General features: G+C 71.0%; 162 protein-coding genes, 1 tRNA gene and 1 pseudogene (2 of these 164 cut by a window edge). 87 read left to right on the top strand and 77 right to left on the bottom strand.

Annotated features, from left to right (window positions below; translation table 11 throughout):
- The 4 genes from WME82_RS36860 to WME82_RS36875 all read right to left on the bottom strand — a co-directional run.
- Positions 1 to 40, bottom strand: partial view of an ArsI/CadI family heavy metal resistance metalloenzyme gene (locus WME82_RS36860; protein ID WP_438039147.1) — the start only. The gene continues 434 nt to the left of window position 1, outside the view; 40 of the gene's 474 nt are visible here — the first part of the coding sequence; the start codon lies at positions 38 to 40; its stop codon lies off the left edge, out of view.
- A gap of 97 nt (positions 41 to 137) precedes the next feature.
- Positions 138 to 443 carry an ArsR/SmtB family transcription factor gene (locus WME82_RS36865; protein ID WP_437741180.1) on the bottom strand — a complete coding sequence of 102 codons (306 nt, stop codon included), beginning with the start codon at positions 441 to 443 and terminating at the stop codon, positions 138 to 140.
- A 129-nt stretch (positions 444 to 572) separates the two neighbouring features.
- Positions 573 to 854, bottom strand: a complete 282-nt coding sequence (locus WME82_RS36870) for a cupin domain-containing protein (protein ID WP_012239482.1) — start codon at positions 852 to 854, stop codon at positions 573 to 575.
- 75 nt (positions 855 to 929) lie between these two features.
- On the bottom strand, positions 930 to 1,832 hold the full coding sequence (locus WME82_RS36875; protein ID WP_438039148.1) for a nucleotidyltransferase domain-containing protein: 903 nt from the start codon (positions 1,830 to 1,832) through the stop codon (positions 930 to 932).
- Positions 1,833 to 1,955: 123 nt separating this feature from the next.
- On the opposite strand from WME82_RS36875, the gene aroA reads away from it, so the two are divergent.
- From aroA to WME82_RS36950, 15 genes are all read left to right on the top strand, one after another.
- The gene (gene aroA, locus WME82_RS36880; protein WP_438039149.1) at positions 1,956 to 3,341 is read left to right on the top strand and encodes a 3-phosphoshikimate 1-carboxyvinyltransferase; all 1,386 of its coding nucleotides are present in this window, start codon (positions 1,956 to 1,958) and stop codon (positions 3,339 to 3,341) included.
- Between the two features lie 53 nt (positions 3,342 to 3,394).
- Positions 3,395 to 4,207, top strand: coding sequence for a (d)CMP kinase (gene cmk, locus WME82_RS36885; RefSeq protein ID WP_437741183.1), 813 nt, complete (start codon positions 3,395 to 3,397; stop codon positions 4,205 to 4,207).
- A complete protein-coding gene (locus WME82_RS36890) occupies positions 4,191 to 5,156 on the top strand; it encodes a hypothetical protein (protein WP_437741184.1) in 966 nt (321 codons plus the stop codon). Before cmk ends, WME82_RS36890 begins: the two co-directional genes overlap by 17 nt.
- Before the next feature lie 4 nt (positions 5,157 to 5,160).
- Positions 5,161 to 6,324, top strand: coding sequence for a hypothetical protein (locus WME82_RS36895; RefSeq protein ID WP_438039150.1), 1,164 nt, complete (start codon positions 5,161 to 5,163; stop codon positions 6,322 to 6,324).
- Complete coding sequence (locus WME82_RS36900) at positions 6,216 to 8,315, top strand: 30S ribosomal protein S1 (RefSeq protein WP_438039151.1); 2,100 nt, start codon at positions 6,216 to 6,218, stop codon at positions 8,313 to 8,315. The genes WME82_RS36895 and WME82_RS36900 overlap by 109 nt, the downstream gene beginning before the upstream one ends.
- Before the next feature lie 189 nt (positions 8,316 to 8,504).
- Entirely contained in the window at positions 8,505 to 9,029 is a 525-nt protein-coding gene (locus WME82_RS36905) for a hypothetical protein (protein ID WP_438039152.1), read from the top strand.
- A 133-nt stretch (positions 9,030 to 9,162) separates the two neighbouring features.
- Positions 9,163 to 9,714 (top strand): HIT family protein, encoded by a 552-nt coding sequence (locus WME82_RS36910; RefSeq protein WP_437741188.1) that lies wholly within the window; start codon positions 9,163 to 9,165, stop codon positions 9,712 to 9,714.
- Positions 9,711 to 11,168: an AI-2E family transporter gene (locus WME82_RS36915; RefSeq protein WP_438039153.1), complete on the top strand. Its 1,458-nt coding sequence runs from the start codon at positions 9,711 to 9,713 to the stop codon at positions 11,166 to 11,168. The genes WME82_RS36910 and WME82_RS36915 overlap by 4 nt, the downstream gene beginning before the upstream one ends.
- Before the next feature lie 124 nt (positions 11,169 to 11,292).
- A complete protein-coding gene (locus tag WME82_RS36920) occupies positions 11,293 to 12,243 on the top strand; it encodes a hypothetical protein (protein ID WP_438039154.1) in 951 nt (316 codons plus the stop codon).
- Between the two features lie 133 nt (positions 12,244 to 12,376).
- Positions 12,377 to 13,318, top strand: a complete 942-nt coding sequence (locus WME82_RS36925) for a hypothetical protein (RefSeq protein WP_438039155.1) — start codon at positions 12,377 to 12,379, stop codon at positions 13,316 to 13,318.
- A gap of 154 nt (positions 13,319 to 13,472) precedes the next feature.
- Positions 13,473 to 13,898, top strand: coding sequence for an HIT family protein (locus WME82_RS36930; RefSeq protein WP_438039156.1), 426 nt, complete (start codon positions 13,473 to 13,475; stop codon positions 13,896 to 13,898).
- A gap of 658 nt (positions 13,899 to 14,556) precedes the next feature.
- Entirely contained in the window at positions 14,557 to 15,225 is a 669-nt protein-coding gene (locus WME82_RS36935) for a carbonic anhydrase (protein WP_438039157.1), read from the top strand.
- A gap of 107 nt (positions 15,226 to 15,332) precedes the next feature.
- Positions 15,333 to 16,892, top strand: a complete 1,560-nt coding sequence (locus tag WME82_RS36940) for a SulP family inorganic anion transporter (RefSeq protein WP_438039158.1) — start codon at positions 15,333 to 15,335, stop codon at positions 16,890 to 16,892.
- Between the two features lie 285 nt (positions 16,893 to 17,177).
- Positions 17,178 to 18,731 carry an FAD-binding oxidoreductase gene (locus tag WME82_RS36945; protein ID WP_437852472.1) on the top strand — a complete coding sequence of 518 codons (1,554 nt, stop codon included), beginning with the start codon at positions 17,178 to 17,180 and terminating at the stop codon, positions 18,729 to 18,731.
- 283 nt (positions 18,732 to 19,014) lie between these two features.
- The gene (locus WME82_RS36950; protein WP_438039159.1) at positions 19,015 to 19,605 is read left to right on the top strand and encodes a PDZ domain-containing protein; all 591 of its coding nucleotides are present in this window, start codon (positions 19,015 to 19,017) and stop codon (positions 19,603 to 19,605) included.
- Positions 19,606 to 19,647: 42 nt separating this feature from the next.
- Here the strand turns inward: WME82_RS36950 and WME82_RS36955 are convergent, their stop codons facing one another.
- The 6 genes from WME82_RS36955 to WME82_RS36980 form a co-directional block, all read right to left on the bottom strand.
- Complete coding sequence (locus WME82_RS36955) at positions 19,648 to 21,066, bottom strand: pyridoxal phosphate-dependent decarboxylase family protein (RefSeq protein ID WP_438039160.1); 1,419 nt, start codon at positions 21,064 to 21,066, stop codon at positions 19,648 to 19,650.
- Complete coding sequence (locus tag WME82_RS36960; protein WP_438039161.1) at positions 21,063 to 21,995, bottom strand: alpha/beta hydrolase; 933 nt, start codon at positions 21,993 to 21,995, stop codon at positions 21,063 to 21,065. The genes WME82_RS36955 and WME82_RS36960 overlap by 4 nt, the downstream gene beginning before the upstream one ends.
- A 128-nt stretch (positions 21,996 to 22,123) precedes the next feature.
- Positions 22,124 to 23,089: a hypothetical protein gene (locus WME82_RS36965; protein ID WP_438039162.1), complete on the bottom strand. Its 966-nt coding sequence runs from the start codon at positions 23,087 to 23,089 to the stop codon at positions 22,124 to 22,126.
- Positions 23,086 to 24,126 (bottom strand): hypothetical protein, encoded by a 1,041-nt coding sequence (locus WME82_RS36970; protein WP_438039163.1) that lies wholly within the window; start codon positions 24,124 to 24,126, stop codon positions 23,086 to 23,088. Before WME82_RS36970 ends, WME82_RS36965 begins: the two co-directional genes overlap by 4 nt.
- 7 nt (positions 24,127 to 24,133) lie before the next feature.
- Positions 24,134 to 25,858, bottom strand: a complete 1,725-nt coding sequence (locus tag WME82_RS36975; protein ID WP_438039164.1) for a protein kinase domain-containing protein — start codon at positions 25,856 to 25,858, stop codon at positions 24,134 to 24,136.
- 359 nt (positions 25,859 to 26,217) lie between these two features.
- Positions 26,218 to 28,716, bottom strand: a complete 2,499-nt coding sequence (locus WME82_RS36980) for a beta-glucosidase (protein ID WP_438039165.1) — start codon at positions 28,714 to 28,716, stop codon at positions 26,218 to 26,220.
- A gap of 286 nt (positions 28,717 to 29,002) precedes the next feature.
- On the opposite strand from WME82_RS36980, the gene WME82_RS36985 reads away from it, so the two are divergent.
- Positions 29,003 to 29,611, top strand: a complete 609-nt coding sequence (locus WME82_RS36985; RefSeq protein WP_437741203.1) for a hypothetical protein — start codon at positions 29,003 to 29,005, stop codon at positions 29,609 to 29,611.
- Here WME82_RS36985 and WME82_RS36990 read toward each other — a convergent pair.
- Positions 29,600 to 30,214: an RNA ligase family protein gene (locus WME82_RS36990; RefSeq protein ID WP_438039166.1), complete on the bottom strand. Its 615-nt coding sequence runs from the start codon at positions 30,212 to 30,214 to the stop codon at positions 29,600 to 29,602. The two genes, WME82_RS36985 and WME82_RS36990, sit on opposite strands and share 12 nt — an antisense overlap.
- Positions 30,215 to 30,389: 175 nt before the next feature.
- Here WME82_RS36990 and WME82_RS36995 point away from each other — a divergent pair, with 175 nt between their 5' ends.
- Together WME82_RS36995 and WME82_RS37000 are read left to right on the top strand one after the other, a co-directional pair.
- Positions 30,390 to 31,520, top strand: coding sequence for an AAA family ATPase (locus tag WME82_RS36995; RefSeq protein WP_438039167.1), 1,131 nt, complete (start codon positions 30,390 to 30,392; stop codon positions 31,518 to 31,520).
- 105 nt (positions 31,521 to 31,625) lie between these two features.
- Positions 31,626 to 32,366 (top strand): Uma2 family endonuclease, encoded by a 741-nt coding sequence (locus tag WME82_RS37000; protein ID WP_438039168.1) that lies wholly within the window; start codon positions 31,626 to 31,628, stop codon positions 32,364 to 32,366.
- A gap of 26 nt (positions 32,367 to 32,392) precedes the next feature.
- On the opposite strand, the gene WME82_RS37005 is transcribed toward WME82_RS37000, so the two are convergent.
- From WME82_RS37005 to WME82_RS37015, 3 genes are read right to left on the bottom strand one after another with little or no spacing between them, the layout of a single operon-like run.
- Positions 32,393 to 35,434: an ATP-binding protein gene (locus WME82_RS37005; protein WP_438039169.1), complete on the bottom strand. Its 3,042-nt coding sequence runs from the start codon at positions 35,432 to 35,434 to the stop codon at positions 32,393 to 32,395.
- A gap of 12 nt (positions 35,435 to 35,446) precedes the next feature.
- Positions 35,447 to 36,202: an enoyl-CoA hydratase/isomerase family protein gene (locus tag WME82_RS37010; protein ID WP_438039170.1), complete on the bottom strand. Its 756-nt coding sequence runs from the start codon at positions 36,200 to 36,202 to the stop codon at positions 35,447 to 35,449.
- On the bottom strand, positions 36,199 to 37,251 hold the full coding sequence (locus WME82_RS37015) for a RimK family alpha-L-glutamate ligase (RefSeq protein WP_437294676.1): 1,053 nt from the start codon (positions 37,249 to 37,251) through the stop codon (positions 36,199 to 36,201). Before WME82_RS37015 ends, WME82_RS37010 begins: the two co-directional genes overlap by 4 nt.
- A gap of 358 nt (positions 37,252 to 37,609) precedes the next feature.
- Here WME82_RS37015 and WME82_RS37020 point away from each other — a divergent pair, with 358 nt between their 5' ends.
- The 6 genes from WME82_RS37020 to WME82_RS37045 all read left to right on the top strand — a co-directional run bounded on the left by WME82_RS37020 (position 37,610) and on the right by WME82_RS37045 (position 42,774).
- Positions 37,610 to 38,779, top strand: a complete 1,170-nt coding sequence (locus WME82_RS37020) for an acyl-CoA dehydrogenase family protein (RefSeq protein WP_012239515.1) — start codon at positions 37,610 to 37,612, stop codon at positions 38,777 to 38,779.
- A gap of 212 nt (positions 38,780 to 38,991) precedes the next feature.
- Positions 38,992 to 39,064 (top strand) — tRNA-Ala (locus WME82_RS37025).
- An 86-nt stretch (positions 39,065 to 39,150) separates the two neighbouring features.
- Positions 39,151 to 40,239, top strand: a complete 1,089-nt coding sequence (gene cobT, locus WME82_RS37030; protein WP_438039171.1) for a nicotinate-nucleotide--dimethylbenzimidazole phosphoribosyltransferase — start codon at positions 39,151 to 39,153, stop codon at positions 40,237 to 40,239.
- Positions 40,236 to 41,003, top strand: coding sequence for an adenosylcobinamide-GDP ribazoletransferase (locus tag WME82_RS37035; RefSeq protein ID WP_437544678.1), 768 nt, complete (start codon positions 40,236 to 40,238; stop codon positions 41,001 to 41,003). The genes cobT and WME82_RS37035 overlap by 4 nt, the downstream gene beginning before the upstream one ends.
- Before the next feature lie 15 nt (positions 41,004 to 41,018).
- Positions 41,019 to 41,633, top strand: coding sequence for a histidine phosphatase family protein (locus WME82_RS37040; RefSeq protein WP_438039172.1), 615 nt, complete (start codon positions 41,019 to 41,021; stop codon positions 41,631 to 41,633).
- Positions 41,634 to 41,655: 22 nt separating this feature from the next.
- Positions 41,656 to 42,774, top strand: coding sequence for an arginase family protein (locus WME82_RS37045; RefSeq protein WP_437741212.1), 1,119 nt, complete (start codon positions 41,656 to 41,658; stop codon positions 42,772 to 42,774).
- 6 nt (positions 42,775 to 42,780) lie between these two features.
- Here WME82_RS37045 and WME82_RS37050 read toward each other — a convergent pair whose 3' ends face one another.
- Positions 42,781 to 43,653, bottom strand: a complete 873-nt coding sequence (locus tag WME82_RS37050; protein ID WP_438039173.1) for a sulfurtransferase — start codon at positions 43,651 to 43,653, stop codon at positions 42,781 to 42,783.
- Between the two features lie 500 nt (positions 43,654 to 44,153).
- Here WME82_RS37050 and WME82_RS37055 point away from each other — a divergent pair, with 500 nt between their 5' ends.
- Positions 44,154 to 44,720 (top strand): hypothetical protein, encoded by a 567-nt coding sequence (locus tag WME82_RS37055; RefSeq protein WP_438039174.1) that lies wholly within the window; start codon positions 44,154 to 44,156, stop codon positions 44,718 to 44,720.
- Positions 44,721 to 44,887: 167 nt separating this feature from the next.
- On the opposite strand, the gene WME82_RS37060 is transcribed toward WME82_RS37055, so the two are convergent.
- The 4 genes from WME82_RS37060 to WME82_RS37075 all read right to left on the bottom strand — a co-directional run bounded on the left by WME82_RS37060 (position 44,888) and on the right by WME82_RS37075 (position 52,307).
- Positions 44,888 to 46,483, bottom strand: a complete 1,596-nt coding sequence (locus WME82_RS37060) for a DUF1552 domain-containing protein (protein WP_437741215.1) — start codon at positions 46,481 to 46,483, stop codon at positions 44,888 to 44,890.
- Positions 46,484 to 46,497: 14 nt separating this feature from the next.
- On the bottom strand, positions 46,498 to 48,048 hold the full coding sequence (locus WME82_RS37065; protein ID WP_438039175.1) for a DUF1592 domain-containing protein: 1,551 nt from the start codon (positions 48,046 to 48,048) through the stop codon (positions 46,498 to 46,500).
- Between the two features lie 395 nt (positions 48,049 to 48,443).
- Positions 48,444 to 50,066 (bottom strand): DUF1552 domain-containing protein, encoded by a 1,623-nt coding sequence (locus WME82_RS37070; protein WP_438039176.1) that lies wholly within the window; start codon positions 50,064 to 50,066, stop codon positions 48,444 to 48,446.
- A gap of 177 nt (positions 50,067 to 50,243) precedes the next feature.
- On the bottom strand, positions 50,244 to 52,307 hold the full coding sequence (locus tag WME82_RS37075; protein WP_438039177.1) for an O-linked N-acetylglucosamine transferase family protein: 2,064 nt from the start codon (positions 52,305 to 52,307) through the stop codon (positions 50,244 to 50,246).
- A gap of 734 nt (positions 52,308 to 53,041) precedes the next feature.
- Here WME82_RS37075 and WME82_RS37080 point away from each other — a divergent pair.
- The gene (locus WME82_RS37080; RefSeq protein ID WP_438039178.1) at positions 53,042 to 53,470 is read left to right on the top strand and encodes a hypothetical protein; all 429 of its coding nucleotides are present in this window, start codon (positions 53,042 to 53,044) and stop codon (positions 53,468 to 53,470) included.
- Positions 53,471 to 53,556: 86 nt separating this feature from the next.
- On the opposite strand, the gene WME82_RS37085 is transcribed toward WME82_RS37080, so the two are convergent.
- The 3 genes from WME82_RS37085 to WME82_RS37095 all read right to left on the bottom strand — a co-directional run bounded on the left by WME82_RS37085 (position 53,557) and on the right by WME82_RS37095 (position 57,851).
- A complete protein-coding gene (locus WME82_RS37085; protein WP_438039179.1) occupies positions 53,557 to 54,330 on the bottom strand; it encodes a hypothetical protein in 774 nt (257 codons plus the stop codon).
- Between the two features lie 196 nt (positions 54,331 to 54,526).
- Positions 54,527 to 56,158, bottom strand: coding sequence for a DUF1552 domain-containing protein (locus WME82_RS37090; RefSeq protein ID WP_438039180.1), 1,632 nt, complete (start codon positions 56,156 to 56,158; stop codon positions 54,527 to 54,529).
- 19 nt (positions 56,159 to 56,177) lie between these two features.
- Positions 56,178 to 57,851, bottom strand: a complete 1,674-nt coding sequence (locus tag WME82_RS37095; protein ID WP_438039181.1) for a DUF1592 domain-containing protein — start codon at positions 57,849 to 57,851, stop codon at positions 56,178 to 56,180.
- 1,552 nt (positions 57,852 to 59,403) lie between these two features.
- On the opposite strand from WME82_RS37095, the gene WME82_RS37100 reads away from it, so the two are divergent.
- Positions 59,404 to 60,027, top strand: a complete 624-nt coding sequence (locus WME82_RS37100; protein ID WP_438039182.1) for an FxLYD domain-containing protein — start codon at positions 59,404 to 59,406, stop codon at positions 60,025 to 60,027.
- Between the two features lie 250 nt (positions 60,028 to 60,277).
- Positions 60,278 to 61,810: a helicase HerA domain-containing protein gene (locus WME82_RS37105; protein WP_438039183.1), complete on the top strand. Its 1,533-nt coding sequence runs from the start codon at positions 60,278 to 60,280 to the stop codon at positions 61,808 to 61,810.
- Between the two features lie 75 nt (positions 61,811 to 61,885).
- Here the strand turns inward: WME82_RS37105 and WME82_RS37110 are convergent, their stop codons facing one another.
- The 5 genes from WME82_RS37110 to WME82_RS37130 form a co-directional block, all read right to left on the bottom strand.
- Positions 61,886 to 63,517, bottom strand: coding sequence for a serine/threonine protein kinase (locus WME82_RS37110; protein WP_438039184.1), 1,632 nt, complete (start codon positions 63,515 to 63,517; stop codon positions 61,886 to 61,888).
- Between the two features lie 195 nt (positions 63,518 to 63,712).
- Positions 63,713 to 65,314, bottom strand: a complete 1,602-nt coding sequence (locus WME82_RS37115; protein ID WP_437741225.1) for a DUF2254 family protein — start codon at positions 65,312 to 65,314, stop codon at positions 63,713 to 63,715.
- Between the two features lie 166 nt (positions 65,315 to 65,480).
- On the bottom strand, positions 65,481 to 66,587 hold the full coding sequence (locus WME82_RS37120) for a hypothetical protein (RefSeq protein ID WP_438039185.1): 1,107 nt from the start codon (positions 66,585 to 66,587) through the stop codon (positions 65,481 to 65,483).
- Between the two features lie 267 nt (positions 66,588 to 66,854).
- Positions 66,855 to 67,190, bottom strand: a complete 336-nt coding sequence (locus WME82_RS37125) for a hypothetical protein (protein WP_438039186.1) — start codon at positions 67,188 to 67,190, stop codon at positions 66,855 to 66,857.
- The gene (locus WME82_RS37130) at positions 67,187 to 67,687 is read right to left on the bottom strand and encodes a hypothetical protein (protein WP_438039187.1); all 501 of its coding nucleotides are present in this window, start codon (positions 67,685 to 67,687) and stop codon (positions 67,187 to 67,189) included. The genes WME82_RS37125 and WME82_RS37130 overlap by 4 nt, the downstream gene beginning before the upstream one ends.
- 407 nt (positions 67,688 to 68,094) lie before the next feature.
- On the opposite strand from WME82_RS37130, the gene WME82_RS37135 reads away from it, so the two are divergent.
- From WME82_RS37135 to WME82_RS37145, 3 genes are all read left to right on the top strand, one after another.
- The gene (locus WME82_RS37135) at positions 68,095 to 68,793 is read left to right on the top strand and encodes a tetratricopeptide repeat protein (protein ID WP_438039188.1); all 699 of its coding nucleotides are present in this window, start codon (positions 68,095 to 68,097) and stop codon (positions 68,791 to 68,793) included.
- A 64-nt stretch (positions 68,794 to 68,857) separates the two neighbouring features.
- Positions 68,858 to 70,273, top strand: coding sequence for a protein-disulfide reductase DsbD family protein (locus WME82_RS37140; protein WP_438039189.1), 1,416 nt, complete (start codon positions 68,858 to 68,860; stop codon positions 70,271 to 70,273).
- Positions 70,274 to 70,314: 41 nt separating this feature from the next.
- Positions 70,315 to 71,319, top strand: coding sequence for a hypothetical protein (locus tag WME82_RS37145; protein WP_438039190.1), 1,005 nt, complete (start codon positions 70,315 to 70,317; stop codon positions 71,317 to 71,319).
- Positions 71,320 to 71,363: 44 nt separating this feature from the next.
- Here WME82_RS37145 and WME82_RS37150 read toward each other — a convergent pair whose 3' ends face one another.
- From WME82_RS37150 to ribF, 3 genes are read right to left on the bottom strand one after another with little or no spacing between them, the layout of a single operon-like run.
- A complete protein-coding gene (locus WME82_RS37150) occupies positions 71,364 to 72,341 on the bottom strand; it encodes a hypothetical protein (protein WP_437912795.1) in 978 nt (325 codons plus the stop codon).
- Between the two features lie 58 nt (positions 72,342 to 72,399).
- On the bottom strand, positions 72,400 to 74,460 hold the full coding sequence (locus WME82_RS37155) for a tetratricopeptide repeat protein (protein ID WP_438039191.1): 2,061 nt from the start codon (positions 74,458 to 74,460) through the stop codon (positions 72,400 to 72,402).
- A 31-nt stretch (positions 74,461 to 74,491) separates the two neighbouring features.
- Entirely contained in the window at positions 74,492 to 75,493 is a 1,002-nt protein-coding gene (ribF, locus tag WME82_RS37160; protein WP_437741234.1) for a riboflavin biosynthesis protein RibF, read from the bottom strand.
- 167 nt (positions 75,494 to 75,660) lie between these two features.
- On the opposite strand from ribF, the gene WME82_RS37165 reads away from it, so the two are divergent.
- The 6 genes from WME82_RS37165 to rplI all read left to right on the top strand — a co-directional run bounded on the left by WME82_RS37165 (position 75,661) and on the right by rplI (position 79,749).
- Positions 75,661 to 76,623, top strand: coding sequence for a ribose-phosphate pyrophosphokinase (locus WME82_RS37165; protein ID WP_437741235.1), 963 nt, complete (start codon positions 75,661 to 75,663; stop codon positions 76,621 to 76,623).
- A gap of 214 nt (positions 76,624 to 76,837) precedes the next feature.
- Positions 76,838 to 77,527: a 50S ribosomal protein L25/general stress protein Ctc gene (locus WME82_RS37170; protein WP_437852514.1), complete on the top strand. Its 690-nt coding sequence runs from the start codon at positions 76,838 to 76,840 to the stop codon at positions 77,525 to 77,527.
- A gap of 115 nt (positions 77,528 to 77,642) precedes the next feature.
- Positions 77,643 to 78,314, top strand: a complete 672-nt coding sequence (pth, locus tag WME82_RS37175) for an aminoacyl-tRNA hydrolase (protein ID WP_438039192.1) — start codon at positions 77,643 to 77,645, stop codon at positions 78,312 to 78,314.
- Between the two features lie 108 nt (positions 78,315 to 78,422).
- Complete coding sequence (gene rpsF / locus WME82_RS37180; protein WP_437741238.1) at positions 78,423 to 78,962, top strand: 30S ribosomal protein S6; 540 nt, start codon at positions 78,423 to 78,425, stop codon at positions 78,960 to 78,962.
- A 3-nt stretch (positions 78,963 to 78,965) separates the two neighbouring features.
- Complete coding sequence (rpsR, locus tag WME82_RS37185; RefSeq protein ID WP_012239546.1) at positions 78,966 to 79,286, top strand: 30S ribosomal protein S18; 321 nt, start codon at positions 78,966 to 78,968, stop codon at positions 79,284 to 79,286.
- 10 nt (positions 79,287 to 79,296) lie between these two features.
- A complete protein-coding gene (rplI, locus tag WME82_RS37190) occupies positions 79,297 to 79,749 on the top strand; it encodes a 50S ribosomal protein L9 (RefSeq protein ID WP_437741239.1) in 453 nt (150 codons plus the stop codon).
- 100 nt (positions 79,750 to 79,849) lie between these two features.
- On the opposite strand, the gene WME82_RS37195 is transcribed toward rplI, so the two are convergent.
- The gene (locus WME82_RS37195; RefSeq protein ID WP_438039193.1) at positions 79,850 to 80,776 is read right to left on the bottom strand and encodes a PfkB family carbohydrate kinase; all 927 of its coding nucleotides are present in this window, start codon (positions 80,774 to 80,776) and stop codon (positions 79,850 to 79,852) included.
- A 495-nt stretch (positions 80,777 to 81,271) separates the two neighbouring features.
- On the opposite strand from WME82_RS37195, the gene dnaB reads away from it, so the two are divergent.
- The 9 genes from dnaB to WME82_RS37240 all read left to right on the top strand — a co-directional run bounded on the left by dnaB (position 81,272) and on the right by WME82_RS37240 (position 94,920).
- Positions 81,272 to 82,774 carry a replicative DNA helicase gene (gene dnaB / locus WME82_RS37200; RefSeq protein ID WP_437741241.1) on the top strand — a complete coding sequence of 501 codons (1,503 nt, stop codon included), beginning with the start codon at positions 81,272 to 81,274 and terminating at the stop codon, positions 82,772 to 82,774.
- A 15-nt stretch (positions 82,775 to 82,789) separates the two neighbouring features.
- On the top strand, positions 82,790 to 83,218 hold the full coding sequence (locus WME82_RS37205; RefSeq protein ID WP_437852522.1) for a hypothetical protein: 429 nt from the start codon (positions 82,790 to 82,792) through the stop codon (positions 83,216 to 83,218).
- 44 nt (positions 83,219 to 83,262) lie between these two features.
- Positions 83,263 to 86,061 carry a hypothetical protein gene (locus tag WME82_RS37210; RefSeq protein ID WP_438039194.1) on the top strand — a complete coding sequence of 933 codons (2,799 nt, stop codon included), beginning with the start codon at positions 83,263 to 83,265 and terminating at the stop codon, positions 86,059 to 86,061.
- A 241-nt stretch (positions 86,062 to 86,302) separates the two neighbouring features.
- Positions 86,303 to 87,316, top strand: coding sequence for a hypothetical protein (locus WME82_RS37215; RefSeq protein ID WP_438039195.1), 1,014 nt, complete (start codon positions 86,303 to 86,305; stop codon positions 87,314 to 87,316).
- A gap of 29 nt (positions 87,317 to 87,345) precedes the next feature.
- On the top strand, positions 87,346 to 88,392 hold the full coding sequence (locus WME82_RS37220; protein ID WP_438039196.1) for a hypothetical protein: 1,047 nt from the start codon (positions 87,346 to 87,348) through the stop codon (positions 88,390 to 88,392).
- Positions 88,389 to 89,462, top strand: coding sequence for a hypothetical protein (locus tag WME82_RS37225; protein WP_438039197.1), 1,074 nt, complete (start codon positions 88,389 to 88,391; stop codon positions 89,460 to 89,462). The genes WME82_RS37220 and WME82_RS37225 overlap by 4 nt, the downstream gene beginning before the upstream one ends.
- Before the next feature lie 617 nt (positions 89,463 to 90,079).
- Positions 90,080 to 91,069 (top strand): L-threonylcarbamoyladenylate synthase, encoded by a 990-nt coding sequence (locus WME82_RS37230; protein WP_438039198.1) that lies wholly within the window; start codon positions 90,080 to 90,082, stop codon positions 91,067 to 91,069.
- Positions 91,070 to 91,405: 336 nt separating this feature from the next.
- Positions 91,406 to 92,602, top strand: a complete 1,197-nt coding sequence (locus WME82_RS37235; RefSeq protein WP_438039199.1) for a YcbK family protein — start codon at positions 91,406 to 91,408, stop codon at positions 92,600 to 92,602.
- A gap of 260 nt (positions 92,603 to 92,862) precedes the next feature.
- Positions 92,863 to 94,920 carry a PrkA family serine protein kinase gene (locus tag WME82_RS37240; RefSeq protein WP_272104360.1) on the top strand — a complete coding sequence of 686 codons (2,058 nt, stop codon included), beginning with the start codon at positions 92,863 to 92,865 and terminating at the stop codon, positions 94,918 to 94,920.
- A gap of 66 nt (positions 94,921 to 94,986) precedes the next feature.
- Here WME82_RS37240 and WME82_RS37245 read toward each other — a convergent pair whose 3' ends face one another.
- Together WME82_RS37245 and WME82_RS37250 are read right to left on the bottom strand one after the other, a co-directional pair.
- Complete coding sequence (locus tag WME82_RS37245) at positions 94,987 to 95,304, bottom strand: hypothetical protein (RefSeq protein ID WP_438039200.1); 318 nt, start codon at positions 95,302 to 95,304, stop codon at positions 94,987 to 94,989.
- A gap of 32 nt (positions 95,305 to 95,336) precedes the next feature.
- Complete coding sequence (locus WME82_RS37250) at positions 95,337 to 96,092, bottom strand: PP2C family protein-serine/threonine phosphatase (protein ID WP_272104357.1); 756 nt, start codon at positions 96,090 to 96,092, stop codon at positions 95,337 to 95,339.
- 133 nt (positions 96,093 to 96,225) lie between these two features.
- Here WME82_RS37250 and WME82_RS37255 point away from each other — a divergent pair, with 133 nt between their 5' ends.
- Positions 96,226 to 97,407, top strand: coding sequence for an FIST signal transduction protein (locus WME82_RS37255; RefSeq protein WP_438039201.1), 1,182 nt, complete (start codon positions 96,226 to 96,228; stop codon positions 97,405 to 97,407).
- 80 nt (positions 97,408 to 97,487) lie between these two features.
- On the opposite strand, the gene WME82_RS37260 is transcribed toward WME82_RS37255, so the two are convergent.
- Complete coding sequence (locus tag WME82_RS37260; RefSeq protein WP_438039202.1) at positions 97,488 to 99,887, bottom strand: protein kinase domain-containing protein; 2,400 nt, start codon at positions 99,885 to 99,887, stop codon at positions 97,488 to 97,490.
- Between the two features lie 115 nt (positions 99,888 to 100,002).
- On the opposite strand from WME82_RS37260, the gene WME82_RS37265 reads away from it, so the two are divergent.
- From WME82_RS37265 to WME82_RS37295, 7 genes are all read left to right on the top strand, one after another.
- On the top strand, positions 100,003 to 101,046 hold the full coding sequence (locus tag WME82_RS37265) for an ABC transporter ATP-binding protein (protein ID WP_438039203.1): 1,044 nt from the start codon (positions 100,003 to 100,005) through the stop codon (positions 101,044 to 101,046).
- Complete coding sequence (locus WME82_RS37270; RefSeq protein ID WP_438039204.1) at positions 101,043 to 101,849, top strand: ABC transporter permease; 807 nt, start codon at positions 101,043 to 101,045, stop codon at positions 101,847 to 101,849. The genes WME82_RS37265 and WME82_RS37270 overlap by 4 nt, the downstream gene beginning before the upstream one ends.
- A gap of 5 nt (positions 101,850 to 101,854) precedes the next feature.
- Positions 101,855 to 102,640 carry an ABC transporter permease gene (locus WME82_RS37275; RefSeq protein WP_437748080.1) on the top strand — a complete coding sequence of 262 codons (786 nt, stop codon included), beginning with the start codon at positions 101,855 to 101,857 and terminating at the stop codon, positions 102,638 to 102,640.
- A gap of 114 nt (positions 102,641 to 102,754) precedes the next feature.
- A complete protein-coding gene (locus WME82_RS37280) occupies positions 102,755 to 104,662 on the top strand; it encodes a PAS domain-containing protein (protein WP_438039205.1) in 1,908 nt (635 codons plus the stop codon).
- A 68-nt stretch (positions 104,663 to 104,730) separates the two neighbouring features.
- The gene (locus WME82_RS37285; RefSeq protein ID WP_438039206.1) at positions 104,731 to 105,864 is read left to right on the top strand and encodes a prohibitin family protein; all 1,134 of its coding nucleotides are present in this window, start codon (positions 104,731 to 104,733) and stop codon (positions 105,862 to 105,864) included.
- Between the two features lie 70 nt (positions 105,865 to 105,934).
- Positions 105,935 to 107,680 (top strand): delta-60 repeat domain-containing protein, encoded by a 1,746-nt coding sequence (locus tag WME82_RS37290; RefSeq protein WP_438039207.1) that lies wholly within the window; start codon positions 105,935 to 105,937, stop codon positions 107,678 to 107,680.
- 118 nt (positions 107,681 to 107,798) lie between these two features.
- Entirely contained in the window at positions 107,799 to 108,389 is a 591-nt protein-coding gene (locus WME82_RS37295; protein WP_438039208.1) for a Uma2 family endonuclease, read from the top strand.
- Between the two features lie 39 nt (positions 108,390 to 108,428).
- Here the strand turns inward: WME82_RS37295 and WME82_RS37300 are convergent, their stop codons facing one another.
- Positions 108,429 to 109,289, bottom strand: coding sequence for an EI24 domain-containing protein (locus WME82_RS37300; protein WP_438039209.1), 861 nt, complete (start codon positions 109,287 to 109,289; stop codon positions 108,429 to 108,431).
- Between the two features lie 110 nt (positions 109,290 to 109,399).
- Positions 109,400 to 110,365, bottom strand: coding sequence for a hydrogen peroxide-inducible genes activator (locus WME82_RS37305; protein ID WP_438039210.1), 966 nt, complete (start codon positions 110,363 to 110,365; stop codon positions 109,400 to 109,402).
- 133 nt (positions 110,366 to 110,498) lie between these two features.
- Between WME82_RS37305 and ahpC the strand changes: the two genes are divergently transcribed.
- Positions 110,499 to 111,062: an alkyl hydroperoxide reductase subunit C gene (gene ahpC / locus WME82_RS37310; RefSeq protein ID WP_438039211.1), complete on the top strand. Its 564-nt coding sequence runs from the start codon at positions 110,499 to 110,501 to the stop codon at positions 111,060 to 111,062.
- 83 nt (positions 111,063 to 111,145) lie between these two features.
- Positions 111,146 to 112,708: an alkyl hydroperoxide reductase subunit F gene (ahpF, locus tag WME82_RS37315; RefSeq protein WP_438039212.1), complete on the top strand. Its 1,563-nt coding sequence runs from the start codon at positions 111,146 to 111,148 to the stop codon at positions 112,706 to 112,708.
- Between the two features lie 41 nt (positions 112,709 to 112,749).
- Here the strand turns inward: ahpF and WME82_RS37320 are convergent, their stop codons facing one another.
- Positions 112,750 to 113,652, bottom strand: a complete 903-nt coding sequence (locus WME82_RS37320; protein ID WP_437852541.1) for a LysR family transcriptional regulator — start codon at positions 113,650 to 113,652, stop codon at positions 112,750 to 112,752.
- A 147-nt stretch (positions 113,653 to 113,799) separates the two neighbouring features.
- On the opposite strand from WME82_RS37320, the gene WME82_RS37325 reads away from it, so the two are divergent.
- The 6 genes from WME82_RS37325 to WME82_RS37350 all read left to right on the top strand — a co-directional run bounded on the left by WME82_RS37325 (position 113,800) and on the right by WME82_RS37350 (position 119,454).
- Positions 113,800 to 114,423, top strand: coding sequence for a glutathione S-transferase family protein (locus tag WME82_RS37325; protein ID WP_438039213.1), 624 nt, complete (start codon positions 113,800 to 113,802; stop codon positions 114,421 to 114,423).
- Entirely contained in the window at positions 114,420 to 115,421 is a 1,002-nt protein-coding gene (locus WME82_RS37330; RefSeq protein WP_438039214.1) for a flavin-nucleotide-binding protein, read from the top strand. The genes WME82_RS37325 and WME82_RS37330 overlap by 4 nt, the downstream gene beginning before the upstream one ends.
- A 132-nt stretch (positions 115,422 to 115,553) precedes the next feature.
- On the top strand, positions 115,554 to 117,029 hold the full coding sequence (locus WME82_RS37335; protein ID WP_438039215.1) for a sensor histidine kinase: 1,476 nt from the start codon (positions 115,554 to 115,556) through the stop codon (positions 117,027 to 117,029).
- A complete protein-coding gene (locus WME82_RS37340) occupies positions 117,026 to 117,163 on the top strand; it encodes a hypothetical protein (protein WP_438039216.1) in 138 nt (45 codons plus the stop codon). Before WME82_RS37335 ends, WME82_RS37340 begins: the two co-directional genes overlap by 4 nt.
- Positions 117,164 to 117,165: 2 nt before the next feature.
- Complete coding sequence (locus WME82_RS37345; protein ID WP_437741266.1) at positions 117,166 to 118,548, top strand: sigma-54-dependent transcriptional regulator; 1,383 nt, start codon at positions 117,166 to 117,168, stop codon at positions 118,546 to 118,548.
- Between the two features lie 435 nt (positions 118,549 to 118,983).
- Positions 118,984 to 119,454 (top strand): response regulator, encoded by a 471-nt coding sequence (locus tag WME82_RS37350; protein ID WP_438039217.1) that lies wholly within the window; start codon positions 118,984 to 118,986, stop codon positions 119,452 to 119,454.
- A gap of 281 nt (positions 119,455 to 119,735) precedes the next feature.
- Here the strand turns inward: WME82_RS37350 and WME82_RS37355 are convergent, their stop codons facing one another.
- Positions 119,736 to 120,761 carry a Rieske 2Fe-2S domain-containing protein gene (locus WME82_RS37355; RefSeq protein ID WP_438039218.1) on the bottom strand — a complete coding sequence of 342 codons (1,026 nt, stop codon included), beginning with the start codon at positions 120,759 to 120,761 and terminating at the stop codon, positions 119,736 to 119,738.
- A gap of 77 nt (positions 120,762 to 120,838) precedes the next feature.
- On the opposite strand from WME82_RS37355, the gene WME82_RS37360 reads away from it, so the two are divergent.
- Entirely contained in the window at positions 120,839 to 121,882 is a 1,044-nt protein-coding gene (locus WME82_RS37360; RefSeq protein WP_438039219.1) for an AraC family transcriptional regulator, read from the top strand.
- Between the two features lie 94 nt (positions 121,883 to 121,976).
- On the opposite strand, the gene WME82_RS37365 is transcribed toward WME82_RS37360, so the two are convergent.
- Positions 121,977 to 123,167 (bottom strand): hypothetical protein, encoded by a 1,191-nt coding sequence (locus tag WME82_RS37365; RefSeq protein WP_438039220.1) that lies wholly within the window; start codon positions 123,165 to 123,167, stop codon positions 121,977 to 121,979.
- Between the two features lie 402 nt (positions 123,168 to 123,569).
- Here WME82_RS37365 and WME82_RS37370 point away from each other — a divergent pair, with 402 nt between their 5' ends.
- The 5 genes and pseudogenes from WME82_RS37370 (at position 123,570) to WME82_RS37390 (ending at position 133,859) form a co-directional block, all read left to right on the top strand.
- Positions 123,570 to 124,127: a CAP domain-containing protein gene (locus WME82_RS37370; protein WP_437748081.1), complete on the top strand. Its 558-nt coding sequence runs from the start codon at positions 123,570 to 123,572 to the stop codon at positions 124,125 to 124,127.
- Positions 124,128 to 124,205: 78 nt separating this feature from the next.
- Positions 124,206 to 125,345, top strand: a complete 1,140-nt coding sequence (locus tag WME82_RS37375) for an acyl-CoA dehydrogenase family protein (protein WP_438039221.1) — start codon at positions 124,206 to 124,208, stop codon at positions 125,343 to 125,345.
- A 225-nt stretch (positions 125,346 to 125,570) separates the two neighbouring features.
- Positions 125,571 to 127,625: a M3 family metallopeptidase gene (locus WME82_RS37380; RefSeq protein WP_438039222.1), complete on the top strand. Its 2,055-nt coding sequence runs from the start codon at positions 125,571 to 125,573 to the stop codon at positions 127,623 to 127,625.
- A gap of 186 nt (positions 127,626 to 127,811) precedes the next feature.
- Positions 127,812 to 127,940: pseudogene (locus WME82_RS37385) on the top strand (ISAs1 family transposase); the annotation flags it as partial.
- A 261-nt stretch (positions 127,941 to 128,201) separates the two neighbouring features.
- Complete coding sequence (locus WME82_RS37390; protein WP_438039223.1) at positions 128,202 to 133,859, top strand: AAA family ATPase; 5,658 nt, start codon at positions 128,202 to 128,204, stop codon at positions 133,857 to 133,859.
- Positions 133,860 to 134,050: 191 nt separating this feature from the next.
- Here the strand turns inward: WME82_RS37390 and WME82_RS37395 are convergent, their stop codons facing one another.
- Both WME82_RS37395 and WME82_RS37400 read right to left on the bottom strand, forming a co-directional pair.
- Positions 134,051 to 135,877, bottom strand: coding sequence for a hypothetical protein (locus WME82_RS37395; protein WP_438039224.1), 1,827 nt, complete (start codon positions 135,875 to 135,877; stop codon positions 134,051 to 134,053).
- 824 nt (positions 135,878 to 136,701) lie between these two features.
- Positions 136,702 to 136,878 (bottom strand): hypothetical protein, encoded by a 177-nt coding sequence (locus tag WME82_RS37400; protein ID WP_157907138.1) that lies wholly within the window; start codon positions 136,876 to 136,878, stop codon positions 136,702 to 136,704.
- A 202-nt stretch (positions 136,879 to 137,080) separates the two neighbouring features.
- Between WME82_RS37400 and WME82_RS37405 the strand changes: the two genes are divergently transcribed.
- Positions 137,081 to 137,410 (top strand): PilZ domain-containing protein, encoded by a 330-nt coding sequence (locus WME82_RS37405; RefSeq protein WP_272104316.1) that lies wholly within the window; start codon positions 137,081 to 137,083, stop codon positions 137,408 to 137,410.
- 447 nt (positions 137,411 to 137,857) lie between these two features.
- On the opposite strand, the gene WME82_RS37410 is transcribed toward WME82_RS37405, so the two are convergent.
- Complete coding sequence (locus WME82_RS37410; protein WP_438039225.1) at positions 137,858 to 140,380, bottom strand: hypothetical protein; 2,523 nt, start codon at positions 140,378 to 140,380, stop codon at positions 137,858 to 137,860.
- Between the two features lie 16 nt (positions 140,381 to 140,396).
- On the bottom strand, positions 140,397 to 141,002 hold the full coding sequence (locus WME82_RS37415; protein ID WP_437710847.1) for a 5-formyltetrahydrofolate cyclo-ligase: 606 nt from the start codon (positions 141,000 to 141,002) through the stop codon (positions 140,397 to 140,399).
- Between the two features lie 465 nt (positions 141,003 to 141,467).
- Here WME82_RS37415 and mscL point away from each other — a divergent pair, with 465 nt between their 5' ends.
- Positions 141,468 to 141,917: a large conductance mechanosensitive channel protein MscL gene (gene mscL, locus WME82_RS37420; RefSeq protein ID WP_437912836.1), complete on the top strand. Its 450-nt coding sequence runs from the start codon at positions 141,468 to 141,470 to the stop codon at positions 141,915 to 141,917.
- A gap of 136 nt (positions 141,918 to 142,053) precedes the next feature.
- On the opposite strand, the gene WME82_RS37425 is transcribed toward mscL, so the two are convergent.
- Positions 142,054 to 143,283 (bottom strand): phospholipase C, encoded by a 1,230-nt coding sequence (locus WME82_RS37425; protein WP_438039226.1) that lies wholly within the window; start codon positions 143,281 to 143,283, stop codon positions 142,054 to 142,056.
- Positions 143,284 to 143,628: 345 nt separating this feature from the next.
- Between WME82_RS37425 and WME82_RS37430 the strand changes: the two genes are divergently transcribed.
- Positions 143,629 to 145,512, top strand: coding sequence for a DUF885 domain-containing protein (locus WME82_RS37430; RefSeq protein WP_438039227.1), 1,884 nt, complete (start codon positions 143,629 to 143,631; stop codon positions 145,510 to 145,512).
- Between the two features lie 1,103 nt (positions 145,513 to 146,615).
- Here WME82_RS37430 and WME82_RS37435 read toward each other — a convergent pair.
- The 8 genes from WME82_RS37435 to WME82_RS37470 all read right to left on the bottom strand — a co-directional run bounded on the left by WME82_RS37435 (position 146,616) and on the right by WME82_RS37470 (position 164,538).
- Positions 146,616 to 146,858, bottom strand: a complete 243-nt coding sequence (locus WME82_RS37435; protein WP_438039228.1) for a DUF2283 domain-containing protein — start codon at positions 146,856 to 146,858, stop codon at positions 146,616 to 146,618.
- Entirely contained in the window at positions 146,840 to 148,117 is a 1,278-nt protein-coding gene (locus tag WME82_RS37440) for an RHS repeat domain-containing protein (RefSeq protein ID WP_438039229.1), read from the bottom strand. Before WME82_RS37440 ends, WME82_RS37435 begins: the two co-directional genes overlap by 19 nt.
- A gap of 238 nt (positions 148,118 to 148,355) precedes the next feature.
- The gene (locus WME82_RS37445; RefSeq protein ID WP_438039230.1) at positions 148,356 to 148,844 is read right to left on the bottom strand and encodes a hypothetical protein; all 489 of its coding nucleotides are present in this window, start codon (positions 148,842 to 148,844) and stop codon (positions 148,356 to 148,358) included.
- A 596-nt stretch (positions 148,845 to 149,440) separates the two neighbouring features.
- The gene (locus WME82_RS37450) at positions 149,441 to 150,262 is read right to left on the bottom strand and encodes an ATP-binding protein (protein ID WP_438038802.1); all 822 of its coding nucleotides are present in this window, start codon (positions 150,260 to 150,262) and stop codon (positions 149,441 to 149,443) included.
- Positions 150,262 to 151,848 (bottom strand): IS21 family transposase, encoded by a 1,587-nt coding sequence (gene istA / locus WME82_RS37455; protein ID WP_438038801.1) that lies wholly within the window; start codon positions 151,846 to 151,848, stop codon positions 150,262 to 150,264. The genes WME82_RS37450 and istA overlap by 1 nt, the downstream gene beginning before the upstream one ends.
- A gap of 136 nt (positions 151,849 to 151,984) precedes the next feature.
- Positions 151,985 to 153,367 (bottom strand): RHS repeat domain-containing protein, encoded by a 1,383-nt coding sequence (locus WME82_RS37460; protein WP_438039231.1) that lies wholly within the window; start codon positions 153,365 to 153,367, stop codon positions 151,985 to 151,987.
- A 114-nt stretch (positions 153,368 to 153,481) separates the two neighbouring features.
- Positions 153,482 to 153,946 carry an SUKH-3 domain-containing protein gene (locus tag WME82_RS37465; RefSeq protein WP_438039232.1) on the bottom strand — a complete coding sequence of 155 codons (465 nt, stop codon included), beginning with the start codon at positions 153,944 to 153,946 and terminating at the stop codon, positions 153,482 to 153,484.
- An 8-nt stretch (positions 153,947 to 153,954) separates the two neighbouring features.
- The gene (locus WME82_RS37470; RefSeq protein ID WP_438039233.1) at positions 153,955 to 164,538 is read right to left on the bottom strand and encodes a SpvB/TcaC N-terminal domain-containing protein; all 10,584 of its coding nucleotides are present in this window, start codon (positions 164,536 to 164,538) and stop codon (positions 153,955 to 153,957) included.
- A gap of 402 nt (positions 164,539 to 164,940) precedes the next feature.
- On the opposite strand from WME82_RS37470, the gene WME82_RS37475 reads away from it, so the two are divergent.
- Positions 164,941 to 165,753, top strand: coding sequence for a hypothetical protein (locus WME82_RS37475; protein ID WP_438039234.1), 813 nt, complete (start codon positions 164,941 to 164,943; stop codon positions 165,751 to 165,753).
- 565 nt (positions 165,754 to 166,318) lie between these two features.
- Positions 166,319 to 168,013 carry an adenylate/guanylate cyclase domain-containing protein gene (locus tag WME82_RS37480; RefSeq protein WP_438039235.1) on the top strand — a complete coding sequence of 565 codons (1,695 nt, stop codon included), beginning with the start codon at positions 166,319 to 166,321 and terminating at the stop codon, positions 168,011 to 168,013.
- Between the two features lie 509 nt (positions 168,014 to 168,522).
- Here WME82_RS37480 and WME82_RS37485 read toward each other — a convergent pair.
- The gene (locus tag WME82_RS37485; protein WP_438039236.1) at positions 168,523 to 169,494 is read right to left on the bottom strand and encodes a phosphotransferase enzyme family protein; all 972 of its coding nucleotides are present in this window, start codon (positions 169,492 to 169,494) and stop codon (positions 168,523 to 168,525) included.
- A 24-nt stretch (positions 169,495 to 169,518) separates the two neighbouring features.
- Positions 169,519 to 170,823, bottom strand: a complete 1,305-nt coding sequence (locus tag WME82_RS37490; protein ID WP_438039237.1) for an MFS transporter — start codon at positions 170,821 to 170,823, stop codon at positions 169,519 to 169,521.
- A 12-nt stretch (positions 170,824 to 170,835) separates the two neighbouring features.
- Between WME82_RS37490 and WME82_RS37495 the strand changes: the two genes are divergently transcribed.
- From WME82_RS37495 to WME82_RS37510, 4 genes are all read left to right on the top strand, one after another.
- Positions 170,836 to 171,660 (top strand): glycosyltransferase family 2 protein, encoded by an 825-nt coding sequence (locus tag WME82_RS37495; protein WP_438039238.1) that lies wholly within the window; start codon positions 170,836 to 170,838, stop codon positions 171,658 to 171,660.
- A gap of 1 nt (position 171,661) precedes the next feature.
- The gene (locus WME82_RS37500; RefSeq protein WP_438039239.1) at positions 171,662 to 173,122 is read left to right on the top strand and encodes a C45 family autoproteolytic acyltransferase/hydolase; all 1,461 of its coding nucleotides are present in this window, start codon (positions 171,662 to 171,664) and stop codon (positions 173,120 to 173,122) included.
- 413 nt (positions 173,123 to 173,535) lie between these two features.
- Positions 173,536 to 176,067 (top strand): cytochrome c peroxidase, encoded by a 2,532-nt coding sequence (locus tag WME82_RS37505; RefSeq protein ID WP_438039240.1) that lies wholly within the window; start codon positions 173,536 to 173,538, stop codon positions 176,065 to 176,067.
- A gap of 47 nt (positions 176,068 to 176,114) precedes the next feature.
- Positions 176,115 to 176,765, top strand: coding sequence for a LolA family protein (locus WME82_RS37510; RefSeq protein ID WP_437741294.1), 651 nt, complete (start codon positions 176,115 to 176,117; stop codon positions 176,763 to 176,765).
- A gap of 158 nt (positions 176,766 to 176,923) precedes the next feature.
- Here WME82_RS37510 and WME82_RS37515 read toward each other — a convergent pair whose 3' ends face one another.
- Together WME82_RS37515 and WME82_RS37520 are read right to left on the bottom strand one after the other, a co-directional pair.
- Positions 176,924 to 177,049: a hypothetical protein gene (locus tag WME82_RS37515; RefSeq protein WP_438039241.1), complete on the bottom strand. Its 126-nt coding sequence runs from the start codon at positions 177,047 to 177,049 to the stop codon at positions 176,924 to 176,926.
- Between the two features lie 113 nt (positions 177,050 to 177,162).
- Positions 177,163 to 177,849: a hypothetical protein gene (locus tag WME82_RS37520; RefSeq protein ID WP_438039242.1), complete on the bottom strand. Its 687-nt coding sequence runs from the start codon at positions 177,847 to 177,849 to the stop codon at positions 177,163 to 177,165.
- A 345-nt stretch (positions 177,850 to 178,194) separates the two neighbouring features.
- On the opposite strand from WME82_RS37520, the gene WME82_RS37525 reads away from it, so the two are divergent.
- The gene (locus WME82_RS37525) at positions 178,195 to 179,190 is read left to right on the top strand and encodes an amidohydrolase family protein (RefSeq protein WP_438039243.1); all 996 of its coding nucleotides are present in this window, start codon (positions 178,195 to 178,197) and stop codon (positions 179,188 to 179,190) included.
- Between the two features lie 30 nt (positions 179,191 to 179,220).
- Here the strand turns inward: WME82_RS37525 and WME82_RS37530 are convergent, their stop codons facing one another.
- The 4 genes from WME82_RS37530 to WME82_RS37545 all read right to left on the bottom strand — a co-directional run bounded on the left by WME82_RS37530 (position 179,221) and on the right by WME82_RS37545 (position 183,994).
- Entirely contained in the window at positions 179,221 to 180,795 is a 1,575-nt protein-coding gene (locus WME82_RS37530) for a hypothetical protein (protein WP_438044970.1), read from the bottom strand.
- Between the two features lie 111 nt (positions 180,796 to 180,906).
- The gene (locus WME82_RS37535) at positions 180,907 to 181,950 is read right to left on the bottom strand and encodes a hypothetical protein (RefSeq protein WP_438039244.1); all 1,044 of its coding nucleotides are present in this window, start codon (positions 181,948 to 181,950) and stop codon (positions 180,907 to 180,909) included.
- Positions 181,951 to 182,048: 98 nt separating this feature from the next.
- Positions 182,049 to 183,371 (bottom strand): FecR domain-containing protein, encoded by a 1,323-nt coding sequence (locus WME82_RS37540; RefSeq protein WP_438039245.1) that lies wholly within the window; start codon positions 183,369 to 183,371, stop codon positions 182,049 to 182,051.
- Positions 183,362 to 183,994: an RNA polymerase sigma factor gene (locus WME82_RS37545; protein ID WP_437544827.1), complete on the bottom strand. Its 633-nt coding sequence runs from the start codon at positions 183,992 to 183,994 to the stop codon at positions 183,362 to 183,364. Before WME82_RS37545 ends, WME82_RS37540 begins: the two co-directional genes overlap by 10 nt.
- Before the next feature lie 560 nt (positions 183,995 to 184,554).
- Between WME82_RS37545 and WME82_RS37550 the strand changes: the two genes are divergently transcribed.
- From WME82_RS37550 to WME82_RS37565, 4 genes are all read left to right on the top strand, one after another.
- A complete protein-coding gene (locus tag WME82_RS37550; protein ID WP_438039246.1) occupies positions 184,555 to 191,109 on the top strand; it encodes an amino acid adenylation domain-containing protein in 6,555 nt (2,184 codons plus the stop codon).
- A 3-nt stretch (positions 191,110 to 191,112) separates the two neighbouring features.
- Positions 191,113 to 196,527 (top strand): SDR family NAD(P)-dependent oxidoreductase, encoded by a 5,415-nt coding sequence (locus WME82_RS37555; RefSeq protein ID WP_438039247.1) that lies wholly within the window; start codon positions 191,113 to 191,115, stop codon positions 196,525 to 196,527.
- 38 nt (positions 196,528 to 196,565) lie between these two features.
- Positions 196,566 to 205,028 carry an amino acid adenylation domain-containing protein gene (locus WME82_RS37560; protein WP_438039248.1) on the top strand — a complete coding sequence of 2,821 codons (8,463 nt, stop codon included), beginning with the start codon at positions 196,566 to 196,568 and terminating at the stop codon, positions 205,026 to 205,028.
- A 65-nt stretch (positions 205,029 to 205,093) separates the two neighbouring features.
- Positions 205,094 to 205,921, top strand: coding sequence for an FkbM family methyltransferase (locus WME82_RS37565; RefSeq protein ID WP_438039249.1), 828 nt, complete (start codon positions 205,094 to 205,096; stop codon positions 205,919 to 205,921).
- 55 nt (positions 205,922 to 205,976) lie between these two features.
- Here the strand turns inward: WME82_RS37565 and WME82_RS37570 are convergent, their stop codons facing one another.
- Complete coding sequence (locus tag WME82_RS37570; protein ID WP_438039250.1) at positions 205,977 to 207,959, bottom strand: carbamoyltransferase family protein; 1,983 nt, start codon at positions 207,957 to 207,959, stop codon at positions 205,977 to 205,979.
- A 269-nt stretch (positions 207,960 to 208,228) separates the two neighbouring features.
- Between WME82_RS37570 and WME82_RS37575 the strand changes: the two genes are divergently transcribed.
- The gene (locus WME82_RS37575; protein ID WP_438039251.1) at positions 208,229 to 209,245 is read left to right on the top strand and encodes an alpha/beta hydrolase family esterase; all 1,017 of its coding nucleotides are present in this window, start codon (positions 208,229 to 208,231) and stop codon (positions 209,243 to 209,245) included.
- A gap of 64 nt (positions 209,246 to 209,309) precedes the next feature.
- Here the strand turns inward: WME82_RS37575 and WME82_RS37580 are convergent, their stop codons facing one another.
- Positions 209,310 to 211,109 (bottom strand): ABC transporter ATP-binding protein, encoded by a 1,800-nt coding sequence (locus tag WME82_RS37580; RefSeq protein ID WP_438039252.1) that lies wholly within the window; start codon positions 211,107 to 211,109, stop codon positions 209,310 to 209,312.
- A 337-nt stretch (positions 211,110 to 211,446) separates the two neighbouring features.
- On the bottom strand, positions 211,447 to 214,140 hold the full coding sequence (locus WME82_RS37585) for a penicillin acylase family protein (RefSeq protein ID WP_438039253.1): 2,694 nt from the start codon (positions 214,138 to 214,140) through the stop codon (positions 211,447 to 211,449).
- Between the two features lie 269 nt (positions 214,141 to 214,409).
- Here WME82_RS37585 and WME82_RS37590 point away from each other — a divergent pair, with 269 nt between their 5' ends.
- On the top strand, positions 214,410 to 215,582 hold the full coding sequence (locus WME82_RS37590) for an SUMF1/EgtB/PvdO family nonheme iron enzyme (RefSeq protein WP_438039254.1): 1,173 nt from the start codon (positions 214,410 to 214,412) through the stop codon (positions 215,580 to 215,582).
- Between the two features lie 73 nt (positions 215,583 to 215,655).
- Here WME82_RS37590 and WME82_RS37595 read toward each other — a convergent pair whose 3' ends face one another.
- The 8 genes from WME82_RS37595 to WME82_RS37630 all read right to left on the bottom strand — a co-directional run bounded on the left by WME82_RS37595 (position 215,656) and on the right by WME82_RS37630 (position 223,489).
- Complete coding sequence (locus tag WME82_RS37595; RefSeq protein WP_438039255.1) at positions 215,656 to 216,654, bottom strand: HupE/UreJ family protein; 999 nt, start codon at positions 216,652 to 216,654, stop codon at positions 215,656 to 215,658.
- Positions 216,651 to 217,445 carry a peptidyl-prolyl cis-trans isomerase gene (locus WME82_RS37600; RefSeq protein WP_438039256.1) on the bottom strand — a complete coding sequence of 265 codons (795 nt, stop codon included), beginning with the start codon at positions 217,443 to 217,445 and terminating at the stop codon, positions 216,651 to 216,653. Before WME82_RS37600 ends, WME82_RS37595 begins: the two co-directional genes overlap by 4 nt.
- A 162-nt stretch (positions 217,446 to 217,607) precedes the next feature.
- Positions 217,608 to 218,834: a polysaccharide deacetylase family protein gene (locus tag WME82_RS37605; protein WP_438039257.1), complete on the bottom strand. Its 1,227-nt coding sequence runs from the start codon at positions 218,832 to 218,834 to the stop codon at positions 217,608 to 217,610.
- A gap of 438 nt (positions 218,835 to 219,272) precedes the next feature.
- Positions 219,273 to 220,160 (bottom strand): phosphotransferase family protein, encoded by an 888-nt coding sequence (locus tag WME82_RS37610; protein WP_438039258.1) that lies wholly within the window; start codon positions 220,158 to 220,160, stop codon positions 219,273 to 219,275.
- Positions 220,157 to 220,315 (bottom strand): hypothetical protein, encoded by a 159-nt coding sequence (locus tag WME82_RS37615; protein ID WP_437852625.1) that lies wholly within the window; start codon positions 220,313 to 220,315, stop codon positions 220,157 to 220,159. Before WME82_RS37615 ends, WME82_RS37610 begins: the two co-directional genes overlap by 4 nt.
- Before the next feature lie 47 nt (positions 220,316 to 220,362).
- Positions 220,363 to 221,406, bottom strand: a complete 1,044-nt coding sequence (locus WME82_RS37620) for an NAD-dependent epimerase/dehydratase family protein (RefSeq protein ID WP_438039259.1) — start codon at positions 221,404 to 221,406, stop codon at positions 220,363 to 220,365.
- Positions 221,407 to 221,449: 43 nt separating this feature from the next.
- Positions 221,450 to 222,487, bottom strand: coding sequence for a deoxyhypusine synthase family protein (locus tag WME82_RS37625; protein WP_438039260.1), 1,038 nt, complete (start codon positions 222,485 to 222,487; stop codon positions 221,450 to 221,452).
- A 315-nt stretch (positions 222,488 to 222,802) separates the two neighbouring features.
- Positions 222,803 to 223,489, bottom strand: a complete 687-nt coding sequence (locus WME82_RS37630) for a TetR/AcrR family transcriptional regulator (protein WP_438039261.1) — start codon at positions 223,487 to 223,489, stop codon at positions 222,803 to 222,805.
- A 121-nt stretch (positions 223,490 to 223,610) separates the two neighbouring features.
- Between WME82_RS37630 and WME82_RS37635 the strand changes: the two genes are divergently transcribed.
- The gene (locus tag WME82_RS37635) at positions 223,611 to 224,381 is read left to right on the top strand and encodes an SDR family NAD(P)-dependent oxidoreductase (protein ID WP_438039262.1); all 771 of its coding nucleotides are present in this window, start codon (positions 223,611 to 223,613) and stop codon (positions 224,379 to 224,381) included.
- A 23-nt stretch (positions 224,382 to 224,404) separates the two neighbouring features.
- On the opposite strand, the gene WME82_RS37640 is transcribed toward WME82_RS37635, so the two are convergent.
- The 5 genes from WME82_RS37640 to WME82_RS37660 all read right to left on the bottom strand — a co-directional run bounded on the left by WME82_RS37640 (position 224,405) and on the right by WME82_RS37660 (position 228,024).
- Positions 224,405 to 225,544 carry an MbnH family di-heme enzyme gene (locus WME82_RS37640; protein ID WP_438039263.1) on the bottom strand — a complete coding sequence of 380 codons (1,140 nt, stop codon included), beginning with the start codon at positions 225,542 to 225,544 and terminating at the stop codon, positions 224,405 to 224,407.
- Positions 225,541 to 226,074, bottom strand: a complete 534-nt coding sequence (locus WME82_RS37645; protein ID WP_438039264.1) for a carboxypeptidase-like regulatory domain-containing protein — start codon at positions 226,072 to 226,074, stop codon at positions 225,541 to 225,543. Before WME82_RS37645 ends, WME82_RS37640 begins: the two co-directional genes overlap by 4 nt.
- A 1-nt stretch (position 226,075) precedes the next feature.
- Positions 226,076 to 226,924 (bottom strand): MbnP family copper-binding protein, encoded by an 849-nt coding sequence (locus WME82_RS37650; protein ID WP_438039265.1) that lies wholly within the window; start codon positions 226,922 to 226,924, stop codon positions 226,076 to 226,078.
- A gap of 249 nt (positions 226,925 to 227,173) precedes the next feature.
- Positions 227,174 to 227,782 carry a cytochrome c-type biogenesis protein gene (locus tag WME82_RS37655; RefSeq protein WP_438039266.1) on the bottom strand — a complete coding sequence of 203 codons (609 nt, stop codon included), beginning with the start codon at positions 227,780 to 227,782 and terminating at the stop codon, positions 227,174 to 227,176.
- Between the two features lie 11 nt (positions 227,783 to 227,793).
- Positions 227,794 to 228,024, bottom strand: a complete 231-nt coding sequence (locus tag WME82_RS37660) for a hypothetical protein (protein WP_438039267.1) — start codon at positions 228,022 to 228,024, stop codon at positions 227,794 to 227,796.
- Positions 228,025 to 228,363: 339 nt separating this feature from the next.
- On the opposite strand from WME82_RS37660, the gene WME82_RS37665 reads away from it, so the two are divergent.
- Together WME82_RS37665 and WME82_RS37670 are read left to right on the top strand one after the other, a co-directional pair.
- Positions 228,364 to 228,810: a hypothetical protein gene (locus tag WME82_RS37665; protein WP_438039268.1), complete on the top strand. Its 447-nt coding sequence runs from the start codon at positions 228,364 to 228,366 to the stop codon at positions 228,808 to 228,810.
- Positions 228,811 to 229,522: 712 nt separating this feature from the next.
- Positions 229,523 to 229,759 carry a hypothetical protein gene (locus WME82_RS37670; RefSeq protein ID WP_438039269.1) on the top strand — a complete coding sequence of 79 codons (237 nt, stop codon included), beginning with the start codon at positions 229,523 to 229,525 and terminating at the stop codon, positions 229,757 to 229,759.
- 317 nt (positions 229,760 to 230,076) lie between these two features.
- Here the strand turns inward: WME82_RS37670 and WME82_RS37675 are convergent, their stop codons facing one another.
- Positions 230,077 to 230,686, bottom strand: partial view of a peptide chain release factor-like protein gene (locus WME82_RS37675; RefSeq protein WP_438039270.1) — the 3' portion only. The gene runs 53 nt beyond the window's last position; the window shows 610 of its 663 coding nt (coding positions 54–663); its start codon lies off the right edge, out of view — the gene reads right to left on this strand; its stop codon occupies positions 230,077 to 230,079.

Here is a 230,686-nt window from a genome sequence, read left to right on the forward strand (position 1 = left end):
TGGAGACGTTGAGCGAAACATGAGGCTTCAGGACATTCATCGCGCATTCTCCTTCCAAAAATATCGAAATAGAGGGGCAAAAAAAATCAGCAGCACGCCTTGCCGCGCTTGCAGCAGTCCTCCCACAGGTACGCTGTTCAGCAACACGCCTTGCCGCGCTTGCAGCAGTCCTCCCACAGATACGCTGTGAGGGCTCGGAGCGCCTCGTAGTCGGCGCTGTAGTAGTGAAACGTCCCTTCCCCCCGCGTTCTCAGGACGCCGGCATCGACGAGCCGCTTCAGGTGATGGCTCAGCGTCGAAGCGGCCAGTCCGACGTGCGCCTGGATGTCGCCGGCGGAGGCGCCCTCCATGCCGGCCTGCACCACGAAGCGCAGGACAGCCAGGCGCACGGGGTGACCCAGCGCGGCGAGCTGTTCGGCGTGGCGGTCGAGCGTCGACGGCACGCCTTACTTCTAATAATGTCGAAGCATCGGCGCAAGCCCTTCTTCCAAATAAATAAAAATACGAGCCGGTGCCGCATCTGGTGCCCTGAGAGAGCCCGCGGGGGAGCCTCGGCGCCGTGAAACCGCCGCTCAGCCGAACCGGTAGTGCTTGCGCACCGGCGAGCGCACCTCCCAGGTGCAGCTCAGCCCCGCGGGGAACGTCACCAGATCCCCCGCCTGGATCCGCACCGGCGCGCCGCCGCCCTCCGCGGGCGTCACGATCACGTCGCCCTCGAGCAGGTAGCAGATCTCCCGCTCGTCGTAGTGCCACGAGAAGGTCGACACCTCCTTCGTCCAGATGGGCCAGCCGCGCGCCCCGAGCTTCGCCAGCTGCTCCTCCGACGGACCGTGCTCCAGCTTGATCGACTCCATGGCTCCTCGTCCTGGCTTCATGCGCCGCCGCCTGGCCCGCCCCCGCGGCGCCCTCGGCGATCGTCGCGGCGGATGCTAGCAGCTCGGCTCGTCGCCGCGGCACAGCTCGCGCACCTCGCGCGCGATCGCCTCCATGCGCCCGAGGCTCGCGAGCAGCGCCTCCGCGCCCCCGCCGGGCGCGGCGAGCACCGCGTTCACCCTGTCGGCGAAGCCCTCGGGGCACAGCGAGAGCGCCCGCGTCCTCGGCAGGGCGCCCTTCTCGTTCGCGAGGTAGCGCTCGTTCATCGCGAACAGCGCCTGCACCAGGCAGGCAGCGGCGCGGAACAGGCAGCCGCTCACGTAGAACACGTCGCCGCGCCGCCCGGCCTTCTTCGCGGTGTCGATGGCGAAGCCGGCCTCCCACAGGAACCTCTCGAGGAGCGCCCTCCGCAGGGCCGGCGGATACGGCGTCACGAGCGCCTTCAGCGGGGCCAGGGCGCCCTCCGGATCGAAGAGGGGCCGGCAGTCGTGGATATCCGCCAGGTAGTTGGCGCTGAGGAAGCCGTGCGGGTGACCGGGCTGGTAGTCGCACGTCACCTGCCCCGCCCGGCACTCCCCGATCACGCGCCGCACACGCGCGAGATCCCGGTAGAGCCAGTCGACCCGGTGTCCCTCGATCTCCAGCCACGCGCCGCCGTTGATCCAGGGCCCCCACGCGCCGGGCGGCGTGACGACGTCCTCGGCGGCGCTCGCGTGGAGCTCCCGCGCGAGCGCCGCCACTTCGCCCTCGGCGCCGCCCGCGCAGAGCTCCCGCGCGAGCGCGCGCAGCGCAGCGAGGTCGGGCGGGCTCTCGGGCTCGTAATAGATGCCCAGATCGACGTCCGAGTCCGGGTGGCCCGCGCCGCGAGCGCGCGATCCGCCCAGCACGACCGCGACCACGCCCGGGATCGCGCCGAGCCGAGCCGCCACGCGCGCCGCCACGTCCAGTGCCTCGTCCATGCCGCCTCCTGTCGATCCCCACCGCGACGCGGCGACCCTAACATCGAGGCGCCCGCGCCGTCCCGCCGCCCTCGGCGCCCCGCCCGCTGTGCCTGCGCCCGCCGTTCTGCTACACGGCAACCCGTGCCCGACCTCATCGTCCACCCGGCGGAGCGGCCGCTCATCGGGAGCGTGCCGGTCCCTGCGGACAAGAGCATCGCCCACCGAGCGCTCCTCCTCGCCGCGCTCGCCACCGGGCAGAGCCGCATCCGGGGCGGGACGCTCGGCGGCGACGTCCTCTCGACCGTGGGCGCGCTGCGCGCCATGGGCGTCCGCGTCGAGGAGCCGTCGCCGGGCGACCTCGTCGTCCACGGCGCCGGGCTCTCCGGCCTCCGCGCCCCCGGCGGCCCCATCGACTGCGGCAACTCCGGCACCACGATGCGCCTCCTCGCGGGCATCCTCGTCGCCCAGCGCTTCGCCGCGCGGCTCGTCGGCGACCCGTCGCTCTCGCGCCGCCCCATGGATCGCGTCGCGAAGCCGCTCCGGCTCCGCGGCGGGCGCATCGAGGGGCAGCTCGATCCGCGCAAGATCGGCGAGATCACGGCGCCGCTCGACGTCGGGCCGCTCCCCGAGCCGCACGTGCTCTCGTCGATCGAGCACGAGCTCCCCGTCCCGTGCGACCAGGTGAAGAGCGCCCTCCTCCTCTCCGGCCTCTACGCCGACGGCCCCACGTTCGTGCGCGAGCCGATCGTCTCGCGCGATCACACCGAGCGCATGCTCACCGCGCTCGGCGTGCCAATCGACTCGGTCGGCGCGATGGTCTGCCTCGACGCGGCCCGCTTCTCCGGCGCGCTGCCGGCGTTCGAGCTCGACGTGCCCGGCGACCTCTCCGCGGCCGCGTTCCTCGTCGCCGCCGCGCAGATCGTGCCGGGGAGCCGCGTGACCGCGCGGCGCGTGGGCCTCAACCCGACGCGCACCGGCCTGCTCGAGGTGCTGCGCGACATGGATGACATGGATGGCAGCGTCGCCGTCGAGATCAAGGGCGAGGCCCTCGGCGAGCCCACCGGCGACGTCCACGTCGCGTCCGCCTCCTCCGGCGGCGGCCTCCGCGCCGGGCGCGCGGGCGGCGAGCTCGCGTCGCGCACCATGGACGAGCTGCCGATCCTGCTCGGCCTCGGCGCGCGGGCGCGCGGCCTCACCGAGGTGTTCGACGCGCGGGAGCTGCGCGCGCAGGAGACCGACCGCATCGCGGCGATGGCGTCCGTGCTCGGCGCCTTCGGCCTGCGCTGCGAGGAGCGCACCGACGGGCTCCTCGTCGAGGGCAGGCCCGACCGGCCGCTCGACGCGGCCGACGTCGACAGCCGCGGCGATCACCGCATCGCGATGACGGCCGCCGTGCTCGGGCTCGCCGCGAGCGGGCCCACGCGCGTCCGCGACGCGGGCTGCATCGCGACCAGCTTTCCCCTCTTCGTCGGGACGCTGCGCGCCCTGGGCGCGCGCATCGAGGTCGAGGGCGCCCGCGCCGCGTGAGCGCGCGATCGGTGAGGCGATCCCGTGAGGAAGAGAGAGGAGGAGGAGCGCAGGTGACCGAACGACAACGACAGGACGACGCGCACCACCTCCCGGCCCGGGGCGAGCCCCGGCGGCTGCGCGTCGCGATCGACGGACCGGCCGGCGCCGGCAAGGGCACGGTCGCGCGAGGGCTCGCCGAGCGGCTCGGCTACCTGCTCGTCGACACCGGCGCGATCTACCGCGCCGTCGCGCTCGCGGCCCGCCGCGCGAGCCTCACGTGGGAAGAGGAGGGCGAGATCGGCGCGCTCGCCGAGGATCTCGCGCGCGGCGGGCGCATCGCGCTGGAGCGGAGCCCGCACGGCATGCCGCCCGACTCCTCCGCCCCCCCGCCCGCGAACGCCCCGGCCCAGTCGAGCCTGGGGGGCAGCGGCATGCGCGTGCTGCTCGACGGCGAGGACGTCTCCAGCGCGATCCGCGCGCCCGAGATCAGCCTCGGGGCGAGCCGGGTCTCGGCCATCCCCGCCGTGCGCAAGGCGCTGCTCGCGATGCAGCGGCAGGCCGGCGCTGGCGGCGGCGTGGTGCTCGAGGGGCGCGACATCGGCACCGTGGTGTTCCCGGACGCCGAGGTGAAGTTCTTCCTGACGGCGCCGGCCGAGATCCGCGCGAAGCGGCGGTACGACGAGCTCGTCGCGCGCGGCATGCCCGTCAGCTTCGAGGCGACGCTCTCCGACGTGCTCCGCCGCGACAAGGCCGACAGCGAGCGCGCCGTCGCGCCGCTCCGCAAGGCCGACGACGCGATCCTCGTCGACTCCGGGCACAGGAGCCCGCAGGAGATCATCGACGAGATGGCGACCCTCGTGGAGATCCGTGCGCGCGGCGGCTGAGGTCCGCGCCGCCGCCGTCGCCGCCGCCGCCCTGATGGCGCTCGGGCTCCCGGCCTGCGGGGACGCCGCGCCGCGGCTCGCGGGCGGCGGCCACCCCGCGCGCGCGGCGAGCCCCGCAGGCCCGCGCGTCGTCCGGCGCATCGAGCCGGCCGATCTGCTCCCGGCCGATCTCGATCTCGTCGTTCGCGTCGACGTCGCCCGCATGCGCGACGGGCTGGGCCAGGCGGCCTCGGACGAGCTCGCCCGGCGCGCGCTCGACGAGGTGCCCGACGAGGCGCTGGAGAGCGCCCTCCAGCGCGCCGACGTCGTCTGGCTCGGCCTGCGGCTCGCCGATCTCGAGGAGGGCGATCGCGTGGTCGTCCTCGAGGGCCGGATGGCCGGGCTCACGCCCGATCCCGGCCGCTGGGAGCCGGCGCCGGCGGCGCAGGACGGCGTCGCCGTCTTCGACCGCCGCGGCGGCGTCGCTGGATCGCGCGCCGACACGGCGCGGATCATCGCGCTCGGCGATCGCGCGGTCGCGCTCGTGTCGGCGGTCGAGGTGAGCAGCGTCGCGCGCCTCCTCCGTGACGGCCCCGACGCGCGCCGCGGCGACCCGGCCGCCGAGGGGCTCGTGAGCCTCGATCTGCGCGCGCGCCGGCTCCCCCCCTACCTCGCGCGGCGCTTCCCGTCGATCGGCGCGCTCGTCGCGGGCGTCGCGCGGGTCCGCGCCGTGGCGTCCCTCCACGACGAAGGGGTGCGCCTCGACGTGGAGCTCGTCGGCGTCGACGCGGCCGGCGCGGAGCGCGCCCGCCGGTTCATCGAGGTGTTCCGCGACAACGTCGAGGATGTACGTTACGCAGATCTCATGAAGGAGCTCTCGATCGAGCAGGTGGAGAGCACCGTGCGGCTCCGCTGGCTCTTCCCTGCGCCCCTCGTGCTCGCCCTGCTGTCCGGGCGCTCCCCGGGCTAAGCCGATGCCTGACACCCTGATCGAAGAACCGATCCGACCGACAGTGACCGACGACCTCGCCGCGCCCGCGCCCGAGGGCGACCCCGCGCCGGCGCCGGGGGCCGCCCCCGCAGACGCGCTCCCCGCGCCGCCCGGCGAGGGCGCCCCCGCCGCCCCGCAGCGCCCGGGCCGCCCTCGTGGGGCCGCGTGCCTCGTTGTCGCGATCGCGCTCGCCGCGTTGCTCGCCGGCGCGGCGCTCGGCGTCTACCTCTTGTTCTGGCGCTATGTGCCGACGGCCCGGCAGCACATCCCGGGCGACGCGAACATCGTGGTCCGCCTCGAGACCGCCGACCTCGCGCTCTTCGGCCCCGTGCGCCGGCACTTCCTCCCGCTGCTCGACGACGCGCCCCAGACAGCGTCGCGCAAGGCGCGCATCGAGGCGGCCACCGGCCTCGATTTCCCGTCGGATCTGCGCGAGATCGTCGTCGCGTCGACCGACGCGGCGAGCTGGGTCGCGCTCGCGGGCGGGCGCATCCCGAAGGGCCGCTTCGTCGCCGGCATGGAGAAGGTCGCCCGCGACGAGGGCTGGACCGGCGTCCGCCGCGAGGGCGAGCTCCTCCTCGTCGGGCCGCGCGCCGTGCTCGGCCAGGCCGACGACGGCACGCTCGTCCTCGGCACGGACGTCGAGATCGTGAAGGCCGCGCTGCCCGCGTCGCCCGACGCAGACGAGTGGCGGCGCCTCGATCTGCCCGAGCAGGGCGCCGTCACCTTCGCGCTCACCAGCGCCGCGTGGTCCGGGGCCGCCGCCGCGGTCTCCGGCGTGCTGCCGCGGGCCGGAGCGCTGTTCCGCCGCGTCGACCACGCCTCGGGCGCGCTCACCCTCGGCGCGGAGCCCGAGCTCTCGATGCGCCTCGCGCCCGCTGCGGGCGAGGCCGCCGCGGCGCTCGCCCCGGACACCCAGGCGTTCCTCGGCAGCCTCAAGCTCGGGCTCGCGCTGCTCCCCGACGTCGCCGGCGCGGGCGCCGCGCTCGAGGGAGCCCAGGCCCTCGCGCAGGGAGAGCTCGTCGAGATCCGGACGAAATGGCCCCACGAGGGCCTCGATCGCGCCTGCGCAGAGATCGCACACCGCGCCCGAGCCGCGCGCGACGCGCTCGACGCCGGAGGGAGCGCGCTGGGCGGCGCGCCCTGAGCCTGAGATCGCGCTGCTTTGGGCGGGCGGGCACATCCTTCCCAGCAAAACGGACCGGACCTACAAAAACCTCCAGTGGCTCGGTCGTTGCATTGACAGAGGCCCCTCCTCAGACTACAGGCTCGCCTCTCCCGAGGGGCCCGGGTGCATCGGTACGTGTGTGCCTGCCCCTCCGCCGCTCGTGCGTGGCACCTAGGGTCCACGCCTGCGCCCGCGCGGCGAATCCCAGGGAAGGAAAGGAAACAAGAACGAACAACATGACTAGTAACATCCATATGGAGGCTGGCTCGTCCGGGGCGAGCATGGAGAGCTTTGCCGCGCTCTTCGAACAGAGCGTGGAGGGGGGCGATTTCGCGCGTGAAGGAGAGATCATCTCCGGCACCGTGGTCGCAGTGAACCGCGACTCCGTCGTGGTCGACATCGGCGGCAAGAGCGAGGGCGTGATCGCGCTCCGCGAGTTCGCGGATGCGGCGGGCCAGAGCGCCGTCAAGGCGGGCGACAAGGTCGACGTCTACATCGAGAGCCGCGAGAACGACGACGGCCTCGTGACCTTGTCGAAGGAGAAGGCCGACAAGATGAAGGTCTGGGATGAGATCTCGAACGCCTGCGAGGCGGACGAGCTCATCGAGGGCACGATCAGCCAGCGCGTGAAGGGCGGCCTCTCGGTCACCATCCGCGGCGGCGTGAAGGCCTTCCTCCCGGGCTCTCAGGTCGATCTCCGCCCGATCCGCAACTTGGACAAGCTGATCGGCCAGACCTACAAGTTCAAGGTCATCAAGTTCAACAAGAAGCGCGGCAACATCGTGCTCTCGCGGCGCGTGCTCCTGGAGCGCGAGCGCGACGAGATGAAGGCCAAGACGCTCGAGACGTTGACGGAAGGGATGACCGTCAAGGGGACCATCAAGAACATCACCGAGTACGGCGCGTTCGTCGACCTCGGCGGGATCGATGGCCTCCTGCACATCACGGACATGTCGTGGGGCCGCGTGAACCACCCGAGCGAGGTGTTCCAGGTCGGCGACGAGGTCCTCGTGAAGGTCCTCAAGTACAACGCCGACACCGAGCGCGTCTCCCTGGGCCTCAAGCAGACCCAGGAGGACCCCTGGAACCACGCCGAGGAGGCGTATCCGGCGGGCAAGAAGGTCCGCGGCAAGGTCATGTCGATCACCGACTACGGCGCGTTCGTCGAGCTGGAGCCGGGCGTCGAGGGCCTCATCCACGTCAGCGAGATGAGCTGGACCAAGAAGGTCAAGCACCCGTCGAAGCTGCTCGAGGTGGGCCAGGAGCTCGAGTGCCAGGTGCTCGAGGTGGACGCGCGCGCGAAGCGCATCAGCCTCGGTCTGAAGCAGCTGGAGCCCGATCCGTGGATGCTGTTCACGGACAAGTACCACCCCGGCGACAAGATCGCGGGCAAGGTCCGGTCGCTCACCGACTACGGCGTCTTCGTGGGGATCGAGGAGGGCGTCGACGGCATGGTCCACAAGAGCGATCTCTCGTGGTCGGTGCGCGTCAACAACCCGAGCGACCTCTACCACAAGGGCGATGACGTCGAGGCGATCATCCTCTCGATCAACCACGACGAGAAGAAGGTCTCCCTCGGCATCAAGCAGCTCTGGGACGACCCGTGGCCGAGCATGCTGACGGAGTACCCGCCCGGCCGCGTCCTCGACGACGCCCAGGTGGTGAGCATCGTCGACTACGGCGTGTTCGTGCGGCTGCGCGAGGGCGTCGAGGGCCTGATCTCCCAGGGCGACGTGCAGGAGCCCGAGGAAGGCAAGCTCAAGGTCGGCGACAAGGTGAAGGCCGAGATCTCATCGCTCGACACGGTCGATCGCCGGCTCTTCCTGACGATGAAGAACATCGGCATGGAGCGCCCCGCGCCCGTCCAGCGCCAGCAGCAGAAGCGCAAGGACGACGACGACAAGCCGGCGGCCGGGACGATCGGTGATCTCATCAAGGAGAAGTTCGGCACCAAGCTCGACCTGAAGTGACGCTGCCCGGCGCGCGGCGTCGCTGACGCGGCCGCGCGCCAGGCGCTCACCCGCTGCACGTCAGGTGCGGCGGGCCGAGTGCGCCCCGGTGCCCCCGGCTCGCCGTGTGGACCCGATGTCGATGAGAGGCGAGGCCCTTCCCAGGGCCTCGCCTCTTGCTTTTTCCGCGAGGCCGCGGAGGATGCCGCGATGAGAGGCCTCCTTGCGCGCTCCGCCCTCGGTGCGCCCGTCCTCGCCGCCCTGGCGCTCGGCGCTGTCCCCGCCCGCGCCGACGGCCCCCACGCCGCTGCCGCTGCCGCTGCCCGCGCCGGCGGCCCCCGCATCACGGCCGCTCCCGCTGCCCGCGCCGATGGCCCCCGCGCCTCGGCAGCTCGCTGGGCGGGGTTCCCGGCGCAGCCCCTGGCGCGCGCCTATGCCCCGCTCCGCGCTGCCGACCCGTGGTTCGGCGATGACAAGATGCGCCATTTCTGCGCGTCAATCGCCCTTGCCGGCGGCGGGTATGCGCTCGGCGCGCTCGCGACCAGCGACCTCCGCCAGCGGCTCGCGCTGGGGGCCGCGGTCGCGCTCGGCGCTGGGCTGGCGAAGGAGGTCTACGATGCCGCCGGGCACGGCACCCCCTCGGTCCGCGACGTCGTCTGGGATGCGCTCGGCACCTCCGCCGGGCTTGGCCTCTCGCTCTGGTTCGATCTCGCGGCCACGCCGATCCAGTTCTGAGTCCACATCGACGGCGCTGCGGCGGAGCGGCGGAACGCGAGGCGCGCCCCTGCGCGGCCCCTGCCGAGAGCGGCGTGGTGACGAGCGAGCGGTGGTCCCGCGCGCGTTGCCGCCGTGCTAGCGTCTCCGCGACATGGGTAACCCCCTGTGGGCGCCCTGGCGCATCGAGTACATCCTTGCGCCGAAGGGCCAGGCCGACTGCATCTTCTGCGGCATCCCCCGCGCATCCGAGCAAGAACAGCGCGACCGGCTGGTCGTGGCGACGACCCGCCGTGCGTTCGTCATGCTCAACCGCTACCCGTTCGCGTCGGGCCACCTCCTCATCGTCCCGCACGCGCACGTCGCCTCGCTCGACGCGCTCGATCCGGCCGATCACGAGGCCCTCTTCCGCCTCGTGCGCGAGTCGACGACCCGCCTGCGCGCCGCGCTCAAGTGCGAGGGCATGAACGTCGGGATCAACCTTGGCACCGCGGCGGGCGCCGGCATCGCCGAGCACCTGCACGTCCACATCGTCCCGCGCTGGCCAGGCGACACCAACTTCATGCCGGTGCTCGCCGACGTCCGCGTCGTCCCGCAGGCGCTCGAGGCGACGCGTGACCACCTGCTCGGCTTCTTCGCCGACCTCCCTGCGCCGCTCGTCGACGAGGGCACCCACGGCCGGGCCGCGCGCGGCGAGGCGCTGTGAGCGAAGGCCCCTCGCAGCGCACCGTGTTCCTGACGGTCAGCGCCGTCCTCACGGCGGCGCTGCTCATCGTCTCCCACGCGGTGCTGCTCCCGTTCGTGCTCGCGCTCGTGGTCGCTTACGTGCTCACGCCGGCGGTCCTCCGGCTCGAGCGCGCGCGCGTCCCGCGGTGGGCGGCGATCCTCGTCGTCTACGCGCTCGTGCTCTCCGGGATCGCGGGCTTCTTCGCCCTCAGCGTCCCGCGCCTCATCGCCGAGGGGAAGGCGCTCACCGCCGAGGCCCCGCGCCTCGCCGCGCGCCTGCGCGAGGAGTACCTGCCCGCGCTCGACGCGCGGCTCAACCGCTGGTCGGGCCGCGAGCCCGAGGCGCCGCCGCCGGCGATCGCGCCCGCCCAGGAGCCCGATCAGGCCGCGCATCCGCCTGACGCCATCGCCGCCCCTGGCGGAGAAGAGGGCGTCGAGCGCCCGCCGATCCGCATCTTGCCCGGGTCGGACGGCTCGTTCGACGTGCAGATCGCCGACGACGTCGAGGTCCGCGAGACGCGCGACGGCGTCTGGCAGATCACGCAGGCGCGCCCGAGGCACCGCGGGCTCTCCAGCGCGAACATGCTCCAGGAGGGCTACGAGAAGGGGGCCACCTACCTGAAGGAGAACTCGCTCGCGGTCCTCCGGATCGGGCAGGCCATCGCGACGGCCATCTCGCGCGGCATCTTCAACCTCTTCATGACGTTGATGCTCGCCGGCTACATCATCCTGACGCACGAGAAGATCCTGCGCTTCTTCCGCGATCTCTGGCACCCGACCTCGCGCGACTCGTTCGATCGGTTCCTGCGCCGGCTCGACCGCGGGCTCTCCGGCGTCGTCCGCGGGCAGCTCCTGATCTGCCTCGTCAACGGCGTCCTCTCCGCGATCGGCTTCTGGCTCTTCGACCTCAAGTACTGGCCGATCCTCTCCGTCCTCGCGGCGGTGATGTCGCTCATCCCGATCTTCGGCTCGATCCTGAGCTCGATCCCCGCCGTCCTCATCGGCCTCACGCAGTCGTTCGGCACGGCGGTCGGCGTGCTCGCGTGGATCGTGGGCATCCACCAGCTCGAGGCGAACTTCCTGAACCCGAAGATCATCGGCGACGCGGCGAAGATCCACCCGGTCCTCGTGGTGCTCGCGCTGCTCGTCGGCGAGCACTTCTTCCAGATCACCGGCGCGCTCTTCGCGGTGCCCTGCCTCTCGCTCGCGCAGACGATCTTCCTCCACTTCCGCGAGTCGACGCTGGGCCTCGCCGATCCGACGGCCACGATCCCGCCGCAGCGCGGCGTCCCGATCATCGCCCCCACGATCGAGCCGCTCCCGCCGCTGCGCGGCTTCGAATCCGCCCGCCCGGCCTCCACGCCCGTCCCCGCGCCGGAGCCCGAGGGCGAGCCCAGCGCCCGCGGCAACGACCCCGACACGGCCGCGAGCTAGCCCTCCATCGCCCGAGCCCCGCCCCGGGGCCGATCAGCCCGTCCGTCCGCCTCCGCTGGCCGCTCCCCCGCAAGCCGGCTATGAGACCCCGCGCCCCGCGCAGGAAATCAGCTCCACGACCTCGATGAAGACCCCCGGCAAACCCACCCCGAAGAAGCAGAGCCCCAAGCAGCAGCGCGAGCAGGCCGTCGCCGCCCTCCGCAGCAGCGGAAAGCCCCCCGCCGACCCGCTCTCCCAGCTGAACCCACGCTCGCTCGCCATCCGCGTCGGCATCCCGGCGCTCATCGTCTGGGCCATCGCCCTGGCCATCCCGGGGGTCTGGCCGAAGGCGGTCGCCGGCGTCCTGACGGTCATCGTCGGCGGCGTCATCGTGTGGGCGCTGCGCTTCGCGACCCGGACGCGCGCCGTCGCGCAGATCGTGCAGACAGCCGACTCCGCCGAGGCCCGCAAGGACGCGATCGCCAAGCTCGACACGGAGTTCAAGAAGGACGACACGGCCGCGACCTTCGCGAAGGCGCAGCTCCAGATGCAGGAGGACCCGCGGACCGCGCTCCGGACGCTGGAGACCATCAACCTCGACAAGGTGATGGCCCCGATGGCCGACGAGGCGCGCGCCCAGCGCGGCATGATCCACCTCATCCTGAGCGAGACGGACGAGGCGCGGGCGCTCGTCGATAAGATCGACATGACCCGCCACAAGGAGCCGAGGATCCGCGCCATGATGGCCGCCATCGTCGGCGAGGCGTGGGCCCGGACCGGCCAGGCCGGGAAGGCGGTCGAGCTGCTCGAGACCTTCGATCCGAACGACGAGGCGTTCGCCGAGCTCAAGCCGCAGCTGCTCCGCTCGCGCGCGTTCGCCTATGCGTGGGCGAACAACACGAAGCAGATGAAGACCACGCTGCGGAGCCTGAGCGCGCTCAACCCGCAGTACCTGAGCGGCTTCGTCACGAAGAAGAAGAGCCCCATGGGCGTCCCGCCGCGCGGCGTCCATCCGATGCTCGAGAAGGAAGCGTTCGAGATGCTGATGCGCTCGGGCGCCATCCCTCGCAAGATGCAGCAGGTGCGGCGCGGCTGACGCGCGGTGCGCGGTCTACCAACGAGCGGCCGAGGGCGACCAGCGCCGCGCCTCGCCGCCGGCGCGCCGAGCCCGCCCGCCGAGAGCGGCCCCTTGACGCGCGGCGCGGCGAGCGGCTCAGATGCGCGCCCTCATGAGAGGAACCGCGCTGCTCTACAGCTCCCATAACCGCTGCAACTTCATCCACGACCACTACATCGCGCAGCGGGCGCTCTCGGGGCGGGACAACAAGCGCATCCTGTTCCTGCCGATGTCCGAGGCGCCCCGCGACGGCAACGAGCGCGAGCGGCAGGAGTTCGCGTACGGCAACTTCAGCTGGTTCTTCCGGTTCTACGAGCGCTTCGGCCTCGAGCACGTGCCGTTCTACTGGAGCAGCAACCTGCGCAGGGAGGACGTCGACGTCCTCTGGCACTACCTCGCGTCGTCCGAGGTGGTGATCCTCGGCGGCGGCTACAGCACGACAGGGCTCTGGCGCTACAAGCAGCTCGGCGCGATGTTCGACGGAGAGCCCGGCAAGTTCGGGCGCCTCCTGCACGAGCGCCGGCAGCGGGGCCTGCTCACCGTCGGGTTCTCCGCCGGGGCCGACCAGCTCTGCCAGCACCTCTTCCGCCGGGTGTGGGACAGCCCCGGCGACAACGACGCGTTCGGCCTCGCGCGCGACACGCTGATCACGCTCCACCACGAGCCGAGCCGCAACGGCGATCTCTGGCACGCGGCGCGGCGCATGCCCCGCTGCTTCGTCTTCGGGCTCCCGAACGACTCCGGGGTCCAGGTGGACTGGGGAGCGCTCCCGTCCGGCAACATCTGGCAGGTCTACGAGCTCATCATCGACACCTCGTGGGACGATCCCTCCGACGCGCTCCACGTCAAGACGCGGCAGGGCGCGCTCATCGACCACTTCGACCACACGGGCCGCCACTGGGCCTTCCACGGCGGCGACCACGTCGTGCGCGTCACGTCGCAGGACGGCCGCTTCGACCGAGCGTGGATGACGGCCGGCGGCCTTCTCCTCGACTACTGGACGCGGGAGCCTGCCCCCTACGGCTCGATCGACGACATCCTCGCGAGCCACTGATCGCGCGCCCCCTGCGCAGCCGCACCCGCCCTGTGTGACCGCGGTCGCGCGCTCCCAGCGTGACCGCGGACGCGCTCCGCTGCCCGCGCCCCCGGCATGGACCCGGCATTGACGCGAGGCAGGTGGCGCGGCATCGAAGAGCGCGAGGCCAGCCATGCCGCCCCGCCCCTGCATGTTCTGCAGCATCGCCCGGGGCGAAACGCCGGCCCACGTCGTGCTCGACGAGCCGGAGGTCATGGCGTTCCTGGATCACCGCCCGCTCTTCCCCGGCCACTGCCTGCTCATCCCGCGCGCCCATCACGAGGTGCTCACCGACGTTCCGGCGTCGCTCGTCGGTCCGCTCTTCGCGACCGCGCAGCGCCTCGCGCGCGCCGTCGAGTCCGCGTGCTCAGCGGATGGCTTCTTCGTCGCCATCAACAACCGCGTCAGTCAGAGCGTCCCCCACGTGCACATCCACGTGGTCCCGCGCCGTCGGAGGGACGGTCTCAAGGGCTTCTTCTGGCCTCGTTATAAATATGCGGGTGAGCACGAGATGTGCGGCCTTCGCGACGCCATCGTGACGGCATTGGCTGCGGGTTGAATTCTGTCGCTGGTACGGGTATTTGGACGTGGCGCCGTGCTGGCTCAGGCGCGAGACGTCCGTCCCAGATCGGGACATTCTGCCACACACGGTCTGCACCTCGTTGTGTCTTGCGACGAACCGAGACCGCTGCCAGGTTAGGGAATAGACAGGGCGCTTCCCTGGTTCCCGGGGCCGATAGCCTCTCACTCCTCGAACGATGCTGGCTCTCCGGTCATTTTTCCCTCGGATCGCGCTGCTCTTCATGCTGATCCTCGCCCCGGCTGCGCTGGGACGGGCGAATATCAGCATCATCGAAGCCGGCAACTCCGATGTTTCGGGATCGTTTCGTACCGGGGCCAGCGAGAACGACGCGGGGGGCCTCGAGGCCTTGCAGCCGCCGCTCCGCGACGGGGCGCATCGTTCGGTCGCCTCGCGACCGGCGCCGCGCGCCGGCGCGACGCGGCCGCGCGCCGTTCTCGTCGCCGATCTGCGGCCTGTCCGCGTCCCATCCCCCGTCCCCCGCCCTCCCCTCCGTCGTCCTCCACCACGCTTCCTGAACTGACAGGCTAGCTCCGTGGCTGAGTCCGCTCGCGGTCCGGCTCGGAGTCGCTGGAATCGGAGGTGTTCACGACGATCGCCGCGCCGTATCGGCGCGGTCAACGAGAGGGTTTATTCCATGCAGAAGCTCGCTGACGGGTTGCACAAGTTCCATGCCGAGGTGTGCGGTACACATCAAGACCTCTTTCGCAGCCTGGCAAGGGGTCAGCGGCCCGAGGCGCTGTTCATCACGTGCTCGGACAGCCGCATCAACCCGAACCTCATCACGCAGACCCAGCCAGGCGACATCTTCATCGTGCGCAACGTCGGCAACATCGTGCCGCCGTACGGCGCCAGCAACGGCAGCGAGTCCGCCGCGATCGAGTTCGCGGTCGCGCACCTCGGGATCAAGCACATCATCGTCTGCGGCCACACGCACTGCGGCGCGATGCGCGGGCTGCTCGATCCCGGGGGCCTCGACGAGCTGCCGGCGGTCAAGGGGTGGCTCCAGCACGCGGAGCTGACGCGCCGCCTGGTGCAGGAGAACTACCCGCACATCGAGGGGGAGGATCGGCTGACGATCACGGTGGAGGAGAACGTGCTCGCCCAGATCGAGAACCTCCGGACGCACCCGACGATCCGCGCGCGGCTCGCGCGCGGCGATCTCTCTCTCTACGCCTGGGTCTTCAAGATCGAGACCGGACAGGTCTTTCAATTCGAGGCTTCGACCGGCCAGTTCGGGCCGATCGGTGACGCGGTGCCCCCGTCGGCGCTGCCGGAGTCGACGGTCTACCGGCGCGCCATCTGAGCGCCTGTTCGTCGCCGATCCACGTCTTAACCCGAATCGAGAGGGCCCGTCCGATGCAGCTTCCGAATCCCATCCATGCAGGCGCGGGGGTGAATCCCGCCGGCGCCGTGACGCTTAGTTCCGAGAGCCCGGGTGCGCGCCGGGAGTCGCCGCCCGCGGAGAGCGCGCCGCCGCTCGACCCGCGCCTCACCGCGAACCTCAAGTACGACATCCCCGCCGGCCTCGTCGTCTTCCTCGTCGCCCTGCCGCTCTGCCTGGGCATCGCGCTCGCGTCGGGGGCCCCGCTCCTCTCCGGCATCGTGGCCGGCATCGTGGGCGGGCTCGTCATCCCGCTCGTGAGCCGCGCTCAGCTCAGCGTGAGCGGCCCGGCGGCGGGGCTCGCCGCCATCGTGCTGGCGGGCATCACCAGCCTTCAGAGCTTCCAGGCCTTCGCGATGGCCGTGGTGATCGGCGGCGTCCTTCAGCTCGGGCTCGGCGTGCTGAGGGCCGGCGCGATCAGCCATTTCTTCCCCTCCTCGGTCATCAAGGGGATGCTCGCGGCCATCGGCGTCCTGCTCATCCTGAAGCAGCTCCCCCACGCCGTCGGCTTCGACAAGGACAACTTCGCCTCCGAGTCGTTCAAGGCCGACGGCGGCAACACCTTCACGATGATCGGCCAGGCGGCGCAGGCCATCGAGTGGGGCGCGTTCCTCCTCAGCGCCGTCTGCCTCGCCATCCTGGTCGGGTGGGAGAAGTCGCGCCTCGCGAAGATCTCCTGGCTTCCCGCGCCCCTCGTCGCCGTGCTCGTCGCGACGCTCGGCAACGAGCTGTTCAAGACGGCGATCCCGTCGCTCGCCCTCGAGCAGAAGCACCTCGTGACGCTGCCCACGGGCGACCTGGTCAGCGCGCTCCAGCTCCCCGACTGGTCGGCGATCCTGCGGCCCGAGGTGTGGGTGCTGGGCGTGACGCTCGCGATCGTGGCCAGCCTCGAGACGCTGCTCAACCTGGAGGCCGTGGATCGGATCGATCCGTGGCACCGCAAGTCGCCGCCGAACCGGGAGCTCGTCGCGCAGGGCCTCGCCAACATGCTCTCCGGGTTCGCCGGCGGTCTCCCTGTCACGTCGGTCATCGTCCGCAGCAGCGCCAACACGAACGCCGGCGCGCGGACGCGGGTCTCCGCCTTCGCGCACGGCGCGCTCCTGCTGCTCGCGGTGGTCTTCGCGGCGGGGCTGCTCTCGCGCATCCCGCTCGCGTGCCTCGCGACGATCCTGCTCGCGACCGGCTACAAGCTGGCCAAGCCGAAGATCTTCGCCGAGATGCGCCAGCTCGGCTGGAACCACTTCATCCCGTTCGTGGTGACGATCGTGGCCATCGTGCTGACCGATCTCCTGAAGGGCATCGCCATCGGCCTCGCGGTCGGCGTCCTCTTCGTGCTGAGGACCCATATGTCCCGCGTCTTCGACGTGATCCACGAGGGGGCTCGCGTGACCATCCGGTTCAACAAGGCGGCCTACTTCTTCACCCAGGGCAACCTCGTCGCGCTGCTCGAGCGGCTGCCGAGCGACACCCACGTGGTCGTGGACGCCCAGGGGGTGTCGTACATCGACCACGACGTCGCGGAGCTGATCCGGCGGTTCCAGCAGTCCGCGCATCGACGCAACATCCACGTCGAGCTCCGCGGCTTTTAGAGCGACACTCAGACACCTGCCCGTCCCCGCCCCCGCGCGACGAGCCCCCTCCCCGGGGGCCTCCCACGCGTTAACCAAGCTTCGCGCCGCGCTCTCCTACATCCGAACGTTTACGTGGACGTTCACGTAAACGTTCACGTGAACGTTGCTGATCGATGGTGGGGTGAAAGAGGGCTTCGTGCCCTGAGCGTGACCGAACGAGCTCGGTTAACGCCTGGGCCCCGGGGGCACGCGAAGACAGCGGCTAATTTGGCCCGCCGAGCCGCCACGAGCGAAGCTGGTGGGATGCGCGCCGCTCTCGATTGGGCCAGGACGACGGGCGAGATTCTTACGCCACGGCTCGACGAGATCCGACGGAGACCGCTCTGCTCGCTCCAGGGCTACAGCGGGCTGCACCGATCGTGCGGAGACGTGTACTTCCCGGCGTCGGTCGAGGAGCTGAGGGTGCTGTTCCGCATGGCGAGGCGGACAGGGCGCAGGATCACGTTCCGCGCCGGAGGCCAGTCGTTCGATGGCCAGGCGCTGAACGACGACATCGTGATCTCGATGCACCACTTCCGATCCATCGAGATCGACACGCAAGGAGCGCGGATGACCGTGGGCGCCGGCGCGACCTGGGGAGCCATCGCCCGCGCGCTCGCCGTCCGCGGCTTCGTGCCCTACACGGTCGTATCGACGAGCCACGCCACCGCGGGAGGCACGGTCTCGGGGGACTGTCTCTCGCGCTTCTCGGGCATCGCCAGCAAAGAGGGACACTACGTCGAGCGGCTCTCCCTCCTCTCCCTCGACGGACAGCTGCTCTCCCTCAGCCGCGATGAGGCGACGAGCGCGCTGTTCCACGCGGTGATCGGCGGGCTCGGCTACCTCGGCGCGGTGATCGATGTCACCTACCGCGTCGCGCGCGTCGCCCCGGCAGGGACGCCGATCCGGGTCGTCACCCAGGCGACGCGCTGCGCCTCGCTCGAGGAGCTCGCGACGGCGCTCCTCCCACGCGCGGAGCAGCTCCTGCACGCCGAGGGCGGCACCGCAGACGAGGACGGGTGGATCCCGGAGGCGCTCTTCTCCATCGCCTTCCACACCCTGGAGGGGAGCAGGAGCATGGTCCTCCGGTCGCGGTACGTCCCGGGGACCTCGCACGAGCTCCGCCCGCTGCTGATCCATCGCCCCCGGCACGTGCTCCGCGTCCCGATCGAGTGGCTGATGCGCGCCTCCGTGGTGAGCCGGGGCCTCTGGACGCTCATCGACCGCTTCCTCTTCGATGTCTCACGCCCGTACGTCGATGAGCTCATGGGCTACCTGTTCTTCATGGACGGCAACGTCCGCGCGAAGCGCATCGCGCAGACCCTCGGGATGCCCATGCTCACGGTGCAGCAAGCGTTCATGATCCCCTACGACCCGGGCGCCCAGGAGGACAGCCTGCGCCGGCTCGTCGATTTCCTGGGCAAGGTGGATGAGATCGCTACCCGAGACGGCATACCGCCGCTCCTGCTCGACGTGCTCCACATCCAGGGCGACCAGTTCCTCCTCTCGGCGAACCACGGGACCGACGGGTTCGCGGTGACGCTCGCGTTCGAGGCCTCGGAGGAAGAGAGCGCCCACCGGATCGGCCTCCGCCTCAGCGAGCTCAGCGCGCGCGCGCTCGAGCTCGGCGGCCGCGTCTACCTGGTGAAGAACGTCCACGCGACAGCGGAGCACCTCCGGGCGATGTACGCGCACGCGCTCCCGGAGTTCGTCCGCCTGAAGCGGCTCGTCGATCCCGACGGGCTCCTGCGCAACGAGTTCCTCGAGCGGGTGTTCCCCGCGCACTTCGGCGCGGCGCCACGGCCCGCCGGCCCGTGAGCACGGCGCGCCGAGGGACGGACACCCTCCCTGCTTTCCGGTGATTTCAAGGCGCGAGGACGCCGCTCGGGCTCACGAGAGACGGAACTGCGAGGGCGCAGCGAGAGAGAGAAGAACGCTCTCCGCGCCCGCCTCGCCCCGGTGTTCGCCGCGCGCCGAACAACGGCCCGGACAGCGGCAGGGAATCGGTGGTTGGGATCTTGCAGCTCTCTACATGAGCGACGTGAGCACGCGTTAGGACGCGTGGCGAACGCGCAGAGGACACGCGGAGGACGCCGGGGCCATGCATGGCAGTCAACAGCGGGATCAGCCCCTCCGTGCGCGCGGCGCGTACGGGTGGGCTCGACGCCTCTCAGGGGTGCTCACGCCGCTCGTCCCGCTGGCGGTCAGCGCGTGCCGCGGCGACTGCCCGCGCGTCGAGGCCTCGCAGCAGCGCGCCGAGGCCTCGCAGCAGCGCGCCGAGGACACGCAGCAACGCGCCGGCGCGCCGGCGAGCCCGGCGGTGACCGCAAGGCCAGAGAAACGCGATAACCGGTCGAGCCGCGCGCCGACAGCCACCTCCGTCCCGGCGCCCTGGCTGCTCACCATCCAGCCGACCACGGGGGAGGGCGCGAGGATCGCGAGCATGGATATCCGCAGCTTCACGTCCCCGCTCCTGGAGCCGGGCGACGTCATCCTCGCGGTCGACGGGCGGCCGGTCCACTCGCTGGCAGGCCTCGAGGGCTACCTGCGCGCCCGCGTGCCCGGCGACATGGTGGTGCTCACCGTGCTCCGCAACGAGACCACGATCAACTATGCGATGCTCCAGGTGCCGGCCGGCGACGCTCCGGCGCCCCCGTCAGCCGCGGCGACCAGGTCCAGAGGCGGCGGCTGACCGCCTCGCGTCCGCCCGCGGACCCGGCCCGGCGCGTGTTCGTCAGGGCGGCGGCGCGCGCTCGACGACGAGCGCCTCGATGCGCGCCGCGAGCGCCTCGATGTCCCCGTCCGTCGTGTGCGGGTTCATGATGACGAGGCGCAGCCACGACTCGCCGCGCAGCGCGGTTCGCGTGATGTAGAAGCTCCCCTCCTCCACGATCTGCCGCCGGACGCGATCCTGCGTCGCCGAGTCGCGGCCGATCCGGAAGCAGAGGATGTTGGCCTGCGGGGCGCCGAAGCACTCGAACGCCGGCAGGCGCGCGAGGAGGCCGTGGAAGCGCCGGGCGGCGTCGAAGAGGCGCTCGACGTGCGCGGACAGGCCTGCCTCGCCGACGAGGGCGAGGTTGAAGAACAGCTTGAGCGACAGCTGCGCCTTCGTGCACTCGAACGTGAGCTTGGACAGATCGACGCCCTGCCGCTCGTCGTCGCCGTGCAGGTACGGCGCGTACTGCTCGTAGGTGCCGGCGAGCGCGGCGGGATCCCTGACGAGGACCGCGCAGGCCAGCGTCGATGTGCCGAGCATCTTGTGCATGTCGCAGACCAGCGAGTCGGCGAGCTCGACGCCGTCGAGCAGGTCCCGGTAGCGCTCGGTGAAGCGCGCCGCCGCGCCGTGGGCGCCGTCGACGTGGAGCCAGAGCCCCTCCCGCCGGCAGAAGGCGCCGATCTCCCGCAGCGGGTCGAAGGCCCCGTTCGGCGTCGCGCCCGCGTTGGCCACCACGGCGAGCACACGCTTGCCCGCCCGCTTCACCTCCTCGTACGCCCGCGAGAGCGCCCGCGGGACGATCCGCAGCGCGTCGTCCACGGCGACCTTCACGACGGCATCGACGCCGAGGCCCATGATGGCGGCGGCGCGCGCGACCGAATAATGCGCCGCCTCCGAGGCGAGCAGGACGAGGCCGGGCGGGACGCCCGCCTTGAAGCTCCCCGAGGCGACGCGCTCCCTGCACGCGAGCAGCGCGCTCAGGTTGCCCAGGCTCCCGCCGTGGGTGATGACGCCGTCGCCCTCGGCGCCCCAGCCGATCTTGCCCCGCATCCAGCGGAGGAGCCCGCGCTCGATCGCGGTCCCGGCAGGCCCCATTTCATAGACGGCCATGCCGTTGTTCAGGACGCCGTGCACGAGGTCGGCGAGCGACGACGACAGCATCGGCACGGCCACCTGGTGGCCGAAGTAGCGGGGGTGGTGCAGCCGGTTGCTGTTGTCGAGGACGGTGGCGACGAGGGCGCCGAGATCCGCGCCGCCGTGCGCGACCGTGCGATCGAAGTCGAGCGCGGCGAGGATCTCCTCGATCGATCGCTGCACCAGCACCGGCCCTTCCCGGCGCTGCGCCCTGCGCACGTGATCCGCGAGCAGCGCGCCCAGGCGGGCCGCCTCGCGCTCGAGGAAATCGGGGGAGAGCGCGGTCGTCAGCGCGTCCTTCATCGCGTTCGCGCTCCTCGCCCTCTGCCGGGCGCCTTGTCGCCGCCTCGCCGGCCGCTCAGGAACGCGAACGCCTCGTCGACCTGCTCGTCGGTCATCGCGTGCCCAGCGCGCGGCTTGCCGAGCGACCTCGATGGCCACTTCAGCCCGCGGAGCATCTTCGCGAGCGCCACCTGGTCCTTGTGCGCCGGGTCCTTCCCGCCCCAGCCGACGAACACCGGCGCGCGCAGCTTCGTCTGCGCGCCTGCCCGCTGCAGGTAGCGCGCGCCCGATCCACCTGCGAACGCCGCGTAGCCGTCGACCGGCAGTCGCCCGCGCATCGCCAGCGACGTCGCGTAGTACGCGCCGTTCGAGAAGCCGAACACGAGCACCCGCTCGAAGCGCGCGCCCGCGCGCCGCTCGAGCTCCGCGCGCGCCGCGTCCCACTCGGCGAGCAGGGCGTCCTCGTGAGCCGTCTGCGCGGCGGAGGCGGTGGGCCAGCACCACCAGTCTTCCATCGTCTTTGGACCGATCCCCCGCCGGCCGCGCGGCATCATCACGGCGGCCCCGTGCCGGGCGCCGGCCCGCGCCGCGCCCCGCTGCTGCGCCCACTGCCACCCGGAATCGGGCTGGACGACGCCGTGCAGGAAGATCACGAGCACCCGCGGGCCAGGCGCCGGCCTGGCCGGCAGGAAGGCGCACACCTCACCGGGCAGCGACGCGAGCTCGGGCGCACACCAGCGCGCCGCCGCCGGGTCCTGCGGGGATGCGGCCGCGCTCGCCGCGGGCGCGGCCGCAGGGGGCGCGCTCGCCGCGGGTGCTGCTGCGGAAGGAGCGCTCGCCGCGGGCGCGGCCGCAGGGGGCGGCGAGCTGGTCCCGTCGCCGTTGGCCGAGGCGGATGCGCCCGCGGCCAGGAGCGCGGCCAGGGACAGCACCGTCACGAGCGAGCGCATGGGCGCGCAGTACCATGTCCGCGCTTCCGCCGGGAATACCCCTCACCGCCTCTCGTTTGCGTCTTTGCCCCGCGTCCTGTCGTCGAGCGCTCGCCGCCGGCGGTGGGTTCAGCGCGGGCCGCGCGGCGTCAGAGCCGCACCTCGATGCCCGCGCCGGACGCGCTCAGCCACGGCGTCACGGAGCCCGCCTTGGTCGTGCTCGGCGCGCGCTCCTTCAGCAGCAGGTAGAGCCCGACGCCCACGGTCGCGACGCCGGCGACGCCGAGGACGTCGCCGGCGATCCCCTTGGCCCGCGCGGCGCCCGCGTCCGCGCCCGTGCTCGAGCGCGCATCGCCTGCCTGTTTCAGGCCCGAGAGCCCGAGGATGGCTCCGCCGGCGAAGAGCGCGCCGCCCGCGCCCAGGACGACGAGCGGGAGCGTCCGGCTCGATGATGCATCGGCAGCGCCGGCCACGGGAGGCAGAGCGCCCCCGGCAGCCGAGGCTTGCCTCGTCTCGGCCGTGGCTCGCGCCAGGGCGATCGGGACCTCGACCGAGCTGCCCGCGCCGACGCTGAACCGGGCGACCGCGGCGCGGAACCCCGGAGCGCTCGCCGCGATCTCGTGAGCGCCCGGGTCCAGCTCGATGACCTGCCCAGGAGCCGCGCTCAGCGGCCTCCCGTCCATGGCCAGCGTCAGCCCGCCGATCTCGGCGGGCCTGACGGCGATCGTCGCTCGGCCGATGCGCCCCTCGAGCGCTGCGACCGCCTCGCGCGCCGGGCCGACGTAGGGAGAGGTCGTCGGCGTCGGCGGCTCGACCAGGAATGCGCGAAAGCTGGCGAGCGCCTCGACGAGGTGCCCGGTCTCCTTCTGCGCGACGCCGAGGCTGTAGCGCGTGAGGGGAGCCGCCTTGATCTGGAGCGATCGGGCATACAGCGCGCGCGCCTCCTCCCAGCGCCCCTGCTTCGCCAGCTTGGCCCCCTGGACGAAAAGCACGCGCGCGGACTCCACATCGCCCGCGCCCTGCGCCGACGCGGGAAGCGTGGCTGCGGCCATGAGCAAGGCCGCGGCGAGCGCGACGCCGAGGCGCGCGGAGCGCGGTGCGGGGCGCGCGCTCATGAGCAGTCTCCTCGCCGGCACTTCGTACCAGCGGGGCATCGGTTGCCACAGGCGCCGCAATGAGCGTCGTTGTTCCACAAGTTGGTCTCGCAATGATGCGCCACGTCCCCGTCGCAATCGGCGTAATGGCCATTGCAGGTCGTCTCGGTGTCTGCGCCGCTGCTCGCTGCAGCGCCTCCCGCGCCGCTCCAGCTGCTCGCGCCCTCGCCTCCCGCGCCGCTCCCGCCAGCGCCGCCTCCGCTGCCGTCGCCTCCCGCGCCGCTCCCGCCAGCGCCGCCTCCGCTGCCGTCGCCTCCCGCGCCGCTCCCGCCAGCGCCGCTTCCGCTGCCGTCGCCTCCCGCGCCGCTCCCACCAGCACCGCTTCCGCTGCCCTCGCCTCCGCCGACGCTCGCGCCAGGACCGCTACCACCGCTAGCGCCAGCGCCGCTCCCATCGCTCGCACCAGCGCCGCTTCCGCTGCCCTCGCCTCCACCGACGCTCGCGCCAGGACCGCTCCCGCTGCTCGGGCCAGCGCCGCTCCCGCTGCTGGGGTCAGGGCCGCTCCCGCTGCTCGGGCCAGCGCCGCTCCCGCTGCTGGGGTCAGGGCCGCTCCCGCTGCTCGGGCCAGCGCCGCTCCCGCTGCTCGGGCCAGCGCCGCTCCCGCTGCTCGGGCCAGGGCCGCTCCCGCTGCTCGCTCCAGCGCCGCTCCCGCTGCTCGCTCCAGCGCCGCTCCCGCTGCTCGCTCCAGCGCCGCTCCCGCTGCTCGCTCCAGCGCCGCTCCCGCTGCTTGTCGCGCTCTCGTCGCCACCGCTGCCCACGGTGGTCCTGCTCGTGCTCGCGCCGCTGCTCCCGATGAGATCGCCCCCGCCACGCCCGTCGCCGACCTGGTCCTCGATCCCTCCAGCGCCCTCTGTTTCGTCGGCCTTGTCGGACAGCTCCTCGCTGATCAGAGCGGAGCAGCCTCCCGGCCCGAGCGCCGCTGCAGCGAGCGTGACCAGGAGGAGCATCAGATCGCCAGAACCACGAAGGGAGCGGTGCTTCACCCCGGGAGTGCGCATGACCACCTCAGAAGTCGGGCGCCGCCGGCAGCGGCATGGACGTGGAGACAGGCCGCGGACGCGGCGACGCAGCTCGCTGAGCGCGCGGCTCGGACACCTGAGCGCGCGGCGCGATCCGTTGGCCGGCCGGCTCGGCCCCCTGAGCGCGCGGCTCCGCAGGCGCCGGCAAGAGCTCAGCCCATGGATCGCTCGGCTCCTCCCACGGATCGCTCTGCTCGTCCCGCTCGGCAGGCGCGCTGTCCGCCGCCGCACCCCTCACGGCCATCTCGGAAGCAGCCGCGCGTCGCGCGCCGGCATCGGGGGGCGCGACGCCGATGGAGGACGCAGCGGACGCCGTCCCCCGCAGCGCTTCCGACGCGCCCAGCGCGACGGCAGGAGCAGCCGCCATGACCGCCGGCCGAGCGGTGCCCGCGCTCGCGCTCCCACCCCGCGCGCTCAGCCCCAGGACGACCACCAGAGGCGCGGCGAAGGCGAGGACCCCGGCCACGAGCGCCTTCGGGAGCCACGGCGAGGCCGTGAGCCCGAGCCGAGCTCCGCGCCATGCCTCGGCCATCTTGATGGTGCCGCCCCGACGCGCGACGGGCGTGGCCGCCGGCGTCGGCAGCGCGCCCGGCGCCTCCCGCGCGCCGGCCGGGCGCTGCGCCGCCACCTCCGCCCCGGAGGCCGCGCCCGCAGGCGCGGCGATCGGAGCCGCCTTCTCCGCCGCGAGCGGCGGCTCGGCCCCTCGCGCGAGCCACTGGTGCGCGAGCGACGTGCCCGCCACGTCCGCCGTCACCCCGCGCTCGACCGCCCAGGCGGCAAGCGCGCGGCCGAGCGCGCGCATGCTGGGCCATCGATCGGCCGGCGATTTGGCCAGCCCGCGCTGGAGGATCGCCCACAGCGCCTCGTCGCCGGCGCCGAGCTCCGTCGTCGGCGCCGGCTCCTTGCTGAAGATCGCCACGATCACCGCGCTCAGCGTCTCCCCGCTGAAAGGCCGCCGCCCGGTGATCAGCTCGTACATCACCACGCTGAACGCCCAGACGTCGGTCTGCTCCCCGACGTCCAGCTGGCCGTCGGCCTGCTCGGGCGACATGTACTCGGGGCTGCCGACGATCATCCCTCGCTGCGTGATCGCAGGGCTCGCCGCGTTGGCGAGCTTGGCGATGCCGAAGTCGACGACCTTCGGGACGTGGCCGCCCGCGCCGTCGGGCACGATGAGGATGTTGGCAGGCTTGATGTCGCGATGGACGATGCGCTGCGCGTGGGCCGTCGCGAGCGCACACGCGACCGGCAAGAGCATCTGGACCGCCTGCTCCGCCGGCACCCGGCCCCTCGCCTCCAGCCAGCTCGAGAGCGGCGTGCCCTCGAGCAGCTCCATCACCAGGAACGGCTCGCCCGCGTCGGTCTCGCCGAAATCGAACACGCGCACGATCGCCGGATGGCCGAGCTTCGCCGTCGCGCGCGCCTCCCGGAGCAACCGCTCGGCGGCGTGGCCGTCGAGCTGCTCCTCGTGGAGCACCTTGATCGCCACGTCGACGTCGAGCCAAAGGCTGCGCGCACGCCACACCGTGCCCATGCCCCCCGCGCCCAGCCGGCCCACGATCTGGTACTTGCCCGCGAGGATCTCGCCCACGGCGCGCTCCCTCTGCGGCGATCCACGGACGCTCGACGAGACGCCGCCCGTGCTCTCATCGCCTCTCCCGGCGAGCGCGAGCCATCCGCTCTGGCCGGGGACATGGTGCTCGTCCATCATGGGTCGCCCTCCTGGAAAGCAAGCGGCGAACCAGGAGCCGTCTCCTCACCTCCGCGGGCGCCTGCGCGAACCCCCAGCCCACGTCCTGCCGCGCGCGCAGCGTCCGGCGAGCTCGACGCTCGCCCGCGCGCCCTCGGGACGAGACGACAAGACGAGCACGGATTCCCCTTTCCGGCCGGGAATCGGCCGCGCGCATCGGTCACGCTGGGGCAAATTGCACCAAGGCATTGCGCGGAGGAGCGAGGCGCCCGCCATGATGCTCGGCAACGCCTCGCTCCCGGCCTCATCGATTCGATCCGGGGATCGTCGGATCGATCCCAGCGAGCGCGCGCAGCGCCCGGGGCCGCGCAGCTGCGCTCTCAATCGTGCAGGCGCACCGCGGTCTGTCTCGTCAGGACGGCGGCCGAGTGTCCCGCATGCAGCGTGTACACGCCGGGCTCCACCTGCCATCGGCCTGCCGCCCAGTGCGCGAAGGCCCGCGGCTCGAGGGTGACGGCGACGTCGACCGTCTGATCGGGCTCGGCCTCGACGGACGCGAAGCCGGCCAGCCAGAGCGCGGGGCGCTCGATCTCCGAGTCCGGCCGCGACAGGTAGAGCTGGACCACGTGGCGCCCGCGGCGCGTGCCGACGTTGCGCACGCGCACCCGCGCCTCGACCGCCGCGCCGGCGACGGCGTTCGGCGCTTCCACGTCGAGGATCTCCCACCGCGTGTAGCCCAGGCCGTGCCCGAACGGGTAGGCCGGGGTGACGCCTGCGCGCGCCCAGGCCCGGTACCCGATGTGCAGGCCCTCGGCATAGACCAGCTTGCCGTTCTCGGGCTTCGTCGAGAGCACGGGCACGTCCTCCGCGCGCGCGGGCCAGGTCGTGGGCAGGCGGCCGCCGGGCTCCACAGCGCCGAGCAGCACGTCGGCGACGGCGGTGCCGAACTCCTGGCCCGGGAACCACGTGAGGAGCACCGCGGCCACCTCGTCGCGCCACGGCGTGGTCACCGGCCCGCCGGAGTTCACCAGCACGATCGTCCGGGGGCTCACGGCCGCGACGGCGCTGATCAGCTCGTCCTGGCGGCCGGGGAGCACGAGCGTGCTCCGGTCGAAGCCCTCGCTCTCGATCGCCTCGGTGGTGCCGACGACCACGATCGCGACGTCGGCGGAGCGCGCGAGCTCCACGGCGCGCGCCAGCTCCTCCTCGTCGGACAGCGCCGGAACCTCGGCGCCCAGGGAGAACGCCACCGCGAGCGTGCCCACGGGGACGGTGTGCGTCAGGGCGAGATCGATCTCCTGGCCGGCGGCCAGGGACAGCTCGGCCGCCCGCTGCGGCGGGGCGAGCAGGGCCGCGGCGATGTCGTCCTTGTCCGGCAAGACCGCCTCGTCGAAGAGGACCTGCCCGCCGGCGGTGAGGCGGTAGACGCCCACGCCGGCCACGCCGATCCGGTAGAGCCCGGCCTCGGCGGCGCGGAACCGCGCCGTCACCTCGATCGTCGCGGCCTCGTTCGCGCGCTGATCCCCGATGAACGTGAGGCGCCCGACGTCGCGGTGCTCCTCGTGCAGGACGCCGCCCTTCGCGTCGAGGAGCCGCACGTGGACGCCGTGCTGGCGGCTCACGGGGTCGACGACCTGGTCCCCGGCCACCGGCACGAGCCCTTCGTGGATGCGGGTGCCGACGGCGTGGAGCACCTCGGCGCGCCGGCCGAGCGCGGCGCGCAGCCCGTCCAGGGGCGAGACCGCGTAGTGCGGGTGGACGCTGGCGCTGCCGCCGCCCTGGATCCGCCCCGCCGCGGCGCTCGGGCCGATCACGGCGATGCGCCGCAGGCTGGTCGCGTCGAGCGGGAGCGCGTCGCCCTGGTTGCGCACGAGCACCATGCCGGCCGCGGCGGCCTCGCGTGCGAGCGTCCCGGCCGCGGCGCTGGAGAGCGGGGCCGGGGCGGGCGCGGCCGGCGCGACGCCCTCGAGGGCGCCGACCCGGGCGGCGAGGCGCAGCAGGCGGCGGACCTTGTCGTCGATGGCCTTCTCGGGCACCGCGCCGCGGCGGACGGCGGCGACGAGCGCCGCGCCCCAGGGCCCTCCCGGGCCCGGCATGGCGAGGTCCAGCGCCGCGCGCGCCGCGGCCTCGGTGGAGCGGGTCGCGGTCCAGTCGGAGACCACGACGCCGTCGAAGCCCCACTCGTCCTCGAGCGGCGACGCGAGCAGCGCGCTCTCCGTCAGGGTCACCCCGTTGACGGCGTTGTACGAGGCCATCACGAGCCACGCGCCCGCGCCGGTGATCATCCGCTCGAAGGGCGCGAGGTAGAGCTCGCGCAGCGTGCGCTCATCGACCCGGACGTCGACCGTGAACCGCTCGGTCTCCGAGTCGTTGGCGACGTAGTGCTTGGGCGTGGCGCCGACGCCGTGGGCCTGCAGCCCTCGGACGTAGGCGGCGCCGATCCGGCCGGTCAGCAGGGGATCTTCCGAGAAGCACTCGAAGTGCCTGCCGCCGAGCGGGCTGCGGTGCAGGTTGACGGTCGGCCCCAGGACGACGTCGACGCCCTTGCGCCGCGCCTCCGACGCCAGCGCGGCGCCGACGCGCTCCAGCAAGGCCTCGTCCCATGTGGCCGCGAGGGCGGTGGAGGAAGGGAGGCACACCGAGGGGTCGCGCTCGTCCCAGCGCTCGCCGCGCACGCCGACCGGGCCATCCGAGACGACCATGCGGCGCAGGCCGATCGCGGGCTCGGGGTGCGTGCTCCAGAAGTCGGCGCCCGTGAGGAGGCGGACCTTCTGCTCGAGCGACAGCGCGGCGAGGGCGTCCGCCACGCGCCGTTCGACGGCCTCGGGCAGGTGATCGGTCTTCTGGGGGCGAGCGGAGTGCGAGTCAGCGACGGCCATGAACCCTCCTGGAAGCGCGGAGGCGCCGGCGAGGCGGCGCCGCGCACGGGACTACCATGGTCGAGGAAACACCAGGTTCACAGGAGAGTCACGGTCGCCGAAAGCTCGCGCTCGCCACGAGCCGTGGAAGCTGCCGAGAGGAGCACCGCGCGCGCCTCGGCGGCGCTCCGGCCGGCGCGCGCTCGCGAGCGGGCGGGCGGGCGTCGCGGAGGTCGAGGGCGCGCCGCCCGTTGCGCGGGGATGGGAACGGCGCGATGCTCGCCGTCCCTCGAGCGAGGCCGCTGCCATGAGCCTCTCCACCGTGCTCCGCGTCCTCGGCCGCAAAGACGGCGAGGTCCACAGCGTGTTCCGCGCCGGGTCGCGCGTGTACGGCACCGCGTCCGCGACGTCGGACGAGGATTTCGTCGCCGTCCTCGCGCGGCGCGACGCGCGGCAGGACCTCGCCTTTGCGCCGGGCGTCAACGTCGTCGTCCACGGCCTCGACACCTTTCGCGACGCCATCGCCGAGCACAGCGTCTTCGCGCTCGAGTGCCTGTTCCTGCCGCCCGAGCACCGGCTCAAGGAAGGAAGGCCGCCCTTCCCGTTCAAGCTCGACAGGAAGAAGCTCGCCGCGTCGGCCGCGAGCCGCTCCGCGTCGGACTTCAAGAAGGCCGGCGCCCGCTTCGACGACGAGCCGGAGGCCTCGAAGAAGAAGCTCTTCCACGCCCTCCGGGTGCCGCTCTTCGCCGTGCAGATCGCCGAGTCCGGCGTCCTCCACGATTACGGCGCCGCGAACCCGTACTGGCGCGAGATCGTCGCGGACGAGCGCCTCGACTGGGAGGAGTACCGCAGGGCCTACGGCCCGATCCGCGAGGGCCTCTGCGATCGGCTCGCGGCGCTGGCCTCACGGCGGTGACGCGAAGGCCGGCGCCGGCCCCGGGGCGAGGCGCTGGGGCCGGATCTCCTGGTGCATCCAGTGCTCGTCCGTCTGCACGTGCCCGCGCCGCACCCACTTGGCGAGCCGCCGCTGGAACGCCGCGTCCGGGAACTCGCCGGCGGCCCGCACCACCACGCCCTCGCGCGGGCCGCCGAACGCGGAGGGCTCGCGCGCGAGCGCGGTCGTCAGCGCCTCGAGCTCGCGCTCGCCCTCGACGGTGCCCCGGAACAGGACAGGCACCGTGGGGAGCCCGAGATCGTTCGCCTGGGCCACGACCATGTCCCACTCCCAGAAGAGGCCCCGCACGTCGTCCCGCACGCCGAAGACCAGCGAATACCCCGGGAGCGCCTCGTACTCGATGGAGTGGATCGCATAGCAATACTCGCAGAAGAGCGACATGCCCTCCGAGAGCAGGTGCGCGATGCTCGCGTGCGTGGCCTTCGCGAGGTCGAAGCTCGGGTGGGATGGAGGACCCGAGTGCGAGCGGGAGAAGACGCTCGCCCGCGTGTACGTGAGGTTGCTCCCGTCGCACTTCTCGGTGATGACGATCTCGACGCCGAGCAACCCCGACACGTCTGCCATCCTCTTGTCGTCGGACGTTCCGCCGGGGGACCACGGCAGGTGGAACGAGCGAGGGTATTTGGCGGACATGGCGGTGCCAGGGTAGCACCGGCGTCCCGGAGCGGACATGCTACGGCCCTCACGCGCGCGGCGCCGAACGCGGAGCCGATCGCGCGCTCGCCAGGGGTCCTCCGTCATGTCCTCCGCGTCGTCGCTCCTCGACCTGCTCACGCCCGATCCGGGGCGTGTCCCCTGGAACGAGCTCCAGGTCTTCGACTGGGTCCGCGCGCTCGAGGCTTGCCCGCAGGACCCGATCCACCACGCCGAGGGCAACGTCTGGATCCACACCCGCATGGTGCTGGAGACGCTCCTCGGGCTGCCCGAGTGGCAGGCGCTGCCGGCCGAGGAGCAGCGCGTCGTGTACCTCGCGTGCCTCCTCCACGACGTGGCGAAGCCGGCGACCACCCGCGAGGAGGACGGGCGGATCACGGCGAAGGGCCACTCTCGCGCGGGGGAGCTCCTCGCGCGCCGCCTGCTCTGGGAGCTCGGCGCGCCGTTCGCGCTGCGCGAGCAGGTGTGCGCGCTCGTGCGCTATCACCAGATCCCGTTCTATCTCATCGAGCGCGACGACGCGCGGCGCGTCGCCGCCGAGATCAGCCTCCAGGCCCGCTGCGACCTGCTCGCGCTCGTGGCCGAGGCCGACATCCGAGGGCGCGTCTGCGCGGACATGGGGCGCGTCGTCGACAACATCGAGCTCTTCCGCGAGTTCTGTCGCGAGGAGGGGTGTTACACCGCGCCGCGGTCCTTCGCCTCGTCTCACACGCGCTTCGTGTACTTCCGCTCCGATCCCGCCGGCGGGCGCCACCCGGACGTCGAGGTCTACGACGACACGCGCTCCGAGGTCGTGGTGATGAGCGGGCTCCCGGGCGCCGGGAAGGATACCTATGTTCGCCACCACCTCGCCGACTGGCCGGTCGTCTCCCTGGACGCGCTGCGGAGCGAGCTGGAGATCGATCCGGCGGAGACGCAGGGACAGGTGGTCCAGGCCGCGCGCGAGCGGGCGAAGGAATACCTGCGGCGCGGCGAGCGCTTCGTGTGGAACGCGACGAACCTCTCGCGGCAGCGGCGCGGCCCGCTGCTGCAGATGGCGGCCGACTACGGGGCGAGGATCCGCGTCGTCTACGTGGAGGTGCCTGCATCGACGCTGTTCGCGCAGAACCGGGCGCGGGAGGCGGCGGTGCCGGAGGCGGTCATCCGCCGGATGATCGAGCGCTGGGAGATCCCGGCGAAGACCGAGGCCCACGAGGTGGTGCTGGCGGTGCGCTGACGCCTGACGTCGCCTGCCCTCGTGCCGGAGCCGCCGGATGGAGCGGCACGAGCCGCCCGGCTGCGCCCGCACGCGGCATGGGGTACGCTGCGCCTGGAGCGACGTATGCCCTTCCAGAGCGAGAATTCTTTCATCCCGATTCCCCCGCCCGGCGAGGACGAGCTCCCGTACGACGATGGAGAGCCGATGGAATCCGAGCGCCACCGCGCGCAGATGGACCTGCTCATCGAGGTGCTGAAGCTGTTCTGGCGCGACCGCGACGACGTCTACGTCGCCGGCAACATGGCCATCTATTTCAGCGAGTTGCAGGCGAAGAAGAACGACTTCCGAGGCCCCGACGTGTTCGTGGTGCTCGACACCAACAGGCGCGAGCGCAAATCCTGGGTCGTCTGGCAGGAGGACGGGAGGACGCCCGACGTGGTGATCGAGCTGCTCTCCGAGAGCACCGAGGCCGTCGATCGCGGCGACAAGATGCGGATCTACGCGAAGCTCCTGCACGTGCCGGAGTACTACCTGTTCGATCCGTTCTCGGGCGTGCTCGAGGCTTATGTGCTCGATCGAGCCACGCGGTCCTACCTGCCGATGCCGCCCGAGACGAACGGCGACGTCGTGAGCGCGTGCCTCGGCCTGCGCCTCGGGGTGCGCCACGGCACGTACCGCGGCCTCGCCGTCGACTGGCTGCGCTGGATCGATGCCCATGGGCGCGTGCTGCAGACCGGCGAAGAGCAGGCTCGCGCCGCCGAAGAGCAGGCTCGCGCCGCCGGCGATGAGGCGAAGCGTCTCGCCGCCCGGCTCGCGGCCTACGAGAAGCAGTTCGGCCCGCTGCCGGGCGGCGACTCGGGCTAGCGGCTCCCCGACCGCCGCCGGACGGGTCAGCCCCAGCCGACCCGCTCGCCCCGCCCGAACCCCGGCGCCAGCATCGCCGCCCACCGCGCCGGGCTCTTGATCCGCTCCCGCGCCATCACCGCGTCCGCCACGAGGAGCCGCTGGAGCCCCTTCTCCCCGCCGAGCAGCTCGCCCGCCTGGCGCCGCGCCGCCGCCGCGTAGAGCGGCATGTCCGCCGCGTCGAACCCGGCCGCCGCCGCCTCCAGCTGCGCGATCGCCGCCTCCCTGTCGCCGCGCAGCTCGGCTGCGCCCGCGCGGATCAGCGGCACGAACGGGTCCGACCACGCCGTCTTCTCCCGGGCGAGCGCCGCGGCGTCCCGGAGCGCCGCCTGGATCAGCGGCTCCGGCTCGGGCGCCGCCTCGGCCACGGCGAGCGCCGTGCACGCGCGCTCGACGTGGGCCATCACCCGGCTGTTCTGCATCATCAGCAGCATCGAGCCCTCGATCCTCGGCCAGGCGTCCGTGAGGCGCTTCATCGCGGCGCCGGCGCGGCCCGCGTACCGGTCGACGTAGGTCTCGCCGAGCAGCCCGACGAAATGCTCGAGGTGGAACCCCGACGTCGTCCACCTCGACAGCGCCCCCGCGATCGCGCCGCGCGCGCCCGCCACGTCGTCCGACGCGAGCGCCACCCACGTCGCCTGCGCGCTGAAGATCGCCACCGCGTAGAGATCCCCCCGCTGCTCGGCGGCGCGGAGCACCGCCGGTGTCGTCCGCGCGAGCGCGTCGATCTGCCCGCGGTAGTACCGCGCCCACGACGCCATCAGCTGCGTCGTCGCGAGCTCCCAGGACACGCCGGCGCAGCGGTCGCGCAGGAGCTCGTCGGCGATCTCGTACCACGCGGACGCCGCCTTCCAGCGCCCGGCCGTGAACGCCTCGAGCATGCCCGACACCATCATCGACAGGCCGAGCAGGTGCGGGCTGTCGAGCCGCTCCGAGAGCGCCCGCACCGCGGCGACGAGCTCCTCCGCGCGCGCCCGGCCCGGCGCCCCCATCATGCACGCGGACGAGGCCTCGAACGCGAGCGCGCGGCCGACGCGGTACGGCTCGCCGGCCCGCAGCGCGAGCAGCAGGGCGCGCGCCGAGAACTCGGCGGAGCGGACCATGTCGACGCCGGACAGCCCCACCGTCACCGTCCAGCAGGCGTCGATGCGCGCGAGGTCCTCCGGCCGCACCTCCGCCTCGGACCGCTCGCGGAACCGGAGGCCCCTGAGGCGCAGCTCCGCCCGGTGCAGGAGCAGCGCCACCAGCGCGCGCCGCGGCGTCTCCGGGAACGACAGGCCGACCGTCCGGAGGACGGCGCGGACGAGCTCGATCCCCTCGTCGATGTGCCCGCTCCGCAGGTACTGCTCCGCGGCCCGCCGGCGGAGCTCGAGCGAGAGCGCGCCGCCCGCCCCCTCCGCCGCCGCCGCGTAGATCCTCGCCGCCTCGGCGCTCTTGCCCGCGTTGACCAGGGCGTCGGCGCACCGCACGCCGAGCGCGCGCCGCTCGGCCTCGGGGACATCCGCCTCGCGCGAGCGCAGGCCGAGCGCGAGCTCGTAGAGCCGCGCCGAGCGCTCGAACGCGAGCGCCTCCGCCGCCTCCTCGGCCGCGCGCTCGGCGAGCCGCCCCGCCCGCGCCGCGTCCCCCGCGCCCAGCCAGTGCCGCGAGAGCGCCTCCGCGTCCGCCGTCCCCAGCGCCTCCAGCGCCCGCCCTAGCCGCCGGTGCCGCGCCGCGAGCTGCACCGGGCCGAGCCGGCCGACCACGGCCGCTCGCACCCTGTCGTGCGACGCCTCGACGAGCTCGCCCTCGCCGGCGCGCCGCGCGGCGATCAGGTCCTCCATGAGCAGCAGCGTCATCGCCGGGGCGCGCTCGTCGTCGCGGAGCTTCGCCGCCCGCGCCACGACCGCCGCGTCGATCGGCTCCCCGGCGACCGCGATCACCTCCAGCAGCCGGAGCGCCTGCTCCGGCAGGCGGCGGAGCCGCGCGTCGAGCGCCCTGCCCCACGCAGAGTCGCCCCGGGCGCCGTCCTCGCCCGAGAGCTCCTGCGCGTCGCGGGCGAGCTCGCCGAGCAGCCGCGGGTTGCCCCGCGAGGCGCGGGCGATCGCGTCCGCCCGCGCGCGGGTCACGTCGTCGCGCGCGAAGAGGAGCGCGAGCGAGAGCTCCTCGGCCTCGAGCGGCGAGAGCGGGCCGACCGCGATCTCGCGCAGCTCGCCGTCCCGGCGCGCCGACTCGATCCGCCCCCGCGCGCCGGCGGCCTCGGCCTCGGCGTCCCGGCGCTCGAGGCCCATCCCGTCGAGCAGCGCGCGGAGCGGCGCGCTCGTGGCGACGTCCTCGTCCCGGAAGCTGCCGAGGAACATCATCGCGGGCGCGTCGGGAGGCCGCGTGAGCTCGAGCAGGAGCGCCACGCTGTCGATATCGCTCCACTGCAGGTCCTCGATCGCCACGACGAGCGGGCTGCGCTCGGCGATCCGCCAGAGCAGCTGGCGGAGCGCGGCGAAGCTGCGCTGCCGCAGCTCCTGCGCGTCGGGCGACTCGCTCGGGCGCGGCGCCGACGCGACGGCCGGCACGCGCGAGAGCACCGGGAACACCCGGGCGAGCGCGCGGACGTCGCGCGGCAGGAGGCGCTCCACCTCGTCGTCCGAGACCCGCCGGAGGAAGCGGCTCAGCGCCTCCATCACGCCCCCGAACGCCTTGTAGGACTCGGCCGCCCCGAGCGCGCAGCGCCCCCGCAGGACGACCGGCCCCTTGTCGCGGCGGAGCCCCATCAAGAAGTGGTGGATGAGCGCGCTCTTTCCCATGCCCGCGGCGCCGTGAACGAGCACGGCGACGGGCCGCTCCAGCACGAGGGCCTCGGCGGCGCGCTGGAGCGCCCGCAGGTGCGGGCGGCGGCCGATGAAGTGCTCGATCGTCGGCGGCGCGGGCGGGAGCAGCGCGCTCGCAGGCGCGGCCTCGGCGCTCGCAGGCGCGGCCTCGGCGCTCGCAGGCGCGGGCTCCGCGCCCTCCAGCGGGGGCTCGGCGCCCTCAGGGTCCTGCCGCTCCGCGCCCTCCACGCCGCGCCACCGTCACTTCTTGCTCAGGAACGCATCCATCGCACGCCGGTGCTCCGGGCCGTTCCACTGCTCGGCGAACGCCCGTCGCTCGACCTCGGCGGCGGAGGCGCGCAGCGCCTCGCGCACCTTGTGCAGGGACCGCTTCATGGCCGCGACCGACGCGCGCGGGCCCTCGGCGATGCGGCCGACCTGCGCGATCGCCCGGCTCCGCGCCGCGCCGGTGGGGACGACCTCGCTCACGAGGCCGACGCGGAGCGCCTCGGCGGCGTCGATCCTCTCCGCCGTCAGGAGCAGCCGCGCCGCCGCGAGCGGCCCCACCCGCTCGCAGAGCCGCGTCAGCCCGCCCCAGGCCGGGGACAGGCCCATCTTGACGTGCCGGAACGAGAGCGCGGCGTGCTCCTCGACGACGACGAAATCGCAGAGCAGCAAGAGCTCGCAGCCGCCGCCCAGCGCGTCGCCCTGCACGGCGGCGACGATCGGCACCTCGCTCTCCTCGAAGGCCGCGAGGCCCTCGAACAGCCGGAGGACCTCGCCCCCGTCCGCGCCGCCGGCGGCGAGCGCGTGGAGCTCGCGGATGTCGCCGCCCGCCACGAAGACGTCGCTGCTCGTCGCGGTGAGCACGACGCCGCGCACGCGCGGGTCGGCGCTGGCGCGCCGGATCGCCTCGCCGAGGCGGCCCGCGAAGTCGCTGTCGATGGCGTTCCTGCGCTCGGGACGATCGATGGTCAGGACGACCGCATCGCCGGCCGCCTCGACCCGCAAGGTCACGAGAGGGCCCTCCGCGCGCCCCTCCCGCCGGTGAGCGCCGCGGCCTTCCGGCGGCTCGCGCCCGCCCCGTTCTCGGCCGCCGCGCGGCTGAGCCGCCGCGGCGCCGGCATGCGCTCGTCGTGGATCACCTCGGCGATCCGCGCCTCGAGCGTGCGGCGGCTGAGGCCGCGCTGCTCCGCCGCGTACCGCTCGGCGTAGCTGATGATCGCGCCCGCGACGTCGACGCCGCTCGCGCGCTCGATCCCCTCCAGGCCGGGCGAGCTGTTGATCTCGAGGATCTTGGGCCCGGAGCGCGCCTCGAGCATGTCGACGCCGGCGACCTCGAGGCCCATCGCCTTCGCGGCGCGGATCGCGACGCTGCGGTAGGCGCGCGGCAGCTTCACCCGATCACCCTTGCCGCCGCGGTGGAGGTTCGAGCGGAACTCCCCCGGCTTGGCGACGCGGCGCATCGAGGCGACCACGCGGCCGCCGACGACGATGACCCGGATGTCGCGCCCCTTCGACTCGCGCACGTACTCCTGGAGCACGATGTCCTGGCCCATGGCCCAGAACGTCTCGAGCAGCGCGTGCACGGCGTGGGGCGTCTCGGCGAGCATGGTGCCGATGCCCTGGGTCCCCTGCTGGAGCTTCACGATCGCGGGGCAGCCGCCGACGAGCGAGAGCGCCGCCTCGACGCCGGCCGGGCTCCGGGCGCACACGGTGATCGGCACGTTGAGCTTGCGGCGCGTGAGCAGCTGGAGCGCGCGCAGCTTGTCGCGGCTCCTCGCGATCGAGACGGCGCCGTTCAGGACGGGGACGCCCATGAGATCGAACTGACGGACGACGGCGAGGCCGTAGTTCGTGATGCTGGCGCCGATGCGCGGGATCACGATGTCGAAGCGGGGCACCGCCGAACCACCGACGAGCAACGACGGGCGGCCACGCGACACGACGATCTGGAAATCGAGCGGATCGATGACGCTGACGTCGTGACCACGCGCGCGCCCCGCGAGCACGATCCGGCTCGTCGAATAGAGGGACGCGTTGCGGGACAGGACGAGGAGTCGCATGTGGCCCGGAGGCTAGCAGAGCCGGCAGACTGCGTGGATGGATGCGCGTGCCGATTCATTTTTCGCTCTTCGGCGGTTCTTCTTCCGCTCGTTCCGCTCGCGCCGCTCGCGCCGCGCCCCGCACGGTCGCGCGCCGCGCCATCGGCCCTCGTTTTCCATGGGGCTCCGCGCGGTCCCCGTGGGACGCCGCGCATTCCCGCGCGTCCCCTACCCCGTGGGACGCCGCGCGATCCGCGGGGTTCCCCGCGCGGCCCGTGCGGCGGACCAGGCGCGGCAGAAGCGCCGAGGTGCAGCGCTTGCGCTGAAAAATGTTTCGTGTACGAATCATCTCGGTCGTGCCGGCGAGGAGGGGTTCGCGATGTGGCAGCCGTTCACGGAAGAACATCAGCAGTTCAGGAAGACGGTGCGGGCCTTCGCAGAGAAGGAGCTCGCTCCTCATGTGGAGGAGTGGGAGTCGTCGGAGTGCTTTCCCAGCTGGGTGTTCAAGCGCGCCGGCGAGCTCGGGATCCTGGGCGCGCACTTCCCGGAGGAGCACGGCGGCGCCGGGCTCGACTACTGGTTCTCGGCGGCCAAGGCCGAGGAGCTCGTGCGCTGCACGATGGCGGGCGTCTCGATGGGGCTGCTCGTGCAGAGCGACATGGCGACCCCGGTGATCAGCGACATCGGCACGAAGGAGCAGATCGAGGAGTTCCTCAAGCCGGCGCTCGCGGGCGACAAGATCGCCGCGCTCGGCGTCTCCGAGCCGGCGGCCGGCAGCGACGTGGCCGGGATCCGGACGATCGCGCGCAAGGAGGGCGATGATTACGTGCTGAACGGGCAGAAGACGTTCATCACGAACGGGACGCGCGCCGATTTCGTGACGCTGCTCGCCAAGACGTCGCCGGACAAGGGCGCCCACGGCTGCTCGTTCTTCCTCGTGCCGACGGCGCTCCGCGGCTTCAACGTCGCGAAAAAGCTGAAGAAGATCGGCAACAAGTCCTCGGACACCGCGGAGCTCTTCCTGGAGGACGTGCGGGTGCCGGGGCGCTACCTGCTCGGCGAGCCCGATCAGGGCTTCGCGTACCTGATGCAGAACTTCCAGACCGAGCGGCTGGTCGCTGCGGTGAGCGCGATCGCGAGCTCGTTCATGACGCTCGACGGCACGGTCGAGTACGGGCGCGAGCGGGTGGCGTTCGGCAAGCCGATCATCAAGCGCGAGTCGTGGCAGCACAAGCTCGTCGACCTGTACACGCGCTGCGAGGCGGCGCGCGCGTTCGCCTACAAGTGCGTCGACCACTACAACGACGAGCGGTACGTGCGGAAGGTGCCGATCAGCTTCGACACGGTGAAGCTCATCTCGATGGCGAAGATCCTGGCCGGCGACGTGGCGAACGACGTCGTGGACACCTGCCTGCAGTTCCACGGAGGCTGGGGCTACATCGAGGACTTCCCGATCGCGCGCGCCTGGCGCGATCAGCGGCTCCTCCGCATCGGCGGCGGGACGACCGAGACGATGAAGTACTACCTGGCAAAGCTGATGAACTTCTGAGCGCCCCGCGGCCCGGCGGCCGCATCGCCGCCAGGCCGCGCGGAGCTCGCCGCTGGGAGCACCCACCCGGCAACGGGCGCAAACGCACGCAAACGGGCACAAACAGGCACAAACAGCCTCGAACCGACGCCCTCGGACACAAAAACGCGCCGGTCGAAAAAAAGTAGAGACAAGCGGCGCGAGAGGCTGTAGATATGCCGCTCCCAACGACCGGGGCTGTAGCTCAGCTGGGAGAGCGCATGACTGGCAGTCATGAGGTCAGGGGTTCGATCCCCCTCAGCTCCACCGATAGGACCGAAGGACTCCTGTTTCTGTAAGGAGTCCGCAGCGCCGTGCCCGCTCGCCGGCGTGTCGGAGTAGAGAACCCGGACATGGCTCTGTCGCCTCACTGGGTCTTCCCGGAGCTCGACGCGAGCGCGGTGGGCGCGGCGCGCGCGTGGCAAGACACGCTGACCAAGCCGCGCGGCAGCCTCGGAGTGCTCGAGGACCTCGCCGTGGCGCTCGCCGGCATCCAGGGCGGGGCGCCCGCGAGCCGGCCTGCGGCGGCGGTGCTCTTCGCCGCCGATCACCCCGTCGCCCGGCACGGCGTGTCGGCGTACCCGCCAGAGGTCACGGCGGCGATGGTCGCGAACTTCGTGCGCGGCGGCGCCGCCGCCAGCGTCCTCTGCCGGAACCTCGGTGTCGATCTGCGGGTCGTGGACGTCGGGGTCGCCCACCCGTACGAGCGCGTCGACGGCGGCGATGGCGCGCGGCTGCGGCGCGATCCGGTCGCCGACGATCCCATCGGCGACCTGCGGGTCGAGGACGCGCTCTCGGAGGCTGTCTACGAGCGCGCGCTCCGCGCGGGCGCCGCGGAGATCGACGCGCTCGGCGGCGACACGCGCGTCGTCCTGCTCGGCGACATGGGCATCGGCAACACGACCGCGGCGGCGGCCATCACGGCGCTGCTCCTCGGGATCGCGCCGGAGGACGTCGTCGGGGCGGGGACCGGCGTCTCCGGTGACGCGCTGTCGCGCAAGATCGAGGTCGTGCGCGACGCGACGCGACGCGCGCAGGAGGCCTCGGGCGTCCAGCGCACCGACCCGCACCGCGTCGTGCAGGCGGTCGGCGGGAAGGAGATCGCCGCGCTGGTGGGCGCCATGGCGCGGGCGATCGAGCGGCGCATGGCGGTGCTCGTCGACGGCTTCATCGTCTCGACGGCGGCGCTCGCGCTCGTCCGGATGTGCGCCGAGGCGCGATCGGGCATGATCTTCGCCCACCGCTCGGCCGAGCGCGGACACGCCCACGTCCTCGCGGCGCTCGACGCGCGCCCCTTGCTGGACCTCGGGATGCGGCTCGGCGAGGCGAGCGCGGCGCTGGCCGCGCTGCCTCTCCTCGACGCGGCCTGCGCCCTCCACGCCGGCATGGCGACGTTCGCGAGCGCGAGCGTGCCGGATCGCGCGCGGCCCGGGACTCCATGACGACGCCGCCGGTGCTGCGCGGCGCCCGCGCAGCGGCGACCTTCCTCACGCGCGTCCCGGTCGGCGGCTTCCCCTACGCCGAGGCGGACTGGCGCTGGGCCTCTGCCTGGTTCCCGTTCGTGGGCGCCGCGCTCGGCGCCGTCCAGGCCGCGGTGTGGCTGCTCGTCGATCGGAGCGGCGCGCTCGTCGCGGCGAGCGTCACCGTGGCCCTCGGGCTGCTGCTGACCGGGGCGTTCCACGAGGACGGCCTCGCGGACACGGCCGACGCGCTCGGCGGCGCGCTCGATCGCGCTCGGATCTTCGAGATCCTCAAGGACAGCCGCATCGGCGCGTTCGGCGCGGCGGCGCTGATCGTGGTCCTCGTGCTGCGCGTCGCCCTGCTCGCGCGGCTCGACGCCGCGGCGCCCGTCGCCCTCGTGCTGACGCAGTGCCTCTCGCGCACCCCGCCGATCTGGCTGATGGTCGCGCTGCCCTACGTGACCCAGAGCGGCTCGCGCAGCCGCCCGGTGGCGCAGGCAGCGCTCCCGCAGGCGCTGCTCGGCTCGCTCTGGCCGGCGCTCGCGCTCGCCGCGGCGCACGCCGCCGGGGCCCTCACGGCGGCCGAGGCGGCGGGCATGCTCGTCGCGGCCGCCGCCGCCGCGGCGATCTGCGGCCTCCGCTTCCACGCCCGCGCCGGCGGGCTCACGGGCGACTTCCTGGGCGCTGCGCAGCAGATCGCCGAGTGCGCCGCGCTGCTCGCCCTCGCGCTCGTGCGGGGCGGCTGAGCCGCGGGCGCGCGCGTGGATCCCCTCACCCACGGCCTCATCGCCTTCCGCCACGCCCCCGTCGCGCTCTCCGGCGTCTGCTACGGCCGCCTCGACGCCGCCACGGAGCTCCCCCCGGAGGCTGCAGCGGCCGCGATCGAGCGCGCGCTCCACGAGCTCTGCGTCCGCCCCGGCGTGGTCTGGTCGTCGCCGCTCTCCCGCTGCGCGCTCCCGGCCGCCGAGCTCGCGGCGCGCCTCGGGGTTCCGCGCGCGATCGACGATCGCCTCCTCGAGATCTCCTACGGCGCGTGGGAGGGGCGCGCCTTCTCGGACATCGAGCGCGACGACCCGGCCGCGTACGCCGCGTGGCTCGACGGCTGGGAGCGCGTCGGACCGCCCGGGGGCGAGTCGGCGCTCGAGGTCGAGTCCAGGGTGCGGTCGTTCTGGCGCGAGATCGGCGGCGCGGACGGCGCGGACGTCGCGTCCCGCGCGCGCCCGCACCTCCTGGTCGCGCACGCCGGGGTGCTGCGCGCGCTCCGGGTCGTCGCGTGCGGCGCCAGCTGGCCCGCGGCGATGAGCGCGCCGGTCCCTCACCTCACGGCCGAGCGCTTCCCTCTCCCTCCCTCCGCCCTTTCGCTGGCGGACCCCTGAGGGGCGCGTACCCTCGTCGGGCATGACCCCGCAAGAAGAGCTCGCGCTCCTGCTGCGCCCGGCGGCCGGAGGCCTCTACCTCGTCTCGACCGGCCGCGCGCAGCAGCTCGAGGTCCAGCGGCGGCTCTACGGCGCCGCGACCGAGGAGGAGGTCCTCGCGCGGTTCCGCGCGTCGTTCGACCGTATCGCGGGCGCGCGCGCCGTCTTGCTCGGCGTGCCCTCCGACGTCGGCGCGGGGTTCCTCCGCGGCTCCAACATGGGCCCGCAGGCCATCCGGACCGCGCTCCTCGACGCCTTCCCGGACTTCCCCGAGCGGGCGCGCGAGGTCGGGCTCGTCGACATCGGCGACGTGTTCGTCGTGCCGCAGCTCCTGCACGACGACATGCTCTCGGAGGCGCAGAAGGCCGCTTCGCGCCGCGCGCTCTACCCTGGCGTGCCCGAGCCCGTGGCGTCGCGGCTGCCGGTCTCGCCGCTCTCCATCGCGGAGCGCGCGCTCGATCTCGTCTTCTCGATCAACCCGGGCGTCGCACCCATCGTGCTCGGCGGCGATCACTCCACGGCCTTGCCGGTCGCGCGCGCGCTCGCCCGCGCGCGGAAGCGGCCGTGGGGCATCGTCCAGCCGGACGCGCACACCGATCTCCTCGAGGAGCGGCTCGGGATCGCGTACTGCTTCGCCACGTGGTCGTACCACGCGAACGAGCTGGTCGGGCGGGGCGGCCGGCTGACGCAGGTGGGGGTCCGCGCGTCGCAGAAGCCGCGCGAGCACTGGGAGAGCCGCTACGGCGTGCGGCAGTTCTGGGCGGCCGAGTGCCGCGCCGATCCGGCGGCGGCGCTCGACGCCATCGTGGCCCACGTGAAGAGCACCGGCGTCGAGGGCGTGTATTTCTCGAACGACATCGACGGCACGGACGCCGCGTACGCCGACGCCACGGGGACGCCGGAGCCGGACGGCCTGTCGCCCGAGTTCGTCGTGGCGCTCATCCGCCGGCTCGGGCGCGAGGTCGGCCTGATCGGGGGCGACGTCATGGAGGTCGCGCCGGCGCTCCAGCCGACGCCGGAGAGCGCAGCGCGCACGGTCGCGCTGGCGGCGCGCTACCTGCGCGAGACGATCGAGGCCACGGTCGGCCGCGCGCTCGCCTGACGCCGCTCAGGGCTCGGGGCCTGTGGCCGCGGGCAGGGCGGCGTCGCGGGCCCAATCGCTCCAGGACCCCTCGTAGAGGATCGCGTCCTCGCGGCCGAGCGTCGTCAGGGCGAGCAGGTCGTGGCAGGCGGTGACGCCGGAGCCGCAGTAGCAGACCACGGTGGCTGCATCGAGCGCGCCGAGGTCGCGGTAGCGCCGCTCGAGCTCCGCCCGCTCGCGGAAGGCGCCCCCGGGGGCGCTGAGGTTCTCGGCGAAGGGGGCGGAGCGGGCGCCGGGGATGTGGCCCGGCCGGGCATCGACGGGCTCGGTCTGCCCCTCGTAGCGCTCGCGGGCGCGGGCATCGAGGATCACCGCCGCGGAATCGCGGCGCAGCCTGTCGACAGCCGCCTTGTCGGCGACCGGGGCGCCCCCGGGGGCGAGATCCATGGCGGGCGCTTCCGCGATCGTGGGTGCCGCGGTCGAGAGGGGGTATCCCGCAGAGGCCCACGCCTGGAGTCCCCCGTCGAGCACGCGCCCGCCTGGATGACCGAAGTAGCGCAGCAGCCACCAGAGACGGGCGGCGATGGCGCCCCCGGCGTCGTCGTAGCCGACGACCACCGAGCCGGGGATGACCCCGATATGGGCGAGGACGCGCGCGAACGCCGCCGCGTCGGGCAGCGGGTGGCGGCCTGGTCCGCCGTGCGCCGGGCTGGAGAGATCGGCATCGACGTCGAGGTGGACGGCGCCCGGGATGTGCCCCCGGGCGTACTCGTCGGCGCCGCGGCGACCGCCGAGGTACCAGCGGCAATCGACGACGCGGACGCGGGGATCGCCCGTGTGCGCTGCGAGCCAGGCGACATCGACGAGCGGACCGGGGGGCACGAGGAAGGGATCGCTCATGGGCGAAGGGTACCCACCCTGCTCGCGCCGGGCCACATCGCATCCTCGCCATGCTCGACCTGCTCGGCTGTGCCCGATGGCGCTGGGCAGCCGCACGCGACTCCGGCGCTCGACGGAGCGCCCCGAAGCGACGGTATTTGCAAGCATTTTTGACAGTTGAGATCGGGCCTGGGGGCATCAGGCATGAATGTCAATCGGCGCGTGCAGCACGCCTGTATGCGACGATAACCGCCACAAACCGCTTGATTTTCAAACGCATTGGCTCGCCCTACCCGCCCCGCAGCACCTGCCCACGCCGGAGGACACCCTGGCCTCGCTCAGCGCTTCACCGAGCGAGAGCCGCCAGCGCCACGGGCGACGTGCTCACAAAAGTGCGGTTTCACCAGATCCATTCATCGATCACGCCTCGCCTCGAACGTCCGACGGAGTCGAAGCCTTTCCCTTTGTTTCAACCGGCGAGAGAGCTATACTTTTCTCTCTAACCGCTTTAATCACGATCCATGAAACTTCGATTCTCAAACTTCGCCGCCGCAGTGGTTTTCACCCTCCTGTCAGCGCTTTCAGGCTGCTCCGATGATGGAGACACCGGCAGCTCGGAAGCCGGCACGAGCACTACCTCGAGCACGTCCGGGTCCGGCGGGCAGGGCTCGGGCGGGGATGGCGCCGGAGGGGCCACGGCCTCGAGCTCGACCTCCGCTGCAACCGGCGGTGGCGGCTCAGCGGTCGACCCGACCTTTGAAACGGTCAGAGCGGTCGTCGCGAATGCTGGCTGCTCCGATGCGAGCTGCCACAACGGCGAGGCGGAGCCGAGGCTGCTCGACGACGACACCCTCTACGCGACCCTGACGACGCACATCTCCGAGGCTTGCGGAGACATTCCGCTCGTCACCCCCGGCGAGCCAGAACAGAGCGCCCTCGTCAAGATCCTCAAAGGCCCCTGCGGGGATATCGCCCGCATGCCCAATGGATGCGTCGGTCAGCCCGGCCCGGAATACACGTGCCTGCCCCAGACATACATCGACGCGATCGAGCAGTGGGTCGCCAACGGCGCGCAGCAGCAGCAGTGAGCGGCCGATGACAACGACGCGGGCTCCGCCCCGGAGCTCCGCGTCGTTGTGCTGGTGGCACGAGGTCATCGCGGTCGCTGCGACCCAGCGCCAAGCAAAAGGCCCCTCCTGAGGGAGGGGCCTGGTTTTCATTTCGCCCAAGCCGGCAGACCCGGCACGAGCGACGATCAGCCGTTCGCGCGAAGCGCCTTGAACTCACCAGCGTCCTTGATGGACACTGGATTGTTCTCGCTGGCGAAGAGCTTGGTGTCGTCGTGCTTGCCGAAGTGGGTCACCTCTGCCGAGCCGCCGATCGCCGGGAAGCCGTCCGCGCCGGCCTTCACCCCGATGGCGTTCAGCAGGTTGCAGAAATATTTGTTGATCGGCTGCGTGGCGACATCCGGCGGAGTCCCCGTGCCATCAATCTCGCCGAACTCGAGCTTCGTCTGGCCCGGCCCGCAGGCAGCCTCGCTGTTACCGACGGCCAGGTCAGCCTTGCCACCTTCGACGTTCACCGCCTGACCCGTCTTGAAGTAGCCGCCGCAGCTCCCTGCCTGGAGGATCGGCAGGTTGTTGAGGTTGTGGCTGTTGCCGTCGGAGTCTTCCTGGAACCAGACGGTCGCGGTGTTGTCGAGGAGCTTCCCCTCGCCCTCGTCGATGCTGTCGAGCCGACCGACGAGGTAAGCGAACTTCTTCGCGTACCAGTCGTCGATCTGCTGAATCATCTCGATGACACCAGGAACGCAATCACCACCCATGTTGGCGTCGCCAACGCGGTGGGAGATGCCATGGGAGTCCTTCGAATGATTGATGCCGTCCCACTTGAACGTGAGGGTCCCGGGGAACTTCATGAAGATGACGCGGTTCTGGTCGCAGATGGCCGAAAGCACCGCGAGGTCCATCATGACGTTCGTCGATTTCGACAGGTCGATCCCGAGGCCACCCCCTTGCGAGGCCGCCTGCACGGACTGGGCCGTCAGCCCGAGCGCCTCTGCCTGGGCGGCGCTGCACTGGGCCCTGACCGTGTTCGTGGTCTGGTGGAGGAGGTCCTTCCAGTCGGAGAGCCGCTGCTTGTCCGCCTGGCTCATCCTGACCCTCTCGAGGGTCTCCAGGTCCTCCCGCACGACGTCGATCACGCTCTTGCCGCGGGCCACCTTGTACGTATCCTGCGACACGGGGCCCTGACCGAAGAGGCCCGTGAGGTTGTTGTAGATCGTCGTCGGAGACCCGATGCCGGGGAAGATCTGCTTGGGCTTGTCGTACGAGAAATTGGAGAACGAGTCCTGCCGCACCCCGCCGATCTGCATCACGAGGGGAGCGGCGCCGTTGGGGTTGACCTGCTCCGCGGCGATGTGATCGAGCGATCGCCCGGTCGACTTCGCGTTGAACTTGTCGCTCTCGGGCGTCACCGGGTAGCAGGTGAAATACGACCCCATGACCTGACCGTGGGGGTCGTTGTTCTGGCCGTGGGTCCGCCCGAAGCTCCACTCGTTCATCCCCCGGATGCCACGGGGCATCAGGAGCTTCTTTGCAAAGGGCGCGAGGTGCTTGAGCGTCGTCGCCTCGTAATCGGCGGCGGTCAATTCGCCATGGGACTTCTTCGGGAACCACCGGTTCGTCAGGCAGCCATAGTGCGTGAAGAGCACGATCAGCCGCTTCGGAGCGCCGCCGCCGGCCGACTGCGCCTCGGCGTCACGCTCGGCAACAGAGCCCAAGAAAGGTGCAGCGACGACGGCTCCACCCAGGCCTCGGAGGAATACTCTTCGGTTAAGGTTCTTCATCATGGTCGTATTCCTTCTCAATTCCCGAAGATGGTGCGCAGGCGGAACGAATCGGCCTGGGTAAGATCCGTGAGCAAATTGATGATGGTGTAGCCGTCGCTCGACAGCTTGTCGCTGAGCTCGTTGACGGTGCAGGCGTCGTTCGTGTTCGGCACCCTCCGGCGGGCCCAGGAGACCCACTGCTCGGCATAGTGACGCTTGGCGATCGCACCAGCACCGAGCTCGGTCATCATCTCGAGGGGAGTCGTGATCGTCTTGGTGTTGGTGTCGCTGAAGTAGACGTCGCCCGTCGCGTTGATGTCGCCGCCGAGCGGATCCTTCGTCTGCACCTTGCCAACGGAGTCGAACCTCTCGAGCACGAAGCCCGGCGGGTTGACGAGCTTGCTGTGGCAGTCGACGCACCCCGCAGGGGAGGTCAGCGCCTCGATGGCCTCACGCTCCGTGGAGAACGGGCCCGGAGGCCGCGGCGTCTGGTCCGCGCCGGGCGTCGGCTTCAGGGTGAGCCCGAGCAGCCTGTTGGCGACGTACGCGCCCCGGAGGATCGGGCTCGTGGCGCCGAAGGACGAGTAGGAGCTCAGGAACCCGACGCGGGTCAAGAACCCCGGCCGCTCGTTCGGGTCGAGCTCCACCCGCGTCAGCTCCGCGCCATAGTCGGCGGCGTTGAGCCCGTAGATCGGAGCGGTGTCCTTGTTCACGTAAGCGACGTTGCTGAGGAAGATGTCCTTGAACGACCCCCCCTCGAACGCCACCTCCTCGAAGAAGGCGTCGATCTCAGCCAGCATCGGAGCGACGATGTCCGGAGAGTAGTCGGGGAACTTGGTCGTGTCGTGCTCGACCTGTCCCCAGTGCGAACCCTCACGAACGTCCGCATAAGCACGATGGAACAGGGCCACGATCGGCGCCGTCTTGGTGCGGTCCTGAACCATCCGCTCCGCCTGCGCGAGGATCTGCTCCCTGGTGGTGAGCTGACCCGCGTCTGCGGCGGTGTTCAAGGCGTCATCCGGAATGGAGCCCCAGAGCAGGAACGCGAGCCTCGTCGCCACCTCGTGGCTGGAGAGCTTGATGGCGCCATTCTCCGTGTCGTCCGTCAGCTCGGGGACCATGATGAACGAGGGCGAAGCGAGCATGGCGAAGAGGATGGCCTCGGCGACCTCCGCGGGCGTGCCCTTGGGCTCCAGCGCGTTGAACCGCATGTAGCGCTGCACCTCTTCGTCCGTCACCGGGCGGCGGAAGGCCTTGCGGCCGAAATCGCGGATCGTCGACTCGAGGCACCCGGCCGCCGCCGGATCGCAGGCGATGAACTTGGACTTGTTCGCCCCAGCCATCACCTCGGCGGCGATGCTCTCGGCGGCCACGAGGTAGGAGTTCCAGGCGATGTCCGTCATGCTGCCCTCGAAGTCGGACACGAGGAGCGAGGACGGGTTGCCCGTGGGAGCGTTCGGCACGCTCGTCACACCGAGCAGATCCCTCACCACCGCGTCGTACTCCCGGTTCAAGAGCCGCGGGACCTGAGACGTCGCCCAGATGCCGGGAGTGCAGACATCCGGGTCGCCGGGGTCCGGCTCCACCGGCCCGCCCCCCGTACCGGTGCCAGATGTCTCCCCGCCACCGGAGGAGACCCCAGGTTCACCGGGTGCTATCTCGCCAGTGCAACCAGCGAGAAAAGTTGATGACGTCAAAAATGTTGCCGTACCAATGTACGCTAGTTGCCGCAGCGTTCGCATAATATGACTATCCCCGGCCTGCGTCGCGCTGATCCCCCTGCGCATGATTCCAACGCTGGCCCAACCGGCGAGCCCCCGACTCGGGGAGCTGGCGCCCGCACGCGCTGCAGAGGCCGCCCGTGTGGTGGAATCTTCGCGAATGGCTTTACAAGAACATGTCACGGGCGCGAAGCCGGAGCACCCCGCGTACGCGGCGCATTCATCCCTCGAGGGCGCGACAGGCTCGGGAACGAGACCGCTCAGGCGTTCGCCCTGAGCGCGGCGAACTCGCCTGGATCGTGGATGGTGGGAGGATTGGTCCCGCCACCGATGAAGTCTTCCGTCCGGTCGTACATACCGAAGTGTGTCACCGGATCCGAACCGCCCGGTGCCGGGAAACCATCCGTGCCTGCCTTGATCCCGAGGGCGTTCATCAAGTTGCAGAAGTACTTGTTGATCGGCGCGTTGGCGAGCGACGGATCGGTCCCCGTTTCCTGGGAGATCGCGTCGACCTGGTCCGACGTGCCATCGACACATGTGATCTCGCTGTTGCCGGTCGTGAGATCGGGCGAGCCGTCGTCGACGTTCACGGCCCAGCCGGTCTTGAAGTAGCCGCCGGCGCCGCCAGCCTGGAGGATCGGCAGGTTGTTGAGGTTGCGGGCGCAGCCGTCCGACGCGTCCTGGAACCAGACGGCCGCGCAGTTATCGAGGAGCGTCCCGTCGCCCTCGTCGATCTGGTTCAGCTGCTCGACGAGGTGGGCGAACTTCCTCGCATAGTAGTCGTCGATCTTGAGGAGCATGTCGATCACCCCCGGGACGCAGGTCCCCGTCATGTTCGCACTGTCCAGGCGACCCGAGATACTGGCGCTCTCGTACTCCAGGCCGAGCCCCCGGAAAAGGAAGTTCCCGGGGTACTTCAGGAAGATGACGGGGTTCGCGTTGCACGCCGCCGCGAGCACGGCGAGGTTCGAACAGAGGTCCGCTCCGTCCAGACCATCCGAGATTCGCCGCGTCAGCCGGTCGTCGACGCTCGGGGTCGTGTTCGCCAGGTTGACGTTCTCTTGCGTCGCGCCGAGCGCCGTGGCGAGGGACGTGTCGCACTGCGAAGAAGCCACCACGCTTCCTGTCGCGTTGAGGAGTTCCTTCCAGGCTGCGAGCTTCTGCTTGTCGGCGCGGCTCATGTCGAGCCGCTCGAGCCTCTGCAGATCATCCTTCACGATGTCGAGGATGCTCTTGCCGCGCATCGCCGCGTAGGTGTCCGGAGACGTCGGCTTCCCCGCCTCGAAGACGCCCGTGAGGCTGCTGAAGGCCTGTGACACGTTGAGGCCCTTGAAGGGGGTCTCGGCGGCGGAGTAGGAGATCGCCGAGAAAGCACCGTCATTCTGACCAGCCGTGTTCAAGAGCAGCGGAGTGCCTTGCGGGCTGAGCTGTCGTGCGATGACGTGGTCCAGCGAGGGACCGGTCGGTCTGGCGTTGAACTTCGTCGCTTGATCGAAGCTGAACGGGTCGTTGCTGTTGGGAGTGACCGGGTGGCAAGTGAAGTACGACCCGTTCACCTGCAAGTGGCGATCGTTCCCCTGCCCCCGATCCATCCTCACCGTCCACTCGTTCATCGCGCGGATGCCTCGGGGCATGAGGAGCTTGTCGACGTAAGGCGCCAGGTGCTTGAGCGTCGTCGACTGGAGGTCCGCGGCGGTGAGCGGGCCGTGCGACTTCTTCGGGAACCACCGCGTCGTGATGCAGCCATAGTGCGTGTACATCACGATCAGCCGCTTCGGTGGCGTGACCGGCTGCGCCATCGCGGTGCGGTCGACGAGCGAGCCGAGGAACGGCGCCGCGACACAAGCCCCACCCAGCCCCCGGAGGAAGATTCTTCGGTTCACGCGCTTTGTCATGGCCGTATTTTTCCCGCCTCAATGGATACAAACGCCCGGCTGCCCCTCGGAACGCCCTCCGAATGCCCGCGCCTGCGGCGTCTCCATCACCCCTACAATGCCCGCAGGCGCGTGAACGTATTTGTATTTCGCCCGGCCAGCCGCGTTCGTCGGGCGCCCCTCGCCTCAGGCTCGAGCGCAGAAACGGCGCCAGATGTCGCGGTAGATCGACTCGAGATTGCGGGCGAAGCGGGGGCCGTCCATCAGCGGCGACTGCTTCACGCGATCGCGCAGCGTTCGGCGAAGCTCGCCGAGGTGCTCGAGGTCCTCGGCGAGCGAGCTGGCGACCCGAACGTAGTCTTCCGGCGTCGACGCGATGAGCTCCGGCAGACCCAGGTTCATCGCCTGGCAGACGCCGGCGCGGCCGACCACGGTTTCACCTGCGAGGGTCACCACCGGGACGCCCATCCACAGCGCGTCGAGGCTCGTGGTGTGGCCGTTGGAAGGGAACGTATCGAGACAGATGTCGATCTCGCGGTACCTTCGCAGATAGTCGAGCCGCCCGCACCGATCGACGAACTCGATCCGATCGAGCTGGACGCCCCCTTCCTCGAAGATCGAGCGCACCCGGTCCCGCGCCCTTCCCTGAGGCGCCATGAGCGTGAGCCGCGATCTGGGCACCGCGGCCAGCACCCTCGTCCAGACATGAAGCACCCCTTCATTCACCTTCCGGAAGTGGTTCAGGCAGCCGAAGTTGACCCTCCCCTCCGCGAGAGCGGGGAGAGCGCTCACGTCGGGCACGTCGGTGAGCGGGTCGTAGCACCAGAAGGAGTCGGGGAGCCGAAGGGTCTCCTCCGTGTAGACGTCCGTGCTTGCGCCGGGGGGATCGAGGAAGGGATCGGACAGACGATAGTCCATCGATTCGAGGCCGGTCGTCCCGGGGTACGCCAGCCAGCACACCTGAAGGGGAGCGGGCCGGCGGGCAAAGACCAGGACGCGGCGGTCAGTCATATGCATGGTGAGATCGACCAGGATATCGATCTGATCCCGTCGAATGACCTCGGACAGGGCAGCGTCGTCCAGCGCCGCGACCTCGCGAAAAACGTCGGCATGACCGCGAATGCGATCCGTCAGGTTATCCGGCTTGTCCGTGCTCGAGTAGCAGAAGATCTCGAACTGCCGGTGGTCATGGTTCTGGAACAGTGGGATCGTGAAGAGAGACTGGACGTGCGTTCGGAAGTCGGGTGACACGTAACCGATGCGGAGCCGCCGATCGGACGAGCGATCGGTCTTGTGAGGGGGAGCCTGCGCGGTGAGGGGGCGGGCATGCCGGGCATTCCACGCGCGCGCCTCGGCGAGGATGTCGCCCTCGGTGACGTTCGGCCAGAACGGCATGTTGAAGAGAAGAGCGCTGTGCGCAGCGGGGTCGTCGGGACACAGGGCGACCGCTTCGCGGTACATCGCCTGGGACTCGTCGAGGAGCCCCGACTCGCCGAGCGCGGCGGCGAGATAATCCCGAGCGACATGGAAGTTTCGGTCGATCTCGAGCGCTCGACGCAGATCGTCGATCGCTTCGTCGAAACGGCCGGCATCCGCGTGAATCGCGCCGAGCGCAGTGTACGCGTTGGCCATCCGCGGATTGAGCGTCAGCGCCACGCGGTACCAGGCCGCCGCGTCGTCCGACCGGCCGCCGAGGCGCAATGTCTCGCCGAGGGCCGCCAGGGCATCGGATGCGCTCAAGCTCGACTCGGGGCTGCGCGTCGCCGCCGGACCGACCCCGGCGGCAGACGCACCCCGTTGGTCCCTCAGGCTCGCGAGGCGCTCGCCAGCCTGCAATAACCCAGGTTCGAGATCGCGGGCGCGCTCGTAGCACGCCGCCGCCGCGTCCAGGTCCCCTTGCTCCTCGAAGGTGAGAGCAAGGTTGAACACCGCTTCGGCGAAGTCGGGCTTCCGCGCGACGGCCATGAGCAACACGGCGACCGCCTGGGGTCTCCGGCCGAGGCAGCGATACACGTCGCCGAGATGCGACAGGTAGAGGGCGTTGTTCGGGGCGACGCGGACGGCTCGCTCGAGGAGCGCGGCGGCCTCCGCGAGCCGACCGGATTGGACGGTGATCACGCTGAGAAGAAGCAGCGCGTCGCCATGCCCGGGCGCTTGCTCGAGCGCGCCGCGATAGAGGAGCTCTGCGCGATCGACTTGCCCGGCCCGATGAAACTGCACTGCCAATTCGAAGAGCGAAGCGGCGGTCACGGGGAGTTCCTTGTCGAAAGAGTGCGGGATCTCGCTGAGCAGGATGGCTGCGCCCTGGCGCTGAGCGCAAGCCGGTTTTCATGTCGACCGGCCCGTCCAGCATGGCTGTACGATGGGAGGGCCACTTCGAGGAGCTTGACTTTCGGATCGCGCTTGGAGCTCCTCGCCCCTCCCGACGTTGATCGTGCCGGACCAGGTCAAGCAACCGAGCTCGGGCGGGACGCCTGGCGCGGCGAAGAGCCCTGCTGACATGGTGCGACGAGGAGCAACGACGCGACGCGCCCGCGTCTGCCTGGTGACGGGAGGTCTCGAGAGGCGCTCAGCGCACGTGAGACCGGCTTGAGCGCACAAGGCACGAGTGCCAATCGACCCGTACAGCATGGCTGTACGCCAGGATGGCCTCCACGAACCGCTTGATTTTCGGGTGGCGTTTGCTCATTCTATCCGCACAAGAGGACGTTCCACGTCTCGCGCAGCTCTTGCCTGGGGGCGACGTGGCTCGCGCGTCGCCTCTGCAATCCGAAGCTCGAAGCCTTTTGCTTCGATCCACGGGAACGAGAGCTAAACCTTCTCTCTCACCATCCTCGTCGTGAACCATGAAATTTCGATTCTCAAGCTTCATCGCGGCAGCATTCGTCGCCATCCTGTCACCGCTTCCAGGCTGCTCCGACGACCCTGACGATACCGGCGCTGGAGGCGCCGGCGGCACGGATGCCGGAAGCACGAGCGCCAGTGTGTCTGCCTCGAGCGCGGTCGGGTCCGGCGGTTCGGGCGGGGCTGGCTCGACCAGCGCGAGCACCGGTGGCGACGGCGGCTCGACCGGCGGCGGCAGCGGGCAAGCACCGACGTTCGAGACGTTGCAGTTCGTCATACAAAACGCGTGCTTCGGGGCAGGTTGCCATAACGACGATATGAACCCCCTGAACTTGATGGTCGACGGAGAGCTCCACATGAGGGTGAGCTCCCACGTAACCAAGAATTGCGGAGATCTCGTCGACACCGAGAATCCGGAAGAGAGCGCGCTCATCAAGATCCTGAAGGGGCCGTGCGGCGGAACTCCGCGAATGCCCCTTGAGTGCGTCAACGATGGGGATGCCAAGTGCATACCCCCCGACTACATCGAAGCGCTCACGCAATGGATCGCGGACGGCGCGCAGGAGTAGCCGGGCTTGGCGAGTAGCCGCCGACGGGTTGCGGCGCCCCACGGGCGCATCGTGTCATGGGACAGCCGAGCGACCCGTCGGATGGTCTACTGCTTTGCCATCGCGCCTGCCGGATATGCCGCTTGATCAGCTCCGGGCATGTCCACGGTGTTCGTCTCGAAGGCCCAGCTGCCACCCGGCGGAATCTGGACTGTCCCGGTGGCGATCGCGACGCCGAGCGGGCGCCCGACGCGATTGACTGAGAAGACCGTGACAGAGGGATCGCTCACCGCCACGTCGAGCCCGTTGAAGAGCGTGCCCGTGTACACCGTGCCGGCGCCACCCGTCACGGCCTTCACTTCGCTGGCGCTGAGGCCATCGATGGGAACGACGTCGAGAGCGAAGTAGGGGCACCGGTAGACGACGTATCCCACATCTTCGATCACGATGTCCGGGGGCAGATCCGTCACCGAGGTCATGGTCACGTCACCTGGACCCACGCACGCAGCGATCGCGTCCGAGCCATCCGTGACTCGATAGAAATGCTGAGTCAGCAACCCGTTGATCCCAGATGCCAGGGACTGCTGAGCCTTGTTGTAGAGCTCGACGGAGAGGGCAGCGCTGCAGGCCGGGGTATCCCCGTCGTTCCTCAAGGCGGCGTAGAGCTCGGTGTTGGTCGGTCCTTTGCGGAGAGTTAGCGCGATCACGTTGAGCACGCCGTTCCCGCCGGGGAGCGCCATGATGGTGAGGTCTTCGGGGACGATGAGCGCCTCGTCACCAGTGTCCCCGCCCACCCCGGCGCCGTCGCTCGCCTCGCTCGAGCAGGCCAGCGGGACGAGCACAGCAGCAGGGATGAGGAAACGCTTCGCCAGCATGAACATGAGAAGGGATGTCCAGCCTATCGCTGCCCGCCATCGTTGGACAGCACGGAGTCGCGCCGTGAGGCGCACCACGAAGAGCGGCAACTTCGCGATGCCCGCGGTCGCCGACCGTGCACAAGCGCAAAGACCCCTTCGGTAAGAAGGGGTCTTTGGACCCGAGCTCGTCGGGGTGTTCAGGACCTGGCGCCGAGAGTGCTCAGGCCTTGAGCTCCGTGAACCCGCCCGGATTCTTGATCGAGGCGCCGGCTACTGCGCCCTTGCCACCGATGAACTCTTCCGTCTTGTCGGAATAGCCGAACTTGGTCACCTCCGCGGAGCCACCCTTCGCGGGGAAGCCGTCCGCGCCCGCCTTCACGCCCATGGCGTTCATGATGTTGCAGAAGTACTTGTTGATCGGCGCGTTGCCGACCTTCGGATCGGTCCCGGTGCCCTGGTTGATACCGTTGACCTGGCCGCTGCCGTTGGCGCACTGCGACTCGCTGTTGCCGTTCGTCGGTGTCGACGCGGGGTCAACGTTGATGATCTGACCGGTCTTGAAGTAACCGCCGCCGCTACCGGCCTGGATGATCGGCGCGTTGTTGAGGTTGTGCGCGTTGCCGTCCGACATCTCGTTGAACCAGATAGCGACGCTGGTGTCGAGGACCGTCTGCCCATTGCCCTGGGGGATGCTGTCGAGCATTCCGACGAGCTTCGCGAACTTCTGCGCGTAATAGGTGTCCACCTTGACGAGCCACTCGAGCGCGTTGGGCAGGCAGCTGCCGGTCATGCCGGCGTTGTCGAGGCGGTGCGACAGGGAGTGCGACTCCATCGTGATGCCGAGCCCCTTGAAGTTGTAATTTCCCGGGTACTTCAGGAAAATGACGGGGTTGGCGTTGCAGGCGGCCGCGAGCGCCGCGATGGCCGAGCTGATATCCGCTCCATCCAGATCGCCGGAGACCTTGGTCGTGAGGACGTCGACGCCCAGGCCGCCCGACGACGCCTTGGAGGCGTTCGCGGACGTCGCGCCGAGCATCGCGCCGAGCTCCTCGCTGCACTGCGCGGAAGCCACCACGGTCCCCGTCTGGTTGAGGAGCTCCTTCCAGGCCGCGAGCTTGCGCTTGTCGGCCTGGCTCATGTCGAACCGCTCGAGCGTCTGCAGATCGTCCTTCACGAGGTCGAGGATGCTCTTGCCGCGGAGCGCCGCGTAGGTGTCCGGATTCATCGGCTGCCCCGTCTGGAACAGGCCCGTGAGGCTGCTGAAGGCCTGCGACGCGTTGAGACCCCTGAAGATGGTCTCGGCGGCGGAGTAGGAGATCGCCGACTGAGAGTTGTCATTCTGGCCAGCCGTGGCGATGAGCAACGGCGTGCCCTGCGGGCTGAGCTGCTGGGCCATGATGTGATCCAGCGAAGGACCGACAGGCTTCGCGTTGAACTTCGTCGCCTGGTTGAAGCTGAACGGGTCGTTGCTGTTCGGAGTGACCGGCTGGCAGGTGAAGAACGACCCCACGATCTGCGTGTGGGAGTCGTTCCCCTGTCCGCGCTTCATGTTGGAGGTCCACTCGTTCATCGAGCGGATGCCGCGCGGCATGAGGAGCTTCTTCGCGTAGGGAGCGAGGGCCGCGAGGCTCGTCGACTGGAGGTCAGCAGCCGTGAGCTCACCCTGGGTCTTCGTGGGGAACCACTTGTTCGTGACGCACCCGTAGTGGGTGAACATCACGATGAACGCTTTCCCACCCGAAGCGGTCTGGGCCTTTGCGTCGCGCTCCCACACGGAGCTGAGGAACGGCGCGGCCAGGGCGGCTCCGCCCAGGCCACGAAGGAAGATTCTGCGGTTCAGTTGCTTGCTCATGGTCAAGTTTCCTCAGCTTTCACGGCGTTTCGCGGACGCGCACGCGGAAAGAATCCGCTTGAGTGAGATCGGCCAGCAGGTTGAGGATGCTGTAGCCCCCCTCAGCCAGCTTCATGTCGATCTGATCGACGACGCACTTATCTTTCCCGTTCGGATCCCGCCCGAAGGCATAGGAGACCCACGACTCAGCGTAAAGCTGCTTGGCCTTCTGAAGCTGAGCGATTTCCTGCATGAGCGCCAGCGGAGAGGAGATCTCCTTCACGTTACCGTCGCCGAAGTCGATGGTGTTCGTCGTGACGCTTGCGTCGATCGCACCACCAAGAGGATCGGTCGTCTGCCACTTTCCGATGCCGTCGAAGTTCTCCATCACGAATCCCGGAGGATTGATGACCGAGTGGCAGCCTTTGCAGGATGCCGGCTCCGTCAGCTTTTCGATCCTCGCGCGTTGCGTTGCGAACTCGCCCTGAACGGTCTGCATGGTGGCGCCGGGGATGGGCGGCCCCGGATTGACGCCGAGCAGGTACACCGAGATGAACGCGCCTCGCAGGATCGGGCTCGTGGCGTCGTAGCCCGCGTAGGAGCTCAAGAACCCGACGCGCGTCAGGAAGCCCGGCCGCTGGTTGGCGTCCAGCTCCACCTTGGTCAGCTCGGTGCCGTAGCTCGCAGGATCGAGCCCATAGATCGCCGCGTTGTCCTTGTTGACGAAGGCGACATTGCTGAGGAGGAGGTCGTCGAACGAACCGTTCTCGAACGCGATGTCTTCGAAGAAGGCGTCGAGCTCTGCCTGCCAGCTGGGCTTGGCGGCGTCGGAGTACAACGGATACGTCTCGGTGTCGTGATCCATCTTCCACCAGTGGGCGTTTCCATTGTTCATCTGCGCCCAGTTGCGGTGGAATGCCGTCACGAGCGGCCCGGTCTTCTCGCGCACAGCGATCATGCGCTGCGCCTGGGCCAGAATCTGCTCCTTGGTCTGGAGCTCGTTGCTGTCGGCCGCCGCGCTCAGCACCTCGTCCGGAGCGGAGCCCCAGAGCAAGTACGAAAGCTTCGTCGCCACCTCGTAGCTGGACAGCTTGATGCCCTGACCCGACGCATCCGCGTCGGTCGCCAGCTCGGGGAGCATGAGGAACGACGGCGACACGAGGAAGCCGACCAGCGTTGCCTCGGCGACCTCGGCGGGCGTCCCTGCCGGCGTAATCTGGCCCAGCTTCTGGAACCGCGCCACCTCCAGATCGGTCAGCGGGCGACGGAACGCCTTGCGGCCGAAGGTCTTGATGGTCTGCTCCAAGCAGCCGGCCGCCGCAGGATCGCAGCTGATGAACTTGGACTTGTTCGACCCAGCCATCACCGCCTTGGCGATCTTCTCGGCAACCTCTTGATAGAGACGCCACGCGTCAGGGGTCATCGGGCCGTCGAAGTCGTCGACGAGCTGCTCGGACGGCAGCTTGCTGTCGACGCTGGTGACGCCAAGGAGATCCCGCACCGTATTGTCGTACTGCCGGTTCAGCAGCCGGGGGATCTGGCTCGTGATCGGGATGCCGGGGATGCACTTCTCGGGGGGACCGTTGTCGGGCTCGTCCGTGCCCCCCGAACCGGTGCTGCCGCTGCCGCTGCCGCTGCCGGAGGTCTCCCCGCCGCCGGTGATCTCACCATCGCCGGGCGCTATCTCGCCGGTGCACCCAGCGAGGAAGGTCAATGAGGTGAAAAATGTTGTCGTACCAATGTACGATAGTTGCCGTAACGTTCGCATGACCTCACTATTCCCGGTCCGCGCCGAAGTGATCATGGGAGCGGATCAAAAGTTATGAATCAGTCCGAGGGTCGCCATCCGGGAGATCACGCGCGTCTGGCCGACCGCTTCCTCTGGAGACGTGATAGTGAAACGCCGGCGTACGAGCGGCGCCCTGATGCCCTCTTCGACCTCGAGAAACTGCCCGTTTGGCGCGCGGACGCCGAGTTCGCTGCGGATCAGCGACGCGCGCGGGCCGCTGCAGGGGCCGCCAAGCGCGTCATTGCGACGCGGCGCGGCGGCGCGATCGGAGCCATAAAAACGCTCTCCTCGGCGGCCCGTTGAGCTCGAGCGCCGCGGAATGGAGAGTACGCGTGGACCACGACACCGCACGAGACGCCGTCGACGGTCGGGGTATGTCCCTCGCCGTGCCCATCGATCACGCCGCAGCGCGGCGTTGACGTCGAGCCCTGCGCGCGCCGGCGGCGCGCGGGCGATTCAACCTTCCTCTAGATAGAGCTCCATCCGCGCGAGTTCTCAAACTAAAAAGTGCGCCCGCGAGATACAACCATGCTGGATAGCGCCAATGGGAACGGAGCATCTGTCGCCGGGCTCGAGCGGCCCATCGGCAGCAGTTAAGGAGCGCCCGACGAGAGCTCGCTCGGCCGCGAGAGGCCGGCGCTTCTTGCGCGGGCGCACGGGTCTCACGAATCCAGTAGGTCCCCAAATGTGCAACCATGGCATTCCAAACCTCGTGTCATTCGTGGGCAACGCGCCGCATCACCCGACGTGAGGACCATCACGCCAATCGGGTCATCTGCGGTCGGGGCGGTCACTTCTGGCTCGGAAAGCCGGTTCTGCTCGCGACGTCGTCGACGCGGTTCATGGGAGGGCGCGGCCTCCCCTTCCTCCGCGGCCTTCGCGAGAGCGGGCGCGCGGCCCCGCTCGACCAGGCGTTGGGTCGATGATGTGCGGGTGTCGACCGGGCGCGTCGAGGCGCTCGTCGAGGAGATTCGCCCGGCGGCCGCTGAGAACGCGGGGGCTACGGCGGATGAAGACTCGGTGTCGTCGTCGTGGAGTCGTGGGCTTGTGGACTTGAATACTCGCTCTCCAGGCTTCAGCAGGTTGGCGCTTGCCCGTGAGGCGGTGTGACGCTAGCGTGAGCCCTCGGAAGCCAGCTTCCCTGCCCCGCGCCCTCTGCACAACGATGCAATCGAAGTCCTTGGTCGTCATCGGGGCTGTCGCTCTTGCCCTCCCTCTCGCATGCTCGGCGAGCCCCCCCGATGATGGGGCGGGCAACGGCGGGAGCGGACCCGGCAGCGGCGGGGATACTGCCAGCGGCGGCTCGTCGGGGAGCGGTGGAGTCCTCCTGCCAGTCGGCGGAGCCGCGAGCAGCGGAGGCGGGGGCGGCGGCGAGGCGGGAGCTGGCTCGAGCGGCTCGGAGGCGGGCGGGGGCGGCCTGGGCGGGGACCCCGGCGAGGGCCTGCATTTCGTGCCGGAAGGCTTGTCCAGCACCGACATGGACGAGGAAGGGGCTGGGCTCAAGCTGGTTGCCTTCACCCTGGTGCAGGGGGCGACGGGCCCGGAGCTCTACGCCGCGGTCAGAAATGACGGGGAGACCCCGTCCTGCGACGCCGGCCTGATGTTTTACTTCATCGACAAGGCCGAACAGCTCGTGACAACCTGGGGCGGCAGCTTGCTCAGCGGTCGCCTCTATCGGCTGGACGACGGCTCTGGCGTGATGATCCCCTGCATCGGCCCGGGCGAGATCGCGATGACTGGCTCAGCGGATCTCCCAGGTGACCTCGTGATCGAGGAGCTCGGGTATCTGAAACATAGGTTTCCGGCATTCACCGTGGACGTGGTCCCTGTCGATGCCGTCAACGTCAGCGAGGTGAAGACCGTCGGCAGAGGCGCCGGGAGCGCCTACATGGGCACGCTCGAGAACCGACTCGATGTGGCAGTGAGCGATCCCAAGATAACGGTCTTCCCGGTGAATCGAGTCGGACGACCGCTCGGCATGGCGACGAGCAGCGCGGCCGCCGACGTTCCGCCCGGCGGGATCTGGACCTTCGAGACGACTACCGTGGACGACGTCGGCGTTGGTCACGTCGCCTATCCGACGGTTTCGGTTCCTCCGTGAAGCGGGGTGCAGGTTCGTGTGGTACGGATTCGGCCGGGGGCAGGCGAATGAGGCGCAGGAAGGTACGCCGCAGCGAGCCGAACGGCGCGGATGAGCCCGTAGCGCGGGTCGCGCCCGATCGCAGAGAGGCGCGACATGCCCTGTGGCCTTTGACTCCGCCGCGATGCTGCCCCCGCCTCCCGCGCGTCCGCGCGCTCGCCTACAGTTCACCACGAGCGCGCCGATCCTACCCCCGGCCCGAAGCGACCCAGTGAGCCCCATCCTCTCCCTCTGCGACGGCTACGAGCTCGACCTCTCCGACTACGCGCGCACCGGGCTGCGGGTCGGCATCTGGGCCTCCTCCGGCCGGGGCAAGAGCTTCGGCGTCGGGGTCCTCTGCGAGGAGCTGCTCGCCGCCGGCATCCCTGTCGTCGCGATCGATCCCGAGGGGGAGCTCTACACGCTGCGCGAGCGGTTCCGCGTCCTCGTCCTCGGGGGCGCCCACGCGGACCTGCCGCTGCCCTCCGGCGAGCGCGCGGCGGAGATCGCGCTCGCGAGGGTGCTCGACGAAGGGCTCGGCCTCATCGTCGATCTGTCGGATCAGCCGACGAGCCGCTCCCAGCAAGAGGCCGCGCTCCCGTTCCTCGAGCGGCTCTGGGTCCTCCTCTCGGAGCGCCGCGCCCCGGCGGCCGTCGTGATCGAGGAGGTGCACATCTTCGCGCCTCAATCGGGCGCGTCGCTCACCTCGGACATCTTGCACCGGTTCGCGAAGCAGGGCCGCAAGCGCGGCGTCCTCCTCGTCGTCGCCAGCCAGCGCACGCAGGCGGTCTCGAAGGAGCTCATGAGCCAGCTGAATTTTCCCGCCATCGGCGGCTTCGAGATCGAGCGCGACTACGACGCGGTGAGGGCGCTCGTCGACGGGCACACGTTCGAGGAGTTCCGCGCGCTCCCGGCCGGCGAGTTCTTCCTGCCCGCCGCCGGGGGATTCGAGCGCTGGCGCGCCCGCCACACCGCCCACGGCGGCGAGGCGCCGAGCTGGACCGGTGAGCCCGGCGGCGTGCCGCGCGTCGCGGACGCCACGCTGAGCACGCTCCTCGACGAGCTGCGCGAGGCGCTCGCGGCCGAGAGCGCGAGCCAGCAAGGCCCGGATCCGAGCGCCGCGCTGCGGGCCGAGATCCGCCGGCTCCAGCAGCAGCTCGCCCGGACCGACGAGGCGCGCAGAGCCGCCGAGGCCGAGGCCGAGCGGCTGCGCACCGCGCTTCAGGTGGCCGGCGTCGTCAAGGTGGTGATCCAGAGCGAGATCGTGGCGCGCGTTGGCCATGGCGAGGTCGCGCAGGCGCCGGCGGCTGCCGCTCCGCGCGCCCCCGCGGCGCCCGCGCTCGGCGCGCCCATGGACCGCGTCCCGGGGGCGCCCGCGCTCCCCGCCGCCGCGGCGTCGGGCGGCGCGGCCGTGAAGATCATCGCGAAACCGGCCTCTCCGTCGCTCCGGGATCTCGCGATGCCGGCCGCCACGATGCTCGAGGTGCGCGGCGTCAAGCAGATGGTGAGCGCCGCGAGGAGCCACGCGCGGCGCCGATCCCCCCGGTCCGTGGCGCACGTCGCGCTGGCCGCGAAGCTGCTCGCCCGCGGCGCGGCGCTGACCGCGGAGGAGCTCGCCGCCCGCGGCGGCTCACGCAGCCAGGTCGAGATCCGGCGCGCCGCGCACGCGCTCACCGCGCTCGCCCGCGCGGGCTTCGCCTCGCTCCAGGGCGGCCGTCACGCGCTCAACGAGGCGGCCGTGCTCCGCGCGATCCAGAGCGGCTGACGAGAGGCGGCTCCGAGCCGAGCCCTGGCGGGGACGCCCAGACGCTCGCGGCGCGCAGGCGCCGCCCGAGCTGCGCTAGCAGTAGGAAACGAAGATCAGGCGGATCGTCGCCAGCGTCCCGAGCACGAACAGCCCTGCATAGAAGATCGTCCGTTTGCGCCGCAGCTGCTCGGCGCTGAGCCCGGTGGACGCGGGCTCCTCACCAGGCGCCGCCTCCCCGCCGACGTGCACCGCCGGCACCGCGATCGGCCCGCTGTTTGCCGGCGGCCTGCTCGCTCCAGGCGGCCTGCTCGCGACGGGCGGCGTGCTCGCTCCGGACGGCCTGCCCGCGACGGGCGGCGTGCTCGCTCCGGACGGCCTGCCCGCAACGGGCGGCGTGCTCGCCGTGGAAGCGACGCCGTTCGCAGCCTGGGCCGCGGCCAGCCCTCGCTGGAGCTCCCCCTCCGGCGTGGTCGACATCGCGTGCAGGCGCGGGCGCTGCGGAACATCGTCCGGGCCGTCGAAATCGAGGTACTGCACCGAGAGCGAGCCCGTCGCGGCGCCGAGAGGGAGCGGGGCGTCGCTTCGGCCCGCCGCAGGAACGCCGTGCCGTCCATCGGGCGACGACGGGCGGACCGACCTACGGTCAGCGGACGTGGTCGCGACCGCCGGCGCCTTTCGCCCGAGGCCCGGCGAGCTCTGTCTCGGCGCGCTCTCCGGAGGGAGTGACGGTGAGGCGCGGTGACCGGCGCCGCTCAGCGAGCCCGTCCTCGCGATGCAGGCCTCGACGTGCTCCTTCAGCTCGCTCCGGGCCTCTTCCTCGGCGCCGTGGCCCATGTCGCGGAGCACTTGCTCCAGATCGCCGGCCAGCCTGCCCGCGCTGGCGGTCCGCTTCTCGATGGAGAACTCGGTCGCCGCGTCGAGCGCAGCCGAGAGCCGCGCGCCCAGGTCGGGCAGGAGCTCGCGCGTGCGAGGGATCGGCAGCGACGCGACGCCCATGATCAGCTGCCTCTGCGTCTCGGCCTTGCGCACGCGGCTGCCGAGCAGCGCCTCCAGGAGCGTGATCCCCAGGGAGAACACGTCCGCGCGCCCGTCGAACGGCTCCCCGCGCGCCTGCTCCGGAGGCATGTACGGGAGCTTCCCCTTGAACACGCTGCTCTCGGACTGCTCGTCCGCGAGGCCCGGTATCCGCGCGACGCCGAAGTCGGTCAGGCAGACGCGGCCGTCCCGCCCGATCAGGATGTTGGACGGCGAGACGTCGCGGTGGACGACCGCGTAGCTCTGCCCTTCGTCCTCGCACAGGCTGTGCACCGCCTCGAGCGCCCTCGCCATCTCCCGGCCGATGTAGGCCACGGCGCGCGGCGAGAACGCGCCCACCTTCCTGAGCACGCGATCGAGGGCAGGGCCGTCGATGTAGTCGAGCGCGAGGTACACGGAGCCCTCGAATTCCCCGAACTCGACCAGCCGGACGACGTTCGGGTGATCGAGCCGCGCGATCACCAGGGCCTCGGCGAAGAACGACTCCCTCGCGCTCTCGCCGAGCCCTGGCCTCGGGACCAGCCGCTTCAGCGCGACGTGGCGCCGGAGGTCGGGAGGCCCCTCCTCGGCGAGCCACACCTCCCCCATCCCGCCCTTGCCCAGCATCCGGATGAGCCGGTACTTGCCGGCGAAAAGCTCCGGCGGCGGATCGGACTCGGCGTTCTTGCGACGCGGGCGGGAGGCGGGCATCTCGTGGTGTGCAGCGCTCGATCTCGACTCCGTCGAGGCTAGCCCTCCTGCTCGGGGTGGAGAGGGTGCAAGCAAGGCATGCCCGATCCTACCGCTGCCCGCGCGCCGCAGGAATCACCGCGTCGATGCCCGGCGCAGATCCAGCCTGCATGGACTGGGGCCCGCCTCACCGAGAGGGCGCCGCTCACGCCTCGCTCACTCCTGCGTGTGCTCCTCGCGGATCGGCTCCCGCATGGTCGTCGCCGGGAACCACTCGAAGAAGCGGTGGATGAGCTGGCGCCGCTCGGGCTCGATGTACTCGAACACGGCGCCCCGGTCGTTGATCTCCCAGAACTCGTTGCTCGTCACGGCCAGGAGCTCCGCGCGGATGGAGCGCAGCCTGTCGGGCCGCTCGTCGCGCATGTCGCGGTAGATCTTCCGCGCGAGCGCCTCCTCACCCTTCTGCAGGTAGTACGTGGCGAGCTTGACCTGCGCCTTGCGGACGCCGCGGAGCGACGGCTCCTGCTGATCGAGCTCCGCTTCCTTGTCCACCTCGAGGAAGAGCTGGAGCAGCTCGTCCCGGGCAGGTGCGTGCAGGTCGTACGCGCGCTCGTTGACCACGCAGAGATCGAACGCGACGGTCTCGGTGAGGAACGCGAGCCCCATCGCGTGCGCCGTCTGCGCGTAGTACTTGAAATGACGCGCGATCTCGAGGACCTGATCCCCCCACCCCGCCTTGAGCAGCTCCTCCGCGAGGTAGCGGTACTGGTTCAGGTTGTTGTAGGCCGCGGCGATGTCCTTCGCGTTGAGCGACCTGCGCATGTAGGTGTTGAAGAACTTCACGACGACCGCGACGGCCGCGCGGTCTCCAGCGGCGATGGCGGTCTGCCCGATGTAGCGCGTGTCGATGGCGATGCGCGTGATGAGGTCGGGCATCGCCGTGAGCGCCTCGCGATAGACCATCAAGAACTGGCGGAGCGCCTTGTACTCGAGCCAGGTCCGCGCGGTCGACAGCTTGCCGAGCGCCTCGGCGTTCATGCTCACGAAGTCGGTGTCCTTCGCGAGGCGATCGCGGATCTGGAACCAGCGCGGATCGAGCGTCGCCTTGTGGGGCAGGTACGCGACGACGAGCTCCGACAGCGAGTCGATCGTCTTCGACGCGATCCCCTTGTCCTTCTGGTCGATCGCGTTGAGCGCCACGTCGGCGAGCTGCTCCAGCGACGAGAGCGCCGTCACCCGGCGCTCGTCGACCTCGGCCTCACCCTCTCCGCCCGCGGGGCGCAGCGCCTGCTCGACGCCGCTCGTCTTGATCCGCCGGACCACGTTGTCGGGCTCGACGAAGTCGAACACGTACCCGAAGTAGGGCGCCATCATGAGCAGGCTCGCGGTGAGCAGCCCCATCGTGACGAGGACGCCGTAGACGGGGACGAAGACGTCCTCGGTCGGGGCGCCGCCGCCGACGCGGATCGAGAAGTTGACCCACAGCGAGAACACCGCGCTGACGACGAAGAAGCCCATCACGAGCATGTTCGTCCGGTCGCGGAAGAACATCTCGGTGATCCGCGGCGTGTAACGGTTCGCGGCGAGCTGCACGATGATGGACGCGACCGTGATGACGATGCCGAGGATGGCGGCGATGACCTCGCCGATGCCGCCCATGATGTGCTCGGCGTCGCTCGGCGACATGCGCGCGAACACCTCCCAGAGCGAGAGGTGCGCGTTCTCGTGTCGCGCGACGTCGAGCAGGTGGACGACGGCGAGGGTCGCGACGCTGACGCCCAGGAGATACGACATCGGCCGCAGCCAGATGCGGGCCATGGTCGCGCCCCTGCGACGCTGTCTATCCGCGTCGTCTGCGGTCCGATCGGGTCTCATCAGGTGACCGTCGCTCGGTCGACCTGCTTGCCGACCCGCCTGCCCTCCCGCTCCACGCTGCCCCCCACGCACCTGCTCCACGCGTCCGCCACGCCAGGCGGCAGCCCGGCTATTTCTTCTCCGGGGGGCTGTCGAGATCTTCCGCGAGGTAGCTGAGGATCACCTCGTCGAGCGATTTCTCGCTGATCAGGTCCTCACCGAAGATCGAGGCGCCCTCCGCCGGCCGGTTCGTCGCGAAGATGCTGGCCGGGCGCGAGGCCGCGTAGCGGCCGGAGCCAGGGCCGCCCGAGAAATGCTCGACCGCGACCTGGGGCGCGGGCGGCGCGACGGGCTGCTCGGGGTGGACATTGCTGTAGACCCCGGCGCCGGAGGCCGCGGACTCCGCCCGCCGCCCGATCACCGACGCAGGCGGCGGCGGGAGGTCCTGGATCTGCTGAAAGAACGGCGTCTGTGCCTCGGCTGCGGCGCGCTCCAGCGCGTCGAGATCGAGATCGATGGACGGTTGTTCGGGCTTGATCTCGGCGGGCGACGCCGGGCGTACGGCCCTGCCGGCGAGCGGGCTGGCCGCGCGCCCGCCGCCGAGCGCCTGGAGCGCGACGGGATCGAGCTCGAGCCGGGGGCGCCCGCCGGCCGAAGCGGGCGCCGGCTCGGCCGCCGGGGCGCGCGGCGCCGTGGCGAGGGGCGCGGCCGCTGGCCTTGCGGGCGGCGCGGCGGGCCTGGGCGCCGGCGTCGGCGCGGCTGCCGGCTTCGGGCGCGGCGACGCATCGGGCACGACGGGCGGCGTGAGGGGCCGGGACGGCGGGGGCGGCTTCGGCGCGCCCGTCACCTCGGGCGACGACGGCGACGACGCCCGCGCGGGCTTGCTCGCCTCCGAATGCGACGGGGCGGGGGCGGCGCCTGCGGACACGGCGCCTGCGGACACGGGCGGGGCGGCGGTGTCGTCGAAGAGGTAGTCGAAATGACCGTCGCGCAGGGCGATGAACATCGCCTTGTGCTGCTCCTTCATGAGGCCGCGGACCGTCTCCGCGAGCGAGGCCTGACCGACGTGCTCCGCGTACGAGGTCTTCGTGGTCTTGAGGATGCGCCCGCCGTCGGCGAAGAGGTGCGTGATGATGTGAGGATGGCGAATGCCCGAGTCCTCAGTCTGTATGTGGAACAACCGCCCCTTGTGCCGGACGTTGTTGTTGAAGCCGAGCAAGGGCGACGGGGCTTTCACGACAGGCAATCCGAGGGTGGGGAGGTGAGGAGATCGCGCCAGCGGGGAGCGCTCGCCACGGCCGAGACTATCACAGCGCGGCGCGCCCGGAACGATTCGCAGCGCGCCGGCGTCCCTTCACGTTCCTCCGCCGTTCTTCTGCCGTCCTCCGCCCGTCCTCCGCCCGTCCTCCGCCCATCCTCCGCCCGTCCTCCGCCGCTCCTTCACCGTCTCCTCGGCAGGGGAGCATGTCGGGGCTGGTCCTCCGCGGACCGCGCGCTGGTCGCGTCAGGGCAGACAGCGCTCCAGATCGTCCGCAGTTCCCGCCTGGAGGGCGCACGCCACCTCCGCCTGCGTGAGGTCGGCCTCGCAGCGGACGAAGCCGCGCTCCCCGGCGGTCGCGCGCGCCATCGCGGTCCTCTCGGCCACCTGGGAGGCAGCGGGCTCGGGGTTGGCCGCGCGCAGGACGAGCTCGACGTACCGATCGAGGAGCGCGGCGCACGCATCGGCGGACGGGCGTGGAGCGGCGCGGCGGAGCGCGGCGCGCCCCACAAGGATACCGAGCACCAGCAGGACGATCGCGAGGGTTGCCAGGACGTCGGCGCGGGTCGCGGGGCGCGTCACTCCAGACACTTATCGACCTGCTCCGGGGTCGTTGCCTGCCGGACGCACACCATCGCAGCATCGGTGATGCGGCGCCCGACGCACCTGTCGATGAGCTCCTTGCCGCGGGCGTCCCGCACCGCCGCCGTGCGCTCCTCGACGATCTTCGGGTCGACGACATTCTGCGCCCGGAGCTCGATCTCGGCGCTCCTCCGGAAGATGGCCTCGCACTCGTCGCGGCTGGCCGGGTGCCCGCACCCGGCCAGGAGCGGCAGGCCGGCGAGCAAGGCCAAGCATGGCGCGAGCCTGAGGACCCGACCCAGGTTGAGGACCCGACCCAGGTTGAGGACCCGACCCAGGTTGAGGACCCGACCCAGGTTGAGGACCCGACCCAGGTTGAGGACCCGACCCAGGTTGAGGACCCGACCCAGGTTGAGGACCCGACCCAGGTTGCCGGAGACCGTGGAGACGGAATACCGCCTCCTTTGAAGGGAAGTTGAGCCAGGACGGCGACGCATGGCCGCGACGATGGCGCCACGCTCGGTGGGGCGCAACAAGGTCCAGCTGAAGCCGACAGCCCGTACTGGCGAACGACCAACCCCAGCCGGCACACCGCCGTCGTCCACGACCGGCCACCTGCCAGCCATGTGGCCCGAGTCAAGATGGAAACGTCGCGTATTGCTGGAACGCGTGTGCAGGTCTGTTAGAATTGCTTTCTGTGCGCAAGGCGAGCGAGCACGGTGACAGCGTGGGCGGCGCTCGATCCGTCCGTACGGGCTCCGGGGGTACGCGGCGACGCACGAAAGCGACGGCGCAGTCCGTTGCGGGCAGCGGGAATGACGCTGGCCCCAACGCTCCACGAGAGAAACGGCCGAGCAAGGCGCCGCGACGGCGCGCGCCCGCGGCGGCGCTGACAGCGGAGGAGATGTTGCGGCGCGCGCTGGGCGCGGCGACCCCGCGATCGCGCGCGATCTGGGCGCGGCGGGGCCTGTCGCTCCGGGGGCCGCTCGACAGGACGACGCAGGCCATGCTGCTGCGGCAGCTCTACCTCGCGTATTTCGAGACACGCCGCTTCGAGCGGGCAGCCGAGGTGGCGGAGCAGATCCTGGCGCTCGGCGTGCTGAGCGACGTCGCCCACCAGGACGCGGCGCGCGCGAAGCAGGCCCTCGGGGACATCGATGGGGCCGTCGGGCACCTCCGGCTGGCGGCGCGCACGGGGCCGGCGAGCCGGAGGGCGTTCCACTGGTGGACGCTGGGCAGCGTGTATCACCTGGCGCGCCGGTACGACGAGGCGATCGGCGCGCTCACGCGCGCGGCGCGCTGGGGCACGCGGGACAAGCCGCTCTACCAGGGGCACCTCGCCGTCGTGCAGTGCGAGAGCGGCAAGGCGGTGGAGGGGCTCGGCGCGCTGATCGATCGGCTCTCGGAGGTGCCGGCAGGCCAGGGTTACGGCCGGTTCGTGCTCGGGCAGATGGCCTACTTCGACCATCGCTGGGACGAGGCCAAGAAATACCTGGAAGCCTTCGTCCAGCGGAGCACCTCGGGAAGGGCCGCGGTCGCGATCGCGCTCGGCGCGGAGATCGAGGCGGCGCGCCGGACGCTCGCGTCCCTCGCGGAACGCTGATGCCAGCCTGAACGGACGGCGGCCCGCCGCACGACCCCGATCGCTTTGCTATAGAACCTTGGTGATGACCGCTTCGACTCGTTTCAAGGCAAGCGCCGGCGCCGCGCCGGCGGGTGTCCGACGCGGCGCGCGCGGCGCGCTCGGACGCGCTCTCCCGGCGCTGGCCGCGCTCGCCACGCTCGCGTCCCCGGCGCTCGCGCTGGCCGATGATCCGCGCGATCTCTTCACCCGCGGTCTGGAGGCTGGCCCGCTCTTCGCCGCGCTCGCCGCGCTCGGGGGCGGGCTGCTCACGTGCCTCACCCCCTGCGTGTACCCGATGATCGCCATCACGGTGAGCATCTTCGGGGCGCGGGAGGCGAAGTCCCGGCGCGAGGCGATGCTGCTCTCGACGAGCTTCGTGCTCGGGATCGTCGTGCTCTTCACGACGATGCTCGTGGCCGCGGCGCTCACGGGCAGCCTGTTCGGCGGCGTGCTCTCGAACAGGTGGGTCATCGTCGGCATCGCGGCGGTGTTCATCGCGCTCTCGCTGTCCATGTTCGGCGCGTTCGAGATGACGCTGCCGGACACCCTGATGCAGCGGCTCTCGCAGGTCGGGGGCATCGGCTACGGCGGCGCCTTCCTGCTCGGTCTGGTGAGCGGCCTCGTCGCTGCGCCGTGCACCGGGCCTGTCCTCACGGGCATCATTCTCTGGATCGGGAAGACCCAGAATGTCGGCCTCGGCGCGCTGGTCGGCGCGACCTTCTCCCTCGGGCTCGGCCTGCCGTTCTGGCTCGTCGGCGCCTTCGCGTTCGCGCTGCCGAAGGGCGGCAAGTGGATGCTGGGGGTGAAGTCGTTCTTCGGGATCGTGATGATGGTCGTCGCGCTCTATTTCCTGAAGACGACCTTCCCGGCGCTGTCGTCGCTCGCGCAGCCCACGCCGCAGTTCATGGCCGTCATGGCGGGCCTCGTCGCGGTCGGCCTCGCGCTCGGCGCGGTGCACCTCTCCTGGGACGACGGAGGCGCCGGCGTGAAGGCCCGCAAGGGGGCCGGGATCGCGCTCACGGTGGCCAGCAGCTTCCTGCTCGTCGCGAGCCTGGATCTGCCAAAGCTCGCCTCGCCCGTCCCGTCGGCGGTGGCCGGCGAGGCCGTGTCGCCGCAGCTCACGTGGCTGCACGAGGAGCCGGTGGCCGTCTCCAAGGCGAAGGCGGAAGGGCGCCCGCTGCTCGTGGACTTCACCGCGGAGTGGTGCGGCGCCTGCAAGCAGCTCGCGAAGGAGACCTTCTCGGATCCCCGTGTCATGGCCAAGGCGGCGCACTTCGTCGCGGTGAAGGTCGACGCCACGGACGACGAGGATCCGCAGATCGACGCGGTGAAGGGCAAGTACAAGGTCGTCGGCCTGCCCACGGTGGTGCTGTACGACTCCAGCGGCGCCGAGCGGAAGCGCTTCAACGACTTCGTCGGCCCGGACGTGTTCCTGGCCGCGCTCGAAGGCATCCAGTAGCGCGCTGCGCCTGGCAGCAGCGCGCCGCACACGCCGTCGGCATGGCTCAGGAGGACCGAACGCCGCGAGGAGGGAGCGATGGGCGCCGCGCCCATCGCTGCCAGGCCGCCACGAACACCCGCACCTTCCTGCTCGCCGCCCTCGCGCTCTGCGCCCTGCTCGTCGCAGGCTGCGGCGCTGCGGGGCCCACCACCGGGACCGTGGTGATCGGGGTGACGAGCGAGCTCCGCGCGGGCGCCGACATCGACCTGCTGCGCGTCGTCCTGCGGGCCGGCGGAGACGTGGTCCACGAGGACGCGCTGGCGCAGAAGAACGGGCAGCTGTTCTTCCCGCGGGAGTTCTTCTTCAGCGATCTCGAGGATGGCACGGCCGTGGAGATCTCCCTGGAGGCGTTCGGAGCGGAGGACGCCGAGGGTCCGCTGCTCACCCGCACCGCGTCGACCCGGGTGATCGGCGGCCGCACGCTGCTGCTGCGGGTGCGCCTCGAGCGGGAGTGCGTCGTCGCGCCCGGGGCGGCCACTTGCCCGGCGCCGCAGACCTGCGTGGCCGGCGGCTGCAGCGCCCCCGACGTGGATCCCCGGCAGCTCGAGCCCTACAGCACCTCGTGGAACGCGGGCGCGGAGCCGGACGTCTGCAAGCCGGCCGCCGGGGGCGAGCCGGTCGTCATCGTCGGGGAGGGGCAGGCCGACTACTTCCCGCTCGATGACCTCGACGAGGTCCAGGTGGAGGCTGGACCTCAAGGCGGCTACCACATCTTCGTCGCCATCCGTCTCAAGAACCTGCGCCGATCCGGCTCGCTCACCGTGGTGAACGGCATCGTGCCCGAGCTCGGCTATGCGATCGAGCCGCTCGAGGTCATCTTCACCCTGGATCCCGACGAAGGCGGCTTCTGCAAGCTCGCCGGGCTGCGGTTCCGGCTGGATGGCGAGCGGAAGATCGAGGAGCTGCTCGGGAAGGTCGTGGAGGTCGAGGTGACGGTGACCGATCCCGACGGAGACGCCGGTACCGGCAGGCGCGCGGTGACGCTCTCGCAGACCATCCTGTAGCCCTGCAGCGCGCGGGCGCCCTGCGCAGGCGGAGGCGCGCGGGCTCACTCGCGCGCAGCGCGCCACCGCGTCATCCAGCCGCCGGTGAGCAGGTCGAGGGACGCCTCCGCTTCGAGCGCCGCGAGCGTCGCGGCGCGGTGCTCCTCGGGGCTCTGGCCCGGATCGGCCGCGAGCGCGACGGCGCGCTGCCACGCGAAGAGCAGCTCGAGGACGCGCGCCGTGAGCTTCGTTTGCAGCTCGGCGCGCTCGCGGCGGAGGCGCTCCAGCGCGATCTCCTCGTCGGCGAAGACGATCCGGTCGAGCCGCCACGTCGCGCGCGCCTCGAGCCACAGGCTCGTGCCGCCGGACGCCGTCCTTCGCGCCGGATCGTACTCCGTGGGGGCCAGGCTCTCCGCTTCATCGACGAGCCGAGAGACGCGGAGCCGGAGCTCCGGGAAGAGCGACGACGTCCGCGCGCGCGACGCGATCGCGTCGATGCGCGCCTCGGGATCGAGGAGGCGGGATCGCCGCAGCGCCGCCTCGACGATCGCGCGGGCCATCGCCGGCGTGACCCGGACCGGCAGCGGGAGCGGCGGCTCGGCCTCGGCTGGCTGCGCGGGCGGAGGCGGCTCCGGGAGCTCGATCTCCGGCGCCGCGCGTGGCGGGCTCGGGGTCGCCGGGGCAGGCTTCAGCCGAGGCGCCGCAGGTTCGGCGACGGCGGGCGGAGGAGACGGCGCGCCAGGGCGGGCGGATAGCCGCTCGAGGGGGATGCTCGCGAGCAGCATGCCGGTGAGCGAGCGCTCGCCCCCTTCGAGCCGAGCGATCCCGAGCTCCACCGCGAGCCAGAGCGGCTGCGCGCTGCCCGGGGACGCAGCCCAGAGCTCGTGGGGCGCGGTGTCGAGGCGGTCCACGCGCGGGTCGAGCGCCGTGGGCTCGTCGTCGAGGGGGAGCTCGGCGCGCGCCTGCCGCGTGAACAGGGCGCAGGCGAGCGCGCCGAGGAGGAAGAGGGCGGAGCTTGCGATGGATCGGTGGTTCGGGTGCACGCGAGGTGGGTCGACCGCCGCGCGTCGCGAGTTGCGTGCGACGGGTCAACCAGGTCGCTCAGCGGCCCCGGGAAGGCGGGCGCGCCCGGGTGGCGAAGCTCCGCCAGAGCTCCGCTCCACCGCCAAGGGATCGGACCCGATCGGCGCCAAAGCGCGGCCCGCCGCCCGGGGAGAGGCCCCGCCCCGCGCTCGTGCGCCGGAGCGCCTCGCTGGCGTGAGATCCCGCGCTCCCGCCGCCTCCTCGGAGCAGCTCGCTCGAACCGCCGCGGGTCGCCGCGACCGCCTGCGCGATCGCCTCCGGCGTCGGCGCCGTTCCTGACGGGAAGCGGGCTGGTCCCTCGCTCGCCGCGCCGCGGGTCGCCGCGACCGCCTGCGCGATCGCCTCCGGCGTCGGTGCCGTTCCCGAGAAGAAGCGCCCCGGCGCCTGATCGGGCAACGCGAGCGTCGGCTCCGCGAGGAGCGTCGCGCTGCGCCCAGCCGCGAACGCCTCGAGGCCGTGAGGCGCGGCCGCTCGGACAGCCTCGGCGGCCACGTCGCCGATCGCGGCCGGCGCAGCAGGCGCCACGTCGCTGCTCGTGACGACCGCCGCCGCAGTCACCTCGACATCTGCGTCACCGCTGGCGACCGGCGCGCTCGGCGCCGGAAGAGCCGTGGTCACCGAGCCTCCGCTCGCGCCGACCACGACGACAGGCTCGCCGTGCTCCCCCCTGGCACCGGGAATCGACGGTGACGCCGTCCCCGCGGCGATCAGCGCCGATGCCGCATCGCCGACGCCGCCCTCGAGGTGCCGCTCGGCGACGTTCATCGCCGCAGTCGGGCTGCCCGGCGGGATCTCGCTCGTCGGTTCCGGCGCAGAGACCGGAGGCTCCTCCGAGGTCTCGCCCGCCAGCGCTGACGCAGAGGCCGGAGGCTCCTCCGAGGTCTCGCCCGTCAGCGCTGGCGCAGAGGCCGGTGGCTCCTCCGAGGACGATCTCGGCGAAGCCGGCAACGCGCGTGGCACAGCGACCTCGAGGCCGACCGCGAAAGGCTCGAACACCTCGCCGGCGAGCCAGCCCGTGCACATACGGAGGTTCGCGCCGGACGGGATGTCGCGCACGAACATGTCCCCGAAGAGCGCGTCGATGGCGAGATCCCGCTGCTCGACCACGGGCCGCTCCCAGCTCGGGAGCACCGCGACGACGCGGATCGCGAGCTGCCCTTCCGGGCGACGCGCCCGCGCTCGCGCGAGCGTCCTGGGACGCACTTCCCAGTAGAGGTAGATCGTCTCGTGATCGACCGCGATGCCGACGATCTCGTCGACGTCATACCGCGCCGGGAGCTCCGCCCGCTCGTCGCGCAAGGCCGCCGCAAGACCCAGCACCCCCCCTGCGGCGACGGGCGACGCCGTCGCTCCGGCGCCTGCAGGCGAAGGATCTCGCGGAGGCTGCACCGGAAGGCCGCCAGGCGCTCCGGCAACGGGCCCGGGCTCCCCCTGGTGCTCGCTCGCGATGGCGGCCCCGCGTGGCTCGGTCGCGCCATCGTCTCGCGCGAACGGAGCAGGGGAAGCCTCCGCGGCGGCGCTCTCCGCATCCTCCGCGTCCGCGTCCGCATCCTCCGCGTCCGCATCCTCCGCGTCCGCGTCCTCCGCGTCCGCGTCCCGCGCTTCCACGCCTGCCCCCTGCCCGCGTGCCGCGCTCTCGATCAGCCTCTCCCGGAGCCGCCGCGCGTCCTCGTCCTCCGGCGCTCGCGCGAGGATCTCGTCGAGCATCGCGATGGCGCGGTCCGTGTGCCCCTGGGACGCATAGATCTCGGCGAGCGTCGTGGTGGACCGCGGCGGCGGCGGCGTTGGCGGCGGCCGCTGCTCCGGCGGCGCCTCGCCGCGCAGCGCGCGCGCGGTCTCCGGCATGTGCAGGCCCCGCTCGACCACGCGCGAGAGCAGATCGCGCGCCCGCCCGAGGAAGCCGCGGAGGCGGGCCCGCTCCGGCTCGCTCTGCGCGGTGCGCGCCACGATCTCGTCGATGAGCTCGACCTTCGTGAGCAGGCGCGGCCGGGGCACCCCGAGCCCCTCGGCGCGCGCTATCAGCTCCTCCCGCGTCAGCCCGTCGAGCTCCCGGCGCTCCATCGCCGCCGACGCTACCACATCCGACGCTCGCTCACCCTCGCCGGAGCGCTCAGCGAAACGCTCCCTCCGCCGCCGGATCCGCGCTGATCGACGCGAGCCGCGCGCGCGCCGCCTCGGCGTCTCGCGCGATCTGCGCCTTGAGCTCCGGCAGCCCGGAGAACCGCCGCTCCTCGCGCAGCCGGGCGATCAGGTGCACGCGCAGCGCCGCGCCGTAGAGATCCTCGTCGACGTCGAAGAGGTGCACCTCGAGGTTCGGGCGCGCCTGCCTCGACGCCTCGACCGTCGGGCGGACGCCCAGGTTGGCCACGCCGCGCGCGAGCGCGATCGCGCGGCCCGACGAGGTCACCCGATCGACGAGCGTCGCGTACACGCCGAACGGCGGGAGCGCCTCCTCGATCTCGTCGATGTTGCAGGTGGGGAAGCCGATCGTCCTGCCCCGCCTCGCCCCCTGCGCGACGACGCCGGACAGCATGTGCGGGCGCGACAGCATCCGCTCGGCCGACTCGAGATCCCCGCGCGCGAGGGCCGCTCGGACGCGGGTGCTCGACCACGCCCCCTCGGCGTCGCCGACGAGCGGGTGCGATCGCGTCTCGAAGCCGAGATCCTCGCCGAGGCGCCCGAGCGTCGTGAAGTCGCCGGCGCGCCCGCGGCCGAACCGGAAGTTCGCGCCGACCAGGACGACGCGCGCCGCGAGCCGATCGAGCAGCACGCGCCGCACGAACTCCTCCGGCGTCTGCGCCGCGAACGCCCGGTCGAACGTCACCGCGTCGACCCGGATCGCCGGCTGCACGCGCTGGATGAGCTCGATCTTGCGCGGCAGCGCCGTCAGCGTCGCCGGCGGGGTCCGGCCGAGGACGCTCGCGGGGTGCGGGGCGAACGTGAGCGCCACCGGCTCGAGCCCCCGCCGCTCCGCGTCCAGCGCCGCGTCGGCGAGCAGCGCCTGGTGCCCCAGATGAACGCCGTCGAAATTGCCGATGATCACCAGGCTGCCCCGCGGCCCGGCCGCGGCGCGCCCGCCCTGCCCGGAAGCGGCGGCGGCGAAAGACTCCACGGCCGCTACCTAACCCGAAGCAGCGCCGAACGAAATGCGGGTGGACGCAGGCGAGAACGCAGGTGAGAGCAGCGCCGCCCGTCACGATACGCACGTACAGCCAAGCGATCGCTGTACAGAGTCGCTTGACGTGCCCATGGCCGACTGATAGAGCCGCGCTCCCCGAAATGGGCTGGAGGCGCGCCGTGTTTAAGAGAGTCAGTATCTTCTCCGGCAACGCCAATTTCCCGCTTACCCAGGAAATATGTCAGGTCCTGGAGCAACCGATGGGGAAGTCGCGCGTGTCGCGCTTCTCGGACGGCGAGACGTTCTGCGTCATCCAGGAGAACGTCCGAGGCGTTGACACCTACGTCGTGCAGCCCACCTGCTCGCCGGTCAACGACAGCGTGATGGAGCTCCTGATCATGGTCGACGCGCTCCGCCGCGCCTCGGCCGGCTCCATCACGGCGGTCATCCCCTACTACGGTTATGCCAGGCAGGACCGGAAGGTCGCGCCGCGGACGCCGATCACCTCGAAGCTCGTCGCCGACCTCATCGTCGCCGCCGGGGTGAACCGGATCGTCGCGCTCGACCTGCACGCCGGGCAGATCCAGGGGTTCTTCAACATCCCGTTCGACCACCTGTTCGCGATGCCGGCGCTGCTGGAGCACCACCTCCGCGAGCATTACGGCAAGGACGTCGTCATCGTCTCCCCGGACGCGGGCGGCGTGGAGCGGGCCCGCGCCTACTCGAAGCGCCTCCAGGGCACGCTCGCGATCATCGACAAGCGCCGCGAGCGGGCGAACGAGAGCGAGGTCATGAACATCATCGGCGAGGTGGCCGGCAAGCACTGCCTCATCCTCGACGACCTCATCGACACCGCCGGCACCCTGGTGAACGCGGCCAACGCCCTGATGAAGCAGGGCGCCAAGAGCGTCGCCGCCTGCGCCACCCACCCGGTCCTGTCCGGGCCGGCGGTCGAGCGCATCAAGGATTCGCCTCTCACCGAGGTCGTGGTGACGAACTCGATCCCGCTCTCGGACGAGGCGAGGGCCTCCGGTAAATTCAAGGTCGTCTCGGTGGCGCGGCTGCTCGCCGAGGCGATCCGCCGCATCCATCACTCGGACTCGGTGAGCTCGCTCTTCGTCTGACCGGCCGCGCGCGTTCGGCGGCGGGGCGCACCGGCGACGAAGGTCGCCCGAGCCCCCTCGCCAGAACACCCCAAAGAACTCACAAAAGACACAAAACGCGCCCTCCGGCGACGAAGGTTCGACTTCCTCTTCTCCGTTCTGCTATAGCGCCGCACCCTACGCCGGGGTGGAACCGCGCACCGCGGACCCCCGGATCACTTCTGGAGCCGTCGTCATGGACATCATCAAGCTCAACGCCACGAGGCGCGAGGATAGCGGCAAGAGCGCGTCGAGCCGCCTGCGCCGCGCCGGACAGATTCCCGCCATCGCCTACGGGCGCGAGCTCGCGCCGCAGTCGGTCGCCATCTCGCCGAAGGCGCTCCTTCAGGTGCTCGGCTCCGATCACGGCAAGAACTCCGTGGTCGAGCTGGCCATCGAGAACGGCCAGACGCTCACCGTCATGGTGCGCGACTACGACTACCACCCCATCTCGCGGGAGCTCGTCCACGCCGACTTCATCCAGGTGAAGCTCGACCAGCCCGTCGACGTGCAGATCCCCTTCCGCTGCGTGGGCAAGCCGAAGGGCGTGGTCACCGGCGGCGTGCTCCAGCAGATCTTCCGCACGATCCCCGTGCGCTGCCTGCCGGAGAAGATCCCGTCGTTCGTCGAGATCGACGTGACCGAGCTCGACCTGGGCGACTCGTACAAGGCCAGCGGGCTGAAGCTGCCGGAGGGCGTGAAGACGCTCCTCGCGGACGACCAGACGATCGCCGTCGTCAACGCGCCCGAGAAGGCAGGCGCCGAGGAAGAGGCGAAGCCCGCCGCTGGCGCGCCGGCCGCTGGCGCGGCCGCTGCGCCGGCCGCTGGCGCGGCCGCCCCCGCGAAGGGCGCGGCCCCCGCGGCCGACAAGAAGGACAAGAAGTAATCCGGGAGCGGGCCGCCTCGCGCCTCCGCACCGCGAGGCGCGCGCGGCCCGCCCTACCCCGCTCCTCACCTGCCCCACCTGCCCCATTCCAGGGACTCAGCAGAACCAGCTCTTCATGCTGCTCGTGGTCGGCCTGGGGAACCCCGGCAAGGAATACGCTGCTCACCGGCACAACGTCGGCTTCATGGCCATCGACGCGCTGGCCGACGAGGTCCGGGCGGATCCGTTCCGCGAGAAGTTCTCGGGCGTCCACGCGCGGGCAGAGATCGCCGGACAGCAGGCGATCCTGCTCAAGCCGATGACCTACATGAACGAGTCGGGGCGCAGCGTGCAGCCGGCGATGGCCTTCTTCAAGGTCGCGCCCTCCGAGCTGATCGTGCTCCACGACGAGCTCGACCTGCCGTTCGGCACGGTTCGCCTCAAGGTCGGCGGCGGGCACGCGGGGCACAACGGGCTGCGGTCGATCATCTCGCACGGCGGGACGGGCGACTTCGGGCGCGTCCGCCTCGGGGTAGGACGTCCGCCGGCAGGTTTCCGGGGCGAGGTCGCGGATTACGTCCTGTCGGGGTTCGACGCCGTCGAGCGCGCGAGCCTGCCCGACTGCTTGAAGCAAGCTGTCCAAAGTGTGCTAGAAGTCGCCGCCCGCGGCTTCGAGGCCGCGATGAACGTCCGAAACACCCGGCCCAAGCCGGGCAAGAGGCAGAAGGGCGAGGGGGTTGGGTCGACGGATCCAGCCCCTGCCGCGAAGGACGGGAAGGGTCCCCTCCCCCCGACGCAGAAGCCCTGATCCTCCACGGGACAGCCTGCCGAGCTCGCCGGTGCGTCGCTCGACAGGCTGTTCCTTTCCTCGCTCCGGGGCACCGCCCCGGGGCCATTGGCCGAGAGGGAAGACTGAATGAGCCGACAGGTAACGGCGCCCGGGCGCGCCAGAGAGTACGAAACGATCTACATCCTGCGACCCGACATTGACGCCGACGGCGCCGAGCGGATCGGGTCGCGCCTCGCCGAGGTCGTCGGCCGCGAGTCGGGCCGGCTGACCAAGGTCGAGACGTGGGGGCGCCGCCGCCTCGCGTACGACATCGCCAAGCACCGCCGCGGCGTTTACGTGTACCTGAAGTACCTCGGGGGCGGGAAGGTCGTCGCCGAGATCGAGCGCAACCTGCGCCTCTCCGACGGCGTGCTGAAGTACCAGACGGTGCTCGTGCGCAACGACGTCGAGGTCCAGGGCGTCACGATCGCCGACGAGGACGTGAAGTTCGAGCGCCTCGAGCTCGCGCCGCTGGAGGACGACCGCGACGATTCGCGCGAGCGTCAGCTCGGCCTGCTCGAGCCGGAGCGCCGCATCGACCGGAGCTCCGAGCAGGCCCCGGCGGGCGATCTCGACGATGCCGAAGAGGCTGAGGCGGAAGGCGCCGCCGACGAGGAGGAGAGCTGAGCTATGAACGGCCGCAACAACGACATGGGCCGCAACGGCGGCGCTGACTACGACGATCGCGACTTCGGGCGCACACCCGACCTGAACGCGGACGCCCCGGGGCGCCGCCGCACGGGCCGGAAGCGCGTCTGCCGCTACTGCGCGGACAAGGCGCTGGTCATCGACTACAAGGACCCGCAGGCGCTCAAGTACTTCATCTCGGAGCGCGGCAAGGTCGTCCCGCGCCGCATCAGCGGCAATTGCGCGCGCCACCAGCGCAAGGTGACCCTCTCGATCAAGCGCGCGCGCAACATCGCGCTCTTGCCGTTCACCGTCACGGCGTAGGAGGTCGATCATGGCAACCCACATCCATGTGGTCCTCACGGAGGACCTCCACAACGTCGGCAAGAGCGGCGAGCTCGTGAAGGTTCGCCCCGGCTTCGCGCGCAACTACCTCATCCCGCGCGGCCTCGCGGTGGGCGCCACCGCCGAGAACGTGTCCCGCATCGAGCACGAGAAGCGGGTCGCCGAGTCGCGCGCCGCCAAGACGCGCTCCGAGGCGGAGCAGCTCGCGTCCAAGCTCAACCAGGTCAAGATCACGATCAGCCGCCCGGTCGGAGAGGGCGACAAGCTGTACGGCTCGGTCACGGCGCGCGACATCGAAGAGGCGCTCGCCGCGCAGGGCTTCAGCGTCGACCGGCGCCGCATCGAGACCGACACGATCAAGACGCTCGGGGCCCACCCCGTCGTGATCCGCCTCGCCCCGTCCATCACGGCGTCGGTCGAGGTCACGGTCGCCGCCAAGTAGCGCAGCGCCAGGGAGCGCGGCTCGACCCGCGCTCCCGCGCTTCCCCTCCCCTCTCCAGCCGCACCCGCGCGCCTCCTTCGGCCGCGCCCCCGCGTCCCCTTCAGCCGCGCTTCCGCCTCACCCACGCCCGCGCGACGTCGTGCCCCCGCGCCACCGCGCGCAGCATGAGCGCCGCGTCCCCCCACCGCGCTCGCTCCTCCCAGACGAGGCTCGCCAGCATCCCGGCGCAGAAGGCGTCGCCCGCGCCCGTTGGATCGTGCGGACGCACCGGGCGCGGCGCGACGGCGCGCTCGACCCCGGGGCCGAGCAGGAGCGTCTCCCGCGCGCCATCGGTGACGACCAGCGTCGCCTCGGGGCGGAGGCGCTCGCGGAGCGCGCGCGCCGTCGTCCCCAGCACGTCGAGATCACCGGCGCTGCACTTCACGAGGTCCGCCTGCCCGAACAGGCGGAAGCAGCCGCGCACGCCTGCGCCGGCGTCGGAAACCGAAGCGGCGCCGGCCTCCGCGCCGGGAACGGACGCGGCGCGCTCGGCGCGCGGCCACATCCGCGGGCGCGCGTTGACGTCGACCGCGACGGCGCACCCTTCGCGCCGAGCGCTCGCGGCCGCCCGCGCGAGCGCGCCGCTCGCCCCGCGCACCGGCGCGATCCCGGTGAAGTGCACGACCCGGGTCTGCCATCGTTCCGGCAGCGCTGCAGCGAGCGCCTGCGCCTCGCTCTCGCCCTGCCTGTACCCGGCGAAGCGCGCCTCGCCGCGCTCGATCGCCACGAGCATGAGGCCTGTGCGCGCCGCGCTCAGCGAGAGCCGTCCCACGTCGATGCCGGCCGCCGCGACCTCGTCCCTCAGCCCGCGCCCCATCGCGTCATCGCCCAGCGCGGCGCACAGCCCCGAGCGTATCCCGAGCCGGACGAGCGCCGTCGCGGTGTTCACCGCCCCGCCCCCCGGCACACGGCGCAGCAATTTCGCTTGCTCGAGCGGAATGCCTTCGGGCGCATAGAGATCCCACAGCGCTTCACCGACGCAGACCACCTCGGCGGGCTCAATCCTTGTATGGCGTGTTTTGTGATCCACAATGGCGGCTCCCCGCGATGGCGCACGCCGAGGCGCGAAGCGTCATCGCAGCTGAGTCAAGCGCGAAAAAAATGGCGATGAGACCGGGGTTGCTCAATTTCCATACCTCGCCGCCGGCGGCGGCGCCTCGCCGCGAGGAGCCTCGGCAGCGACCGCCGAGGAGGCCTCCGCGAAAGCGTCCGAGCAAGCCTTCGAGCCTGCCTCCGATCATGCCTCCGACGATGGAAAAGCGCCGCCTCGACATGGAACCCGCATTGGGATGCCGACCGCACGAACGCTCACTGCAATGCAAACAGAAACCCTTCTCAGGGCTGCCCATGTTCTGGTAGACGGAAATCGACCCTGCACCCGACGCCCCGGAGGAACGTTTCCCCTCCGGGGCGTCGCCCATTTCGGCACCTGTGGAAAAGCTCGGGGCGGGATGGGGGGAATCGGTGGGGAGGAGAAGCACGGATGATGAGAATGATGGAGCGCCGGGGCCAGCGGCCTCAGAGGATCGAGCCTCCCATCGTCGCCGGACGCGTGCCGCCGCACGACCTCGACGCCGAAGCGGCGGTGCTCTCCGCCATCCTGCTGCACCGCGACGCGCTCGATCGGGTGCTCGAGATCCTGAAAGCGGACCACTTCTACAGCGAGGCGAACAGCCGCGTCTATGAGGCCGCGCAGGAGCTCGCGGCCGCCGGCACGCCCATCGACATCGTCTCCGTCGCGTCGTGGCTGCGCGACCGGGAGCGCCTCGCCCAGGTGGGCGGCGCGGCGTACCTCGCCCAGCTCGCGGACGCGACCCCCGCGGTCGCGCACGTCGCGGCGCACGCGCGGGTCGTCTACGAGAAATGGCGCGTGCGGCAGCTCATCGCCACGTGCCAGCGCGTCGCGGCCGAGGGGTACGGCGACGTCGGCGTGGTGCAGGAGTACATCGACGGCGCCGAGCAGGCGGTCTACCAGCTCGCGCGCACGCCCCAGGGGACGGCGACCCAGCCGATCGCCCAGGTGCTCAAGGCCGCGTTCGAGCAGATCACCGCCGCCGCCGAGCGCGGCGACCGGATCACCGGCATCTCGACCGGGTACGAGAAGCTCGACGCCAAGACGGCCGGCCTGCACGACGGCGACCTCTCGATCATCGCCGCCCGCCCCGGCATGGGCAAGACGTCCTTCGTCCTCAACCTCGCCGTGAACGTGGCGTCGCCGCGCACCGTGAGCTCCCCGGGGCCCGACCATTCGGGGCACGGCGTCGAGCGGCACGATCCCGGCTTCGGCGCCGCCGTCTTCTCGCTCGAGATGCCCCGCGAGCAGCTCGCGACACGTATGGTCTGCAGCGAGGGCCGCGTCGACGTCGGCAAGCTCCGCCAGGGCTTCCTGCAGCCCGACGACTGGCGCCGCCTGACGGAGGCCGCCTCGTTCCTGTCCACCCTGCCCATCTGGATCGACGACACGCCGGCCATCTCCCTCCTCGAGCTGCGCGCCAAGGTGCGGCGCATCCAGGCCGAGTACGACCGGCCGCCCAGCGACGGCAACTCGGGGCGGCGCATCGGGCTCATCGTCATCGACTACCTGCAGCTCATGAAGGGGCGGGACGGCGTGAGCAGCCGCGAGCAGGAGATCAGCGAGATCTCCCGTGGGCTCAAGCAGCTCGCGAAGGAGCTCAAGGTGGCGGTCATCGCGCTCTCGCAGCTGAACCGCGCCGTCGAGACCCGGACCACCAAGGACAAGCGCCCTCAGCTGTCGGACCTCCGCGAGTCGGGCGCGATCGAGCAGGACGCCGACAACATCATCTTCATTTACCGCGACGAGTACTACAACCCGGAGACGACCAACCACAAAGGCATCGCCGAGCTCATCGTCGCCAAGCAGCGCAACGGGCCGACGGGCAAGGTGCTCACGCGGTTCACCTCGTCGTGCACCCGGTTCGACAACCTCGCGCCCGGCGACTACCCGGAGATGGCGGACGACGAGTAGGCTGCGACGCACGACATGTCCGCCTGGTATGTCCCTGCCCTCCTCGCCGCGCTCTGCATGGCCGGTCACTACCTGATGCTGCGCGCGGCGGCAGGCCGGATCGGAGACGCCCTTGGCGCGCTGTGCCTCGAGGGCACCGCGGCCGTCGGGATCCTCGTCTTCTTCCTCATCCGCCCGGGCGCGGAGACGCCTCCGTCGGCCCAGGGGGTGCTCTGGGCCTGCGCCGCCGGCCTGTGCATCAGCGGCGTCGCGACGCTCACCTTCATGGCGCTCCGCATCGGCGGTCCGGTGACCGCGACGGGGCCGATCGTGTTCGCCGGCGGCATCGCGATCGCCGCGCTCTTCGCGCCGCTGCTCTTCGGCGAGGTGTTCACCGCTCGCCGGGCGCTCGGCGTCGGCCTGGGGCTCGCCGCCCTCCTCGTCCTCGCCACCGAGCGCTCCTGACCCAAGGCGCGCCGCGGCCGCGCATCGGAGTCGGAAGAGGATCGATGACCCGCCCGCCCGAGTGCCCCCGCACCCCCGGAAGCCCCGCGAGGCGCGCGGCGCGCCGCGCCCTCCGCTCGGCGCGCCTCTTCGCGCTCGCGTCCGCGACCTGCGCGCCGCCCGTGCAGGGCGGCAGCGTCGTCGTGTCCTCCGGCGCTGTCGAGCGCCTCGGCATGCTCTGCCGGTGGGGCCGCGGCGGCGCGGAGCAGGGCGATCTCTGCCCGAGGGACGGCGGCGCCGCGCAGCCAGCGCGCGTCCGGCGGATCACGGGGCCCGCGGACGCGCTCTCCGGCCCGCTCGCGGCGGGGCGGCCCGGCGACTACGTGCTCGAGAACGACGAGATCGCCGTGGTCGTCGATCAGCCCGGACCCGGGGCTGGCCTCGCCGAGAGCGGCGGCAACCTCGTCGACGCGGCGGACGCGCGGGCGCGCCGCGACGAGCTCGGGCAGATCGTCACGCGGCTCGGCGCGCCGCCGCGGCAGGTGATCTACCGCGACATCACGACGGGCGGCGGCGAGGACGGCGCCGCCTGGATCGAGGCGCGCGGCGAGGTGCGCGGGCGCGATCTCGCCGGCGGCGCGCTCTCCGTCACCACCCGCTACGCGCTTGGGCCGCGCGACCGGGCGGTCATGATCACGACGTCGCTCCGGAACGACGGCGACCGCCCGCTCGAGGCGCTCGACCTCGGCGACGTCGTCCACTGGGGCGCGGCGGAGCACGTCGCGCCCGGCGTGGCGCCGGGGCTCCGCGGCGAGCACGAGGCGCCGTACCTGGCCGGCGTCGGGGCCGGCGTCGCGTACGCGCTCGCCCCGGTGGACGGCGCGGCGATCCGCGCGCGGAGCGGCGAAGGCTTCAGCGACGTGACGTTCGCTCGGCAGGCCGCGCTCCCGCCCGGCGGGCGCGCCGCGTACCAGCGGATCCTCGCGATCGCGCCGCGCGGCGACTCGCTCGCCGTCGAGACGGAGCTCTTCTTTCTCGGCGGCGGCGCGCCCGGCGGCGTCGCGCTCGAGCTCGTGGACGGCCGCGGCGGGCCGCTCCCGCTCCTCGCCGGCAAGGCGACGCTGACGCCGATCGCCGAGGACGGCGCCGCGCCGCCCGCCGCCGCGCTCGATCTGTGGCTGCGAACCGGCGACAGCGCGCCGCTCGCCGCCGAGGCGCCGCCCGGCCTCTACCTCGTCGGCTTCGAAGGGAGCGGCCGTCGCGCGCTGGGGAGCGCGCGGATCCGGATCCGCGCCGGCGAGATCGCCCCCGCGCGGCTCACGCTCTCCGGCGCCGGGCGGCTCTACCTCGGGGTGCGCGAGGGCGGCGCCTCCGCGCCCGCCGTGGACCCCGATCCCCTCGGTCCGCTCGCGCCGGCGAAGGTCAGCCTCTTCGACGCCGCGACCGGCAAGGCCCTCTCGCCGCCCCGGCTCGCGCTCATGGGCGAGCTCGATGTCGCCCTTCCCCCTGGGCGAGTCCGGGTCGTCGCCTCGCGCGGGCCCGAGTACGCGCTCGCCGAGGCGACGGTCGACATCGCAGACGGCGGAACGTCGCGGCTCGATCTCACGCTGGAGCGGGTGGTCGACACGTCGGGCTACATCGCCTGCGACCTCCGGCAGCACTCGGCGCGGAGCGCCGACGCGGGCGTCTCCTCGGCCGCGCGGCTCGTCTGGAACGCGGCGGAAGGCGTGGAGTGCGCGGTGGCGAGCGAGCACAACCTCGCCTCGGATCTCCAGCGGGACGTCGCCGCCCTGCGGCTCGAGACGCGGCTGCGCGCGCTCCCGGGCGTGGAGCTCACGAGCGGCCGGAGCGGCGCCGGGCTCGGGAGCCTCAGCGTGTTCCCGCTCGGCAGGGAGGCGGACGCGCCCCGCGAGGGCGCGCTGCGGTGGGTCGACGAGACGGCGAGCGAGATCCTCCGCGAGGTGCGCGCGCTGCCCGGCGAGCGCGTCGTCCAGGTGAGCCGACAGCACGGCGGCGGCTCACCGCTGCACGGATCCTGGGCGCCGCAGGTCGCGCCGGATCAGGGCCCGAGCCTGCTCGCGCAGATCGTCGGGGACGGCGCCGGCGCCGGCGCCGATGCCGTCGAGGTCTGGACCGGGCGCGACGCGGCCGCGCGGGACCGCGCGCTCGAGGAGCTCTGGGCGTTGCTCCGCGCGTCCCACCCGGTCACGCCGACGGCGACCAGCGACAGCCACGGGCTGCGCGGCGCGGAGGCGGGTTATCCGCGCACCTACGTCGCCGTGGCCGCCGATGATCCGGGCCGGCTCGACGTGGCCGATCTCGTCGCGGGCCTGCGGCGCCGTCGCGACGTCGTGATCACGAACGGCCCGTTCGTGACGATGCGCCTCGGCGACACCCGCCAGGGCGGCGTCGCCTCGGCGCGGCGCGGGTCCCGAGGCGGGCCGCTGTCGCTCTCGATCCGCGTCGAGCGCGCCCCGTGGGTCGACGCGCGCGAGCTCCACGTGCTCGTCGGCGGCGTCGCGAGCGGCGCGCCGATCCCGCTGGAAGGCGCGCGCACGACGCCCGCGGGCGCGCTCCTCGACGAGATCGCGATCCCCGTCGTCCTCGGAGGCGGCGGCGGGCGACGACAGCCGCGGCCCGACGCCGGCGCAGCGCGCGGCGACCGCGGGACCGGGCAGCGCGCGCACGGCGCGATCTCCGTCGCCGAGGACACCTTCGTCGTCGCGATCGTCCGGGGGCGGCGGCCGCTCGAGCCGGTGCTCGCGGGAGACCCGGGCGAGATCCTCCCGTTCGCGATGACGGCGCCGCTCTGGATCGACGCCGACGGCGACGGCCGCTCCCTCGGCCGCGCCGCGGCGCCGTGAGCGCGGCGAGCTCCGTGGCGCGCTAGGCGCAGCAGTGCAACCCCGCATAAGCGCGCAGCACACGTTGTTGCACGCTGGCCGGCGCCTGGCCCGGCAGTGCAGCATTACGTGTAGCTGTCCATCTTCGCTTCCAAATCGCCCTTGGCACGCGAAAGCAAAACCTTCCTCCTCCATACGGCGGAGTCTTGCTTCGCTGACATCTGCGCACTTAGGCTCGCGCGGCATGGATGCCAGGAAGCTCATGATCTTTCCCTTGGTATCGCTTCACCTCGTCACGGCGTCTGCGACGTCCGCGCAGCCCCTCGCCGCACCGCGTGCTGCAGCGCCCGCGCCGGCTGATCCGGCAGCGGACGCGCTTCGGCGCGCACACGCCGCGCGCAGCGCCGGCCGATGGCAGGAGGCGGAGGCGGCGTATCGCGCTGCCTTCGCCGCGGCGCCGCGCCCTGCCATCGAAGGGGAGCTCGGGCTCTGCGAGCTGGCGCTGCGCAGACCTGTGGACGCGGCGAACCATCTGCTGCGCGCGCTGCGCGACTCCAGAGCGCTCACACCTGCGGAGCAGCGGCGCTTCAACGAAGGACTGCGCCGGGCGGAGAAGGACGCCATCCACGTCGAGATCATGGTCAGCCACGACGAGGCGGAGATCTTCGTGGACGGCAGGTTCATCGGCCGTGGGCAGGCGAATTATCAGTTCTACGTCACACCTGGTGCCCACGAGGTTCGCGGCTCTCTCGAGGGGCATGTCACCCAGACGGTCCGCTTCGAAAACTATGCCGGCGACGGGACGATCCTCCCGCTAGTGCTCGATCCCATCCTGAAAGCGCCGCCGCCCGAGGTGATCATCCGCACGACGCCGCCAGCTCCCGACCATTCGGGTCGCAACATCCGCATCGCCGGCGCGTCGCTGGCGCTCGCCGGCGCGGCGTTCGGGGCGGGGTTCGCCATTGCCGCCGGGGTGCGCGACGACGAGGCCGACGCGCAGGCGGACGCCATCCGGCGGGACTACGGGCGCGGCGGCTGCCTCTACAAACAGGCCACCGAGGTCACGCTCCCGTGCAAAGCGCTCGAGGAGACGCTCTCGGCCCGCGACACGCTGCGGGGTGCGGCCTGGGCGAGCTTCATCGCGGGCGGGATCTTCGGCGCGGTGGCGATCTCGTCGCTCTGGTGGGCCCCGTCGCCGCCTTCGCCGGCCCGCGTCGCCGTGCGCCCGCTCGTCGCGGCCGGCGGAGGTGGCGTGGCGATCGCGGGCGTCTGGTAGGCGCGTCGCGCCGGGAAGGAGAGGAGGGGATGCATCGCCGTGTGCTCACGAGGCTGGGATGGGCCGTGTCGGAGCTCGCGCTGGCGAGCGCGTGCGGCGGCACCGGCGAGGCGTGCGACGAGACGGTGACCTGCGCAGGCCCGGCGGGAGAGTTCTGCGCAGGGGAGTGCGTGCCGATGCCCGTCGATGCGAGCCAGGTCCGGGCAGAGCCCGTGCTCCTCTGGGAGGGCAGCATCGACGAGGAGCCGCCGCCGTGTCCGCCGGACGCCAGCGACCGGAAGGCCCTGCTGCTCTACGCTGGTCTCGATCCGGCGCCGGGCTGCCCGCCCTGTGCCTGCTCGCAGCCGGCGTGCGAGCTGCCGGCCGGCGTGACGGCCAGCTCGCTCTACATGTGCCAGGACGGCGCGCCGGAGACGCGGACGCCGTTCGATGCCCCGGCCGGCTGGGACGGTGCGTGCGTGGATACGGCGCCGATCCCGCCGGAGCAGGTCGGATCCATCGCCGTCGCGCCGGCCACCGCGGTTCCGTGCGCGCCGGTCGACGCGATCGTGCCCCGCAGCGGCGGCCTGGGGTCGCCCTGGAAGTACCACGCCAAGCTCTGCAAGGGTGACTTCCAGGCAGGCGCGTGCGGGGATGCGTCGGGGGACGTGTGTTTCCCCAGGTTCCACAAGCGACCGACGCCCGCGTTCAAGAGGTGCGTCGAGGCCACGGCGGACCCGGAGAGCCCGAACTTCAAGTGCCCGGACGAGTACCTGGAGGAGCACACCTGGTTCCTGGGCCACGACGACGGCCTGTGCTCGCCGTGCGCGTGTACCCCGACCGAGCCCAGCGTGTGCGACGCGCTCGTGTCGACCTACGCCGACACGGCGTGCGGCCAGGAGATCGCCTCCGTGATCGTCAACGACGACGGCGGCTGCACTGATCCGAGCGCAGGCTTCCCGCTCGGCAGCGTGCGCGCCGAGTGGGTTACCAACGTGCCTGGCGCCTGCGAGGCGTCGGGCGGTGAACCCGTGCGGGACCGGAAGCCGGTGTATCGCAGGACCTATTGCTGCATCGAGGAGGCCATCACGCCATGATCCAGACCAGCATCCAGCCTGCCGCCCTGGATCGGGGACGAGCGCGACGGCGCTGGCTGCCGGTGACGGCGGCCTGCGCGCTCCTGGGGTTCGCCGGCGCGCTGCTCGGGTCGAGCTGCGGGGGCGAGGAGTTCAGGTGCTTCAGCGACGAGCGCTGCGAGCCGTGCCCCGGCCACTGCCTCGAGGACGTGCTTGTGGACACGTTCGGGGCCTTCGGCACGCATATCGTGTGGGTCGGCGAGCAGGGCGAGGAGCCCACCTGTGAGGAGTACGGGCTGGAGCACGACGGGGACTGGTGGCTGGATCTCCAGGACGACCCGAGCTGCCCGCCCTGCCGGTGTGAGCGTATCGATTGCGCCAGCGGAGGTACAGGCTTCAAGCGCAGCGCCCTGGATTGCGAGGCGGCCCGCGACGCCGGGGGGACGTCGCTGCACCCGCCCTGGGGTGAGTGCGAGCCGCTGGAGAATCGCGAGACGTCCGCCGTGTACACCCCCTGGTTCGACATCCGCTCTGCGTGCTACTCGCGCAATGACCTGTTCCAGCCGGGGGCGACCTGGAAACGGAAGGCGCGCCGCTGCTGGGCGCGCCAGCCTCGGGAGTACAGCTGTGGAAGCAACCCCAACGTACCCACGTGCCTGGTCGACCCCCGTATCCTCTCCGACGGCTTTCGGCTCTGCCTCACCATGACACACGGCGATGATCTCCCCCGCCCGGGGCACGGCGTCACGGATGCCGCCTGTCCCTCGGAGTTCCCGGAGAAGCTCGACATGTACGCGTTCGTGTCCGGCTGCGGCTCGTGCGACTGCGAGCTCGACGGGGAGGCGTGCTCGATGGAGTTCTCGTACTACAGCGACCAGGCGTGCAGCGATCTCGTGCTGACCCAGACGCTCACGACCGAGAGCGTGTGCACCGAGCTGGCGGAGCCTGTGGCCATCGGCGGCATCAAGCTCCGCATGCTCGCGGAAGGCCACGGCGATTGCATCGACCACGGGCGGGTGGGGATCGCGGAGGGCGAGAAGATCGAGCCCAGGTGGGGCCAGACGCTCTGCTGCAAGCCGCTCGGCAGCTGATCTCTCCGGCGCCCGCAGGGGCGGCTCAGCTCACGAGCTCGCCGTCCCCGACCGGTCAACGAGGTGCTGTCCCAGAGGTCACGACCAGCGCCCGCGCTCGTTTGCGAGGCCGCGGACAGGTCACGACCCATCGCGGCGGATCTTTTCGGCCTCGGAGACAGGTCCCGATCCCAAGAAATGGATGTTTTCATACAAGTGGTCAGGTCGCGACCTCGCCGTCGGCTCACGAACAGCCGCCGCGCCAGGTCGCGACCTCGCCACCGGCTCACGAACAGCCGCCGCGCCAGATCGCGACCTCGCCATCGGCTCACGGGCAGCCTCCGCCCCAGGTCGCGACCTCGCCATCGGCTCACGAGCAGCCTCCGCCCCAGGTCGCGACCACGCGGGGGCATCCAACCGCGCGGCCGGAGGGGTTGAGACCCCCGGCAGCGCGCACCGGTCGATCGAGCGAGCAGCGCGTCCACCTCGCCACGGCGCCGCTCTGGATCGACGCCGACGGCGTCGGGCGCTCCTTCGGCCTGTGGCCGCGCGGCCGCGCGGACCGCGCAGCGCCCCGTGGCTGCCCCCCTCGCTTTTCGTTTGCCTCCCGCGCGCCCGGGCAACATGGACCGCGGCGCATGCGAACCGAGCGGCTCGCCGCTGACGCGGCATCCATCGCACGGGCCGCCGAGATCCTCCGCCGCGGCGGGCTCGTCGCCTTCCCCACGGAGACCGTGTACGGCCTCGGCGCGCGCGCCGACGACGCGCGCGCGGCGCGCGGCATCTTCGAGGCGAAGGGGAGGCCGCCCGGCAACCCGCTGATCGTCCACGTCCCCGATGTCGCGTCCGCGCGCGCCCTCGCGGACGGCTGGCCGCCGGACGCAGAGCGGCTCGCGCAGGCCATGTGGCCAGGGCCCCTCACCCTGATCGTCGCGCGCCGGCCCGACCGCGTCACCGACGTGGTCGCCGCCGGCGGGCCGACGGTCGCGATCCGCATCCCCGTCCACCCGGTCGCGCGCGCCCTGCTCGACGCGGTCGGGCTGCCGATCGCCGCGCCGAGCGCCAACCGATCCACCGAGATCTCGCCGACCACCGCCGAGCACGTCGAGAAGAGCCTCGGCGGGCGCATCGACGCGATCCTCGACGGCGGGCCGACCGCCGTGGGCATCGAGTCCACCATCGTCGACGTCACGCGCTCGCCGGCGCGGGTGCTCCGCCCGGGGCACGTCACGGCCGAGGCGATCGCCGCGCTCGTGCCGCTCCAGGTGGCCGCCGGGCTGATCACCGCCCCGGCCGAGCGCGCCCCGTCCCCGGGGACCCACGCGCGCCATTACGCCCCCCGCGCGCAGGTCGCGCTGGTCCCCGCCCAGGCCGTCCGCGGCGAGCTCGATCGCGCCGCGCAGGCCGGGTCGCGCGCCGGCGCCGTCGAGCACGGCAGCCGCACCGCGACCGGGCCGCACGCCGAGCTCCTCCCCGGCGATCCCGCCGGCTACGCCGCGGCGCTCTACGCCGCGCTGCACCGGCTCGAGGATGCCGGCTGCGACGTGATCGTCATCGCCGCCGTCCCCGAGGATCCCGCGTGGGACGCGGTGCGGGACAGGCTGACGCGCGCCTCCGCGGCGCCCTGAGCAAGCGCCGCGCGCCCATCGGTCACCAACGTGGTCGTGGTCGTTTACGTGGTCGTGGTCGTGGTCGTGGTCGTGGTCGTCAACGGTACGCCGTGAACGACCACGACCACGACCACGACCACGTAAACGACCGCGTAAACGTAAACGACCACGTAAACGTAAACGTAAACGTAAACGTTCGGATGTAGGAGAACGCGGCGGGAAGCTTGGTTGACGCCTAGGGTCCCCCCACGGGTGTGTTTTCATCCCCCGAGCTGGCGGTTTGTGGCAAATCAGGGTCGCCCGCCCGCTGGGTGAGCTACCTTCCTCGCTCGACTCGCGCCCCTCGTCGATCCCATGCCGGCAACGTCCCGCGCCGCCGTCCACATTCTCGCGACCGCCCTCGGCCTCGCTGCGTCGCTCGTCGCCGCCCCCCAGCGCGCCGGCGCCAGCCTGCTCGACGAGCCGCCGAAGCGCGCGAGCTTCAACCTGAACGAGACGGTCGCGCCGGAGCTGCCGCTCCTCCGCGCCTTCCACAACGCCGCCGTCGAGCGCCCCGGACCGTTCCGGCTCTACCTGAACAGCGCCTACGGGAAATGGCGGCAGCAGCCGTGGTGGCAGCTCGCCTGGGGCGGCGCGCGGCCGGACGCCGCGGATGCGCTCGGCGAGCACGCGCTCGCCTCCCCCGCCCTCGGCTCCACGGCGTTCGCGAGCGCCTGGTCCCCCTTCACCCCCTTCGAGCCGCCCGGCCCCCTCCGCCTCGATCCGGCCGCGCCGGCGTGGTTCCGCCAGCTCGATCCGATCCTCAGCCCGCCGGTGCTCGCGACCACGGGGCCGAGCCTCTCCTCGAACGGCTTCGATCTGCTCTGGGATCCGCCGAAGAAGCAGCCGCTCGACTGGCGTTGCCGCAGACGCCCGGTCCAGTTCGCCCGGTACGGCGGCCAGCACGACGCCTTCGAGCTGGTGCGCTGCGACGGCTCCGTCGCGCCCGGCGCGCTGGATCGCCTGTCGATCATGGCCCGTCCGCCCGACGCGCCCGACCCGGGCGCAGAGCTCCCCGATGAGCCCGACGCCGACACCTGGCAGCGGGCGCTCGAGTGGGTGCCCCAGGTCCGCCTCGTCCACCCGCGCCTGCTCTGGCTGCTCCAGCAGATCGCCGACGCCTTCCCGCGCCGCGGGATCCACATCTTCAGCGGGTACAGGCCGCGGCCGGCGGGCGACGCGCCTGCCGCGCGCAGGCCGACCTCCGGCACGCACCACAGCCAGCACGCCGAGGGGCGCGCCATGGACATCCTCGTGATGGGCGTCCCGAACACCGCGCTGTTTCAGTTCTGCCGCACGCTCGAGGACGTGGGCTGCGGGTTCTACCCGAACAGCAAGTTCGTCCATGTCGACGTGCGCCGCCCGGGCGCCGGGCACGTCTTCTGGATCGACATCTCCGGCCCCGGCGAGCCGTCGGAATACGTCGACTCCTGGCCCGGCGTCGTCGAGAGCGGCGGGCTCTCCTGGGGAAGCGCGCAGGGAGCGCGCTCCGGCGGGGCCGCGCCTCGCTGACGTCGCCTCCCCGCGGTCGCCCTCGCACCTCGCACCTCCACCCGCGCGACCGGCTGCTCCGCCGCGCGCTCCCGTTCCGGAGGATGGAGCGCGCCTCGGGGCGCGGTGACTTGCCTCCCCGAGATCGGTGTTAAGCTTGGCGTCTTCCCCCTGGGCGCGCGACGCGAGACGGGGGCGGAGCTCGGCGAGCCGAGATCTGTCCCCCGCACCTCCGGCGGCCAAGGCCGCCCCGCGGTCGCCCTGGAGAAAAAGGGTGCGAAATGGGCGAGTTGCGGACAGGGATGGTTGAGAAGATCGCGGCGATGCAGGACTTCGCGCTCTACCGCGATCTCGCGTGGGAGGGCACGTTCGAAGAGTACCTCCAGATCGTGCGCCAGAACCCGCAGGTGACGCGCAACGCGTTCCAGCGGGCGTACGACATGATCATCCGCTACGGCATCGAGGAGTACACGGACAACAAGAAGAAGCTCATCCGGTACAACTTCTTCAAGGACGAGATGCACGGCGGCGCCGACGCCGTGTACGGGCTCGACATCCCGCTGATGCGGCTCGTCCACGTGCTCCGGGCGGCCTCCGAGGGGTACGGCCCGGAGAAGCGCGTCATCCTACTGCACGGCCCGGTCGGCTCGTCGAAGTCGACGATCGCCCGGCTCCTCAAGAAGGGCATCGAGCACTACTCGACGACCCCCGACGGCGCGCTCTACACGTTCGACTGGGTGAACCTCGACGACGTCGGCATGGCCGGGACGGAGAGCGCCCGCTTCAAGTGCCCGATGCACGAGGAGCCGCTGCGCCTCGTCCCGCCGGCGTGGCGCGACCGCGCGTTCCGCGAGCTCGGCCTCTCGAGCGCGCAGCACCACGTCCGCACCGAGGGCGACCTCGACCCCGCGTGCCGCTTCATCTTCAACCGCCTGATGGACAAGTACGGCGGCGACTGGTCGAAGGTGATGCAGCACGTGCGCGTGCGCCGCCTCGTGCTCAGCGAGAAGGACCGCGTCGGCATCGGCACCTTCCAGCCGAAGGACGAGAAGAACCAGGACTCGACCGAGCTCACCGGCGACATCAACTACCGCAAGATCGCCGAGTACGGCTCGGACTCGGACCCGCGCGCCTTCAACTTCGACGGCGAGTTCAACATCGCGAACCGCGGCATCGTCGAGTTCATCGAGGTGCTGAAGCTCGACGTCGCGTTCCTCTACGACCTGCTCGGCGCGTCGCAGGAGCACAAGATCAAGCCGAAGAAGTTCGCCCAGACGGACGTCGACGAGGTCATCATCGGCCACACCAACGAGGCCGAGTACAAGAAGCTCCTGAACAACGAGTTCATGGAGGCCCTCCGCGACCGCACGATCAAGATCGATATCCCGTACATCACGAAGGTGTCGGAGGAGATCCGGATCTACGAGAAGGACTTCAACAAGGAGAAGATCCGCGGCAAGCACATCGCCCCTCACACGCTCGAGGTCGCCGCGATGTGGGCCGCGCTCACCCGGCTCGAGGACCCGAAGAAGCACAACCTCTCGCTCGTCCAGAAGATGAAGCTCTACGACGGCAAGGTCCTGCCCGGCTACACGCAGGACACCGTGAAGGAGCTCCGCAAGGAGGCGTCGCGCGAGGGCATGGAGGGCATCAGCCCCCGCTACGTGCAGGACAAGATCTCGAACGCGCTCGTCAACGACCTCGGCGAGGGGACGATCAACCCCTTCATGGTCATGAGCGAGCTCGAGAAGGGCCTCAGGCACCACTCGCTCATCACGAACGACGAGCAGCGCAAGCGCTTCACCGAGTGCATCGGGATGGTGAAGCGCGAGTACGAGGAGATCGTCAAGAACGAGGTGCAGCGGGCGATCAGCGCCGACGAGGACGCGATCCAGAAGCTCGCCGCGAACTACATCGACTCGATCAAGGCCTACACCCTGAAGGAGAAGGTGAAGGACCGCTTCACCCGCGAGGACGTCGAGCCCGACGAGCGGCTGATGCGCTCGATCGAGGAGAAGATCGACATCCCCGAGAACCGCAAGGACGACTTCCGCCGCGAGATCATGAACTACATCGGCGCGCTCGCGGTCGACGGCAAGAAGTTCGAGTGGCACACGAACGACCGGCTGCGCCGCGCCCTCGAGCTCAAGCTGTTCGAGGACCAGAAGGACGCGATCAAGCTCCAGACCCTCGTGTCGAGCGTCATCGACAAGGAGACGCAGGAGAAGATCGACATCATCAAGACCCGGATGATCAAGTACTTCGGGTACAACGAGGTCTCGGCGCGCGACGTGCTCGACTACGTCGCCAGCATCTACGCGCGCGGCGACACGAAGTGACCCGTCGCGGGGGCGCGGCGGCGCTGCTGCAGCGCGCGCCGCGCCGCTCGCCCTCGCCCCCCAAGCTCAGCCTTCGCGCCTGATCTTCGCGAGCTCGCGCTCCCCGTCCCGCCGGAGCTTCGCGATCTCGCGCTCCAGCGTCGCGACCTCGCGCTCCAGGGAGGCCACCGTCCGCTTGAGGTCGCGGACCTCCTCGACGGTCGAGAGGCCCATCGCCTTGGCGAACGTCTCCTTCTGCTCCGCGGTGAACGAGGAGACCCGGCCGGGCACGCTCATCGCCGTCATGAACAGCCGCATGAACCGCTCGTCCTGCATCAGCTTCGCCACGTTCGGGTTCGCGGCGAGCCTCATGCCCTCGGTGACCAGTCTGTCCTTCAGCGCCATGCGGGCAGCCTAGCCATTTTCGCGCGGGCGCGTCAGCCCACCTCGACCAGCACCGCCGTGATGTTGTCCCGCCCCCCGCGCCGATTCGCGAGGTCGATGAAGAGGTCGACCGCCACGTCGCCGCCCTTCGAGGCGATGCTCGCGACCTCCTCCTCGGCGTGGAGATACCCGTGCAGCCCGTCGGAGCAGAGCAGGTATCGATCGCCCTCCTCGACGGCGACGATCGAGGTGTCGACCTCGACGTAGTCCCGGTTGCCGACCGCGCGCGTGATCACGTTGCGGTGGGGCGAGCTCTTGGCCTCGTCCACGGAGATGAGGCCGTTCTTGATCTGCCACGCGATCAGCGTGTGATCCTCGGTCATCTGCACCGCGGTCCCGTTGCGGACCTGGTAGATGCGGCTGTCGCCCACCTGGCCGGTCACGAGCGCGCCGCCGACGATGAGCGCCGCGCTGATCGTCGTGCCCATGCCGCTCTTGTCGCGATCGAGCTCGGCGATCGCGAAGACCATGTACGTCGCCGCCTGGATCGCGCCCTCGAGGATGCGCAGCACGGCGCGCGCCTTGGGCTGCGTCAGCGGCTCGTTCGGATCGCCGATGGCGGGCAGGCCCCGCTTCACCATGCCGTAGATCGTCTCGACCGCCTCGGCGCTCGCGACCTCGCCGGCCGCGTGCCCGCCCATGCCGTCCGCGACGATGTAGAGCCGGAGCTCGTCGTCCCGGAAGAACGCATCCTCATTGGCGCGCCGGTGGCGCCCGACATCGGTGCGGCCAAATGATTGGATCCTCATCGAGCTTGCCCGGTCCTTCGCTCGCCGTCCCGTGAGGAAATCCCCGAGGCGCCGGCGCGACTGTCGCACGATAAACTTCTTACGCGGGGCCTGTCGAGTGGTCGGAGGCTCGATTAAGATGGGCGAGCCAGCCATGGCACGAAGCTTCTCCGCGACCTGTGGGCCGGATGGCCTTCTCCAGCACCTGGCGGACCTGCGCAGCGCGGTCCCGTCGCCGTCGGGCGGGGTCGTCTTCGTCTCCGGACAGCTCGCCCAGCGCGCCTCGGGCGTCGCCGAGCTCGTCCGTGGCGCCTGGCGCGGCGTCCCCGCCTGCGTCGTGCCGGCCGCGGGCGTGCTCAGCGAGCGCGGCGAGATCGAGGGGGACACCGGCGCGAGCGGCGTGCTGTGGTCCGGCGGGCAGGTCACCCCCTTCGCGCTGCCCGAGCGCGCCGAGGAGCCGAGCCGCCTCCTGCGCGAGACGCTCGCCCGCACCGTCGGCCAGCGCTCCGCGACGGCCATCCTCTTCGCCCGGCCCGGGGCGTTCGCGCCCGAGCGGCTCGAGGCGCTCGCCCTGTCCGCGCCGAACGCGTGCCTCTTCGGCGCCGGGACGGCCTCCGGCTCCGCCATCGGCGTGACGTCGCAGGGCGAGCTCATCGAGGGCCCGGCGACGGGCCTCGCCATCACCGGGTTCGCCCCGCCGCTCGTCGACGCCTCGCCCGCCGCCAGGCTGCTCTCCGGCTTCCACCGCATCGACGAGGCGAGCGGCGGCGTCGTGCTCCGCGCCGGCGGGCGGCCGGCGCTCGACCTGCTCTCCACCGCGACCGCCACGCTCGGCGAGCCGCCCAGCGCGCAGCAGCTCGTCCTCGCCGCGCTGGCCGACCCGCCGCTCGATCCACCGGCCGCGCCGGGCGCCGACCGCGGCGACGCCGAGGCGGAGGCGCCCGACTCCGTGCGTTACGTGCTGCGGCCGGTCCGCGGCATCGATCCGTCGCGGCGGGGGCTCCTGCTCGGCGACGAAGCGAGGCCCGGCGCGCGCCTCGCCTTCGCGGTGCGCGACGCCGCCGCCGGCCGCTCCGGGCTCGAGGGGATCGCCCGGCAGGTGTCCCGGAGCGCGCTCGGGTCGGCCCCCCGCTTCGCGCTCTACCTGACCTGCGCCGGGCGCGGCCAGGGCCTGTACGGGACGCCCGACGTCGAGGCGCGCATCCTGCGCCAGCGCTTCGCCGACCTCCCGATCGCCGGCATGCACTCGAGCTTCGAGATCGCCCCCTGGGCCCGGGGCCAGGCCAGGCTCGCCCTCTATACCGGCGTGCTCGCGCTTTTTCGCGCGCCGAGCTGAGCGCTTTTCCGCGCGCCGAGCTGCACGCTTTTCCGCGCCGAGCTGCAGGCTTTTCCGCGTGTCGGGCCGAGCGCCGCGTCTCAGCGCTCGCGGTAGACCGCGACCACCGCGGAGGCCCGCCGCTGCACCGCCGCGTGGACGGCCGCATACCGCGGCTCGTCGCGCAGGGGCGCGAGGACCGGACAGCGCTCGAGCCAGATCAGGTCGAACAGGCCGTCGGCCAGCGAGAGCTCGAGCGCGGCCAGCGCGAGCTCTCGCTGGCCGAGGAAGGCCGCGAACTCCGCCTGGAGCTGCCGGATGAACGACGTGCGCCGCAGCGCCGTGACGGCCGGGCGCTCCCCCTCGACCTGCACGGGCCGGACGTCCGAGAGCCGCCCCTCGATGAGGTCCTCGATCACCTGCGCGAACGGCGTGGGGAGGTCCGGGAAGGCCTCGCTCACGCGCCTCTGAGAGAGCTTCTCGACCACCTCCGGGTCGCGCTGCCAGAGCGCGCGGCGCATCCGCAGGACGGTGTAGCCCGATCCGCTGCCCACCGTCGGATGCGCCCGGATCACGTCGTCGGCGTCCGACCACCTGTCCAGCAGCGTGTACGCGCGCGCCAGCGCCTGCGCCGCCAGCACCACCTCGGGATCGCGCGCCAGCGCGGACCGGGCGCGCCGCGCGCCCTCCTCGAAGGCGCCGCACTCGAGCAGGATGTGGCCGATGAGGCCCTCCGCCTCGGCGTTGCCCGAGCGGCACGCGAGCGCCGCCTTGAGCTCCCGCATCGCGCCGACCACGTCGAGGCGCTGGAACCGCACCGACGCCATCGCGAGCCGCGCGTCCGGCAGCCCGGGCGCCGCGGCGACGGCGCGCGACGCCGCCTCCGTGGCGAGCTCCCCGCCGCGGTCCGTGAAGAACCAGAAGCGGGAGCGCGCGAGCGCGTAGGCCGACAGGATCATCGGATCCTCGGGCGCGCGCGAGAGCGCCTGCTCGAACAGCGCGATCGCCCGCTCCTGGTGCTCCGGCCAGAACCTGCGGTACTCGTGGCGCCCGCGCAGGAACAGGTCGAGCGCGACGGGATCGCTCGGCGCCGTGCGGTTCGGCGCGGCCCCGTCGAGCGTCAGCGCCTCCGCGACCGCCTCGGCCACCTCGTCGTTGATCCGCAGCACCTCCGCCTCGGGGCGATCGAAGCGCTTCGCCCACAGCTGGAACCCGTCGGCGACGCTGATGAGCCGCGCGTTGATCCGCACCGTCCCGTCGCGCCGCCGCACCGAGCCCCCGACGACCACCTGCACCCCGAGCTCACGCCCGACCTCGCGCGGATCGAGCTCGGAGGACGAGCGCCGCCCGAGCGCCCCGCGCGGCCTCACCCGGAGGCCCCGCGTCATGGAGAGCGTGTCGACGAGATCGTCCGTCAGCTCCTCGGCCAGGTACGCGTCCGACGCAGGTCCCTGGTTCGCGAACGGCAGGACCACGACGCTCTTGCCGCCGTGCTCGGCCACCCCGGAGCTCGCCCCCGGGGTCACCCCGGAGACCGCCGTCCGCTCCTGCGGCGGCGTGAACGCCGGCGGCGTCACCGTGGCCGGGCGCGTGAGCGAGGCGAGGTCGTGCACGACGCTCTCGACGGACGGATACCGGCCGCCGCGCTCGCGCGCCATGCAGCGGAGCACCACGCGCGCGAGCGCGTCGGGCAGGTCGGGGCGCCGGAGCCGCGGATCCGGCGGGTCGGCGAAGAGCCGCGCCGCGGCGACGGCGAGCGGCGCGTCGCCCTGCCACGCGCGCTCGCCCGTGAGCATCTCGAAGAGCATCGCCCCGAGGGCGTAGATGTCGGCGCGCGCGTCGACGTCGTCGGCGCCCTGCACCTGCTCGGGCGCCATGTACGCCGGCGTCCCCATGACGGCGCCCAGCGTCTTGCCCGCCTCGCCGCTCGCGACCGCGCGCGCGATCCCGAAGTCGGTCAGGACGACGCGCCCGTCGCGCCCGAGCAGCACGTTGTCCGGCTTGAGATCACGGTGGATGACGCCGGCCCGGTGCGCGGCGTGGAGGCCCGCGCAGACGCCCTCCACGACGTCCAGCGCGCGGGTCATGCCGAGCCGCCGCTCGCGCGCGAGCAGCGCGGCGAGCGGCTCGCCGTCGACGAACTCCATCGTCAGGAACCGGTCGCCCTCGTGCTCGCCGATGTCGAAGACCCGCGCCACGTTCGGGTGCGTCACCTTGCGCGAGAGCCGCACCTCGCGCCGGAACCGCTCGGTCACCTCCGGCGCGACGCTGAGCTCCCGGCGCAGCACCTTGACCGCGACGAGCTCCTCGAGCTCCAGGTCGCGGGCGCGGTAGACGCTGCCCATCCCGCCGATGCCGACCAGCCCGAGGAGCTCGTACCGGCCTGCGAGGACCTGCCGCGGGCCGGTCGCGACGGCGTCCGCGGAGTCGGCCGCTTGCCGCGCGCCGCTCGCTGCGAGCGGAAGGTCGTGGATCGTGTCGTCCTTGAAGCTCTGCGGCATAGGGGAATTCCGGCGGCCGTTGCCCCCCGCGTCACGAGATTAGCCCACGGGATCGGCCGGTCGAGCGCCGACCGTCGCGGGAGCTCCAGCACGGAGGTGCTAGTCTCCGCCGCCCATGGCAGAGGCGTCGAGCTCCATCGTGGTGGAGTCGCTCTCCAAGACGTACCAGGTCCACGAGCGCGCCGCCGGCTTCTCGGCCTCCGTGCGCTCGCTCTTCCGGCGCCGCACGAAGGTCGTCCACGCCGTCGAGGACCTATCGTTCTCGATCGCGCCCGGCGAGCGCGTCGGCTTCCTCGGCCCGAACGGCGCCGGGAAGACGACGACGCTCAAGGTGCTCTCCGGGCTCCTCCACCCGTCGGGCGGCAAGGTCGAGGTCGCCGGCTTCGTCCCGCGGCACCGTGAGCCCGATTTCCTCAAGCGGATCACCCTCGTGATGGGGCAAAAGCAGCAGCTGCTCTGGGACCTCCCGCCCGCCGAGACCTTCGCGGTGAACCGAGCGATCTATGGGATCGGCGACGCGGATTTCAAGGAGACCCTCGGTGAGCTGGAAGACCTCCTCGGCATCGCCGAGATCGCGACGAAGCCGACGCGGCAGCTCTCGCTCGGCGAGCGCATGAAGTGCGAGCTGGCCGCGGCCCTGCTGCACCGGCCGGAGATCCTGTTCCTCGACGAGCCGACGATCGGGCTCGACGTGGCGATGCAGCTCGGGGTCCGCGAGTTCATCCGCCGCTACAACGAGCGGCGGCGGGCGACGATCGTGCTCACGTCCCACTACATGGACGACGTGGCGGCGCTCTGTCCGCGGGTCATCGTCATCGACAAGGGCAGGCTGCGCTACGACGGCGACCTCGCGGCGCTCGTCCGCAGCATGCGGCCCCACAAGCGGATCGCGCTGCACTTCAAGAGCCCGGTCGACCAGGCGCTCCTCGAGCGGGTGGGCGCCGTCCTCTCGCTCGATCCTGGCTGCGCGGTGCTGCAGGTGCCGCAGGCGGAGCTGCGCGAGGCCATGTCCTGGCTGCTCGGCCACACCGACATCTCGGATCTCACGGTCGAGGATCCTCCCCTGGAGGAGGTGATGCGCGAGCTCTTTTCGGGCGTGGAGCCCTCGGCGGAGCCGGAAAGCGAGCCGTCGGGCTCGACGGGCGAGGCCGCGTCATGAGCGGGCTCGCTCGGGCCGCCCGGGCGTTCCCGACGCTGCTCCGCGTCGGGATCGCGGCCGCGCTCGCGTACCGGGCCGAGATGCTGATCTGGATGCTCACGACGACGATGCCGCTCGTGAGCCTCGCGCTCTGGTCGGCGGTGGCCGCGAGCGCGCCGGTCGGCCGCTTCGGGGCGCGCGATTTCTCCGCGTACTTCCTGGCCATCCTCATCGTCCGGCAGCTGACCGGCTCGTGGCTCGTCTGGGAGATGAACATGGACATCAAGAGCGGCGCCCTCTCGCAGCGCCTGCTCCGGCCCATCCACCCGCTCTTCTCGTACGCCGCCGAGAACCTCGCCGCGCTGCCGCTCCGGGCGGCGCTCTGCCTGCCCATCGCGGTCATCGCGCTCGTCGCGACGTCGGGCGAGCGGTTCCAGCCGACGGCGCTCGAGATCGGGCTCTGGGTCCTCTCCCTCGCCGGCGCCTGGGCGATCAACTTCTTCACGATGGCGCTGATCGGCTCGCTCGCGTTCGTGATCGACAGCTCGACCGCTGTGTTCGACGTCTACCTCGCGGCCTTCATGGTCTTCGCCGGCTACCTCGTCCCGATCGAGCTGTTCCCCTCGTGGCTCGCCGAGCTCGCGCGGGTCCTGCCGTTCCGTTACAGCCTCGCGTTCCCTGTCGAGCTCATCACCGGCCTGCTCGACCCGGGCCGCGCGCTCACCGAGCTCGCGGTGCAGTGGGCCTTCGCCGCCGCGTCCGCCGCCGCCGCGCTCGTCGCGTGGCGCGCGGGGATCCGGCGGTTCTCGGCGTTCGGCGGGTGAGCGGCGTGCGTTACCTCCGGTTGCTCGCGACGCAGCTGCGCGTGTCGATCGCGCTCGGGATGCAGTACCGGTGGGATTTCCTGCTCGGCGCGGTGATGACCGTCGTGTGGACGGTGGTCGGGCTGGTCCCGCTCCACATCGCGCTCGCGGCCCGGCCGCCGGTGCAGGGCTGGACGTACGAGCGGGCGCTCGTCGTCGTCGGGTGGTTCACGCTGCTCAAGGGCATCCTCGAGGGGGCCGTGAACCCGTCGCTCATCAGCGTGGTCGACCAGATCCGGAAGGGCACGCTCGACTTCACGCTGCTCAAGCCGGCCGACGCGCAGTTCCTCGTCTCCACGGCCCGCTTCGAGATCCGCAAGGTCGTGGACGCCGCGGCCGCGGTGGCGATCTTCGCCTACGCGTTCGCCCAGATGGGGCGCGCCCCCGCGCCCGCCCACGTCGCGCTCGCGCTCTGCCTGCTCGTGACGGCGACGCTGGTGCTCTACTCCATGTGCATCCTGGTCATCTCCGCCGCGTTCTGGGTCGTGCGCCTCGACAACCTGGCCTACCTCTTCAACTCCATCTTCGATTTCGCGCGCTGGCCGGTCACGATCTTCAGCGGCTTCTGGCGCGTCGTCTTCACCGTGATCGTCCCGCTCGGGCTGATGACCACGTACCCGGCGGAGGCGATGCTCGGCACCATCGCACCGCGCACGGCCGCCGCCGCGGCGCTCGGCGCGCTCATCTTCGGCGCCGTCGCGCGCGGCGTGTGGAAGCGGGCGATAGGCCGGTACACGTCGGCGTCGAGCTGAGCCTCGCGAGGGCTTCCGGCGAGCGGCGCGGTGCGCTAACGTCACACGATTGCCCTCCGGGCGCGAGGAGGGCTAACGGACAGCAGGGGAGAGCGGGATCGGGAAGGAGACGCGGTGAAGGACGGAGGGCTGACGCTCGAGGAGTTGGGTCGGAGCATCGTCGATCTCGCGATGACCGAGGACGTGATACGCCGCCAGGTGATCGCCCTCCTCCCGGTCGGGCGCCGCGAGGAGCGGGAGCTCGAGGTCCTCGGCAGGCCATCGCGGCTCACGATGGACTTCGAGGTCGGCGAACCGGCGGCGACGCGGAGCATGAGCGGCGCGTTCGATGTCGCGATCCCGCACGCGGTGACGGTGCGGGTCGACGCGGAGGGAGAGGCGAAGGAGCACCGGCTCGACACGGCCCTCGCGCTGCGCATCACGCCGAGGCCCTGCGCGCCGCTCGGGATCTTCCTGGACATCGCGGAGCTGTCGGCGGAGTCGGTGAGGTTCACCGAATCGCGGGCCTCCGCGAAGGACTACCTGCGCGGCCGGATCGAGGAGGAGGTGCGGAGGGAGCTGCTCCGCCTCGTGCGCGCGCGGGTCGCGGAGAGCCGCGCGGAGCGCACGCTCGACCTGGAAGAGCCGCTCCTCCGCGCGCTCGGGGACGCCTCCTGGGCGGGGCAGGAGGAGGTGGAGGAGCCGGACGGGCGGGACGCGCCGCCGCCGAGCCGGGTGCGCGGGGCCGGCGGCCCGGCGAGCGGGGCCGGGCTGCTGGACGCGCCGCTCAGCGACCTGGACGCGCAGCTGCGGTTCTTCGGGAACGCCATGCCCCTCCAGGTGTGGACCGCGCGCCCGGACGGCCAGCTGAACTTCGTGAACCGGGCGGTCCTCGACTATTTCGACCGCACGGAGGAGCAGATGATCGGCGAGGGCTGGCTCGCGGTGCTGCACCCGGACGACGTCCCGAAGACGGTGGCGGCGTGGACCCGGAGCCTCACGACCGGCGAGCCGTACCACACGGAGTTCCGCCTGCGGCGGGCGAGCGATCAGACGTACCGGGAGCACGTGGTCAGCGCGCTGCCGCAGCGCGACGCCGCGGGGAACATCTTCCGGTGGATCGGCGGCACCACCGACGTGGCCGAGCTGCGCCGCGCCGAGGCCGCCCTCCGGAGGAGCGAGGCGCGCTACCGGCTCTTCGCGGAGGCGTCGAACGAGGGCGTCTGGTTCTGGAACATCCGCGAGGACACGGTGGAGTGGAGCGATCGCATGCTCCAGATGATCGGCGTCCGCCGCGAGGCGTGGGGCGGGACGTTCGCGAGCTTCTTCGAGCGCGTGCACCCCGACGACCAGAGGGCGGTGCAGGCCGCGCTGCGGGCTCACCTCGAGGAGCGGCGGCCCTTCGAGGTGGAGTACCGGCTGCGGCGCGAGGACGGCGAGTACCGCGACGTGTTCGCCCGCGGCATGGCCGAGTGGGACGACAAGGGCGTGCCGTTCCAGATGGCGGGCGGCGGGACGGACATCACCGAGAAGAAGCGCCAGCAGGCCGTGCTGAACGAGCGGCTCGCGATCATCGAGCAGCAGCAGGAGGCGATCCGGGCGCTGTCGACGCCGATCATCGAGGTCTGGAGGGGGGTGCTGACGATGCCGGTGCTCGGCGTCCTCGACGAGGAGCGCGCCCAGCAGATGATGGAGGTGCTGCTCGAGGCCGTGGCGCGGACCCGCTGCCGTCACGCGATCATCGATCTGACCGGGGTGAGCGCCGTGGACGCGGCCACGGCCGATCACGTGCTGAGGCTCATCGACGCCGTGGCGCTGCTCGGGGCGCAGGGCATCGTCGTCGGCATCCGGCCCGAGGTGGCGCAGACGGTGGTGTCGCTGGGGCTCGATCTGTCGAACATCAAGACGCTCTCGAACCTCCGGGAGGCGCTCCTCTTCGCGATGCAGTCGAGCGGGGTGTCGGTCAAGCGGCGGCGCAAGCGCAGGGCGAGGCGCGAGCGCGCGGACGACGCGGAGGGGACGCGCGATTCGCGCGACGGGTGAGCGGCGCCGCCGGCGCGAGCGCCCTCGACCTCCTCGTAAGGCGCAGGGGTTGAGGTAGAACCTCGCCCATGGCGAAGATCCCCTCCATCAAGTTCGGGCGCTCGAGCGGCGGCGGCGTCGCCGGCGCGGTCCGCGGCGTCGCGCTCGGCCTCGTGCTCCTCGTGGCGATGCTGTTCGTCGCGTGCACCACGGTGACGCGGATCGACGCCGCGCACGTGGGCATCCGGGTCAAGCTCGCCGGCTCGAACCGCGGCGTGAGCGACATCCCGGTCGTGACCGGCTGGGTGTTCTACAACCCGCTCACGGAGCAGATCGTGCAGTTTCCGACGAGCGTGCAGAACGTGGTCTGGACGGCGTCGGCGCACGAGGGCCGAACGGTCGACGAGTCGATCACGTTCTCGTCCTCCGAGGGCGTCAACGTCGGCGCGGACATCGGGATGTCGTTCCACATCGACCCGGAGAAAGCGCCCCACCTGTACCTGCGCTTCCGGGAGAACGACCTGATGAGGCTCGCCGATCGCTACGTGCGCAACGCGGTGCGCGAGGCGTTCAACTCGGTCGCGTCGAAGATGCCCGTCCAGGAGATCTACGGGTCGGGCAAGACGAGGCTCATCCACGACGTGACGAAGGAGCTCGAGCTGGTGCTCGAGAAGGACGGCATCCGGATCGATCAGCTCACGATCAACGGCGCGCTGAGGCTTCCCGAGAACGTGGCCGCGGCGATTAACCAGGCGATGGAGGCGACGCAGAAGGCGATCCAGGCCGAGAACCGGGTGCGTCAGGTGAGGGCGGAGGCCGACCAGGCGATCGCGACGGCGCGCGGCGCGGCCGAGTCGGCGCGGGAGCGGGCCCGCGGCGAGGCGGACGCGCTGCTCATCCGCGCGCGCTCCGAGGCCAAGGCGAACACGATCATCCGGCTGTCGACGACGCCGGCGGTGCTGCAGTACCGCGCGCTCGAGCGATGGAACGGGCGCCTGCCGGCGATGAACCAGGGCCCGCTGCCGATGCTGACGTTCGACATGAAGAGCGCGCTCGACAAGGACGCCGAGCAGAAGCTGGCGGAGCTGCTCGAGGAGACGGCGCCGGGGGGTGAGGCGGCGCCGGCTGGCGGGGCGGCGACGGGCGCGGGCGGCGACGGAGGCGACAAGGGCGCGAAGCCTGCGGGGAAGCCGGCGGCGCAGGCGCCGGCCGCCGCGCCCTGAGCAGCTCCGGGCGGCGGGAGAGCTCGTGGTCTGGATTGACGTCGCGAGGGGGGGTGCGACGATGGCGGCAATGCGCCCTCGCCGGCGGCTCGCCGCCCTGCTCCCGCTTCTGTGTATGCCCTCGCTCCCGCTCGCTCTCGCGGGCTGCCAGCAGATCCTGGGCATTCATGACGTGAGCGACGATCCAGACACGGGCAGGCCCGACGGCCAGACGTCTCAAGGGAGCGGGGGCGCGACCTCCGGGGCTGGCGGCGGCGGCGGCGAGGCCGGCGGCGAGGTCGGCGGCGGCGGTCACGGCCCTGACGTCATGGATCTCGCGCTCGTCGTCCTGACGCCCAACGTCACGGTGCCTCTCGGGGGGAAGAACCTTGTCGAGATCGAGATACGCCGCACTGGCGGCTTCGATGGCGAGGTGACGGTGGCGGCGGTGAGCCCTCCTGCGGGCCTCGTCGTCGATCGCATCACGATCGCCGCCAAGGAGACGAAGGCCGAGATCGTGGTAGGCGCCGAGGCGCCGCTCGCCCTGGGCAACACGATCTCCTTCACCCTGGCGGCGACCTCCGGCGCCCTGGAAAGCACCGCCGCCGTGACGAACGCGCTCGTGACCGGCCGCCCGGGCTCACTGGACGCCACGTTCGGCGTGGCGACGGGCATCGCGCCGGTGCGCTTCGGGAACGACGACGGCGGCTATTTCACCGATATCGAGGTGGTCGGCGAGCGGATCGTCGCGACCGGCTGGGGCATCGGCGGCGTCGGCGGCTCCTCGATGAAGATCGCGCGCCTGACCAGCGCCGGCGCGCTGGATCCCGACTTCGCCGGCGGCGCCTTGCTGTCGACGAGGATCGGGAGCAGCTCGGGCTCCGAGGCCGAGTCGTTCGCGGTGGGGCACCAGGTCGACGGCAAGATCATCGCGATGGGCTGGCACGAGATCCCGGAGCCGCGTGACATCGCCCTCTGGCGCGTCGGGGCGAACGGCGCGACCACCGACCCGGAGTTCGGCAACAACGGCAAGGCGCTGCTCGACACGGGCGGCGAAGAGACGGTCGTGGATGGGCTCGTCCTGGCCAACGACAAGATCCTCGTCGCCGGCGCTCGCGACGCGCGCATGATGGTGGCGCGCGTGTCCTCGAATGGGAGGCTCGACACCGCCTTCGCCGCGCCGAACGGCTTCTGGGCGCTCGACCGCGCCTCCACCGCGAGGGCCGTGGTCGTCGACCGCGAGGGCCGGATCCTGGTCGTGGGCGAGGTGGACACGGGGGGCCAGTCCGACGGCATCCTCGCCCGCTTCCTGGCCAACGGGCAGCCCGACACCACCTTCGGGACCGGCGGCCAGCAGGTCTTCGGCACGTCCGCGAGCAGCGAGCGCACGGCGGCGGTCGCTGTCCTCGACGACGGCCGCATCCTCGTGGGCGGCAGCGTCGGCAAGGAAGGGAGCGCCGACTTCGAGGTCCGCCGCTTCCTCGAAGACGGCGCCGCCGACCCGAGCTTCGGCGCGTCGGGCGTCGTCGCGCTCCCGATCACCGACGGCGACGACGTGGCGCAGCACGCCATCGTGCTCCCCGACGGCCGGATCCTGGTCGTGGGCAATGCGACCGGCGGCGCCACACCCGGGCCGGTACTCGCGCGCTACCTGCGCGACGGCAGGCTCGATCCCAACTTCGGAGTCGGCGGCGTGCTCTCCCTGTATGTCGGCGACTCGGGCGGCATCCAGCGGGCCGCGGTCTACCCGGGCCAGAAGGTCGTGATCTGCGGCGAGAACCAGGGGGGCGTGCCAGGTCCAGGGACGTACGGGATCGTGGCGCGCCTCTGGATGTAGCGCTCATCGGCGCCGAGTCAGGGTCCAAGCAGCGGTCGCCCTTCGCCACATCCACAGGTCTCAAGACAAGGCTCCTCGCTGCCTTGCCTCGCCGCCCACCCCCGTGCAGGCTTCGCCCATGGGCCAGCCCGCCGAGAAGCAGCGCCGAGCGACGTACGCCGAGCTCGAAGCCGTCCCGGCGAACAAGGTGGCGGAGCTCATCGGCGGCGTGCTCCACGTCCTGCCCCGGCCGGCGCCGCGCCACGCCAACGCGAGCTCGGTGCTGGGGATCAAGATCGGCGGCCCCTTCGGCCTCGGCGATGGTGGGCCGGGCGGCTGGTGGATCCTGGACGAGCCGGAGCTACGCTTCCCCGACCCGACCGCGCCGGGCGAGATCGACGCGCTCGTGCCCGACCTCGCCGGCTGGCGGCGCGAGCGGATGCCGGAGCTGCCGGAGACGGCCTACTTCGCGCTCGCTCCGGACTGGATCTGCGAGGTGCTGAGCCCGTCGACGGCATCTGTCGACCGTGACGAGAAGATGCCGATCTACGCGCGCGAGGGCGTGCGTTACGCATGGCTGGTCGATCCGATCGCACGGACGTTGGAGGTCTTCTCGCTGGTCTCGGGCCGGGGCTTTGGGCCCGCCGCCGTCCACCGCGACGCTGCGCGCGTGCGAGTCGAGCCCTTCGAGGCCGTCGAGCTCGATCTTTCGGTGCTCTGGGCGACGTAGCAGACCGCCGTGCCGTTCGGTTCCCCGGGCAGCCCGAGCTCAGCGCGGCGCTCGCTCCGTGGCCTCCCACCGCTCCAGCGCGACGACGAGCCGAGCCGCCCCGAGGACGCCGGCCGGGAGCACGATGAGCAGCGCGCAAGGCAAGAACGAGAGCAGCGCGAGGCCGAAGCCGAAGCCCATCACCGCGGCGAGGTTCCGGCGCACGAAAGCGATCCGCTCTGCCACGGGCACGCCGCGGATCGACAGCGGGCAGTCGCAGAGGTCCCACGCCCCCGCGAGCGCCGTCACCGCGAGCTGGAGCGGGACGACGACGACGCTCGCCGGCGCGAAGAGGAGACCCACGACGCCGAGGACGATGAGGATCGGGAGCGTGAAGGCGAGCGCCACGAGCGACGACTGCAGCGCGCGCCACATGTCCGCGAAGAAGCCGACCTCCGGCCACGGGGGCGCCCCGAGATCGGCCTCGGCCCTGCGCACCATCCGCTCCAGCGCGGTCCCCGAGAGCGGCTTCGCGAGCCCGAACGAGATGACGAGGGCGGCCACGAGCACCACCGCGAGCGAGAGGATCCGCAGCGCGGCCATGAGCACGGTCCAGGGCCACCCCGCCCCCGGCTCCCTCACGATCAGCTCGACGAGCGAAGGCGCGAGCTTCACGCCGACGATGGAGAGCACGACCATGAGCACCAGCGCGATGCCCGTGGGGACGAGCGCGAGCGGCCAGAGGTCCGGCGTGCGAAAGAGGTACCCGTAGCCGCCCAGCATGGCCTTGAGGCCCGCGCCGAAGCCGGGGCGCTCGAGCGGCACGAGCCCCGCTGTCGGGCGCTGCGCGGGCGCCGTGAGAGAGCCGCGGGGAACATCGGGGGTGATCATCCGGCCACGAACGTCCCAGCGGTCGTGCATCCGGTCAACACCTTCCGCGCGCTGGCATCCACCTCTGGACGAGCTTCCGCCTGCCGTGCAGTGAAGGCTGCCTCATCGTCGATGCGTGGATGACCTCCGAGCCTGCCTCGTCAGCCCTCGGGGAGCAGCGGATCGAGCACGCTCCCGCCCGGGGGCGAGGGCCCGAGCGCGCGGCCGAGGTGCTCGCGGATCGCGGCCGCGAGCGCCTCGGTGACGCGCCTGCGCAGCTGAGTCCGCGACGTGACGAGCCCGATCTCCCGGAGCGGGATCGGCCGGGCGAGGGGCCGCACGCGGGCGCGGCGCTTCTCGGCGGGCAGCCCTTGCGCCACGAGCGCGGGTAGCACCGTCGCTCCGAGCCCGGTGTCGACGAGGCCGATCAACGTCTCGAAGCTGCCGCTCTCGAGCTGAACGCCGCGCGGGGGCCTCGCCTGGCCGCTCCTGCAATACGAGAGCACCTGGCTCCGGAAGCAGTGCCCCTCCGGGAGCACCCACAGCTCGCGATCGCTGAGGTTCGCCTGCGTGACCGACTTGCGGTCGAGCAGCGGGTCGCCCTCGGGGAGATAGGCGACCATCGCCTCGTGTCCGAGGGGCGTCTCGCTCAGCCCCGGAGCGTGGAGCGGCGTCGCAGCGAGCCCCGCGTCGAGGGTGTCGGCGGCGAGCCGCTCGATGATCTCCTCGGTCTTCAGCTCCTCGATGAACAGCTCGACGCGCGGGTGTGCCTTCACGAAGGGATCGAGGAACAGGGGCAGCACGGTGGGAGCGAGGGTCGGGATGATCCCCAGCCGGTAGCGCCCCGCCGGAGCGTCGTCGCCGGCGACGATCTGACCGAGCCGCTCCGTCTCCCGGAGGATCTCGCGCATCTGAGCGATGACGCGCGCCCCCTCCTCGGTCACCAGAACGGGCTTCTTGCTGCGGTCGAACAGCACGGTACCCAGGAGCTCCTCGAGCTTCTGGATCTGCATGCTGAGCCCGGACTGCGAGACGTGGCAGCGCTCGGCCGCGGTGCGGAAGCTGCGGGTCTGCTCCACCGCCACGGCGTAGCGGAGCTGCGTGAGCGTCACCTGCTCGAGGTCCATGTCCGGAGGAGTATCATAAAAAGTGAACGATTCATAAAATCGTTCGATTTGCACCGCCGGCGCAGAACGACCACGTTGCCTCTCGACGGCGCGGAGGCACGAGACGCCCCCGCCCCGAAACGAGGAAGAGAGAATGTCGCTCATCAACACCCGCATCAAACCGTTCAAGGCCACCGCGTTCCACCAGGGGAAGTTCGTGGACGTCTCGCACGAGTCGGTCCTCGGCAAGTGGTCGCTCTTCGTGTTCTACCCCGCGGACTTCACCTTCGTGTGCCCGACCGAGCTCGAGGACCTCGCGGACCTCCACGGCGAGTTCAAGAAGCTGGGCGTCGAGATCTACGGCGTCTCCACCGACACGCACTTCGCGCACAAGGCGTGGCACGACACGTCCGCGGCGATCAAGAAGGTCAACTACCCGCTCGTCGGCGATCCGACCGCCACCCTCTCGCGCAACTTCGGCGTGCTCATCGAGGAGGAGGGCCTCGCGCTCCGCGGCTCGTTCCTCGTGAACCCCGACGGCGTCATCAAGGTCTACGAGGTCCACGACCTCGGCATCGGCCGCAGCGCGGCGGAGATGCTCCGCAAGGTCAAGGCGGCCCAGTACGTCGCCACGCACCCGGGCGAGGTCTGCCCGGCGAAGTGGGACGAGGGCGCGAAGACCCTCAAGCCGTCGCTCGATCTCGTCGGCAAGATCTGAGGCGTTCGGGCGTCGCCGCGCGTGCCGCGGCGACGCCCGACACCGCTCGTGACCCGCTCGTACTCGCCGGAAGGAACGCAGCCATGCTCGAAGACTCCATCAAGACCCAGCTCCGCGACGTCCTCGGACGGCTGACCCGTCCCGTCGCGGTCACCGCCTTCGTCGACGACTCGCAGGGGTCGGAGGAGATGCGCGCGCTCCTGCGCGACGTCGCGAGCGCCTCGTCCCTCGTCGAGCTCCACGAGCGGCGCGAGGGCGAAGGGCGCACGCCGTCGTTCGGCATCCACTCCCCTGGCGAGGAGCCGCGCGTGATCTTCGCGGGGCTCCCGCTCGGTCACGAGCTCACCTCGCTGATCCTCGCGCTCCTGCACGTCGGCGGCCATCCGCCGCGGGTGAGCGCGGAGGCGCTCGAGCAGATCGCGCGGCTCGACGGCGAGCTTCGGTTCGAGACCTACTTCTCTCAATCGTGCCAGAACTGCCCCGACGTCGTGCAGGCGCTGAACCTGATGGCGGCCAGGAACCCGAGGGTTCGCCACGTCGCCGTCGATGGCGCCCTCTTCCAGGGCGAGGTCGAGCAGCGGAAGATCATGGCCGTGCCGACCGTCTTTCTGAACGGCGAGCCCTTCGGCCAGGGTCGGATGGAGATCGAGCAGATCCTCGCCAAGCTCGACGACGGCTCCGCCGTGAAGAAGCGCGCCGAGGCGCTCGACCAGCGCAAGCCGTTCGACATGCTCATCGTGGGCGGCGGGCCCGCTGGCGCTTCGGCGGCCATCTACGCGGCGCGCAAGGGCCTCGACACCGGCATCGTCGCCGAGCGGTTCGGCGGGCAGGTGATGGACACCCTCGCCATCGAGAACCTCATCTCGGTCGTGGAGACCGACGGGCCCAAGCTCGCGGCGGCGCTCGAGCAACACGTGCGCGCGTACCCCGTCGAGCTCATCAAGCACGAGCGCGTCGCGTCGATCACCCCCGGCTCACCGTTCGAGCTGCGCCTGGCGAGCGGCGCCACGCTCCGCGCGAAGAGCGTCGTCCTGGCGACGGGCGCCCGGTGGCGCGACATGAACGTCCCCGGCGAGGCCGAGTACCGGACCAAGGGCGTGACGTACTGCCCGCACTGCGACGGACCGCTGTTCAAGGGCAAGCGCGTCGCCGTCATCGGCGGCGGCAACTCCGGCGTCGAGGCGGCGATCGATCTCGCGGGCGTGGTCGGCCACGTCACCCTGCTCGAGCTCGCCCCCGCCCTCCGCGCCGACGCGGTCCTCGTTCGCAAGCTCAAGAGCATGCCCAACGTCGAGATCGTCACGCGCGCGCGCACGACCGAGGTGGTGGGCGACGGGCAGAAGGTCGTCGGGCTCCGCTGGGAGCACACCGAGACGAAGGAGCAGCACCAGATCGGGATCGAGGGCGTGTTCGTGCAGATCGGCCTGCTCCCCAACACCGGGTTCATCAAGGGGACGGTGGAGCTCAACGGCCTCGGCGAGGTCGTCGTCAACGACCGCGGGCAGACGTCGGTGCCCGGCCTCTTCGCCGCCGGCGACATGACGACCACGCCGTTCAAGCAGATCGTCGTCGCCCTCGGCGACGGCGCGAAGGCCGCCCTCGGGGCCTTCGAGCACCTCATCCGCGCCACCGCGCCGGCGGACTGAGCGCCCTCCGGCCGAGGTTCGACGCGCGAGCCCGTCTGCGATCACGAGCTCAGCCACGCCTCGGACCGGAGCCGATCGACGAGGAAATCCACGAACGCGCGCACCCTGACCGCCGCCCGCCGGCCCTCCGGGTGGACGACATGGATAGGGACCGGCGGGGGCTCGTGCGCAGCGAGCACGATCGAGAGGCGCCCGGCGCGCAGCTCCGGGTCGATCTGATACGAGAGCACCCGCGCGAGCCCTCGCCCGGCCACGGCCGCTGCGATGGCGACGTCGGCCGTATTGGCGAGGAGCTGCGATGACGGAAAGACCCTCTCGACCCGCGAGCCCACCCCGAACGACCATTCCACCGGGGAGCCCGTCCAAGAGAAAGCAATGGTGTCGTGACGCGCCAGATCGGCCGGCGCCTTGGGCTCACCCCGCGCGGCGAGGTACTCCGCCGAAGCGCAGACCACCCGCCGCACGGAGCCGACACGGATCGCGCTGAGCGACGAGTCCGGCAGATGGGCAATCCGGACGGCGACGTCGAGCCCCTCGTCGACCATGTCGACAACGCGATCGACGAGCAGCGTCCACGCCGACACGCGCGGATGGAGAGCCAGGAAATCGAAGAGGGCGGGCGCGACGAACATCCGCCCGAACAGGACCGGCGCCGTGACGCCGATCTGCCCTCGCAACGCGGTATGGGACCCGGCCGCCGACGCCTCGGCCTCCTCGATCTCACCGAGGATCCGCTTGCAGTCCGCGAGGTACCGGGCGCCCGCCTCGGTCAGGCGGACGACGCGCGTGGTGCGGTGCAGGAGCCGCGTGCCGATGCGCTCCTCGAGCGCAGAGATGGCCCGGGTCACGGCCGGCGGCGACATGGACAGCCGCCGCGCGGCCGGCGCGAAGCCCTCCTCCTCGGCGACGGCGACGAACACGCGCATGGAGTCGAGGCGGTCCATCGGATTATTCCAGTTTCCGGAATGGTCCCTTGTCAAGGACGAGCATTACCCTTGGCCGCGGGAATGGGCATCCTGGCTCGGCGAGCGCGGGAGCCCCACGCGGACTGTGCCGCTCCCGCTGACATCCACAGCCGAAAGGACACCTCGATGACCCTCCCTGCCAGCCCCATCCGCCTCTACCGCTATCCGCTCTCGGGACACGCGCACCGCGTGGAGCTGTTCCTGTCGCTGCTGAGGCTGCCGTTCGAGAGGGTCGACGTCGACCTGAAGGGCGGCGCTCACAAGACGCCCGAGTTCCTGAGCAAGAACGCGTTCGGTCAGGTGCCCGTGATCGAGGACGGCGACGTGACGCTGGCCGACAGCAACGCGATCCTCGTGTACCTGGCTGCGCGGTACGACCCGTCGGGGCGCTGGCTCCCGCGCGATCCGGTGGCGGGGGCGCACGTGCAGCGGTGGCTCTCCGTGGCCGCCGGGCAGCTCGTGGCGGGGCCCGCGGCGGCGCGCGCCGCGAGCGTGTTCGGCCGCAAGCTGGATGTCGAGCAGGCCAAGGGGATCGCCGCCCAGCTCTTCGCGGTGATCGACCAGCACCTCGCGGACCAGCGGTTCCTGGCCGGCGACGAGCCGACCCTCGCGGACATCGCGATCTACACCTACACGGCGCACGCGCCGGAAGGCGGCGTGTCGCTCGATCCGTACGCGAACCTGCGCGCGTGGCTCGCCCGCGTGGAGGGGCTGCCCGGCTTCGTGCCGATGAAGAAGGCGCTGTCGTGACCTCCCTGCCCGGGTGGACCAGGGAGGGCTCGCCCTATCACCCGGGCGAGATGGCCGTACAGGCGCGGGCCGGGGCGCGCGAGCGCGCCGAGAAGGCCGGGCGCCGGATCATCCGGGACTTCATGCCCGACCAGCACCGCGAGCTGTTCGCGCAGCTGCCGTTCCTGCTCGTCGGGGCCCTCGACGCAGAGCGCCGGCCGTGGGCCTCGATCGTCGTGGGGCCGCCGGGGTTCATCTCGTCCCCGGATCCGCGGACGCTCGCGGTGAACGCTCGCCCGGGAGCCGGCGATGCGCTCGGCCCGCACCTCGTGGCCGGCGCGCCCGTCGGCCTCCTCGGCATCCAGCTGGAGACCCGCCGCCGAAACCGGATGAACGGGACGATCACGGCGGCCGACGAGCGAGGCTTCGTGGTCGAGGTCGGGCAGAGCTTCGGCAACTGCGCGCAGTACATCCAGGCGCGAGAGCCCGAGCTCGTGAGGGCGCCGGATGCGGCCGCCGCGCCCCCGGCGCACGCGGAAGGGCCGGCGCTGTCCGCCGGCGCGGCGGCGCTGATCCGCCGCGCGGACACGTTCTTCATCGCGACCGCGGCGCCGGCCGCGCGGGGAGGCGACGCGATCGAGGGCGCCGACGTGTCCCATCGGGGCGGCAAGCCGGGCTTCGTGCGCGTGACCGAGGAGGACGGCCACACCGTGCTGACCTCGCCGGATTTCACGGGCAATTTCGCGTTCAACACGCTCGGCAACCTGGCGCTCTGCCCGAGCGCCGGGGTGCTCTTCGTCGACTTCGCCTCCGGCGGGGTGCTGTCGCTGACCGGCGAGGCCGAGGTGCTCTGGGACGGGCCCGAGCTCTCGGCCTTCGCCGGCGCCCAGCGGCTCCTGCGGTTCCACGTGGCCGAGGGCGCCTTCCGGGAGGACGCGCTGCCGCTGCGCTGGTCGGCGCCGGTGCCCGCGCCGCAGCTCGCGGCGACCGGCTCGTGGGAGGACGTGGCGCGCGGGTGACGCCGCAGCCCGCGGGGGCCCGTCCAGGGGAGTTTTGCCCCATCGGGGCGATCCGGGGCGGGCCCGGGCGGGTCAGCGTGCGGACGGGCACCTTGAGAACGCGTACGCGTCCTGCATCCTACCCGCGACCTCATGCGACTCGCCAGCAAGCTCACCCTCGCCCTCGTCCTCGTCATGTGCGCGGCGCTCAGCCTGTACGGCTACCTCTCCGTCCGGCGCGAGCGGGCGCTCTTCGAGGCGGACATGCGGCGCGACGAGCACCTCATCGGCATCGCGCTCCGCGCGGCGGTGGTCGAGACGTGGCGCCGGGACGGGATGGGGGAGGCGCTCCAGCTGCTCGACGAGATGAGCGAGCGCGAGGACGGCGTGCGGTTCCGCTGGGTGTGGCTCGACGCGCCGGCCGGGGATCGCTTCGCGCCCGCGCTGCCCGCCGCCGAGATCGAGGAGCTCTCGCGGGGCACCGAGGTGTTCCGGATCGAGCGCAAGGGCGACAGGAGCGGGCGCTTCTACACGTACGCGCCCGTCGGGGTGGAGCCCGAGCGCGTCGGCGCCATCGAGATCTCCGAGTCGCTCGAGGAGGAAGAAGCGTACGTCCAGGCGAGCGTGGTCAACACCGTGGCCACCATCATCACCCTCGCGGCGCTGAGCGGGCTCCTGGCGATGACCTTCGGGCAGGTCCTCGTCGGGCGCCCGACGCGGCGGCTCGTCGACAAGGCGCGGCGGATCGGGGAGGGCGACCTCGGCGGGCCGCTGCTCCTGCCGCAGCGCGACGAGCTCGGGCGGATCGCCCACGAGATCAACGCGATGTGCGAGCACCTGGCCGAGGCGCGCGAGCGCGCGGGCCGCGAGACGACCGCGCGCATCGCGGCGCTGGAGCAGCTCCGGCACGCGGATCGGCTCACCACCGTGGGCAAGCTGGCGTCGGGGCTCGCGCACGAGCTCGGCACGCCGCTCAACGTGGTGGGCGGCCGCGCCAAGATGATCGCGCGCGGCCTGCCGCAGGAGGAGGCGGCGGAGAGCGCGCGCATCATCGCCGAGCAGGCGGACAGGATGACGAAGATCATCCGGCAGCTGCTGGACTTCGCGCGCCGCCGGGTTGCGCAGAAGGCGTCGGCCGATCTCGCGCACATCGCGCGCCAGACGCTGGCGCTGCTGGAGCCCCTCGCCCGGAAGCGGAGCGTGACGCTCCGCCTCGACGAGGCGAGCGGCGGGGCGGCGCGCGCCGAGGTGGACTCGGGGCAGATGCAGCAGGTGCTCACGAACCTCATCATGAACGGCATGCAGTCGATGAAGCGGGGCGGAGAGCTCACCGTGCGGGTGGAGCGCGCCCGCGCGCGCCCGCCGGCCGACCACGGCGGCGCCGAGGGCGAGCACGTCGCCGTCCGGGTGACCGACGGCGGGGAGGGGGTCGCGCCCGAGAACATCCTCCGCATCTTCGAGCCGTTCTTCACCACGAAGGACGTCGGCGAGGGCACGGGCCTCGGGCTGAGCGTGTCCTACGGGATCGTGCGCGAGCACGGGGGCTGGATCGACGTGGAGAGCGAGCTCGGCAAGGGCTCGACGTTCACGGTGTACCTCCCGCCGAGCGGCCAGGATGACGCAGGATGACGCGAGCCCGGCGGCCGCGGGCCGAGGGCGAGGGCGGGCTGGCCGGGGCGGCCGCCGCGCCGCGGCTGGCCGCGGGCGGGGCGCTGTACTACGCGAGTTACCGAGGAGAGATGGCGGGCGAGCCATCGAGGTGACGATGGGCAGGCGAGCGCTGATCATCGACGACGACGAGGCGATGTGCGCGTGGCTCTCGGCGGACCTGCGGTCGCGCGGCGTCGAGGCGACGACCCGGACCTCACCGGCGGAGGCGCTCGCGCTGCTCGAGGCAGACGAGGGCTTCGACGTCATCCTGACCGATCTGAACATGCGCGGGATGGACGGGATCGCGGTCTGCGGACGGGCGGCCGAGATCCGGCCGGACGTGCCGGTCATGGTGATCACCGCGTTCGGCAGCATCGAGACCGCGGTGCAGGCGATCCGCGCGGGCGCGTACGACTACGTGACCAAGCCGGTCGACATCGAGGCGCTGGCGCTGGCGCTGGAGCGGGCGATCGCGCACCACGCGCTCAAGGCCGAGGTGCGGCGGCTGCGCCGCGCCGTGGCTGGGCCCGGCGGGTTCCCGGACCTCATCGGCCGGAGCGCCGCGATGCGAGGCGTGCAGGACCTGATCGAGCGCATCGCCGACGCGGACGCGACGGTGCTCATCACGGGCGAGAGCGGGACGGGCAAGGAGGTCGTCGCGAAGGCGATGCACGCGCGGAGCCGCCGCAAGGACGGGCCGTTCGTGGCGATCAACTGCGCGGCGGTGCCGGAGTCGCTGATCGAGAGCGAGCTCTTCGGGCACGTGCGGGGGGCGTTCACCGACGCGCGCGCGGCGCGCTCCGGGCTGTTCGTCGAGGCGAACGGCGGGACGCTGCTGCTCGACGAGATCGGGGAGCTGCCGCTCGCGGTGCAGCCGAAGCTGCTCCGCGCCCTCCAGGAGCGCCGGGTGCGCCCGGTGGGCGGGAGCGCGGAGGTGCCGTTCGACGCGCGCATCGTGGCCGCGACGAACCGCGACCTGGACGAGGCCGTCGAGGCGCGCCGCTTCCGGGAGGACCTGTACTACCGGATCAACGTGCTCCACGTGGAGCTGCCGCCCGTGCGGGCGCGGGGCAGCGACGTGCTGCTGCTCGCGCAGCGCTTCATCGAGGACTTCGCCACGCGCTGGGGCAAGGAGGTGGTCGGCCTGTCACCGGCGGCCGCCGAGCGGCTGCTCGCGTACACGTGGCCGGGCAACGTGCGGGAGATCCAGAACTGCATGGAGCGGGCGGTGGCGCTCACGGGGTACCCGGAGATCACGGTGGAGGACCTGCCGGCGAAGATCCGGGAGCACCGGCCGTCGCACGTGCTCGTGGCGGGGGACGACCCGTCCGAGCTGGTGCCGCTCGAGGAGGTGGAGCGGCGGTACATCCTGCGGGTGCTCGAGGCGGCGGGCGGGAACAAGACGCTGGCGGCGAGGATCCTGGGGCTGGACCGGAAGACGCTGCACCGGAAGCTGGAGCGGTGGGAGCCGGGCGCCGGGGGGACGAAGGGGAGCTGAGAGAGCGGGCGGGGTGGGTCGGGCGACCTGAAGCTCGAAGCCCACGCCGAGGCGCGGAGGAATACCCCGGGCGGGGAACGACGCCCCACCCCGGATGGCCCACGCGGGGGGTCGCCGCCAGTCCCACTGCAACCCGCCCGTCCGCCGCCGTCCGCCGCCGCCGTCCGCCGCAACCTGGGTCGTCCGCCGCAACCTGGGTCGGCGCCTGCGGCCTCAACCCCGGTCGGTTCCAGCCAGCCACCCCAACCCCGGTCGGTTCCAGCCAGCCACCCCAACCCCGGTCGGTTCCAGCCAGCCACCCCAACCCCGGTCGGTTCCAGCCAGCCCCCCCAACCCCGGTCGGTTCCAGCCACCCCAACCCCGGTCGGTTTGGGACGGCCGTCGGTGGGCGGCACGCGGCCTGCAATACAGGCCTCTCACCAAGGAGAGAGCCCGATGCCCCCCGACTCGATGCGCGGTCTTGCCTCGATCCTGAATACGCCCCCTGAGCCGGTGCCGCGCGTCCACCCCGGCGCGACCCCCATCCGCGTGCTGCTCGCCGAAGACGACAGGGAGTTGCGGTTGCTCCTCGCCACCGCCCTCCGCCGCGACGGCTACGAGGTCCTGGAGGCGCATGACGCCAAGCACCTCCTCGAGTTGATGGGCGAAGCGCTCGTCTCCGGGAACGGCGGCCCGGTCGATGTCGTGGTGAGCGACATCCGGATGCCAGGCGCGAGCGGACTCGATCTGCTGGCCGGGCTGCGCCGCGACGACTGGACGACGCCGGTGGTCCTCATCACCGCGTTCGGCGACCCGGAGACGCACGCGGAGGCCTACCGCCTGGGCGCCGACGCGGTGCTCGACAAGCCGCTCGACGTGGACGATCTGCGGCTCGTGGTCCAGACGCTCGTCTCGATGCGCGGCTGACGCACCACGCAGCCACCCGCGCGGCCCCACGCCGCGGTCACACCCATGGGCCCGCGGCACTTGCCACGACGCCGATCACCAAAGCGCTCATCGGATCCGGCACCCTGCTGGGGAGCATCTCGCGATCACGGACATCACGAGATGGCGCGTAGGTGGGAGCCTATCGACGAGCAGCTGGCCTACCCACAACCCTTGTCAGGAGCGCGCCAGTTGACCGTTGGATAGGTTTTCAACCTCGTCGTGGAGCAGATCCGTGCGATCGTGAGTCGCCCGGCGCCGCCTCACCCCGCCTCGACCGGCAGCCGGCGCGGCTCCCCCGCGCGCTGCGCCTTCAGCCGCGCCCGCCGCATCTTGTGCCACGCGAGGATCCCCGCGTCCGCGCGCACGAAGCGGCACGCGTCGAGATCCGCGTCGCGCGGCTCCGAGGACGCGAGCATCCGCTCGTCGCCCGGCTGGATCAGCCAGAACTCCGCCCGCAACCCGAGCCACGCGAGCAACCCCCCAATCACCGGGATCGGCACGTAGTACCGCCCCACGATCGCCGTCCGCTCCGCGTCGATCGGCGCGCACCCCGCCATGCCAACCACGCGCTTCCCGAACGAGAGGCGCAGCACGCCCGGGAAGCGCACCTCCATCTCGAACCTCCACCCCCGACGACCGTCCCAGGGCTCCCCGTCGTCGTGGCGCAGCACCGCCTCGGCGTGGATGACGTCGCCCTCCACGCGGACCTCGCAAGGGTCGAGCATCGCGCCGACGCCGGGGACCCAGGGGCGGTGCGCGAACGGCAGGTGGTGGAAGTCGAGCATGCCCTCCATCGCGCGCGCGAACGGCACGTCCCAGTCCATCGACGCCGTGTGGGCGTGCCGCTCGTCCGGCGGCAGGCCATCGAACCAGGGCACCGGCGGCAGCTCAGCCGGCCGCTCGCCCCAGAAGAGCCACACGAAACCCCGGTGCTCCCGCGCCTCGTACCGGGTCAGCGCGAGCGCATCCCCCGCGCCGCGCGCGCTCGCGCCGCGCCCCTCGCACGGGATCGCGACGCAGCGCCCGTCCGAGGCGAACCGGAAGCCGTGGTACGGGCACTCGATCGCCCCGTCCACGACCCGCCCCAGGCCGAGGTCCGCGCCGCGGTGCGGGCAGCGCGCCCGCGCCACGACCAGGGCGCCGCGCTCGTCCCTGAACAGCACGAGCCGCGTCCCGAAGCGCTCGACGGCGACCGGCCGCTTGCCCACGCAGGCCGCGTCCGCGATGATGTACCAGGCGCCCTCGACGAACGCGCCGCGACCTTCCTCGATGCCGTGCTTTCGCATGATGCTCCTCCGATCGCCCGGAAGCCTGGGGCCGGCCCGGCCGGGGAGCAGTGACAGCGCGCGCCACAAGGGCTGACATGCGGCGCCAGGCCCCGCGGGCGCCCGCCCCGACGATCTGGGCCCGCACCGCCGCGCAGCTCGCGGACCACGCCGCGGAGCGCGGGGCGGATCGGCGGGCGCTGCTCGAGGCCGCGGGGCTCGCCGGCGCGGCGCTCGCCGATCCGGACGCCCGCGTGCCGCTCGCGGCGTTCTACGCGCTCATCGAGGCGGCCGTGGCGGCGTCCGCCGATCCGCACCTCGGCCTCGACTTCGCGGCGCGCTTCGAGCCGGAGCACTTCGACGCGCTCGGCTTCCTGGCCATGAGCAGCCCTACGCTCGGAGAGTCGTTCCGCCGGATGCTCCGCTACCAGCAGATCTGGAACGAGGGCGAGCGCTACACGCTGGAGATCCGCGGGCGCCGCGCGCACCTCGGGTTCGTGCCCTTCGGGCCCGACCGGCCGGCCCACGGCCAGCTCGCGGAGATGTTCGCGTTCGACGCGCTCGTGAACGCCGGGCGCATGTGCGGCGCGCCGATCCAGGCGCTCGCGGTGCGCTTTCGCCACGCGCCGGAGGGTGATCCGGAGGAGAAGGCGCGGCGGCTCGGCTCGCCGGTGCTGTTCGGGGCGCCGGCGACCGAGCTGGTCCTGCCAGTCGAAGAGCTCGCTCGGCCGCTACCGCACGCGAACGAGGCGCTCGCCGCGTTCCTCGAGCGCCACATGAGCGCCGCCGCGGCGCGCCTGCCGGGCGCGGCGCCGCCCGCGCTGTCCGACCGCGTGCGCGCGCTCCTCGGCGAGCGGCTGCGCGAGGGGGCCGACCTGGGCGCGCTCGCGGCGCGCTTGCGGATGAGCCCGCGCACGCTCCAGCGCCGCCTCGGCGACGAGGGGACGTCGGTCCACGCCCTGCTCGACGAGGTCCGGCGCGGCCGCGCTGCGGCGCTCCTCGACGCGGACATGGCGATCGGCGAGGTGGCGTACCTGCTCGGCTATTCCGAGCCGAGCGCGTTCCACCGGGCGTTCCGGCGCTGGACCGGCGTGACGCCGGAGGCGTTCCGCGCCCGGACCAGGGGCGCAGCGCCGCAGTGAGCGGCCTGCGCCAGCGGCTGGCCTGACGGGTTCCTTCACGCGCGCCCGGCCGCAGCCTGCGCCGCTGCCGGGCCTGCGCTCACGGGCCCTGCGCTCACGGGCCGGGGGGGGCGATCTCCAGCTTCGCCATCACGCTGCCGCTGCCCGTGATGCCCGCCTGGATGTTCTCGACCGCCTGCGTGATCGCATTGGTGGCCGGGATGAGGCACGCCCCCGCCTTCACGCTGCCGGTGGCCGCGCCCTCGAGGTTGCCGCCCGCCTGGACCACCGCCTCGGCGCTGGCGAGGAGCAGCTCGCCGCGCGCGTGCGCGACGACGAGGAGCCGCGGCAGGTTCGCCTTGAGCGTCGCGATCGCCGCCTCGACGTCGGCCCCACCCTCGATGTTGACCGCGGGCTCCTTGCAGCTGGCCTTCGCGCTCGCGCTCGCCTCGCAGGAGCCGCTGCACTCCGCGGACCCCTGGCACTCGGCGCTCGGCGGCTTGAGCTCGGCCCTGCACTTCGGCGCCTTGAACTGGACGTCGCACGAGCCCGAGCAATCGGCGTTGCACTGCACCTCTGCCTCGGCCGCGAACGCGCACGAGCCACGGCACTCGCCCGTGCAGGTGCCCTGGCACTCGCCGCGGCAGTCGCCGCCGGCGGTCGTCGCGGCGCAATCGCCGTCGCACGTGCCCTCGCACGTCCCCTGGCACGTCCCCTCGCAGTGGACCGCCAGGTTGGCCGAGCCCTCGCACGAGCCGGTGCACTTCCCCTCGCACCGCCCCGAGAGCTGACCGGGATCGCAGCGCGCGACGATCTCCGCCGGGGTCAGCTGGCACTCGACGTTGGCGCTGCACCTCGCCTCGCAGTTCGCCTGCACGCTCGCGTCGACCGTGCAGCTCGGCGGCTGGAAGGTGATCGACAGGTCGGCCGTCGCGTCCCCGAGCGCGTCGACGGCGAGCTCACACCATTGCTCCGCCCGTTCGTTCGGCTTCGTCGCCGTGATCGTCGCCACGTCCGCGCCGAGGTCCAGCGCGATCGCCTGACAGGCGCTCGTCACGTCCGCCACGATGGCGCCCGCGGCGCCCGTGAAGTCCGACACGGACTGCATGAAGGCACCATAATTGAGCTCTGCCTCGCCCTCGAGACCCCACTCCACCGTGGCGAGATCGGCGCCCGGCGTGAAGTCGCGACAGCAGATGTCACTCTGCAGCTCCGAGACCTTGTCACACCCCATCGCCGGGATGACGGAGAGCCCCGCCAGCGCCAGCGGGAATGCCGCGATTCGCCACGTCACACGGATATTCATCGGGAAACTCCTTGGTTCTTTGTCGGGCGTGCCGCTGGTGCGGGACTGCCACGGAGAGCGGTGAAACCCCATGAGGGAGCACGCTCGCCTCCGAGCTCGGCCTGCAGCCGCCTCCGAAGCAGGGCGACAATAGTTCATAGATCGACCCACATGACAAGGCCCATGCTGCGGAATTGTTGCTCGTCTCGACGTCACCCTAGGGCGAAGCCCGTCAGCACGGGAGCCATTCACGACGAGATCTGTTGATGTTCATGTCGACGGCAGAGGTAGGAAGAACGCCCGGTCGCGGCCGTCCAGGGGAGGGCAGAGGGCGCGCCATGACACGGCACGTCGTGGGTTCAACCAGCCATCATCGAATCGCCGTTGCAGAGCTCGGCCGAGCCGTAGGACAATGGCCCCGTGATGACGCTCGGCCCACGGCTCCCCCGGTTCGTGCAGCTCTCTCTCGTGCTCGCCCTGACGGCCGGTTGCGGCGCCTCGTCCGACGACGAGAGCCCGACGAGCGGCCAGGCCGCCGGCGAGCCGCCCAGGATGACGGGGATGACGGCGGCCCACAATGCCGCGCGCGCCGCCGTCGACCCGCCTGCCGATCAGCCGGTGCCCCCTCTCTTGTGGTCGCCCGAGATCGCCGCGGTGGCTCAGGCCTATGCCGCCCAGTGCATGTTCGGCCATAGCGCGAGCGATTATGGCGAAAACATCTTCGCGTCGGCCGGCTCGTCACCCACACCGGAGGATGTTGTCGCCTCGTGGGTCGACGAGGCGGCCAACTACGATCTTGCGAGCAATGCCTGCAGCTCCACCTGCGGCCATTACACTCAGGTGGTATGGGCCGACTCCCTGCGGCTCGGCTGCGGGGTCGCCGATTGCACGACCGGCTCGCCGTTCGGCGGTGGCACCTGGCAGATCTGGGTGTGCAACTACGATCCTCCCGGCAATTTCGCCGGAGAGCGCCCCTACTGAGCCCGCGCGCGCGCGTCGTCGGCGCGCGCCGTCCTCGTCTCCTCCCCGCCCCTCGCCGGCTCTGGTATCGCAGCGGCGATGGACTTCGGGTGGACCCCTTCCCAGCGCGCCGTCCACGACCGCATGCGCGCCCTCGGCGCCGAGGCCGACGCCGCGGCCCCGGACGATCGCATGCGCGTCCTCGCCCGGGGCGGCGCCCTCGGCCTGCCGATCGCCCGCGATCTCGGCGGCGAGGGCCTCGACCTCGTCACGACGGCGCTCGCCTACGAGGGCCTCGGCGCGACGCTGCGCGACGGCGGCGTCCTGCTCGCCGCGGGGGCGCACCTCTTCGGCGTGGCGCTCCTGCTCGCGCGGGTGGGCACGCCCGCGCAGCAGCGCGCGTGGCTGCCGCGGATGGCGAGCGGCGCGTGCATGGCGACGGTCGCCGCGACCGAGGCCGGCGCGGGCTCGGACGTCGCGTCGGTGCAGGCCAGGGCCGACCGCACGGACGCCGGCTACCGGCTCACCGGCGACAAGCGGTACGTGACCTGGGCCGACCGGGCCGACGTGTACCTCGCGATCGCGCGCGACGGCGGCGGCCGCGCCGGAGGGGCCCCGGCGCGCGGCCTCACCGCGCTGCTCGTCCCCCGCGCCGCGGGCGAGGGCGCCGCGCGCATCCTCCCCGGCGCGCCGCTCGCGACCGCGGGCCTCCGGGGCGCGCGGCTCGCGCCCGTCTCGTTCGCCGGCTGCGAGGTCGGCCACGACGCGCTCCTCGGCCGCGCCGGCGCCGGCCTCGCCGTCTTCCAGATCGCGATGACCTTCGAGCGCGCGCTCATCCTCGCCTTCCGCCTCGGCGCCATGGAGCGCGCCCTCGGCGAGGCCGTCCGTTTCGCCCGCGAGCGCGAGATCGGCGGCCAGGCGATCGCCCGCCACCAGGCCGTCGCGCACCGCCTCGCGCAGATGAAGCTGCGGCTGGAGACGTCGCGGCTGCTCATCTACCGCGCCGCGTGGGCGCTGGACCAGGGCGAGCGCGGCCAGGCCGAGGCCGCGCTCGCGAAGTGGCACACGGCGGACTCGGCCGTGGCGTCCGCGCTCGACGACCTCCGGCTCCGCGGCGGCGCTGGCTACCTCGAGGAGAGCGGCCTCCCCTCCGCCATCGACGACGCCCTGGGCGGCAGCATCCATTCGGGGACGTCCGACGTGCTCGCCACGATCGTCGCGCGGTGGCTGGGCGTCTAGCCGCTCGCCCGCGCTTCACCTCGTCTCACCAAGCTCCTCCCTCGCCGTGGCATCAGGCCCCCGGGGCGGGTGCTCGGCCCCTTCCCATCCAACATGGAAGAACTTGGACGACGAACTACTGGCCAACCCTCGCCGGCGCCTTTACCAAGGTAGGGCTGCGCGGACCGGCCGAGGGTCGCCGGCCCGCGCCCGTCCGCCGGCCCCTCAAGCCCAACCAGGAACGATATGACCGAAGCGACCGACAATCCCCTGCTCATTCTCGGCTTCGAGATCCCGTTCGATCGCATCCGGAGCGAGCACGTGGAGCCCGCGGTGCGCGCGCTGCTCCAGGACGCCCGCGCCCGGCTCGACGCGCTCGTCGCGGCGCCCGGCCCCCGCACGTACGACAACACCCTCGCCGCGCTCGAGGCCGTCACCGAGCGGCTCGACCGCGCCATGAACGTCGTCTCGCACCTCGAATCGACGTCCACCACACCCGCGCTGCGCGCCGCGTACAACGCCGTCCAGCCGGAGGTCAGCGAGTTCCTGAGCGGCATCGCCCTCAACGAGGGCGTCTACGGCGCGCTCAAGGCGTACGCGGCCACGCCCGAGGCCGCGGCGCTGACGGGCCCACGGCACCGCTTCCTGAAGAAGACCCTCGACGATTTCCGGAGGAGCGGCGCCGAGCTCGACCCGGCCGGCAAGAAGCGCCTCTCCGAGATCGACGTCGAGCTCGCCACGCTCACCCTGCGCTTCTCGCAGAACGTGCTCGACGCGACGAACGCCTTCGAGTTCGTGGTCGAGGACGCTGCCCGCCTCGCCGGCCTGCCGCCGAGCGCGGTCGAGGCGGCTCGTCAGGGCGCGAAGGACAGGGGCATCGAGGGTTACCGCTTCACGCTGCAGGCGCCGAGCTACATCCCCGTGCTCACGCACCTCGACGACGGCGCTATCCGCGAGCGCTTCTACCGCGCCTTCAACACGCGGGCGACCGAGGGCGACCACGACAACCGGCCGCTCATCCGCCGCATCCTCGAGCTCCGCGGGGAGAAGGCGAGGCTGCTCGGCTACGCGAGCTTCGCCGATCTCGTGCTCGAGGACCGGATGGCGAAGACGGGCGCCGCGGCGCGGCGCTTCGTCGACACGCTGCGGGCGCGCACCGAGCCGGTCTTCGCCCGCGAGAAGGAGGAGCTCGCCGCCTTCCGCCGCGAGATCGAGGGCCCGGACGCGCCGCCGCTCGCGCCGTGGGACGTCGCCTACTACGCCGAGAAGCTCCGCCGCGCCCGCTACGATTTCGACGACGAGGCGCTCCGCCCGTATTTCCCGCTGGATCGCGTCGTCTCCGGCCTGTTCGAGATCGCCCACCGCCTTTACGGCGTGCGCATCGCGCCCTGGCAGGCCGCCCCCACGTGGCACCCGAGCGTCCGCGCCTACCAGCTCGTCGAGCCGAACGGCGCCCAGAGCGCCGCTTTCTATCTCGACTTCGTGCCGCGCGAGCAGAAGCGCGACGGCGCCTGGATGCACGGGCTCGTCACGGGCGCGCCGAGCGAGGACGGGCGCGCGGCCGGCGAGGACGCGCGCCACCTCGAGGTCCTCGCGGGCAGCTTCACCCCGCCGGTCGGCGGCCGCCCCGCGCTGCTCAACCACCGCGAGGTCGAGACGCTGTTCCACGAGTTCGGTCACATGATGCACCACGCCTCGAGCCGGGTGCCGATCCGGAGCCTCGCCGGCACCAACGTCGCCTGGGACTTCGTCGAGCTCCCCTCGCAGATCATGGAGAACTGGTGCTGGGAGCGGGACGCGCTCGACCTCTTCGCGCGCCACCACGAGACGGGCGCGCCCGTCCCGGACGACCTGCTCCAGCGGATGCGCGCGGCCCGCACGTTCCGCGCGGGCGCCGCGACGATGCGGCAGCTCGGCTTCGCCGAGATCGACCTCGCGCTCCACATGGACTGGACCGGAGAGCAGGGTGATGTCGTCGAGTTCGCGCGCGAGGTCCTCGGGCGTTACTCGCCCGTCCCGCTGCCCGAGGGCTACGCCATGATCGCCGGCTTCTCGCACCTCTTCTCGAGCCCGGTGGGCTACGCAGCGGGCTATTACTCGTACAAATGGGCCGAGGTGCTGGACGCCGACGCCTTCTCCCGCTTCCTGGAAGAGGGTCTGTTCAGCCGGAAGGTGGGCGACGCGTTCCGGAGCCAGATCCTCGCGCTCGGCGACACGCAGGACCCGATGGATCTCTACAAGAGCTTCCGCGGCCGCGAGCCCACCCTCGACGCCCTGCTCCAGCGCAGCGGGCTCGCCTGAGCCCCCTGGGCGGGTCACGAGCCTTCGGGCGGCTCCCCGGGCCCCCCAGGCGCCGCGGTCCTCCACAACGCCCCCACGGCCCCTCACGGGCCGCGGGCCCCGCTCCCAAGGCGCTCACGGCCCCCTCACGGCTCCCCGACACCTCAGCCCCAGGACACGCGCTACCGGAGCCGCGCGCAAGCACACTTCTTCATCAGCTCCCGCGCGCGGACCAGTGCAAAAACGATGGCATCCCTGATCCGTGACCACTGGTCGATCGAGAACCAGTGCCATTGGGTGCTCGACGTCGCGTTTCGCGAGGATGAGAGCCGCATTCTGTGACGATGGTGCGGCTGATGACGCGTCGGCTGTCCCAGCCGGCGGTAGAATCCTCCCTGCTTGCCCACCATTAAACCCATCATCCCGCCGCTGCTTCCGCTCCCATCAGCCCGCCCGGCGTCAGCGTTGCCGCCGGCCGGGTTCAGCAGCAAAAATCAGGCCATTTACTGCTAGACGCGCTCTCAGGGGGTCGCGACGATACTCACGGATACACGGGGCAATGCCGGCCGAGGTGGCTCCTGGGCTGGTGGGAAAAGGATGGATACGACGTACGTCATCAAGGAGGTCCTCTCCACGAGCAAGGGGGCTGTGCTCTATCGCGGAGTCCGCGCCGCAGACGGGCAGCCGGTCGTCCTCAAGGTCCTCGCCCCGCAGCACCGCTCGCAGCACCTCACGTGGCTGAAGAACGAGTATTCGATCGAGAGCGCGCTGAATATCCCGGCCGCCGTGAGGCCTATCGCCCTCGAGACCTACGAAGGCAGGCCGGCCCTCGTCATGGAAGACTACGGCGGCGAGTCGCTCGATCGAGCGGTCGGCCCGCCGATGGACATCGCGGAGTTCCTGCGGCTCGCGATCCGGATCGTCTCGGCTGTGGCGGGTATCCATCAGCGGAACGTCGTCCACAAAGACATCAAGCCCGACAACATCCTCGTCCACCCCACGACGGGCGAGGTCAAGCTCATCGATTTCGGGCTCGCCTCGACGCTGCCGTGCAATTGGCAGGCGAGCGCTGGCCTCCGGCAGATCGAGGGCTCGCTGCCCTATATGTCGCCCGAGCAGACCGGACGAATGAACCGAGCGCCCGACGAGCGGAGCGACCTCTACTCGCTGGGGGTGACGTTCTGCCAGATGCTCACCGGCAAGCTGCCCTTCCAGGCCGCCGACCCCATGGAGTGGGTGCATTGCCACATCGCCCGCTCGCCCACCCCCCCCGCGGAGAGCGCGCCCTGGGTGCCGGACGTCGTCTCGGCCATTCTCATGAAGCTGCTCGCAAAGGAGGCCGAGGACAGGTATCAGAGCGCTCGCGGGCTCCGGCACGATCTGGAGCGGTGCCTCGAGCCATGGAGCTCCCGCGGCACGATCGAGCCGTTCCCCCTCGGCGAGCGGGACGTATCCGACCGCTTCCAGATCCCGCAGAAGCTCTACGGGCGCGACAGGGAGATTTCCGAGCTGCTCTGCGCCTTCGAGCGCGTTGTCCGCGATGGAGTCCCCGAGCTCTTGCTGGTCTCCGGCTACGCCGGCGTCGGTAAATCGGCGCTGGTGCGTGAGCTTGAGAAGCCCATCGTCCGCGAGCGGGGCTTCTTCGCCTCGGGGAAGTTCGAGCAATACAAGCGCGACGTCCCCTATGCCACGATCGTCGCGGCGTTCACCGGGGTCGTTGACGAGATCCTCGCCGAGAGCGAGGAGAAGATCGCCGCCTGGAAAGAGCGGCTCCTTTCAGCCCTCGGCGCGAACGGGCAGCTCATCGTGGACGTGATCCCGCCGGTCGAGCTCATCATCGGCCGGCAGCCGAACGTCCCTTCGCTGCCGCCGGCCGAGGCGCAGAGCCGGTTCAAGCGCGTGTTCCAGCGCTTCATCGGCGTCTTCGCCCGGAGGCCGCACCCGCTCGCGCTCTTTCTCGACGATCTCCAGTGGGCCGACCCGGCGAGCCTCGAGCTCCTTCAGGATTTGATGACCCGCGCCGAGGCGCGTCATCTCCTCGTTATCGGGGCATACCGTGACAACGAAGTGCCCCCCTCGCACCCGCTCACGCTGGCGCTCGACAGGGTGCGGAAGGAGGGCGCGCGCGTCGCCGACATCGTGCTCGGCCCGCTCTCCAGCGAGCACCTCACCGCGCTCATCAGCGATACCCTCCATTGCTCCCGCGAGCGCGCCGCGCCGCTCTCGCGCCTCGTCGAGGAGAAGACGGCCGGCAACCCCTTCTTCGTGATCCAGTTCCTCACCGCGCTCCACGACGAGCGCCTGATCGAGCTCGACGCGCTCGCGGAGGCGTGGCGGTGGGACATCCGGAAGATCTACGCCAAAGGCATCACCGACAACGTGATCGACCTGATGGTCGAGAAGCTCGCGCGGCTCCCTGAGCGAACCCAGAAGGCGCTGAGGCAGCTCGCCTGCGTGGGGAGCACCGCGGAGGTCTCCATCCTGACCCGCATCTTCGGCCGCTCGGAGCCGGATCTGTACGAGGATCTCTCGCCGGCCGTGCGCGCCGGGCTCATCCTCCGCCTGGAGGGCGCGTACCAATTCCCCCACGACCGCGTCCAGGAGGCAGCCTATTCGCTCGTCCCCAAGGCCGAGCGCGCCGCGGCGCACCTCGAGATCGGCAGGCTGCTCCTGTCGCGGACGGCGGCGGATGAGATCGAGGAGAAGATCTTCGAGATCGTGAACCAGCTCGACCGCGGCGCCGCGCTGATCACGTCGCGAGAGGAGCGCGAGCGGGCGGCCGAGCTCGAGCTGATTGCCGGCAAACGCGCCAAGAGGTCGACGGCCTACGCCTCGGCGCTCAGGTACCTCGCCGCCGGCTCGGCGCTGCTGGCAGGAGACAGCTGGGACCGGCGGTACGAGCTCACCTTCGCGCTGGAGCTCAACCGGGCCGAGTGCGAGTACTTGACGGGCGCGTTCGAGGCGGCGGAAGAGCGGCTCCGTACGCTCGCGCGCAAGGCCAAGGATCTCATCGACGCGGGCGCCGTCGCTTGCGCGCAAATAATTCTCTACGCGACACAGACTCGGAATGATCGGGCGATCGACGCCGGCCTGCACTATCTCCGGCGCATCGGAATCGAGTGGCCAGCGCAGCCGACGAGGGAGGACGTACGGCACGACTATGAGTGGATGCAGGGGCAGCTCGGGAGTCGCGCGATCGAGGAGCTCCTCGACCTGCCGCCGGTGACAGACGCGCGCTGGCAGGCGACGATGGAAGTCCTCACCGCGCTCGTGAGACCGGCTTCGTTCAGCGACGAACAGCTCCTCTGCCTCGTGGCCTGTCGGATGGTCAACCTCAGCCTCGAGCATGGCCACTGCGACGGCTCGTGCCTCGCTTATGTTAATCTCGGCATGCTTCTCGGCCCGTTCTTCGGCGACTATCAGGCGGGGTTTCGCTTCGGCAAGCTCGGGCTTGATCTCTTGGAGAAACGCGGGCAGCTCCGCTTCCGCGCCACCGTTTACGCCGTCTTCGGGCTGGCCATCAATCCCTGGGCAAAACCGCTCCGCAGCGGCATCGAGTGGCTCCGGCGCGCCCTCGGCGCGGCCGTGGAGACCGGCGACCTGATGGTTGCCTGCGCCGTCTCCGAGTGTGTGGTCACGCTGCTCCTTGCCGGAGGGGAATCGCTCGATGAGACGCAACGGGAAGCCGAGCGATCGCTCGCCCTCACACGGAAGGCGAGGTTCGGGCTCTTCATCGACGTCGGCGTTGGCAAGGAGCGGCTCATCCGCGCCCTGCGCGGGCTTTCGCCGTCGTTCTCCTCGTTCAACGACGAGCAATTCGACGAAAACCAGTTCGAGGCGCACCTCGCCGGCGACCCGTCCCTGCTGATGGCCAAGTGCTGGTACTGGATCCGCAAGCTGGAGGCGCGGTTCCATGCCGGCGACTATGCGTCCGCCGTGGCGGCCGCTGCGGTGGCAGAGCCGATCCTGTGGATAACCGGGTTCGTTCTTGAAAGGGCCGAGTACCATTTCTATCGCGCGCTGGCGCTGGCCGCCCATCATGACGAGGCTTCGCCTGACGATCGGCGGTCGTACCGCGAAGCGCTGCTCGCTCATCTTCGGCAGCTCGAAGCCTGGGCTTCGAGCTGCCCCGAGAATTTCGGGAGCCGCGCGGCGCTGGTCGCCGCAGAAGAGGCGCGCCTCGGCGGCGAGGCGGAGAGGGCGGCGCACCTGTACGAGCAGGCAATCCGCTCCGCCCGTGACAACGGCTTCGTCAACAACGAGGCGATCGCCTACGAGACGGCCGCGCGCTTCTACCGCGCGCGCGGGTTCGACCAGATCGCGGATGGGTACCTGCGCGAGGCCCGCGCCCGCTACGTGCGCTGGGGGGCCGACGGCAAGGTGAGGCAGCTCGACAGGCTCTACCCAGGGCTCGTCGAGCGGAGGTCGCTCGCGCCCACCGCCACGCTCGCGGTCGGGGCCGAGCGGCTCGACGTGCTGTCGGTCGTCAAGGCGTCGCAGGCCATCTCGCGCGAGATCGTGCTCGACGACCTCTTGAGCAGGCTCGTCGAGGTCGTGATCCAGCAGGCCGGGGCGCAGAAGGGATACGTGATCCTTTGCCGAAAAGGCGGCCTCACGATCGAAGCCGAGGCCCTCCTCGACGAGAAAGAGGCGGCCTCCGTGAAGCTCCTCCGCTCGCTGCCGGCGACGCCCTCGCCGCTCTTGCCGGCCTCGATCATCAGCTATGTGTCGCGGACAAAGCGGCACGTGCTCCTCGCGAACGCCGCCGAGGCGCCGACGTTCTCTTCGGACGAGCACATCGCCCGGACCCGGCCCAAATCGGTTCTGTGCTTGCCGATCCTCAGGCAGGCTGAGCTCGTCGGTATGCTCTATCTCGAGAACAACCTCGTCACCGGCGCCTTCACGAGCGAGCACACGGAGGTGCTCGAGCTCCTCGCCGCCCAAGCGGCCATCTCGCTGGACAGCGCCCTGTGTCTTGCCGAGGAGCAGGCGGCGCGGGCGGCGGCGGAGGAGGCGGAGCGCCGTATGGCCCTCCTCGCCGAGGCCAGCGTGCTCCTCAACGGGTCGATCGATTACGAGCAGGTCCTGGGAAAGCTCGCCTCGCTGTCTGTCGGCGAGCTCGCCGACTCCTTCGTGATCGACGTCATCGAAGAGGCCGAGGTGAAGCGGATCGCGGGGATGAACGCCGATCCGGCCGAGCAGGTGTTCCTTGGGGAGCTCGCGAGGCTCAATCCGCTCCGGCCCGGCTCGCGGAGCCCGGCGGCCCGCGCGATCCGGACGGGAGAGCCGGTGCGCCTGCCGACGCTCACGGACGCCGAGATCCGGGCCAACTGCGCCGACGGCGAGCATGCGAGGCTCATCCGCGCGATGGGGATTCAGTCCGCGCTCTCCGTTCCGCTCATCGCCAGGGGAAAGCCGATCGGGGCGATCACGTTCGGCTCCGACAAGCCGGGGCGCTATGGGAGCGCGGACGTCCGCCTCGCGGAGGAGCTCGCGCGCCGCGTGGCGATCGCGATCGACAACGCGCGCCTCCACCGCCAGACCGTGGAGGCGCTGCGCCTGCGCGAGGAGTTCCTGTCGGTGGCGTCCCACGAGCTGCGCACCCCGATGACGTCGCTCACGCTCGCGCTCCAGGCGATGCTGAAGGCAGGTCGCGCCGCAGGGCCCCTCGAGTCCTCGACCCTGCGGAACCGCATCGAGCTCGCCCACGCGCAGGGCCAGCGGCTGAACCGCCTCATCGACGAGCTCCTCGAGGTCTCCCAGATTGACACGAACGAGCTCCCGCTCGACCTCGCGGAGGTCGATCTCGCGGCCGTCGTCCGCGAGGTCGTCACGCGCCTCGAGCTCAACCTCGCGCGGGCCGGGTGCGCGGTGTCGATCCACGACGAGGGGCCCACGGTGGGCTTCTGGGATCGGCCGCGGCTCGATCAGGTGGTGACCAACCTGCTCTCCAACGCGATCAAATTCGGGGCCAGCAAGCCCATCGAGATCCACATCGGTCACGACGCAGGGATCGCGCGGCTCGTCGTCAGGGATCATGGCATCGGTATTGAGACGGCCCAGACGGCGCGCATCTTCGAGCGCTTCGCGCGCGCCGTCTCCACCAGGCACTATGGTGGGCTCGGCCTGGGGCTCTACATTTCCCGCTCGATCGTCCAGGCGCATGGCGGCTCGATCCGCGTCGAGAGCCAGCTCGGGGAAGGCGCTGCGTTCACGGTCGAGCTCCCATGCGCCGGTCCGCGGAAGGACGGCTGAGCTCTTCGACGCCTGGCGAGGAGCCTCTCGACATCGCTCGCGGCCGGAGCCGCCCGATCAGGAACCGGGTGAGCGCGTACCCTGGCGGGGTCCCAGCGCCGCGCGAAGAACACCGTCTCCTCGCGCCGGGCCCCCCTCGGACGACCGCCCCGAGGAAGCGCCGGCGCTCGTCGCGCCGGCCCTCCGTGGGATCACTGTATCTTGAAGTTGCAGGCCGACAGCGTGGCCGTTCCGATCGTCTGCGTCATCGCCCAGTTCGCGAGCGAGGCGACGCTGGCCTGCTCGGACCTGAACGCGTAGTTGCTCGCGAGCTGCACCTCGGTGCCGTTCTTCGGCCGGATGTACACCGAGTACCGCTTCGCCGCCACGTCGACCACCATCCGGACCGTATAGGTCGTCCCGCCGGTGTACGGGAACACCCGGAGCGCCTGGTACCTCGAGGCGTTCCGGACCCGGACATTGCCTTCCTCGTCGAAGATGACGATCGCGGCGAGCTGGGTCCACTGGCTCGCGGAGCCGCTCGAGAGGCCGACCACGGCGTCGATCTTCGACGCGCTCGGCGTCACGTCCCAGGTCGCCGTGAAGGTGCCCCGCTGGGTCGAAGGCAGCTGCGAATTGAACCATTGGCCAGCGTTGGCGACCGAGCACACCGGCGCCGTCGGCGTGGGCGTGGTCGGCGTCGGCGTCGGCGTCGTCGGCGTGGGCGTCGGTGTCGTCGGCGTCGTGGTCGTCGTCCCGAACTCGAACGCGCCGATGTCGACCGCGCCCACGGCCGTCCGCCGCTGCGCGGAGCCGACGGACGCGAGCCCCGCCTTCGGCGGGTGGTACAGCGGCATCGCGAGCGGCGACGGGAACGTGCGCCCCGAGATCCCCGTCGTCGAGCTGACGCCCGCGTTCCGCAGCGGGCTCGTCGAGAGCAGCGTCACGTCGCGATTGCCGATGCTCGTGAAGCCGGGATCGCTCACGATCAGCGTCCCCGTGAAGCCGGAAGGCACCGTCGTGCCCGTGGGCACGGCGTTGTTGACGCCCTTGATGAGCGGGCTGCCGGTCGTCCAGCTCGCGTCGTCACGGAAGACCTGAACGCTCCCGCCCCCGACGCGATGGAAGATGTTGTTGTGCAGCTCGATGCTCTCGATGCCATCGAACAGGTGGATCGCCGCGCTCGACCCCGCCATCAGCAGGAACGTGTTGTTCACGAACCGATACCGCCCGTTGGTGTCGCCCGTGCCGTCGCCGCCGACGCGGATCACGAACTGCGTATGCGTCTTGCGGAAGACGTTGCCGACCACATCGGAGTCCTCCCGCGCGAGCCCCGGATCCTGCCCGTCGGGGCCGATGAGCTCGAGGTCCTTGTAGAGCCCGCCCTCGATCCAGTTGTAATAGATCTCGTTCCGCTCCGCGCGGGTCTTCACCGCGTTGCCACCGATTGCATCGTGGACATAGCTGTGCTGCATCCGGAACACGGAACCCGGGTAAGCGGTCTCATCCGTTGCGATGTAGATCGGGTGCTTCGTCGTACCGGCACCGCACTTATAGACCTCCACGTATTCCACCAACAGCGTACCCGAATCGCTGTCGGCGCCCAGGATCCCGTGCGATGGGCAATCGTGGATCACGGAGTCACGGATCGTGACATCGTGCCCGTGCTGGAAGATGCACCTCGAGGTGCCGCCCGTCACATCGAACCCCTCGAAGACGATGTGGTTCGCGTTGATCTCGATCGTGTTGGTGCCGCCCCTCAGGACAGGGCGCTTCCCGCCGACGCGAACGCCGCGGATCGTGATCTTCGAGGTGGGCGTGCCCCATTTCGTGAGCCTGATGTTGCCCGAGTACGTCGCGTTGCCGTCGACCTCCACCACGTCGCCCGGCTGCAGTCTGCTGGCTACCTCACCGATGGTCTTGTAGGTGCGCGTGGGACCGACTCGATACGTCGTGCCGGCCGCCTGCTCCTCCGCGTCCAGCTCCTCTGCGGTCACGTCCTCGTCGAGCGGCGCGCAGCCGAAGCCGACGATAGACATCGCTATCAGGGAAGCGATGACCTTACCGGCGGCAAACGACCGCGACCCAAAGCCTTGAGAAATCGAATGCATGGCTTTATCTCCCCCGGCGTCGTCGAACCCCTGTGGTGAACAGGACCGTAACGGGCGAAAGCATCAGGGGGCAAAAGAGGAGCCTCCCGCTGCGTGCCTTCGCGCCGCGAACCATCGGTGCAGACCATTCAGCACCAGAGGGGCGGATACCGGCGCTCTCGTGAAACAACTTATTCCCGGATTAACACGACGGGTCAAGACGAAATGCTTTCGAAAACGAAACGAACACCCAATTAGGTCGCACACCTCGGCCGTTTTTCACATCACGGTTGCAAATTTTCGATGCAAAACTGCAATGCGCAGTCCGTCCGCTGATGTAAGGAATGTATAGAGAAGTGGTCGCTCGCTCGCTTGAATGCAGACGAAATCCCCGGGGAAATGTGGGTGAACCCCCAATGCGACAGGGTTCTCCATGTCGGTCAACGACCTTTACCTACCTTACCCCTGCATTCGCTATCTCGGCCGTGGCGCCTGTGACCCGAGGGAGGTCGCGCGCTTCCTCGGCGACACCGCTGCACCGCAAGCAAGAAAACAGCTCGCAGCCCTGCTCGATCGCTTGGCGGAGGATCCGCTATGCGCGTCGCGGCTGGCCTGCCGCGGTCGACGCGCGCGACACGGGCTCGCGGGAGATCGTGGAGAAGGACGACGGGCCGGCGTTCGACGGGGAGATCGGCGGAGTCCGCGCGGCATCGCGCTGCTCGCCGCGCGGGGGAGATGGGCGGGAATCGGCGGGCGCGCGAGCGGGCGACCGGTCAGCGCCTCCCCTTGAAGCCCATCATCTGCTGCACCACCGCCTCGCTCTCCTCGGCGATCGCGCCCTCCTGCGCCGCGCGGTCGGCGCAGTCCTCACAGACCTTCTTCTTCTTGCTTCCGACCTTGATCGTCTTGAGCTCGTCGACCTCGTTATCGCATTCCCGGCACGTGGGCATCGCCACACCTTCCTTTCGCCGGGCCAGCATATCGCACCGATCCCGCGCGCGCCGAGATCGCGCCCCGGCGCCGCGAGCGGACCGCGCCGAGATCGCGCCCCGGCGCCGCGAGCGGACCGCGCGGCTCGCCCGCCCGATGTTTGGCCCGGACGAGGCCCGCGACCTAGGCTCGCCGCGTCACGAGGACACCAAGGAGGCTCCCATGGATCGGAGGCAGGGCGCGCGCGCGCAGGTCGACTTCCCCGTCTCGGCGCTCGTCGATGGCCACCGGCACCGGTGTCGCGCGATCGATCTCTCCCCCACGGGGATGGTCGTCGAGCGCGCGCCCGCGCTGGCAGGCCGGGCGCTGCCTGCCGTGACCCCGTTCGAGCTCGACCTCGGGGTCGGGCGCCCCATCCGGCTGCGCGCCCGCCCGGTCTGGGACCGCGACAACCTGCTCGCCGTCCGCTTCGTCGTCATGAGCGACGCCGACCGGCTCACCATCGCCGAGCACCTCGACCAGCGCGCCCACCGCCGCGAACCCCTCCATTAGAGCGACGGTCTCCCGCTTCGGATACGGGCCCACCTCGACGTTTTCGGTGCTCAGCGCACCGGAGTGCGCTTGCGCGCCGAAAACGCCGATCTGGGCCCGTCTCCTGTGCGGGAGACCGCCGCTCTGCTGCGGCTCTGGATGGTGCAGAGAGGGACGGAAACCGCTGGAGATGGGGCAGACGGCCGGGGGGAACGCCTTGAGACGGATGGGTGGGGGACGTCCCCGACACGATGCTCGCTTGCAAGGGTGAAATCGCAGGATTGCAATACCGGGAGGATGTGCCCGGGACATCTATGCGAATTTTAACTCTAATTCCGTCTTCTCGCGGTGGCATGTGAGCTGCTAATTCATGGACGAGCGTTGCTGGTGCGGCCTCTCCCCCCCTAGGCCCCGGCGACGCTTTTTTCTTTTTGTCGCTCGCTGGAGCGACGAGCGGTGGGGCACGCGCTACGTGCGTGGCTCTCGTCGTCGGCGCGCAGCGGAGATCGACGCCCGCGGAATGCTGGCGGCAGAGCGGCGAAGCTCGTCGAGCGCGTGCTCGGGCAGGCGCGGCGCGCGCGGCTCGGTGACGCCTGGCTCGGGAGGGGCGGGCGCGCGGGCGCCCAGGTACGGCCAGAGGCTCTCGCGGATGGGCGCCGGCAGGACGTTCTCCAGGTACTCGAGCGCGGTCCCGCGGAGATGGGCGTCGTCGGCGTGGAGCGCCCTGTAGGCGATCTCGAGCGGCTCGCGCTCGAGACAGAGCGAGAGGACACGGAACACGTGCTCCAGGCTGCGGCTCGTCCGCTCGACGAGCAATCGCTCGGCCAGCGGCGCCTCGACCGAGGGCGCGACGTTGGGGGGCTGGGCGTCCCACACCCGGCGACCGATCGCGATCTCCCGCATCGCCGCCTCGATCACGTCGTCGTGCCGCAGGTGGATCGGCGCGCGCTGCTGGAGGAGCCGCGCGAGCGCGACGCCGCACTGAAAACGCACCTCGAAGCGCTCGTCGGCGAGGCCCAGGATCAGGCCGTCGGCGGCGCGCTGGGTGGGACAGGCCTGGAGCACCCGCGGGATGCGGCGCCGGAGGGCGACGCTCACGGACGGATCGAGGAGCGCGTCGACGAGCTGGCCGGTCGCGCGGGGGGCGACGGCGCGGAGCGCCCGGATCGCCTCGGAGGTGAGCCCCTCGCGCTCGAGGAGGGGGAGGAGGTGCGGCACGAGCGAAGGGTCCGGCTCCCGGACGAGCGCCCGGCGGATCCGCTCGGGATCGCCGGAGCGCAGGTCGGCCGTGGCGGCGAGCACCGGATCGGACGCCAGCGCGGCCGACGCGGCGCGCGCGGACAGCGGCCCGTCGACGCCCCTGCGATCACCCGCCGGAGGCCGCGGCGAGTCCCCGGGGGCGGGGCCGGAGAGCGACGCGCGGCCGGAGAGCGGCGAGCGGCCGGAGAGCGGCGGGCCGGGGTGCGACGTGCGCTCGCCGTCGGCGGAGGCGCGCCCGGCGTCGTGCCGCGCCGCCGCGGCGTTCCGGAGCGCGGCGAGCTCGGCGAGGACCCTGTCGCGGCTGAGCGCGTCGACGGTGCCGCTCAGGGTGCGGCGGGTGGTCGCGTCGACGACGTTCGTCGGGTCGAGCGAGACGGCGCCGGAGCGCAGGCTGCCCTCGAGCGCGGCGACGTAACCCCGGTGCAGCCGAGGCGTGAAGAGCAGCGTGACGCCCGCGGCCGCCGCGCCGAGGCCGAGCAGCAGCGGGAGCGACCCGCCCGGGGCGAGCACGAGCAGGGCCATCGCGAGGCCGCTGCCCGCCGCGGTGCCGATGCGGTCGAAGCCGACGTCGATGAGCGTCTTGATCGACCGCTTCTGGTCCGGGGGCAGGGGCGTGTAGAGCAGCTCGTAGCCCGACCGGAACAGCGAGTTCCGGAGCACCGCCTCGGTCGCGCGGACGATGGAGGCGGCCCAGAGCCGCGGCGCGACCACGAGGGAGAGGGTGCTCGCGACGACCGCGGCCGGGAGGATGCCGATGGTGGCGGCGAGCCCGAGCCGGTCGAGCGAGAAGGTGGCGGCGAGCGACTGCACGAGGAACGAGAGCACGCTCACCGAGAGGTGGAAGAGCGCGAAGAACGAGAGCAGCGCGTTGCGGTCGGTCATCGCGGCGGCCGCCTCGGCGCTGAGGGCCACGTCGAACAGCGCGCCGCTCACGGCGCCGAGCCCGACGAGCAGGCCGAGGTCGCGCAGGTGGCTGTTGTCGCGCAGCGCGGCGAGCCCCGCCCCGCCGGCGCCAACCTCGGTGCGCCCCGCCTCAACCTGGGTGCGCCCCGCCTCAACCTGGGTGCGCCCCGCCTCAACCTGGGTGCGCCCCGCCTCAACCTGGGTGCGCCCCGCCTCAACCTCGGTGCGCCCCGCCCCGCCGGTGGCGCCGGCCGCGCGCGCGAGGGCGGCGCCCAGGTGGTGGGTGGCCCAGGCGGTGAGCGCGCTCACCGCGGAGAGGGCCAGGAGCATCGTCGGGGCGTCGATGAGGCGGCTGGCGCGCCAGGCGAACAGGCCGCCGATCACGCCGCCGACGGTCCCGCCGCCCGCGATGCGCCCGATGGACTGGCGAGCGGTGTGGGGGTCGAAGCGCTCGTTGACGAGCGACCAGAAGGCGGAGATGAGCGTCGCGCCGAAGACGGCGATGTGCAGGTAGAAGACGAGGGCGGCGGCGCCGGGCGCGCGCCGGGCGAGGGCCCACTCCAGGGCGAGGAGCACGGAGCTCGCAGCGAACGTGGCCGGGACGACGCGCGCGGGGGAAAGCTGGAGGAGCGCGCGCGAGAGCAGGACGACGGCGCCGAACGACAGGGCCGCGCCGACGGCCATGACCTTGGGGACGTCGGCCGCGCCGAAGCTGGCGAGGAAGAGGGCGTCCCGGGTCGCCCGGCCGGCGACCTGCTGGGCGATCATCGCGCCCGAGGCGATGGCCGCGAGGAGGACGGGCCTGTCGCTCGCGCTGTCCTCTCCCACCTGCGCCCTGGGCATCCTAGGCGGGTTCGGCGGCGAGCACGCGGGCGTCGGTGACGATGGTCCCGAGCGGGACGTCGCCCGGGGTCGCCGGCACCTCGGCGACGAGCTGGAAGTCGAACACGACGCCCACCGCATGCGCCGGGGGGCAGAAGCGCGGCAGGGTGCTGTCGTAGTAGCCGGCGCCGTAGCCGATCCGGTGCCCTCGGGCGTCGATCTGCAGGGCGGGCACGACGATGACGTCGAGCGCGGCGGCCTCCTCGTCGGTCGCGTCGGGCTCGCGGAAACCGAGGCCGCGCTCCTCCATGGCCTCGGGGTCCTCGACGAAGCGGAAGGTCATGGCGCGCGACTCGGGGTCGATGGAGGGGTACGCGACCCGGGCGCCGCGGGCGCGCAGCAGCGGATCGAGCTCCCTGAGGTCGACCTCGTTGCGCCCCTCGATCGGGTAGAAGAGCGCGACCCGCCGGGCCGCGGCGAGGGCCGGCAGCTCCGCGAGCGCGCGCTGGATCCGGCGCGATCGCTCGAGGATGGCGTCGAGGGGGATGGAGCTGCGGACGGCCCGAGCGCGCTTCCGCAGCTCGGCTTTGGCGCGGTAGCGCAGGGCGGCCTCGGCGTCGGGGTCCATGGCTCGGTGGTTCCTCCGGCGCGCATCCTAGAGAGCCGCCCCGGGCCGGGGAACCGCCATGTGCGAAATCGGCGTGAGGTGGCGCAGTTGGCCCCAGATGTGGCGCTCTTGCACGGAGGGCGAGGCAGCGGCCGCGCTGCGAGCGCGGGGGAGCGGGACAGACGGGGGGCCCGAGGCGCGGCGCGGAGCGGGCGGAGAGAGGGGAGGGAGCGCCGGACGAGCGAGGGGACCGCGCGAGAGCGCGGGAGGGAGCGCGCGGAAAGCGCAGTTGCGAGCGGTTCGCCAGGGGGAGCCCACGGACGAGCCCGGTGGCACCGTTCGTGCTGCTGGCGGCGGCTGCGCGGATGGCGGCGACCGCCGCTGCCGCGCGGTCCGCACAGGCGGCTGGTAGCGCCCTGATCGCGGAGAGACGATACCGGAGCGGTGCGTTTGCGAGGGCAGGAGCCCCCGACGCCGGAGGAAGCGATGTTCTGGGAGGATTTCAAGAAGTTCGCGGTTCGTGGCAATGTCGTCGACATGGCCGTGGGCGTCGTGATCGGCGCGGCGTTCGGCAACATCGTCAAGACGCTGGTGGATCACCTGATCATGCCGCCGATAGGCCTCCTGACGGGCGGCATCGATTTCAGCCGGCACTACATCGTCCTGAAGTCGCCGAGCGGGCCCGGTCCGTACGCGACCCCCGAGGAGATGGTGAAGGCCGGCGCGGTCCTCCTCCAGTACGGGGTCGTCATCAACAGCCTGGTGAGCTTCTTCATCGTCGCTCTCAGCGTCTTCCTCCTGGTGCGGCTCATGGGGAAGCTTCACAGACAGCACGCGGAGGAGGTGACGACGAAGGAGTGCCCCGAGTGCGCGATGAGCATCCCCATCAAGGCGGTGCGCTGCGGGCACTGCACGGCGGCGCTGAAGGGCGCGTGACGCGAAACGGAGAGGTCACCGCGTGGGCGGCGCAGCTGGCGCGGCTCGCCGGCGAGCGGGCTCTCCGTCGAGGCAGGGCGCGTCGACGCCGGGTTCGTTCGGAGGGGCGCGCGGCCGCGGATGGCCGCGCTCTGGCTCAATGGTTCTCGACGGGCACGCCGGCCTCGAGCACGGCCTTCTTCAGCGTCAGAATTTCCTGCTGAGCGTCGGTGAGCTCCATCGAGTGAAAGCCGGAAGGGGCGGTCGAGCCCATGTGGATCGGGGCGACCGCCGTCTCCAGGATCGGGATACCATCGAGCCTGCGCTGGTCGGTGCGTGGCCTGGTCTCGCTGAGCACGGAGAGCAGGCTCGGAGACGCGGTGACCCGAGGGCTCAGCGCGTTCACGCGATCGGGCGCGAACAGCTCGAGCGCGGTGCGCGCGATGCAGGTATGATCGAGTGTTCCGTGGAACGGCACGCCGCGCGGAGCCCACGGCGAGACGACGAGGGCCGGCACGCGAGCGCCGAGCGTATCGAACGGCGCCGCCTCGTTCGCGGGCGACGGCGGCGGGCGCACGTGGTCGTAGAACCCGCCATGCTCGTCGTAGGTCACGACCAGCGCCACGTGCGGCCAGGACGGGCTCGCGATCAGGTGGTTGTAGATGCGCGCGATCAGGTTCTGACCGCGCGCCACGTCGGCCGGGGGATGGTCGTCATTCGCCCAGTTCAGCAGCGCGTCCACGTCCACCAGCGTGAAGTTCGGGTCGATCCACGAGACGCTGGGCAGCGTGCCTTCACGGCAGGCCCTGTAGAACGAGGATATCTTCGCGATCGGCAGGCCGCGGTGGCCCTTGTATTTCTCGACGGTGCGCAAGAACGCGATGTCGTGCGAGTAGTAGCGCCACGAGTCGACCGGCAACAAGTCGAGGAACGTCGCGTGGTCGATCCATTGCAGGTTGCCCGTGCGCCCGCCGCTGGTCCCGCAGAGCGCGAAGAACCGGTTCGGCCACGTCGGGCCCGCGAACGAAGCGAACCACCGGTCGCAAACGACGAACTGTCGCGCCAGGCTATCGTACGTCAGCAGATCGCGCTGGTCGTACCAGCTCATGATCTCGGCGACGTGGCTGTTCGTGCTGTAGCCTTTCACGAAGCCGTCCATCGCGCCGCCGTTGATCTGCCGCACGACCTCCTTCCGGTGGTGATGCGGGCGGATCCGGACTCTCGTGCTCTCGAGATGATATCCAGTGATCGGCGTGCCGTTATCGTCCGCGTTCGTCGCGCCGATCACCCCATCGACGTCCATGCCCGTGCCGCGCAGGTAACCCAGCATGTGATCGAAGGAGCGGTTCTCGAGCATCACGATGACCAGATGACGAATGTCTGCCATGTTCCACCGCTCGCTTTCCCATGCGGCTCAGCGCTGTGCCGGCCGACGCGGCCCGCAGGGCCAGTTTCACTATCGTGAATTCATCTACCGAGATCTGCCAGCGGAGAAGGAGATCCAAAGTTCCCGAAGACGTCAAGCCCCGGCTGCGGGGACCTGACCCGGGTTGACTGAATATTTTCCATGCGCTCCGACGTCCCCTGAAAAGCGGTGCCAATTCAACAACTTGTCCATGCGCCGAGGGGGCCGCGCTCACGCCGCGGGCCACGGGAGGCATCTTCGGTGCGCGGGTACGTTGCTCCTCTGCTTCCGGTTGGCGCTCCAGGGCGCCTGTGCGAGAGATGCCTCATGACCTTGCGCTCGCTCCGCGCCGTCGCGCCCCTGCTCGTCGCCGCGTGCACCGTCAGGGCGCCGCCGCCCGCCGCGCCGGCTCCCCTTCCCTCGCCCTCCGCCGCGCCGGGCCAGAGCGCGGCCGCCGCGCCGGGCCAGAGCGCGGCCGCCGCGGCGCCGGGCCAGAGCGCGGTGGCCGCGGCGCCGCGACTGCCGGCGTGGGTCGAGCGCAGCAACGAGCATGCGAAGATCCTCCTCGACGTGCTCGCCAGGTACTCGCCGGAGCGCGCCAGCGCGCTGGGGGTCGAGCGCGCCGACCAGGAGGTCTCCGATCTGTCGCCCGGCGTCGAGGCGCGGCTGCGCGCCGCGTACCGCGAGGCCATCGCGGAGCTGGAGAAGCGCCGAGCGGCCGAGAAGGATCCGGCGGTCGCCGAGGATCTTCAGATCTTGCTGGACGCTGCGGACCGGGCCGTCCGCGGGTCCGAGCTCGAGGAGAGAACCCGGGTCACCTACGTGCACGCCACGGGGCTCGTGTTCGAGGGCATCTCGACCCTGCTCGACGACCGCATCCCGCCGCCGCGCCGAGCCACGGCCCTCGCGCGGCTCCGGCGGTACGCCGGGCTGGAGGCGGGCCACGCGCCCATCGCCGAGCAGGCGAGGAAGAGGCTCGACCAGGAGCTCGGGAAGCCCGGCTTGCTGGCGCCCTCCAGGATGGAGATCGAGCGGCACCTCGCCACCAACGCCCGCGTGCGGGAGGGACTCGGCGAGCTCTTCCGGAAATACGGCATCAGCGGCCACGAAGAGCCGCTGGCTGCGCTGAATCGTCAGCTCGAGGCGTACGACGCGGCGCTGCGCAAGGACGTCCTCCCGAAGGCGCGGACCGACTTCGCGCTGCCGCCGCCGCTCTACGCGTACATGCTCGAGCTGCATGGCGTCGACATCCCGCCCGCCGAGCTCGCTCGGCTGGCCCACGCCGCCTTCGACGATCTGAAGGCGCAGATGCCGAAGCTCTCGCTGCCCATCGCGAAAGCACGCAACTTGCCGAGCGCGGACTACCGGGACGTGATCCGCGCCCTGAAGAAAGAGCAGCTCGTGGGCGAGGCGATCTTGCCGCATTACAAGGAGCGGCTCGCCCAGATCGAAGAGATCATCCGGAAGGAGCGCCTCGTCACGCTGCCGGAGCGGCCGGCGCGCATCCGGCTCGGCACCGCCGCCGAGAGCGCCGAGATGCCGGCTCCGCGCATGCGGCCGCCGCGGCTGCTCGACAACCAGGGAGAAGCGGGGGAGTTCGTGCTTCCGCTCAGCCTGCCTGGGCCCTCCGACCAGCTGCGGAGGATCGACGATTTCACCTATGCCGCGGCGTCATGGACGCTCACCGCCCACGAGGCGCGCCCCGGGCACGAGCTCCAGTTCGCCGCGCTCGTCGAGCGGGGCGTCTCGATCGCCCGGGCCGTCTTCGCGGAGAACAGCGCCACCATGGAGGGGTGGGCGCTTTACTCGGAGGCCATCCTGCTCCCGTTCATGCCGCCCGAGGGCCAGCTCGTCTCTCTGCAACACCGCCTGGTCCGGGCCGCTCGCGGCTTCCTGGACCCGGAGCTCCAGGCGGGCAAGATCACGCCGGCCGCCGCGCGGACCTTCCTCGAGAAAGAGGTGGTCCTCTCGCCGCCCCTCGCGCAATCCGAGGTGGAGCGTTACACCTTCCGCGCACCGGGGCAGGCGACCTCGTACTTCTACGGGTTCACCCGGCTGATGGATCTGCGGCGAGAGACCGAGTCCATGATGGGCCCGCGCTTCGACGCGCAGCGATTCCACGACTTCGTGCTCGCCCAGGGCATCCTGCCGCCGAAGCTGCTTCGCAAGGCGGTCATCGAGCGCTTCGTGCCGGCACAGCCGGCGCCCTGAGCGGCGGAGGGCGCGCGGCGCGCGCAGGACGAGCTCCCGCAGGCTGATTTGCGGTGGCGAACCGTCGCCGCGATCCGCGGGCTCGGCCGGGGTTCCGGGGGCGTGACGACGGATCCCCCCCTCGGCTGGCGTGGGCCCGACCGAGCCCAATCGCTGAGGCTCGGGCCTGGGGAGCTCGCGCCGGCCGAACCGCGGTGCCGCCGCACACAGACACGACCAGCGCCGCGCCCGAACCTGGCGCGACGCCCGCCGTAACGCGGCCGCCCCGACCTCGACTGGCTGGGGCCTGGTGCCGGAACGTGCCCCCCCCAGCGCGATCCCCTCATAGGTTTCTCGTTTGGCCTGCCTCGAACCTGTTGGCAACTTCCGTTCCCACCCCTCGCCACAAGGCTTCTTCAACACAGCGCAGCGCCTCCTCGCGACCAGGCGCTTCCTCGACGAGCCTCATGATGTGCCACACCAGAGGGAGGACCCGTGCTCCGGCGTGCGCGTCAAAACCCGGCTGAGCTCCGCTTGCATTGAATACGATCTTAGCGGAGACCTCGAGAAGATCTACCATCGCACACTCGATTGGCGACCCTTCGTTCTCGAGATTCAGGCTGACCCGCCTGAGATCGAGGAACAGGCTCTCCGCCGTACACCACGCATTCCTGTCGTGACATATCACCACGATCCTCCCCCCCAAACCCCAAGAAGTCGCACCGGGTCACAGCAAGGACCGCCTCGAGGATTCCGCCGATCCACGTTGGACGCATCTCGCTCACAACCGAGCGAAACAGCTCGTCACCGAGGAGCAGCGCCTTGCCTTCTTCAACAGGAATCATCCACATCTGCCCCTGATCTCATTATCATCAAGCGGCCACTCGTCGCGGCGGTCCGCGTTGATCTGCTGAAGCCGCCGTGACTTCTCGTAATACCTGTACGTGATCGCGATCCCGCTGCTCGAACTCGTCGTACCCGATGTGCAGCAGGTACTGCGTCACCGGCGGCTCGTCCGGGTGCTGTGGGTTGTTCTGCGTGTGTCGCATGATACGGTCCCCTCCCCCGTGCGGCTCGCGCAGCCCGGGGGGGGCTCGGCCGTCAGCTTCGCCAGATTTCCCAGCCTATGCAATTATCTCAATACCCACAAGAACACCCCTCAAATCAAAATCAAGCACCACATCCGGGCCATCGTAATCACCAATAAGATCACGAAGCCGAGCAGACTTGGACATCTCACAGGGACTGGCCCCAGGATGAGACGGCAACCGAAGATACGCCATATCGGAATCGTCCTCAGACACACACAACTCAAAGAACCCAACACCATTTGACGAGTCAGATTCACTCATTTTAGCGGCCTCCATTGCAACTCCGCCTTCAACTTCAGAGTCCCGTCTTTGACCGGATAGACAACAGCCCCTCGCTGCCCGAACCCAGGAACAATCACTCGATCTTCATGGGCAGTATCTCGGATAGCACCACTCGGCAAGCCGCCCTTTTCTATACTGGCCCCGAACTCTTGAAGCGCGGCGCGAGCATCCTTTGCACTACTGAAACCCGCGCGCTCAACTGCCCTTTCTGCAGCATGCGGCATATTGCTATTCACAACTTTCTTAACCAAAACGCTTGGTTTTTCTCCTGCGGCTGCTTTGGATGACGTCTGCTGCGCGGATGCCTTTCCGGCCGCCGTCTGCACAGGCTTCGGCGGCTGCGCTGCCGGGGCAGGTTGCGGTGGCTTCGCCGGTTGTGCTGCCTGCCCAGGCTGCACTGCCGGCACCGGCTTCGGGGGCGCCGCCGCTTGCTGCTGGGCAGCGGTCCGCGGTGGCAGCACCGGTTCTCGGTTCACGCCGCCCATGCGCACCGTCCTAGGAGGAGCAGCCGCCGGGCTTGTCGGTATCCTGCCCTGCGCCTGCTGCTCCGCCAAGCGCTGCATCTGCATCTGCTGCTGGAAGCGAGCCCCTTCGGGCCCGTACCAGCAGTTCGGATGCCGGCAGCCACCCATTCCATTGCCACCCGGCGCGAAGTTCCGGTGCCCCCCTTGCGCCTGCCGCCCATCCGGGTCGACAAGGTTCACCGGGTTGTTCAGCGTGTAGCTGTACAGCCCCAGGTTCCCCGGGTTGAACACCCCTCCGCTCGTCCCTCCCCCCATGTACTCGTCCAGGATCGGATCCGGGCTCAGCCACACACTGCTCCGCGGGTCGTAGTACCGCGCCCCGAAGTAGTAGAGCCCCGTCGCCTGGTCGAGCTCCTTCCCCGTGAACACGTACGCTCGCCTGAGCTCGTACCGCGAGTCCGACGCGTCGATCCATAGCTCCCCGCTCGGGAAGTACTCGTCCCGCTGCGTCAGCGTCTGCTCGTTGTTCGACGCGAAGCTCGTGCTGCCCAGGTGGTCCGGGTGGTAGTACAGCGTCGGCGGATCCCGGAACCAGTCCGGATCCATCTTGCTCGCTATCCGCGTCTGCCCCGCATAGATGTGCTTCGTGACGAACCGCCCGTCCCGCAGCGTCAGGTGCTGATCGTGGTATGCCGTCTCCTCCTCGCCGCTCACGTGGTGCAGGTGCACCCGCCGCTCGCCGTCGCCGTCGTACAGCATCCGCGACAGCACCTGACCGTTCTGCGTCACCCGCGTGACGCGGTTCTCCTCGTTCCAGTCTGTCGCCCGCGTGTCCGAGCCACGGTACGTCCAGCCGGTCTGGTTGCTGGTGAAGCCGATTCCGATGCTCTGACGATCCCTTGTCCGGCCCAGAGGTCGACATGGATCGCTGGCCCGATCTTGGCATCTCGATAGGCGCACTCATTCCGTCCACCGAATAGCCTCAAACTCGGCAATCTAGGCAGACAGAACTCACAAACCAGTCCCATCACACCTTCTTAGCCCCTCGCCACAAGGCCTCCTCCACTCGACACAACAATTCCTCGCGACCAGGATATCGATCAATGAATCTCATAATCTGCCAAACACGAGAAAGGACACGCTCTCCAGCATGCGCATCAAACCCCGGCCGAGCTCCGCTTGCATTAAATACGACCTTCGCCGAAATCTCAAGAAGATCAACGATCGCACACTCGACAGGTGAACCTTCGATCTCGAAATTCAGGCTGGCCTGTCTGAGCTCGTGAAAAAGGTTTTCTGCCGTACCCCAAGCGCTTCTGTCACGACAGATGGTCAGCATTCTCTGCCCGAACCCCAAGAAGTCCCACCGCGCCGCAACAAGGACCGCTTCGAGTATTCCGCCGATCCACGCTGGACGTTTCTCGCTCACAATCGAGCGAAACAGTTCGGCGCCGTGTATCCTCTCCTTACCTTCGTCCATAGGATCCCTCCAGTCCGAGCACACTTTCAAGACCATATCACTTCTCCTTGGGTTGAGGCCTGAATGGAATATGTGGACGATTTGGATCTGGCACACCCTTGTACACATCGATTCCCGAATAGTTACCTCCGGCCGTCGTCTCCCCACCAGAAGTACCACGCGGAACCGAGCTCCTCGCGGAGTGCCTCTGGGCGGCGTTGCCCGACATGACATAATCCCAGTCCGACCGTGGTTTTGCCTTGCCGCTCGCTTGACTCCCCACAACGCTAATTTCCTGACGAGTCCTATTTGCCACGTTGCAGGGTCATGGGGCCACCACGTTGCAGGGTCATGGGGCCAGGGGGAGACGACGTGATCGGTCTCGACGATGCCCGAGACCGCGAAGCGTGTCGAGGTCCCCGGAGCCGGGCGCGAAGCGACCGGCGACGTCTCTCTTTTTTGCAGGGTCATGGGGCCACCGAGGCCCCCTGTAGGCTCCCGTGCAGGGTCCGCGACGCTCACGAGCAGGAAGGTCCACCCCGCCCCCGGCGGCGCCCGCGGTCACGTCGACGAGGGTGGGCCAGGCGCGCCGAGTGGAGCGAGGGGTCAGAGGCGCGGCCCCGGGCGTGACCTCGTCGCCGGGGCCGCAGCGGTCATCGCCGCTTGCTGCGTGGGTGGGTTGGCGGCTTGCTGCGCGCGGGCAGTGGCGGAGCCGTGTTGGTCTCGTCGAGCTTCGGCTTGAGCCGTGGCCTGTACGACTCGCCCTCGATGATGAAGTCGAACGCCGCGTTCTTGAACCGATCGACGGCGCTCTGCGCGAGTAGCACGTCGTCGAACATCGCGATCCACTCGGCTGTATCGCGGTTGCTCGTGACGATCATCGATGCATTGCCCGTACGTTCGAGGAAGAGCTGGTACACGTCGCGGCTCTCTTCCTTGTTCATCGCCTCGAGCGCGAAGTCGTCCAGGATGAGCAGGTCGACGGTCGTGAGCGCGACCATCTCGGCGTCGCGTGAGTTGTCGAGCCTGCTCTGGCGCAGCCTGCGCAGCATCGCGTCGGCGCGCAGAAAGCGCACGCTGTAGCCGTGCTGGCACGCGAGGTGTCCGAGCGCGCTCGCAAGGAAGGTCTTGCCCACGCCGACCGAGCCGAGAATGACGATGTGCTTGTGCTCCTCGAGAAAGCGCAGGCTCGTGAACCCACCGAGCAGACGCTTGTCGAAGCTGACCTTCGCGGTCTTGTCCCAGAGCTCCAGACGCATGCTGGGATTGAGCCCGGCGTCGCGCACGCGGCTCTCCGTCGCGCTCGCCTCGCGGCGCGCGATCTCGTCGGTCAGCAGCATGAGCAACATCTCCTCGTGTCCCATCGACTGCTTCTCGGCGAGCAGGAGGCGCTCGCGTAGCGTCGCGGCGATGCGGCCGAGACGCAAACGCTTGAGCGCCGTGACGAGCGCAGGGTCGACGTCACTGGAGCTCATCACGCCTCCTCCTTCGCCGCGGCAGCCGCCGGCGTGCGTGTCGCGAAGTGCTCGGTGCTGCGCGCGAACCGCGGCGTGGGGAGCGCAACGACCTTGCGCTCATCGGTCGACGGTGATGCGGGCGTCTTCGCCGTCTCGAGCATGCGCGCAACGCGCTGGACGTCGACGACATCGAACGCGAGCGCGCTCTGGCAAATCGCCTCGACACGCCCGCTTCCGAACTTGTTGCACAGCCGCAGCAGCGCGTAGACGAGCCGCATGCGCGTCCAGGGGAGCGGCACGTCGAGCAGCCGCTCGGCGTAGATGCCGACGTGCGCACCGCACTTCTTCGCGCTCGCGACGAGCGAGGCCACGTCACGCACCGCCGCGACGTCCTTGCCCGCGGGGTAGTCGCTCGGGTCGGTTGCGCGTTTGCCCGGCGCGACGCGCGCGTGCACCTTCACGAGCTCCGTGCCGGCGTAGATCCTCACCGACACGCTGTCGGCGCGAACGCGCACCGTGCTGCCGACGTAGCGCGTAGGCACGCTGTAGAGCGACCGGAGCACCTGCACGTGATGATCGGGGTGCACCTTCGCGTCAGTCCAGTGCGGCACGTCGAACGGCTCTGCCGGCGCCGGCTTCATCGCGCTCTTCTCGCGCGCTTCGAACACCTCGCGCGGCACCTCGCGTGTCGTGCCGTGGACGCGCGCGCCGGCGACGTCGCGACACCATCGCTCGGCGGACGTGCGCGCCTCGTCGAGGCTCGTGAACGACTCGCCGTCGAACCAGCTCTCCCGCACGTAGGCGACTTGGTTCTCTACCCGCGCCTTGTCTTTGGGCGACCTGACGCGCGCGGCATCGACGAACAGCCCGCGCGTCTGCGCGTAGTCGAGGAAGGCGGGCACGAGCACCGGGGCGAGCTCGTCGGCGCGCAGCACGATGGCCTTCATGTTGTCCGGGAGGATCACTCGTGCCATCGCGTCAAAGAACTTCCACGCTGCATCCAGGCCCGCGCACACCGCCGCTGTGGTCTGCTCGAACGACGGCCACACGAACTGGTAGCGGCTGTACGCGAGCGTCACCACCAGCACCCACAGGTTGCGAACCCGCTGCGTCGTCGGGTCGAACAGCCTGCCCATCAGGCCGAAGTCGACCTGCGCGACCTCGCCGGGCTCGGTGTCCGCGACGCGAACCGTCGGCGTCTTTTTACGCCACGCCAGCTCCTCCTTGGCGAAGCGTCGGAGCGTGTAGTAGCTCGCGCTGACGCCGTGGTCGCGCTTGAGCAGCGTGTGGATCTTCCGCAGCTTCAGCGGCCGAGTTTGGGTGAGCCAGGCCTCAATGCTCGCGCGATGCGCGCCGATCTGCTGCCACTCCTCACTGGCGTCGGGCACCGGGCGCGCCTGTACACGCTGGGCGATGGCGTGGATCTCCTCGTCCGTCGGCTCGCGGCCGCGCGGCAGGGGCAGCGTCGCTGCGGCATCGAAGTACCTGCCGACCGTCTTGCGGTCGAACCCCGTCTCGCGCGCCACGTGACGCGCGCTCTGACCCGCCGCACGACGGCGGAGCATCTCCTTGATGTCAACCATGATCAGCTCTCGGTAGGGCATCGGCCTCCTTCCGACGGCGACCCGCGCCGTCGTCGCAAGGAGCCCATTTCAGATCCCGACCGCGGCGTCCCGAGCTGGCCCCATGAGGCTGCAAAAAACCTCGGAAGCTGGCCCCATGACCCTGCAAAAAACTGGGTCACGCCCCCGCGCGGGTGGCCCCATCCTCCTGCAATTGGGGTGGCCCCATGACCCTGCAAAAAACGCCGTCAGGTGGCCCCATGAGGCTGCAAACTGGCATCCTATTCGCGGCGTTCTGGATTCGTGCACGTACCGCCGCGGAGAGATTCTGTATTCGTGCACCACCACCGGCCGTCGGTGACGCAGGAGCAGTCGGAGCAACCGCTTTGCCGCCGGATTCATCGGTTTTTGCCGACGGTGCCTTCTGCGCCTGGCCCGACGGCTTCGCGGCCTGAGGAGCTCCCGCAGGTTGCGCTGGCGCAGCCGCTGGCTGCGCCGCTTGCGCGGGCGCGGCCGCAGGCTGCGCCGCCGGCCGAGCAGACTGCTGCTGCTGCATGACGAACCTGAACAGCAGTCGGCGCATGCCGTCCCCGATACCGCGAGACGTGCGACCCGCCGCCGCAGCGCCAGCGTTCATCCGCTGCAGCATCTGCTCCTGGTGGAACTTTTGCCCCGCCGGCCCGCTGAAGCAGCTCGGGTGCCTGCACCCATTGGCCCCGGGCGGGAAGTTCCGATGCGCCCCCTGCGCGCTCCTCCCATCCGGGTCGACCAGGTTCACCGGGTTGTTCAGCGTGTAGCTGTACAGCCCGAGGTTCCCCGGGTTGAACACCCCTCCGCTCGGCCCTCCGTCCATGTACTCGTCCAGGATCGGATCCGGGCTCAGCCACACACTGCTCCTCGGGTCGTAGTACCGCGCCCCGAAGTAGTAGAGCCCCGTCGCCTGGTCGAGCTCCTTCCCCGTGAACACGTACGCTCGCCTCAGCTCGTACCGCGAGTCCGACGCGTCGATCCACAGCTCCCCGCTCGGGAAGTACTCGTCCCGCTGCGTCAGCGTCTGCTCGTTGTTCGACGCGAAGCTCGTGCTGCCCAGGTGGTCCGGGTGGTAGTACAGCGTCGGCGGGTCACGGAACCAGTCCGGATCCATCTTGCTCGCTATCCGCGTCTGCCCCGCATAGATGTGCTTCGTCACGAACCGCCCGTCCCGCAGCGTCAGGTGCTGGTCGTGGTATGCCGTCTCCTCCTCGCCGCTCACGTGGTGCAGGTGCACCCGCCGCTCGCCGTCGCCGTCGTACAGCATCCGCGACAGCACCTGACCGTTCTGCGTCACCCGACTGACCCGGTTCTCCTCGTTCCAGTCCGTCGTCCGCGTGTCCGAGCCACGGTACGTCCAGCCGGTCTGGTTGCCGCTCGCGTCATACCGCATCTCCCGCGGCCACGGCATCGACTCCGCCACGAGGTGCTCCTCGATGCGCTTCGGCGCGTGCGGCTGCGGGCCCGGGTACTGGTACGTCTGCTCTCGGATCGCGTGATCCTCGCGCCATTCGTCCCACCCATTCGGCACGGCGCACGCCTGCGGTACGCACCAGTATCTATATCGAGACGTGGCCTAGATCCCGCCTTGTGCATTGAGCCGGTTCGGCGGGACGCGTCCCAAGAGCGGGTATTGAATCTCACATTATGCCTCAGCAAGCTCCTTCGGCAAACGCCCCATCAATATAGAATCCAGCGCGCAATAGATGTTATCACCAAGCAGTTGAACCCTGTCACCCAGGAGATAAACCCGACCCGATCCATCAATCGCGAGAAACGCTTGACCATTGAATGCCTCACCCAGAGGAAAGAGATCGCCACCGACTTGATCCCGGAAGTAGTCAAACCGGTCCTCTTCGCCGCTGACCAGCTCCGGGTCCAAGTCGAAGCCCCCCCGGGCGCATTCAAGACCGGGACCTTGGCAGTCCACACGGAGACCACCGAATTCTTCCAGAACTCTTTCAGCCGCTAGCGACATCTGAAACCCATCCGGACTTTCCAGGATCTTCCTCCACCCCGCGACACGCTGAGTATTTTGGCGACCTTTATACCATCCGGCGGCCACCAGCTGCGCCTCGGACTCGTCAGACCATTCTAGCGACGCGGACATATCATCTCCTACTGGCCCGATTTAATTCCATATGAGCGCTGAAGAACCGCGCAACTTGAACACGCTGGAATTGCAGTACCATGGTTTGCATTACCGGGGGTTCGCACGCGAGCCGCCGTCATTGTACCACCAGCCGGATCGACACCAGCCTCCAGAGCCCTCGATATACACTGCGGCTCAGCGCAACGACCATGAAAAGCAGATCGTTGCGACGGAGGAATAGCATCAAGCTTCTTCTGAACGTCGGAGTGCAACGGTTTCGGTGACCCGCTCACGCCGGTGAACGTTCGCTTGCTCGTTTCGAGAGCAGCCGCCGTCGTGGGACGTGGACGAGCCTGCTGAGCGGCATTCGCCGCTTCCCTTGCGGCTCCTGTCGCCGGTACTGGCTGCGTCGCAGGCGCCTTCGCCGCCTCCGCTCCCTGCGGCGGCTTCGCCGCCGGCGCCGGCTGCGGGCCTTTCGCCGGCTGCGCGGCTGGCGGCGGCTGCGCCGACGCGGCTGCTGGCTGCGCCGGCGGCCGAGCAGTCTGCTGCTGCTGCATGACGAACCTGAACAGCAGCCGGCGCATGCCGTCCCCGATACCGCGAGACGTGCGACCCGCCGCCGCAGCGCCGGCGTTCATCCGCTGCAGCATCTGCTCCTGGTGGAACTTTTGCCCCGCCGGCCCGTTGAAGCAGCTCGGGTGCCGGCACCCATTGGCCCCCGGAGGGAAGTTCCGATGCGCCCCCTGCGCGCTCCTCCCATCCGGGTCGACAAGGTTCACCGGGTTGTTCAGCGTGTAGCTGTACAGCCCCAGGTTCCCGGGGTTGAACACTCCCCCGCTCGTCCCCCCCTCCATGTACTCGTCCAGGATCGGATCCGGGCTCAGCCACACACTGCTCCTCGGGTCGTAGTACCGCGCCCCGAAGTAGTAGAGCCCCGTCGCCTGGTCGAGCTCCTTCCCCGTGAACACGTACGCTCGCCTCAGCTCGTACCGCGAGTCCGACGCGTCGATCCACAGCTCCCCGCTCGGGAAGTACTCGTCCCGCTGCGTCAGCGTCTGCTCGTTGTTCGACGCGAAGCTCGTGCTGCCCAGGTGGTCCGGGTGGTAGTACAGCGTCGGCGGGTCACGGAACCAGTCCGGATCCATCTTGCTCGCTATCCGCGTCTGCCCCGCATAGATGTGCTTCGTCACGAACCGCCCGTCCCGCAGCGTCAGGTGCTGGTCGTGGTACGCCGTCTCCTCCTCGCCGCTCACGTGGTGCAGGTGCACCCGCCGCTCCCCGTCGCCGTCGTACAGCATCCGCGACAGCACCTGACCGTTCTGCGTCACCCGCGTGACCCGGTTCTCCTCGTTCCAGTCCGTCGTCCGCGTGTCCGAGCCACGGTACGTCCAGCCGGTCTGGTTGCCGCTCGCGTCATATCGCATCTCCCGCGGCCACGGCATCGACTCCGCCACGAGGTGCTCCTCGATGCGCTTCGGCGCGTGCGGCTGCGGGCCCGTGTACTGGTACTCCGACCGGTACGTCTGCTCCCGGATCGCATGATCCTCGCGCCACCCGTCGCACTCAGCCGGAACCGGCGTGGGACACGCCTGCGGCACGTACCGGTAGCTCGCCTGGTCCTTCGTCAGGATGTTGCCAATCTCGTCGTACGCGAACGACAGCCGGTACCGGTACTGCCAGTCTCTCCGGTCCTGGTACGTCCCGCTCGCCGAGAGCAGCTGGTACAGATCGTCGTACCCGTAGTCCTGCGTCGTCGGCCCCACCAGCACCGAGCCCGGCATGTCCTGCTCGTACGGCACCTCGTTCCGCACGCGCTCCAGGTTGCCTGCTGCGTCGTAAGCATACCGCATCCGCTGGAACGCCCTCGCCGGCAGCCCTCGCTCCACGAGGTACCGATCGCGGTGGTCCGCGTTGATCTCCCGAAGCCGCCGCGACTTCTCGTAATACCGATACGACGTCGCGATCCCGTTGCCGTGCACCACCCTCACCCGTTGCTCGAACTCGTCGTACCCGATGTGCAGCAGGTACTGCGTCACCGCAGGCTCGTCCGGGTGCTGCGGGTTGATCTGCGTGTTCGTTCCCACCGCCGACCGGACCAGGCCCCCTCGGTCGTAGCCGTACGTCACCACCTCCGCCCCGGAGCCAGGGAACTTCATCGACAGCAGCCGCCCGAACCCGTCGAAGTCGTACTCCATCGTCGCCTGGTACGGCCCCCGGTGCGGCTCCCTCAGCCGGGGGAACTCCGTCGTCAGCTTCGCCACGTTCCCTAGCCGGTCATACCAGAACGTCCTCTTCCCCGCCTCGCTCTGCTCCTCCACCAGCCGCCCGGCCCGGTTGCCGTGCTCGTCGCCCGCCTCGTCCGGCTCGCCGTACACATACGTCACGTCCGTCGAGTCCGGGTAGTTCACCCGCGTGAGTCGGTTGAAGTCGTACTCGTACCGGATCAGCTTGCTCGCGCCTTCCGCCAGGAGCTTCGCCGTCTGCCGCGCCCCGACGTTGCCCGACCGGTCGTAACGCCACTCCGTGCGCCCCATGTCCGGGCTCGTCAGCGTCACCATCCGTCCCAGCGTGTCGTACGCCGCGGTCGTCACGTTCCCGCGCGTGTCCATCACCCGCACGAGCTCGTCGACCGCGCTGTACCCGTACCGTGTCATCAGCGCCGTCCACGCCTCCGACCCGCGCAGCCGATTGCGCTCCTCGACCGCCACGATCGCGTTGTCCACGTCCTGGTACGCCTTGCGCACCTTCCCCTTCGGGTCGACCTCCGTCGCCACGAACATCGCCACGCCATCGAGCTCGTCGATATCGTAGCTCGTCGTCGTCACCGCCTCGCCGGTCTCGACCTCCTCGTCCGGCTCCCTCCGCTCGACGATGCGCGAAAGCACGTCGTACTCGAACGTCGTCGGGTGCTTCAGCGCCACGTCCACGAACGCCGTGGCCTCGCCCGTCGCGAACACCGGCTGCCCCTGCTGCCAGACGCGCCCCCGCTCGTCCAGCACCACCCGGCCGCTCACGCTCATGCCCACGGTCGGGGCGGCCCCCGTCCCTGGATCCTTCTCCAGGTCCTTCTTCGTCTGGATCACCCGGTCCAGCCCGTCGATGAACGTCACCGTGTCGATCGGATCCCCCGGGTGCTGCACGTCCTTGTGCCGCGTCCGCGCCCACGCCGGCATGGCGACGCTCTCCCCAGGCTGGAGCGCATACTCGAACGCGATCGTCGCCTCCGCCGCCGTCAGCGGGTCGTCCGGACCGAACACCGCCCGCAGCCGCCCGAACGCGTCGAAGTCGTAGTGGACCTCATGGCCGTTGACGTCCCGCACCGCGCTCACCGCGCCGTAGCGGTAGTCCGACGACGTCTCCGAGAAGTAACCGAACGAATCGTCCACCCGGGAGAGGTACGTCTCCGCGACATCGTCGTACTCGTACGTCAGCATGAAGCCCCGCGGCTCGATCGCCCGCTCCAGGTTGCCGTACGCGTCGTGCGTGAACTCCCATCTTGGATTCGTCGACGCGTCTCCCGTGTACGGCGCGCCCGTCGCCGGATCCTTGCCGCCGATCACCGTGCTCGTGATCCACTCGACCGCCCCGGTCACCTCGTTGTGCCCTGCGGTGCGCTCGCGCAGCAGCGTCCCCGCGCTGTCGCGCACCTCGACGCTATCCGTCCGCACGATGTGCGGTCCGTCGTACGTCACGTGATGGATCGTGGTCGTGACGTCGTCCTCCAGCGTGCCTGGCTCGCCGTGCTCGATCACCTCGATGAGGTTGCCGCGGTCGTCCCAGTCCCGCTCCTCGCTCGTCTGCTTGCCGGGCGCGCTCGGGTCCGTCGTCTTGCCCTCGTACCACGACATCGCCCGCAGCTCTTCCTCGGGGAAGAACGAGCCCGTCAGCGCCGGCTGCGCCCCGGGCGCCCGGTACACCACCTCTTGCCGGCTGAACAGCCGCCCCTCGGCGTCCTGCTCGATCACCTCGGCCACGAGCCCGCGCCGGTAATAGTCCTGGTTGTGGTACCGCGTCACGATCTGCGAGCCGTCCTCCCGCGTCGCCGTCACCTGCGCGAAGCCGTAGTCCTCGCGCTCCGCCCGGTCGTAGAACCCGCTCTGGTGGTAATCGAACGTGTGCACGTAGGCGGGCGTGCCCATCCCGTCCTCCACCTCCACCCGCGACAGCACCCACTTGCTGCGGGGCATGTCCACGCTCAGCTCGTCCGGGCTGCTCGCATACGCCACCTTGTTGCCCTCACGCGCATAGTCCAGCCGGATGCTGCCGCCAAGCGGACGCACCACGCGCGATAGCCGGTTGGTCTTGCCCGTCAGGTTCAGCCGCGCCCGCAGCGCCGTGTCGCTCTCGCGCAGCATCCCCTCGCTCAGCTTCAGCACGTGATCCGCCGTCCCGTCGCCGTCCAGGTCCTCCCATGCGAGCTCGCTCCGCCCGTCGCTCAAGCCGAGCTGCGCCGCGATCTCGAGCACGATGCACACGTACGGCGTCGGGATCTTGATCGGCACGCCATACCCCGCGTTGAACGCCGTCGTCTCGGAGAACGACAGCGCGTCGTTGCTGCCGTTGATCTCCCTCGTGTACTCCTTCTCCAGCACGACCCCCCACGGCAGCGCGCCGCTCACCGCTGGCGCGCTCCACCTCTCCTCGGGCCCGAAGCGGTCACCGAGGTTGAGGCGGACCCGGTAGTAGCCCTGTCCAGGCTGCTTGATCACCCGGTCGGGCAGCCTGTCGCCGTTCAGGTCCACGAAGTCGACGAGCGTCCGGCTCACCGTGTGCGCGATGCCGCCGCCGATCCCCGCATAACCCACCTGCAGGCTGTTCGTCGTGTTGTCCTGCACCCGCACCGTCTTGAGCTGCTCCGGAGACCAGACCCGGCTCAGCGCGGTCAGCGGATCCCCGTCGACCTCCGGCAGCGGCTCGAACGGATCGCCGCTCGGATCGATCGCCGCCCAGGCGCGCTCGTCCCCGAAGCGGTAGCCGAGGTTCAGCTGCACATGGAGCACGCCACCCGCGCTCCTCACCTTGTCCGGAAGCCCATCGCCGTTCACGTCGAGCAGGTCCTTCGTCGTCTGCGACGTGCCCCAGCTCTTGCCGAGCGAGGGCAGCACGCTGAGCACCTCCTTGGTCTCGGCGCTCGCCTCGATCTTCTCAGCGACCACCGACGCCGCGGATCCGAAGCCGAACCCGAACCGCGCGCTCATGGTCTCGATGACCCGGATGTCCCCCGGCCCACCGACGGTCAAGGCGCCATACTGCCCCGGCTGCTGCCCGTCGCACCGGCCGCCGCTGCCGCACGTCTGGATGCGCACGCCGCCCTGCGTGACGGCATCGGGCCGCCCATCACCGTTGACGTCGACGAGCTCCAGCTTCGACTCGGTGGTCCCGGTCGTCACCTGGAACGACCCGATGAGCGCGAGCTCCGCCGAGCCCGAGCCGTTGTGGCTCTTCCTCAGCCCGGGGACATTGGCCACGTCCTCCGGGCGGACGCCGCCGACGCGCGACGGCTTGAGCTCCCCGGCCCGGATGTACATGTCCGCGCCCGACCCCCGGAACACCGGGCCGCTGACGCTGCCCACGAGAGGAAACCCGGCGTCCCCGGGCGACCAGCTCGCGTGGTACCCCTCCCAGTGCGGCTCGACGCGCGTGAAGTAAGGCGGCCTGTTCTCCTCCGGCCTCCGGCGGAGCTGGTTCTCGTCGAACGGGTACTCCGTCGTCCACTCGCCATAGCTGAAGCCGCGGAACCCGCCCACCATGCGGGCTTCCAGCTTCCCATCCGGGATCGCTCGAGCGTTCACCGCGGGCACGTCCAGCACCGTCCCCGTCTCGTTGAACACGAGCTGCGGGAGCCACGACACCGACGCTCCGGGATCCGACAGCGATGTGTCCATGTCCGCTGCGCTCTCGAAGAACTTCGTGAAGGCGAGCTCCTCGCCCTCCATCACCGGGAACACCACCGGATCGCTCGGGCCAGGCACGCTCCTGGCCGGCGAGATCTCCTCCGCTCCGAGCAGCTCCCGGAACAGCCGCTCGCTCCCGCGATCCACCCGCAGGGTCACCGGCCCCTCCGTCTCTCGCTTCGAGGCGGAGCCGAGCAGGCTGACCGGCCCGCTCTCGGGCATGGCCACCCGCGACAGCGAGAGCGCCGTCCCGCCGGTCGTGCTGTCGCTCAGCTGCACGGGCGCCAGGATCGACTCCTCGGGCACCGAGATCGGCCCGCCGTCGCCGGGCAACGCGTCGAGCCCGCAAACCCTCTTTCCGGACGGCGCGCCGGACCTGGGCGCGCACTCCCCTACCGCGCGGCAGCTCCCCGGATCCGCGTCGTGGCCGCACACCTCGGTGTACCGGGCGAACCCCTGGTACTGCACGCGCGACGGGTGGACCACGTTCTCGCCGAGCTCGGCGTACAGGAACAGGAGGTCGCCCTGGAGCACGGACACCGGCCACGCGATCTCGGTGCTGAGCTGCGCGCCCGACACCCTGGTCCGATGGAGCTCGACGCTCTGCCCCGAGTCGACGTCCTGGCGCACGAGCCGCACATCGAACGCATCGAGCGCGTCGGTCCGGACGAAGCTCGCCTGCACCGTGACCTGCCCGTCCGCCCCCGCGGCCCAGCCCGGCACGCTCCGGTCGAGCACGGAGAAGTCGTCCGCGAAGGTATAGGTATACATCGGACGCCCGAGCGCGTCGGGGCGCATCGTGTCGCGCGGAAGCAACGGCCGGCAGGAGTCCGACGGGCAGAGCTCCGCATAGCGGATGCGCGGGTTCCAGCGCGTGATGTCGCCCTCGATGTCCTCCTTCGGGTCCACGCGGAAATAGAGCGCATCCGTCGGACGGACGCGGACGCGGATGCCGCTCCCGCACCCCCTCTCGCCCTCGGGCACACACGCAGCATCGCTCGGCCCGATCTCCCTCTGCCAGAGCGGCAGGTGGTCGCGGCGGAACTTGTCATTCGACCGCGGCGCCGGCGTCGTCTTCGTGATCGACGCCATCACCCCGTCTCCCGCGCCGCCCCCGGCCAGCGACACGCCCCCGTCGATGACGACGATACCGTCGATCGGCGGCGTCCATTTCACCAGCGGGCTGGTCCGGTAGAACGCGTTGCGGAGCGCCTCGACCTGCTCGCCATCGCTGAAATCCTCGTCGATCGTGAACCCGGCGCCGCGGGCGCCCGGCCCCAGCCGCGCGTTGTTCGGGTTCAGCGTCGCCCCGCTCCCATCCAGCAGCTCCGGGAAGCCATCCCCGTTGATGTCGAGCAGCAGGCTCTGCGCGGTCGCGGTGCTCCAGGCGCGGTTGAGACCGAGACCTCCGAGCTCCTGGAACAGGTGCATCGCCCCCTGCAGGCCGGCCGTGATCTGGTGCGTGCTGCCCACGCTCTCCGGCGAGAACGCGTTTCCGCTCGACCGATCCGGGAGCGAGTTCAGCCAGACGCCGTTGCTGCCCACGAAATCCGGGAGCCCGTCGCCGTTGATGTCCGTGAACGCGACGTCCTCGTCGTCCGCCCCGAACGAGACGGAGACCCCCAGCCCAACGTGCGGATCACACACCGTCGGCCCCACGCCGACGAACGCGCTGAGCCCCCCTTCGACCGAGCTCGTGGCCCCGAGGCCATCGCGCCCTTCCGCGGGGCGGCTCCACTCCGTCGGCGCCGAGAACACCTGGAGCTCGCCGCCCTCTTGCTGGAGGCTGAAGTACTCGAAGCTGTGCTCGTAGAGCATCTCCCCACCGCCGTTTCCGTGGACAGCGATGCTCTTCAGCAACGACTTGTGATGGTGCCGCGGGTCCGGCGCGTCGTACGCGAAATGATAGCTCCGGATGATCTCCTCGGCATCGGGCGCCTGGCCCATGGTCACGTCGACGCGCGTGAGCCGCCGCGTCGTCCGCACCTCGAAGCCGGCGCGCGCCGAGCTCACGACGTCTCTCCGCTGCGCTCCGTCGTCCACGGAGAAGACAACGTGATAGTGCGCTCCGGGGACGCCGCTCGTGTGCTCCGTGTAATCGATCCGCTGCGGATAGAGCTGCACCCAGTCCTCGCCCTCGGGCGCGTCCTTGAAGTACGAAATCCGCATCCGGTTGCCGAACGTGTCTTCCACCCGCTCCAGGTTCCAGCGGAAGATCCCGGCCTCGCCGGACCGGTCCGCAAGGCGCGCGTCCGCGCTCTCGCCGTAGGTATACCGGGTGCCGTCCTTGTCGGTGACCACCCAGTGAAAGCTCCCGGGATCGGCCCCGAGGCGCTCGATGCGATCGAACGCGCCCTCGACGCGCCGCTCGTACCTGCCCGGCTGATCGGGGATGGCCCGCAGCATCTGGCCGTCGAGCGTGTAGAGCTCGTCGCCCGTGTACCGCGGCACGCCGAACCGCGTGTCGATCTCGATCGCCGAGAAGCGCAGATCCCACCCCACGCCGAGCCAGCCATTGCCCAGCTCGCTCTCGTACGTGACCGCCAGATCCGGCGCGATGCCATGCCGGCCCGGCGGCACCTCGATCGGGAACGACAGCTGCGCCGTGCCCTGGCCGTTCGCCTCCGGCGGCTCGATGAACGACACGCCTGCGGACGGGCTCGCGAGCTGGATCCCCTTCATCGCGTTGGGATCGAACGACTGCGCTCCCGGCTGATCCGGCATGGAGATCGCCGCGTTGACGAAATCGGTGAAGTGATCCGTCAAGCTCGTGAGCTCCCGGGCCCCGCCCTCCTCCACGCGCCCGAGCTTCGTCCATCGCTGGACCGTCTCGTCGAAGTAGAAACCGAAGATCTCCCTGGCCCTGGCGCCGCTCGGGATCGCCGCGGCGTCGACAGGCAACGTCAGCTTCACCGGCTTCTTGAACTTGAGCCCGTGCGGGCCGAAGCGGAACGCGCGCCCCTCGGGCGTCACATTGCGCATCGCGCGCCCCATCGGCTGCACCTGGACGGGCATCAGCGGGCGGATCGTGATGCGCGTCGTCTCTTCCAGCGCGTCAGGCGGGATATCCAGCGTGGCGCCCGCGAACGAGAGCACCGCGCCCTTGTCCGGGCTCACCACCGCGCCATAGGGCGCGCCGTGGTCCACGACGAGCCCGCTCGGCGCGGCGGCCGCGGCGCACGGACCGAGCTCTAGCTCGCGACCGAGGCGCGTGCCGTCCTCGATCCGCGCCTCGAGGCGCGCCGTCCACGTCCGGTGACTCGCCCCCTCGGGCTCCGGAAGCGTGAGCTCGAAGCTGCCGTCGTCGCCCAGCGTCACCGGCTCCGGGCCGGCGAACAGCCGTGCTCGCGACGCGTCTTCGCCGGCCAGATCGAGGAACCCGCGCACATAGGCTCTTCCCTCGGCGCACTCGCCATGCAGCGGCGTGCTCAGCGAGATCCGCCGCGCGCGGGACGGGACGGGGCTCGCCACCACGGCGACGTCCGACACCTCGGCGTGGCTCCCCTTCGCCCGCGCGATCTGCACGGAGGCCGCCCCCGGCCATGTCGCTGACTCCGGTAGATCGAACCGGTGCCAGCCCGGCGGCAGGTCTTTCAGGTCGAAGCGAAGCCCCTCCGCTCCTTCGCTGGGCGCGATCTGGATCTCCCCGGCGCCCGCGCTGGTCAGCTGGAAGAGGAGCGCGTGCGGCGCCACACGCGCGCCGAAATCGAGGCTCAGCGCCTCCGTGCGAGGCGCGCGCTCGCCGCCGGCCGGCCGGGCGCCGGCGGGCGCCTCCGCAGCGGAACGCGCCTCGACCATACCGGCGTGCGGGATCCCGACCACCCGGAGCGCGCTCACGGTGAAACCGTGCTCCTGCTCCGCGGAGGGGCGGAACCGCACCACGTTCTCGCCGCGCCTCAGCCACGCGGGCGCGATCTCCTCGACTTGCAGACCTCCGGTCGCCGGCGCTGCCGCCGGGGAGCCGCCGCGCGGCGCCGTGCCGTTGATCTGCCGGTTCACGGTCGACCAGTGCCCGCGGCCCTCCAGCTGGTAGACGAGGAACGCGCGCGCGAGCGCCCGTGGATCGGTGTCCACGTGGAGCGACAGCGATCGCTCGCCGCCCGTGCGCGTCACGGTCGCCCGCTCGGACGTCGCAGCGAACTGGTAAGCCCCGGCGAGCCGCCCCGCGAGCACGCGATCGGCGAGCTCCACCTCCGAGAGGCCGCGCGTGGGCGCGCCGGCGGTCCAGAACAGGATCTCCTGCGGCCCGCGCTCGCCCGAAGGGAGCCACTCGACGACGACGTGCTGGGCCGTGACCGCCATGGGAAGGCGCGTCCAGCGCTCGCCCGTGTCGTGGAGCGGCACATCGACGAGGCCGGAGACGGCCTGAAGCTCGGCGCCGTCCTCCGCACGGACCGTGAGCGCGCCCTCGCTGCGCCCGTACAGCGAGAGCGCCTCGAGCGCGGTCGGCTGCGGAAACGAGACCCGGATCCGCACCTTCTCCCCGGTCTCGCTGCGAAGCCCCGTATCGCCGCGGCCGTCGAACAGGACCCACGGGTCCGCCCCCGGGCCAGCGCCATCGGCGCGAACGTCCGCTGCCAAGGCCGCCATCGGGACCACAGCGAGGCCGTCGGGGCCGCCGGCGGGTTCTGCCGCGCTCGCGAGCACGGCGGCGTCCCCGGCGAGCGCTGCCGCGAGCTCGGCGCCGCCGCGAGCGCCGGTGAGCCGCGCGCGCAAGGGATCGCCTATCCGGCGCAACGTCAACGCTTGAGCCCACGCACCGAGGGGCGCGCTCACCACCATGAGCAAGAGAACGCAACCCGCGCACCGCCGCCACACCCGTCTCATCCACCTGGACGTCATCGGTCTCCTCCGCGGCCGCGAAGGGAGCAAACGGCATCGTGAATAGCAATTACAAGCGATAACAGGCGGGGCGGTCTCGCCACGAAAGGCGCCAAACTCGACCGGTTCCCAGCACGATTTCAGCGTACCCGAAGGCGCTGCGCCTCCGAGCCATCGAATTCGGACTACCGGATGCGGAGAAGTTCATTATCCTGTGACGCTCACGCAACACTCCTTGGCTCGCCCTCTCGGCCGCCCGTGCGGCCGTGGGGGTGGCCGATCACGCCATTCACGGAGGTGACCTTGCGCAATCTCACGATCGGGGACCTGAAGCTCGCGCTGCGCGATCTCTTGACGGACAGGGCCGATGAGCTGCGCCTGTCGGCGACAGGCAAGCTGTATGAGCCGCGGCTCAGGGCGAAGCAGAAGGAGATCGACGCGATCCCCGACGCCGCGGGCACGCAGGCGCCGCTCGCCAGGGAGCTCGCCGAGGCGGACGCCCGGCACGACGGCCTCGGGGCGGCCGTCTTCTTCCTGTGCAAGGCCGTCGAGGCGCACCCCGCCTTGCCGGCAGCGCTCAAGGAAGCGGCGGCGACCGCACAGCAGGCGTTCGTCCCGAAGCTCGACGTGCTCCGCGCCCCGTACGCGGACGAGGCGTCGGCGGCGCTCGACAACCGGCCCGAGCTGACCCGGCTCAAGGCGGAGCTGAAGGCCGCCGCGACCCCCGGCGGAGGGACGCTGCACGACTGGGTGAAGGCGTTCGTCGCCGCCGGCGACGACATCGATGGCCTGCTGCGCAGGCGCGCCACGCTCCTCGCGACGGGCGAAAACGCCGCGGCCACCGGCCCGCTCCGCGGCGCCGCCGTCGGGCTGCTCGGGCGGTTCCGGGAGGCGCTCCGGGACGAGATCCAGGAAGAGGGCAGCAAGCTGCCGGCCGACCACGAGGCGCGGCTGTTCGCCTACGTCGACAAGCTCAACGCCGATCGCGAGCGGGCCCTGCGCGGGCGCGCGGCGCCCGAGCAGGCCCCGCCCACGCCCCCCGGCCCGCCGACGGTGCCCATCGAAGTGGCGCCGGCCGCGCCGGCGGTGAGCGCCGATCCCGAGCTGTAGCCGGACCGCTCGCGGCGACATGCCGGGGGCGTGAGCGGCGAGGCCCCCGCCCATATCCGACATGCCCAGCGACCTGCTCGGCGAGGCACCCGCCCATGTCCGACATGCCCGGCGGCCTGCTCGGCGAGGCACCCGCCCATGTCCGACATGCCCGGCGGCCTCGCCTGGCAGGCACCCGCCCATGTCGCGACATCCCGGGAGCCGTGGCGGAGCAGGCGCCCGCCCATGTCCGACATGCCTGGGGGCCTCGCCGAGCAGGCACCCGCCCATGTCCGACATCCTCGGGCGCATCAACCAGCAGGCACTTCCCCATGTTCGACATACCGCCGGGAGGCCCAGCAGCGCCCGGGCCGCCTCGCTCACCCCCCGCCAACAGCCGCGCGCGCAGCGCGTTCACAGATGTGCTGACGCGCACCGCCACGCTCATCACCAATGCCCGCCACATCTTGGCCGTCCACACAGAGGCCCTTCTGGTCTCCTTCAAGGAGCGCTCGAACTTCGACGTCAGGTCGACATGTCGACGCGCTGTCCACCGGAAGCCGACTTTGCTTTGATGAAGGTCTTCATGTTCCGCCTCAGCACCGTGCGCGCCAAGCTCACCGTCCTCGTCGCGCTCTCTTCGCTCGCGACCCTCGCGGCCCTCCCCGTATTGTCCTGGGTGATGCACCGGCAGCTCCTCGCGCAGATCAGCGAGCGCGTCCCGCAGGCGATCCGCAACTTCCGGCTGGAGCTCAGGCAGCAGCAGCGCGCCATCTCGGCGAGCTCACGCCAGGCGTCTCGTGCGCGCGAGCTGGTCGAGGGGCTCCGGCTGCGGAACGAGTCGGCCGTGGGGACGGCGCTCGAGGCCGTCATCGCCGCTCACCCCAACGTCGCCATCGTCGCCTTCGATGAGCTCGGCGATCGGGTCGCGGCGAGGGGGCTCGATGCGCCGCCCCCGAGCACGGACGAGGTCCCCGGGCTCACCGAGGGCCTCTCGGGCCTCGCCGAGATGGACGACCTGCGGGACGTGCTCGTACACGGGTGCGATGGACAGCCAGGCTCGCCGCCTGCGTACATGATCGCCCAGCATGCGAGGAGCGACGCGGGATCGCTGCTCGCCTGCATCCCCATCGATCACACCTACTTCGACGAAGTGGCGACGAAGCTCGGCGTGGAGATCGCGCTCGTCGACCCGTCGGGCAAGAGGATCACGGGCACGGAGCGTTTCCCGACCAAGCTGCTCGAGGGCGCCGTCATCGGCGACGAGACCCACCCCACGATCGTCGAGGACGCGAGCTCGCTGTGGGCCCTCTCCCGCTTCGCGCCCCGATCGCTCCGGGGCAAGGCCGGCGATTTTTCGATCGTCATGGCGCTCGACGTGACCGACGTCCGGAACATCGTGCGCCAGAACCTGATGTTCGCGGCCGGCGTGCTCACCCTCGCGGCGCTCTTCTCGCTCATCCTCGGCGCGCGCCTCGCAACCACGATGTCACGCGCGCTCTCCCGCGTGAACGTCGCCCTCAAGCACCTCGAGCAACAGCGGTATGTGCATGTGGAGGCGGTGAAGACCGGCGACGAGCTGGAGGATCTCGCGACCGGCTTCAACTCGATGGTGGACGGCCTCAAGGAGCGGGACAAGCTCCGCAGCACCTTCGGCAAGTACATGACCGAATCCGTGCTCGAGCACCTGCTCGCCGGCAAGGTGCAGCTCGGCGGCGAGACGCTCACCGTCTCGATCCTCTTCTGCGATATCCGGAGCTTCACGACCATCAGCGAGCGGATGAACGCCCATGAGCTCGTGGGGCTCCTCAACGAGTATTTCACCGAGATGGTGGCCATCCTCCTCGACGAGGGCGGGGTCGTCGACAAGTACATCGGCGACGCGATCATGGCCGTGTTCGGCGCGCCCGTCCCCAGGCCGAACGACGCCGTGCGCGCCGTGCGCGCGGCCATCCGCATGCGCGCCGCGCTCAAGCGCTTCAACGAGCGACTGGCCAACCGGGGAATCCCGGCGCTGAAGACCGGTGTCGGGATCCACACCGGCGAGGTCGTCGCGGGCAACATCGGCAGTGAAGCGCGGATGGAGTACACCGTCATCGGCGACGCCGTGAACCTCGCCTCGCGCCTGGAGAGCGCGACCAAGGAGCTCGGCGTGAGCGTGCTCCTCAGCGAGGACACGCACCTCCTCGTGAAGGACGTCTTCAACACACGTCCCGTCAGCGAGATCACGGTCAAAGGCCGAGTGCAGCCGGTGATGACCTACGCGGTGGCGGATCGCTGACGAGCGCCTGGGGCGATAGCGCATCAAGGCGCTCGGCGCGGCGGGGGTGCGCGTGACCGCGGGCTAGCACCAAACGCCTCCGATCCCTTCGGAGCGTTCAGCGACGACTTTCTCCTCAATGCATGTTGGGCGGAAAGGAAGAAGGAGAAGGAAAGATTCACAGGGAGGCGGGGAGGCGGGGAGGCGGGGAGGCGGGGAGGCGGGGAGGCGGGGAGGCGGGGAGGCGAGAATGGTCTCCACCTCTCGCCTCTCCACCTTGGTCTGTATATATATCTCTCCTCCCCGTCTCCCCGTCTCCCTGTGAACTCTCTCTTTCTCTGTCTCCCGCCCAACGAACCGCTGGTGCTGACCGCGCTTCGCGCGGTGCCTCGTCGACCATCCACGATGCACTCAGCCCGAGGCGGTCGCGTTCATCGAGCGCGAGTTCGGTCCGGCGGTGGCTCAGGCACATTCGGCCAGGCACGGCCCATCTCCCGACATGCCCGCCCGCTCCCGCGCAGCCGCGCTCGTCACCCCCCCGCGAGCAGCCGCGCGAGCTCCCCGCGCTGGCGCCGCGCCGAGCGCGCCAGCGAGAGCTGCCCCGCCGCCCGGTACAGGTTGTGCGCGACCCGCGTCGGGAAACGCGACGGGTCCCAGCCGAAGTACCGGTCCTCGAACGCATCCCGGCAGAACCTCGACGCGAGCTCCAGCGCGATCCGCTCCGCCGCGTCGACGAGCGCCTCCTGCTCCTCCGCCCCGAGCGGCCGCGCCTCGCGGTAGCCCGCCACGGCGGCGGCGAAGACCTCCAGATCGAAGCGCGTCTCGGTCGAGTCCTCCCCGACCGGGTTGCACCACGACCGCCACGCGTCGCCGAGCTCCACGTCGATCGACTGCAGCGCCAGCGTGTCGAGATCGAGCAGGCAGATCCCCTCCCCCGCCTCGGAGAAGCGCAGGTTCGAGATCTTGAGGTCGCCGTGGCAGTGCCGGACCGGCAGGTCGAGCCGCCCCCGCCACGTGCGAAACGCGTCGAGGATGGCGTCCGCCAGCCGCCGCCCCTCACCCCCGGTGGCCGCGCCGTCCAGCCGCTCCATGTGGAGCGCCGTGTCGTGCGCGCCCACGCGGACGTGGCGGTACACGTGCTCGAGATCGTCCACCGCCCGGTGGAACCGGGCCGCGAGGGCCCCCGCGGCGCGCGCCAGCGCCGGAGAGCCGACCCGGTGGTGCGTGCGGCCAGGGACGAAGTCCATCACCCGCCATACCGCGCCCTCGGCATCGCGCGCGCACAGGGCGCCGTCACCGGTGCGCAGCAACCGCGGCGTCGCGAGGCCGCGGGCCGCCAGGTGAGCCGTCACCGCCTCGATGTCGTCGTGGACCTCCGGGGCGAAGATGGGGCTCACCCGCTGGACCACGTACCGCGGAGGATCGCCCGCCAGCCAGGTGCCGTTGATGAGGCCCTCGTCCTCGCAACGGCGCACGGAGAGGCCGCTCAGGGGCGCCCACACGTCCGGGATCATCGGGGCGGGAGGCTAGCTGCGCTCGGTCTCGGGGGGCAAGGGAGGCGGCGCCGGGACCGCCGGGACCGCCGCGGCCCGCCGGCGCAGCATCCACTGCGCCCCGAGCCACGTGACGACGCCGGCGCCGAGGCCGAGCCAGGCGGAAGCCGAGGGCACGCCGGCGCGCTCCACCAGGAACGCCCCGCCGAGCAACGCGGCGCACAGGCCCACCGTGAGGGCCAGGTTGTCGACGGCCGAGAGCCGGCCGACGAAACGATCCGGCGAGAGCCGCTGGATCTCCGTGCTCGACAGCACCCAGTTCGCCCCGCTGCCCAGGCCCCACACGAGCACGACCGCGAGCAGCGCCGCCGGGTGGCGGGTCACCGCGAACACAGCGATCGCTCCGAACGTCACCCAGACGGCCCCGGTCGCCGCGCGCTCGTCCCGCAGGCCGCGGCGGACCAGCGCGACGCCGACGAGCGGGCCGACCCCCGTGCCCGCGCCGCGCACGCACTGGAGGACGCCCAGCGTGAGCGCGCCCGTGCCCGCGAAGGGGAGCTGCGTCGCGACAAGGTTGAGCAAGAGGAGCGCCCCGCCGTTCGCCATGTGGACCGGCGTCTTCGCGAGCACCGCGGCGAGCAGCGGCGGCCGCTCCCACGCGTGCCGCCACGCGTGGACCATGTCGCGGCGCACCGACGCGAGCGCCGACAGCATGCCGCCCTCCGCCGGCCGCCCCTCCGCCACCATCGGGGGGAGCCCCCGGAGGAACAGCGCCGCCAGGCCGAACGACGCCGCGTCCAGGGCGAGCGCCGCCGCAGGACCGAGCCCCGCGATCAGGCCGCCGAACGCCATCCCGACCGCGAACATGACGCTCCACGTCGCCGACGCGATCGCGTTCGCCTCGAGCAGCTCGTCCTCCTCGACGACATGGCGCAGCACCGCGCTCTGCGCCGGCAAGCGCAGCGCGCCCACCGACGCGCGCACGAAGACGAGGACCTGCACCCCGACCACGCTGCCCACCACCGCGGCCCCCAGCATCCCGACCGTGAGCGCGCCCTGCACCACGCTCGTCGCGACGAGCAGCCACCGCCGATCCAGCCGGTCCGCGAGCACCCCCGCCACCGGCGCGAACAGCGCGATCGGGAGGTGATGCCCCACCATCACCAGCGCGAGCGCCACGACCCCGCCCCCCTCGCCCCCCAGCGCGAGCAGGCTCACAGCGACGAAGCTCATCCAGTCGCCCAGCAGCGAGACGACCTCGCTCATCCAGACGCGACGGAACGCAGGACGGCGGCGGAGCAGGCCAGGACGGCGCTCCGGGCGCCTGCCGCTGTTCATCCAGGGCACACCATGGTAATCGCGCTCTGTCTCATGCGGATCTGCGCCATCATTCCCGCCTACCAGGCCGAGCGCAACGTGGGGGACGTCACACGGGAGGCGCTCCGGGTCCACGGCCTGGCCGGCACCGTCATCGTGGTGGACGACGGATCGAGCGACAGGACGGCCGAGCGGGCACGCGCGGCCGGCGCCACGGTGCTGAGCCACCCGGAGAACGAGGGCAAGGGCGCCGCCCTGCGCACCGGGATGGAGTTCGCCCTCGCCGCAGGCTTCGACGTCGCGATCACGATCGACGCGGACGGACAGCACCCGCCGGAGGAGGCGCGGCGCCTCATCGAGGCCGACGCCGACCCCGAGGCGCTGGTGCTCGGCATCCGGGATCTCGCGGGCGCAGGCGCGCCGCGCGCGAACCAGATCTCGAACCGGATCTCGAACTTCTTCCTCTCCCTCTTCGCCGGCCGCCCCTTCGCCGACACCCAGTGCGGCCTGCGCCGCTACCCGCTCCGGACGACGCTGTCGCTCGGCGCCCGCGACGAGGGGTACGCCTTCGAGGCGGAGATCCTCCTGCGCGCGGTGGCCGCCGGCGTCCGCGTGGTCGAGGCGCCGATCCGGGTCATCTACCCGCCCGAGGGCGAGCGGCTCACCCACTTCGACAGCGTGCGCGATCCGGCGCGGATCATCCGCCGGGTGGTGGCGACGCTCGCGCTCACGCGCGGGCTCCGCCACGTGCCGGCCGCGCCGCTGCTGTCCCCCGACCCGGTCCGCCCGGCCGCGGCGAGCGCGCTCGCCACGGAGCTCGACCCCCACCCGCGGCAGCCGGCGACGGCGCCTCCCTGATTTGCGGCCGTCGCGCCTCGCACGCCACCGCCGCAAGCTCCTCGCGGCCGCCGCGCTCCTCGCCGCGCCGGTCCTCGCGCACCTCGGCATCGCCGCCGCGACGCGGATCGAGCCGCCCCCGATCCGCGCGGCCGCCGGCGAGCCCGAGACAGGGCCGGGAGGGCTGCGCGTGCTCGGCCCGGCCTACGCGCGCCGCCGCGGGCGGATCCTCGAGGCGCGCCTCTCGGGGTCGCCGGAGGAGATCGGGCACCAGCACGGGCGGCTCTTCTACCCGGAGATGGTCCAGAACGAGGGGACCCTCTACGAGCAGTTCCACCGCTACGTGCCCGTCGCCCCGCTCCGGTGGCTCATCATGGACCTGTCGCGCCTCGAGTTCCGCGGCGTCGACGAGGGCATGACCGACGGCGTGCGGCGCGAGATCGCCGCGCAGGCCCGCGCCTTCTCGCCCGACCCGTTCGACGGCGTCCTCCCCACGTACCACCGCTTCGTCTTCCTCCAGTCGCTCTACGACATCGCGCTCTCGTTCGAGCACTCGCCGCTCATCGGCTGCACGAGCTTCGCGCTCACCGGGACGGCGTCGGCGGGCGGGCACGCGGTGCTCGCCCGCAACTTCGACTTCGAGGCCGGGCCCGTCTTCGACGAGGGCAAGGCGGTGTTCCTCGTCCACGAGCAGGGGAAGATCCCGTACGCCTCGGTGTCCTGGCCCGGCCTGATCGGCGCGGTGACGGGGATGAACGCCGCGGGCCTCGCGCTCGTCGTCCACGGCGGGCGGGCCGGCGAGCCGCGGGCGGCAGGCGAGCCGGTCGTCCACACGATGCGCGAGGTGCTCGGCCGCGCGCGGAGCGTCGACGAGGCGCTCGCGATCCTCGAGGCGCGCGCGCCGATGGTCTCCCACCTCGTGATGCTGGTCGACGCGGGCGGCGAGGCGGCGATCGCCGAGCGGGCGCCCGGCGCGCCGCTGCACGCGCGCCGGGGCCGCGGCAAGGTCCCGCTCACCAACCACTTCGAGGGGCCGCTCGCCGGCGATCCGCGCAACCTCCGCGTCCAGGCCGAGACCTCGACCCGCCCGCGGCGCGACCGCCTCGACGAGCGGCTCGCGGCGCTGGCCGAGGGCGCGACGATCGAGGCGGCGATCGACGTCCTGCGCGACCGGCGCGGGCGCGGCGGCGCGCCCCTGCCGCTCGGCGACCGGCGCGCGATCGACGCGCTCATCGCCACCCACGCCGTCGTCATGGACGCCACGGCGCGCGTCCTCTGGGTCAGCGAAGGCCCCCACCTCGCCGGCCGCTTCCTGCGCTTCGACCTCACCCGGCTGCTCGACCCCACGTTCGACCCGGCGCTCGACACGGCCGAGCCCGACGCCATGCCCGAGGATCCGCTGCTCACGAGCGGCGACTACGCCGCCTGGGAGCGCGCCGGCTCACCCCACGAAGGCGGGGAGCGCGGCAACGACAATCCTTAAATAAGCAACGACAATCCTTAAATAAACAGACGCAACTAAATAACCGCTCCGTCCCTCGCGCAAGCGCGGCGGCTCCGTCTCCATGCCGTGACGCGGAGGTGGCGAGCGTGGCGAGCGAGCGCGACAGCCCCGCGCCCGGGATGCGCCTCATCCCACAGCGAGCACGAAAGCGCCGCGCCGCCACGCCTACGAAGGCCCTCCCCGCAGCGCAGCAGCGACATACCCGGCGCGAGATCGCAAGTTTTCGGCGTGGTTTCGGGGTGCCCTCTCTCCCACGCCCATACACCGGAGGTGGGACACCTCTCGTCCGGCGTGGCCTTACCGCAAGATTGCCTAGCGCGACCTTCCGTCCGACAATGCGATTCGGGGCGCCAAGGTCGCGGCATCGGAGCGGCGACTGGGTCGACCAGACCATGACGGACATCAACCTGATCAACACCACCCTCGATCAACGGTACGTCATCCTCGGGCTGCTCGGGGAAGGCGGGATGGGGGCAGTCTACGAGGCACGGCACCTGGGCACCGGCCGCCGCGTCGCCGTCAAGGTGATCACGAGCAAGCTCGCGCAGGACGAGGCGGTGATGGCCCGCTTCGAGCGCGAGGCCAGGGCGGCCGGCGCGATCGACAGCGAGCACATCGCGAGCGTGCTCGACAGCGGCAGGGACCGCGCGACCGGCCTGCCCTTCCTCGTGATGGAGCTGCTCAACGGCGAGGACGTCGACCAGATGCTCCGGCGGCTCGGCCCCCTGCCGCCCGAGCTCGCGCTCTGCATCGTGGCCCAGGCGTGCATGGGCCTCATCAAGGCGCACGACGCGCGCGTCCTCCACCGCGACATCAAGCCCGCCAACCTGTTCCTGGCGCGGCGCGACGGGGGCGAGTACGCGGTCAAGCTGCTCGACTTCGGCGTCGCCAAGATCCAGGACGACACCTTCGAGCAGCAGAAGGAGCTCACGGCCACGAGCAACCTGATCGGCTCGCCCATCTACATGTCGCCCGAGCAGGCGCGCAACATGCGGGACGTCGACGGCCGGACCGACGTCTGGTCGCTCGGCATCGTCCTCTTCAAGATGCTCGCCGGGCGCACCCCCTACAGGAACTCGCGGGGGCTCGGCGAGCTCATCGTCGCGATCTGCTCGACCCCGGCGCCGCCCATCCAGTCGCTGGCGCCCTGGGTGCCCTACGAGGTCTCCGAGATCGTCCAGCGCGCGCTCCAGATCGACCGGAACCTGCGCTTCCAGAGCGCGGCGGAGATGCTCGACGAGTGCCGGATGCTCCTGCCGCACGGCATCTCGATCCACGAGAGCATGCTGCGGCCCCTCCCCGACTCGGTGCAGGCCGACATCCCGCCGCCCTCGCAGGGGCCGCCGAACCCCGACGCCCCGACGCGGCGCCCGCCCACGCCCGTGGGGACGCCCCGCAGCCGCACGCCGACGCCCGGGAGCACGTCCCGCAGCTGGCCGGACCCCGGCGACTTCTCGACGCGGCGCCCGCCCACGCCCGTGGGGACGCCCCGCAGCTGGCCCGAGAACGTCACGCACAGCGGGGCCCTCGGCCAGAGCGGTCACCACCACGCGACCCAGAGCGGTCACCACCACGCGACCCAGAGCGGTCACCACCACGCGACCCAGAGCGGCCACCACGCGACCCCGCACGGCCTCCTGATCCGCGGGTTCCCGGACGGCCCGCCGCCATCGAGGACGGTCTCGGGCACCTCCGTGCCCTTCCACAAGACGATCATCGTGGCGGGTGACCAGCCCACCGCCCACGTGCGCCCCCGCAGCAAGGCGGCCCCGCTCGTGGTGGCGGCGGCGCTGGTCGCGGCGACGGGCGCCGGCGTCGGCGCCTGGCTGGTGCAGAAGACGACGGCGTCCGCGTCCGCCCCGGCGACCGGCGGGACGCAGCCCGCGCCGGCGGCCGCCGCGGCGCCAGGCGCGGCCACCGCGGCGCCGGGCGCGTCCGCCCCGGCCCCGGCCGAGCCGGCCGTGCAGATCGATCCGGAGCGGCTCGGGAGCTTCAACCCGCTGCCGGCGGTCATCACGTCCTCGAGCAACCCGCTCACGGACGAGAAGATCAACCTCGGCCGGATGCTCTACTACGAGACGCGGATCTCGAAGAACCACGACCTCTCGTGCAACTCGTGCCACCCGCTCGACCGCTACGGCGCGGACGGCGCCAAGGTGTCGATCGGGCACGCGCACCAGAGCGGCCGCCGCAACACGCCGAGCGTGTACAACTCCGCGGGGTTCTTCTCGCTCATGTGGGACGGGCGCTTCGACAACGTCGAGGCCCAGGCCAACGGGCCGATGATGAACCCGAGCGAGATGGCGATGACGCCGGTGCGGCTGGAGGCGACGCTGCGCTCCATCCCCGAGTACGTGAAGGCGTTCGGCAGGGCGTTCCCGAACGATCCGTGGCCCGTCAACGCCAACAACACCGCGAAGGCGCTCGGCGCGTTCGAGCGCAAGCTGATCACGCGCGGGCGGTGGGACCTGTTCCTGGAGGGGGAGCCCGAGGCGCTGACCAACGCGGAGAAGGAAGGGTTCAACACGTTCGTCGAGGTCGGCTGCGTGACGTGCCACTTCGGCCCGCACGTCGGGGCGACGATGTTCCAGAAGCTCGGCCTCGTGCGGTCGTGGCCCGACACGATGGACCGCGGCGTCTTCGAGATCACGAAGAAGCAGGCCGATTTCATGGTCTTCCGGGTGCCGACGCTCCGCAACGTGGCCATGACGGCGCCGTACTTCCACGACGGGTCCGTCTCGTCGCTGCAGGAGGCGGTGCGGCTCATGGGCAAGCACCAGCTCGGCAAGGACCTGTCCCATGCGCAGGTCGAGCAGATCGTTGTGTGGCTCAAGTCCCTGACGGGCGAGCTCCCGAAGGAGTACATCACGAAGCCGGACCTGCCGGAGAGCGGGCCCAACACGCCGAAGCCCATTGCGGATTGAGCGCGGCCCGCTCGTCTGACATGACCATGTCAGAGGACGAGGCGAGGATGCAGCGACGATCTTTCCTGAAGGGGCTCGCGGCGTGCGGCGGGGCGCTGTCGATCGGCAGCCACGCGCGCCGCGCGCGCGCGGACGAGGTGGGCGACGCGCTCGCCGAGATCACGCGGGCGCGCGCGTCGGTGAAGACGCTGGTCGCGCCCTTCACGCAGGAGCGGAGCATCGGCCTGCTGGCGACGGCGGTGAAGAGCGACGGCGAGATGACGCTGGTGCTGCCCGACCGGCTCCGGTGGGAGCTGAAGCCGCCGGACGCGATCACCTACTGGATCACGCCCGAGGGGTTCGGCTTCGCGACGCCGAAGGGCGCGGCGGGCGCGGGGCGGGGCGCGGCGGGGCGCTTCGGGGCGGTGCTGTCGGACCTCCTGGTGCTGCTCGGCGGCGACCTCGGGAAGCTGCGGGCGCGCTACGATCTGTCGATCCCGAGCCGCGCGGACGGGATCACGCTGGCGGCGCGGCCGCGGGCCGAGGAGGTCGCGAAGCACGTGCGCAGCCTCGAGATGACCTCGGGGCCGGAGCTGTGGTCGGTGCGGCGCGTGGTCATCGAGGAGCGGAACGGAGACCGGAGCGTCATCGCGTTCGGCAAGGTGGCGCGGGACGTGAGCGTGGATCCGGCGCGGATGAAGGCGCCGAAGCAGGGCTGAGCGGGCGCCGAGCTCGTGCCCGGCGGCGCGCGGGGCAGCGCCGGGCTTCCCTGGCCCCATAAGACGGGGGCCAAGCTCGTTCGGTCACGCTCAGGGCACGAAGCCCGCCACCCCACCATCACCAACGTGAACGTTTACGTGGTCGTGGTCGGGGTCGTTCACGTCCTACCGTTGACGACCACGACCACGACCACGACCACGACCACGACCACGTTCACGACCACGACCACGTTCACGACCACGACCACGACCACGACCACGACCACGACCACGACCACGACCACGTAAACGTTCGGATGTAGGAGAACGCGGCGGGAAGCTTGGTTAATGCCTATGCCCGGTCCCCCCGGGACACGGAAGCAGAGAAGAGCCCGGGCGTCGCGGCGCTAGGTGAAGATCAGCACTCGCACTCGTCCTCCCCTTCATAGGACTTGGCGACGAAGCTCATGTCATACGGGTAGTTCGCCTCGGGCGGCCCATAGATGCGGAGCAGCAGATCGTTCGCCGAACCCGCACCCCCTCCATCGAGCCATACCCGTCCATGATCGCTCTCCTCAGCCCCGAGGAGCTCCATCGTGGCAGCGCTGTAGATCTCCACGATCAACGTGTTCTCCGGGCCGGAGGGCGGAGTATACTGCTCACAACCCGCGCCGCACAGCTCTGCCCCGGAGGCCAGGACGCGAAGGCTCCAGTTGACCTCCTCGATCCCGAGAGAGGTGGTGTCGAGCAGGTACCAGTCTTCGTCGCCTTGGCAGAGGACGAAATCGATCTTCGAGAACCACGCGCTGGGACCAAGGCTGTCGTCGGTATGGTCATAGGCGAGCGGAGCCGCAGAGGCGGACGCGTCGTTCGCCTCGTAGGCGTCGTCTGCACAAACAGACGCTCCGCCGCCCCCGGTCGCGGCCCCGCCTACACCAGCCCCACCAACGCCGCTGCCGCCGCTGCCGCCGCTGCCGCCGCTGCCGCCGCTGCCGCTGGTGGCGCCGCTGCCGCCGCTGCCGCCGCTGCCGCTGATGGCGCTGCCGCTGATGCCGGTACTGCCGCTGGCATCGCTGCCGCCGCCTCCTTCGGCGCCTGAGCCCACGCCATTGTCCAGCCAGCGCGAGCAAGATGTCGTTCCAAACAAAGACGCGTAGAGCGCTGCGAACCCCATGAGACGAACCGAGCTACGAATGAGCGACATAGATAACTCCACTGGGCACAAATGAACAACGACCTCCAGGGCGAAACTTCGCCCTCGAGGCGCGAACATCGAGCGTTCGCACGAACCAGGCTCAGAAGCGAATCATCAGCTCACATCATTTTTCATATTTCCTGACTCCCTCCTTTCTCATGGCGCCATCCCCGCCACGGCGTATCCTTGTCGGCGATGGATCCAATCGTCGCTCATCGCTCTCGTGGTCGCCGCCGCCCTCATCGCCCTCCTTCGATGAACTCGCGCGCCGAGCGCGGCGCTCGCTTCCGGAGCATCGCGTGGGGCGCCGCGCTCGCCGCCGTCCTGGGGTGCCGTTCGTCGCCGCCTCCGCCGGCCCGCCAAGAGGTAATCGACATTCATGTGCACCTGACGGAGGCCAGCGCGGTGGCACCATTGCTCGCGCACATGGCCAAGCATCACGTCGATCGCGCCGTCATCCTGGCGAGCCCGGACCTGACCAGCGGACGCGGCGGCTCTGGCCTCTCCGGCTACCGCGCAGGCAACGAGCTCGTCCTCGACGCCGCAGCGGCTCACCGTGGAAAGCTCATTCCCTTCGTCACCCTGGAACTCGGTGACGACGACATCCCGTACCTCGCCGAGCTGCGCCGCCGAGGCGCCTGTGGCGTGAAGCTTTATCAGGGGCACAACCTCTTCCACGAGCGCCCCCTCGACGACCCCGCGCACCAGGCGATGTGGCAGGCGCTCGCGGATCAGGCGCTTCCGGTGCTCCTTCATGCCAACACCGTCCGTTACAGGAGCGAGCTCGAGGCGGTCCTGCGCGCCTTCCCCGACCTGCAGCTCGTGTGCGCGCACCTCTGCGGCAGCCGCACCGACCTCGCGCGCATGGAGTCCCTGATGGAGGCGTTTCCGCGCCTCCTCGTCGATACGAGCCATGGCTCCGCCGGCCCGGCGACAGAGGGGTTCGCGAGCCTCGAGCGGGAGCGCGCCCAGCTCCTCAGGCTGTTCTCTCGCTGGCCCGAGCGCTTCCTGTTCGGGACCGATCTCGTGACCAGCGGGCTGGACCCGATGTCCATGGAGCTGTGGGACCTGCAGGTGGAGTCGAACATGGGTCTCTTGAAAGAGGACAAGTTTCGCTTCTTTCGTCAAACCGCCGATCATCAATCGGCCCGCACGATCGGCACCTACCAGGGCCTTCACCTGCCCCCCGAGCTCCTGGGACCCGCCCTCGGACAGAACGCCGCGCGATGGCTCGGCGCCTGCCTGCGCTGAGGGCCACCTCGCGGACCGCCGTCCGCGGCCTCAGGGGCCGAACTTCGCGAGGAAAATGGCCCGGGTAGACGCCGGAGCCGCCAGCGGCCCCGTGCCAAAGTCGATGGTGCCGAGGAACGGTCCGGCGGCGTACACGTGGCCGGTCGCGTCCATGGCCGTGGAATAGCCGTACTGTTGCCCCCTGCCGCCGGTGTGCTTCACCCAGCGGACCGTGCCCGCCGCATCGAGCTTCGCGACGAAGGCATCGCCATAGGTGCAGTCCATCAGGCCCGTGCCGAAGTCGACGTCGCCATACATCAAGCCGGTGATCGCGAGCTCGCCGTCCACGGTCGCCGCGACGTCCAGCGCCGTCTGCGGCCCATACTGCCCGAGGCGCCTGGCCCAGAGGAGCTCGCCTGCCGGGTTCAGCTTGGTCACGAAGGCGTTGCCGCCCCAGGTGACAGAGCCGGGCTCGAGAGGACCGTACCCTCCCTCGCTCACCAGCGGACCTGCGCCGAAATCCACGCTCCCGAGGAACGTCCCGCTGATGACGACGTTTCCAGCGCCGTCGACCGCGACGCCGTACGCCCTCTGGAGCGCCTCGTCGCCGAACCGCTTGCTCCAGACGTGCTCACCGGCAGCATCGAGCTTCGCCACGAAGATATCCTCGCTGCCGGCGGTGGTCAGCGGCCCGCCGCCGAGGTCGATCGCCTCGGCGAAATAGTCGCCGAAGCTGCCGGCGAGGACGACGCTGCCCGACGCGCCGAGAGCGACGTTGTGGATCTCCGTGTAGCCGAGCTGCTTATTCCAGAGGCAATTCCCCGCTGGGTCGAACTTCGCGATGAACGAGTCCATGTCACCGACGCTGGTCAGCGAGGCGCCGCAGACGCTGATCTGGCCCATGAACGTCCCTGCCACGACGACGTTCCCGGCTGCATCCATGGCGAGGCTGTCCGCCCATTGATCGCCGTCGACGCCGACTCGAGCCGACCAGACGTGTTCTCCGTCTGCCGTGAAGACAGCCACGAAGGCGTCGCCACCCGACTCCTGCCCCACGAGCAAACCACCGCCGAAGTCGACGCCGGTCCCGTAGACCACCCCCGTCGTGGCAATGAGCCCCGCCTGGTTGACCGCGACGTCATGCGGGTAGACGGAACCGGAGAATTCCTTGTGCCAGAGGTTCTCGCCTTCGTCGTCGAATTTCGCGAGGGCGAAGGCCAGAGCGCCCCCGGTCGAAAGCGGACCGGCGCCGAAGTCGACGCCATCGGCGACCGCCGTCGCGACGACGAGGTTGCTGGCTTCGTCCACGGCGATACGGCTGCCCACCCAGACCTGGGGTTGGCGTGGGTTCGCGGCGAAGTGCCGGCTCCACAGAGAATCGCCGCTGCCGACGGCGCCGCCGGCGCCTGCGCCGCCGCTGCCGACGGCGGCGTCGCTGCCGCCTACGCCGCCGCTGCCGCCTGCGCCGCCGCTGCCGCTGCCGCCTGCGCCGCCGCTGCCGCCTGCGCCGCCGCTGCCGCTGCCGCCTGCGCCGCCGGCCCCACCCGCTCCCGTCGCGCCACCTCCGGCGCCATCATCGCGTATGGGATCGAGCGGGATCCTGTCGCATGCGGCGACAAGCGTCATGAGCACGGTGCATCCAGGTACGAGGAGCTGTTTCAAGGAGGCCTCTCCGATCTCGATTGAAGAAGTACGCGTGGCTTGCTCCTATGAATGGCCGCCTGTCGTGGCGGCGGCTCACCGCTGGACGACGATCCCGAGCGAGAACGACGCGAGCGGGCTGAACGTCGAGATCACCCGTCCTGCGAACCGGATGTCGACAGGCGGGATCGCCGCGCCGCCGAGCGCGCCCGCCGTGAGAACCACGGAGTCGACGAGCCGGAAACGCGCCTCGCCTCGCCCAACCACCAAGGCGGTGAAGGTGGACTCGTCGCTGTCGATATAAGGCGGTCTCGCATCGCCGGACGCGCTCACGTAACCGAGACCCACGCCGGGGGAGAGGACGAGTCCGAAGCGACGGCTCCTCTCGATGGGCGCGAGGGCGAGCTCGGCGCCGAAGAGCGAGCGGCGAAAGCGAACCTTGCCCTCCGACGCCTCGATCTCCGGACCGATGACCGACAGGTCCGCCAGGAGCCCGACGCCGATCCGGGCCGAGGGCCAGATCCGGAGCGAGGCATCGAGCGCCAGCGAGGCGCCAGGCGCCTGCCATCCCACGGCGATCGCGACGCCGACCTCGACGAGCGGGGCCCTGGGCGCCGCGGGCACCGCGAACGGCGGCGAGGGCGGCGCCCAGACGCGGAGCGGCGGGCTCCGCCACGCCTCACCGGGCAACGCGGCTGGAGGCGCGGCGGGAGAGGGCTGGACCGGGGCCGGCGCGACGGCCACAGGCTCTGGTGCGACGGCTCCGGCGGGGGCCCCGGCCGTCGACCGGAGCGCCCGCACCAGCTCCGCCGCGCGGAGCACCCGGGTGTCGAGCGGGCCGTCGGGCGCCACGCTCGCGACCAGGTCCGCGCGCCCGCTCGAGTCCGACCAGATCTCGATGGCCCCCTCCTCGCCTTCGGGGATGACGATGAGCAGCCCGCCGGAACCAGCCGCCACGGGGCCCGCCTGGACGTGTACCTGCAGGCCCGCCGCTTCGAGCTCCTGCGAGAGCCGGTACGCCAGCGCCCCGCGCGCGCCGGCGACGACCGTGATCGGCGGCGCCTCCTCGGCGGAGCACGGCGCCGCGAAGGCCGCGAACGCCAACAAAGCGACGAGCGCGCAGCCGATCGAGCTCGCCACGGCGCGCGCCCCCGGCGCGCGCAGGCGGCGCCGGCGCGGCGGCCGCGACCTCCGCGGGTGGAGGCTCAATCGAGCGTGCAGGCTGCCGAACGGAACCCTCAATCGGCCCCATGGGCGAGCGTCGCCGCGAGCCCGGCGTGGGCGCCGTTCGGGTACGCCGCGAGGTAGCGCGCGGCGAGCTCGCGGGCGCGCGCGCGGAGCTGGAGGTTCCTCGCGCACTCTATCGAGCGGCCGAGCGCCTCCGGCGCGAGCGCGCCCCGCGGCCTCTCGGCGAGGTACACGGCGAACCAGCGCTCGGCCTCCGCCCAGGCGCCGCGCCCGTCGAACGCCATGCGACCGAGGTGGTACGCGGCCGCGGCCGCGGCGTCGCTCCCGGCAAACCGCTGCCGCGCCGCCTCGTAGAACCTGGCCGCGACGTCCGGCTTGCGCGAGAGGCGCGCCGCGGAGCCGAGATCGACGAGCTCCGCGCCGCCAGCGCGCCCGAGCACCGTGTCGATGCCCAGGAGCTCCACGTCCGCGAGCGCCTCGCCGAGCTTGCCCGCGGCAAGGTGCGCGCGCCAGCGCTCGGCGGGAGCCTCGGCCAGGGGCTCGCCCGCGCGGGGCTGCGGCGAGCCAAGGGAGGGTGGCGCGGGTGCGGGCGCAGGAGCGGATGCGGCGGCGCTCGAGCTCGGGAGGAGGGCGGGAGGCTGCGCAGACGGGACGGCCTCCGGCTCAGGCGCTGGCGACGGCGCCTGCGGCGCGACGGACGACGCCTGCGGCGCGACGGGTCGGGGAGCCGCGCACGCCAGCCGCGTCGCTTCGGGGGCGGCGAGGGCGCGCCCCGAGGGGTCGACGCATGGGCCCAGGATGCGCACGCGGCCGGTGATCATCGAGACCGTGAGCTCCTCGGCTTCCGTGTTCCACGTGATGTCGAACTCGGTGCCGATCACGTGGACCTCGAAAGGGCCCCCGGCCACCACCCACCGGGTGTCGTCGCGATGCACGACACGCACGCGCAGCGAGCCGCGCTCGAGGAGGACGCTCGCGCCCCGGGGGCCGACCTCGGTCACGCGGGCGCGCGTCCCGGGCGCGAGGTCCACGCGCGACCCGTCCGAGAAGTCGAGCCCGACCTGCGACGCGTCCGCCGCCACCCACCGGCCGACGGCCCCCGGCGCCCCCGCGACCCGGTAGGTCAACGGATCGCCCGGCTGGAACAGCACGAACCAGAGGACCGAAGCGGCGAAGCACGCCGCGGCGAGCGCGACGCCGAGCCGCCGCGAGCGGGGAGCCGCCCTGGCGCCCAGCGAGAGCGCGGCCTCCTTGCGGTAAATCGCCTCGAGTCGATCCGTGGTCGACGGCCGCACCAGCCGCTCGAGCGCGGCATCCTGGTGCGCGGCGACCCGGCGCCCCACGGCCGCGACGTCTTTGGTCCTCAGGTCCATCGGTCGCCCTCCGCGAGCCAGGAAGAAAGAACTTCATCCTTCTTGCAGCGCTCGACGAACGCGAGCTCCGCGCGCTGGATCCGGCGCTTGACGGTGGCGAGCGACACCTTGCACGCAGCGGCCACCTCCGCGAGCTCCTGGCCCTCGACGATGCGCAGCGTGAAGGCCAGCCGATCGTCGGCGTCGAGCGTCTCCAGGGCGCGGTAGAAGGCACGCACGCCCTGCCGGGCCTCCGGATCGGCGCTGGCCGCGACCTCCGGCAGCTCGTCGCTCGCGAAGAACGCGAGCCAGCGGTGCCTGCGCCTCTTGCGGAGCGCCTCGCGCGCGACGAACACGGTGACGCTGGTGATGAAGGGCTTCAGCGCCTCGGGCTCGCGCACGTCGTCGATGCGGGAGAACACCCGGGCGAACACGTCCTGGACCAGATCCTCCAGGCTCCGGACGTCGCCCAGGATGCGAAATAGCATCCGCTCGACGAGGCCCGCGTAGGTGTCGAGCAGGCGGCGCTCCGCCGCGGGGTTCCGAGCGTGCAGCCCGCGCAGGATGTCGGGTGAGGTGAGCTGCGCGCCGGCAGGGCGGTCCGGCGGACGGGGCTTTCCAACGACGCGGAGGTGCACGGACATGGGGCAGCCTCTAAGATGGCCGGCCCCCGCCGCAACGGCTCAGAGCGGGCGTGCGGCGTCGCCCGGCGCCCCCGCCCGGCGAGCTGATGCGTGGGCGCTGGCGCGCGAGCACCATTCGCCAGTTTGCGACAGAGCGAGCTCGGGTTCTCTTCATGCGACCGAGCCCGTCGCCCGGCGTCGTTTTAAACAATAAATAACATTATTTAACAATCGCATCCCTGCGAGGCGATCATGGAGTGAGCGCGCGCCGCACATCACCGCGCTACAGGCTTCTTCCGCATCATCAGGGGACGGCATGCTCCGTCGATTGGTGGGCTAGACAGGGCTTCTTCTTCGTGTCATGACCTGCGCCCGTTGCTCGAGCGTTCCCCGTAACCCACGATCCTCTCGGGCTCGCAGCTGAGCGAGCGCCGAGCCCGGTGGATCACCTCGACCGTTGGCGCACCCTGCATCCCCCGCGAAGCCTTCGATGCGCTGCGGGAAGCATGCATCGATTCGATGGGTGAAGCGCCTGGGCGCGCGCAGGTGGTCTTGCGTGCTTGAATCGAAAGGAACCGTTCGTGACACTTGGCATGACTTTTTCTGGGCATGCGCCCGGCGCCGCACAGGATGATCTGTCTGGATCTCGGAGCGCCATAGCGTCACTTCCTGAGCTGCTCGCTCGCCGCGCGGAAGAGCTCGGCGACGCGCCCGCGTACGTGCATCTCCACGAAGGCGAGGAGGAGACGGCGGCGCTCTCGTTCGCCGCGCTCCACGCCCGTGCTCGAACGATCGCCGCCTTCCTCCGCGCGCGCTATCCGCCGAAGAGCCGCGTCATCCTGCTGTTCGGCCCTGGGCTCGAGTTCATCGAGGCGTTCTTCGGCTGTCTGCTGGCGGACATGGTGGCTGTTCCCACCTCGCTCCCGCGGCCGAATCGGGCGGAATCTCGGTTCGACGCCATCACGGCCGACTGTGCCCCTGCGTGCACGATCGTCGCGAGAGCCACGCCGCGGGGGCGGAGCGCGCCGACCTCGCGCTCCGGGCTCGCCGTTCACACGCTGGAGGAGTGCTCCTCGGGCGCCGACGCCGGACGCGCGGGCGGCGCGCGTGGCGTCGATGACGCGCGCGCCGCGCGCGGCACGACAGACGACGTCGCGTACCTGCAATATACCTCCGGCTCGACCTCCAGCCCCAAGGGCGTGATGGTCAGCCATCGCAACGTGCTGCAGAACTGCCGCATGATCGCCGACGGGTTCGGGATCGAGCGCGGCGACACCTTCGTCAGCTGGCTGCCCCACTTCCACGATCTGGGGCTGATCCACGGGATCATGCTGCCGCTCTTCGTGGGCGGCAGATGCACCAGCATGCCTCCGGCGTCGTTCGTCTTCCGGCCCATGCGCTGGCTCGAGGCGCTGTCGCGCCACCGCGGCCACCACAGCGCGGCGCCGAACTTCGCCTTCGATCTCTGCGTGACGAGCTCGACCGCCGAGCAGCGCGCCAGGCTCGATCTCTCCACGTGGAGGACGGTGATCAACGGAGCCGAGCCCGTCCGCGCGGGGACCCTCGCGCGCTTCATCGCAGCCTTCGCGCCGAGCGGATTCCGGCCCGACGCGCTGCGACCCTCCTATGGCTTGGCCGAGGCGACGCTGGTGGTCAGCGCCTCGCCGAGGCGCCCGCCGCGCGTCGTCACGGTGAGCTCCACGGAGCTGCAACAGGGGCGGGCGCGCGCCAGCGCCGCCGCGGAGTCCGACGCACAGGAGCTCGTGAGCTGCGGACGGCCCCTCCCCGGCACGCGCGTCGCGATCGTCGATCCAACCAGCGGAGAGGCTGCGCCGGATCTGCAGGTAGGCGAGGTGTGGGTCGAGAGCAGCGCGGTGGTGAGCGGCTACTGGGAGAATCCGGAGGCGACGAGCGCGTCGTTCGGCGCGCGGCTGCGCGGGACAGGCGATCTGCGCTTCCTGCGGACCGGCGATCTCGGGTTCATGCAGGAGGGAGAGCTGTTCATCACAGGGCGGCTCAAGGACGTCATCATCGTCCGAGGACGCAATTACTATCCACAGGACATCGAGCTCGCGGTGAGCTCCGCGCACGAGGCCTTTGCGCCCGACGGGGGAGCGGCCTTCTCCGTGAGCCTCGAGGACGGGGTGAGCTTCCCTGTCGAAGAGCCGGAGGCGATCGTCGTCTGCCAGGAGATCAAGCGCGGGCAGCGCGGGCTCGATCTCGAGGCGCTCGCGCGCGCCGCTCGGGGCGCCGTGGCGCAGCAGTTCGGGCTGCCGGTGCACGCGGTGGTGCTCCTCCCCCCGCGCCGCCTCCTCAAGACCACGAGCGGGAAAGTGCAGCGGAGGGCGTGCAAGGCGGCTTTTCTGCGGGGTGAGCTGGAGCCCCTCGGCGTGTTCCACGGCGCGCCGGCGCGCGATGGAGCGCCCGGCGCAGCCGCGGCCCAGGACGGGGCCTCCGCGACGAGAGGCGCGCAGGCCGGCGGCTCGAGCTGTACAGCGCGCCTCGGGGCGCTCGTGGGAGACATCCTTCAGGTGGACGCCGCGCGGCTGCGATGGGACGTGCCGCTCGTCGAGGTCGGGCTCGAGTCGGTCAAGGCGATCCAGCTCGCAGAGCGCATCGCCGGGTTCAGCGGCAGGCAGATCGCGCCGGTGAGCTTGATCGAGGGAATGACGTTGAACGAGCTGTCGCGCCTGCTCGCCGAGCCGCCCTCGCCCGGCGGCCGCGAGGAGGAGGTCCCCGCCGTCAGCCCAGGTGACGACGACCCAGGTGACGACGACCCGGGAGCGCCCTTTCGCCAGACCGACGTTCAACGGGCGTATCTGGTCGGGCGCGAGAGCGCCTTCGACCTCGGGGGCGTCGGCTGTCACGGCTACATCGAGCGGGAGTGCGAGGGGCTGGATCTCGAGCGCTTCGAGCAAGCGTGGAATCGGGTCATCGCACGGCACGAGATGCTCAGGGCCGTGTTCACCTTAGACGGGCTCCAGCGGGTGCAGCGGACGGTGCCCCGCTTCGAGCCGAAGATATGGGATCTCCGCGCGATGACGCCGGCCGACGCCGGCCGGGCGCTCGGTGACATCCGTCATCGGCTGTCCCACCGCGTGTTCGCGCCCACGGAATGGCCGCTGTTCGACGCCGGCGTGTCGCTCCTTCCCGACGGCCGGCGCCGCGTGCACATCAACCTGGATCTCCTCGCGCTCGACGCCTGGAGCTGCGGGATCGTCTCGCGCGATCTGGAGCGCTTCTACGAGCAGCCCGAGCTCGAGCTGCCGCCGCTCGGCGTGACCTTCCGGGACTGCATCGTGGATGCGGAGCGCCATCGACAGACGCCGGATCACGAGCGCTCGCTTGCGTTCTGGCGCGAGCGCGTGGCGAGCCTCCCCCCCGCGCCCGACCTGCCGCTCGCCAGGAAGCCTCGAGAGGTCACGCCGCCCCGGTTCGTGCGGCACAGGGGGCGCCTCGACCGGTCCGCGTGGGAATCGCTGAAGAGCCGGGCGAAGGCGAGCCGCCTCACGCCGTCGGCCGTTGTCCTCGCGGCGTTCGCCCAGGTGCTCGGGAAGTGGAGCGCCCGCCCGGAGTTCTCGCTCACGCTGACGTCGTTCGAGCGCCCGCGGCTGCACGAGGACGTCGCGGAGATCGTCGGCGATTTCACCACCGTGGTGCTCGTGGGCTTCGACGTGGGCGGGCGCAAAGCGGTCTCCGAGCTGGCGCGCGCCACGCAGGACCAGATCTGGAGGGCGATCGAGCACCGGCGCGCGGGGGCGATCCCGGCGCTCCGCCAGGCGCACGCGCCGAGCGTCCCCGTGGTGTTCACGAGCCTGCTCGGCCAGGGAGGGGCCGAGCCGCAGTCGCTGTTCTCCTGGCTCGGCGAGGAGGTCTTCATGGTCACCCAGACGCCGCAGGTGTGGCTCGATCATCAGGTGACCGAGGACCAGGGGGAGCTCGCGTTCTCCTGGGATGTCGTCGACGGGCTCTTCCCCGAGGGGATGGTCGGAGCGATGCTCGAGTCCTATCTGGATCTGCTCGCGCGGCTGGCGCGCGGCGACGAGGCGCTCCAGCAGGCGAGGGTCGCGCTCCCGATCGCGCAGCAGGAGGCGCGCGCCCGGATGAACCGGACGCAGCAAGCCGCGCCCGAGGAGCTGCTCCACGCGGCGTTCCTCCGGAGCGCGGCGGCCCGCGGCGGGTCGCCCGCGGTGATCGCGCCCGGGGGGAGCATCACCTACGGTGAGCTCGACCGGCAGAGCAACGCCCTCGGCCGAGCCTTGCGGGCCCGCGGCGCGCGCCCCAACACCCTCGTCGCCATCGCCTGCGAGAAGGGCATGACGCAGGCGCTCGGGGCGCTCGGCGTCCTCAAGTCCGGGGCGGCCTACCTTCCCGTCGATCCGGCGTGGCCCCGGGAGCGGCTCTGGGGGATCCTGGCGCAGGGCGAGGCGCAGATCGTCCTCACCCAGGCGCGGTTCGCGGAGCCGGCCCGGTGGCCCGCGGGGACGATCGTCGTGCCCCTCGACGCGCCGGGCGGGCTGTCAGAGGACGAGTCGCCCCTCGAGGCCGCTCAGCGGCCCGACGATCTGGCCTACGTCATCTTCACCTCGGGCTCGACGGGGAGGCCGAAGGGCGTGGCGATCGATCACCGCGGCGCCGTGAACACCCTCGCGGACGTGAACGCGCGCCTCGGCGTGAACGCGTCCGATCGTGTCCTGTCGCTCTCGTCGCTCGCCTTCGATCTGTCGGTCTACGACCTCTTCGGCCTGTGGGCAGCGGGGGGCGCGGTGGTGCTGCCCGAGCCGGCCCGGCTGCGCGATCCCGGCCACTGGGAGGAGCTGATGTCCCGGCACGGCGTGACGTTGTGGAACACCGTCCCGGCGCTCATGCAGATGCTCGTCGAGCACCGGGCGGAGCGCCCGGGCGCCCCCGCGCCCCTGCGCGCCGTGCTCCTCAGCGGGGACTGGATCCCCGTGACCCTGCCCGATCGCATCCGCGAGGCGTTCCCGGGCGCGTCGGTGCTGAGCCTCGGCGGGGCGACGGAGGCGTCGATCTGGTCCATCGCCCATCCGATCACCCGCGTGGATCCGAGCTGGAAGAGCATCCCTTACGGCAAGCCGCTCGCGAACCAGCGGTTTTACGTGCTCGACGGGGCGATGGAGCCGTGTCCCGACGGGGTGCCCGGTCGCCTCTACATCGGCGGCGTGGGCCTCGCGCGCGGCTACTGGCGGGACGAGGAGCGGACGCGCGAGCGCTTCGTGACACACCCGGAGACCGGAGAGCGGCTGTACTGGACCGGCGACCTGGGACGCTGTCTGCCGGACGGGAACATCGAGTTCCTGGGACGCGAAGACTTCCAGGTGAAGATTCAAGGGCACAGGATCGAGCTCGAGGAGATCGAGGCCGCGCTGCTCCAGCACCCCGACGTGGCGAGCGCCGCTGTCTCGGTGGGGAGCACGGCGAGCGGTGGAAAGCGGCTCATCGCCCATGTCGTTCCGGCCCCGGGCAGGGCGCTCGAGGCGCCCGCGCTGCGGGCGTTCATCGCCTCGAAGCTCCCGGACTACATGGTGCCAGGCGCCTTCGTGGAGACGTCCCGTCTTCCCCTCACCAGCAACGGCAAGGTCGATCGCAGCGCCCTTCCGGATCCAGCGAGCGAGTCCGGGGTGGAAGCGCCGCCGCGGGGCACCGCGGACCCGGAGGTCCCCTTGCTGCAGGATCCGATCGCGAGGCTGAAGTTCAAGCTGAGCAAGCCGGCGCAGCGCGATGATCTCTCCGGGGCCGCCATCCCCCTCATCGCCCGCGCGCGCACGGACGAGGATCTCTCGGCGTTCGCGCGGCGGCGCAGCTATCGCCAGTTCCGGAGCGAGCCCATCACCTTCGAACGCCTGGCGCGCTTCCTGAGGCAGCTGTCTCCGGTGAGGTTGCCAGGTTATCCGCTCGCCAAGCAGCTCTACGCCTCGGCGGGCAACCTGTATCCGGTGCACGTGTATCTGTATGTGAAGCCGGATCGGATCGAGCGGGTCCCCGGCGGCACATACTACTTCCACCCCGAGCGGGAGCAGCTGGTCACGATCCAGCCCGGCGCGCACATCGACCGGTCGGTCCACGGGGGCCCCAACGGGCAGGCGTTCGACAGCTCGGCGTTCAGCGTGTATCTGGTGGCGGATCTCGGCGCCATCGAGCCGGTGTACGGCAGCCGGGCGCGGGATCTGTGCCTCATGGAGGCCGGCGTCATCGCCCATCTGCTCGAGTCGACGGCGCCGGATCACCAGATCGGCCTCTGCCAGACGGGCGGATTCGACTTCTCGCAGGTCGCCCACCTCTTCCAGGTCGGCCCGCGCCACGAATACCTCCACGGCCTCGTCGGGGGGGCCGTCTCGGACTCGGACACCACCCTCGAGGCGCTGGCCCGCGAGTCGGCGGCGCTGGCGGCCATGGTCGACGCCGCGACGCGCGCCGCGTCGCCGCAGGGCGCCACCCTGGCGAGGCCGGAGCGGCCGCGTGATGGGCTCGCGCGAGCGCTCTCGTCATACGTCGCAGAGCGCTGGACGGAGGAGCCCGTCAGGGTGGTCGTCGTCGACAGGCTCCCTGGCTCGGCGGAGGGCGCGCAGCGGTCGGTCCCGGAGGGCGCGCAGCGGTCAGTTCCGGAGGGCGCACAGCGGTCAGTCCCGGAAGACGCGCCGCCACGCGCGGAGCGAGCCAGGGCGAGGCCTGCCGTGGTGGCGAGCGACGGGCTGGAGAGCGCCATCGCCCGCATCTGGGCCGAGGTGCTGAGACGCCCGCGCGTCGGTCACGACGACAACTTCTTCGACCTCGGGGGCGATTCGCTCCTGCTCGTCAGCATGGCGCGCAGCCTCCGCGAGCGCTTCGACCGCGATGTTCCGCTGGTGCACCTGTTCGAGCATCCAACGGTGTCGCAGCAGGCGGCCTACCTGAGGACGCTCGGGGTGAACGCGCCCCCCTCGACGAGAGGCGAGGATGCCACGGCGGTCGGGGCCGCGCCGCGCGCGGCGGAGGGCGGCCGGTTCGACGCCATCGCAGCGCGCGCCCAGCGGCAGCGCGAGCGGGGCCTGGAGCGGCGCGCGCTCGCGCCGTTCGCGCTGTCTACGCTGTCTACGCCGGAGCAGGCCTCGCGCCAGGGCAAGCCGGAGGAGTGAGCGATGCAGGACCTCAACGATCTGCGCGACGCCATCGCGATCGTCGGGCTGAGCGGGCGGTTCCCGCAGGCGAACGATCCGGAGGCGTTCTGGAGGAACCTGCGCGATGGCAGGGAGTCCATCGCCCGCTTCACGGAAGAAGAGCTGATCGCCGCCGGGGTCCCTCGCGCCCAGGTGAGGGATCCGGGCTACGTCAAGGCGCGACCCAGCCTCGATAGGCCGGAGTGGTTCGACGCCGACTTCTTCGGATACAGCGAGCGGGAGGCGCAGTGGATCGATCCGCAGCAGCGGCTGTTCCTCGAATGCGCGTACGAGGCGCTCGAGGACGCAGGTTACGACGCCGAGCGGTTCCCCGGCTGGATAGGCGTCTTCGCCGGCGCCAAGATGAACTCGTATCTCCTCTCGCACCACCGCGCGCTGCTCCAGAAGTTCGAGTCCTCCGAGGCGATGCAGCTCCTGATCGCGAGCGACAAGGACTATCTGACGACGCGCGTCGCGTACAAACTCAACCTCAAGGGCCCGAGCATCAGCGTCCAGACGGCCTGCTCCACCGGGCTCGCGGCGGTCCATCAAGCATGCCAGAGCCTGCGCGCCGTCGAGTGCGACATGGCGATCGCGGGCGCGGCGTCGGTGATGTTCCCGGAGCGGCGCGGGTACTTCTACGAGAAGGGCGGGCCCACGTCTCCCGATGGCCACTGCCGCCCTTTCGACGCCGACGCCGCGGGGACCGTGTTCGGCGACGCGGTCGGGGTCGTCGTGCTGAGGCGGCTCGAGGACGCGATGGAACAAGGCGATTTCATCCACGCGATCGTCCTCGGGTCCGCGACGAACAACGACGGCTCCGCCAAGGTCGGGTACACCGCTCCCAGCGTCGACGGGCAAGCCTCGGTGATCGTGATGGCGCACGAGGTGGCCGGCGTCCGGCCTGACACCATCGACTACGTCGAGGCGCACGGGACCGGCACGTCGCTGGGCGACCCCATCGAGGTCCGTGCCCTGGAGCAGGCCTTCCGGCGCGCCGCCGCCCCGCTCCGCCGGTGCGCCCTCGGATCGGTGAAGGGGAACGTGGGCCACTCGAACACGGCGGCCGGCATCGTCGGGCTCATCAAGACGGTGCTGGCGCTCCGGCACGCGCAGATCCCGGCCACGCTCCACTACCGGCGGCCCAACGCGGAGATCGATCTCGACAGCTCCCCTTTTCATGTGAACACGGAGCTCCGCGCCTGGCCGAGGGACAGCGGCCCTCGGCGAGCGGGCGTGAGCTCGTTCGGGATCGGGGGGGCAAACGTGCACGCGGTCCTCCAGGAAGGGCCGGTCTATCACCCGACCCCCGGCGGAGAGAGCGAGATCCTTACGCTGTCGGCCCGGAGCGAGGCGGCCCTGGCAGCGATGCGGTCGCGCCTCGCGGAGCACCTCGAGGGGCACCCGGAGATCTCCTTGCGCGACGCGGCGTTCACGCTGCTCGAGGGGAGGCGGAGGTTCTCGCACCGCGATTTCGTCGTCGCGTCGTCGTCGCCCGACGCCGTCGCGCGGCTGCGCGCGCCCAGGCCGGGGCGAGGGGCGCGGACGGGCGCCGCCGGCGCGGTGATGCTGTTCACCGGCCAGGGGAGCCAGCACCCCGGAATGGGCCGGCCGCTGTACGAGGAGCACGCCGTCTTCCGGGAGACCCTGGACGAGTGCGCTGAGCGGCTCCGGCCGCTCCTTGGCCGCGACCTGCGAGCGCTGCTGTTCGACGGCCCGGCCGAGGAGCTCCGGGAGACGGAGGTCGCTCAGCCGGCGTTGTTCGCCGTCGAGTACGCCGCGGCGCGGCTGCTCGAGGAGTCGTGGGGCGTGCGCGCCGAGGCGCTCCTCGGGCACAGCGTCGGCGAGCTCGTGGCGGCCTGCGTCGCGGGGGTGTTCTCGCTCGAGGACGGGCTCTGGGCGGTCGCGGTGCGCGCGAGGTTGATGCAGTCGCTGCCGCGCGGGGCGATGCTCGCGGTGCCGCTGTCCGAGGGGGCGGCGCTCGAGAGCCTGCCACAAGCGCTGTCGCTCGCCGCGGTGAACGGGCCCGAGCTGTGCGTCGTCTCCGGCCCCGAGGCGGCCATCGCGAGGTACGAGGCGCAGCTCGGCGCGCGCGGGATCAAGGGACGCCGGCTCCAGACCTCCCACGCCTTCCACTCCGCCGCGACCGAGCCGATCCTGGACGAGTTCCGCAGGGTCATGGCGGGGATCACGCTGCGGGAGCCCCGGATTCCCCTCCTCTCCAACGTCACCGGCGGGTGGATGACGGGCTCGATGGCGCGGAGCGCCCAGTACTGGGCTGACCACCTGCGGCGCGCGGTCCGCTTCGGCGACGGCGTCAAGGCGGCGCTCGAGGGCGAGGGACCGCATCTGTTCGTGGAGGTCGGGCCCGGCTCGACGCTGTGCTCGCTCGTGCGCGCGCAGCTCGGGGGGAACGCGGAGAGCGCGGCCGTTCCGCTGATGCCCGGGCCGGGCGACGCCGGGAAGGGCCGGCGCGTGCTGCTCGAGGCGGCCGGCGAGCTGTGGGCGCGCGGCGCCGACCTGCGCTGGCAGGCGGTATTCCCGGACGCCCGGGCGCGCCGCGTCCCGTTGCCGACCTACCCCTTCGAGCGGAGGCGCCACGCGGTCGAGGACGGCCTGCCGGAGCCGTCCGCGAGCGCGACGGAGACCGCGGCTCCCGAGGGCGCGGAGGGCACCGGAGGAGCGCGGCTGTTCCGGCTCCGCTGGTCTCGTCTCCACGAGGCCGCCCCGGTATCCCAGCCAGCGAACGAGGCGCCGTGGCTGCTCCTCACCGACGCAGACGAGGGCGCGGGCGCGCTCGAGGCGCACATCCGCGGCTCGGGCGCTCGCGTGATCACCGCCCGCCCCGGGCCGGCGTTCGCTGCGTCGGGCGACCTCGGTTTCGTCCTGCGCCCTGACAGCGAGGAGGATCTCCGGGCGCTATTCTCGACCCTCGACGGGCAAGGCCTCTTTCCCCGGCGCATCGTCCACCTGTGGAGCGCGCTGGGGAGGCCGGGCGAGGGCGCTGAAGAGCTCCTGCGGAGGGGCTTGCTCAGCGTGTGCGCCGTCTCGCGGAGCCTCGGCGCTGCGCCGCCAGGGGCGGGGATCGAGCTCGCGATCGTGACCCGGGGAGCCCACGCGATCGCCGGCGAGACGACCCCTTCGCCGGACCATGCCGCGCTCGTCGGCCTCTGCCGCAGCCTGGGCAACGAGCTGGCCGGCGTCCGCTGTCGCGCCGTCGATGTGATCCCGCCGCGGGACGGGGAGACCACCACGTCGTGGGCGCGGGCCGTCTTCCGGGAGCTCGCGGGCGAACCGGAGCACGAACTCGTGCTGCTGCGCGCGCAGCAGCGCTGGGTGCCCGCGTTCCAGGCGATCCCTCCATCGCCGGCCGCGGAAGCGTCGCGCCTGCGGCGCGGGGGCGTCTACCTGATCACGGGCGCCTTCGGCGGGATCGGGCTGCGCCTTGCCGAGCACCTCGCGCGCGCCTGGTCGGCGAAGCTCGTGCTGATGGGGAGAACGCCGCTCCCGCCGCGCTCGGAGTGGCCGAGCTACCGGGAGCGCGACGGGGCGCTGGCCGCGACCGCCGAGATCCTCGAGGCGCTCGGGCGGATGGAGGCGCAGGGCGCAGAGCTCGTCGTCGCCGCCGGGGACGTGGCCGAGCCGCAGGACGTGGCGCGCGTTTTCGCCGAGGCGAGGGCCCGCTTCGGGCGCGTCGACGGGATCTTCCACGGCGCCGGGGTTCCGGGCGCCGGTCCGCTCCAGGCGCGGACGAACGAGGAGATCTGCCGGGTGCTGTCGCCGAAGACCACCGGGACACGGAACCTCGCCGACCAGCTCGGGCAGGAGCGAGAGCAGCCCTTCCTTGTGCTGTTCTCGTCGACGTTCTCGCACCTCGGGGCGATTGGACAGGCGGACTACGCCGCCGCGAACGCGTACCTCGACGCCTTCGCCGGGGCGCACCAGAGCGCGACCGGCAACCCGAGCTTCGCCATCGCGTGGGACGGCTGGGAGCAGATCGGGATGGCGGCGCGGGCCGGGATCACCCGGCCAGGGCCATTGCCGCCTGGGCCGAGGTCGAGCCTCCGGGGGCGCCACCCGCTGATCGACCGGGTGGACGGCGCGGCGCCCGGGCCGCGGGTGTTCCACAAGCGGTTCAGCCTGGCGCGCGACTGGCCTGTCGCGGAGCACCGGACGCAGCGCGCCGGGCTGGTCTCCGGCACGACCCTGATCGAGATGGCGCGGGCCGCGGCCACGCTCGCGGGGATGGGCGCCGTCGAGCTGCACGAGGTCCGCTTCCATGCGCCCTGCCGCGTGGAGGACGGGGCGCCGCAGGACGTCTGTCTCGAGAGCGAGCGGAGCGGGGCGCGGACCGAATTCTCGATCTTCGCACCGGGCCCCGCCGGGGCCAGGGAGCGGCTCGCGTCAGGCACCTGGATACCCGCGCTCGACGAGACGCGCGAGCACGCGCCGGTCGCGTCGATCCGGCGGCGCTGCCGCCCTGCGGCCGCGCGGCAGCTCTTCGAGGCCGTCAACGCGAGCGGCTTGCTCCGGTGGGGACCTCGCTGGGACTGCATCGAATCGCTCCATGTCGGGGAGGACGAGGCGCTCGCCGAGCTCCGTCTTCGCCCGGAGTTCGCGGAGGACCTGTCCGTGTACGGTCTGCATCCGGCGCTGCTCGACGTGGCCACCTCGGTGACCGCCGTGCTCGACCCTCGAGGGATCTACCTCCCCGCGGGGTACGGCCGCGTGGCCTGCCTGGCGCCGACTCCAACGCGGCTGTTCAGCCATGTTCGCCTGCGCCGGGAGGAGACCGAGCCTGGCCGTGTTCTCTCCGCGGACGTCACCCTGCTCGACGAGCAGGGGCGGGTCATCGCCGACGTCACCCGCTTTGTCCTCCAGCGCGTCCACGGCGGCGCCGGAGCCGCCCTCACCACGCCGTCGCACAGGATGTCGCGCGGCATCGACCCGGAGGACGGGATGAAGGCCATCGAGCAGATCCTCGCGCTCACCGGGCCCGAGCAGATCGTGGTCTCGCCGCGCGACTTCCCGGCCCTCGCCGAGCAGCAGCGCCGCGCCCGGCGGGAGCCCTCCGCGAGTCCGCGGCGACCCCTCGGCGACGACGAGCGGCCTCGCGACGAGATAGAGCGCGTTGTGTGCTCGCAGTGGGAGGAGCTGCTCGGCCGGCGGCCGATCGGCATCCACGACGAGTTCTTCAGCCTCGGCGGCCACTCGCTGCTGGCGATCCAGATCCTCTCGCGGATCAAGGACGCGTTCGACGTCGATCTGCCGAAGCAGGACATGTTCGAGGGGGCGACCGTCGCCCGGCTCGCCGAGAAGATCACGAGCGCGCTCGCCGAGCGCCTCGCGATGCTCGAGTCGATGACAGACGCGGACGCGCCCGGCGAGCCGTCCTGAGCCGTGAACGCGCCGGAACCTGGGAGAGGAGCGTCGAGGTGAGCGAGCTAGAGCAGCGGATCAAAGGCCTGTCGTCCCAGGAGCTCAAGGCGCTCGTCGCGAAGCTGAAGGGACAACGTCCGTCCGGAGGCGGCGCGGCGGCGGGGCCGCAGCGGACCGGGACGCGGTCGAGGTTCCCCCTGTCGTTCGCGCAGCAGCGGCTCTGGTTCCTGTACCGGTACGCGCCCGACAGCCCTGCCTACAACCTCCACGGGGCCGCGCGGCTCCGGGGCGCGCTCGACGCGGCGGCGCTCGAGCGGGCGATCTCGCTGCTCGTGGAGCGGCACGAGATCTTGCGGACGCGCTTCGGCGAGGACGCCGAGGAGGCCTACCAGGAGGTGCTGCCGCCGTCCGGCGTCGCCGTGGCGGTCACGGATCTCTCCACGATGGATCCGGCGGCCCGCGAGCGCGAGCTCGCCCTCCGGTGCGCAGAGCTCGCCCATGCGCCCTTCGTCCTGGAGCGAGGCGACCTCCTCCGGACAGCCCTCTTTCGCCTGGCCGCAGAGGAGCACGTCCTGCTCATGGCGACTCACCATATCGTCAGCGACCACTGGAGCTGGGGCGTGCTGCTCCGGGACCTCGGCGCGCTCTACAATGAGCTGGTCGCGGGGCGCGCCCCGCGGCTGGCCGAGCTGCCCGTCCGGTATGGCGATCACGCCGTCTGGCAGCGGAGCCAGTGGAGCCAGGAGCGCCTTCAACGGGCGCTCGCGTACTGGAAGGAGCGGCTGCGCGGCGCGCCGGCGCTCCTCGAGCTTCCGCTGGACCGGCCGCGCCCGGCCTCGCAGGCCCACCGGGGGGCGAAGGCGTCGCTCACGCTGTCACCCCGGCTCTCCGCGGCGGTGAAGGCGCTGTGCCAGCGGGAGGGAGTCACCCTCTTCATGGCGCTCCTCGCCGCGTACCAGATCCTCCTCTGTCGCGTCACGCAGAAGCTCGACGTCGTCGTCGGGTCGCCCGTCGCCGGGCGGACGCGGCGAGAGATCGAGCCGCTCGCCGGGATGTTCGTCAACAACCTCGCGCTCCGCGCCGACCTCTCGGACAACCCCAGCTTCGTCGAGCTGCTCCGTCGCACGAAGCGCGGCGCGCTCGACGCCTTCGCGCACGACGATCTGCCGTTCGAGCTGCTCGTGGAGGCGCTGCAACCCGAGCGGAGCACGTCCCACGCGGCGCTGTTCCAGACCCTGTTCATCCTGCAGACCGCGGCGGCCGATCTGCCGGCCTTCACGGGGCTCACGCTCGAGCCGGTCGAGGTGCCGGTGACGACGTCGAAGTTCGACTGGACCGTCGAGGCCTGGGACCGCCCGCAGGGCCTCCGGCTCGATCTGGAGTACGACACCGACCTGTTCCGCAGCGACACGGCGGAGCGGATGCTCAGGACCTATGAAGCGCTCCTGCGCGCGGCGGCCGCGCGCCCCGACACGCGCGTGCTCCACCTGCCGGTCGTGCACGAGGCCGACGCGCTGCACCTCGAGCAATGGAACCGGACAGAGCGACCTTTTCCCGAGGGGCTCTGCGTCCACGAGCTCTTCGAGCGGCAGGCGCAGCGCCATCCCGAGCGCGTCGCGCTCTCGTTCGGTGAGGGCGAGATCACGTACGGAGAGCTCGACCGCGCCTCGGCCCGCCTCGCGCGCCGGCTGCGCGCGATGGGCGTCGGCCCGGACATCCCGGTGGCGATCTGCATGGAGCGATCGATCGATCTCGTCGTCGGGTTGCTCGCGATCCTGAGATCGGGCGGCGCCTACGTGCCCCTGGATCCCGCGCTGCCGGGCGAGCGCATCGCCTATATCCTGCGCGACGTCGGGGCCGCCGTCCTGCTCACGCAGCGCGCGCTGCGGCTCCCGCTCGCCGGCGAGCCGCAGCGGACGGCGTTCTTCGAGGATCTCACCGCGGATTCCGGCCTGGCCGAGGAGCCGCTCGCGGCGCCGCCCTGCAGCCGGAACCTCGCCTACATCATCTATACATCGGGCTCGACCGGGCACCCCAAAGGCGTGCAGGTCGAGCACCGCAGCGTCGTGAATTTCCTTGAGGCGATGCGGGAAAGCCCCGGCCTCGACGCCGGCGACGTGCTGCTGTCGGTGACCACGGCGTCCTTCGATATCTCCGTCCTGGAGCTGTTTCTCCCGCTGAGCGTCGGCGGAAGGACGGTCCTCGTGTCCGCCGCCGAAGCGCGCGACGGCGCCGCGCTCCTGCGCGCGCTGGAGCGCTCGGGAGCGACGGTGATGCAGGCGACGCCGAGCACGTGGCGCCTCCTGCTCGCGGCGGGGTGGACGGGCAGCCCGCACCTGCGCGCGCTGGCAGGCGGGGAGGCGCTGCCGCCGGACCTCGCCCGGGAGATCAGCGCGCGCGCTGGCTGCCTCTGGAACCTGTATGGCCCGACGGAGACGACCGTGTGGTCCGCCGCGGCGCGCGTCGACGATCCGGACAGGATCACCCTGGGATCCCCGATCGCCAACACGCGCATCTACCTCCTGGACGAGCGGCGCGAGCGGCTCCCGATCGGCGTGGCCGGGGAGCTGTACATCGGCGGAGCGGGCCTGGCCCGCGGGTATCACGGCCGGCCTGACCTGACCCGGGAGCGGTTCGTGGAAGACCCGTTCTCGCCGGCGCCGGGCGCGCGCATGTACCGCACCGGCGACCTGGCGCGGATCACGCACGACGGGCGGATCGAGTTCCTCGGCCGGATCGATCATCAGGTGAAGATCCGCGGCTTCCGCGTCGAGCTCGGCGAGATCGAGGCGACCGTGGCGCGCCACCCCGGCGTCAGGGAGTGCGTCTGCGCGGCGCACCGGGACGCGGTGGGCGAGGCGGTGCTCGTGACCTATTACGTGCCCGCGGCGGGGCCTGTGAGCCCCGAGGCGCTCAGGGCGCACGCGCGCGCGTTCTTGCCCGAAGCCATGCTCCCGGCGCGCTTCGTCGAGCTGCCCCGGCTGCCGCAGACGCCGAACGGCAAGATCGACCGCAAGGCGCTCCCGGGCCTGGACGCGCTGGAGCGCGCGCCGGCGCGCGATCGGCAGGAGCCGGCGACCGAGATGGAGAGGCTCGTGGCCGCTGTCTGGGAAGAGCTCCTCGGGCGCGCGCCGGGCAGGACCGACCATTTCTTCGAGCTCGGGGGCCATTCGCTGCTCGCGATGCGCGCCGTCTCCCGCATCCGCGAGCGCGCCGGCGCCGAGGTGCCGCTCCGGTGGCTGTTCGACGCGCCGGCGCTCGCCGATCTGGCTCAACGGATCGAGCAGCTCGCGCGCCCGTCGGTGCGTCCGGCGCTGCGCCGACGTGACCCGGGCGGGGTGATCCCGCTGTCGTACGCGCAGAGGCGGCTCTGGTTCCTGGACCGGCTGGCGCCCGGGACAGGGGCCTACAACGTCGGAGGTGCGGCCGAGATCGCGGGGCCCTTGTGCGTGCGCTCCCTGGAGCGCGCGATCCACGCCGTCATCGAGCGGCACGAGGCCCTCCGCACCGTGTTCCGCGTCGTGGACGGGGCTCCCGTCCAGATCGTCCAGCCGTCAGCGCAGCTCGACTTCGAGGAGATCGATCACCGGGCGCTCGCTCGGGACGCGCGCGAGGCGACGGCGCTCGCGCGGCTGCGGCGGATGGCCGGGCGCCCGTTCGACCTCGCCACGGGCCCCCTCGTGCGGGCCGAGCTCGCGCAGATCGACGACGAGCGGTACCTGTTCGCGTTCGCGATGCACCACATCGTGACGGACGGCTGGTCGCACGAGATCTTCGTGCGCGAGCTCGCCGCCGCCTATGGAGCGATCTCGGCGGGCGAGCGTCCGCGCTGGGAGCCGCTCCCGATCCAGCACGGCGACCACGCGGTCCACGAGCGGCAGCGCTGGGACGAGGCGGCGCGGGGCGAGGAGATCGCCTTCTGGAAGGCCGAGCTCGCGGGGGCCAGTCAAACGCTCGATCTCCCGACGGATCACCCTCGCCCCGCGGAGAAGCGGTATCAGGGGGCGCGGCACCACTTCCGCTTCTCGCGAGCGCTGACCGAGGCCGTCGAGGAGCTCGGCCGCGCGCGCGGCGTGACGCCGTTCATGGTCCTGATGGCCGGGTTCCTCGGTCTGCTCCACCGGCTCAGCGGGCAGGCGGACCTCCTCGTCGGGACGCCGATCGCGGGGCGTGATCACCGCGAGCTCGAGGACGTCATCGGGTGCTTCGTAAACACCCTTGTCTTCCGCGGCGACCTCGGGGACGACCCGCCCTTCAGCGCGCTCCTCGCGCGGGTGCGCGGCACGGCGGTGCGCGTGTTCGCGCACGCCGACATCCCCTTCGAGCGGCTCGTCAACGCCGTTCGACCGGAGCGAGACCTCGGCCGGACTCCGCTGTTCCAGGTGATGTTCGCCTTCCAGCCCAAGGTGCCCGCGCCGGTCGCGCTGGGGCGGGCGCGGGTGACGCCGATCGACCTCGATCCGGGGACGTCGCAGTACGACATCACCCTGTCGATGCAGCACGACGGAGCGACCCTGAGCGGCCATATCGAGTACGACACGGCGCTGTTCGGCGAGGCGACGATCGCGCGCCACGCCGAGCTCCTCCAGCGACTCCTCGCCGACGCGGCGCGTGAGCCCGACAAGAGGGTCTCGGCGCTCCTCCGCGGCGAGGCGCTCGGACCCGCGACAGCGGCGGCCGCGCGCCGGGCGCTCTCGGCGCCCGCTCTCCCGTTCGTGCGGAGCGACCTCGCGGGGCAGCCTCCTCGGCTCGTCCGCCACGCCCGGCGCGTCGACGCCGGGCTCGTCCGCGGGCTCGAGGCGCGCGCTGCGCTCCTCGGCGTGGCCCCGGGCGCGGCCGTCGCCGCCGCCTTCGCGCAGGCGGTCGCCGCGTGGAGCACGTCGCCGCTGGCCGTCGTGGTCGCCGCGCCGGGCGAGCCGGCGAACGGAATGCTGTCCGTCTCCATCGGCGCCGGGAGCGGGCAGATCGAGGTGAGCCGCGGCGGCGAGGCGCCATTCGTCGACCTCGTCCGGGCCTTCGACGAGGCCATCGCGCTCGCCGCGCCCGGAACACGAGCGCCGGACGAAGCCGTGCGTCACCCCGGCGCGACGGCTGTCAGGCTGCACGTCGCTGGGCCCTTCCGACCCGAGGGAGGAGGACCAGGGGCGCAGGCTCCCTGCATCGAGCACGAGATCCAGCAGGACCAGGGTGGCTTCGCGCTGAGCTTCGGCGCCGCCGACGATCTGTTCCCTGAAGGCCTCGCGGCGGATCTCCTGGAGGCGTACGAGGCGCTCCTGAGCCGCCTCTCCCGGGACGGCGCGCCCTGGACCAGCGCGGCGGTTATCGAGCTCCCGGAGCGGCAGCGCGCTGTCCGCGCCGGCGTCAACAGCACCACCCGCGAGGTCTCGAGCGATCTCCTGCACAGCGGGTTCATGCGGCAAGCGGCGCTGCGGCCCGCTGCGCCGGCGGTCATCAGCCCCGAGAGGACGCTCACCTACGGAGAGCTCGATCGGAGGAGCAGCGCGCTCGCCCGGCGCCTTCGCGCGCTCGGAGCCCTGCCGAACGCGCTCGTCGCGGTGGCCGCGACGAAGGGGTGGGCGCAGATCGTCGCGATCCTGGCGGCCCTCAAATCGGGGGCGGCGTACCTGCCTGTCGATCCGGAGTGGCCCTTCGAGCGCATCCGCGCGGTCCTGGATCAGGGACAGGTGGAGATCGTCCTCACGCAGGAGCGCCTGGCCTCCTCGCTGGCCTGGCCCGAGGCCCTGCGCCTGATCGCGGTCGACGACGACGGCGCGTCCGCGTCGGAGGACGACAGCCCGGTCACGGCGGTCCAGGGGCCGGACGATCTCGCTTATGTGCTGTTCACGTCGGGCTCGACGGGGAAGCCCAAGGGCGTGGCGCTCGATCACCGCGGCCCGCTGAACACGATCCTCGAGATCAACGAGCGCTTCCAGGTCTCTCCCTCCGATCGCGCCCTCGCGCTCTCCGCCGTTCACTTCGATCTCTCGGTGTACGACGTGTTCGGTCTGCTCGGCGCGGGAGGCGCCCTGGTCCTCCCCTCGCCCGAGGCGGCGCGGGATCCGGCGCACTGGCGGCAGCTCATCGAGACCCACCGGGTCACCGTCTGGAACTCGGTGCCTGCGCTGATGCAGATGTTCGTCGAGCACCTCGGCGGCGTTCCTCTGGCGTGCCCCTCGCTGCGCTGGGTCATCCTGAGCGGCGACTGGATCCCCGTGCCCCTGCCCGATCAGATCCGCCGCGCTTGCCCGGGGGCGCGGGTCATCGGGGCGGGGGGGCCGACGGAGACGTCGATCTGGTCGATCTTCTATCCCGTCGGAGAGGTGGACTCGACCTGGAGGAGCATCCCTTACGGCAAGCCCCTCCCGAACCAGCGTGTCCACGTGCTCGACGAGCACATGCGGCCGTGTCCCGACTGGGTCGCCGGCCGCATGTACGTCGGTGGGATCTGCCTCGCCCGCGGCTACTACCGGGATCCTGCGCAGACCGCGGAGCGCTTCCTCGAGCACCCGGAGACGGGCGAGCGGCTCTACTGGACTGGCGATCTCGGGCGATTCCTTCCGGACGGGAACATCGAGTTCATCGGGCGGGAAGACTTCCAGGTGAAGATCCAGGGAAACCGGATCGAGCTCGGGGAGATCGAGGCCGCGCTGGCGCAGCATCCCGAGGTCAAGCAAGCCGTGGTGTGCGTGGAGTCGACCCCGAGCGGGGCCAGGCGCCTCGTCGCCTGCTATGTGGCGGAGCGGGGCGCCGCGCTCGAGCCTCGCGTCCTGGAGGAGGCCGTCGCCGCGAGGCTGCCGCAGTACATGGTGCCCGGCGCGTGGATCGCGCTGGAGCGCCTGCCGCTGACGGCCAACGGCAAGGTCGATCGAAGGGCGCTCCTCGAGCTCGCTGCGCAGCGCCACGAGGGGGCCAGCGCGGCTTACCGCGCGCCGTCGTCGGAGGCAGAGCGCCGGATGGCCGCGCTCTGGGCCGGCGTCCTCAAGCTCGATCGGGTGGGCGTGGACGACAATTTCTTCGCGCTCGGAGGGGATTCGCTCCTTGGCATTGCGCTGGTCGAGCGGGCGCGGGAGGCGGGGCTCGACGTCACGCCGAGGCAGCTCTTCCAGCACCAGACGATCGCGCGCCTTTCGGCCGCTTGCGCCTCCCCGGACCGCCCGGCGGTGGACGTGGAACCAGAGAATGGGGAGCGGCCGCTCACCGTCCTCCAGCGCTGGTATCTGGAGGAGGCCCGCGAGCGCACCCGCCCGGCGCGCTGGAACGTGAACCTGCTGCTGGAGGCCGCGGCGCCGCTCGATCTCGACAGGCTCGCGCGCGCTTCGCTGATCCTCGCAAACCACCATGAGGCGCTCCGCGCGCGCTTCGAGCGCGCCCCGAGCGGCGTTCGCCAGGTGATCGACGCGCCGTGGACCGAGGCGCCGTTCGCCTGCGTGGATCTGTCCAGGATCCCGGAGGATCGGCGCCGGGCCGAGCTCGAGCGGCATTGCGATCGCATGCAGGACGAGGTCGAGCTCGAGCGCGGGCGGCTGTTCCGGATCGTGTTTTTCCGGTGGGACGAGGAGGGGCGAGGCCGGTTGTGGCTCAACGCGCACCACCTCGTCGTCGACTGGATGTCGATGATGATCGCCGCGCTCGATCTGCAATCCATCTACGATCAGCTCGCGACGACGGCCACGCTCCGCCTGCCGCCCACGGGCGTTTCGTCCGGCCGCTGGACGCGCGCGCTGGAGCGGTGGGTGAGCGAGGAGATCCTGCCAAACGAGCGCGCCTACTGGCTCTCGCTGCCCTGGGACGAGATCGACCTCCTCCCGGCGGACCATCCGGCGACGCGTCATCTCTATACCGTGGAGTCGGTCCGCGATCACTGGGCGTCGCTGCCAGAGCAGGAGTCCCAGGTCATCTTGCGGGACCTGCCGGCGCGCTTCGGGGTGAGCACGGAGCACGCGCTCATCGCCGCGGTCCTCCGCGGCGTGACCGCCTGGACGGGCCGCGATTGGCAGGACATCATGGTCCTCAACTCGGGGCGTGATCTGATGCCCCATCACCCGGAGCTCGACGCGTCGCGCACGGTGGGCTGGCTGAGCGCCGAGCGGGTGCTCGTGCTCCGGCGCTCGAGCCAGCAAGAGCCCCTCGCGGCGCTGCTCGAGACGAGCCGGCAGATCGATCACATACCGAGCGGGGGCCATGGCTATAACCTCCTCAAGTACCTGGGAGGCGACGCCCGGCTCAGCGCGGAGCTCGGACGGCTCCGGAAGCGACCGGGGATCCTGTTCAATTACCAGGGGCGCATCGAGCCGCCTGCGCCGGGCTCGATCCTCCGCGTGGCGAGTGAGTCCACGGGCTACGACGAGGCGGCGACGAACCTGCGGTTCAACCTGTTCGAGTGCCACGTCCTCGTCCGCGGAGGGGCCCTGACGTTCCGGTGGCGCTACAGCGCGAACGTGCACGCGCCAGCGACCGCGCAGCGGGTCGCCGGCGCCGTCATCGATGATCTGCGTGCGATCGCGCGCGCGTGCGGGTGAGCGGCCTCCGCGCGCGTGCGCACGGAGGCGCGAGGGACGGACACACCACGTTTGGATGAGCCATCATGAAGACGTTCGCAATCCAGTTGCCGGATCAGAGGGTCGTTCACGATCGCGTCCCCGACATGGCGAGGACCCTGCATCTCCAGGTGCAGGGCTACTTCAGGCCTCGCGTGCAGAGCCTCCTGGCCAGCGGAGAGGTGACCGTGATCGACGTCGGCGCGAACATCGGCCTCTTCGCGCTCGAGGTGCTGAAGCGCACCGGCGGACGGGCGCGGATCCACTGCTTCGAGCCGATCCCCGAGACCTTCGAGCTCCTCCGGATGAACCTGAGATCGTCCGGATCGGAGCGCGTGCGCCTGCACCGCGCGGGCCTGGGTCGGACAGCGGGCACAGCGACGTTCCACTACGCTCCACGCCAGGGCGCCATCTCGAGCATGTACGACATGATGGCGAGCGACGACAAAGAAGCCACGCTCGCGGCCATCTACGACGAACGGATCCGGGGGAAGCACCACGCGGATCTGCCGGCAACCATGAAGCACCTCCCGCGCGCGGTGAACTCGCTGCTCATTGACTGTCACGGCTGGTGGATGAGGCGCGGCATGAGGCGCGTGGAATGCGAGCTCGCGACGCTGTCCGAGCTCATCGAACGGGAGAAGATCGGGCAGATCGACCTGCTCAAGATCGACGTCGAGAAGGCCGAGATCGATGTGCTGGAAGGCATTCGCCCCGGCGACTGGGGGAGGATCCGGGCGGTCGTCCTCGAGCTGCACGACTTCGGCGGGAGAGGCGAGCGCGTCCGGCGGATGTTGCGCGATCATGGGTTCGAGGTGGAGACCGACCAGATCTGCCCCGAGGACGTGATCATCACCATGGCGGGATACCGGTAGAATGCGGGGGAACGCCGGCCGCGGGGCGCTCGGCGGCTCCCCCCCTCCTCCGCCGTCAATGGCCGGTGGCAGGCAGCAGTCGCACCACGCGCTGCGACCACAGCTCGATCAGCTCGGCGATCACCGCCTCCCGATCCTCCACGCCGTCGAGCAGCTCGCGGAGCCGCTTCCGGCCGTCGGCCCGCCACAGGACCTCGAACGTCTCGGCGGAGACCGGGGTCCGGGCATCATTGTAGGTCGTGACGATCGCGCGCTCGACCTCGTAGCCGCCCGGCGTGGGCCCTCGCAGCGAGAGCAGCTTCACGAAGGTCGGAAACGAGGGGACGAGCTCCGCATAGGCCAACAGCGGCGCGGGCTCCTTGTGGACGAGATGGTCGCCGACGATGAGCTTGTCGAGCCGCGTCGTCAGAAAACAGGTCACGCAATCGTCGACCGAATCGACGATCGGCTCGGCGTTGTTGTTGAACGAGGTGTTGAGCACCACCGGCACACCGGTGAGGTCGCCGAAGGCCCGGATGAGCTGCCAGAAGCGCGGGTTCGTGCGCCTGGAGACCGTCTGGACCCGCGCGGTCCCGTCCACGTGCGTGACGGCGCCGAGCTGCTGTCGCTTCTGTTCGTGGACGGGCACGGTGAAGATCATGAAAGGCATGGCATCCGCGCCGCCGAGATCGAAATAGTCGCGCGCGTCCTCCTCCGTCACCGCGGGCGCGAAGGGCCGGAACTCCTCGCGCTTCTTCACCATGGCGTTGATGAGGTCCTTGTTCGCCGCCGGCCTGGGATCCGCGAGGATGCTGCGGTTGCCGAGCGCGCGGGGGCCGAACTCGGACCGGCCCTGCGCCCACCCGATCACGCGGCCCGCCGCGAGCAGCTCGGCGGCGGCCTTCGGCGCGTCGGCGAGCTCCTCGACACGGATGAAATCGCGCCACGCGTCGAGCGCTCTCCGGACCTCGCCCCGCTCGCCGATGTGCCTTCCCCAGTACAGATGACTTATCGCGGGCGGCCGCCGCGCCGGGGCCTTTCGCGTGTGCACGGCCATGGCGGAGCCGAGCGCGCAGCCGGCGTCGTGCGCGGCTGGCTGGACGAACACCCGCTCGAACAGCCCGGAGCGGAGGATCTTCCCGTTCAAGGTGCAGTTGTGCGCGACGCCGCCCGCGAAGCAGAGGCTCACCTGCCCGGTCTCGCGCTGGAAGTGCCGCAGGCAATGGAAGACGATGGTCTCGAGCGTTTCCTGGAGCGAGGCGGCGATGTCCTTGTGGTCCTGCGTGATCGGCTCCCGCGGAGCGCGCGGCCGGATCGCGCCGTGGAGATCGACGATCTTGTCGACGTCGATGGCCCACACGCCCTCCGGGAGCAGCGTGAACATCGCCTGGAACAGCGCCCGGTACCTGCGCGGATCGCCGTACGGGGCGAGCCCCATGACCTTGTACTCGTCGAACAGCGAGAACCCGAGGAACCGTATCACCTGGACGTAGAAATTGCCCAGCGAGTCCCGCTCCGGGATGTCTCTCAGCGAGTGAAGCGCTCCGCCGGAGCCGACGGAGACGGAGCCCGACTCGCCGTCGCCACAGCCGTCGAGCGTCAGGACAAGGCTGCTCTCGTACCCCGAGCCGTTCAGGGCGCTCATCGCGTGGGCCGTGTGATGCTTGACGAACTGGATGCGCTCGGGCCTCACGTCGACGCCGAACTCGGCGAGCACGAGGCGCCTCATGACATCGTTCGCCGTGCGCAGCTCGGGGTCTGCGGAGAAGAGCCCGCGCTTCACCTGGGCGTTGCACCAGTCTTCGCTGATGTAAAAGCAGAGGTAGTCGACCTCGTCGACGCGGAGCCCCCGGCTCTCCAGGCAGAAGCGGGCCGCCTGGAAGGGGGCCTTGTTCGAGTGCTTGAGGCGGTTCAGCCGCTCCTGCTCGATCGCCGCGACGACCTCTCCGTCCTCGAGGAGGACGGCGGCGCCGTCATGCGACGTCGCCGCATTGAATGCTGGTCTCGGATAACCGATATGGTCCGGCTCGTGGCCTCCGCTGATTCCAAGAATTCGCATGAATGGAGGGTAGCTTTCGAATGCGATAAGTAAAGCTCGCTCACCAGCAAATCGACGCGCCAATACGGCGATCAATGCGAGATTCGAGCGGCACGATCGACGCGCCGAACAGGGCTGTTTCCATTTTGTAGGAAGCAATCTGTATGGCGAGGTCGCAGGCTGGCGTCGACGTCACCGAACCACGATTGTTCGACGTTCGGTCGCTTCGATCCGGCTATCTTCGGGCTGCTCGCCGCGGGTCAGGGGCGACGAGAAGGGAGCCGAGTTCGATGATCATCCGAAACACGTGGAGCGCGCTTTTCGCCGTGTCGCTCGCCGCCGCGAGCGCCGTCGCCGTGGGCTGTGAGGGGGAGGACTCGCCGATCTCGCCAGACGCGGCGTCCGGAGCCGGGGGCGGCGCGGGCAGCGGGAGCGCTTCGGCCGGCAGTTCGAACGGCGGCGGCGCAACGAGCGGCGGCGGCGCAACGAGCGGCGGCGGCCCTGGCAGCGCGGCCTCGTCGGGCGTGACGGGCGGCGGCTCGGACGGCGCGGGCGGGGGCGCGAGCGCGACGCCGGGCGCGGGCTGCGGAGACGCGCCGAGCCAGGCGCTCAACGAGTGGGTCGAGCAGCCCGCGAAGACCATCGCGTCGGTCGAGCGGCATTGGTGGGTCCGGCTGCCTGAGAATTACGAGCCCACGCGCGCCTATCCCGTCGTCTTCATGTTCCACGGCTGCTCGAGCGAGACGAACAACGTCCCGATGCAGAACGTGACAGGCGACGACGCGATCCTGGTGCGCGGCGCCGGCGTCTCCGACGGCGTCTGCTGGGATGCCTCGTCGAACGGACCGGATCTGACCTTCTTCGATGAGATGCTCGCGGACGTGCTCGCGAACACCTGCGCCGACACGTCGCGCCTGTTCGCGGCGGGCTACAGCAGCGGCTCCTGGCTCATCAACACGCTCGAGTGCAAGCGCGGCGACAAGCTCCGCGCGACCGGCACGGTCTCCGGCGGCACGCCGGGCACGCCGCGCGACTGCGTCGGGCGGGTGGCGCGCATCTTCATCCACGACGCGGACGACGAGGACAACCCGATCGACCGCAATCACGCCGAGCGCGATCGCCTGCTCGAGCTGAACCATTGCGACGCCGGGGCCGCGCCGGAGCCGGAGGACCCGGCGCCTTGCGCTCGTTATCAGGGCTGCGACGCGGGCTATCCGGTGATCTGGTGCGAGACGAGCGGCAAGGGCCACGACCGGCAAGACGCGCTCGCGCCCGGCGCCTTCTGGGGCCTGTTCTCGGAGCTCTGACGGGCGCGCCCGGCGCCCGGAGGCGAGCTCAGGATCATGCTTTCACCGGCGCCTCGGGATCCGCTCAAGCGCCGGGCACCGCCGCGGCCTCGAGCGGGGCCAGCTCCAGCACCCCCGCTCGGTGGCCCAGGCCTCTCGCCCCGGAGGGCTCGTGCGCCCGCCAGAGATCCATCATCCGGCGGTACGCCCCGCCGCGGCGGAGGAGCGCCGCGGGCGGGCCCTGCTCGACGACGCGCCCGCCCTCGACGACGACGATGCGGTCGGCGCGCAGGGTGGTGGAGAGCCGGTGCGCGATGAGCAGCGTGGTGCGGCCCCGCGAGAGCCCCTCGATGGCCCGCTGCACCGCGGTCTCGCTCTCGATATCGAGGCTGCTCGTGGGCTCGTCGAGGATCACGACCGACGGGTCCTTGAGCAGCGTGCGCGCGATCGCGAGGCGCTGCCGCTCCCCGCCGGAGAGCGCCACGCCGCCGCGGCCGACGAGGGTCTGATACCCGAGGGGGAGCCGCTCGATGAACTCCTCGGCGCAGGCGGCGCTCGCCGCGGCGCGGAGCGCCTCGTTCGTCGCGTCGGGCGAGCCATACCGGAGGTTCGCCTCGATGGTGTCCTCGAAGAGGAACGGCTCCTGCGTGACGATGCCGAGCTTCCGCCGGAGCGCGCGCTGCGACAGCGCCCGGAGGTCGAGCCCGTCGATGCGGATCGCCCCGGAGGTCGGATCGTGCAGCCGCAGGAGCAGATCGGCGAGCGTGCTCTTCCCGGCGCCGCTCGGGCCCACGACCGCCACGAACTCGCCGGCCCGGATCGAGAGCGAGACCCCGTCGATGACCGCCCGCCCGGCGGCGTGCTGGTAGCGGAAGCTCACCTGGTCGAGCTCGAGGTCGCCGCGGATGTGCTCCGGGCTCACGGCGCGCTCCGGATCGGCGACCGCGACCTCGGCGTCGAGCACGCCGAAGATCGCCGCCAGGCCGACCTCGGCGCGGCGCGCCGTCTCGTAGACGCCGAGGAGCGTCTGCGCGGGGCCATAGAGGCCGCCGACATAGCCGAGGAACGCGACAAGCGTGCCCACGCCGAGCTCCCCGCGGAGGACAAGGAGGCCCCCCACGCCGAGCAGCGCCACACGGCCGATGTTGACGCAGACGCTCCGGCCCGCGGAGAGCCGCGTCTGGAGACGGATGCTCTGGAGCACCTCGCCCTGCGCCTCCTCGACGGAACGGATGAACCGTGCGTGCTCGTCCGCCTCGCGCGCGAACGCCTTGACCGTCTTGATGCCCGAGAGCACCTGCTGAAAGCGGTTGTAGATCCCGCACCAGCGGTCGAGCACCTCGCGCTCGCGCTCCACGAGGCGCGCTGTCGTCGCCCTGCCGAAGAGGAGCGGAGGCACGATGAACCCGACCGCGACCAGCGCGAGCAGCGGGCTCAGCCGGAGCATGATCCCGAGCGAGACCACGAGGTAGACGAGCGCCGGGAAGAGCTGGAACGCGACCGAAGCAAGGCAGTCCATGAGCGACGTGATGCCGCGATCGACCCGCGTCATCGTCTCTCCGACGCCCCTCTCCTGATGGTACGAGAGGGGCAGCGCGTGCAGCCGCGCGGTGGTCTCGTCGAGCAGGTCGCGGTTGATGCGGAGCCGCACCCGCCACACGGCGAACGCCCCCAGGCCCTCCGCGATCTGCCGGAGGACGACGAGCGCGCACAGGGCGAGCGTCAGGCAGGCGAGGGCCCGGGCGCTCTGCTCCCCGGGCGCGGCTGGCCCGCTCCCGGGGCCAAAGACACCAGCGCTCGCCGAGATCTGGTCGAAGATCGCGCGGTGCGCGAGCGGCTCGAGCGCGGGCAGGCCGCCCGAGACGAGCGTGAGCGCGAGGCACACGGAAAGTCTCGCGCGATGGGGAGATAAGTAATTCAGACTCCGGCGCAGGTCACGAATCAGGGATCGCTTCACGGCCAATGCTCATTCGCGCCTCATCGCAGCGCAGGAGAAGGCGCCAGGCGCGGCCGGATACGAGCAGGGGATAGCCCTAGGCGCAACGGTCTTCTCTGCGCGATCGAATGGAATCATCGGTGTCCCAGGAACCTGCGGAGCCGAGGGATCCTGGGAGTCTGGGTCACGCGCCGGCGCGGGCGGCGGCCGCGATGACCCGCGCGCTCGCGCCGGCGGCGCCCGGCGACATGGCGCCGCCGGGGGCCCGCCGCGCGATCGCGCGGGGTCAGCGCGCCGGCGAGATGTCCACCACGCTCGCCGGATCCGTCACCGCGCCCGGCCCGAAGTGGAACTCGAGCGGCTCGTTGTCGAGCCATTGCGGAAGGAGGTTGTTGTAGAACGCGCTCTCGCGGTGGAGGTCCGACCCGCCGGGGAGCCCGAAGCGCATCTTCGGGCCCGCTGGATCCGCGTCGATGACCAGGCGGATCGACGGCCCGTTGGCGAAGGCGAAGCTGGGCTTTCCGCCGTCCGGCGGGAGCGCGCGCGATCTCGGGTTGGCGACGTTGACGGTGAAGAGCCCGCCCGGCGCGGCGTAAGGCCCGTCGTTGTACACGGCGAGGTTGAAGTTATCGAAGATGCTGCGGAGCGTGAGCGTGTGGACGCGGCCCCAGCGCCAGTCGTCCGCCGGGCCGATGACCACGAGCGAGGCGGCCGCCTTCGCGAGCGCCCGGAGCACGATGTCGTCCTGCGTCTCCGCCACGTCGTCGGTGGTCACGTCGTCCCAGAGCAGAGGGCCCGAGCTCAGGCGCGCCGGATCGCGCAGCGCGCGCGCCACGACGGTCAGCCCGAACCCGGGCTCATCGAGGCCCGCCGCCGCCGCCTCGTCGCCCAGCGCCTCGCTCACGATCGCATAGAACGTCGCGTGGAACGCCGTGCAGCCGATCGACTCGGCGGCGAGCGTCGCGTCGTCCACCTTGCCCGCGTCCACCGGATCGTGCCCGTCGAGCCCTGTCGGACACGTGTGGTCCCAGGCGGCGAGCGCGTCGACGACGGCCTGCTCCTCGTCCGTCAACGTCGCCAGCTCCGCCGCCGAGAGCACGGCAGGCACGACGAAGCTGCCATAGAGCGAGTGCGTGTCGCCTTGCATCGCCGTCATGGTGTCGGGCGAATGCGCGTCGCCGCCTGCGTCGAGCAGATCGAGGATCCGCTGCTCGCGCGTCCCGTCGGCCTTGCCCCACGCCTGGAGCGCGCCTTGCCCGTCGTTCGTGGGATCGCCGTCGGCGGTCGCGCCCGTCATGTCGCCGTTCGCCGTCGCGATCGCGGCCCGAGGCGGGTTGAGGAGCTGCGGCAGCTCGGCGAACGGGATCGGGTCGCCCCACTCCGCGCTTCCGTCACCCGGGAGCGGCAGCCACGCGGGCACCTCGGGCGACGCCCAGGGCCGCGCCGGCACCTTGCTGTACGGGAACCAGCCGATATTCCCCTCGGTGTCGACGACGACGAAATTCTGGCTGACGAAGCTGGCCGCCTCGAGCCCTCTCCTGGCTTCGGCGACGCTCCCAGCGCGCCCGAGGGCGAAGAGCGCGTCGAGGTCCGTCCCGCCGTCGTGCCCGCGCCACCGGATGGTCACGGCGGTGCCGGCGTCCGCGTCCTCGCTCACGATGGGCCCGTGGTGCGGGACCCAGCGGAAGGTCTTCTCGATCGTCTCGCCGGAAGCCGCGTCCTTGAACGAGAACTTCTTCTCGACGATCGCCACGTCTTCCCCCTTGAAATCGACCGACGCGCCGTCCCCGGTGAGCGTCTCCAGGTAGACGTCGGCCAGGTCGTAGTACGCGGTGGTCACGCCCCAGCCGATGGACTCGTTCTGTCCGATGATCACGCTCGGCATGCCCGGAATCGTGGCGCCGGCGACGTGGTATTCGCCGTCGCCCCTGCTCTTGGCGTCGAGCTCGACGGGGAACCAGGTGCTGGGATTGCCGAGCAACAGGTGCGGATCGTTCGCCAGGATGGCGTGGCCGCTCTCGGTGCGGCCCGGGCCGACAGCCCAGTTGTTCGACCCGGCGTCGCCCGCCATCTTGCGCCGGCCGTCGCCGACCTTCGCCGCGCGCTCCGCCGCGCCCGTGAGGAGCGTCCGGTGCGGCGAGAGCCGCGACACGGCCACCGGCGCGAAGGGCCGCACGAGGTTCGCCGTCTGCGCGGCGGGCACGGTGGACGCGTCGAACACCGGCGCGGGCGAGAACAGATCGGCGGCGAGCGCCGCGTCGAACAGCGGTATCTGCGCCGCGAGCTCGAGCTCTTCCCCGCTGTTGTTCGAGAGGTCGTTGAGCACGTAGAGGCCGACGGCGGTGCTGTCTTCCGGCGTCCAGTCGCGGATCGCGTCCTTCACCATGAGCGCGAGGTTGTACTCGACGGTCAGCGTCGCGCCGTTCCTCTTGTTCCGCATGTCGGCGAGCCAGGCGTTCACGCCGCGCGCATACGCGTCCAGATGCCCTTTCACCTTCGGGCTCGCCTGCTCGTAGAGCGCCCTCTCGAGCGGCTCGCCGCCGCGCGTCGTGAAGAAATGGCGGTTCTGATAGTCCTGCTCGAGCACCTGCGCGCCCGCCTTCACCAGCCCGCCGAGCGACCCCTCGACGAGGTTGCGGATGAAATCCATGAAGAAGAAGCGATTCTGAGCGTGGAAGTAACCGAGCGCGGCGAAGCAGTCGTCGTCGGACGCGCACTCGATGTGAAGGACCCCGAGCTCGTCGGTCACCGCCCGGACATCCCCGTCGAGATCGGGAATCGCCACGCCGCCGGCGTCCGATCCCCCTGCGCCGCCGCCCGCTGCTCCCCCGCCCCCCGCTGCTCCCCCGCCGCCTTCACCGCCATTGCCACTTGCCGCGCTGGACGGGGCTTCGCCGTCGTCGCCGCACGAGACGGCGGCCGCCGAAGCGGCAAAGACGAACGCGAGGACCAGCGAACCGAAACGAGCCGTACGCATCATCAGCGATACTCCTTCTGCCTTCGGGCGCACGATATCACGCGCCTTCGGCGGGAACGGCGAACTGTGTGCGTCGATGGCCTGCCGGAGCAGAGGGCGAGATCCGGCAGCGTCAACGCGGGGAGCCGGGGCTCCCGGAGAGCGCCCGGCGCGCGGCCGCCGGAGCGAGCGCGCCGCCGCCGGACCGCCTCCGGCCCGGCCAGGGCGCGCGGCGTCGATCCAACGGCGCGAGCCTGGTTCCCCTCGCCGCGATCTCGACTATGACGCCGGGCATGCGACGCCTCCTGCTCCCCCTCTCCCTCCCCGCCCTGACGCTCGCCGCCGCCTGCTCCGGCGCGCCCCCGGAGCCCGCCCAGACGGCGCCGTCCCCGCGCGCGCACGACGGCCGCCCGCCCGCGGCCGCGCCGTCCCCCGCCGAGGCCGGAGCCGCGGCGCCCGCCGCCCCGGAGGCCGGCGCGCCCGCCGCCCAGGCCGGGACGGCCGGCGGGGAGAGCGCCGCCGCGGAGGAGCAGGCGTGCCCGGCCGACATGAAGCTCGTCGAGGGCGAGTACTGCAGCGAGGTCGAGCACAGCTGCCTCCGCAGCTGGTACGACAAGTCGAACAAGAAGACGATCTGCGAGGAGTTCGCCCCTGCCCCGGCCCGCTGCACAGGCGACAAGACGAAGAAGCGCTATTGCATCGACACGTACGAGTGGCCGAACAAGAAGGGGGAGCGGCCCGAGGTGATGAACCGCTTCCACCAGGCGCAGGTCAAGTGCGCCGCCGTCGGCAAGCGCCTCTGCACCGAGTCGGAGTGGACGCTCGCGTGCGAGGGCCCCGAGATGAAGCCTTTCCCTTACGGGTACTCGCGCGACGCGACGAAGTGCAACGGCGACCACCTCTGGGACGATCCCGACATGAAGAAGGTCGCGAAGCGCGACCCGGGCGAGCTGGCCCGCCTCTGGAAGGGGGTGCGGAGCGGGTCACAGCCCGAGTGCATCAGCGACTATGGCGTCGCCGACCTGCCCGCGAACACCGACGAGGTGGTCGCGAGCGAGACGAGCGGCGGCTGGCGCGGCAAGTTCGACAGCGTCCACACCGGCGGCCCCTGGTACAAGGGCGTGCGCAACCAGTGCCGGCCGAAGATCTACACCCATGACGAGGGGTTCTATTATTACTTCCTGAGCTTCCGCTGCTGCGCCGAGCCCGACGGCAAGGCCACCGAGCCGCGGACGCCCCGGCAGGTCCAGGAGGGGTGGGACATGGCTCGGGTCGAGCGGATGGCGCAGTTCACGGTCGAGGAGATGCGCGGGAAGCTCGAGCTCAAGCAGCAGGGCAAGTGCGAGTGCAAGCCGACCGACATCCTGTGCAAGACGATGTGCGGCACGCTGCTCGGGCCGGGCGCCGTGGACGCAACACGGGGAGGCGGCGCGCCGGCGGCGCCAGGGAACGGCGAGAAGCGGTGAGCGGCGAGGGGGCCTGTCGGGCCTGCGGCGCAGCGCGAACGGACCGCCGCCACGCCACCGCCTGCGGGCTCCGCTACATGCTGGCGTCCGTCAGCATCGCCACGACGCGCTCGATCGACCAGTAGCCTGCCATTGCGCCCATCGCATACACCACGCCGCGCCTCACCGCCGCTGGTTGCGTGGGGACGCGCGCGGCAAGGAAGCGCAGCGCGACCACCAGCGCGATCACGCCGAGCTGACCGAGCTCCACGCCCACGTTGAAGAACAAGAGCGCAATCGGCACATGCCTCTCCGGCAGCCCGATGTCGAGCAGCGACGACGCGAACCCGAGCCCGTGAAGCAGCCCGAAGGCGAACGTGACGGCCCATGGGGCCCGGCGGGTGAGCGAGTCGGTGGGCCGGATGCACTCGCCGCAGATCAGCACGATCGAGAGCGCGATGGCCGCTTCGACCGGCGGGGACGGCAGCGTCAACCAGCCAAACACGGCGCAGGCCAGCGTCAGGCTGTGCGCGACCGTGAAGGCCGTGACGGCGCCGAGCAGCTTCCGGCCGCCGCCCACGAGGAGCGTGAGCGCGATGACGAAGAGGAGATGGTCGAACCCGGTCAGGATGTGCTCGACGCCGAGCCACGTGTAATCGACCATGATCGGCCGGAGCGCGCCGAGCCCGGCGGAGGCGGGAATACCGTAGACCACCAGGCTCGGGTCGTTGCCGGTCAACACCCGGACAAGCCGGCTTCCATTCCGCCACTCGACAACCACCATCACGTTGGTCTCGGTCCCCTCGAGCCAGGGGAGCTCGATGGTGCCGACGAGGCCGTCGTGACCGCAGTCGAGAACTGCTCCGTCGAGCTTGCAGGCCGCGGGGAACACGGCGGGCGTCGCGAGGTCGGCCTGTAGCGCGGACGAGCTCGCCTCCCAGCGTACGGCGAACCGCCCGTCGTGACCTTCCACCTCCGTCAGCGAAAGAAGCGCTGAGTTGAGCGCGTGGCCGGCCGCCGGGACAGGCGCCAGGAGCAGGGCCAGCAAGAACGGCAGGGACCGAGCCAGCCGGAGCAGATGCGAACGATTCAAGGGCTCTCCTTGAACCTGTACTGCGCGAGGAGGCTCTCCACGAACTCGTCGACGGCTTGCTTCTTCCTTGCGGCGGCCCAGTCGATGGTGAGGGTCGCGCGGATCGCCTCGCGGCTGGGCAGCCCCCCGCCTATCTGGTTGACCCGCACGAGCAGCAGGCTGTCCTGGGTCTCCAGGGGCTGCCACGTCGAGAGCGGCGAGCTGCCAATGCTCTCGGCGACCGCGGGTCCGAACTTGGCTGCGAGTGAATCGCGGGTGAGGTTGCCACCCTCGATCGGACGACCGAGCGTCCTTGGGTCCGCACCGTCGGCCAGCGCACGTCGATACGTCGACCGCTGCTCCTCTGCGGCCGGGTCGCTCTTGGAGAAGGCCACGATCTCGAAATCGTACCGGAGCGGCGTTTCGTACTGGCTCCGGTGAGAAGCCAGCCACGCGTCCAGCTCTGCATCCGTCGGCGCCCGCGCCGCGCTCGGCTGAGCCGCCCGTGTCCGCAGCCTCTCCGCCAATGCGACCCGCACCGTCGCATCCTGCCGATCGAGGCCCTCCCGCAGCGCCTCACGGTAGAGCACCTCGTCCCGCTTCCAGCCGTCGAGCGCTGCCGTCAGCTCGGCCTCCGTCGGCGCCCGCCCCATGTTGTCGCGGAACTGCCGCTCCAGGTCCGCCTTCAGCCCCGCGCTGACGACAATCTCCCTGGGATCGCCGGCGACGAGCCGGTGGCCGAGGAACAACAGCGCGCCGATGAAGAGAAAATGAATGACCGGTTCGCGGAGCAGCCGAGCGAAGCTCCCCATGGTTCTATCGCTGATATCAGGCATGAGACGCGCTCTCGCTGGGGGGAGAGCAGACCCAAACGCTTCGGAAACGTCAAGCCCCAGCTGCGGGACCTGCCCTGGGTGGGGTCGGCTCCACCCGAAGCCGCGCCGGTGGCGGCGCGGGGCTTCGGGCGGCTCGCATCAGGGCGACAGCGTGACGGACTTCACGTCGAGCGCCACTTCGTAGTAGCCCTGCGGATGCCACTTGAGCGCGGTGCCGTTCTGCTTGAGCGTGCCGCCGGTGACCGTCACGCGCACGTACTTCCCCGGCGGGAAGTTCTGGGGGAGCGTCCAGTTGTACGTCGTGTCGTTCCCGTTCTTGGTGTTGGTGCCGTCGGTGATCGCCTTCTGGCCGCGCCAGTAGGCGCCGATGGTTTCCATGGTGCCGATCCACACGTCGCCGTATTCCTTGACGGCCTTGACGTGATCGACCCAGGCCTGGAACGGGATGGGCTGATAGGCGTTGTCGCTGCCGCCGGTGAAGCCGTGGATGCAGAAGGTGCGCCACTTCTTGCCGCTTCGCGCGCTCGCGACCTCCGCGTCCATCTGCGCCTTGGAGGCGTTGGTCGGAGGAATGTAGGTGGGCAGCTTGAACGGATTGCTGTTGTCGTTCGGGCCGATCAGGGCGTTGGACACGCCGCGATTGATCATGAAGCGCGTCCGGGCGATGCCCTCGTACACATCCGCGCCGTTCGGGGCCGCCATCGTGTACGGCGTGACGCCGAACTTGTCCTTGAGGTCCTTCGTCGCGGCGTCCGTATCGGCGCCGTTGTTGTCCATGCTCGAGTGGCTCCTCGTATGGTTGGCGAGCTCGTGCCCGTCCGTCAGCGCCTTTTGCCACACCGGATTGTTCGCTTCTTGCCTGCCGGTCCAGACGTAGAACGTGAACGGCACGCCGAGGGCGTTCATCGCATCGTAGTTCTGGATCTGGGTCTGGTTCACGTCGTCGAAGCTGTACGTCACGGCGCCCGCGAAGCCGGCCCAGTCGATGACCTTGAACCCGCCGGCCGCGCCGGCCGGCTTCGGCACGTTGCCAGCGCCAGGCGCCGGCGGAAGGCCGGATTCGGGCGCCTCTCCTCCATCACCGCCACCGCCCGTTCCTGCTCCACCCGTTCCGCCGGTGCCGGCGGGGTCCGAGCCGCCGGTGCCGGCGGGGTCCGCGCCGCCCGTGCCGGCGGGGTTCGAGCCGCCGTCGCCCCCCCCGGCCGACGCCGAGGTCGTGCTGGGATCCGCGCCGCTGGAGGAGGAGCTTCCCGGCGTGCCGCCGCTGCTGCTGCTCGTCGTCTGCTGGCCACCGGTGGTGCCGCTGGAGGTGTCCTCCCCGTCATCGCCGCAGCCGCTGACGTGCAGCGTGCCCAGCAACAACATCGCACCGAGCGCCAAGGATGATGACGCAGGAAAATTCTCGAAGTGGAAGAATCGCGATGATTTGAGCATAGGGTGAGGATACAAAACCCCCGGAAGGCGCTCAAAGGATTATGCACGATGCACGCGGGTCGACGCATCGCACGAATGGCTCACATGTTACCAAAAGTAGCGAGCGGCTCACATGTTACCAAAAGTAGCGAGCGGCTCACACGTTACCAAAAGTAGCGAGGGCCACGTCGACGCAGCGCTCCGCCGTATCTTTCTAGCGACGCGGCGACTGCCGGAGCGTACCGGGCTTCGCGTCGGCCTCATGTGCAGCGCTCTCACCCTGACTCGCCAGGTGGTTTCCACCCCCGCCTGGACGATCGGCAAAGCAGACGGGCGGCCCCGTGGTGACGGCTGGAGGAACCGCCCGCCGCGTGGGTCCAAGGGTCCGCTTCACGGATCCCCCGGGTGTCCGAGCAACACGCGTCGACACCATCGATGCAAGCGCACGTCGTCGGTCGCGAACGACCAGCGGGCGGCGAGCCATCGCTCGGCTGGCTCGAACAGCGCGTCGAGGTGTTGCGCCTTCAACCACTCCCGGGCGAGGCTTCGATCCCGATCCGTGGCAGTCGTGGTGATGAACGGCGTGAGATAGATGACAGCAGACAGCGGATCGAGCCGGGCGTCTCCCACGATGGGTACGCCCCCGAAATCGATCACGGCGCTCACCTCCTGGCCTTCGACCAGCACATTGCCTGGATAGAAGTCCATGTGCACGAAGCTCGGTCGCTCCGGCTCGGGCAGCGCGGCGGCCAGGCCCGCTGGATCGATGCCGTCGAACGCGCTCCCGGCGCAGGCCAGGCTCTTCCTTGCGCGCAGCTCGAGGTAAGAGCGGTAAGAGGGCGTCCGGATCGGCTCGGCTTCGCAGAGGTCGCCGTACCACGCAGCGCTCACGCGCAGGGCTCGCAGGTGCGTCGAGGCCTCGAGAAAGCGGGTGATGAGACGTTCCCGCTCGGCGCCGGCCACCTCGCCGAGCACCTGCAAGAGGGGCCGCCCGGGGAGCCGCGGCTCGACTGTGATGAGGCGGCCGTGCAGCTCGGTCATCTCCAGGACACGCGGGATCGAGAACGGCACCGCGCTCGCGCCCTGGTGGAAGTCCTCGAGCAGCTGGGCTCGTCGAACGACCGTCTCCCGGACGGTCCCGGGATGGTGGACGCGCACGACCCGCTCGCCGCCCAGCGCAAACACGCAGGCTTCACCGCCGATGCCGAGCAGCCCATCCCGGGTCAGGCCGAGATGGCTCATCACCTGCAGAAGGGGGGCGTCGTCCTCGATGCTCATCCCGGGGTCCACTGCGGGTGGCCCGTGAACAGGCCGTGCACGAAGCCGATCTCGTAGACAAGGAAGGCGCCGAACGCAAGGCTCAGCAGGCCCGACACGACGCCGAGCCCGCGATGGAGGCGGTCGAAGCGGCGAGCTGCATACGCGAACGGCATCGCGAGAGCGGTCGTGATGAGCTCGCTCGCCCCGGCGCCGCGCGCCCTCAGAAGAACGCCTTCAACAGGCCTATCGCGCCCTGCTTCCAGGGCACGCGATGGGTCACGCCCGAGCGGCTCTCGAACTCGCTCCGGTGCGCCTGGTACCACTCGAGGTTGCGCACCAGCGCGTCCTTGTTCGAGTACCTGGGCGTGAAGCCGAGCACCCGCTCGGCCTTCTCGATCGACACGAACGAGTCCTTCGACGCCGTCTCGTAGACCCACTTGTAGAGCGGCGACACGCCCATCGCCTCGAGCGCGCGCAGGGCGAGCACCGCCGGCGCCGCCGGGAAGGGCACGATCTTCTTGCCCTTGCCCACCGCGTCGAGCACCGCCTGGTAGTCCTCCCCCATGGTGGTGAAGTCCTTCGCGCCGATGTTGAAGGTGTCGTTGGCGATCGACGCATCCTTCGTCATGCACAGGGTGATCGCCTCACAGAGATCGGCCACGTCGAGGAGCTGATAGCGGTTCTTGCCATCGCCGATCATGGGGAAGCCCTTGCCGTCGAGCGCCCAGTCGTAGAGCAGGGCGAAGACCCCGAGCCGCTCCGGGCCGATGAAGGACTTGGGCCGGATGATGGGCACCACGAGCCCCCGGCCGCGCTCCTCCAGGCACACGACCTCGGCCTGGATCTTGGCCTGCCCGTACGGGCCCACGCCGTCGAGCCGGTCGTCCTCGCAGAGCGGGTGGTGATCGGGGATGCCGTACACGGCCGTGGAGGAGATGTGCACGGCGCGCTCGACGCCGTGGCGGCGCGCGGCGCTCATGACCAGGCGCGTGCCGATCACGTCGGTCGTGTAGATCTCCTCCGCCGTGTACAGGGGCAGCGCGGCCGCCGTGTGCACGACGAAGTCATGCCCCTTCACCGCCTCGTCGACGACCGCCGCGTCACGGATGTCCCCGCGCACCTCGCGGATGCGCGACCGCTCGGGGTAGTCGAAGTCCAGGAGATCGAGCGACGTGACGTCATAGCCGCGCTCGAGCAGGTGCCGCACCAGATTGATCCCGAGGAAGCCCGCGCCGCCCGTGATCAGGACCTTCTTCTTGCTCATCGTCTTGCAACCTCGCTTCAGGGACAAGGAAAGCCGCCGGTCCTCACGCGCCGCGCGCCTCGATGATGGCCCGCGCCTCGGCCGGGTGGCGCTTGCACTCGAGCAGCGCTCCGAGCAGGAGCGGCGCCACGATGGTGGCGTCCGACTCGATCACGAACATGGGCGTGTCCTCGGTCAGCTTGTCCCAGGTGATCTTCTCGTTGGGCGTGGCGCCGGAGTACGAGCCGTAGGACGTCGTCGAGTCGGAGATCTGGCAGAAGTAGGCCCAGGGCCGTGCCGGCTCTTCGAGGTCGTACTTGAGCGACGGCACCACGCAGATGGGGAAGTCCCCCGCGATGCCCCCGCCGATCTGGAAGAACCCCACGCCCGCGCCTGCGCTGAGCGCGCGGTACTGATCGTACAGCGCGGCCATGTACTCGATGCCCGACTTCACGATGCTCGCGCTGCACTCGCCCCGCCTCACGTAGGACGCGAAGATGTTGCCGAAGGTCGAGTCCTCGTGGCCCGGGACCACCAGCGGCAGCCCGGCCTCCGCTGCGGCGAGCAGCCAGCAGTCCTCGGGCGGTCCGCGGTGGAGCGCGGGCTCGACCGCCCGGATCAGATCGTAGAAATACTCGTGCCAGAAGCGGCGCTCGCCGCTCGCCGTCGCCCGCTCCCACATGGGGACGATGTGCTTCTCGACCGCGCGGAAAGCCTCGTCCTCGGGGATGCTGGTGTCGGTCACGCGCCGCATCCGGTTCTCGAGGATCCGCGTGTCGTCCTGCTTGGTGAGGTAACGGTAGTCGGGGAAGTCGCGGTAGCCGTCATGCGCCACGAGGCGAAACAGCGACTCCTCCAGGTTGGCGCCGGTCACGGACATGCCGTGGATCAGGCCGGCGCGGATGGCCGGCGCCAGCGTGATGCCGAGCTGGGCCGAAGACATCGCCCCGGCCACGGCCCAGAACATCTTCCCCCCGCGCTCGATGTGCTCCCAGTACGCGAGGAGCGCGTCGCGCGTCGCGCGGGCGTTGAAATTCTTGTAATTGCGGAGAACGAACGTGAGAAGGGGCAGCGTCGTGGATGCCGACTTCGTCTCAGCCATGTTGTGCGGAGCCTCAGCGACCACGTAAGGTCGTCCCGGTGGTCTCGGGTCGCGCAGGCCACCAGGGACGCGCTACGGACCGACACAGGCCGGGCCGCCATCGCTGCGTCAGGTGGCTTCGGGGGGGACCGTAGCACGCATCGTGTGGATCGTGTCAAGCCCGTCTCAACGGGCGGGAACCGTGCAGGAGACATGCGCCGCAATGGCCAGGATGCGTCGTGATCGTAATCAGGGCGTGAGATCGCGCGAGGCCGGTCCTGCTGCTGCGCGCACCAGCGGTCCGAGCCCCGCTCGGGCTCGATGGCGGACACCTCCTCAGCCCGGCTTGCCTTTCCGTCTCCCACCGCCTTGCTGACGCGGCTCCACGCCAGCGGCGCGCTGCCCTGTCCGCGGCGCTCGTTGCGGCGGGTCGACCTTGCCCATCGCCCCGCAGGCGAGCTCGGGCAGGGTCGCCTTCATCCACGCGGGGTCCACGGCGCCTGGCGCGGAGAGGTAGGCGCGGCAGGCCTGGTGCGCCGGCCCGAGCAGCACCACGTCGACCATCAGCTCGGAGGAGCGCGCCCCGGAGAAGAGGCCGAGCTCGGAGAGGTGCGCCATGATCTCCGCCTTGAGCCGCGCCTTGGTCTCCCGGAGCGCGGCGCGGTGATGCCCGTCGAGCTCCAGCGCGAGCGCCTGGTACATGAAGCGCGCCTCGCCCTCGTGGTCGAACACCCAGGTCAAGTGCGCCTCCACCAGCGCCCGCACCGCCGAGCGCGCCGTCCTGGCGGCGAGCACGCGCGCGGTCACGTGCCCCACCAGCCGCTCGAAGGTCCGCTCCAGCAGCGCCGCCACGAGCGCCGGGAAGTCCTCGAAGAGGTGGTACACGCTCGAAGGGCTCGCGCCCGCCTCCTTGCGGACGTCCTCGATGCCGGTGCGCAAGAGGCCCCGCTGCTCGAAGCAGCGGAGCGCCGCGTCCAGGAGCGCCTCCCGGCGGGCCACGCCGTTCTGTCGAGCCACGGCCATGGCCCCTCCCCTACCCCAGCCGCGCATCGCTGGCCAGCCGGCCCAACTGGAGGATTCTTCCAGTTTCATCTTGGAAGTTTATTCCATTTTGTTTACCTTCCTGTCGAAAGCGAGGTGTCGCATGGAGCTGGGGCTGGAGAAGAGGGCCGCGCTGGTGACCGGTGGCTCGCAGGGGATCGGCAAGGAGGTGGCGTTGCAGCTCGCGGCCGAGGGGGCCCGCGTGGCGCTCACCTACCGGAGCGAGCGGGAGAAGGCCCGAGAGGTCGTCCGGGAGATCGAGGGGCGAGGCGGCGAGGCGGTCGCGCTGGAGCTCGACCTCGGGTCGGTCGAGTCCGTCAAGGCGGCCGTCGCGGCCACCGTGGCGCGCTTCGGGCAGATCGATGTGCTCGTCAACAACGCGGTCCGCTGGAGCGAGCGCTTGCCCTGGGAAGCGCCGCGCTTCGAGGACATCCCGCTCGCGGAGTGGCAGGGCGTCATCCACGACAACATCGACGGCGCCTTCGCCGCCATCCAGGCCGCGGTGCCCTCGATGCGGGCCCGCGGATGGGGGCGGATCGTCAATATCTCCTCGGGCGTGGCGCTCGACGGGGTGGTGGGCGGAGGGCCGTATGCCGCCGCCAAGGCGGCGCTCCACGGGCTCACGTCCGTGCTCGCGCGCGAGCTCGGGCCGCACGGGATATTGACCAACGTGGTGGTGCCGGGCTTGACGCTGACCGACAGGGTGAGCGCGCAGGCATCACCGGAGCTCGTCGCGCAGCGCGGGAAGGCGTATCCCGTGGGGCGATTGCTGCGGCCGGAGGAGGTGGCGCCGACGATCGTCTTCCTGTGCTCGGCGGCGAACACCGCGGTCACGGGGGAGATCGTCCGCGCGAGCGGGGGCCGGCCGATGTAACCGAGGTAACTGACACCTACCGGTCACGGCGCCTGCGCGCCGTCCACCAAGGCTGCGAACTCCGGATCGGTCAAGCTCTTCATGAAGGCCACGACATCCGCCTTCTCCTCCGGCGTGATGGTGAAAGCCCTGACGAGCGTGCTCTTGTTCGGGTTCTCGCTGCCCACGCCCGCGAACGGCCCGTCGTCGATGGTCCTGCCTCCCGCGGCGTAGTGGTCGACGACCTCCTCCAGGGTGGCCACGCTCCCGTCGTGCATATAGGGCGCCGTCAGCTCGACGTTGCGCAGCGAAGGAACGCGGAATTTCCCCTTGTCCGCCGGGTCGCCGGTGAACTCGAACAGCCCCTCTCCGCCGGACGGATAGTCCCCGTCCGAGCCGAGGTTGTAGAGGCCGGTGTTGTGGAAATCCATCTCCGCCTGCTTCGTCTCGGCGCTCCGGAACGCGGTCGTGAAGTTGATCCCGCTGTGGCAGTGATAACACTCGAGCCGCTCGGAGAAGAAGAGGTCCATGCCGCGCAACGCCGCCTCGGACATCGCGCCCGCCTCTCCGCCGTACGTGGTGCGATCGTACGCGGAGCGCCCGGAGAGGAGCGTCCTCTCGAACGTCGCGATCGCCTTCACGACGGTATCGAACGTGATCGGCTCGCTCTCGCCGGGGAACGCGGCGACGAACGCGGCCTTGTACGCCTCGTCGCCGCGGAGCCGGCCGAGAACGACGTCCTCGGCGCCGGTGATCCCGAGCTCTACCGGGTTCTCGCCGAACATCGGGACGAGCGCCTGCTCCTCGAGCGACGACAGCGTGGGGTTGCCCCACGTGAGCAGCGGGAAATAGGCGACATTGGCCAGCCCCATCGCGTTGCGCGGGATCGCGTCCCCCGTCGAGCCGGTCGGGGTGGGCTTGCCGTCGGCAAACCCCCTGTCGCGCTCGTGACACGAGGCGCACGCCATGGTCCCGTTGCCCGACAAGCGCTCGTCGAAGAACAGGGCGCGCCCGAGCGCGACCTTCGCCTCGGTCATCGGGTTGTCGGGCGGCACCCACGGCCTCGGGAAGCCGACGGGCAAGGCGAGCTCGTAGCCGTCGGCCGGCAAGGTCGCCTCCGTCTCGCCCCCACACGACGCCGCCGCGAGCGCGACGAGCGCCGCCGACGCGATTGCGCGGATCACTCCAGCAGAATGCGGCGCTGTTCGTTGTGACACAGATTACACGCTCCTGAGATGGATGGAAACGGCATCTCGTTCGTCCCCTCGCCGTCCTGGGACCGCAGGAAGAAGAACAGCGCTTGGTCCGGGAAGGGCAGCGGCTCGGTCGTGAAGAAGTTCCCGTTCCCGTCGATGGCGACGGAGAGCACGAGATCTCCCTCGCCTCCGCCGGCCGTGCGGAGCTCGACCGTTCCGCCCGCCACCGGCGTGCCCGATGCCGCATACACCGTCCCGGCCGTGGTGAAGAGCCCCTTGCCAGGCCCGTGGGGCTGATGGCAGCCGATGCAGTTCTGCCCCATGTTGTGGCTGCGCTTCTCGACAGCGGCGCTGATGTTCTCCACGTCGAGCGCTGGATCGCGCTCGAAGCGGGGGTCGCCCGGGAGGATCTCCGCGTCGCTCGGCTCGTCCATGTCCTCGTCGGAGGCACCGCAGCCAGCAAGCGCACAGACCCATAGCGACGCGAGCAGGCAGGTCGCCGTTCTGAGGATGTACATCTCACTCCACCCGGAAGGCGGTCTGCGCAGCGGACGGGTTCACGCCATCGAAGCCCATGCCAAGCGCGTTGAAGACGGGCGGGCACTCTGGATCGCCCTCGAACGACATGCAACCGGAGGTCCGATCCGTCTCGCCGTCGACCTGGTGGTCGAGGTCGGACTCGGCATAGAATCTGGCAACATCGAAGACGATGGTGCTCGACTCCGGGTCGACCCCGTCGATACGTATATCGGCGAGGTTGTCAGCGGCGCACGAGTAACCCTCGCTCACGGTACCCTCGCACTTCGTACTCCCGAGGTGGAAGAAGTAGGTCGGGTTCATCGTCGAGATGAGGTCGAGGCGCACGAACTTGTAGCCGCCCTTCCACGACCACCACATGCCGGGAATGTTCAGGGGCGCCGGGGCCGTCGCCGCGTCCAGGTGGTTCATCTCCGGGGGCAAACCCACGTTGAACCTGACACCGGCGTAATCGCCGGCGGGCGCGGTGCCAACAACCTCGGTCCTCGTCTCCGGGCTGCCGGTCTCACAGGAGCCCGTGCCGTCCTCGAAGTCGAGGAACGCGATCTTGTCGCGCTGCCATTGGCCATCCTGCTCCAGCGCGAGGGGCTCTTCGGACCCGTCGCCGTGAACAAGCCGGACGTCGTAGACGTACATGCGAAAATCGAGCGCATTGACCGACGATCCGGTCGTGCCGACTCCATCGAACGTGTCAGTGCAGGAGAACGGCCTGTCGCCGACCTTGGCGGCGAAGCGCAGCGCGAACGTCTTCGAGATGACGTCCTCATCGCTCCCGCCGCATCCGCTCAGAGCCGCAAGACAGGCCACGCCGAGGAGCGTGACACGCGCCATTGAACCAATCATCAGGCAACCTTTCAAGCTACGAGGCCACAACGTCGTCACCACTTCACCGGAGCGGAGCGGAGCCTACTCGAAGCTCGGCTCTCCTGCGTGCAGCAAGTTGTCGCACCCTGCGGCCATCCTTCAAGGGGAGTCGACGGCATCCGGGCGAAGAGGTTTCCGCCGCGGCCACTGCGCCGCGGTCATAACGAGATGTCCCTGCTGAGCCTCCTCTCCAATCAACCGGGAAGACGGGTGCGCTCATGCGTCGCGCTCCCGGAGCTCGTCGTCGAGGCGCTCGTCGTACTCGTCGCGAGCAGCCACGAGGGTGCCTCCGGACGGAGCGGCCTGCGCAGCGTTGCTCCGCCACGAACGCAGCAGGGCGAAGATCCCGAGGAAGGTCACTGCGATGCCCAGCATCAACCCCAGCGCGACCTGGCCGAGCGTGCCTGACGAGGGCGCCGCGCGGAGGCGCTCGCCGTAACGCGCGACGAGGTCGTGCTCGATCGCGTCGGCCGCCTCGCCCCGCCGGAGACGCGCGTGGATCTCGCGACGAAGATCGCGCGCCACCTCCGATTCGTGGACATCGAGCGTCTGATCCCAGCAACAAGGCGCGAGCAGACGCGCTGCGAGCGCCCTCTCGCCGGGCGCCGGGGTCGAGTCGACGAGCTCGGAGGCCGCCTGGCTGGGCGGCGCGGGCTCGGCCCTGCCGGTGAGCGCCACGCCAGCGAGGGCGACGGCCAGCGCGGCCACGCGGCGCCAGCGCGAGCTCTGCGGCGACCGGAGCCCCACCGGTCCGCTTCCCTTTCGCGCGCCGTGAGGGAAATGGACCGGGGCATTGGCAGGCCCGTCCTGGTCTCGCTGGATCATCGCGAAACAGGCTAGCGTCGCCCGCTGCCAAGGTCCTGCGACACGATGTCGCGCTTGTCGCAGCGCGGCGATGTGCGCGCCGAAGGCCGGATTACGGCTGCATGGTTCGACGAGGTGCGACACCTTGACGCATTGCCCACCGGCACCACGAGCCCCCGGCCACGCTCCTCCAGGCACCCGAGCTCGGCCTGGATCTTGGCCTGCTCGTACGGGCCCACGCCGTCGAGCCGTGCGTCCGGCATGATGCCCGGCCCTTTCTACTGCCGATTCATGCAGGGTTGGAGGACCTGTCAGCCAGTCGCTGGATCGGTGCAAGGGCGAGAGGCGGGGAAGGAGCACTACCAGCCGAGGCCATTTGTCGGCTCCACAAGCACGCGAAAATGGTAGGATTGGACAATGCTAACGACACCTTCGTTGTGGTCGTCGTTCACCCCTGCGCTGCGACGATTTCGACGACTGTTACGCGACCGGGGCCGTCGACATGCGCTCGCAGTGAGGCGAGATGGATCCTGGCGACCCATCGACACCGACCGCTGCCCATCTCCTCTTACTCGCGAAATCGAAGGAAGGAGCCACTCGGCATGACGACGCGCCCCAAGTCGGAGCACCGTGACTATCGCTGGAGCAGCCTTCTGCGCGACCAGTCGAAACAGCCTACCATCGACGAGCGCCTCGAGGCCGTTCATCACGCGTGGGAGTCGGGCGACATGACCTTGGGTGATGTGCACGACCTGAACTTTGACGTGGCGACTCACGACGGTATCGATGAGACGCTCAGCAAGTTGGAAGAGCCGTGGCGTACGGCATTGTTCGAACAGCTCAAAGGCTGCGCCCTGGCGGACCCAGCAGCGAAACCAATCCGGATCTTCGGCGGGATCTACGGGTACGAGCGAGAGCGCGATCCCGACAAGGCGGCGCAGATGAGACGCGAAGTCGAAGCGCAGCGCGCGACAGAGGATGATTACTTCATGAACGTCACGCGGCCCAGGATTCGGGAGTGGTGGACCAGACGCAAGAGCGACGAATAGCGAGCGTGTAGAGGAGCGGGAACATCCATTGACGGACATGCGGAAAACTTGAGCGAGGGCGCGCTGCTGGCCAACCAGACGCTACTGCTGACGATCACCCTCCCTCGCCGCGCTCGGTCTGACGCTCGAACGCCGGTACGTTGTGCTGCCGAGCCGCGAAGGTTCGCGTTGCACTGTCACCATGGGCATGTGCGGGAACGCTGAAACAGAGGGGGTTGCTGCTTGAACGCGCAGCGGCGCCCATGCATGGCGCGTCGCGGACGTCGTCGGCGCCCAGACTGCCCCGTCCGGTCGTCGGGGATGCCCATCGGCCTAAATCCTGCTACACTCCCGAGATGTCGTCCAGGAATACCGTGGCTCGCCAGGCGTCTCCGCACGGTCCGCCAATGAGCGGTCGGCGTTCTGTAGCCGCCCACTCATCGCCATGGGGTGGCTCCTTGCGGCTCTGGCCGGGGTCGGCGATGCTGGGCGCGGAGCGGCGCCGGCCCGCCGCGCGCACGGGACGACGAACGGCGAAGCGCTCGTCTGGGATACGAGGTCCCATCTTCGGGTGCAGGCGCTGCTGGACCGGACGAAAGCGTGCTTGCCGATGGACGACCCGATGGCGATGGGTCGACCATCGATGGATCAACCGGGGTCTGGTGGCAACCCGGGTAGGGTCAACAGGCCGAGTATGTCGTAGAGGTCTCCCCCTCGAACGCACGGAGTCAGTATGCCGGGAGATGGTCTATTTTCTGCAGGATGGTGGCTCAGGCTGTTCTTCTGGCACGCGGCGGTCGGTCTGCTGCTCATGGTCGCAGGTGGGCTGTTCAAGGCGAGCTTGATGATCTTGATCGGAATAGGGCTCTGCGTGCCGTTCCCTCTGATGCTCTTCCTGGTGATCGTCGTGCGCGGTACGGTCCTGCTGCTGGATAAAATCAGAGACGGCACAGAAGGGGGGAGAGAGTAGCTCGCGCCAAGGCGCACGGGATCGAGGTGGTCCGCGCCCTCGGCGGAGCGGCGCGATGATTCCTGCGGGCGTGCAGGTGTTCGTCACGCTGGATCCGGTGGACATGCGTTACCGCTTCGAGCGGCTTTCGGGTCTGATTCGCGAGCGCGTGGGTTAGAGGCGCGGTGCGGGGCACTTTTCGCGTTCGTCGGCAAGCGACGGACCACCATCAAGATCCGCTTCTTAGAGCGACGAAGGCTCCAGCGGCTTTTCGTCGACGTAGTCGCACGAGCAGTCCAGCAGGCGCCGACGTGACGCGGGGCCGTTCCCGCTCCCCCTCACCGCGCCTCCCGCGCCCCTGCCACCACCAGCGCGCTCTTCCGCCCCACCCGGTACGTCCTCACCGGCTCTCCCCGGACGATCCGGTCGTGCTCGCTCCAGCGCGCCGCCTCCCCTTCCGCGACGCGCCGGGCGGCGCGCTCGGCGAGCCGCTCGGCGATGCGCTCCACCCCGCGGCGGACGTTCGCGCGCTGCGAGCGCTCATCAGCGACGCGCACCGTGATCCCGCTCGGCCGGTGGTGGATCCGGACCGCCGATAGCGTCTTGTTCACGTGCTGCCCCCCCGGCCCGCTCGCGCGGCAGGCCGAGATCTCGAGCTCGCCGAGATCCACGCCCTCGCCCGCGCCCGTCCCGACGTCCGCCCCCGCAGCGTGGACCGCCACCCCCGCGAACCACCGCTTGCGCGCCGCCTTCCCCCGCGCCGCGCTCCGCTCGACCAGCGCGTGTGTCCCGAGCTCGCCCTCCAGGCAGCGCCGCGCGTCGCCCTCCACCAGGATCTCGACCGAGGCCGGCGCGTCCTCGTCGCCGTGCAGCGTGACGTCGACCACCGCGAGCCCGCGCTCCTCGCAGAGCGCCTCCATGCGCTCGGCGAGCCGCGCCACGAAGCGC

It is taken from the genome of Sorangium sp. So ce128, assembly GCF_051525245.1.
GTDB classification, from domain to species: Bacteria; Myxococcota_A; Polyangia; order Polyangiales; family Polyangiaceae; genus Sorangium; species Sorangium cellulosum_B.

What these genes read in the sequence shown, in the direction of transcription:
- WME82_RS37140 (WP_438039189.1), top strand. Translation starts at nt 68,858, where the DNA reads ATGACCGCTTCGACTCGTTTCAAGGCAAGCGCCGGCGCCGCGCCGGCG.
- WME82_RS37130 (WP_438039187.1), bottom strand. Translation starts at nt 67,687, where the DNA reads ATGCGTCGCCGTCCTGGCTCAACTTCCCTTCAAAGGAGGCGGTATTCC.
- WME82_RS36920 (WP_438039154.1), top strand. Translation starts at nt 11,293, where the DNA reads ATGAAGACCCCCGGCAAACCCACCCCGAAGAAGCAGAGCCCCAAGCAG.
- WME82_RS37390 (WP_438039223.1), top strand. Translation starts at nt 128,202, where the DNA reads ATGGATACGACGTACGTCATCAAGGAGGTCCTCTCCACGAGCAAGGGG.
- WME82_RS37050 (WP_438039173.1), bottom strand. Translation starts at nt 43,653, where the DNA reads ATGAGCGATCCCTTCCTCGTGCCCCCCGGTCCGCTCGTCGATGTCGCC.
- mscL (WP_437912836.1), top strand. Translation starts at nt 141,468, where the DNA reads ATGTTCTGGGAGGATTTCAAGAAGTTCGCGGTTCGTGGCAATGTCGTC.
- WME82_RS37335 (WP_438039215.1), top strand. Translation starts at nt 115,554, where the DNA reads ATGCGACTCGCCAGCAAGCTCACCCTCGCCCTCGTCCTCGTCATGTGC.
- WME82_RS36980 (WP_438039165.1), bottom strand. Translation starts at nt 28,716, where the DNA reads ATGGCCGTCGCTGACTCGCACTCCGCTCGCCCCCAGAAGACCGATCAC.
- WME82_RS36945 (WP_437852472.1), top strand. Translation starts at nt 17,178, where the DNA reads ATGCGCGCCGCTCTCGATTGGGCCAGGACGACGGGCGAGATTCTTACG.
- WME82_RS37090 (WP_438039180.1), bottom strand. Translation starts at nt 56,158, where the DNA reads ATGAGCAAGCAACTGAACCGCAGAATCTTCCTTCGTGGCCTGGGCGGA.
- WME82_RS37615 (WP_437852625.1), bottom strand. Translation starts at nt 220,315, where the DNA reads ATGCCGTTCGCGTATGCAGCTCGCCGCTTCGACCGCCTCCATCGCGGG.
- WME82_RS37505 (WP_438039240.1), top strand. Translation starts at nt 173,536, where the DNA reads ATGACGGACATCAACCTGATCAACACCACCCTCGATCAACGGTACGTC.
- WME82_RS36900 (WP_438039151.1), top strand. Translation starts at nt 6,216, where the DNA reads ATGGCCCCACGAGGGCCTCGATCGCGCCTGCGCAGAGATCGCACACCG.
- WME82_RS37555 (WP_438039247.1), top strand. Translation starts at nt 191,113, where the DNA reads ATGCAGGACCTCAACGATCTGCGCGACGCCATCGCGATCGTCGGGCTG.
- WME82_RS37320 (WP_437852541.1), bottom strand. Translation starts at nt 113,652, where the DNA reads ATGGACCGCCTCGACTCCATGCGCGTGTTCGTCGCCGTCGCCGAGGAG.
- WME82_RS36985 (WP_437741203.1), top strand. Translation starts at nt 29,003, where the DNA reads ATGAGCCTCTCCACCGTGCTCCGCGTCCTCGGCCGCAAAGACGGCGAG.
- WME82_RS37400 (WP_157907138.1), bottom strand. Translation starts at nt 136,878, where the DNA reads ATGCCCACGTGCCGGGAATGCGATAACGAGGTCGACGAGCTCAAGACG.
- WME82_RS37220 (WP_438039196.1), top strand. Translation starts at nt 87,346, where the DNA reads ATGCATCGCCGTGTGCTCACGAGGCTGGGATGGGCCGTGTCGGAGCTC.
- WME82_RS37660 (WP_438039267.1), bottom strand. Translation starts at nt 228,024, where the DNA reads ATGCCGGACGCACGGCTCGACGGCGTGGGCCCGTACGAGCAGGCCAAG.
- WME82_RS37230 (WP_438039198.1), top strand. Translation starts at nt 90,080, where the DNA reads ATGCGAACCGAGCGGCTCGCCGCTGACGCGGCATCCATCGCACGGGCC.
- WME82_RS36990 (WP_438039166.1), bottom strand. Translation starts at nt 30,214, where the DNA reads ATGGCAGACGTGTCGGGGTTGCTCGGCGTCGAGATCGTCATCACCGAG.
- WME82_RS36870 (WP_012239482.1), bottom strand. Translation starts at nt 854, where the DNA reads ATGGAGTCGATCAAGCTGGAGCACGGTCCGTCGGAGGAGCAGCTGGCG.
- WME82_RS36995 (WP_438039167.1), top strand. Translation starts at nt 30,390, where the DNA reads ATGTCCTCCGCGTCGTCGCTCCTCGACCTGCTCACGCCCGATCCGGGG.
- WME82_RS37395 (WP_438039224.1), bottom strand. Translation starts at nt 135,877, where the DNA reads ATGTCTATCGTCGGCTTCGGCTGCGCGCCGCTCGACGAGGACGTGACC.
- WME82_RS37240 (WP_272104360.1), top strand. Translation starts at nt 92,863, where the DNA reads ATGGGCGAGTTGCGGACAGGGATGGTTGAGAAGATCGCGGCGATGCAG.
- WME82_RS37480 (WP_438039235.1), top strand. Translation starts at nt 166,319, where the DNA reads ATGTTCCGCCTCAGCACCGTGCGCGCCAAGCTCACCGTCCTCGTCGCG.
- WME82_RS37525 (WP_438039243.1), top strand. Translation starts at nt 178,195, where the DNA reads ATGAACTCGCGCGCCGAGCGCGGCGCTCGCTTCCGGAGCATCGCGTGG.
- WME82_RS37235 (WP_438039199.1), top strand. Translation starts at nt 91,406, where the DNA reads ATGCCGGCAACGTCCCGCGCCGCCGTCCACATTCTCGCGACCGCCCTC.
- rpsF (WP_437741238.1), top strand. Translation starts at nt 78,423, where the DNA reads ATGAGCCGACAGGTAACGGCGCCCGGGCGCGCCAGAGAGTACGAAACG.
- dnaB (WP_437741241.1), top strand. Translation starts at nt 81,272, where the DNA reads ATGATGAGAATGATGGAGCGCCGGGGCCAGCGGCCTCAGAGGATCGAG.
- rpsR (WP_012239546.1), top strand. Translation starts at nt 78,966, where the DNA reads ATGAACGGCCGCAACAACGACATGGGCCGCAACGGCGGCGCTGACTAC.
- WME82_RS37540 (WP_438039245.1), bottom strand. Translation starts at nt 183,371, where the DNA reads ATGGACCTGAGGACCAAAGACGTCGCGGCCGTGGGGCGCCGGGTCGCC.
- WME82_RS37665 (WP_438039268.1), top strand. Translation starts at nt 228,364, where the DNA reads ATGACGACGCGCCCCAAGTCGGAGCACCGTGACTATCGCTGGAGCAGC.
- WME82_RS37575 (WP_438039251.1), top strand. Translation starts at nt 208,229, where the DNA reads ATGATCATCCGAAACACGTGGAGCGCGCTTTTCGCCGTGTCGCTCGCC.
- WME82_RS36950 (WP_438039159.1), top strand. Translation starts at nt 19,015, where the DNA reads ATGCATGGCAGTCAACAGCGGGATCAGCCCCTCCGTGCGCGCGGCGCG.
- WME82_RS37425 (WP_438039226.1), bottom strand. Translation starts at nt 143,283, where the DNA reads ATGGCAGACATTCGTCATCTGGTCATCGTGATGCTCGAGAACCGCTCC.
- WME82_RS37600 (WP_438039256.1), bottom strand. Translation starts at nt 217,445, where the DNA reads ATGGGGAGCTTCGCTCGGCTGCTCCGCGAACCGGTCATTCATTTTCTC.
- WME82_RS37145 (WP_438039190.1), top strand. Translation starts at nt 70,315, where the DNA reads ATGGCTCAGGAGGACCGAACGCCGCGAGGAGGGAGCGATGGGCGCCGC.
- WME82_RS37360 (WP_438039219.1), top strand. Translation starts at nt 120,839, where the DNA reads ATGCGGCGCCAGGCCCCGCGGGCGCCCGCCCCGACGATCTGGGCCCGC.
- WME82_RS37000 (WP_438039168.1), top strand. Translation starts at nt 31,626, where the DNA reads ATGCCCTTCCAGAGCGAGAATTCTTTCATCCCGATTCCCCCGCCCGGC.
- WME82_RS37590 (WP_438039254.1), top strand. Translation starts at nt 214,410, where the DNA reads ATGCGACGCCTCCTGCTCCCCCTCTCCCTCCCCGCCCTGACGCTCGCC.
- WME82_RS37510 (WP_437741294.1), top strand. Translation starts at nt 176,115, where the DNA reads ATGCAGCGACGATCTTTCCTGAAGGGGCTCGCGGCGTGCGGCGGGGCG.
- ahpF (WP_438039212.1), top strand. Translation starts at nt 111,146, where the DNA reads ATGCTCGAAGACTCCATCAAGACCCAGCTCCGCGACGTCCTCGGACGG.
- WME82_RS37465 (WP_438039232.1), bottom strand. Translation starts at nt 153,946, where the DNA reads ATGTCCGCGTCGCTAGAATGGTCTGACGAGTCCGAGGCGCAGCTGGTG.
- WME82_RS37265 (WP_438039203.1), top strand. Translation starts at nt 100,003, where the DNA reads ATGGCAGAGGCGTCGAGCTCCATCGTGGTGGAGTCGCTCTCCAAGACG.
- WME82_RS36895 (WP_438039150.1), top strand. Translation starts at nt 5,161, where the DNA reads ATGCCTGACACCCTGATCGAAGAACCGATCCGACCGACAGTGACCGAC.
- WME82_RS36875 (WP_438039148.1), bottom strand. Translation starts at nt 1,832, where the DNA reads ATGGACGAGGCACTGGACGTGGCGGCGCGCGTGGCGGCTCGGCTCGGC.
- WME82_RS37115 (WP_437741225.1), bottom strand. Translation starts at nt 65,314, where the DNA reads ATGGCCCGCATCTGGCTGCGGCCGATGTCGTATCTCCTGGGCGTCAGC.
- pth (WP_438039192.1), top strand. Translation starts at nt 77,643, where the DNA reads ATGCTGCTCGTGGTCGGCCTGGGGAACCCCGGCAAGGAATACGCTGCT.
- WME82_RS37380 (WP_438039222.1), top strand. Translation starts at nt 125,571, where the DNA reads ATGACCGAAGCGACCGACAATCCCCTGCTCATTCTCGGCTTCGAGATC.
- WME82_RS37170 (WP_437852514.1), top strand. Translation starts at nt 76,838, where the DNA reads ATGGACATCATCAAGCTCAACGCCACGAGGCGCGAGGATAGCGGCAAG.
- WME82_RS37035 (WP_437544678.1), top strand. Translation starts at nt 40,236, where the DNA reads ATGACGACGCCGCCGGTGCTGCGCGGCGCCCGCGCAGCGGCGACCTTC.
- WME82_RS37625 (WP_438039260.1), bottom strand. Translation starts at nt 222,487, where the DNA reads ATGGCTGAGACGAAGTCGGCATCCACGACGCTGCCCCTTCTCACGTTC.
- ahpC (WP_438039211.1), top strand. Translation starts at nt 110,499, where the DNA reads ATGTCGCTCATCAACACCCGCATCAAACCGTTCAAGGCCACCGCGTTC.
- WME82_RS36910 (WP_437741188.1), top strand. Translation starts at nt 9,163, where the DNA reads ATGGGTAACCCCCTGTGGGCGCCCTGGCGCATCGAGTACATCCTTGCG.
- WME82_RS37225 (WP_438039197.1), top strand. Translation starts at nt 88,389, where the DNA reads ATGATCCAGACCAGCATCCAGCCTGCCGCCCTGGATCGGGGACGAGCG.
- WME82_RS37270 (WP_438039204.1), top strand. Translation starts at nt 101,043, where the DNA reads ATGAGCGGGCTCGCTCGGGCCGCCCGGGCGTTCCCGACGCTGCTCCGC.
- WME82_RS37165 (WP_437741235.1), top strand. Translation starts at nt 75,661, where the DNA reads ATGGGCTGGAGGCGCGCCGTGTTTAAGAGAGTCAGTATCTTCTCCGGC.
- WME82_RS37255 (WP_438039201.1), top strand. Translation starts at nt 96,226, where the DNA reads ATGGCACGAAGCTTCTCCGCGACCTGTGGGCCGGATGGCCTTCTCCAG.
- WME82_RS37375 (WP_438039221.1), top strand. Translation starts at nt 124,206, where the DNA reads ATGGACTTCGGGTGGACCCCTTCCCAGCGCGCCGTCCACGACCGCATG.
- WME82_RS37305 (WP_438039210.1), bottom strand. Translation starts at nt 110,365, where the DNA reads ATGGACCTCGAGCAGGTGACGCTCACGCAGCTCCGCTACGCCGTGGCG.
- WME82_RS37215 (WP_438039195.1), top strand. Translation starts at nt 86,303, where the DNA reads ATGATCTTTCCCTTGGTATCGCTTCACCTCGTCACGGCGTCTGCGACG.
- WME82_RS36960 (WP_438039161.1), bottom strand. Translation starts at nt 21,995, where the DNA reads ATGCGCTCGCTCGTGACGGTGCTGTCCCTGGCCGCGCTCCTGGCCGCG.
- WME82_RS37585 (WP_438039253.1), bottom strand. Translation starts at nt 214,140, where the DNA reads ATGATGCGTACGGCTCGTTTCGGTTCGCTGGTCCTCGCGTTCGTCTTT.
- WME82_RS37055 (WP_438039174.1), top strand. Translation starts at nt 44,154, where the DNA reads ATGAAACTTCGATTCTCAAACTTCGCCGCCGCAGTGGTTTTCACCCTC.
- WME82_RS37490 (WP_438039237.1), bottom strand. Translation starts at nt 170,823, where the DNA reads ATGAACAGCGGCAGGCGCCCGGAGCGCCGTCCTGGCCTGCTCCGCCGC.
- WME82_RS37435 (WP_438039228.1), bottom strand. Translation starts at nt 146,858, where the DNA reads ATGGAGGCCGCTAAAATGAGTGAATCTGACTCGTCAAATGGTGTTGGG.
- WME82_RS37635 (WP_438039262.1), top strand. Translation starts at nt 223,611, where the DNA reads ATGGAGCTGGGGCTGGAGAAGAGGGCCGCGCTGGTGACCGGTGGCTCG.
- istA (WP_438038801.1), bottom strand. Translation starts at nt 151,848, where the DNA reads ATGCCCTACCGAGAGCTGATCATGGTTGACATCAAGGAGATGCTCCGC.
- WME82_RS37630 (WP_438039261.1), bottom strand. Translation starts at nt 223,489, where the DNA reads ATGGCCGTGGCTCGACAGAACGGCGTGGCCCGCCGGGAGGCGCTCCTG.
- WME82_RS37670 (WP_438039269.1), top strand. Translation starts at nt 229,523, where the DNA reads ATGCCGGGAGATGGTCTATTTTCTGCAGGATGGTGGCTCAGGCTGTTC.
- WME82_RS36935 (WP_438039157.1), top strand. Translation starts at nt 14,557, where the DNA reads ATGCAGAAGCTCGCTGACGGGTTGCACAAGTTCCATGCCGAGGTGTGC.
- WME82_RS36975 (WP_438039164.1), bottom strand. Translation starts at nt 25,858, where the DNA reads ATGATGGACGAGCACCATGTCCCCGGCCAGAGCGGATGGCTCGCGCTC.
- WME82_RS37245 (WP_438039200.1), bottom strand. Translation starts at nt 95,304, where the DNA reads ATGGCGCTGAAGGACAGACTGGTCACCGAGGGCATGAGGCTCGCCGCG.
- WME82_RS36905 (WP_438039152.1), top strand. Translation starts at nt 8,505, where the DNA reads ATGAGAGGCCTCCTTGCGCGCTCCGCCCTCGGTGCGCCCGTCCTCGCC.
- WME82_RS37260 (WP_438039202.1), bottom strand. Translation starts at nt 99,887, where the DNA reads ATGCCGCAGAGCTTCAAGGACGACACGATCCACGACCTTCCGCTCGCA.
- WME82_RS37445 (WP_438039230.1), bottom strand. Translation starts at nt 148,844, where the DNA reads ATGGTCTTGAAAGTGTGCTCGGACTGGAGGGATCCTATGGACGAAGGT.
- WME82_RS37205 (WP_437852522.1), top strand. Translation starts at nt 82,790, where the DNA reads ATGTCCGCCTGGTATGTCCCTGCCCTCCTCGCCGCGCTCTGCATGGCC.
- WME82_RS37620 (WP_438039259.1), bottom strand. Translation starts at nt 221,406, where the DNA reads ATGAGCAAGAAGAAGGTCCTGATCACGGGCGGCGCGGGCTTCCTCGGG.
- WME82_RS37100 (WP_438039182.1), top strand. Translation starts at nt 59,404, where the DNA reads ATGGACGAGGAAGGGGCTGGGCTCAAGCTGGTTGCCTTCACCCTGGTG.
- WME82_RS37495 (WP_438039238.1), top strand. Translation starts at nt 170,836, where the DNA reads ATGGTAATCGCGCTCTGTCTCATGCGGATCTGCGCCATCATTCCCGCC.
- WME82_RS37250 (WP_272104357.1), bottom strand. Translation starts at nt 96,092, where the DNA reads ATGAGGATCCAATCATTTGGCCGCACCGATGTCGGGCGCCACCGGCGC.
- WME82_RS37655 (WP_438039266.1), bottom strand. Translation starts at nt 227,782, where the DNA reads ATGATCCAGCGAGACCAGGACGGGCCTGCCAATGCCCCGGTCCATTTC.
- WME82_RS37365 (WP_438039220.1), bottom strand. Translation starts at nt 123,167, where the DNA reads ATGAATATCCGTGTGACGTGGCGAATCGCGGCATTCCCGCTGGCGCTG.
- WME82_RS37045 (WP_437741212.1), top strand. Translation starts at nt 41,656, where the DNA reads ATGACCCCGCAAGAAGAGCTCGCGCTCCTGCTGCGCCCGGCGGCCGGA.
- WME82_RS37325 (WP_438039213.1), top strand. Translation starts at nt 113,800, where the DNA reads ATGACCCTCCCTGCCAGCCCCATCCGCCTCTACCGCTATCCGCTCTCG.
- WME82_RS37645 (WP_438039264.1), bottom strand. Translation starts at nt 226,074, where the DNA reads ATGTACATCCTCAGAACGGCGACCTGCCTGCTCGCGTCGCTATGGGTC.
- WME82_RS37300 (WP_438039209.1), bottom strand. Translation starts at nt 109,289, where the DNA reads ATGCACGACCGCTGGGACGTTCGTGGCCGGATGATCACCCCCGATGTT.
- WME82_RS37570 (WP_438039250.1), bottom strand. Translation starts at nt 207,959, where the DNA reads ATGCGAATTCTTGGAATCAGCGGAGGCCACGAGCCGGACCATATCGGT.
- WME82_RS37530 (WP_438044970.1), bottom strand. Translation starts at nt 180,795, where the DNA reads ATGACGCTTGTCGCCGCATGCGACAGGATCCCGCTCGATCCCATACGC.
- WME82_RS37610 (WP_438039258.1), bottom strand. Translation starts at nt 220,160, where the DNA reads ATGAGCATCGAGGACGACGCCCCCCTTCTGCAGGTGATGAGCCATCTC.
- WME82_RS37020 (WP_012239515.1), top strand. Translation starts at nt 37,610, where the DNA reads ATGTGGCAGCCGTTCACGGAAGAACATCAGCAGTTCAGGAAGACGGTG.
- WME82_RS37605 (WP_438039257.1), bottom strand. Translation starts at nt 218,834, where the DNA reads ATGTTGTTGCTGGGCACGCTGCACGTCAGCGGCTGCGGCGATGACGGG.
- WME82_RS37290 (WP_438039207.1), top strand. Translation starts at nt 105,935, where the DNA reads ATGCGCCCTCGCCGGCGGCTCGCCGCCCTGCTCCCGCTTCTGTGTATG.
- WME82_RS37340 (WP_438039216.1), top strand. Translation starts at nt 117,026, where the DNA reads ATGACGCGAGCCCGGCGGCCGCGGGCCGAGGGCGAGGGCGGGCTGGCC.
- WME82_RS37545 (WP_437544827.1), bottom strand. Translation starts at nt 183,994, where the DNA reads ATGTCCGTGCACCTCCGCGTCGTTGGAAAGCCCCGTCCGCCGGACCGC.
- WME82_RS37415 (WP_437710847.1), bottom strand. Translation starts at nt 141,002, where the DNA reads ATGGACCCCGACGCCGAGGCCGCCCTGCGCTACCGCGCCAAAGCCGAG.
- WME82_RS36965 (WP_438039162.1), bottom strand. Translation starts at nt 23,089, where the DNA reads ATGAGCGCGCGCCCCGCACCGCGCTCCGCGCGCCTCGGCGTCGCGCTC.
- WME82_RS37350 (WP_438039217.1), top strand. Translation starts at nt 118,984, where the DNA reads ATGCCCCCCGACTCGATGCGCGGTCTTGCCTCGATCCTGAATACGCCC.
- WME82_RS37110 (WP_438039184.1), bottom strand. Translation starts at nt 63,517, where the DNA reads ATGCCCGCCTCCCGCCCGCGTCGCAAGAACGCCGAGTCCGATCCGCCG.
- WME82_RS37210 (WP_438039194.1), top strand. Translation starts at nt 83,263, where the DNA reads ATGACCCGCCCGCCCGAGTGCCCCCGCACCCCCGGAAGCCCCGCGAGG.
- WME82_RS37060 (WP_437741215.1), bottom strand. Translation starts at nt 46,483, where the DNA reads ATGATGAAGAACCTTAACCGAAGAGTATTCCTCCGAGGCCTGGGTGGA.
- WME82_RS37015 (WP_437294676.1), bottom strand. Translation starts at nt 37,251, where the DNA reads ATGCGACTCCTCGTCCTGTCCCGCAACGCGTCCCTCTATTCGACGAGC.
- WME82_RS37450 (WP_438038802.1), bottom strand. Translation starts at nt 150,262, where the DNA reads ATGAGCTCCAGTGACGTCGACCCTGCGCTCGTCACGGCGCTCAAGCGT.
- WME82_RS37370 (WP_437748081.1), top strand. Translation starts at nt 123,570, where the DNA reads ATGACGCTCGGCCCACGGCTCCCCCGGTTCGTGCAGCTCTCTCTCGTG.
- rplI (WP_437741239.1), top strand. Translation starts at nt 79,297, where the DNA reads ATGGCAACCCACATCCATGTGGTCCTCACGGAGGACCTCCACAACGTC.
- WME82_RS36970 (WP_438039163.1), bottom strand. Translation starts at nt 24,126, where the DNA reads ATGCGCACTCCCGGGGTGAAGCACCGCTCCCTTCGTGGTTCTGGCGAT.
- WME82_RS37405 (WP_272104316.1), top strand. Translation starts at nt 137,081, where the DNA reads ATGGATCGGAGGCAGGGCGCGCGCGCGCAGGTCGACTTCCCCGTCTCG.
- WME82_RS36955 (WP_438039160.1), bottom strand. Translation starts at nt 21,066, where the DNA reads ATGAAGGACGCGCTGACGACCGCGCTCTCCCCCGATTTCCTCGAGCGC.
- WME82_RS37285 (WP_438039206.1), top strand. Translation starts at nt 104,731, where the DNA reads ATGGCGAAGATCCCCTCCATCAAGTTCGGGCGCTCGAGCGGCGGCGGC.
- WME82_RS37295 (WP_438039208.1), top strand. Translation starts at nt 107,799, where the DNA reads ATGGGCCAGCCCGCCGAGAAGCAGCGCCGAGCGACGTACGCCGAGCTC.
- WME82_RS37565 (WP_438039249.1), top strand. Translation starts at nt 205,094, where the DNA reads ATGAAGACGTTCGCAATCCAGTTGCCGGATCAGAGGGTCGTTCACGAT.
- WME82_RS37135 (WP_438039188.1), top strand. Translation starts at nt 68,095, where the DNA reads ATGTTGCGGCGCGCGCTGGGCGCGGCGACCCCGCGATCGCGCGCGATC.
- WME82_RS37345 (WP_437741266.1), top strand. Translation starts at nt 117,166, where the DNA reads ATGGGCAGGCGAGCGCTGATCATCGACGACGACGAGGCGATGTGCGCG.
- WME82_RS37355 (WP_438039218.1), bottom strand. Translation starts at nt 120,761, where the DNA reads ATGCGAAAGCACGGCATCGAGGAAGGTCGCGGCGCGTTCGTCGAGGGC.
- WME82_RS36930 (WP_438039156.1), top strand. Translation starts at nt 13,473, where the DNA reads ATGCCGCCCCGCCCCTGCATGTTCTGCAGCATCGCCCGGGGCGAAACG.
- WME82_RS37085 (WP_438039179.1), bottom strand. Translation starts at nt 54,330, where the DNA reads ATGTTCATGCTGGCGAAGCGTTTCCTCATCCCTGCTGCTGTGCTCGTC.
- cobT (WP_438039171.1), top strand. Translation starts at nt 39,151, where the DNA reads ATGGCTCTGTCGCCTCACTGGGTCTTCCCGGAGCTCGACGCGAGCGCG.
- WME82_RS36925 (WP_438039155.1), top strand. Translation starts at nt 12,377, where the DNA reads ATGAGAGGAACCGCGCTGCTCTACAGCTCCCATAACCGCTGCAACTTC.
- WME82_RS37650 (WP_438039265.1), bottom strand. Translation starts at nt 226,924, where the DNA reads ATGGCGCGTGTCACGCTCCTCGGCGTGGCCTGTCTTGCGGCTCTGAGC.
- WME82_RS37430 (WP_438039227.1), top strand. Translation starts at nt 143,629, where the DNA reads ATGACCTTGCGCTCGCTCCGCGCCGTCGCGCCCCTGCTCGTCGCCGCG.